Origin of the sequence: Streptomyces echinatus, from assembly GCF_014203595.1 — a bacterium.
Classification (GTDB): domain Bacteria; phylum Actinomycetota; class Actinomycetes; order Streptomycetales; family Streptomycetaceae; genus Streptomyces; species Streptomyces echinatus.
On the sequence record NZ_JACHJK010000003.1, the window covers coordinates 172,796 to 401,097 of the forward strand.

The following is a 228,302-nucleotide window of genomic DNA, read 5'->3' on the forward strand; positions in this document are numbered from 1 at the left end:
CTCGTGGGCGCCACGACCCTCCGTCTCGGCCCTGACCATCCCCACACCCTCGCCACCCGAAACAACCTCGCCCGGTGGCAGGGTGAGGCAGGAGATGCAGCCGGGGCCACCACCGCCTACGCCGACCTTCTAAGCGACCACATCCGGGTGCTGGGCACCGATCACCCTCACACTCACATCGTCCGGAACAACCTCGCCTACTGGCGGGGAGAGATGGGGGACGCGGCCGGAGCCGCCGCAGCGACCGCCGATCTCCAGCAGCACATGGTCCGCGTGCTGGGCACCAACCACCCCGACACCCTGAGCACTCGGAGCAATCTCGCCCGGTGGCAGGGTGAGATGGGGGACGCGGCCGGGGCCGCCGCTGCCTTCGCCGTCCTCCTGGACGACATGGTCCGAGTGCTGGGCACCGACCACCCACTGACACTCAACACCCGCAATCAACTTGCCTCGTGGCGAGGTGAAGCGGGGGATGCGGCCGGAGCCGCCGCCGCCTACGCCGACCTCCTGCAGGACCGACGGCGGGTGCTGGGCACCGAACACCCCGACACCCTCACCAACCGGAACAACCTCGCCCACTATCAGGGCGAGTCGGGGGATGCGGCCGGAGCTGCCGCCGCCTTCGCCGACCTCCTGCAGGACCGACGGCGAGTGCTGGGCACCGAACACCCCGACACCCTCACCACCCGGGGCAACCTCGCCTCGTGGCGGGGAGAAGCGGGGGATGCGGCCGGGGCCGCCGCTGCCTTCGCCGTCCTCCTGGACGACATGGTCCGAGTGCTGGGCACCGACCACCCCTACACCCTCACCGCGAAAAACAACCTCGCCGCGTGGCGGGGGGAGGCGGGGGATGCGGCCGGAGCTGCCGCCGCCTTCGCCGACCTCCTGCAGGACCGACGGCGAGTGCTGGGCCCTGACCACCCCCTGACCCTCACCACCCGGGGCAACCTCGCCTCGTGGCGGGGGGAGGCGGGTGATGCGGCCGGAGCTGCCGCCGCCTACGCCCACCTCCTGGACGACATGGTCCGAGTGCTGGGCACCGACCACCCCTACACCCTCACCGCCAAAAACAACCTCGCCCGATGGCGGGCAGCGGCTGAAGCAACAACCCCGGAGTGGTCGGACAAGGGCCGCCCTGGCCACGAACCCGACTGCGAAACAGGCGCAGGCAACACAACGCTGCTGTCCCGAAAACCAGAACGGGCCCGGGAGCGTACTTGAGAACGTTGGTGACCAGCTCGCTCACCACCAGCTGGGTCAGGTCCTCGACACGATCAGACACAGGCAGTGGGCGGTCAGGTCGTGCCTGGTCGAGGAACACGCGGGCGCGGCGGCGTGCCTCTCCGATGCTGGCGTTGTCCGTCGGCAGGGCGTAGCCGGCACGCATCAGGTGCTCGTCCGGGCCGGTACAGCCATCTCCATCCGTAGTGGTTCCACGTCTTGTCGCCCTCACTCCATTCCCGCGCGTCCGTAACCGCGATCACGCCATGCATGCAGGGCGGCAACGGTGCCGGTTGCGCACCACCGTCCCTCTGTCTTGCGCCGTGGCAGTCGGGCAGAATCGTCCGCACGTCCCTGACCGGGCCAGCCTAGGAACGCAGTCGAGGAGACGGTGAACAATCCCCACAGCAGTGACCGGCCCGATCGACTGATCATCGAACATCACATGAACGGCGGCGTTCGAGTCGTAGCCGTGCACGGCGAGATCGACCACGGCATCACAGACGTCCTCAGACAGGCCCCGCTGCCGGGCGACGATGCGCTGCCGCTGCGGGTCGTGGCAGACCTCAGCGGTGCGACCTTCATGGACTCCAGCGGTCTCAACGTTCTCATCGCCACCCATCGGCAGGTCAGCGACACACAAGGGTGGCTACGCATCGCCGGTGCCCAGGCATCCGTCCAGCGTCTGCTGGAACTGGTCGGCGTCGACGCCGTCATCCCCTGCCACCCCACCGTCGAAACAGGCCATAGCCGCCTGAACGGCGACAGCCCGGCGCCCGCCGCGCCGGCGTCGGCCCGCTGACCCAAGCCAGGCACATCTATGGCCGTACCGTGACTCGGGGCGGCGCCCACGGCCGTGATCGGAAGACCACCACCAGGCTATGAACGCCACAGGGCGCCCGCACCCGCGGGCGGCAGCCGTGTGCGACGAGCGCCGGGCGAGGCGGGGAGCCGACCGTTCGTCGGTGCTTTCCTCAGGGTGTGAGGACGACCTTCTCGCAGTGGTCCTTTTTGTTCTTGAACAGGTCGTAGCCGGTCGGTGCCTCGGTCAGTGGCAGTCGGTGGGTGATGATCCGGGTGGGGTCGATCTTGCCCTGCTCGATCATGCCGAGCAGCGGCTTCATGTACTTCTGCACGTGGCACTGCCCGGTGCGCAGGGTCAGGGACCTGTTCATCCAGGCACCCGCCGGGAACTTGTCGATCAGTCCGCCGTAGACGCCGATGACCGACACCACGCCGCCGCTGCGGCAGGACAGGATGGCCTGGCGCAGGGCGTGCGGCCGGTCGGTCTCGGAGCGGACCGCCTGCTTGGCGCGGTCGTAGAGGTGGACGTGGGAGGCGCCGTGTGTGGCCTCCATGCCGACCGCGTCGATGCACTTGTCGGGGCCCCGGCCGCCGGTGAGTTCGAGCAGTGCCGACCGTACGTCGGTGTCCTCGAAGTTGATGGTGGTGTAGCCCTGGGCGGCGGCCATGTCGAGCCGGTAGGTCTCCTTGTCGATCGCGATGACCTTTTCCGCGCCCAGGACCCGGGCGCTGTCCATGGCGAACTGCCCGACCGGACCGGCGCCCCAGACGGCGACGACGTCACCTTCCTGGATGTCGCACATGTCGGCGCCCATGTACCCGGTCGGCAGGATGTCGGACAGGAACAGCACCTGCTCGTCGCTGAGGTCCGACTCGATTTTGAGGGCGTTGGCGTCGGCGAGCACCACGCGGGCGTACTCGGCCTGGCCGCCGGCGAAGCCGCCGGTGAGGTGGGAGTAGCCGTAGATCCCGGCGGTGGGGTGACCGAAGAACTTCTCCGAGATGCCGGCGTTGGGGTTGGTGTTCTCGCAGCACGAGTACAGCTCCGCGCGACAGGACGCGCACGCGCCGCAGGCAATGGGGAAGGGCACGACGACCCGGTCGCCGACGCGCAGTTTGCCGTCGCTGATGCCGGAGCCGACCTCGACGACCTCTCCCATGAACTCGTGGCCCATGATGTCGCCCTTTTCCATGGTGGGGACGTAGCCGTCGAGCAGATGGAGGTCGGAGCCGCAGATCGCCGTGGAGGTGATCTTCACGATGGCGTCGCGGTTGTTGAGGATCGACGGGTCCGGTACCTCCTGCACCTCGACCGAGTTGCGTCCCGTCCAGCAGTTCGCCTTCATGCCAGGGCCTCCTTCAGTTCGTCCTCGGTCAGCGGTCGGGCCGGGTGCTGCGGGAACTCGCCGCGGGCCCGCTTGCCGCCGGGTGCGCCCTCCGAGCGGACGACCTCGCCGGTCTCCGCGATCTGCTTGAAGCGGCGCAGGTCGTCGTCCAGCTGCTGGTGCGGTTCCTCGCCGAAGTAGCGCGCCGCGGCCTTGCCCAGCGCTCCGCCGGGCAGGTTGTAGCGCAGGGTCACCCGGATCTCCGTGCCCCGGCCGCCAGGGGCGGGCACGAAGCGGACCTCGCCGGAGTTGTCGATGTCGGCACCGTCCACCGACCGCCAGGCGATCAGCTGGCCGGCAACCTCCTGCGTGGTTTCGGCGTCCCATTCGACCGCCTTGCCGAACGGCGCGCTGGCCCGCCAGTGACTGGTGCGCGGGCCGGTGACGCGCACCTCCTCCAGGTGCGCCATGAAGTGCGGCAGCCGCTCCAGGTCCCTCCAGAGGGCGTAGACCTCGTCCGGGGGGTTGGCAACGGTGGTGGTCGCGGTCAGATCCATGGGGGTGCTCCTACGGGTGCGGGTCACGGCCGCGTAGACGTCCGTGGCCGTGATGGCGGTGACCGCGGCGGTCGCGGCAATGGTGCGGCCGAGGCCACGACCGTTGTGGTTCTTCAGTGCCCGGGCCAGCATCGTCAGGTCCATGAGATCGCCGCCGACGCGGCCCCAGAGCCAGGCCGGATGCGGCCGTCCCAGCAACCCGGTCGCCGCCGCCAGCTCGCGCACACCGACGGCGGTCGTGGCCGAACGGTGCCGGAATTTGCCGTCCACGCCCAAGGCCCGGGCGAAGCCGGCCGGAGCGGCGACCTGGGGCACGCCCAGGAGCGCACTGGCCCAGCCCAGGCCACGCACGAGCGGATCGTGTCGTAGAGGGGAGGTGGAGTGGATGTCTGTCTTCATGAGTGCTCCCCACGTGCGGTGAGGTGAACGGAAGGCGGGCCACTTGAGTGAGAAGGTCAAACGCGCATTGCGGATAACACGGGAGTTTCCTCGTGACCCGCACCCAATCCTCAACTTCCGTCACGGGACGCGCGCAGCCGTCCGGTCGCGGCGCGGACGTGCGCCCTGGGCTTGACGAGCGCTTCCTGAAAGACGAAGGCGGTGTCATCGTCCGCTGCCGCGATGGCGACCACGACGAGTGCTGGCCTCTGCGACGTGTGGCCCTGATCGGCTTTACGTCCTGGGTGACGCCGGGGCATCGATGCGGTTCGCCGGCCCTGGGTCCTTCACCTGAAAGGGAGCGCTGGAGGGAGCGGGCAAGCAGTCCGAGTTCTTGACTCCGAGGTCAAGAATGGTGCTATTGTTCTGATCATGGGAAGGCCCAAGCAATTCGATCCGGATGCCGCCGTCGAGCAGGCAATGGAAGTGTTCTGGCGGAAGGGATATGCCGGAACCACACCGCAAGACCTCGTCGACGCGCTCGGCATCGGCAAGGGCAGCCTCTACAACACCTTCGGCAGCAAGCATGCCCTGTTCGAGCAAGCGCTCCGCCGCTATCGAGACAGTCAGGCCGTTGCTCTGATCGAGATGTTCGAGGGGCCCGGTACGGTCAAGGAGCGCCTGCGCAAAACGCTCGGGTTTCTCGCCGAGATGGACCTCGCGGACCCGGACCGTCGGGGCTGCATGGCCGTGAACGCCGCGGCGGAACTCGCCGGGACGGACAAGGCGGCAACCGAACTCGTCCAGCGCATGTTCGCACGGACCGAAGACGCCTTCCGGGCACTGGCCGAAGAAGGGCAGCGGTCGGGAGAGATCGCCCCGGAACGCGACCCCGCGGCCCTGGGCAGCCTGCTACTGAACACCGTCGTGGGCTTGCGGCTCTTGGCACGTGTTGCCGAGAATCCTGATCGCCTTCGTCGCGTCATCGACGCAACAGTCGACTCCCTCTGAACCGAACCGCAGCGCTCGCTCGGTCCGGAGCGAGCGCTACCCACATTCTGTACCTGAAGTTCAAGAACTGGAGGGTCATGGACCTCAACCTCACTGCCAAGACGGCCGTCGTCACCGGTGCCAGCCGGGGGATCGGGCTCGCCACGGTCCGGACGCTCACCGCCGAAGGCGTCAATGTCGTCGGTGCGGCCCGCACCATCACACCTGAGCTGAAGGAAACCGGCGCGCACACAATCGCAGCCGACCTGAGCACTGCCGAAGGCGTCACTACGCTCATGGACAGCGCCCTCATCGAACTGGGGGGGGCATCGACCTGCTGGTGAACAACGTCGGGGCCGGAGACGACGTGGAGCCTGTGGGCTTCCTCGACACCGACGACACGCGGTGGACCCGCGTCTTCGACCTCAATCTACTCAATGCCGTTCGCACCACCCGCGCAGCCGTGCCCAGCCTGATCGAACGCAGCGGATCAATCGTCAACGTCTCCTCCATCAACTCCCGGCTGCCCGCAGCCGGCCCGGTCGCCTACAGCGCGGCCAAGGCAGCACTCACTGCGCTGGGCAAGTCACTGGCCGAGGAGTTCGGGCCCCAGGGCGTGCGCGTGAACACCGTCTCCCCCGGAGTGGTCCGCACCTCCATCTGGGAGGATCCCGACGGCTTCGGCGGCAAGGTGGCGGCCGGAGCGGGGGCGGAGCACGCCGCGTTTCTTCAGCAGATCCCGGAAGCCTTCGCCATCACCACCGGCCGGATCACCGAACCCGAAGAGGTGGCGGCCTTGATCGTATTCCTTCTCTCTGACATCGCCGGCAACATCACCGGCACCGATCACGTCATCGACGGCGGCACGGTCAAGACACTTTGAACCAGAGAAAGCGCCGAGGCGGCGGGCTGATTTCCTATGATGGTGAGGACGAGGTCACCTCGCCCCCCACCGTCATAAGACATGACAAGACCGTGAGGCAGGCTCCTCCGGCCAAGCAGAGAGACAGCCACAGAATCAGCGGTCCGAGGCTGCTCATGCCATGGATCGCGAGATCCTGCACCCAGGCCATGAAAGCGACAGACCGTCCGCACGCGGGAGCGGCAGCCTGTGCCACTCGGGGCTGGCTGCCCGGCCGGGACGCGAGCGGACAGCCGGCCACCGGCTCGATCAATTCCAGGCGTTGTACGCCGTACCGGTCCAAGCACCCGTTCGGCTGCGTCTGCACCTTCAGAGTGCCGGGTGCAGGGGCTGGTGCCTTCTTGCTGGCTGCTGATTGACGACGGTCCCGCGGAGCCGGTCGACGGAAAGATTCGGGCGTTGGGGCACTTCGCCATTCCTCACCCGGTCAATGCGGTGCGGCTTCCGGGGAGGGGTAGCTGTGGAGGACTTGGTCGACGCCGGTCAGTTGCAGCATCTTCTGCACTGGCTGGCTGGGGGCGATCAGCGCGAGGCGGGCGCCGGTGCTGCGGGCGGTGCGGTATGCGGTGATCAAGCAGGTGAGCCCGGCGGAGTCGAGGAAGGTGACGCCGGACAGGTCCACCAGCACCGTGTGCGGGTCGCGGTCCAGCAGCGGTTGCAGTGCGTCAGCGAGATGGTGGGCGGTGTGCAGGTCCAGCTGCCCCGTGACGGTCACAAGACGGCGGTCGGGGGCGGCGGTATGCACCCGTACGTCCACAGGGGCAGCATGTCGCTTCTCAGGCGCGGGCGGGTCGGTGCTCACGTGATCCTCCTGCCTGGGCTGGTGTGACTCATGGGGTCAGCTCGTCCTGGTGGCCGCCGCGCCACTCGGCGAGCAGGACGGGCACCGGGATGTGAAGCCCCAGAACGTCATCCTGGCCCCTTCGGGCCCGATGGTGCTGGACTTCGGCATCGCTCATGCCTTGGACGGGACCTGCGTCACCCGCACTGGGGGTGATGACGGGCACGCCGGGCTGGATCAGCCCTGAGCATTACCGCACCGGCATGGTCGGCCCAGAGGGCGACGTGTTCGCCTGGGGTGCCCTGGTCGCCTACGCGGCAACAGGACGTCTTCCTTTCGGCAGCGGTGCTGCCGACGCCGTTGCCTTTCGTGTCCTGTCCGCCGAGCCCGACCTCGACGGCATGGGCGATGATCTGCGCCAGCTGGTGGGGAGAGCCCTGTCGAAGGAACCATCCGACCGACCGGCAGTCTCGGAACTTGCGCAACCATGCGGTGAGTTGCTTGCCAGCCAGACCACGGCCGTCACCGGGCCCGCCGATGCGCCTCAGCCGACGCTGATAGCCGACCTGGTCGGCCTCAACTGGGATCAGCCGTCCGACGAGCAGATCTGGCCTGCCTACTCGAAACACACCAGCCGCACCCGCCTATACCTGACGGTCATCGCCGCTGCTGTCCTCGTGGGCAGCCTCGGCGGCGCCCTGCTCGCCACGCAATCACCCACCGCCGCCCGGGGGCCAGTCTCCGCGCCCGGCGGTCAGAAAGCCTCAGCCGCCGGCCTCACACCTGCAGCTCAGCACTCCGCCAGCCCAGCAACCGGACCCGCGCTGACCGCCTCCGACGTACCGTCGCCCTCCTTGCCGAGTCCTCGTTCTACGGCTGCCCCCTCCCCCGTTTACACCCGCAGCGACAGCACGCAGCCCACCGTTGATGAGTGGGCCGCCGCCCGGGTGCCGGCCACACAGGCGGAGAAGGCCGCCGCACAGCGCCTGCACGATGGCGCGGCTCCCGTTCTGCAACGGCAGCAGTACCTGGACGACGAGGTGACCGTCACGTTCAACCCCTCGGCGCAAACGATGTTCGTCACCTTCGGTCCCGGCATCTACCCCGAAGGGCAGAGCTACCAGGACGATGCCGCCTGGACCGACATCGTCCGCGGTCTGATGTTCGGCAGCTGCGCAGAAGCCCAGCAGGACTTTCACGACGACATCACCTGGCCCTACGGTCGCGCCGCGGTCGTCTACCGCGAGTCGATGGCCAGCCCCCTCATCGCCGACTTCCGAGAAATCACCCACACCGACAGCTGCCGCGTATAGCCGCACGAGCCGAACAGCGCACGGGCAAGCGCCTAAGCGACGTGCGGCTGCTCCACTTCGGCCTGCAGCCCAGCGAGCCGGAGTTCAGCAGGCGGGCCTACCCCCACCTGTCGTTACCGGGTGATGGGGGCTCGGATGCAGGAGGTTGCGCCGGGTTATGACCGGCGGCTTCGACCGGTGCGCGCCAGGCCTGGATCAGTTGGCTTAGTCGGCGGGCCGGCGTCTCGCTTGGACTGAACAGGACGACTGCCACCAAGAGCAGGGCGCCGACCGCGAACGTTGCGGTCGTCCACTCCGACAGGCCTCCACTGATCATGGCGATCGTCCAGGCTGCCGCCGCGCTCAAGGCACTGCCGATGCGTGCCGCCGTGCTCATCACCATCGCTCCTGGCGAATCGGATGGCGCAGCGTCAGCGTCAGCCGGGGTGTGCTGAGGAGGATGCGTGCGGTGAAGCGGGTGCGGGCACGGCGGGTGGGGAGGGTAGCGAGTTCGGCGTGCCATTCCTCTTGCCAGCGTGCCCGCTGTGGGGCGGGCAGCAGCAGAGTGAGTACGGTCAGCAGGCGTGGCGTGACGGCCCATGCGGAGACCGTGGGCCGGAGAACAGCCGAGGAGATGTCGTGAAGTTCGCGCCCCACCTCGTCCAGGCCTGCCGCCTCGGCCAAGGGTGCGGCCAGTTCGAGCGTTTCACGGGCGACGCGGTGCTGTCTGGCCGGGGCTACGAAGGTGATGGTGCGCATGTTGTGCAGCCGGTCGGCGAGGCGGATGGCCAGCACGGCTTCCTCGCGTGTGGGCTGGAGCGGTCTTGGTCGTGCGTTGCCGAGGTTGAGAGCACTCGGCGGTATCTCGTTGAGACGGGTGGTGCGGACTGTTGAGATCAGATCGGCTGTCTCTTGTCCGAAACGCTCAGCCACGCGGCCTGGCGGGCAGCTAGTGTCTTCGATGTCGTGCAGAAGCGCCGCACAGACCACGGCGGGGGGCATGCCGAGGTCGGCGACGATGGCGGCGACGGCGACGCAGTGGGTGAGGAAGGGGTCTCCGTTACGGCGGGTCTGACCGGCATGCCATAGCGCGGCCTCATCATGGGCCTGTTCCAGGAGCGAGAGGTCGGAGTCCGGATGGTGTGTTCGGACTGTGGCCAGCAGGCTGCCTAGGGACGGGACGGCGCAGGGACGCGTCTTTACTCGCGGCGCTAAGCGTCGCCTGGCGCTCATGACGCTCCCCCATCGCTGACCGGGCGGGCGACCCAACCCGGCAGGGGCTGCTTGCGGGCCCGGTAGACGCGTGCCAGGGCATCGCGCGCCCCCTCGGCGCCATCCTTGGTGATCTGGTAGAAGCGGCGGCGCGGACGGCCGGCTTCCTTGTGCACGGCCGGGTCTTCCCAGGTGCTGTCCACCCAACCGACTTGTTCCAGACGGGCGAGGATCGGATAGATCGTGCCCGACGGCAACCCCGCCAGTTCGCACAGCTCGAGGCCGTAGCGCTGCTTGGCAGGGTCCTCCAGCAAAGCCCGCAGTACCAGTTGGGTCTGCAGGGTCATACGCGGACTACCCATACTCGTACTCTACATAGCCTATATACCAGACGTCTAGGGTTCGTGACAGGCAGCAACCCGCGACCGGGCGCTGGCACGGCACGGTCCGAAATGCTGTAGCGAGACCGACGGCAGCGGCGCGACGGCAGGCTAGCCTCGGCGCCCCAGACGACGGCGGCGTCCACACAGGCAGCAGGCGGCCAGTCATTGCACGCAGCCACCAGGCATCCCGCTCGCCTTCGGAGCAACAGCACATCAAACAGCTCGGCTCCCCCCCTCTGAGCACACCGACCCCCGGGGTGGGGCCATCACCCCCGATGCCCCCCAACAGCACATGCGGCGATACGTGTCATGCAGGCCTCGACGCCACTGGCGGACCGGGGCCTCTCGCATGTCGGGAGGGCTTCAGTGGAGGACGAACTCTGGCTCACGGCCCGCGAGGCCGGAGCTGACGGGCGTCAGCATCGTGACGGTCTACTCGTGGGTCCGCCGAGGCCGTCTGAGAGTCGAGGGCCTCGATCACCGAGGCCAGAGGCTCTTCCGCCATCTCGACGTCGCGAGGGCCGAGAAGGCCGCCCGGGCCAAGGCCAACGGCGTACTGACCCCTGCTGCCTAGCCCGTGAGCCGGCCTACTTCGGCATGACCATGCCCTGGTCCGTCACGGTGTAGCTGCCCATACAGGTCGGGAACGCCGAACTGTCTCCGGGCTCCCCGCGCATCTGAGACGAAGTGCAGTACTTGAAGAGGATCTGCTGCTTCTGCTGGTAGGACAGCCCGGCAGGCTGATTGTCCTGCGACTGGTCGTCCAACTGCCCCTGCACCCAGGGGTCCGGGGAAGATGCACCCGAGCCTCCATCGGAGCCGAGGACCGCACCGCCCAGGAAGAACGAACCCACAGCAACGGCGGCGACGCCGCCCCAGAGGGCGATCGGCCGCTTCCACCACGGCCTTTCCACTCTCGCCAGGATGCGCTGGTACTCCGGGTCGTTCTCGTGCTCGTCCCGCCAGCCGTCCGGCGAGTCCGCCGCGTTAGCCGTGGTGTGCGTCGTAGGAGGCTCGTTCGGGTGCGGAGGAACGTTCGGGGGAAGTGGCGACGGGTTATCCACGACAGCCTCCTTGGAGCCCTGACCGGCAGCTACGTCGTGCACGAGGAGTCGGGCGGCACAGAGTATGCATGAGGCATACACGAGATCTACACATAGGTCCGGGTCGTGATCTAGCTGTGAACTTGCACTCGCGGTGCTCGTAGGTGATCTGGTCGCCGAGGCGGGTGACGATGTCCATCCAGTTGCCGGTGGGGTTGTCTGCCCACTCGCCTCGGGGGAGCGCGCTGGTGCTGGACGGCTTCACGTGAGGAGGTTGGGAGGCATGAGTCGCCGAGAGTCATCGGCTGGAAGTGGCGGCCGCTATGGATGAAGAGGCGAAAGCATCTCTTCGCCCGACTGCACTGAAGTCGCCGTATCGATGGGCGAATCCGGCCGATGGCACGGACACTGGACTGGCCATGGAGGAGGTGTCCTTGACTCCTGATAACGCATCGGGAGCGGTCCTCGTAGATCAGACCATGATCGCCGATGCCGCCCGCCTGCTGCAGAACGTCCCGCGCGGTCAAGCCTTCGCGCGGAAAGCCGTCCGACAACATCACCCGGATCGCCGACTTCTCCGGCGCCTGCATCGACGCGGTGAGCGACGAGGGCAGCGGTGACCTCGAAAAGGCCCTGCGCAGCCACTACCTCACCACCGCCTTCCACAAGGAACTGAACGCCTGGGAGAAGAAGAACCACGCCAACAGCGTCCTGCGCGCCCAGAACGTGCCCCTCGCCTGGGAGGTCACCGACAACGGCACCGCCGACTACATCGAGGCCGTGATCACCCTCACCTGGAGCAAGTCCAGCACGACCAGCTGATCGTCGACATGACCCGTGGCAGCCACAAGATCTTCCACATCGGGGAGAAGGGCATCGACGGGAAGTGACAGCCAGGTAGATTCGCTTGTCCGGCCGGTCGTCGCAACGGCGTGGAACGGTGCTTCGACCGGCTGAGGCGATGGCGCGCCATCGCCACCTGCCGTGACAGGACGGCCGGGTCCTCCCCTGCCGGGGGACCGGCTGCCGGCGCCCGGATCGAACCTGCGAATGCGTCCCGAACAACGCTCCCACCGGGCCCCGGCGTTCGGTACCCGTTCGGAACGTGTCGGATCGCCGTCCCGGCGTTGAAGCCAGTGCTCACTCCTCCCCAGACTCGTCACCGTTCACCCCGCCCGTTCACCGGGTCGGGTCCGGACCCCCTCGACTCCCTGCCGGATGTCTCCCGCCGGGACACGAGGGGCTGTCGAAACGAGGAGTGATCATGCTCAACAGGCTCGGAAACCTCGGCACCTCCCTCCTGGAACGGTTCCTCCCTTCCGCCGACGCGGACGCGCAGAGGTGCATGGTGCGTTGCAACGCTGGGGGCTACTGGCAGGACTGGTGCTGCGACGACAGGGGCAGGAACTGCCACTGGGTCGGCGAGGAGTCGGTCAACCCCTGCTGACGGCGGGACACCGGTGACCGGGGAGGGCGTACCGCTCGGTGTGCCCTCCCTCCTGTGCGCGACGGGGCTCCGGTCGGCGGGTCCCGGGTCCTCTGAGAGGCGGCAATGAACTACTTCGCTTACGGCGTGCGCGGGCTGCTGACCGCCGTGTTCCTCATCGCCGTGGCCGGCAAGGTCGGCAGGGCCGGGGCGTTCTCCGCCTTCGCCGACTCGCTGCGGCCCCTCGCAGCGGTGTCCGGGTCGGTCGTGCGGGCTGCGGCCCTCGCGGTGGTCGCGGCAGAGTGCGCCGTCTGCCTCGCGCTGATCCTGCCGTTCGCCCCGGCGACACTGGCGGGTTTGCCGGCGGCCACCGGGCTGCTCACGGTGTTCACCGTGGGCATCGCCCGATCGGTGGGCAGGGGAACCACCGTGCGCTGCCGGTGCTTCGGCCGCTCGGCCGCACCGCTGGGCCGGGCTCATGTCGTACGGAACGGGCTGCTGGCTGCCGTCGCTGGGGCTGGCGTAGTGGCGACGGTGGTGAGCGGCCCGGCCGGTGGAACGGATCCCGGGATGGTCGCGGTGGCGTGGTGCGCGGGCGCGGTTGCCGGCGGCCTGATCACTGTGGCGGAGGACCTGGTGAGTCTGTTCCGGCCCGTCGCCCCTTCCGTGACCGAGTGACTGTGAGGTGCTGGATGGCTGCTCTGACCGCGGCAGTGGTACTCGTCGGCATCCTGTGCGTACTGGACCTGCTGCTCACCATCGGAGTGATCAAAAAGCTGCGGGAGTACGGCCCGGCCGGGCCCGCGACGGCACCGGGCGGGGGGATGACGCCGCTGCGCCCCGGAGAGGAACTGCCCGACTTCACCGCCGTGGCGGTGGACGGCGCACTGGTCGGCCGGTCCTCGCTGCCGGACGGGGCACTGATCGCCTTCCTCGCCCCGAACTGCGCGCCGTGCCGGGCGAAGCTGCCCGAACTCGTCGCGTACGCGGCCGCCGAGCCCGGCGGCCGGGACCGGATGCTCGCCGTCGTCGTCGGCGCACCGGAGGAGTGCGAGCGCTTCGTCAGGGAGCTGAGCCCGGTGGCCCGGGTCGTGGTGGAGCCGAGGGGTGGACCGGTGTGCGCGGCCCTGCGCGTGGACGCGTTCCCCGCGACACTGCGCGTTAGCTCGGACCGGGACCATACCGTCGTCTCCGGCCACGTGGTGGACCTGGCGCGGGAGGCGGCCCCGCGATGAATCCGTCCATCTCCGCGCGCCGGAACGGGCTGCTGCTGGCCGCCACCCTGGCGGCCGGGGCCGCTCCGGTCGCGTGCGTGCTGTACGGCGTGCTGAGTCTGGCCGCCGGTCTGCTGACGGTCGCCGCGGCCTGGCTGACCAAGTCGGTGCTGGACAACCTGGGGCCGGACGCGGGAATGGCCGCGCTGCTCGCCCCGGCGCTCGGCCTCACGGTCGTCGGTGCCGTCGCCGCCCTGCTGCCCCACATGTGCCGCTACCTGTCCGCGGAGGTGGACCGGCGTACCGCACTCCGCGCCGACGCCCGGCTCTTCACGAAGACGGCGGGCTTCCCCGGCCTGAGCCGCTTCGAGGACCCGGCCTTCCTGGACCGGCTGCAACTGGCCCGGCAGGGCGGCGGCCGCGTCCCCGCACAGGTGATGGACGCGGCACTCGGCGTGGCACGGTCCGCGATCACGGTCACCGGCTTCCTCGGTTCCCTGCTGGTGCTGAACCCGGTGCTGACGATCCTGGTGGCCGCCGCCGGGGTCCCGACGCTCTGTGCGGAGATCGCCCTCTCGCGTCGGCGGGCGGGCGTGGCCTGGCGGGTCGGGGCGACGGAGCGGCGGGAGTGGTTCTACGGCGGTCTCCTCGCGGACGCCGAGGCTGCGAAGGAGGTGCGCCTCTTCGCCATCGGCGGCTTCCTGCGGGACCGGATGCTCGCCGAGCGGCGGACGGCCAACGCGGCCCGCCGGGCCGTGGACCGGCGCGAGGTCGCTGTGCAGTCGGGCCTCGGGCTGCTCGCCTCGCTGATGACGGGCGGGAGTCTGCTGTGGGCGGTACGCGCGACGTACCGGGGCGAGTTGTCGGCCGGTGACGTCACGCTCCTCCTCGGCGCCATCGCCGGGACCCAGTCCGCGTTCGCCGCGCTGGCGCACGAGGCGGCCCGGGCCGGCGAGTCACTGCTGATCTTCAGCCACTACCGGTACGTGATCGAGGCCGCGCCGGACCTGGTGCTCGCGCCGGACCCCCGGCCGCTGCCCGCCCTGCGCCGGGGCATCGAGCTGCGCGACGTGTGGTTCCGGTACTCGGAGCGGCACCCGTGGGTCCTCAGGGGCGTCAACCTGACCATTCCCCACGGCGGTTCGCTGGCCCTGGTAGGACTCAACGGGTCAGGCAAGACGACGCTGGTGAAACTGCTGTGCCGCTTCTACGATCCGACCCGGGGCACCATCCTGTGGGACGGTGTCGACCTGCGCGAGGTCGATCCGGCGGAGTTGCGCGACCGGATCACCGCGGTGTTCCAGGACTTCGTGCAGTACGACCTGACTGCGGCCGAGAACATCGCGCTGGGCGACCTGGGCGCGATCGACGACGAGGAGCAGATCGTGTCGGCCGGGCGACGGGCCGGGGTGCACGAGACCCTCAAGGAACTGCCGAAGGGCTATCAGACACCGCTCACCAGGACGTTCTTCATGGAAGAGGACAAGGACGACCCCGAGTCGGGTGTGCTGCTGTCCGGCGGGCAGAGCCAGCGTCTGGCTCTGGCGCGGGCCTTCCTGAGGGGCACGCGGGACCTGATGATCCTCGACGAACCCTCGGCGCGACTGGACGCCGAGGCCGAGTACGAGATCCACGCCGCGATCGCGCGGCACCGCCGGAGCCGGACCAGCGTCCTGATCTCCCACCGGATGGGATCGCTCCGCAATGCCGACGTCATCGTCGTCCTCTCCGGTGGGCGCATCGTCGAGCGCGGCGACCACGCGCGGCTGCTGGCGGTCGGAGGCGAGTACGCGCGGCTCTTCGCCCTCCAGGCCACGGGCTACCTGCCCGACGCCGCCGGGCCGTCCGGGGAGGCAGCGCTGAGGGAGGTGTCACCGTGACCGGCGGGCGGGACGTCCGCCTGCCGGCTGTGACGCTGGCCGTCCTCGCGGCCTGCGGGGCTGCCGCCCGCCGTCTGCTCGTCGTCACCGTGCGGGGGACGAGCATGACCCCGACGCACCACGACGGGGACCGGCTGCTGGTACGCCGTACCCGTACGGTGCGCCGGGGACAGGTCGTGGTGGTGCTGCGGCCCCGGTCACCGGCGATCTGGCGGGAGGACCGGCACAGCCCGCTGATCGTGAAGAGGGTGGCGGCGGTGCCGGGGGAGCCGGTGCCGTCCGGGTCGGTCCCCCCGCTCGCGGAGGGCCACGGGGGGCGGGTGCCGTCGGGCCGCGTGGTGCTCCTCGGCGACAACACCGCAGCCAGCGTGGACTCACGCCAGCTGGGCTTCTTCCCGCTGGGCGACGTGCTCGGAGTGGTGACGCGCCCCCTGCCCCGGTCCGAGGACGCCCACCGGCGGTGAATCCCGCACGTCCGGTGCCTCCGTTCCGCGCCCGCGGTACAGGAGACCTCACGGCTACGCGGTGCCCGGACCGGCACGGATTGTCCGTGGTGAGCTTGGGCCCGGTCGACCGCCGGCCCATACCCGTCACAGCGATCGATGAACGGTTCGCGGTGGCCCGCTCAGTGCGTGCCCTGGCCGTGGCGTCGCCGTGCTGCCCTGCTGCCGAGCCGTTTGCCGCACCACCAGGAGGTCAGGCAACCGGCGGCGAACACCGCCGCGACGGCGGCGTCGGCCAGCTGGTGAGGCCCGTCGGTGCCCTCCCCGTCGTCGGGAGCCGGCCCGGGCACCCCACCAGGGCCGGGCACCCCACCCAGACCGGCGGGCGTCCACGCAGCCCGGGCGATCCCGCTCCGCGCCCGTAACCAGGCGTCCGCCTCGTCCTTGCCCCCACAGACCCGCACGAACGCACGGACCACGTCCTCCCGGGGCAAGGTGGCGCGGCCCAGCACCGTCGCGAGCGTGCTGGGCGGCAATGTGTCGCCGTTCTGGTGCGCGCGAGCCGCGATCTCCCGGTACGTCAGCCCGGACCACGCTTTGAGCGCACGCATGCGGTCCACGAACGACCGGGGGTCGGAAACGTCGTCGGGGCGGGGCGGACAGTGATACCTCATCGCGTGGTCTCCCTTGAGGATGCGGCGGGGATGTCGCTGCGGCGTTGCAGCCCGATGGTGACCACCAGCCGGTCGGTCGCAAGGCACCTACGGTTCCATGGGTGTCCCGGACCCCGGGCAACCCCTGCACCTGCGCCTTTCTGACTGTCCCGGACGGCCTGGGCGGCTGACCGGCTCGCTCGGTACGACCCTCGCCGGTGGTCGCGTGGCCGGGTGACGGCAGCCGTCGCACGGCGCGCGAGGACCGCGACCGCCTTCTGGCGGACCGCGGATGTCACAGTGCGCATGATGTCCTTTCATTAGAGGCTCTTTGTGTGGTTCTCCGTTGAGGTGGACAGTCCTTCGTCCGCCTTGCGGGGCAGCGCCGTATCCGAGGTGAACAACGACGATTCGCGACCGTCGCCCACCCCCGTCGTCGGGCGATCCCCTGGACAGGTCGAGTCCAGCGGCTGACGCATTGTTCGGCAGGGGTGTTCCGGCAGCCGAACAATGGCCGGACGCGATGTTCCGCGGGCACGGCTCGGGCGCGTAGGTTGGCCGCCGGCTTGCCGCGGAGGGCTACAGGGGGTGTGGGCGTGGCGGGACGCCGTGAGGCACCGGTGGACCCGGGGGCGGGCCCGGTGCAGCAGTTCGCGTTCGAGTTGCGCGAGCTGCGCACCGAGGCAGGCGGGATCACCTACCGAGTGCTGGCGGACCGAGCAGGGTACTCGGTCACCACGCTCTCGCAGGCGGCAGCGGGAGAGCAGTTACCGACCCTGCCGGTCGCCCTGGCGTATGTGCGGGCGTGCGGGGGCGACCCGGTGGAGTGGGAGGCACGGTGGAAGCACGCGGTCGAGGAGGCCTCCGCCGGTTCGCAGGACGCCGGAGCGGATGCCGACTCGCCGTACCGCGGCCTGGCCAGGTTCGAGACTTGCGACAGCGGCCGGTTCTTCGGTCGCGACAGGCTCACCGCCGACCTGCTGGAACTGGCACGCCGCCGACGGTTCGCCGCGGTGTTCGGCCCCTCGGGCAGCGGCAAGTCCTCCTTGCTGCGCGCCGGCCTGATTCCCGCTCTCCAGCACACCCGGGACGCGGGGATGCATCTGGCCACGATCCGCATCCTCACCCCCGGCGACCGCCCCGCCCGCACCCACTGCGGCCTCATGGCCCCCGGCACCGGCCCTGGAAATGACGGCGCGGACACGTTCGTGATCGTCGACCAGTTCGAGGAGATCTTCACCCTCTGCCAGGACCCCACCGAGCGCGCCCGCTTCCTCGACCTGTTGCTGAGCGCCCGCCGGCCCGAGAGCCGGTTACGGGTTCTCATCGCGGTACGTGCCGACTTCTACGGCCGCTGCGCCGAACACCCGGGCCTGGCCGAGGCCCTGCGCGACGCCAACCTGCTCGTCGGTCCGATGAGTCCGGCGGAGCTGCGAGCGGCCATAGTCAAACCGGCCGCAGCGCAGGGCCTGACCGTGGAGCGCGCTCTGACCTCTCACCTTGTCGAGGACGTCGCCGACGCCGCGGGTGGGCTGCCGCTGCTGTCCCACGTGCTGAGGGAGACCTGGCGCCGGCGCCGCGGCAAGACCATGACCCTGGCCGGCTACGAAGCTGCCGGAGGCCTGGAGGGCGCGGTCGCCAAGACCGCCGAGGCCGTCTATGGCCAGTTCACCGAAGCGCAGGCCGTCGCCGCCCGCCGCCTGCTGCTGCGCCTGGTCGCCCCCGGTGAGGGCACTCCCGACACCCGCCGACCCGCCGACCGGAAGGAGATCGAGGCCACCGGTCCTCAGGCAGCCGCAACCAGCCAGGCTCTGGAGGCCCTGGCCCGGGCGCGATTGCTCACCCTCGACGGCGACACCGTCGACCTGGCGCATGAGTCCGTCCTCACCGCCTGGCCCCGGCTGCACGGCTGGATCGAGGAGGACCGCGAACGCCTGCGCGCCCACCGCAAACTCACCGAAGCAGCCCGGTCCTGGGAGGAGTTGGACCGCGATCCCGGTGCCTTGTACCGGGGCAGCCGCCTGATCGCCGCCCGAGAACACTTCGGCAAGGGGGCTCCTGAGGACCTCACCTCGCTGGAACACGCCTTCCTGACCACCAGCCTGCAGGCCCGCGAGCAGGAAGCACGCGCCACCGCCCGCACCACCCGCCGACTGCACCTCCTGAGAGCAGGCCTGTCCGCGCTGGCGGTTCTCGCCCTCATCGCGGGGTTGGTCGCGTGGCAGGAGAGCCGGTTCGGCGATCAGCGGCTGGCCGACGCCACATCCCGTCGGGTTGCGGCGGCTGCGGAGGCCATGCGCTACGCGGACCCGTTGACCGCCATGCGGTTGAGCGTCGCGGCGTGGCGCATCAGCCCGACCTTGGAGGCCAAAGCCGCGCTCGTGGGCTCGATGACCCAACGCGAACAGGACGTGCTCAACGGGCCCGGCGTAGGGGTTGTCGGCAACAGATTCCTCAGCTCGGACGGCCGAACCCTCGTAGCGAGCGGCAACGACCAGGTGAGCATGTGGGACGTCGACAGCCGCAGACGCACCCACTCGCTCCGGACCCGGCCGAATACGTCGGCCTACGACCTTTCACCGGACGGCAGCCACCTCCTGATGGCCGTGGGTGACACGATGCGGCTGCAGGACATGACCTCTGGCCGAACAGCCAGTCTGCCTTTCAAGTTCGGCGACGCGTACGCGGTGTTCACTGCGAACGCAGAGAACCTGAAGGTCGTGACCGGGCATTCGGTCATCCTGTGGAACACACGACGACGCCACACGGTGTTCCAACGTGGAAGCCGCACCCCCGTGCGTTCGACCCTCGACGCCAGCGGCCGATTCATGGCGTTGTGCACGGCACCGACCGTCCTGGAGGTCTGGGACACCCAGGCGCCCGAGCGCGTACGGGTATGGCGCTCGGACACCGTCTCCGAAAAGGTGTGCCGGGGCGGGATCACATCCGTTGCCCTCGACCCGGGCCGCCGCATTCTGATGGTCGTCACCGATGTGGGGTTGCGGACCTGGAGCTGGGACTCGGGCAAGGAGCTGCCCTCCGCTCCCGAGGTCGGACCGAACCAGTTCCTGTGGGACTACGACGGACGGTTCCTCGTGACGGCGGACGACGACATGATGCGGGTGTGGAGGGTCGCAGACCTCAGCACACCGGTGTACCGGTATCCGCTGCACCGCCGTGGCGTCCGGGAAGTGAGCCTGGACACGGAATACAGGATGATCCGGTACCTCGAGGAACAACCGGCGTCGGCCGCCGTCGTCCGTACCCTCTATCTGGGCGACGCACTGTCTCGCGAGTGGCACGACGCACCAGCGGAAGCCGAGCCGTCCAGCTCCGGGCAGATCGGCGGACGCCTAACCACCGTCGCCCCCGGCCCACCGGGCAGCGACCGTGTGGCGACCGGTGACGAAGCCGGCTGGGTGACGATCTGGGACCAGGCCCAGAAAAGGCGGTTGAGCGTCTTCCTGGGGACCGCCGGCGCGACGGGAGGCGAAGAACCTGGGTCCGTGACCGCCCTGACATACTCCTCCGACGGCCAGTTCCTGGCCGTCGGAGGCAGCACCGGCACGGTGAGGCTGTGGGACGCCGGGACAAGCCGCCCCCTCGGATCCACCCTGCTCACGGCAGGAGACAGCGTGCGGTCCCTCACCTTCGCCCGCGACGGAACCACACTCACCGTCGACGGCGAGCACACCCCGCCCCACTCCTATGCCCTCACCCCCGAGTCCATCGTCAAGACCATCTGCCACCGGTCAAGAGGCGGCCTGCGCACAGCGGACTGGAAGTCGCTGATCCCCGAGGTGCCCTCCAGACCAACCTGTTGAAACCCAAGGGCTCGCTGCTCCGTCCGACGCGGATACGCCAGTGCGAGGGCCGTGCGCCCTGCGGGAGCTCGACGCCCTGCTCCGTACGTTCTCGACCGACGCGGTCTCGTACGGGCGGGGTCTGCAGCAGGGCGCGACACCCGCTCCTCGTTCCTGAACCGTTTTCAGCCGCGACCGGAGGTTGGACATACTGGCCCTCGGCTTGGATGGTATGCCTGTCGTTCCTCTGGGGTGAAGTCGCGTTTGACTGTGCGACAGATCTGCTGGATTGCCCCGGAGGGGGAGAGAACGACTACGCCCCACAGTTGAACAGTGCGATCGGCGCTGGCGGTGGCGAGGGTGCGTCCGTCGGGGCTGAACGCCACCGACCAGACTGTGGCTGTGTGCCCGACGAGGGTTGCGCGGGACATTCTGGTGGTCACGTCCCATAGCCGGGCAGTCTTGTCGGTGCTGGCGGTGGCGAGGGATTTTCCGTCAGGGCTGAACGCCACGGACTGGACTGCGTCCGTGTGTCCGGTCAGGGCGGAGCGGGTCCGGAGCCCCGTGGCGACGTCCCACAGTCGTACGGTGCGGTCAACGCTTCCGGTGGCGAGGGTGCGCCCGTCAGGGCTGAACGCCACGGACTGCACTGCGCCCGTATGCCCGACAAGAGTGGCGCGGATCTTGGCCGTTTCGCTGTCCCACAGTCGTACGGTGCGGTCAACGCTTCCGGTGGCGAGGGTGCGCCCGTCAGGGCTGAACGCCACGGACTGCACTGCGCCCGTATGCCCGACAAGAGTGGCGCGGATCTTGGCCGTTTCGCTGTCCCACAGTCGTACGGTGTGGTCAACGCTTCCGGTGGCGAGGGTGCGCCCGTCAGGGCTGAACGCCACGGACTGCACTGCGCCCGTACGCCCGACAAGAGTGGCGCGGATCTTGGCTGTGTCACTGTCCCACAGTTGTACCGTGCGGTCGCTGGCGGTGGCGAGGGTGCGTCCGTCAGGGCTGAACGCCACTGACAGCACCGCACCTGCTTGCTTGGGCAGGACAACGCGGGACTTGACTGGGTCCACGTTCCACAGTCGTACAGTGCGGTCGCTGCTGGCGGTGGCGAATGTCTGTCCATTGGGGCTGAACATCACCGAATTCACTGCGCCGGAGTGCCCGGTCAAAGGGCGGCGCCGTGAGGGACCTGCAGCGGTTTGCAGGCTTGCGAGGGACTCTGGAGTGCTGCTGGTTCGATAGGCCTCGATGGCCAGCAGCGAGGCGAGTTCAGGGTCAGCATCAATGAGCGTGTCAGACTGGATGGCAAATTGCCGGGACTGTGCTGCTTGGCGCTGGGCGGTCACCGTCCGCCACTGCCACACGGCGCCCCCTCCGGCGAGGAGTGCCAGGAGCATGATGACCACCAGCGTCGCAAGAGTTCTGTTGAGGCGCCTGGTGCGTCGGATAGCCGCCTGTTGTCGCTGCTTGCTGGCCATGATGAAGGCTGAGATTTCGCCCGGCAGTCGGCGTTGCCGCGCCCATTCCAGCCCTTCCGCGAGCGCTGTTCCCCCGAGCAGGTCTCCTGGATCTCCCTTCTCAGCGTAGCTGGCATGCCGTTCACGGGTGAGGTCGAGCCAGTCGTGGAAACGGTGATCCTGCCTGACCCAATCGTTCAATGTTCCCCAGTCACGGATGAGCGCATCATGGATCAGTTCGGCTACCGGCTCCCCAGGAGGCGCATCGGGGTATTGGGGGTCGCGCAGTGTCTGGGTGGTGATGATGCGATGACGGGCGAGGGCTGCCAGGACGGTGTCAACGTCGCCGTCGGGGGCACCGTCGGGGGCCGCCGCCAGCTCGCGTAGTTCGTCGAGGGGGACTTGGGCGCGGACGGCCGGTACACGGCGTCTGCGGTCGGCGGGTCTCACCAGTGAGGTCAGGATGCGTCGTGCGGTTAGCTGCTGATCGGGCGGTAGTTCGTTGAGGGCGCTGTCGCACCAAGTGGTCAGGCTCCCGCTGACGGCTCCGATGCGGCGGTAGGACTCATGGGTGAGGTGGCCGTTCTGGCGCCGGACCCACAGCTGGCTGAGTGTCAGCTCCAGCAGGGGGAGCACGGTCACGGGTGCCTGTTGGGTGGGCGCTTCCTCGGGATTGGTGGCCAGGACGTCGGAGACGATCCGCTCAGGCAGTCCTGGTTGGAAACGGAGACCCACGTCCCGGGCCGGAAGGGTGACGATGTCGTTCAGGTCCCGCTGGCTCAAGGTGCCCGGAACATTGAGGAGCCCCGAGGTCGCTGCTTTCAGCAGCCCTGGTGCCAGGGCTGCCAGCTGGGGATAGAAGTCGTCCCGCATGACCAGGATCACGCTGAGTGCTGCATGTGAGCCGACCGCTGCGGCGATCTGGTCCGCGACGGACTGCTGGTTCCGCCGGTGGCCGTCGGCCGTCTGGACGAAGAGCTCTTCGAACTGGTCGATGATCAGCAGGATGCGCTGATAGTCAGGGTCGGCTGCCAGCCGACGGGTGACGGCCCCGGCGATGCCCTCGGTGATGGCTCCCGGCAGCCCTGCACGTTCGATCTCTGCCGCCAGGTCCTGCCTCGGCCGTGCGATCAGCACCAGCCACCGATCACTCCCCGGCAGTTCCCCCTCCGTCAGCTCCCGCAGAACCCCTGCTTGGATCAGCGACGACTTGCCCGACCCCGATGGTCCCAGGAGCAGCGTCAGCCGCCGCTGCTGTGCCAGGTTCGTCACGACCTGCCGTACCGCCTCCTGCCGGCCCTGGAACCACCGGGCGTGCTCCGCGGTGAACGGCTCCAGTCCCCGGTACGGGCATACGTCCCGCTCCACCAGCTCGGGCAGGATCCCCCGCAATACCTGTGTCGGAGTGACATACGCGACGCCCTGCCCCTTTCCGAGCTCGTCGGGCGCGGCGATCTCCGTGAGGATGCCGATGACCAGGCCGGTCACTTCGTCGAGCACGGGCCCGCCGCTGAACCCGGTGGTGAGATCGTTGGCCGCGGTGAGCTGCAGGCGCGCACTCCGGCGGCCCGAGCCCGGCAGCAGATCGCCGGCCACGCCGAAGCCGAAGTGTCCTTCCGGCGGGGCCTGCGCGGGGAATCCGAACGAGCGCACCTGGTGACCCCGGCACCCCTCCGCGGAGCCCAACGGCAGCATCCGTGCCCCAGCTGGCATGCTCCTCAGACGGATGAAGGCCACGTCCTCGTCCTGGGTGGCTCGCCACAGCTCGCCCGGGGCCTGGCCCTCCACTTGACCCGCACCCCTCACATGGGGGAAGGTCACCTGCACCTCAGCCCCCGGCCGGCCTCCGGCCGCTTCGACGACGTGCGCGCAGGTGACCACGACCCTGTCGGACACCAGGAACCCTGCCCCGGCCACCGCTCCATCGGGCCGGAGCACCTGGACCATGGCGGCGAGCAGGTCTGATGCAGTGCCGGCAGCCGGTTCCTTCTCCGTGCCAGTCACCGGGAGCAGTCCGTACCTGTGCCTGCGCGAGGGTGACCGGAGCCGTCACCCTGCGAGGAAACGGTCACCTTCAGGTGGCAGCTAGCCTGGCTCTTGGTGATCACGGCCCCGGCCTCGAACGCCAGGTCGATGCCGCACTCCACAGTGATCTCGCCGGGGCGGCCCCTGCGTAGCTGGCCGAGGGTGGCATGGACAGCCTCCGTGGCCGGCTCCAGGGCCCCTTCCAGAGTCACCGGCAGCTCGCGTACGGCGTCACCAATACGGACAGCCTTCACAGGACCGTCCCACTCGACCTGCTGCTCGACCAGAACGCAAGCTCCGCCGTCCAACAGGATCCGGGTCAGAGCTGCCAACACGCCTCCGTCGTCGATCGTGGCCCCGCACCTGGGAGCTTGGCCAGCGTGCTCTGCATAGCCGCACGCTAGAGCGACGCCTACGCCGAAGGCTGTGCCTGCCCCGATCGAAGGCCCTGACATCACCCGGAAGGACGAGGCCCACCTTGGACTGACCGCTGTCAGCTGGCCCGAGTACCACGCCTGAGCCGTTCATGACATTCAGCGAGGATGTGGCGGTGGCTCTCAGGCGTATTCAGTCCTCCGCGCCGTCCTGGTCGTCATCGAGACCGGCCGCGCCTGGGTCACGTAACGGCCGCAGGCTGCCTTCGGCTGGGGCGGACGCGGTGAAGCTGTAGCGGCCCAGCACGTTGAGATTGCGGTGCTTCAGCAGGGAACAAGGGAACAGTCGTGCGATGTCCTCGTCGCGGATCTCGTGGCCTCGGCGCGTAGCTGGGCAACGGCGGCGTCGATGTACCAGGTCGTCCAGAGCACCATGGCGTTCAGGACCAGGCCGAGCACGCCGAGCTGGACTTCCGTCCCGTCCCGGTACGCCTGCTCTACCCGCTTGCGCGGCCAGTTCAGCGACTTCGGCTCACCGAGCGCGTGGAGCTTCTCCCCGTTCAGCTTTGCGCGCCCGTTGGGCTGTGCCTCCGGTGCGCCGTGCAGCACGGCGCACCGGCGAAAGCATGTCAGGTCAGAGCTCGTACGCATACAGCTGACTTGAGTCGGTGCCCGATACCAGCTCTCCGGCCTGACCTCCAGCCCGGTAACGTCCCAAGCCTGGCCCAGTCCCGAAGGAGAGATTGATCCATTGCCACCGAAGTCTGACTGTGAGCGAGGATGGATGAGCCGCCGTATCTCTCACGGTGCACTGGTCGTCGGCTCGATCGGCGTCTTGATGAACATCGTGGACGCGACCGGGACGGCGCGCTTGGAGCCGCACGCTGTCTTCCCCGCGGTAGTCGCGCTCGGCGTGGGTGGTGACCTGCTCAAAGAGCGGCGGCCCAGGGCTGCAAAGGCGTTGTATGCCGTGACGTCGGTGCTGCTGGTAGTTGCAGGATCCGTCGCAGGTGCACGGGCGTGGGCCTCGCTCTTCAGGGGCACGTCCTATGACTGGCTCGACCTCGCACTCGGGGTTCTGGTCGTGCTTTACGTTGCCGTCGGTGTGGGTCTGCTGCTCGCGCGCCTGTCCCGCAGAACATCGAGGTCTCGCATGAATGCCGGCATGCTCAGCGAGTAGCACCGGCATTGGTCGTTCGCGTGCAGTTGGAAGGCGAGTAGGGCGGTGACCACGGGCCGGGTCGGGGGAGGTGAGGGCCTCGCGGAACAGGGCGGCGTCGGCCGACAGAGGGGTGGTGGAACGGGAGTGCCGACGCGCAGTGCACGGGCGGATCGTGAGGGATTAGGCGATAAGCGTGCAAGACAGAGAAGACGGCGCGCAGGCCGGAGACGGTGTGGGTGTGGCTGGCCCGCTCAGGGCGGCCAGGTGTTCGCGGAGTGGGGCGGGGGGTGACGTCGGCGAGGTAGCGGGCGCCGGATGGCCGGAGTTCTCGGATCCGCTCAGAGATCGATCAGCTCCTGACGAGGCTCGTTCCGTGGCGGCCAGGCACCACGCCTGGCCGCCGCGCCGCGGACCAGCAGCATCCCGGCGACCCCGACGGCAAGCCCGTCGGCCGCCCACCACACCCCATCGACCGCACCGCCCTCACGCGCGGCGGCCGGCGCCCCGCCGAGCCCCGGGAAACCATCGCCCGCCAGCCGGTCGTACTCCCGGCGCGGGACGCGGTGCCAGCGGATGTCGTCGTCCGGCAGGTCCGGCGCCGGCTCGGTCCGCACCCACGGGGTGCCGTCCTCGGCGACGAACAACTGGTCCTGGCGCAGCATCGCCACGTCCCCGCCGGGCGCCCGCCGGGTCCGCGCCCAGCCCCCCACCCCGGTCAGGCCCCACGGCACCGTGAACCGCACCGGTCGATACCGGCCCTCGGCCCACTCACGAGGCACCCGCTCCGTATCGGTGTACGCCAGGTCGAGCAGACCGCGCAGCCGGTCGTAGGCGGCCTGCCCGGCATGCCACGCCTCGGTACGCCCGGCCCCGGCCGTCACGAGCACGGCGATGTCCGGCTCCTCAGGCAGCTTCGTAGTCCAACGTTGCGGCGGGAGCGGCGGGCCGCTCCCGCCGCAACGCAGCTCAGCCGATGATCCTGACGGTGAAGCCGTTGTCCAGGCCGCCGAGGATGCGGTTCTTGTTGTAGAAGCTCTTCAGGATCAACCTATCCCCCACCGGCGGACATCCCCTGCATGCCGCCGACACCCTCACTCCCCTGCTCGGACGCACCCGCGCCGCCGTCCTGGCCAGCCTGCGCCACCCCGCCACCACCACAGAAACAGCCGACCGCGTCGGCATCTCACTACCCTCCGCCAGCCAACACACCACCGTCCTGCGCAACGCCGGACTCATCACCACCACCCGCACCGGCACCGCCGTCCTCCATACCCTCACACCCCTCAGCACCGCCCTCCTCCGCAACGACTCCGCCACCAGATAGCGCTGGACGGATCACGGCTGCCGGAACGGTCAGGTGATCGTTAGGATGCGCGGGCGGGGTTGTGCCGGCCCGCCGCCGGTAGAGCCCCGCATCTCGTGTTCTCAGCGCGAGAGCGCCGGGTGGTTCACTGCTGCACGCCGTAGGAGACTTTGATTCCCGCCTGCAGCTGTTCGCGGACCTTGATCACCGAGTCCCTGTCGCCGATCTGCACGCGGTACTGCGTAGCTCCACCGGGGACACCGCCGACGGACAGAGGCCACGTGCAGCTGTCCCCGACGACTTCCCCCGCTATGCCATCGGCGAGCGTGCCCTGCGCCAGCTCGTGCCCGTCCAGGTCGGACACGGTCACGGCTGTTCCACCGCGCAGGTCGACGAGATCGTCTGTGCCGACGCATCCTTCACCGTCCTGGCCGTTCACCCAGGAACCGAACACCGTGACCTTGCCGATCGCCGTGAACGCAGGCCCGGAGGGAACGTCGGCATCACTGGCCGAGGTCGCCCACCACACCGTGCCGGTGATCGCCGCACCGGCGACGGCTCCGAGGACGGCGGCCAGCGCGGGACGGACACGGCGGGAGGCGGTGGCCTGTGCGTTCAACGGTCTCAAGAACTCCCGGTCCGTGGCCATCAGGTTCGACAGCGCGGCTACATCTTCTACGGCTGCCCCTCGCTTCTTCTCCGACTGCGGCTTCGGTCATGATCCGCCGGACCGCTCCGCGCGGAGCATGGAGAAGATCACTTGATCGTGCCACTGGCCGCCGCGCCACTGCGCGGAGCGCAGCACGCCCTCCCTGACGAAGCCCGCCTTCTCCAACGCACGCTGCTCGGCGAGGTTGGCGCAGTCCGTCCAGGCTTGAAGCCGTTCGGCCCTGGTGTGGTCAAAGAGGTACTCGGCCAGCAGTCGTTGGGCCTGGGTACCTATGCCGCGGCCGTGCGCGGCCGGTACCAGGCTAGGACGAGCCGGCGGCAACAAGCTCCGACTGGCCCTTGCCGTCAGCGCCGGCGGAGTTCCTCTGCCCAGTCCGGGGGTCGGTCCTCGAGGACCAGGTTGTCGCCGCGGGCCAGGGTCTGCAGCGGGCCCGGGGAGAGGTTCCGGGCCCGCTCTGCACACCGCACGTCTTCAGTGCGGGCCCTCGGACGGGACGGCGCGCGGAGGCGGTCGCCGCGCGCCGTACCGCCGCGGTGCTACCTGACGGCGGCCGGTAGGCCGTTTCGAAGGCCGCTGCCTGGACGGCACCACTCTGAAGCACGCGGTGCCGGGCGTGCCCGGCTTGGTCCCGCGGACAACGTGCGTTGCCTGGCTGGCCAGCCTCGGACTCGACTGGGCGGCCCAAGCCTGCGAGGCCGGGTAGCCGGGCGAAAGCCGCGGGACGGGCGGCCCAGCACCGGATTCAGCAGGCGCAGTCCCAGCGCAGCGACTTCCAGGTCTTGGGCCCGACGATGCCGTCGGGCGTCCTGTCGCCCATCCACCGCTTCTGGTACCACTTGACGGCCTTCAGGGTGTCGTTGCCGAAGACGCCGTCGATCGCGAGACGGCCCGAATAGTGCGACGCCTTGATGAGGGCCTGGATCTCCTTCACCTTGTTGCCCCGGTCGCCGAAGTCGGTGTAGGCGGTGCCCTTGTAGTAGCGGCAGTAGTAGCCGATTCCAGGGGTCATGAGGCAGCTCCGGGCGGCGCTGACGCCAGCTGCTGAGGCGGCTGGCGCCGTGGCCGGTGCGGCGTCAGCCGCCGGCGCGACAGCGACCAGGGTCCCGCCGAGGAACGCGGCGGAGACGAGCCCGGTGGTGATGCGCTGACGTATGGTCATCGTCGTCATGGACGCACGGTCCTTTCTCGAGGAGCGGGCCGGGTCCCCCGTTGGGTCCCCCGACGGCCCGCCGTGCGATGTGTACGTGCGGTTTAACGGTATGAACGGCCGACTTGGCCGGCGTCCCCTGCTGGTTTGACTCCAGGCGAAACCAGGGCGGTACGAGACGAGCCGCCTACAACTACTGCAGTAGAGGGTGGCTGTCATTCCACGTCTGACACCGAAGCGACCGTGCCCCTTGACCTTCGTGGATGAGGGCTTCAGACCCCGGGTCCGGGGCGTGGCGGCACCGCCGGCCGGGGTTTGATCACTGCCCGCCGGGAACCAGACCTGAAAACGGCGGCGCCGCGGCCGAAAGAAGGGCACTCAGCGACAACCAGCGCTGACAAAGCGGGACGGCTCCGCCGCTGGGGCGGTCCGGACAGCTGCTGAATGGCCGGCCCGACGTCCCCCGCCTGGCGTCGCCGCCGCGCTGACGGCGGCACGGACACGGCGGCGACGCCGACGCGTGCAACCGGCTGAGTGAGTGCACGGGGACCCAGGTCACCGCTGCGCTACTGGGGGCAGGTGGCGGAGATGAGGTAGTCGACGACGTCGGGGGTGCTGGAGCGTGGCCGGTAGGCGGCGCGCTGGCGGTCGGCGCCGGTTCCTTCGGTGCGCAGGCGCTGCCATTGCTCGCGTGTGTGGTCGAGGTCGTCGTGCCGGCGCAGTGCTGGGGCGATGGTGTGCAGCAGTTTTTCGACGAGCGTGGTCTGGGTGATGAGGTGGCCGGTGAGGGGGTCGATGCCGGTGCCGGCCAGTCCGTCGCGTGCCGCGCGCCAGCAGGCTGCGCGCAGGACTTCTGGTGCCGGGCGTGGGGCCGGTTCTCCGGCTCGGATGCACTGGAGGGCGGTGGCGGTCAGGGCGCGTACGACGGCGGCGAGCATGAGGGTGTCGTCGGGGGTGAGGGCTGCGTCGGCGACGCGGACTTCGATGGTGGGCAGGTGGTGGGAGGGGCGGATGTCCCAGTACAGGCCACCGCGGTCGATGAGTGCCTCCGCGTCGATGAGGGTGTCGACGAGGTCGTCGAAGTGGGCGGGTGATTCGAAGTACGGGGGCGGGCCGGCGACGGGCCAGCGTCCCCAGGTGGTGGTGCGCCAGCTCGCGTATCCGGTGTCCTGCCCTTCTCTGAACGGGGAGTTCGCGCTGAAGGCGATCAGGGTCGGCAGCCAGGGCCGCAGGTGGTTGCTGACGTGTACGGCGTCGCGGGGGTCGGGCAGGCCGACGTGGATGTGGCAGGCGCACGCGGTCTGCTCGTCGTCAAGAGCGCGGAAGTGCGCGGCACTGCGGGCATAGCGGGCACCGGGTGTGATCGGGACCGGGGACGTCTGGCCGAGCACCGGGGTACCGGTCGAGGCGAGGCGCACGCCGAGGCGGGCAGCGGCGCGCGCGGCCGCCACTCTTGTGGAACGGATCTGTTCGGCGGCTTCCTTCAGGCAGGTGTGCGGATCGGTGCGCACTTCGACCTGATAGCGGGTCAGCTCGGTGCCGACCCGGTCACCGAGTTCACCGGCCGCCTCGCTCACCACCTCCGGTCCGCGGGGGCTGAGCACGCGCGTGAGCGGATCGACCAGGAGGAGCTCCTCCTCGATGCCCACAGTGAGCGTGGCTGGAGCGCGGGTTGATCCGAAGGGGCGGGCGGGCGCGGGGGCGTCTGTCGGGCCGGCCCCACCGTGAGGTTCACTGCTCATAGTGATGGCACTGTCTCAGAAAGTGCTCGGCCGGTGGGTGGAATCGCTCGTTGCCGAAGGCTGAGGAGCACCGATGCGTGAAGAGACCGACGTCCTGGTGGTGGGAGGCGGCCCGGCGGGCGCAACCGCCGCGGCCCTCCTGGCCCGCCAGGGCCACCAAGTGCGAGTGCTGGAGCGGCAACGGTTCCCGCGCTACCACGTCGGCGAGTCACTCCTGCCCTCCCTGCTGCCCCTGCTGGACGTCCTGGGTGCGCGCGAGACGGTCGAGGCGCACGGGTTCGTCCGCAAGACGGGGGCCTTCTACGGCTGGGGCGGCCAGGAATGGTCACTGGGCTTCGACGAACCGGGCAGACCGGCGGCCTACAGCTTCCAGGTCATCCGCTCCCAGTTCGACCACCTGCTGCTGGAACACGCCCGCGCGCAGGGGGCCGACGTCAGGGAAGAGGCCCGCGCGCAACGGGTCGACTTCGAGGCTGTCGGCGAGAGCGGACCAACCGGCCGAGCGGTGGAAGCCACCTGGGCCAGCCGGGACGAGGGCGCGGGGCACATCCGCTTCCGGCACCTCATCGACGCCTCCGGCCGCGCAGGCCTCCTCGCCACCCGGCACCTGGGCTCAAGGCGCGTCCACGACGCCTTCCGCAACGTCGCCACCTGGAGCTACTGGCGCGGCGCCACACCCCTTGCCGCAGCCCCCAGCGGCGCGATCGGGGTGTTCTCCCTGCCCAACGACGGATGGCTGTGGGCCATCCCGCTGCACGACAGCACCCTCAGCGTCGGCCTGGTCACCGACAAACGCTCCTTCGCCCACGCCAGGCAGGCGGCAGGCGGCTCACTGCAGACCGTCTACGACGAAGCGATCGCCCGCTGCTCCCTGCTGGCCGGCCTGCTCACCAGCGCCCACCAGATAGCGCCGCTGAAGACGGAGAGCGACTACTCCTACGTCAGCGAGACCTTCAGCGGACCGGGCTGGTTCCTCGCCGGCGACGCCGCCTGCTTCCTCGACCCCCTGCTCTCCACCGGCGTGCACCTGGCCATGTACAGCGGCCTGCTCGCCGCCGCCTCCATCAACAGCATGCTGGTCGGCGACGTCGACGAGGAAGCCGCTCGCGCCTTCTACCAGCAGGCCTACCAGCACGCCTACGAACGGCTCCTCATCCTGGTCAGCGCGTTCTATCGCATCCACTCCGGCCGCGACAGTTACTTCCGCACCGCACAGCAGCTCAGCCACCGCGACCAAACCCCCTTACGCCTGCACGAAAGCTTCCTCAACATCATCACCGGCGCCGAAGACCTCCACGACAGCCAGGCCGACGACCCCGTCGACACCTTCCTGCGCACTGTGCGTCAGCCCGTCAACGGCCAGTGCCCGCAGGGACTCGCGGGCCACGGAACGAGCCACCTTCTCCCCCTGCCGACCACCCCCGCCCACGCCAGTGCCGGCCTCTACCTCAACCTGCAGCCACACCCTCACCTGCGCCCCACCGACCACACCTAATCAGGGGACTCAGGCCTCCCCCTTTCGCTGAACGCCCCGGCCCACGGGTCGGGGCGTCGCTGCAGACGGTCCGCCGTGCCCGGGGCAGGAGTTGAGCGTTCGGTCGATGTGGGGACGTCGCCGTGGATCGTGTCGGATGAGCTGTGGGATCGTCTCGAGCCGTTGCTGCCGCAGCGCGAGCGCCGCTTCCGCTACGTGTGGTCGACTTTTCCCATGTCAGGGCCTCAAAAGGGGGCAGCACACGGGCCCGTCGCCGGTCGACCGGGGCCGGGCCGGATCAAAGCACCACCTGATCACCGACGGCCACGGCACCCCGCTCGCCGTCCTACTGACCGGCGGCAACCGCAACGACGTCACCCAGTTGCTGCCCCTGCTCGACGCGATCCCACTGGTCCGCGGCCGCATCGGCCGTCCCCGCCGCAGACCCGACTCACTGTTCGCCGACCGCGGCTACGACATGACAGCTACCGCGACCAAGACCGCGCCCGAGGCATCGTCCCGGCGATCGCCCGCCGTGGGGCCCGGCACGGCACTGGCCTGGGCATCCACCGTTGGGTGGTCGAACGGACCTTAACCTGGCTCCACGGCTTCCGCCGCCTGCGCATCCGCTGGGAACGCAGGGCGACATGCACGAAGCGTTCCTGAAATTCGCCTGCTGCCTGATCACGCACCGACAACTCGCCTCATTGTGTGAGCCGTTGCAGGACTGATCTGCGTCCCACGGACACTCTCGGAGGCGCACCGATGTTCGATCAGGCTGGGATATACAGGAACTCGGGCCCGTACGTCTGCCCGCTCCCGTCCGGCAGCTCGTGCTGCATTAGTGCCCGCGCAGCCAACCCAAGCTTCCGCATCCTTCTTTCAGCCTGGTCGAGGGCGTCGTTCGCTGCCTGTTGATCGTCCGTCTGCCATGTCCTCTCCAGCCATCCCAGCAGTTCGCTGTAGAGCCGGTTGAATTTTGTAAGGTGGTCCTGCAACTCTGCGCTAGGGCGGTACGCTGGCTCCTGTGCCCAGCCACCCCTGGGTACGGTCCCCATCCGGAAGGCGTCAGGCATCACGATGGGGTCGCCCTCGTAGGCCCACCCCTCGGGAGCCGTCGGCACCTCCACCAGCTTCTTGCCCTGCAGAATCTGGCGGAACTCGTAGTAGTGGGCGAGCTCGCCCTCCCTGCCGAAGTAGCGGTTCCTCGGAGAGCTGTGGCTTCCCTCGCCCTGCTCCATGATGACCTGAATGGCATCGTCCACGGCTTTCGGTGTGGAGAGCCGGACGAGGCTGTTTCCCAGACCGTAATCCTCCTCCATGGCCTTCTCGACCTGGCGGTGGCCTTGGATCAGGTCGGCGTTCTGTTTGAACGCTTGCCGGATGGCGCTGTAGAAGGCCCCGATCGACTCGCCAGGCTCCTCGAATTCGGCGACGGGGTCCTCGGGCCGTTCGATCTGGCAGTACATGTCGAGGGAAGCGCGAGTCAGACCGCTGAGGGACACGCAGATCTGAGGTCGCACACCCCCGGGCAGGTGCCCCGGGTACTTGGGAACCAGGTCGGCGTGGTCGATGCGTGGGGATCCGCCAATGGTGGTGAGCATGTTGCATACGAGCCCCATGTGCGACATCTCGTCCATGACGATCGCCTTGATGGCGTCGTAGACGGCCTGGTCCCTCGCCGGTTCCTTGATCGACCACAGACCGCACAGATACGGAGGGAGGGTCGCGAGCTCCAGCATGATCGCCTGCTGCAAGGCATCCTGCAGCCACTTTCCGTTTCGCTGCGGCTCGGGTTGGCCCATCAAGGCGACGATCGCCTTGCTCTCGTAGGCAAGAGCTTGAGTCAAGGGACGTTCCTTCCCATCGCGGTCGCATCGCAGTGGATGGTTGCTTCAGTGCAGTTGCTGGACGCCCGTCGCGTCACGGACGAAGACAGAGCGGGTATCCGAGGCTTGGTAGCGCTCCTTGAGAGTGAACGCAGCCGGCGTACCGGCCACCGGGGCGTCCGGCTGTTCCACGTACAGGGCATAGGTCTTCGCCGTGTCCGTCTCGCTGTCGAGCTGCAGCCAGCCTCGGCAGCCCGCAGAAGGAAAGGTGCCGGTTGCTGTGATGGTCACTGCGCTGGCCGTCTGGTTGAACGTGTACGTCGCCGTGCCGAGTTCGAGCCGCTTGCGGGCACCGTCCTTCCAGCGTCTGAAGAGCTCGATCCATTCCTCTGGCCACGGTCCGCCGTGGGTGGCCGGTGGCATGACCGGTGGAATGCCGTTCTTCAGGCGGTCGAGGATGTCGTCGGCCTGGGCGACGACGGTCTCGTAGTCCCAGAGGTCGAGATCAGAAATCATGTGGGCGCGGTCGGTAGCGCGGAACATAGGCCGGATGTGTAGCTCGAAGACGGGTGTGCGCACGCTAGCCGTACCTCCATCAGGATGTCCTTCACCGCTTCCTCCGTTTCTCGGCCGAAGGTAGGAGAGTCGGGTGGCGTATGCGAGCCATCAGCCCGAACGTGGGCGCGCCGCCAGTCCGAGCAGGAAGGCGTTTCGGCCCCACCGCAACCTCAAGGCTTCTTGCACTCTCCTTCTCCGTGAGATGACAAGAATTGAAGGCCTGAAAGACTGTCGGCGTCGTAGTCCTGACCCTCGCGCAGGCGGCTGCCTACTTGCCACCCGCGAGCTGCTGCTCCAGCTTGCGGACCCGTTTCACCACGTCGGGCTTGACCCGGCGGCTCTCCAGGGTCCGCGCGAGACCGCTCACCAGCTCCGCGGCGGGCTGGCCCTTACCCTGTTGGTCGAGCGACTTTGCGATGTGCTCGACATTGCAGGTCAGACGGATGTGGCCGAACGTCTCGGCGGCGGCGTTCAAGTCTTGGTATGCCTGCTTGGTGCGCTGCCAACCCGATTCGGGGTCGGAGGTCGTGAGTTCCAGGCGCGGACCCGTATCGTCGCCACCGCCCTGCATGACCTTGCCCGGGACGGTCTCCGTGAGCGCCAGGCAAGCGGCAGCATGCTTGGCGACGGCCTCGTCGGGAATCCGGTCCACGACCTCGCGCAGCACGTCGTTGGCTCCGTGCAGCACCCGGCTTCCGCCCAGCGCCAGCACGCGTCCCACAGTGTCCGTGCAGACGTCGTCCGCCAGCCGCTCCTGCTCACGGCTGGCCGGGCGCTCCACCCGGAGCACAAGCGGCGCGGCCATGACCTGTCCGGCCGAGGCAGCGGCGACAGAGGCCGCTGCGCCGCCGACGGCGGTGCGGAGCGCTGCGTACACGCGGTACGTGCCGGGTTCGGCGATCTGCCAGCCGCCGAGTCCGGAGCTGAGCACGATCTGCCCGTAGAGTGCCTCGCCGGGCTGTAGCACGATGGGTTCCGGGCGCATGCAGTACTTCATGTACGGCCGGTGCAGCCGGGCCTCGGTCTTCCCCGCGCGCTGGATGACGATGCCGAGGTCGTCGCCCATCAGCTTGTTGCGGTCGACCATCAGCTGGTCGGTGGACGTGTTGGCGAGCTTCAGCTCCCCGATCACCGGTTCGAGCATGCCGTAGCGGTACGCACCCTCGTGGTCGAGGTTGCGGTGGACGCGGAGCGAGAGCGTCAGGGGGCTGGGGGCGGAGCACTGGCGGACCTGCTCGAAGGCGTGGTGGTCGAACCAGGGGATGTTGCCCATCTCCACGAACCGCTCGGGTGCGTGCCGCAGGAAGCGCAGCTCGCTCTCCGAGAAGAAGTACTGGAAGTCGCGGAAGAACGCCTGTTCCCCACCGTTGACCAGGAACGGGTAGTTCATGAAGCTCCGGGACTCGGGCTCGTCGACGAGCGGGACCCACGGAGTCTGCTGCGACTTGTCCCAGGCGTGTGCGAGGTTGAAGCAGTGCCCGATCTCGTGCACGGCCGTCCAGAAGCGCATCCGGCGGGCGAAAGCGTCCGGCGCGGGGTCGTTCGGCGGACGTCTGGAGATGAACGAGTCGGAGAAGATCGCGCAGCCCTGCCGCTGGGCGGTGCCGATGCTGTCGAACATGATGCCGCCGAGGCCGTCGGGCGAGAAATGTTCGCCGCCCTCGTGCAGGCCCGCGAACAGGGTCCACACCTGCCACTGGGCGACGCCCTGCCCACCAGGCCCCGGCTTCCACTCGGACCAGTACTGCTGCATCGCATCGTGCATCTCGATGTCGGACCACTTGTCGTCGACGGAGGCCGAGCGTGGGATCACGTTGCTGCCGCGGGTGCGGGTGACCTTGATCCCCTGGCGGGCGTAGGCGTCCTCCACCGTGAGAGTGATGTCGGGGAGGCCCGCGGGGCGTACCGGGTGGTCATGCAACGCGTACGCATCCGTCTGCTCAGCTCCCTCGACGCGGTCGAACTCGATCCCGACCTCGAGGAACGCCGACCGCGCGAAGGTGTAGCCGAGGACCAGGTCTGCCGCGCCAGGGCGGCTGAAGGTCACCCGCGCGGCGAGCGGCTGCAGCGGTGGGCGGCCCGTGAGCTGCACACGGATCGAGGTGGCGGGGCGCAGGGAGGCGTTGCCGTCGCGATAGCTGATCGGGCCGATGTACGAGTCGTCCGGCTGCTTGGTCACCTTGGCGACCCAGGTGAGACCGCCGGTGACGAGCTGCCAGATACGCCCCGAGACAGTCATCGTGGGGGCCGACCCGTCCACGTCCACGCGGAGTTCCTCGAACAGGCCGATGGCGGCGCCCGGCAGGATCGTCTCCGCCGGCGGCCGTACGGTCTGGGGCTGCTCGACCCCGATCGAGTTCCCTTCGGGAAGGGCCCCCGCCGGCATCGCCGAACCGGTCAGACCCACCTTCGTCGCGACCATGCCGGGCATCGTCAGTACGCTCTGCAGGACCTGCCCGCCGTTGTGGTCGGGGGTGGGGACGACGGGCAGGTCGGTGCGGACGTACACGCCGCTGCGCTGGGCCAGGAGGGCCGCGGCGGGCGCTGCTGGCTGAGCGCCGACCGCCGTGTCCCAGCCCCGGCGGTCCTGGACGCCCTCGGTGTGCGCGCCCGAGCTGTACCCGGCTCGTTCCCGGCCGTCACACGCACGGCGGGATATCTCCTCAACGACGGCGCGGACGAGCTCGTCGAGCCCACTCGGCGGGCGGTGCTTCTCTGTGGTCATGCTGGCCTCTCCTCAGCCCGGGTTCCGTGGCCCCGGCGTGGTGGTGCAGCGGAAGGGGTGGGTGTCTGGCCGGTTCGAAGCGCCTGGCGCGCGGCCTGCGGGCAGCTGGTCTGCCGACATGCCTGCCGCATCAGGACAGGGTGCTGTAACGGACGGGATGCCTGAGCGCGATGCGGACGGCTGCCGAACCGGCCCGGAGCCTGCACCCCGTCCGGTCTCGCCGCCGAGCGCACACACCCCTTTCGCCGGACCCTTCAAATGGAAATCCGACCACCCAGGGGGCGCAATTCGAACGCGTCCGATCGAGCCCGTCCGTGGAGCGCCTCGCCCAGCGGACGTGCCGGTCACACGTAGCCGGGGAGGTGTCCGTTCGCGCGGACGGTGAGTCCGTCGTCGGCATGGAGGTTGGTACTGCTTGTGGCGCATCACGAACGTGGCGATGCCGACCGTGTTCAAACACGGCTGGCCGGTATGGGGTCACAAGGAGTCAAGGAAGCTGCTGACCACAGCGGCGAAGCCGACCGGGTCCGTTTCGTGGACGGCGTGGCCGGTCGGCCGCTCGATGAGCTGTGTGTGGGGGCGTCGTGCCGCCATGGCTTTGGCGTGCGGGATGCTGAGAGCCGAGCTGCGGCTGCCGCGGACAAGCAGGGCAGGGCAATCGCTGGCGAGCCAGTCGGTCCAGTAGCTGCCGTTGAGCTGCTGCTGTGAGGTGATCATGTCCTGCGGACTGAAGGTCAGTCCCCACCCGTCGGGGTATTCGCAGATGGAGTCGGTGAGGTAGTTCGCTGACGCCCCGAGCCCCTCCAGAAGCCCGGCTCGTGCTCCAGCAGCCTGGCGTGCTTGGCCTTGAGCTGTTCGAGTTCGCTGAGGCGTTTGGCGAAGGCTCGCGGCGTGGCCGCCGCAGTCCTCACTCGTGCCTCGAAGAGATCTTTGAGGTCGAGGTGCTGGTGGGTGAGGTGCCAGCGTTTGACACCGGCCTCGACCGCCAGCTGGGAGACCCTGAGGCGCCCGCTGGACCGCAGGGGGCGCCGGCGAGAGGGCGATCCATCGCCGCGATGATCGCCTGGCGGATGGGGTCAACGGCGGCCGGGGTTGCTGTCACTGCTTCAGATCCTGTTCGTGCTAGCTGACGATGTGGTCCAGTCGTTGTAGTTCGTGCAGGTCGCGAGCATGACGAATGGGTGGTGCGAGCGGATCAGCGGTGATGTCGGCGAGTTCATCGCGGCGGGTCCGGATCCACTGAACGTCGCGATCGGTGCGGGCGAGTTGCGGCATCGCGGCCGGCAGTCGTTGATGTCCGGTGTCATGAGGGGGTCGTCGGTGGTTCCGCGGAGCTGGCATGCGGCCTGGGCGGGTCGAGGACGCAGGTCATGCTGTCGCCGTGGAAGATCTGCAGCAGGAGATTGCCGAGAAGATCGCGGGCCTGGTGTTCGCTGGTCAGGACGTGTCCGGCGAACTGGCGGCTGGCCGCGTTCACGCGCTGGCGGTAGGAGCCGGCGGCGGGGCCGCTGACGTGCTCGCCGTTGCGGAGGGCTTATTCGTCTGCGGCCAGGATCTCGACGCGATAGAGCCAGTCCTCGAAGGCGTATACGTCGGGGAAGCCGGATTCGTAGGTGCCTAATGGCGGAGTCGGGTATTGGAACTCGAACTCTCGGAATGCCTCTGCCTGAAAGGGGCGTAGGCCCCAGAAGAGGCAGGGACGGATCGGGCCTCACGGCCTACGATGCGGCCCATGACGATCGCGTATGAGTGGCGCCGTGACTTCGGCAGTGCCGCCGTCAACGCGCTCCACGCGGATGCGTTCGGTCACGTTCAGGGGAACACCGATTGGCGGACACGAGTGCACCGTCACAGCCTCGGCTAAGCCTGCGCTCGGAAAGACGACAGGCTCGTCGGGTTTGTCAACGTCGCCTGGGACGGTGGCGTCCATGCCTTCGTTCTCGACACGGTGGTCGCCGCCCAGGACATGCGCAAGACCGGTGTGGGGACCGAACTCGTGGCGACCGCGGCGCGAGGCGCCCGCGCCGCGAACTGCGAATGGCTCCATGTCGACTTTGAAGAGCATCTGCGTCCTTTCTACTTCGACGCGTGCGGCTTCAGGCCGACGGACGCGGGGCTCATCGCCCTGCGCTAGATCACGTTTGCTCCGCAGTCGTCCGGCGGCTGATCTCGGCCGCGTAGGCAGCCCGGTTACCGGCAGAGGCTCGCTGCCATTTGACGGCGACGGTGATGTCGATGCCGAGGTTGCGGGCGAGGACTGCGGCGGGCAGCTCGTTGGAGAGCTGGAACAGAGCGGTTGAGCGGGTCTGTGCGAGGCGGATGCCGAGTTTGCGGAGGCGTTCGCCCATGGCCCAGACGCTGATCGGGCGGCCGGGCTGGCCGCCAGGGAAGAGCCAGGGGGAGTCGGTTCGGGCGAGGACGGCATGGCTGCGGCGAACCGCGACCTGTTGAAGGGCCAGGTCAGCGACAGGCTCGGGCAGGTCGACCGGAACATCGCCGAGGTGGATGCGGACCGCTCCGCCTGTCTCCTCGATGTGGTCGACGGTCGGTCAGGAGATCGCCGCGGGCCACTGGGCGGGCGAGGGAAGGGGATGCGTAGGGAATCTTCCGCTAATTGGGGGTTGACTCATCGGCGAGCTGGTTGTTGCGGTCGATCTCCGGCATGTGCGTCTCGGCCCAGACCCGTAGGGCGGAGAGCGGTCCTTCGAGGGACAGGCCGAGCTCGGTGAGCCGGTAGTGGACGGCGGGCGGCACGGTGGGTTCCACGCGGCGCGCGACCAGACCATCGCGGACCAGGCTTTGCAGGGTGACGGACAGCATCTTCTGTGAGATGCCCGGGATACGGCGCCGCAGTTCCGCGAAACGGAGCTCACCCGGAGCCTCCTCGGCCAGCACCTTGACCGCCATCGCCGTCCACTTGGTGCCGATACGGTCGAGCAAGTGGCGGGTCGGGCAGCGCGGATCCAGCAGGTCCCCGCGCTCACCGGGTCGCTGGTCACGTTCGCCGGGCCTCGACGTGGTCACCTGGGGCTCACCACCTGAAGGGAAAGTGCCGTCTTGGGCAGACCAGGGTAGTTCCCTAGCGTGACCTAGTCACCATCGATTACCACACATCTGGAGCCTCTCCATGCCCGAGCTGCGACGCGTCCTCGCCAACGGTGTCGAACTGAACGTCGCCCTCTCCGGATCGGGCCCGGCTGTCCTGCTGCTGCACGGCTTCCCGCACACCTGGGAGCTGTGGACGGACGTCATGGCCGATCTGTCCGGCCGCTACCGCATCATCGCGCCGGACCTGCGCGGGTTCGGCGGGAGCAGCCGGGCCGCCTCCGGGTACGACGCGGGCACCCTGGCCGAGGACGCCGCGGCGCTTCTCACCACGCTCGGCGTGTCCTCGGCCGCGGTGGTGGGCATCGACGCGGGCACCGCGCCGGCCTTCCTCCTCGCCCTGCGCCGCCCTGGTCTCGTCCGGCGCCTGGTCGTCATGGAGTCCCTTCTGGGCAGGCTGCCTGGCGCCGAGGACTTCCTCGCCGACGGGCCGCCGTGGTGGTTCGGCTTCCACTCCGCCGCGCCCGGCCTTGCCGAGACCGTGTTGGAGGGCCACGAGGCCGCCTACATCGACTGGTTTTTGAGCGCCGGCACGCTCGGCGACGGTGTGCGCCCCGCCCTCCGGGACGCGTTCGTCCGCGCATACACCGGCCGCCAGGCGTTGAGCTGCGCTTTCTCGTACTACCGGGCCCTGCCCGAGAGCGCAGTACAGATCGAGCAGGCGGTCGCCACTGCCCGCCTGACGGTGCCAACGATGGCGCTGGGCGCCCGGCCCCTCGGCCCTGCGCTGGAACGCCAACTCCGCCCGGTCACCGACGATCTCACCGGACACGTCATCGAAGACTGCGGCCACATCATCCCGCTGCACCGGCCGCATGCCCTGCTCACGCTGCTGCATCCGTTCCTGGCCGGTGAGGACACGAAAGCAGCGTGGCCGGGACGGGGCTGACATGCCATAACTGCCTGTTCTCTATCCCCTCGCGGGTCGGCTGGGTTCGAACAGCGTCCTGGTTCAGGTGAGTCGGCCGGTGCGGGTACATGAAGGCAGGGCCTCGTGGCAGCTCGCGGATGTCGAGTCCAGCGAGAATCAAGAGGCCTCGTTGTCGAAGTGTCGCGTGGTCGTGGTCGCCGAGTCCAGTTCGTCCACTCATGGGTGTGACTGCCTCGCCCATAGGAAGCGCCGGCGGGCTCACCACGGCCGGCGCCGCACTCTACTCCCAACACCTCCGGCATCCCCGATCAACAACGGCAACGGCGCCATCTGGCAACTGCGGGGCAGCAGCAACGGCGTGAGCACCAGCAACGCAAGCCTCGTCGGGCCCGAGGAGTACGGTGTCTCCTCCGGCTCCGGCATCGGCATCGGCATCGGCATCGGCATCGGCATCGGCATCGGCATCGGCATCGGCGAAACCCTCCTCGGCTGAAGCCGCTCACAGCCGCCGCGCGGGCGGCAAATGGGTGGGCGTTCCCGGATCCGCTCAGAGATCGGTCAGCTCCTTAGGAGGCTCGTTCCGCGGCGGTTCGGCACCACGCCCGGCCTCTGCGGCGCACCAGCAGCGTCCCGGTGATCCCGACGGCAAGCCCGTCGGCCGCCCACCACACCCCCTCGACCGCACTGCCCTCACGCGCGGCGGGCGGCGCTCCGCCGAGTCCCAGGAAACCATCGCCCGCCAGTCGGTCGTACTCCCGGCGCGGGACGCGGTGCCAGCGGATGTCGTCGTCCGGCAGGTCCGGCGCAGGGTCGGTGCGCACCCACGGGGTGCCGTCCTCAGCAACGAACAGCTGGTCCTGGCGCAGCATCGACGTGTCCCCGCCGGGCGCCCGCCGGATCTGCGCCAGCCTCCGACTCCGGTCAGGCCCCCCAGCACCGTGAACCGCACCGGCGGATAGCGGCCCTCGGCCCACTTACGCGGCACCCGCTCCGTACCGGTGTACGCCGGGTCGAGCAGACCGCGCAGCTGCTGGTAGGCGGCCTGCCCGGCATGCCACGCCTCGGTACGCCCGGCCCCGGCCGTCACGACCACAGCGATGTCGGCCCCACCGGCCCGGAACCGACCCGTGTCCCCTCCCGCGCCTGCGAATGGTCCCCAGGTACCGCCAGTGCCGCAGGCGCTGTGCCGAGCAGGACCACGCACAGGCCTGTCGCCACCATCACTTGGCGATCCCCCGAACCGGCGCTTGCACTTACGGCCCGCCCCGGACCCCGCCCCCCGGTGATACACCACGAAGAACTAACCGGCCTCGCCGAAGACCTGGCTGGCACAGGCGGAGCAGAGGCACTGCGGTCCCAGGGGCCGTCCGGGCACAAGCGGACTTCCGGGAGACGCGTAATCGCCGCGCGACCCGCGGCGGTGCCGCCTCTCGAGCTTGTTGCTTCGCGATCAGACCGACCCCCTCGGAATACCGCATGACACCGGGATACACCCACCAACGAGATCACCGTGACCCTGATCCGAAAACCTCCGTAGCCGGCGGAACCGCATGTGGACGTCGTCCGGGCCGGCTGATCGAGTGGCGCGGCGGTGGGCCTGCCGTCTGTGCTACACGTCGTCGGCAGTCTCTCGGTAGATGCCCTCGTCACCCGCGTCGCGGGACCACTCGCGGAAATCCGTGTTGCCCAGATCCATGTTGACCACGAAGTCTTCCAGGTACTCCCGTGGGATCCGGAAGGACGGGGAAGGTTCACCGGGTGGGTTGTCCACCGCGAGCAGGGGCAGGTCGGGTGAGGCGAGGGCGCGGTGGTCGGCGACGAGAAGGACGCTGTGGTGTGGCCAGTCGTCCTCGTTACGGTCGACCAAGGTGCGTAGCTGGTCTTCGGTGAGGCCGTCGTAAGCGGAGTTGTCGATGGGTGTGACGTCGATGCAGCCGCCTTCCTCGAAACCGTTGTCGACGAAGTCCACGAGGTCGTTCCAGGCCTGAGGAGCGGTGAAGCAGGTGCGCACCAGGACGATCCCGCCGCCCTCGCAGTGGATCTTGGGAGCGTCGACAGCCGGCTGATAGGGCGAGGTGCTGGGGCCGGTGTAGTCGGCTGCAGGGAGGGCGGAGTGGCTGCTGCTCTTGTGGATCTGCTCGGCGGCCGCGGGAGCCTTCCAGACCTGGACCAGGTATGTCTCGTGCGGAGGGCTGGTCCGGGAGGGGCGGGGCCGGCGGGCGAGGCGGGCATTCTTGGTGCCGGCTCGGCCGCGGGCGTGGGCGCGGATCCGGTAGGTGCCGGGTCCGTCGAATGCGAGGTTGGTGGTGAAGGCTGTGTCGTAGCTGGCGACGAAGGACCGGCCGCGCTTGAGGTCGGCGGAGATGTCGAGGACGTCGTCCCAGTCGTCGGTGTTCAGCGGCGGCTGTTCGGTGTGGATTTCGACGGTGACGCGGGCGTAGCCGCGTTCGAACCCGGTCAGGATGGTGCCGAAGTCCTTGTGGAAGCCAATGAGACTGTTGGTGATGCTGGAGTGCTCGGGGAACTCCATGACGCCCTCGAGGATGGGATCGATGAGGAGGTCATGGTCTTCGATGAAGAGATCCTTGGTCTCGGTGGTCACGCCGTCTTCAACTCCTTCTCTGCTCGGCCCGGCGCGCTGGCTGCGAGCCGCACGAGTCCCTTCGCGAACGGCGCCCCGACGGCCGGGAGATGCAGCGACGGCAGTTCCTGCCCGACCAGCCCGAGCCCAGCCTCCACCGCCGCCGCCTCCCGCTCGACGCCCGCCGCCGGCTCCTGTCTCTCTGCCTCTTCCGACTCCCGCATGCCTGTTCCCCCTTGGGTGCGACCCCCGATTCTGAGTACTGAGAGTAACCGGCCTCCGGATGCCGACCATCTCCCCCCACCGCCGTCTCGCAGCGCGGAGGGCCTCGATCCGGCCGACGCACCGGGCCGGCGTGCGCCCGGCGGCGGGGCCCGTCGTCAGAGGTTCCGATCGTCTGGGTCCCAGTAGCCGTCGTGACGGACGCAGCCGCCGCCGGCGACGATCAGTCCCTCGCCGGTGCGTCGGCCGGGGCTCAGGGACAGCGTGACGCCGTGGTCGTCGGTGGTATGGATTACGTGCAGGCTGGTCGCTTCGCCAGTGACCGGGTCACGCTCCGGTTCCGTCGTCACCTTCCATCCCCGCGCGGACCACCGCCTGCGAAGTTCGGTCACCGCCGCACGATATACGGCGTCGCCATCCTTGAAATCCGGGGCCCAGGAGATGGACGGCTGGTCCCGGTTGACGTCATCGCCGTCCATACCGAGGCCGTCGACGCAGGACGCGCTGGAGCTGGACGTTTCCAGGATCACGGAGTCCGGGTCCGAGCTCAGGAAGCGAACGGTGTCCCGCCTGCGGTTCCTGTACGTGCTGGAGAAACTGCCCCAGGTAGACGGCTCCGTCGCCCTACTCAGATGCGTACTCAGAACTCAGAGAGTGGGCCGTAGGAACATCGGAGCCTCAACCGGCCTGTGCCCGCTCGCTGTCGCGGCGGGCGTTGTCCAGGACCTTCCGCCAGGAGGCGACTTTCGGGCTGCGGCGCAGCAGGGCTCGGCGTTCGGTGTCCCCTCCCCCGTCGCGACCGGCGACGGCATTCACCCTATTGCCCTGGTCAGGGCCGGTACAGACCCGCTCAGTGCCCGCCTCCACACCACTGTGGTTGCGAACGGCCGCCAAGGAGACGAGAACGGGACGTCGTTCGGCCAGGCGGGACACCGCGCCGAGCGGCAACGGCCGCTGTGCCACCGTGTGACACGTGGGGGGGGGACCAGCCGCAGTGCCAGCGGTCTGGGGTTACTGGATGCTGGACAGCGCCTCGCGGGCCGCGGCGGTGAACTTCTCCAGCCGACGGTGGAACTCGGCCTCCGCCACCTCGTACGCGGCCTGAGCGCCCTCGCCCGCTTGTTCCAGGGGGTGGAGCGCCCGGTTGGCGGTGATCACCGACTGGCTGAGCGCCTCGGCAGCCTCGGCCACACGCGCCGGTCCCTCGAGGACGACGAGGCGGATACATCGCATCAGCGGGTCGAAGGCCACCCGCAACTCACCCCGGAGCGCGGCGATGTGCCGCACCAGCTGCTCGTCGGACCTCGTCAGCGCACCCTTCACCTGGAAATAGAGTTCCGCTGTCTCATGTGCGCGCTCGATCACGTCGGCGTACGCCGCGCGGCGCGACTGCCGTATGTGGTCGCCTTGCTGGGCTCTGGAAGTGGCTTCGACCTGGATGCGGACAGCGCTCGCCGTGCCCCGGCTTGTCACCCAGCTCGCGAGAACCGCAGTGCCGCCGGTGAAGACGGCCACCCAGAGCGCAGAGTCCACCAGTGCAGTGTCGAGGCCGCGGCGGACCTGCTCCAGAGCGCAGACCAGCCATACGCACAGGCCCTCGGCCTGGTCCACGCACGGGTGGTGGTTGGCCCTCCCCATGTGTGCGGGAGAAGGGCATCCGCCGGGACGGACGCCCTCTCGAAGCCGCAGCTCGATCAACCCGGGCGAACCTGCAGTCAGGGCATCAGGTGGGCGCTGGAAGGCGTGCAGGGGCGGTGTTGCTCACCTGCTGAAAAATGACCGAGGTGCGGAAGCCGGTGATTTCACCGCGCTTGCTGAGACGGTCCGTGAGAAAGGCGTGCAGCTGGTCGAGATCCTGCACCGCGACGTGAAGGAGGAAGTCGTCGCCTCCGGAGAGCACGAACACGTGGAGGACTTCCGGCAGGCTGCTGGCGAAGCCCTTGAAGGCGTCGATGACAACGCGGCTGAGGGGACGTACCTGAACTGACACCAGTGCCTGCACGCTTCGGTTGAGGGCCCCAGGGTCGATGTCGGCGTGGTAGCCGCGGATGACGCCCCGGCGGTGGAGCGCCCGAACCCGCTCCAGGCAGGTAGAGGGGGCGATGCCGAGCTTCCGGGCGAGTTCGCGGTTGGACTGCCGTGCATCTGTCTGGAGAAGCCGGACAATCTCCGAATCAAGTTCGTCCATGACCGGCAACCGTATCCCATCTTCACTCAAACGTTCGGACGCGGCCCAGTTCGATGAACCAGACGTGCAGCATGGCGTCATCGAACCGAACAGATGAAGGGATGGCAGGCTCATGCTTGATCACGAGAAGGTCGCGATCCACACCGGTCGTCGCTCGCGGCTACCAGTGATCGTGGCTGTCCACTCCACGGCACTCGGTCCGGCAGCCGGCGGCCTCCGGCTCTGGCACTACCCCGACTGGCGGGACGGCCTCACCGATGCCCTTCGTCTGTCGGCCGCGATGACCTCGAAGTTCGCCGTGGCCGGGCTGCCCAGTGGTGGCGGGAAAGCCGTCGTGGCGCTGCCGGAGGGACTGGAGCTCGATGCCGAGCGGCGCCGCGACGTGCTGCATGACGTGGCAGACGCCATCGCCTCGTTCGGCGGGGCGTATGCCACCGGACCGGACGTCGGGACCGGCCCCGACGACATGGCGGTGATCGGGGAAATCACCTCGCATGTGTTCTGCCGGCCAGCGCATCTGGGCGGCAGCGGCGACTCGTCCCCGCACACCGCGCAGGGGACGCTCGCCGCACTCCGGGCGGTCAGCCGACGGCTGTACGGCACTGCGAGTCTGGCCGGCCGAAGTCTCGCCGTGGTCGGCCTGGGCCGCGTCGGCGCCGGCCTCGCCCGCCTCCTCGCCGCAGAGGGCGCCGCCCTGACGGTCACCGACGTCGACCCGGACAAGCGCAGCACCGCCGACGAGCTCGACGCTGTCTGGCGCTCGCCCGACGAGATCCTCGCCGCGAACGTGGACATCCTGGTCCCTGCGGCCCTCGGATCCGTCCTTACCAGGCAGATCGTGGCGGAGCTACGCTGCCGCGCCGTCGTTGGACCGGCGAACAACCAGCTCGCCACACTCGATGTCGCAGACCTGCTGCACCACCGCGACATCATCTGGGTGCCGGACCACGTCGCGAGCTCGGGAGGAGTCATCAACGCCATCAGCACTGAGCTCCACCACGTCAGTGCCGACGAGGCCCACGCACGCGTCCGCGCCATCGAGGACACCGTCGACGACCTGCTGGACACCGCGCAACGCTGCGGCCAGACCCCGGCGCAGGCGGCCAGCGAGTTGGCCATGCGCCGCCTGCGCGCCGTCTCGGCCCCGGTCGGCACACCAGCGCCGAGCTCGCGCTGACCGTGGTGACGACCTCGCGGAGGGCCGCAATCTTCGGCGGGGTGCCTTCTTGGCCGGCGAACAGCAGGTGCACGGCACCGACCAGACGCGATGGGAGACGGCTTCACGATGCGGTACGCGACCATGGCGGTCACGGCCGCGCACCAGCGCGAACTGAAGGGCGGACATGAGCGACCCCACCAGAAGAGGCGAACTGTTCGGCGGCGCCAACGGCGCCGGCCGGTTCACCGGCCCGACCACCGGCGACGAACGACGCATGCTCGTCGATGTTCTACACGCCCAGCGCGCCACACTGCAGCTGAAGTGCTCCGGCCTGGGCCCGGAGTTGTCCCTGCGGTCCGTGGAGCCGTCCACACTCTCGCTGCTCGGCCTGGTCCGACACCTCACCGATGTGGAACGCCGGTGGTTCCGGCAGGTCCTGGCCGGGCAGGACGCGCCAGCCCTCTTCTCCTCAACAGCCGAGCCCGACGGGGACTTCGACGGCGCCACGGACGACCACGGAGCCGTCGCAGCGGCGTGGGTGGCTTGGCGGACCGAGGTGGCCTTCGCCGAGCAGTTCGTCACCGAGGCACCCGACCTCGACATCAAGGGTGACGATTCCTGGCGCGGAACAGTGTCGCTGCGCTGGGTCGTCATCCACATGATCGAGGAATACGCCCGCCACAACGGCCACGCCGACCTGCTCCGCGAGCGCATCGACGGACCGATCGGCATGTGAAGCCGAGACAGCCTGGACGCTGACGCCGGGTGCCGTCGGCCGTGGCGCCCCGGCCGTCGGCGCAGATCTGCCGCCGGTCCTGCCGGAACCTGATCACCTGCCCCGAGACCCTCACACTCGCCGGGGCCCTTGACCGCCTGCCCCGCATCCCCTGACACGCGCGCAGCAGACCGCCTTCCTCCACCACCTGGCCGTCCGTCACCAGTTACCCCGCCTCACACCCGCCGACCACGCTCGTGGCCACCCGGCCCACCGTGACGGTGACCGTCGCCGCGGTCGTGGTCGTGACCGTCGCCGCGGTCGTGGTCGTGACCGTCGCCGCCGTCATGGTCGTGACCGTCGCCGCCGTCGTGGTCGTGGTCGCCGCCCGGGCCGCCCGGCCTCGGCGGGAGTTCGACGGTGTCGCAGTAGATCACCGGCCCCGGCGTCGTGAGCGACATGGGGACGTCGGGGCGGATGCCCTCGGTTTCGAGGACCAGCACCCGCAGCGGCCCATGCCGTCCGGGTGGTAGCGGGATCTGGCCCGTGTAGAAGGGCGTGTGGGAGGACTCCGCGTCCACCGAGGTGAGTTGGACGGTGGTGTCGTCGAGGGTCACCCAGCCAAGGTCGTCGTCGTCGACCAGACGGTTGCGGCGTTGCAGCGTGGCGGTGATGCGTGGCGGCAGGGAGCCGGTGGGGTCCCAGGAAGGCCCGCTGACGCTGACGGTCAACGGGTCGCCGAGCGTGACCCGCAACTCGCGGTCGGGCAGGGTGCGCACCAGGTCGGCGAGGACGGTCTTGGAGATCTCGGCGCCGGGAACTGATTCCGGCTGGTAGCGGACGAGGGCGAGCCGCACGAAGGGAAGACACGCGTCCCCGGTGTCCAGATCAAGGTCGCAGAACCAGCGGCCGGCCTTGTCCGGGTCATCGCCGGGCTTCGGAACGGCCTTCTCGAATTGTGGGGCGAAGCCGACGACCTGTACGGGGAGGTCGATCGAGGGGGGATCGAGAGGGAGCGGCTTCGGGGTCCGCTGCACCGCGTTGGTGAACATCTCAGGGGTCGGGGACACGACCGGTGCGGAACGGTGGATGGGGTCGCGACCCATCAGGGTGACCCAGGCATCCCGTACGGACGTGGGGTCGCCTCCCGGCGGTTCGCCGAGAACCACGCCGAGCAGTTCGCCGTCTCCGGAGGAGTACCAGGGGCGGTCCAGGTAGACCCGGATCCCGCGACCGTGCCGACGGTGGACGATGACGCCGGGCGGTCCTTGGACCTCCTCCAGGGTGAGGGTGGGCACGCAGTACTGCAGTCGCGGCGCCGTGGGGCGTGCACTGCTCGGTACGGAGTGTTCCTGCGGCCGCCCCGCCACCGTCAGCACGTTCTTGCCCGGCGCGGCGAACTCCGCCGGGAAGTAGTCGGCGAACTTGCTGCCGGCCACCGGGTGGTAGCGCACCGCCCGGTGTTTGGTGTCGCCGAACTCGTGCTTACCGGGGTTGGGCGGGCCGGGGTGCTTGGCCGGGTCCGCCACCGCATCCGCGGCATCAGCCTTCGCCTTCTTCTCCGCCGCCTCGGTATTGAAGGTCAGGACGCCGGCCCGGAGGAGGGCGGGTTCGGCGCCCGGGGCGCCCGTCTGGCTCGCCGCCCACGCCGTCAACAGGTCGAAGACCGGGGCGGTCATCTCGCGGGTGTCGCGGCCCTCGCGGCCGGCGTCCCGCACCTCGGTCCACTCGGCTATCAGGTCGACCCGGTCCGTACTGGCCTCGTCCAGTGCGATGGCCCCGGAGAGGTGTTCCGCGGTCGCTCCGAGGGGACGCAGGGTCGTCGGCGGCGCCGGCTGCACGAGGCTCAACACCGGTGTCCTGAAGGGCCGTTGGACCGCGTGGACCAGTGTCAGTTCCTGCCAGGGGGTGAACATCCAGTGCCGACTGGCGGCGGCCAGTGCCAGCACGTCGTCGGTGCGCCGCGCTGCCGCCGTCCTCCTCGCCGCACCTTCCCCCTCACCCTCCCTCGCGAGCCCCGGCGCCGATTCCTGCCGCTCCCGGCACCAGCCTGCCACGCCCATGATGTGCTCGTCGAAGTCGATCCTGGAACACACCCGGACGGTCGCCACGGCGCCCTTCGGCAGCGAGACGGTCAGCACCCGGGACGCCTCGTCGAAGCGCGGCGGCGCGGTGCCCTCGGCCAGTCGCAGCCGGAGGGAGCGCGGGCGGTGCCAGACGTCGCCGTCCCAGGGGACCGGGAAGGGCTTCCCCTCGGGCATGCCCGGCAGGTCCAGGAAGACGGCGCCCGTGGACAACGGATCGGGGAGGTAGGGGAGTTCGACCTGTTGGCCCGTGTGCAGCACGGTGTTCGCCGGATTCTCGGGGTCCGCCGCCGGCGACTTGATCGTCCTAACTTCGACGTCCGGCTGGGACGGGTCGCTCAGCGAGCCGCTCTCCCGAACGGCCAGGTCGTAGACCGCTTTCTGTACGTTCGCGTCCGTGGACCCGATGGCGTCGTCCAGCAGCCCGTGCCACTCGATGCAGCGCAGCGACGCCTTCGGTGCCACCACATGGCGTTCGTCGGTTCCCCGGTAGGGGTCGTGGGCCCCCGACGTGACCGGCAACGACCGGTTGAAGTCCGCGGCGTACTGCTCCGCCGTCATACCGGCTCCGGTGCCGGCCGTAGTACCGGTTCCCGTGCCGGTGCTGGTGCCGTCGCTGCCGCAGTCGACGACGACGAAGCCGCTCTTGCGGCCGAGTGCGATGAGAGTCGTACAGCCGGGTTTGCCGTCGGCGTCGCTGCCCCTGAAGCCCTGGGCGCGTTGCTCGGCGGCATAGGCGGCCCTGGTCTGGTCGCCGAAGAATCCGGTCGGGCCGACCGGGAGGGGATGTCCCTGGTCGATGAGGGCCTGCTGGACGATGCGTACCTCGTCATTGGTCATGCCGGGCTGGACATTGGCCCGGTGGACGGTGACCACCGGCGTCGTCCCCGAAGTGGCCGGCGGCGGGTCGGAACCCGGGCTGCTGCGGATTACCAGCCGGAAGTCCGAGGCGCCTTCCCCGAACCGGAACCTGGCCACCACGGTGGGCGCCAGAACGGGCTCGAACCTCTGGAAGGTCAGCAGCCCCGCGTCGTCGGGCAGCAGCAGGGCCTTCCGCTCCTCCAGCCTCTCGGCGGCCGCCCCGTCCCCGTCCGTACCGTTGTCTGCCAGGTCGACCAGAGCGTCGGCCTCGGACTTGTCGAGTCCGTTGCCCGCCAGGTCGACGGTGCGCATGCGTACCCGGTACTCGTTGCCGAACCGCAGCCTGGGCAGCGTGCCGGGTCGCACATTCGGCGTGATTTCCAACGGCAGTTTCGTCTGCGCCTCGTTGTCGAGTGGCACCGGCTCGTTGGGGTGGCGGTCCTCGTCGAGCGAGCCCGCATCGGTGTCCAGCACCAGGCCCGGCCGGGGCGCGGACAGTGACCAGCCGTCCCAGGTGACCAGTTGCTCGGGCACATAGAGGTGGTCGGGGTGCATCGCCTCAGGGGGTGGTCTTAGCAGGTGGGCCTGGAAGAAGCCCTCGTCGGAGGCCGTGAGCAGGAGCGGGCCGCCGCGCGGCTTCCGGTATTCCACCTCGCGCTCGTGCAGCGAGAACCACTGCCCCCGGGTCTTGTCCCAGATGTCCAGCCGGTGGCCGCGCACCAGGTTCTCGGCGAAGAGCTCGGGGGCGGGCACTTGGTCGGCCGAGGTGAGGGGGACAGCCCCCGGATTCTGCGGGTCGGGTGTCGCACCTTGCGCCTTCTGCTGCTCGACCGCCCGGGTGAACGCCGCGTCGTGCTCGGCTGCCCGGGCGAACTCCTGCCGGAGGCTTTCCATGCGCTCGTCCCTGACCAGCGCGATCCCATGGGTCCGCACCGTGGCGAGCCCGGTGGCGCCCTCGGCGGGCCCGATCATTTTGCCTGCGGCGGCGTCGATGTCGGCCGGTTCGAGAGTGAAGTTCCCCTTGAGTTCCACCAGGCCGCGGGCGGGGGCCGTCAGCGGGCCGTCGGTCGGTACCCCCGCCCGGGGGGCGAAGGCCCGGTGGTCCGGAAGGAAGACATATCGCGTGCGAGGCGACACGTCGTGCGACGCCTCCTCTCCCAGTTCCGACTTCCAGTGGGGGATGACCTTCAGGAACAACTGCCCTGACGAGACGGGGAGCAGGTCGGCCGGAAGGCGGAAGTCCAGAACGAGTCCGAGGTGCCGCAGCAGGGTGGGGTGATCGCCGAGCCAGGTGAGCATCTGGTGGAAGTCGGGGTCGTGCTTCGCGGGTCGCGGTGGCGGCGGCGGTTCTTCGCCGACGAGGTGGGGTGGCTGCGGCGGCATGGCGATCGTGTGGAAGCTGTGCAGCCGCTGGAGCTCCGAAGGCATCGGTGGATCCTCGTCCGCGGTGGTGTCGCCGACCGCCGTGGGCACGTCTCTGGGGCCAACGTCGCCGGGACCCGCGGCGCCCCCGGACCCGTCGCTCGGGGAACCGCCATCCGTTGAACCGCCGTCGGTGGAGCTGCCGTTGGTTGCCCCGCCGTCCGTAGGGCCGTCGCTCGGTGGCATCACCAGGTCTCTGGTGGGGGGTGGCGCCTCGGGCGAGGTCACGGCCGCTTCGGTGTATTTGTCCTTGGTGAAGGTGCTGACCTCCTTGGTGGAGTAGGTCTGGCAGATCTGGTCCGTATGCCTTTCGAAGGTGTAGGGATCGAGCGGCGTGCCGGCACCGAAGAGGGCCTGCCACAAGTGCACGTCGGGCAGCGGGCCCTGCGGCTTCAGCCCGGTGACGAAGGGCGTCGAGGGAGCGGGCGTGGTGTCGGGTTCCTCGTCCGCCTCGGTGGATGTGGAGGGCTCGACGGTGCCCTCGCCGGCGGCGAAATCAAAAGTGGCGAGTGCGATCTTTTCCGGCCAGCGGAGGAAATCGGGGTAGTGCGGGTCCAGCGTGAGGCGTTTCGTCGGGTCGGGCGGCTCGGGCGGGGCAGGCCCCAGGAGCCGCGGCGCGATGAACACCGACACCTTGACCTGCGTACCGTCGGCCGTCAGACCCGCGGGGAGAACGGTCCAGTTGATCTGCTGTTCGAAGTCCATGGTGGTCTCCACGCGGCTCGCTCACGCGGCGAACGCCGCGCAGTACTTCGGCCAGTCATGCCCCTTCGAGAAGCACTGCGCGAAGGTCGGGTCGACCGGCGCGCCGGCGAAGGTCCGCTCCAGTTCGAGCGAAACGGACTTGCTGAAGAAGGCGATCCGTACGCTGACCGTGAGGGTGCCCCTGCCACGGACCATCGACTGCTTGCCCCTCTTCTCGTACGTGAGCTCCAGATAGAATTCGACGGACACTGTGACGATGCCCAGCACCGTCAGGAAGCCGTTGCACCGCAGGTAGCCGGTCAGTTTGACGTCGTCCTTGCCGTCGACCTTGGCGAGCATGAAGCGGATGCCCGCCATGATGGAGACCCCACCGCTCGCGACCCCGAGGTCCAGCGCCGCGGCGCCGCCGAACTCGATGGCGCCCTCGACCTCTCGCACGCCACTGGCGTCGACCAGCAGGGAGAAGTAGCCGCCTCCGCCGAACAGGGAGACCGTGAGGTTGAAGGGATGCTTCTGCTCGCAGACCGCGAAGCGGAAAGAGACCGGCTTGCCGTCGAAGGGGATCGCCAGCTCGGCCGACAGGGAGAGATTGGCCAGGTTGAAGACCCCGAGGGCGAGGGTGGGAAGGGCGAGTGTGTATCCGGCACGAATGCCAGTGGTCTGGACGTCGATGAACGCGCCGGCGCCGAAGACATCAGCGGGCAGGGCGCTGCGGAGGGTGTTGACGAACTCCATGGCACCCCGGAATTTCAGCTCCACACCGGAGGCCGTCACGTCGGGCTTCTGACCCGGGCCGGTCTTGAACTTCAGCTCCTCGAACTCCACTCGGGCCATGCCCAGGAAGTCCAGCGCGAAGTGACTCAGGCTGCCTTGCACCGTTGACTTGTCGACGGCGTCCATCGAACGGACGGTCCGGGCGTCCAGGATCAGCGACGCCTTGGACACGTCGATCAGGGCGGCCGGGGGCGGGGCCAACGGCGGCTTCCACACGTACCGCAGTTCCTTGCCCTGTCCATCGGCCAGGTCGCGCATGCGGAGCACGGGCGCGGGCAGCAGACCGTTCGCGTCCGCGAGTATGTTCTCGATCTGCTTGTCGCTCAGCTGCCGCAGTGCGCCGAGTTGGTCCTTGACAAGGCCCTTCAGGTACTTGCTGAGGTCGATACCGAGCAGCTGTGCCCCGCCGAAAGCTTCCCTGATGGCCTGGATGTCGTTCGCATCAGCCACCGCTCCGGTGGTGGGGTCCGTCTTGAAGAGGTCGGGGATGATGCCCGCCTGGCTGGTGATCGTCTTCACCGCGGCATTGGGGCTGGAGAGTCCGCCCGCCTGCTCCGCACCGAAGACGAGCTTGAGCTGGTCCGTCAGATCCAGGTACGCCCCTGCCGGATGCCCGTCCATGGTCTGCCGCAGATACGTGTCGTTGAACTCGACCTTGAGGTTGCCGGCGCTCGGGGTGAACTGCTCCACGGCGGGGACGCGGACCTCAGCGGCCGCAACACAGGGTTGGCCCACTACCGGCGCGCCGTTCGGCCCGAGCCGGAAGGTCAGGGAGCCGACCGCGTGACTGGTGCTGCCGGGAGCGCCGGGCGGGGGCTGCGCCATCGCCATTACCTGGCCATGCAGCTCCCGCTTCTGGCGCTGCTCCATTTTGCCGGGCTCGGCCGGTGTGTTTTCCTTCTCCGGATCGTAGAGGTCCTTCAACTGCTGCTGTTCATTGGTCAGTCCGTCGGGAACGAACACCATCGGCATGGTGAAGCTCACCTTACGGGCCTCGGAATCCGTGCCGATCAGGGTGAACTCATGGTCCTTTCCGGATTCCTTGAGACGCACCCAGAAGGCCGCGAGGTCCGGCTCGTCTTGTTCGGGGGGCAGTGGGGGGTCATGAGGAGGCTTGGGCGGAATGATCAGCGGAGTGACGCGGTCGGTGATGCGCAGCACGTGGAACGGCATCTCGCGTCCCATGTGCTGGAAGCCGTCGGCTGCTCCATACGTCTTCTCCGGCTGCTTGACGATAATGCGGTCCTCCCGCTGTAGGTAGGCGACGATTCCGTCGTCCGGACGCGCGATGAAGAGTCGCTTGTACTCCTGCATGTGCAGGGCCTCATGGCCCGTGGACAAGCGGCCGTGGTGGACGATGCGGACGTACTGGTCACGCCCCAGCCCTGTGATGTGGTCGTAGGCCACCAGAGCCGGGGCACGCCGATCGACCTCCCTGTAGCGGGCGAGGGCAGGATCCGACAAAGGCTCCCAGGCACCGTGCAGATGGGCCGAGGTGCCCATGGGCGTGATGAGGAACTGCTCCGCGCTCAGGGGATCACTGTGGACTTCGAGCGGGCCACCTATTCCTGGCAACGGGATGCGACTGGTGAGGGTCACGAGGTCCTCAAGGACAGGCGCTATGTACGGAGCACCGGGTGGCAGCATCCCGCCGTTCGTGACCATCGCGAAGGCCCGCAACTTCACGCTGCCGTCGGATGCACCGAGCCCGGCGCCGTCCGGTGCGGGGTGCAGCCGGACATGCCACAACGCGGTGCGGCCGTCGGCTTGTTGGGGCTGTGGTCCACCCAACCAGTCCACGGGCTCGTCGTAGCTGATCAACAGCCGGGTGGGGAACTCGATGACGCTTCTGGGGACGCCCTGGAAGACCGTCGTCCCCGGCGTGTCCGGGATTTGTTGGCCATCGGGCACCCTGAGCGGCACCAGGCGCTCCCAGTCGAGCAACCCGTCCAGCGACAGCTCCAGCTCCTTGATGTCGGCCGGCACCGAGAAGGCCAGCCGGGTGGAGCCGGCGGTGACTGCCTGCATGGGAGCAGTGACCCTGCTCAGATCGTCGGGGACCTCTTCCACCACATGCTGCGGCGGCAGACCGACGAGGATGAAGGCGTTCAGTGCGTCGGGGGCTCGCACGAGACGGTGGCGGGCGCCGTCGAAGTGCAGGCCCATGAGTGCGATGTCGACGACAAGCATGTCCGCCGGCCGCACCACCCGGAACGGCCCCTCCGCGACGTCCCCCTCCTGCGGCGGCGGGGGTTCCGGGGGCCGACCCCCAGGGTGGGGGCCAGGACCTGGGCCGGGATGCGGACCGGGACCGTGCGGGGGGCCAGGGTGCGGACCGTGCGGGGGGCCACGGTGTGGGCCGTGCGGCGGACCGAAGCCGCCGCCTGAGCCGCCACCACCCCCACCGAACCCGCCGCCCCCGACGCCACCCCCGAACCCTCCGCCGCCTGCGCGGTCGCCGCGCTCGCCGCCGTGGTCGTCGTGCTGTTCTCTCCCCTCACCGGGATGGTTGCGCAGTTCCTCCCCGAGCCTGAGGGACACAGGACGGCGAGTACGGAATGACATGAGGAACGCCTCACCCGGGCTCATGTGAAGGGGAAGAAGAAGTCGTGCGTGCGGTGAGGCGCGACGAAGGCACCTTCACCTCTCTTCCATGCTCACTCCGGTGGCGGACGCCCGCCACTGGGGAGCGACAGCCGTCGCCGCATCGGCGAGGGCGGCCGGGTACGCGTCCCCGATCAGCGGCGAGGTCTCGCCCGGGACCACGTCGGCCGCCAGGATGGGGTGCGACAGGCGCCGTTGAGACCGTACGGCAGGTGCCAGCTTCCCGACGACCGTGAAGAGCCCGAAGAGATGCCCCGCGACCACGGTGGGACCTTTTCGCGAGGTGGCATCGGCTCCCTTGGCGCCCGTGGGTTCCCGATACCGGCGGACGCCCGACGGCGTCCGGGCCCGACTGCGGCCTCTCCAACCACGGTGACGCCCCTTGGAGTTGCCGACGAGCGCGGCCGGCGGCGATCGGGTGCGGGCCCGCACCCAGGGGTCTAGCGTGGAAAGGGAGCCGCCGTGCCGCCCCTGACCCGGACGACGTCCCGGCCCCCTCCTGCTCCTCTCCCCCAGGCGGATCGCCATGTCCTCCACCGCTCGCATCGCCGGCGCGCTGCCCACGCCAGACGCCGACCCGAGCCTGAGCGTCGTCTTCGCCGGCGGCTGGTCGGTGGGTTACGACTGGACGGCGGACCACGTGGTCACCGCGGGTGCGCCGACCCCTCCGCTCTTCCCAGCGCCGTTCGACCGTGATCTGGACGGCGCGCTGCTCGGCCAACAGGCTTTCACTGACTTCGAGTACGTCTTCCAGGGCGGCAACTACCAGCGGATCAAGCTGGTCGGGCTGCAGCCGGACGGCGACCCCGCCTCGACGGCGGACAACTGGTTCCTGCCGTCCGACTGGACCACACTCGACGCCGTCTTCCCCGGCGGTGGCGTGAAGAGCGGCTTCGCCTACTTCTTCCGCGGCCCGGACTACATGCGCTTCGACTGGCCGGCCAACGCCGCCTCGGTCGGCTACCCGAAGCCGATCGGCCCGAACTGGCACACCAGCGGCGACTTCACCCACGACCTGGACGGCGAGATCACCGGCCTGCGGGCCTTCGGCGCCAAGGCGTATCTGTTCCGGACCGTCACCACCATGGTGAACCGGGACGGCCGACGGACCTCGAGCGGTGGCTTCGTCGTGAATGCGCCGGTCTACTGCCGTTACGACTTCAACCGCGAGGTCGTCGACAACACCGTCACCGATTCCGGCCGACGTCGTCGGGCAGTGGAACGGTCTCTTTCCGCTGCTCGACGCCGGACCCGCCATCGAGCTCGCGCTGGACTGGATCGGCGGGGCCGAAACGGCGGCCGCCGCGACACCGCTCGATCCCGCCACCCTGACGGCGTTCGCGCATCACTTCATGACCCTGTCCCCGGACACGACCGTGGTCAACACGGTCCGCGATCGGCTCCGGCAATTCCGCGAACGGCTCACCGAACTTCCGGACCGGTTCCGATGGACGGCGGACCTGGGCTTCGCGGCAACGACCACGCCGGGCACACTGACGGAGATCGGGAATGAGTTCTCGGCACTCATAGGGCGTAGTGTCGCGGAGTTCATGCGTTTGCAGAACCTCATCAATACCGCTGACGACGCCTTCCGTAAGGCCGTGAAGGTTGACTGGCAGAGCGAGGCCCGCGACCTGTACGTCAAACGGCTGAAGGAGGCCAAGGAACTCACCGACGCCCTGTCGGAAGCTTTGCGCACGGTCAGCACGACACTCGCGACGTACTCGGAAGCAGTCACCACCGCCAAGAGCCATTACAAGAGCGGCAAGGTCACCGAGAAAAACTGTCCGAGGTGATGTCGCGCGAAGCCACCGCGATCACACCGACGGCGCGGCCTTCCGCTCCCTACCTGACTTCCAGAGTCCCATCAAGGACCCGGGGCAGTTCCTGAAGAGCCTGGGGCCGCTGCTCACCGAGGCGCACCAGGCAAGCGACAACCCCTACGCGCAACTGCCTGGCGCTGGACCGAAGGTGGACGTCATCCCCACCATGGGCGGCAACGTCGTGGCGAACGAGATCCTTTCGCGGATCGAGGCCCGCATCGACGGACTACCGAAGGCCCAGGGCAACAACTACTGGATGTGTCCAACGACGACGACAAGCGTCGTGAGTACATCTCCGCCAACAGTGACCTCATCAGGGCCGCCGCACACGATGCCGGCCTCCCGCCCGAGATGGTCGCCGGCATCGCCTGGCAGGAGGTCGAGGGTGACCCTGGCCGGATCGACGATGCTGCTTTCGAAGGTCGGAAGATCCTTCCCGGACAAGAGGACCCCGACGACACCTCGACGGGTCCACTGTCCATCCAGGTGCGCCGCGCCGCCGAGGTGCTCGGCTACGACCCGCACCACCTCACCGACATGCAGCGCGACGTCGTCGTGGGCGCCACCAAGGACCCGTCGAAGAACATCTTCATCGCCTCGGAGTACCTGGCCCGGCTGAAGGCGGAGAGCGGATTCGCCGACGTACCGCCAGAACAGATGACCCGAGCTCAAATGCAGGAACTGGCCGCCCGCTACAACGGCGGACCCTGCTACGAGGACCCGAACGCTCAGGGATACGGTCGGGGCTTCGACAGGAAATTGGACGACGCGAAAGAGGCGCTGCGGTGAGTTCAAGCGCAGGCTCGACGACCGAGGTACACGAAAGTCGACGGCCACGCGTCTCCAGCCGGATCGGCACCGGCGTGTGCGCGGTCGTCCTCGCCCTGACAGCCTCGGTCACCGGCTACGTCGTGCTCACGGCCTTCATGGTCGAGCCAGACGGCCCTTGGGACCGACAAGCCATTACCAACTCTCATGTCGCGGCCGTCGTCAGCTTGGCCTTCTGCTCTGTGATGGCCCTGTTGACGTGGGTTTTCGTCAGGGCCGAGTGGCTCGGCAGGTGGTGGTACACCGTCCCCGTGGTGCTGGCAATCGCGGCATTGCTGCGGCTCACGCTGTTGGCACCCAGTCGCTGATCACCCCCCTCGCCGCCCGTCGTCAGATGGTGAACAGCACGGTGTTGGTGAAGATCGGCACAAAATGCGCAAGGCGGGTCCGACAGTGGCCTCCCTGCTGGGCCCGCCACCGGGCAGCGTCGCCGAGGTGGTGCCCGATCTTCCCTGGCCGGCGCACTGCTCTGCAGGATCCCGCCGACACACGGCAGCACAGCGGCCTCGCTCGCCGCGCTCTGGGCCTGGTGCCGTGGGTGGAACGCCGGCCATCACCGTCTCCGCGCCCTGGCTGACCGCTGTTCCGGCACCGAATCCGCTCCTCCGACTCCCCCACCCCGCCGTCACTTCCCCGCCCCACGTTTTCACCGGTGCGCCGCCCGTCGCGTTCGTGTCCTCCTCGGCCTTGCTCGCAGCCGGCCTCGGCAGCAGGCGTCGCAACAACTCGGGTGCACTTTCCTGGGCGGGTAGGACGGCGGCGGCGTAGAGCAGGGTGCGGATGTCGTAGGTGGTGGCCGGCCGACCGCCGAGGAAGGCCCCGATGGGGGCGGCGCACACGGCCGGCATACGGGAGGTGGAGGCGACGCGGCCCATGAGGTGGGCCGGGACGATCGCCTGCCGGAGGGAAGAGGCGATGCCCGCACCGAGCAGACCGCCGGTGGCCTCCGCCGTGAGGAACAGGCCCAAGCCGTAGGTGTCGATGCCGAGGCGGTCGTGCGCGAAGAGGGCGAGGACGCTCTCCACGGCGAGGAAGGCGATGTTCCCGACCGCCGGGCGGAGCGCGAGCCCGAGCAGCACACGGTCCCGGAAGATGTACGAGGCCCCGGCCCGCACCTGCCGGAGCAGCGACTCGCGGATCTGCGGCACGGGCCGGGGCAGGGCGGGCCGCGACCGTACGAGCAGTGCGCAGAGCAGGAACGACACCGCGTCGGCGAGCAGCGGAACCGCGCGAGCGCGAACAGCCGGCACCGCTTGACGGCCGGCCGACAAGGCTTCCGTCGCGTGTTCCGGACGGATGGGCCGGTGTGGTGTCGTCCAACGACGTCCCGCTCTGACTGCACTGACGCACTGGAGAGGCTGCCACAGCGTCACCCGGTCCTGGCCCGCCACGAACGGCGCCCTCCGGGCGGGGGCGGCGTTCGTGACGGACCATGGTCAGGTCACCTCAGGTAACCGAGGATCGTCATCATGCCGCTTTCCGAGTGGTACTGGTTGTGGCAGTGAAGCATCCACAGGCCCGGGTTGTTCGCGTCGAAGTCCACGACCAGCTTGCGGTGGGGCAGGACCAGCGCGGTGTCCTTGCGCGTGCCGACACCGTCGATGCCGGTGAGCGCGAAGGTGTGGCCGTGCAGATGGAGCGGGTGCCACATGTCGGTGGCGTTGACGAGGGTGAGCCGTACCCGTTCGCCGGCGCGTACGGGGTGGCGCCTGCGTGGGTCGTAGGGCTGGTGGTCGAAGCCCCAGTCGTATTTCCGCATGCCACCGGTGAGGGTGAGGCGCATCTCGCGGTCCGGTTCGCGGTCGTCCAGTTCCACGGATTCATCCGGTGCGAGGCGACTTGCGGGGAGAACCCGTCGGTCCAGTTCGTCCGGGCGGACGCTTCGTCCGGGAAGACTTCTTCCTTTGTCGGTGCGCAGCACGGCGAGGGCTTGGCCCTTCTTGCCCTCGGCGAGTGCGACGAGGGGGAAGACGCCGTCCTTGACGGTGACCAGGACGTCGTATCGCTCGGCCATGCCGATGAGGAGAGCGTCGGTCTGCGTGTGCTCCACGGGATAGCCGTCGGTGTGCGTGACGGTCATGGTGTGACCGCCCAGTGCCACCCGGAAGGCGGTGTCGGAGCCGGCGTTGATGAAGCGCAGCCGGACGCGGTCGCCGGGGCGGCATCGGAGCGACTGGGGGTTGCTCGGCGGGCGGCCGTTGGCGAGGTAGTAGGGGTAGGCCACGTTGCCGCCCTCGCTGTTGAGCGCGCGGCTGTAGGAGTTGTGCAGCACCCGGGAGGGGCCGGCCGGGGACCGTCCCAGGTCCCTGGCCATGCCTCCGTGCATCATGGAGGTGCCTGTGCCGGGCTGGAGTTGGTCGAGAACCTGGTCGGGGGTGGAGCCGTTCACGCCGTCGAGCCAGTCGTCCAGGAGGATGACCCATTCCTTGTCGTAGGAGAGGGGTTCCTTGGGGTCCTCGACGATGAGCGGGGCGTACAGGGCGCGGTCGGGCTGGAGTCCGACGTGGGAGTGGAGGAGGTAGGTGCCGGGGTGGGAGACGGTGAAGCGGTACGTGAAGTCGGCGCCCGGGCGGATGGCTTTCTGTGTCACGTCGGGGACACCGTCCATGTCGCAGCGCAGCTGCACTCCGTGGGCGTGGAGCGTGGTGGTGACCGGCAGGTGGTTGGCGAGGGTGAGGTTCAGGACGTCACCCGCGGTGACGCGCACCACCGGACCGGGCAGCGTCTCGTTGTAGGCCCAGCTGCGGACGACTTGCCCGCCGAGATCCAGCCTGGTCTCGGCGGCGGTGAACCTGAACCTGCGCATCGGGCCGAGGCCGCGTCTCCGTTCGGCGGCGAGGACCTCCGGACCCGACGGGTCGACATATTGCCCGGCCGCTGGCGCGGCGAAGCCGGCCTCGCTGAGCCGGTTCTCCTCGGGACCTTGGTGTGGTCGAGGAGCGAAGTCGGGATGGACAGGCAGGAGTCCGACGCCCGCCGCGGCGAGCGGGGCACGGAGCAGGGTACGCCGCGAAGGAGTGTGCATGGCTGCAATAAGACATTGTTTGCAGGGTTTTCAGGGGAAATGTGGGGTTGTACGTCGGTGGTGTCGGCCTGCAATGCGCCAGTTGGGGGTGTCTCCGGCTGGCTGGCCTCAGGGTCCGTTGCCGCCCAAGCCGTGCGCTGCTGACCGCTCCCGGCCCACTGGCCTACGCCCTGCACCCCCGACTACGCGTCGGCCCCGCCACGGACAACGCGCTGCGCTCCGCGCCCATCCCCCCGGCGGAGAGGGTGAGATCCGCCGGATCGCGGCGTCCGGCGCACGCCTCGCCATCGCCACGAACCCGTTCACGCTCCCGAAGATCAAGCAGATCGTGCAGCGGCTCGGCGGGGTCGTCATCGAACGCATCTCACTGCCGGACACCTCGGTCCCCGACGGACTCGGCTACCAAGTCCTGGTCGTCGTAGTCCCGTCAAGTTCTGCCGCGGCTCCTCCAGGCGGGAACACGTGCCGGATCGGCGCCGTTGCGGTCGGCGGCCGGCTCTGTACCTGGAGCTCGAGAACGGCCCTCAGGAGCTCGCGCATATCAGCGGGAAGATCCGCTAGTACTACATCAAGATCATGCTGGAAGACCGGGTGCTGGTCGAGCTCCCGCCGTACGACCTGACGCGCGGCCGGATCGTCTTCCGGTACCGCAATTAGCGGAGGTCGGAACCTTCCGCGGTAGCTGATGCCGGGGGGCCGGTCACGGCGTTTTCCGTGGCCGGGCCGGTGAGGGCTCGTACGGCTGCGGCGGCCACCGCTCCAGCCGCCGCCGGCAGGTCCGGCCCGAGCCGAACCCAGGCTCCAGGGACAGCAGTTGCGAGGCGATGTCGTCGTGCAGCACGTACGGGATGGGCACAGCCGGTCCGGCACCGGCCGCGGGCCGGGAGCCTTCAGGGGCCGGGAGCCTTCAGGGGCCGGGGCGGCAGGAGCGGCGCGATGAGCGCCCCCAGGTCATCGTTCACCGTCCACGGCCGGCTCGGCCGGCAGTCGGTCATGAGTCGGCGTACTCAGGGGCAGCTGGGTGTCTGGTTGCGCTGGGTGAGACCGGGCAGCCACTGACCGCAACGACAGTCGTATACGCGGCGCCGTGGGCGGGGGCTTCGCTGCTTTCGGTGCAGCGCGCGCGTGGCACCCGGCGTACCACCGGCCGCGAGAGTGACCGGGGCGGCCCCATACGGGTGATGCGGGGCGTGTCGGTCTCGCGCGCGGGGACAGGTCCGTTAACGGGCGGCAGCAGTTGCCCCTGCTGAAGGGTGACGACGACTCGTGGGTTCCAAGAAGAGGGCGATGGCTGCGGGTGCGGCGGTTGTGGCGCTTGCCGGCACGGTGGGGGCGGGAGCCGGCACGAGCGCTGGTGCGGACGGGCCTCGCATGCGTGCCCCGATGCTGAGCATGGTCAGTCTCGGCGACTCGTACTCGGCGGGCTACACCCGCCTCGCCGGTGATCCGGCGGAGCCTGACGAGGCCGGGAAGTCGGGATGCGAGCAGACGCTGGGCTCCTACCCCTACGTGCTGAGGGACGAGCTGGCGGGCCGGCTGGGGCGCGTTGCGAATGTGACGTGCGGAGGAGCCAGGACCGACGACATCCTCGGCACGCCGCAGAAGCCGACCGGGCACGCATCGCTCGACAGGTTCGGCATACCCCAGCCTGATCCACTGACGCCGTTCCCGCTGCGCGCACCGCAGATCGATGCGGTGCGCCCCGACACGGACGTGGTCACCGTCGGCATCGGCGGCAACGACTACTTCAGCCTCCTGGCAACCTTGTGCTTGGAAGCCGACGCCGCCGACGACGATCCCGGCCGGTGCCAGGACAACCTCAAGGACGGGCAGTACGCGGGCCTTGGCCTGCCCGCTGACGACCCCGGCCTCGACGGGCCGAGACAGGCGCTGGCCGGCAGGTACCGGACACTGCTCGGCGAGCTGCACGCCAGGGCGCCGCACGCACGCATCTATGTGGTCGGCTACCCCACCGTGATTCCTCGGGACACCGGCACGTGCGCCCCCAACTCCCAGGAGCTGTTCACCCTCGACAGGGAAGACCTCGACTGGTTGCGCCAGATCCTCGACGGGGTCAATGCCGTCATGGCCTCCGCGACGGCAAGCGCGAACGAGCAGGGGGTGCCGGCACAGTTCGTCGACACGCACCACGCCACCGTCGGGAAAGACGCCTGTGCCCCGCGCGACACGAAATGGGTGGAAGGCTACAGCGAGAAGATCGGCGTGATCGGCGCAGGTGGATGGGGAGATCCCGCACTGATCCACCCCAACTACCTCTATCACCGGTACGTCGCACGACAGCTCGCCCAGCGCATCAGGCGTGACGTCGCCGCCCCGTCCGTCGGCGGGACGGACAAGAGCAGCCGGACGGCCGGACGTGAAGGTGAACGGCGTAAATCGAAGGTAGGAGCGGTAGCGGTGTCCTGACGCCCACGCCCTCCGATATGCATGCCGTGCACGGTGACGTCGGGCAGGACGAGGGTCTGGTGCTCGTCGTGTGGTGGGTGGCCGGGGCCGGGGCCCCGGACCGCAGTGAGGACAGGGGCGCTGTTTCAATCGGTCGACGATCGCCCAGTCCACCACGTGCGACAGCTGGATGTACGTCCTGTCGCCGGACGCCGAAGTCCGCCCGTCCGGTGCGGCCGGCAGAGTCCTTCACCCCCGGAATCGCTTTGACCCCGGCCACCAGGGCCAGCGCCTTGTACGCGGCGGGACGCAACCCCTGGGGCAGCACGGGCCACTTCAGGGGCTCACCGAGCATGAAGTAGGCGTCGTACCACTCCTGTGCGGTGAGGTCGCTGATCGGCTTGCTGGACGTTCCCACGCCGGTGATGGCCGGGATGAGCTTCTTCGGGTCGGTGGGCAGCTCCTCCAGCTTGCTCCACTCCCGAGGCGGCCACACGCCCTCGCCCTTCTTCAAGGTCAACGCCCGCCAGGGCCGGCGAACCGCGCGAGGTGGTCACCCTCTGGGCACAGACGCCGAGGGTGCGGGCCATACCGACCGGGTCCATCCCGGGGACGCCCGGCCAGGAGCGCTCGTCGAAGGCGTTCCACGGCAGGACTGCGACACGTACGCCCTGCCGTCCGCTTGCGGCCGCGCGGCAGACCTTCGTCTCCGGACCACTCGACGCGAACGTCCACACACCCAGGTGACGGTTGGTAAAGTCCATGACCGCCAGGTCGAATGTCGGGACTGTAAACTGGGTGTTCTGGGCTTCCTCCATCTTGTTCAGCGAGTCGTAGGTGCAGATCACCGTCAGCGCCGAGATGTGGTCTTCCCCCCTCCCCCACGACCGACATCAGACCGGCCAGCGCAGCGGGGTCGGCAGTCGACATGACCCGGGGCCGCCGCCAGGCCTGCACTTGCGCTCATGGTGCTGGCGGGGCGAGCTCGGGAACGGTCAGGCAGTGAGCAGGGAGTCGTCCTGCGGGCGGGCGCCGGGCAGCTGATGGCGGGCGGCGATGAGCGCGGCGTCGATGTCGCGGGTGCCGGTCGCCACGCACAGGGTGTAGGCGACGTCGTCCATGCGTCGGCGCACTGCAGAGCTGCCGTCTTCGGCCCGCAGGATCCGCAGGGTCTCGTACCGCTCGATCAGGTTCTTCAATACGGCGGGGTGTGCCATGAGCATCGAGAGCCTCCCTCATCCCACACATCACATGGTCTGGACACCGACCCGTGCCCCGGCTCCCGGCCGCCATGCCCACACATCCCGGGTAAGGCGGCCAGGGCCTGGGGGAACGCCCCGCTCAATTCGTGGACAGCGCCTGTAGCAGCTCAGCGACCTTGGGGTCGGGCAGGGAGCATGCGAGGTCGGCCTGGGACACCATGCCGACCAGATCGTGTCCGTCGATCACGGGCAGGCGGCGTATCCTGTGCTCGGTCATCGTGCGCAGAACCTCTTCCACATCGTCGTCGACGCCCATGGTGACCACCTCGCCCTGGGCGAGGTCACCGGCGGGACAGGTGGCAGGGTCCTTGCCCGCTCCGAGGACCTTCACCACGACGTCCCGGTCGGTCAGCATGCCGTGGAGCTTGTGGTCGCCACCGCAGATCGGCAGCGCCCCGACTCCGAGGTCTTTCATCTTGCGCGCGGCGTCCAGCACCGACTCCTGCGCGCCGACGCACTCGGCCCCGCCGTTCATGATGTCCCGCGCCTTCGTCATCGTGCTCCTTTCGTCGGCCGGCAACCCGGGCCCGGCCAGGGGTGCAGGCTGCGCGGTCCCGTCAGTGGTGTGGCGTGGGTGCCCAGTCGCCCGCAGCAGTAACGCCGGAGGCCGGAGCCGAGAGGCGAACCAAGGTTTCGAAGGGATCGGCGCCCTCGGCCGCCGGCCGCCCGACGTGCTCGCGTTCACTCCGCCGGCTCTGCATGAGGAAGAGGCGGTGCGGCCGGACAGGGCAGCCGAAAGGCGCGCTGCGGTGGAAGCCATCAACGTGGGCGGTCAGGGTAGGCGGTAGTGATCCCAGCCGTTCGAACGAAGGTGGTGCCCTGCCATGGCTGAAACCCAGGACGTCGTCGAACTCATCCTTCAGGACCACCGGCGCATGGAGGACCTGTTCCGTCTCATGCGCAGCGTCGAAGCCGACCGGGCCGCCGCACTCCAGGAGTTCGCGGACCTGCTGATCGCCCACGCGCTGGCCGAGGAGGCCAAGGTCTATCCCGCCCTGAAGAGGTACAAGAACATCGACGACGAAGAGGTCGAGCACGGCGAGCACGAGCACGACGAAGGCAACAGCGCCCTCCTGGACCTCCTGGAGGTCGAAGAGGTCGGCTCCGAGGAGTGGGACTCCAAGCTGGAGAAATTGGTGGAGGCCGTCACCCACCACGCCGACGAGGAGGAGCGCACCATCCTCAACGGCGCGCGTGAGAACGTGGCCATGGAGCGGCGCGAGGAACTGGGAGCAGCGTTCGTGAAGGAGCGCGAGCGTCAGCTGAAGGCCGGCTGCGGCTCGGCCGACAACGTGCGCCGCATCGTCAACTCCTGATCGCACCCCGGGCGCGGGGCGCCCCGCGCCCGGGGGCCTGGAGGCCGGGGGCCCGGGGCCCGGGCCCCGCTTCACGGACCGGTTGAGGCTGGCCCGCGCCGCCTCCAGCTGGGCGGGGACGCGACGCCCAGGAAGAGCCGTCCCGATTCAGGTGGCCCGACAACGGCAAGGCACGTGCTTGGTCACCGAGGCCCCTGGCTGCGGCAGCTCACCGGTAGCCCTTCGCACAGCAACGGGGCTCCTGGGCCGCGCCCGCAGTGCCGCTGCGCGCCGGCGACCGGATCCAGCCTGCTCCTGCACGCCCCCGGCGGTCTTGCCTTTCGCGCCGGCGACATCAGCACCCGTGTCCAGGTGGCGGTGGCCACCAAGGCGAGCGTGGACATCGCCACCGGCATCCTCGCCGAGCCCGGCGACCTCCCCCTCCTTCGCCACTTCGGGCGCGGAGCGGGTGCGAGGATCCGCAGGAAAGCGGCCCGCCGCGGCCGGCCGACTTGTTGCGGCCGCGATGACGCGGGCCTGCTCCAGGTCAGTGATCCTTCGACCCTGGTCGGTTCAGTGGGCGGCGCGGCGGACATCTCCTGATGCGGTTGATCCCTTCTGACCCAGAGGTGCCCCATGCGTGTACGTACCCTTCTCGCCGCCTTCTTCCTTGCCGCCACCGCGGCCCTCGGATGCGCGGCCGCCTCAGCAGCTCACGACGGCCCCGGCCCGGATGCGGTCAACGGCATTCCGGTCTCCCCCATCCTGGGCATCCCCGTGGGCCTCTACTGCCACACCAACACCGTGCTCGGCAACGCCCCGTCCTGCGAGGAGTAGCCCCGGACCCCGAGGTGCCCTTCCCGGCACCAGGGACAACTAGTCACGACCAGGCGAAGAGCTGGCCGGCGGTGGTAAGGCCGAGGAAGAACGCGAAGGCGATCCGGCGGGTCGGTGGGGCTCGCCTCGACCGCGTGGAAGTTCGCCGAGTTACACAGAGCCCGTCGCCGAAGCTGCGGGGTCAGACTCGCCCGCTGACAGTGCTCGACCGCCTCTACCCGAGCCAGCGATGACAGGCCGGGCCGAGAACACCAAGATCAATCTCAGCGCCGGCCGCTGTACCGATGGTCCCCGAGGCCGGAGAGGCTCGCAAGTTCGCGAAAACTGAAGGAACTTCGGCGGGAACTCACGGGTCTGTCGCCCTGATGTCAGGGGATGGACCCGTGGGTTCGCGGGGAAGTCGCGGGGCCGGGCTTGGTGAATGCTTGCCGGCTGTGCACGAGCAGCTCACGCATCCCTGGGCTGTGCGTGCTCTTCCAGATCAGGGCGAGCAATGCGGGTGTATCGACGTCAGCGATGGTGCGGGCGGTGAGCCGGTCGCTGTAGCGCCCAGCCATGGAGTCGCTGAGGATGGCGACGGCGAGCCCGCGGGCCGCGAGGTCGGCAATGGCGTCCGCGGCGCTGGCTTGCAGCGCGATCGCGGGTTGGAGATTCTGTGCGACGCAGGCCTGGTCGAATACCGTGCGCAGGCCGGTGCCGGGCGGCATGCACACGATCGGGTAGGCGACCAGGTCGCGCAGGGTGACCCGCCGCTGTTTCGCTAGGGGGTGCCCGGCCGGGACTGCCACGACGAGCCGCTCGCTGATGATGGTCAGCGCGTCCAGCCCCTCGGGGGTGGCGGCTGCGGCCCCGACGAGTGCCAGGTCGACTGCACCGGTGCGTACCCCCTCGACGAGCCGGTCCGAGCTGTCCTCCAGCAGCGAGATCTCCACACCGGGATGTGCCTGGTGGAACGCGGCGAGGGCGTCGAACAGCAGGGTGAGGGTGCAGCCGATGACCATCCCGACGGTGAGCCGACCCCGGATCAGGCCGGTCACCTCGCCCACCGCCTGGCCGACTGCTCCAGCAGCGGCGAGTGCGGCGCGGGCGTGTTCGAGTGCGGCCTTTCCCGCGACGGTGAGGGTGACGGTGCGGGCCGACCGGTCGAACAGCTCGGCGCCGAGTTCCCGTTCCAGTTGGCGGATCTGGGCGCTGACGCCGGACTGGCTGATGTGCACCCGGTCGGCTGCCCGGGTGAAGTTCTGCTCCTCGGCGACCGCGACGAAGTATTCCAGCTGCCTCAGCTCCATGCCTGCAGATTCTAGTTTTCAGAAGATTCATCTGTTGGACTTCTGATCAGTCGGCGGCCACGCTGGGAAGCATCGAAGCCCGACGTCAGGAGGAATTCATGCCGGAGTACGAGAAGGCCATGCGTCCTGAGGACATCACCCGCTTGTTCGTCGAACGATCCAACGCCGGTGACGCGGCCGGGGTCGCCGCACTTTACGAAGAGGGTGCGGTGATGGCCTACCCGCCCGGCGACCAGACGGTGGGCCGGAAGGCGATTCGCGCGCTGTGGGAGAAGGTGCTGGCCAACCGTCCCCGTTTCGAGCAGGAACAACCGCTGCCGACGCTGATCAGCGGTGACATAGCCCTCACCTCGACCCCGCCGAAGGACGGGGCCGGTGCCCGGGCGCAGGTTGTCCGGCGCCAGCCTGATGGAAGCTGGCTGCGCCTGCTCGACCAGCCCGAGTTCGTCCCACCCAGCCGCTGACCCCTCGCCTCCGTGAGTTCGCGGAACTGAAGGCTGTCGGGCGTGGCCCCGAAGGGTCGGTGCCGCGGTCTTCTCGTCGAGGCCGAAGACCTCTGCCAGATGGAGTGGGTCAGGGCCCTTGAACATGGCCTCTTCGAGTTGGCGGTCGACGCGGAGTTTCTCCAGGGTCGCGTCCTGGCCGCGCATCGCAGCGCTGATCCAGTGGTTGCCGGCGCGGCCGGTGGTGTTGGCGGTCTGGTTGTTGATCAGCAGGTGGAGGTTCGCGGTGTTCGGCCACCGGCTGCGCCGGTGCTCCAGCCAGTCCAGCAGCAGCTTCAGGGTGAGGTCGTCGAGCGGGCGGACGCGTCCGGCGATGGTCAGCCGACGGTTGCCGAGGTCGACGTCGTCGAGCATGAGGGTGGCGATCTGGGCGACCCGGGCGGCGTGGACCGCCGCGAGGGCGAGGATGAGCCGCGTCGCCGGGGTGGTGGCCGCCGCGACGGAGCGGTCGACCTTTTCGGGCACGAGTGGTTGCAGCACGGCGTACTCGTACTGCCCGACCTTGATCCGGCTGGTGGGGTTGCGGAAGATCAGTCCGTTCCGCTTGGCCCAGCCGAACAGCGGGCGCAGGGCGACGAGTTGGTCGTGTCGCTGGTGGCCGTGCAGTGTCTTGATGTAGGTGAGGACGTCGTCGCGGGTCACTTCCCGCAGATGGTCGTAGCTATTCGACCAGTCCAGCAGGGCCGGGCGGACTCGGTTGAGGTGGAGCCAGACCGTGCCCTGTCGTCGCGGGAGGCTGCGGGGGCCGCCGTCGCGCAGGATGCGGGTCCAGCGCTCGGCCTCCGAGCGGATGCCGGGTGCGAGGCCCTCCAGCCTCGCGGCGAGCCAGCGTTCGAAGGAGGGTTCGCTGTCGTCTTCGAAGATCCCCATCTCCTCCAGGACCGCGACGGTGTGGCCGACCGGCAAGTCCAGGGCCCGCAGCGGGGTGAAGATCTCCGTGTGCCGGATGACGTCGCCCTCGATGTAGCCGGTGAGGACGAGGGCCAGGCCGCAATTGACGGCGAAGCGGATGTTGCGCCCCCAGCCGCGGGCCTCGGCGAGCCGGTGGGCGAGGTACTTCGCCCAGGTCAGCCAGTGGCCGGCCAGGTCGGCGTCGGCCAGGGTGAGCCGACTGTAGTCACGGGGGATCTGCTCGAACAACGGAAACTGCCGCCAGCCGGGATCCGGGCGCCAGGCCGGTGCGGGCGGCGGCTTGCGCGGGGCTCCCCACCGTCCTCCGCGCCGCCGTGCCGAGGGCGTCGGGCTTCTGCGGTAGTGCATCCCGACGAAGAACAGCTGGTGGTGCCGGACGGCGGCGAGCCGATCCCGCACGTCCGTCTCGTCTGCCGACTGGCCGGCGACGGCCTTCGCGCTGAGGCGGGCCTGGCACCAGCACAAGCGGCAATAGTTCCACTTCAGTGGCTGGATTCGGCAGCAGCCGGCGCATGTGGCCGCATCGTGACTGCGACCGAACATGTAGCAGGTGGGCAGAGGCGGCCACTGAAGTTTCCCCAGGCCAGGCAGCTCTCACAGGAGTCGATGGGCTTGACGTGGCCCTTCGGGAACCGTGCCACCTACTCACTCCGGCGGCAGCGACCGGCCGCCACGGCGCTTGGGGACCACCGCTCGTGCGGCGGTCCCCGCACCAACCGCGGCTCGCTCCGTCCCCTCCGCCCGCCCCGGGCGGCGGACCTTCTCCGGCTCGGGGATCAACAGGTCACCGATCTCGCAGCCGAGGACGACGCAAATGACGTCCAAGTCCTTGAGCTTGAGCGAGACCGGCTGTCCGGACCACAGCCCGGACATCTTCCCCGCCGAGATCACCAACCCGTGCTCGGCCAGGCTTCGTTGGAGTTCGGACGCCTTCCAGATACCCTTGTTCGCGGCGGTCAGCCGCAGGTTCCACCTCATCGGATCAGCCCTTCCAGCCGCTTCGCGGCTCGCTCGGTCCCGGCGGCCCAGGCGTCCTCGACCCGGGTCTGCTGGACGTGGACGTACCGCATCGTCGTGGCGATCCAGGAATGCCCCAAGACCTCCTGAAATTGCGAGCAAATCCAGCCCGTTCGTTGCCGTCCACGGCGATGCCCCAGGGACGGTGCAGGCTGGCTGCGCGGATGGGCGAGTTGGGGCCGACGCTGCCGCTGCTGGAGATCTCGGTGATGCTGGGGGTGTCGGAGTCGGAGGTCCAGACGTTGCCGAGGGAGTCAATCGTGATCCCCTTGCCGCCGGCCATTCCGCCGCCCGTGATCGGGGAGTGCAGGGTGGGTTTCCCGTCCGGGGTCAGTACGGTCACGCCGCGGAGGTTGTTGATCCAGGCCCTTCCCTGCTGGTCGGTGGCGATGACGAAGGGATGGTCGATGCCCTCGGCGGTGATGCTCTTGGCGGCGGCCGGGTTGCCGGCCGGGTACGCGGTGATGCTGCGGGCCCGCCAGTTGGGGACCCAGATGTTTCCGTGCTTGTCGGCTGTCAGGCCCTGAGGTCCGTGCAGGTCCCCCTGGGTGAAGCCACTCGAAGGGGACAAAGGCTTTCCGGCGGAGGTGAACTGGGACAGGGATTTCCCGGTGTCCTTGTCGCCGAGGTTCGCGACCCAGATGCTCTTGTCGGGGGCGATGGCGATGCCGAATCCGGGCAGGTTGAGCCCCCCGCCCTCGAACGGACACCGACCTGCTGCGGAAGCTCATCTCCGACCACGGAAAGATCCGCAGCCGCCGGGTGACACACGTGACGCGTCAGCAACAGCGGCAGATAGCGCAAGCGGTCAAGAACGCACGCGAGATGGCTCTACTGCCCTACAGTTCCCGATAAGCGGCCCGCGTCAGCACCTATCGCGTCGTGCGGACCCGACGGCCCGGCAACCTGCCCGGCCATCGTGACACCCAGTACCGGCGGCCGGACTGCCGACGCACCCGGGCTGCCCCTGGTGTGCCAGGTAGGGCAGGAGCGCCCCGGTTGTCAGGCGCTGCCGAGCAGCTCGCCCCAGCGTCGACGTTGACCAGCCAACCGCCGATCCGGGGACCTCGCTGAAGATCGCCGCCGACCGCTCCTTTCGAGCGCCCCTATCGGTGTCAGGTGCTGGTGTCAGCGGGCTGGCCGCTCCTGCATGCATGCGAGTGAAAACTGTGCGCGCCGCGGCATGTGCGACGAGGCCCGGGCATACATTGGTGTGTTTTTCCAACAAACAGGCATAAGCCCGTTTTGGTGAAGAAGGGAGCATGTAAGGGTGAAAGAGAAGTGCAGGGTTGCCGCCTCACTGGCCGCCGCAGTCGTCATGACGTGTGCCGGAGTCGGAACAGCACACGCTGCGAAACAGCCCGCGGCAGCAAACGGCATGACCACCCGCGTAGGCATCGCATCCGTTGGCGGGTGCGAGAACGGCCACGACTGTCCGAAGCCCACTCCGGTGCCGACGGGATGCTTCGACATCGACTCGGCAGTCCAGGATCCGGACAAGTACCTCTCGGTGGTGTGCGACGGGCGGGTGTACGTCCTGACGGTCAGAGAGGCGCCGCCCTCGGCTCCTCAGCCTGTGGGCGACTGGCAGTTCGTGGGCGGCCCGACCAACGTTGTCGACGCCACACTGTCGACGCGCGCCAACGAGGTCTACGTCAGCGTGCTGACCGCGACCGGCACCGTGTTCCAGGGCGTGTGCACCGCGACCGAACCGCTCACGGTACCGTGCACCTTCACGCAGATGCCCACGCCTCCGTGACACCGTGTGACATACGAATCTGCTGCGGCGTCCTGAGAAGCTGAGCTGACAGCCAGTTTCACATAGCTGGCGCGACTGGGCGCGGTCAGGCGATCAAGGTCCTCACGGCCTGCCGGTCACAAAGTGTCAGAGCCCCGGCTGGTGATCACTAACCGGGGCTCCAAGCTGCATGGACCAGCCACCGCACCTGAACCTGGACGTCATCCCCGAGCCGACGGCGCGGTCGGCGACCTCAAGTTCGCTTCCCTTCCTCGAGACCGTCCGCCAGGTCGGCCAGGGCAACGTCTTGGTCGTGCACATCTCGCTGCTGCCGCACATCGGCCCCTCCGCAACTCACGATCGCCCCACGCGGTCGGGGTGGCGGCCGTGGCTGCACGAGGAAGGCACCAGGGCCGTGGACGCCGCCCTCTGCTGGCGGAGAGGGCCGTCCCCCACCCGGCGCGGCCCGGCTGGCCCGAGCACCTGCGTCTGGCCCACGCCGCCGTCCCCTACGACCGGCTGCTCGCCCTGGACGCGCGGCCGATGCTGGTGCTGGTGCTGGTGCTGGTGCTGGTGCCGGAGACGATCATCCTCGACCACAAGCCATCGTCGTCTCCACCTCATTCCTGGCCGCCTGCGAAACCTTCGGCGTCAGCGTGCGGCCCGCACCGCCGAGGTTTCCGGCCGCGAAGGGCGCGGTCGAGCGGACCTTCGGACGTATCAACACGCTGTTCGCGCAGCACGTCGCCGGCTACACCGGCCCTCATGTCCTGGCACGCGGCAAGGCCGTCGCACACGAAGCCCAGTTCACCGTGGTCCAGTTGCATGAACTGCTGCAAGAGTGGATCACCGCGTGCTGGCAGCAGTCTGGTACGTGTTGAAGGACGAGCTGGCGGGCCGGCTGGGGCGCGTTGCGAATGTGACGTGCGGAGGAGCCAGGACCGACGACATCCTCGGCACGCCGCAGAAGCCGACCGGGCACGCATCGCTCGACAGGTTCGGCATACCCCAGCCTGGTCCACTGACGCCGTTCCCGCTGCGCGCACCGCAGATCGATGCGGTGCGCCCCGACACGGACGTGGAGTTCGTCGACACGCATCACGCCACCGTCGGGAAAGACGCCTGCGCCCCGCCCCGCACGAAATGGGCGCAAGGCCACAGCGAGAAGATCGGCGTGATCGGCGCACGTGGATGGGGAGCTCCCGCACTGATCCACCCCGACTACCGCTACCACCGGTACGTCGCACGACAGCTCGCCCAGCGCATCAGGCGGGACGGCGCCGCCCCGGCCGCCGGCGAGACGGACAAGAGCAGCCGGACGGCCGGACGCGAAGGTGAACGGCATACCCAGAGGCAAGCAACGGTGTACTGACCCCGCCCACGACATCCGGCGAGCGTGCCGGGAATGGTGACGCCTGGCAGGACGAGGGTGGTGCGGTGCACCGTGAACAGGGAGCTGCACTGTCCGCCCGTCGGGCATCCGTGCCGAGGCCGTGCCGGGAGGTGCCCGGCATCCCCGTAGCCGGCAGGCCCGGGCACTGAGGTCTCAGGTGCTGAGCGGTATCAGGTGCTGAGCAGCCGGTTGAAGAAGGACCTATAGCGGCGCAGCGCCCCGCGCAGTTGCTCCGTGTCGACTTTTTCGCCCTCGCCCCATTGGCCCTCGAGGTCCTTCTTGTGCTGGGCGAAGGTGGTGGCCAGGGTCTGCATGACTTCCGCGACCAGGGTGTCGGCGTCGTGCACGGCCGCACGGGGGTCGTCCACGAACCGGTTCTGGATCGTTTGCCAGCGGTCGCGGAAGCCTCGCTCCTCGTCGTCCGTCAGCAGTTGCGGCAGCTCCTCGTCCTGTGACCTGTCGGGGGGCGCCGCTTCGGACGCGTCAGTGGTCGACTCGCTGCCGCGGCTCTCTGTTCCGGCCGCGGAGGTGTCCGTGGGGGTGGCTGTGGCCTCACCCGGATAGGTGGGCGCTTGTGCGGGCGCTCCTTCTGCGGCGTGGCCCGTTTCCCCGCCGGCCGGCTGTGCGAGATCGTCAGTGGACAGGCCGCCGCTGCGGCCCATGTCATCGTTTCGGTGCATGTTCGCCTCCATGCGGGATCATCGTCGGGTCAGGACCGGGCGGGCTGGGCCCGGCCGCCACCGTCGGCAAGCAACTCGTCGAACAGGGCGCGGTAGTGCACCATGGCGCCCCGCAGCTGCTCGGTCGTCGCCCGGCTCCGAGTGCTGACGGATTCCACCTCGTGAGCGGCGCGGTAGTGCTCCAGGGTGCGGCCGTGCTCCACCGACAGGTCCTTCATCTGCTGCTCGAACCCCTCGGTCGGGTAGCCGCGGTCGTGCATCAGGGAAGTCACGAGCCGGTCCGCGTCGTGGACCGCATCCTCCGGCTGGTCCACGAACTCCTGCTGGATGCTGGTCCACTCGCGCGTGTAGCGATCCCGCGAGGCGGACGGCAGCGGTTTGATCTCCAGCGAGTCGTGCCGCCGCTCGCGCTGCCTCAGCTCGCGCTCAGCAGCCATCCGGCTGTCCGCGCCTTGGACCGTCCGCTCATACTCCGGACCGAAACGCTCACGGAGATGGCGGCGTCGCGTCATCAGTGAGAGCGCTACAGCAGCCAGGGCGACCACCACCACGATCGGGATGATGATCGCCAGAAGCGTTCCCGTAGACATGACCACTCACTCCTCGGGAAGCAGTGATGTGCGCCCTACGAGTTCCCCCGTGCACGTACTTCACCCGCCGCATGCGGCGCTCATGCCCAAGCGGCACAGCACAGCATGGGGACCAGGCCGTGGTGGGTGGTGTGCGCCTTGTCGAGCGCTGCCGCCCGCGATTCCACCTGCAGCGACGGTCCTGTCACTGTGCCCCCGATGAAGATCCCGACTCAGCCGTGCCGTGAGTGATGGCCTTCTGTTCCGGGACGCCGCCTTCTGCGAGCGCGGCGAGGCAACGCGATCAGATCGCCGTCGTCATCCGCATGGGAGAAGAGCCGCTCCGGCTCGGGACGCGGGGGCACCTCGGTGAACGTGCGGGGGACGGCATGCCCGGTGTCGGCAGGGGCGGGGTGACGCGGCCAGAACGGTGGAAGAAGTCGGGCCGGAAGACAATCTTGTTCGATTACATGCCCTTCGGAGGCCCCCTCGGGGCCGAGGTCGGGGTCGAACTCATGGTGGGTCCGCCGGGGGGGGCGGCGGCGCGCAGGGCAAAGGGGCCCGTGTTCCGCACATCTGCGGCCGATGCGCCGCCACATGCACGCTTTCGGCCACGCTGGCTGGAATGCTGGAACAGGGCTGACCATAGAGGCAGAGGGGGTGAGGGCGTGGACGACGAGAGCATGCTGCAGGCCCTGACCGGGATGCTCGAGGAGGGCCACCTCGTCGGTTTCGATCAGCTGCCGGATCTCATCGCCCGGCATGCCGCCCGGGCGGGCCTGGCCGCCATCCGTCTTTACCTGGTCGACCTGCGCGAGCAGGTCCTGCGGGAAGTGACGGGGCGCGGTCTGGACGCCGCCCAGGGCGGGGAGGTGTTCCCGGTGGAGGGCACGCTGCCCGGCTGGGTGTTCGCCCATAGCCGCGCCCAGGCAGGGGGCGAGGGGGACGACCGCTGGTGGGTGCCGGTGCTGGACGGCACGGCGCGGCTGGGCGTGATGCGCGCGGATCTGGCCGGCGGTACGAGCCTGGAGCGGCTCCGGGTGGTGGCGTCCCTGGTGGGGCTGCTGATCGTCAGCAAGCGTCCCAGCAGTGACGCGGCCGCCCGGCTGTCGCGCGTTCAGGCCATGAATGTCGCCGCGGAGTTGGAGTGGAATCTGATGCCGCCACGCTCGTTCGCCAACCGTGACGTGGTGATCGCGGCCGCGATGGAACCGGCCTACGAGATCGGTGGGGACGCCTTCGACTACGCCGTCGCCGGCGACCAGGTGCACCTCGCCGTTTTCGACGCCATGGGACACGACAGCCGGGCTGGGCTGACCGCCAACCTGGCCGTGGCCGCCTGCCGCAATCACCGCCGTCAGGGAGATGATCTGGTCACCACCGGCGAGCGCGTGGAACAGGTGCTGCTGGAGCACTTCGGGCACCACACCTATGTCACCGCGATCCTGGCCGACCTCAACGCTCACACGGGGCTGCTGAGCTGGATCAGCCGCGGCCACCATCCTCCCGTCCTGATCCGCGCCGGACGCTGGACGACCTCCCTGGCCTGTCACCCCGCCCACCCGCTGGGAAGCGACCTCGGCATCGCCGCCGTGCTGTGCCGCGAGCAGCTGGAACCCGGCGACCGCATCCTGCTCCACACCGACGGCGTCATCGAAGCCCGCGACCCCTCCGGCCGCGAGTTCGGCCTGCAGAACTTCACCGACTTCATCATCCGCCACCACGCCGACGGCCTGCCCGTACCCGAAACCCTGCGCCGCCTCATGCGCGCCGTCCTGGACCACCACGGCGGCCAACTCCGCGACGACGCCACCGTCCTCTGCCTGGAATGGCACGGCCCCAGCCGCAACCTGCAACTCCACCCCCGCGGCAGCGGTACCCCAGTCGGCCAGGGCGAGTGCCAGTAGAGGGCAGCGGACAGCCCGGCGGCCACCTGGAGCTGGCGGCGGAGCACGAGACGGCGTGTGACGACGGCAAAATGCGTTTCCACGCCACCACCATCGCCCTGCCGGGGCCTGTCCTTGAGCCCAGGCAAGCTGAAGCAGCCGCGGGCTCAGGTTGGTCAACTGCGCCGGAGGATGAAGTAGAAGGCGCGGCCGTGGTCGGAGGGTTCGCCGCCGGTCATGATGCCCATGAGGGTGGCGGGGTCGGCTGCTTTGAAGTAGTCGATCACAGGTCTGCCGTGGTACAGCAGCGCGGTGGTGACGTAGTTGCGGAAGGGGAGCATCCGCAGTCGTCCCCCGCCTGGGGATGCTTCGGTGTCTGGGTAGAGGCGTCCCTGCTGGCTGCGGCAGATCAGTGGTTCGACGTCGTCGGGGGAGTTGAACCTTTTGCCGTACCAGAAGCGCATGCCCCGCAGCCGGCGTTGTGCGGAGTGGCCGGTGTCGAGCGGCGTGCCGCGCCAGGTTCCGAGGATCTCCCCGGGATGAACGCTGGCCAGGGCTTCCCACAGGGCGTCCAGTTCCGCGGCTCGGCGCGATCTGCCGGTCGGCGAGGTGGGGCACGAGGTGAGGGCGGCCTCCCCGGGAACGCCGGGCGGGCTGGTCGGCGATGTCGAGTGCGAGCCGTACGCCGGCCGTGGCGGTCGTCTTTTCTTCCCCGCCGTCGTCCTCGTCGAGCCCGGGAGCGATCGGGTCGCGCAGCGGGCGCACCCACACGTCGTGCCCAGCCGTGGGATGGGGTGGATGGTGAGGTGAATGCCGGGCAGGCGCACAGGATGACCGCGTCCCCTGCTCCTCGTGGATGAGTTCATGACCTCTTCAGCGCACGACGCCACACCCACCACGGCAGAAAGCCGTCTACGCGACGAGGTCGAGCGGCTGCGCACCGAGAACAGACAGCTCCACCGGGCCCTCGCCTCGCACGCCGTCGTCGACCAGGCCATCGGCGTCCTGACGGTCCTGGGCCAGATCACGCCTCAGGACGGCTTCACCGTGCTGCGCGAGGCCTCCCAGCACACCAACACCAGACTGTCCGCGGTCGCCGAGCAGGTCCTCAAGCACGCCCAGGGCGCGGCACTGCCCGAGGTGCTGCGAGCGGAACTGCGCGCGGCCCTGGCCCGCCACACCGGCCCGCGGTCAGACTCCTCACCCTGATCCGTGCGGCCGCTATGGCGTCTACTGCCAGGGGCGGGGGACGTCGGGAGGGTCGGCCAGGGCGATGCGGGCACGGACACGTTTGCCGCCCGGCTCACGATGTGCCTCGAAGCTCTGGGCGACGGCCATGACGATCTCCAGGCCGTGCTGGCCCACCCGGCCCCCATCGGCCGCCCGCGCCACCGGCAGCACCGGATCACTGTCCCGCACCACTATCTCCACCGCCCCGCCCGCAAGCGACAGGTCCACTGACACCGGGCCCGGAGCGTACTTGAGAGCGTTGGTGACCAGTTCGCTGACGACCAACTGGGTCAGGTCCAGGACACGCTGCGAGACGGGCAGGCCGTGCTCATCCCGCACTCCGGCCAGGAAGTCAGCGGCCAGGAGACGGGCCCGGGCGATACAGCCGCGGTCCCCCTCCAGGGCCACGACGATCCGTGGAAGGCGGCCTCTCGGTGCTGTGCCGTCTTCCCTCACCAGACCTGACCCCATCCGGCCGCCTTCTCCGTCCTAAACCCTGCTCGAATACCCACCGATCCCCCGGGGCACGCCTTTGATCTGCTGTTGGATCTTCCACACGCGGGCATCACCCGTTCCGGGTGCTGCGGCGGTTCAGACGCAGGGGCGCGTGTGCCAGTATCACCGGCATGGCTGAGGAAGAAATGGTGAATGCCGAACAAGCAGAGCAGCCAGGCGGGCTGTCGGTCGTCGTCACCACCCCCGATGACAGCATCCGCGTCGTCACCGCGGCCGGGAGATCGACCACCACACCGGTGACACACTCGGGCAGGCACTCGAGGTCTCCGACACTCTCAGCCCTCGGGTCGTGGTGGAACTGAGCCAGGTCACCTTCATGGACTCCAGCGGCATCAACGTTCTCCTCGCCGCCCGCCGCGCCCTCAGCGAGGCCGGCGGCTGGCTGCGCCTGGCCGCAGCAGCCGACTCGGTCCTGCGCACCCTGCAACTCGTCGGCCTCGACACCATCATCGACTGCCACGAAACCCTCCACCAGGCACTCAGCAACTGATAGGCCCCTCTACCGCGACCAGCCAGCGGCCGGGCGCCGCTCCCGGCTGCTAGAGGGAACCACCAGGTAGGAGTACTGATCCGCCACGTCGCTAAGGTTGACGCGCAGCAACTCCTCGCCTCGGGACCCCACGACGTGACCTGCTCGGTGGCCGGTCGTTGAGTACGGCATCGCGCCACGAGTCCTCCCCCTCGGGATGCGCGATTTCTCGTGAGCGCCCGGACTTCCATCGCCGGCCCCGGGCCCTCACGTCCGTCATTCTGTGGCCAGCACCTCGGCCGTCTCCTCATCGGTGAGGGTGACCCGGGCGCCGGGCATGCTGCCCCGTTTCCCGGTCCGCGCGATGAACTTCCCTCGGGCCACATCCTCGCGGAGCCGTGCATCATCGCCCGCCCGCCCGCGGCGAGTGTCAGGTGGAAGCGGCACGCGGCCACCATGCGGTCGTGGCACGAGCCGTGTCAGGGCGGGCCGAGGCCGGGCTCCCGGCGCCGGCAGGTGGCGACGGCCAGGGCGCCGCACGCCCAGCAGGGCCGCGGTGACGGCGGCGTGCTGCGCGCCGGGTAGCCGGAGCCCCGGGTAGAACCGCCGGGCGCCGGATCGAGAACGGCCGGATCGATGGCGAGCGCAGTGAGGATATGCAGGCCAACCCGCATGCTCGCCTCCCTGATGCTCGCCCCCTGTCCCGTGACAGCGAAGATGGATCCATTGCCACCGAAGTTTGACTGCAAGCGAGGATTGATGAGCCGCCGTATATCCCAAGGTGCACTGGTCGTCGGCTCGATCGGCGTCCTGATCAACACCGTGGACGCGATCAGGACCGGGCGCCTGGAGCCGCACGATGTCTTCCCCGCCCTGGTCGCGCTCGGTGCGGGTGGTGAACTGCTCAAAGAGCGGCGGCCCCGGGCTGCAAAGGCGTTGTACGCCGTGGCGTCGGTGCTGCTGGTAGTTGCGGGATCCGTCGCGGGTGCCCGGGCATGGGCCTCCCTCTTCAGGGGCACGGCCTATAACTGGCTCGACCTCGGACTCGGGGTTCTGGTCGTGCTCTACGTTGCCGTCGCTACGGGTCAGCTGCTCGCGCGCCCGTCCCGCAGAGCATCGAGGTCTCGCACGAATGCCGGCATGCTCAGCGAGTAGCACCGGCGCTGGTCGAACTTCGGTGGCAATGGATCAATCTTCGCTGTCACGGGACACCCCCGCCGTAATGCCGGGCTGGGAACGTGTGAACGACACATCCCGTCCCGTCTCGACATGCTCTGCTTCACCCGCCGCGTCATCGAGCAGCAGACCGCCCGCCCGGCACAAGACCGAGCAAGGCAGGATGAGGAACGACGGCCACCCGAACCGCAATGGCTGATCCAGTAACGCTGGCCAGGGACAACGTCGACATCCTTCTCACCGCCCACCACATCCTCAGCGAGGCCGGCGGCTGGCTGCGCCCGGACGGAACAGCCTCATGACGAGCGGGGAGCACCAGACGCTGATACGGAAGCCGCTGCTGCACAGGGCCCGCCGTGTTCGAAGACTCGACGCGAAGGTGGACCTGCCGCAGATGAGCAGCGACTCCATAACCCAGGCCTGCACCGCCCGCACGGCAGTTGAGGCAAACGCCGCAAGCCGCGGAACGCGTAAGCTCCATCGGTACATGAGCGACCTGTAGCTGGAGTATCAGTCCTCCACGTCGCCAAGGCTGACGCGCAGCACGTGCATGCCCATCACCAGGTTGGCCAGAGAACCCTCGCCCCGGTTCGACGAAAGCCGGGCTCTTTCACGGCTTCCATGATCGGCCGCGAGCTGTGTGGCGAGGAGATCCGCTCCCGCCATCGCGGCTGCCACGGACGCGGCCTGTCCCGGCCGCTCCTCCTCGTCCTCGGGCGGCATCATCTGCACAGCGGTCCGCTGCAACCGGTTGATGATCACCAAAGAGGGCAGCGTCGCGGCCGCCCCGACCGTCTCCGTCCAGCCACCGACCACCGCGGCGAAGCCCTGATAGAACTCATCATCGGTCCGGGTCGCTGCGGTGATCTCCAGCTCCACCGCCGCCAGCAAGGCACCCAGCAGCCGGAGCCGGTCATCAGGCCGCGGCCCATCAGGCCGGGACTCGGGATCCATCACCGGCGCGGCTCGCATCGCGACCAAAGCCGAGTAGACCTGATCCACACCCACCTGGTGTCCGCTGTCACTCACAACGACAGCTTCACCGTAACTCGCCGAACAGTCGACCAACCTCACGCGTGCCGTGCAGGTCCTCGTCGGCACGCGTCACCAAGCGACGCGTGGGCCTGAGCGGGTCAGTCGGTGCACGTGTCGAGCATGGACGACAGTGCCGTCTTCCCCGCGTCGGTGGTGGTCAGCTACCCAACGCACTTGACGGGCGTAGTCCTTGGCGCAGCTGCGTCGCCGGCCACGGACACCCGGGCGACCTCCGTCTGTACAACTGGGCCGCACCGATCTGACCACGGCCACCAGTCACCTGCCGCAGCACCGCTCGGTCCGCGTCCATCCTATCGATCTCTTCGGCTGGCCGAGCACGGTGGACAGCGCGCCACCTGGAAGCGTTTGCTGGACGCCAAAGGCGTGTCGGCCGCTCGAGAGGGCGCCGTGAACGAAGCGATCTGCGTCTCGGTAGAGCACCACGGACCCGAGCGCTGCGAGGTGACCGTGGCCGGGGAACTGGACGTCCTGACGGCCATGGAACTACGCCATGTCCTGCAAGAAGCGATCACCACGGCCCGGGTGACCGTGGTCGACCTCTCGCGTCTGCAGTTCTGTGACTGCACCGGCCTCAGTGCCCTCCTCGCCGCCCACCGTGTGGCAAAGGAGCGCGGCACCGCACTGCGCCTGCGCGCGGTGCCCTACCCACTCGCCCGCCTACTGCGGCTCACCCGTACCGGCAGCGTCTTCGCCATAGACGCAGCACCCGCACCCGCGGCACTGCACCGGACCGCATGATCAGCCCGCCTGCGAAGCGGCTGAGGGCCAGACGATCCCGCGGTCAGCCATCTCAATCGCCTATGTGGCCGGCAGGGCGATGTGGCGGCGCCCCTGAGTCAGCGGTGCCGCACCTCCGCCTCTGTGGGTCATGAGCGCAGGAAAGGAGCTGCGGCATGGCGTGTGAGCCAGGCGCTGGCAAGTCCGATGACGGCGCCCGCGGCGACATCGCTGGGGTAATGGGCGCCTGACTGCACCCGTTCGAGGGCCACCATGGCGGCCGGCACCGCGCACAGCGCGCCTGCGCCCGGCCAGGCAGGGGCGACGGCGGCGGTGAAAGCGAACGCGGCCGCGGTGTGCCCGGAGGGGAACGAGGACGAGTCGGGGCGGTCGGCGACCTCGTCGTGCGGGATCCACTCCACCGGTGGCCGGGGACGGTCAGCGAGCTGCTTGCACAAACCGTTCGCCGCCAGCTGCGCCGCTGCCAGCGCACCCAGCCCGGCGGCTGCGGTCCTACGGCCCGGCCGGCCGCCCAGCAAGGCCATGACAGCGGCAGCTGTACACCACAGCTTCGTGCTCTCCGCAAACTCCTCCACCGCCGACAGCACCTTGGCGGCCCCCCGCGGAATGCGGGAAGCCGCCCGCCGGGTCAGACTCCGGTCAGCTCTCTGCAGGCCCGCCAGCAACCTCATGCCACTGCGCATACCCCCCAAGCGGTGTGAGGTATGCAGCCGGGCAGCCGCGTTCAGCCCGTCATCCGCTGCACGGCCCAAGATCGTCGGCATCGGGCCGCCACCAACAACGCAGGCTTGCCCAGGGGCACCAGTCCGACCTGGTACGAGAGGCGTCATGGTCAGCATGTGCGGGACATCAGGCTGGACCTCTCCGTACACACCGGCGGCGGCGCCTACCACGGGCGTTCAAGCCCAAAAGTGCGCCAGCGCGGTCGTCAGATCGGGTGGATATCGAAGACCGCGGCGGTGCCGGTCACCCCCAAGCGCTGCCGAAACTGCCGGCTCAGCGGACCTACCAGCAGCAGGATGCCGGGCGGCCAGGAGGTGCCCGAGCAGGTGTTCATCGGCGGAGGCCAGAGCGGCCATGTCCACAATCAACGGGCACCCAGAAGCCGCCGCCTCACCCGAAGACCCTCTCCAACTGGTCCGCGCCGGCCCGATCGGCGCGCCCACGCAGAACCATCGCGAACGCCGCAGGCTCTCGTAGCGGGTGGTGATCACCACCAGGCCGTGAGACGCCGCGCGCGTAGGCTCCACCACCTCGGCATCCCACCGGCCGCACCGAACGATGCCCGGCGTGCAACCCACGATTGGGGGCCAAAAACGGCTCTCAGGCGGTGGGCGGGACACGGAGGGCGAGCAGGGCGGTGTCGTCACTGGCCCAGTCGCCGGTGTGCTCGGCCAGGATCTGGTCGAGGTGACGCACGGTCTCGGTGGCGTCGGCACCGTGCGTGGCCGCCAGGGCTGCGGCGAGGTCGTCCTCGTCGAAGATCGGGCGGGAGGCGCCGGGCCTGTGAGGACGGGGCCGGGCTTCGATGGCGCCGTCGGTGTACAGCAGCAGGTCGCCGGGGGCGAGACGGAAGCGGACGTCGTGCAGTTGCACCTCGGGAAACACCCCGAGGAGGGTGCCGGCCCGCCCGAGGGGCTGGACACGGCCGCCGGCGCGGCGGATGAGCGCCGGCGGATGCCCCGCGGTGCACAGCCGGCCCGCCACGCCCGCGGGTGTGAGGCGGAAGGTGGCGTACACGGCGGTGAGGAAACGGCCTGCACCCACCCGCTGGGCGAGGAGGGCCGAGTTCAACTGGGTGAGCACGGCGGCCGGGGACAGATGCTGGGTGGCCTCCGCGCGCAGGGTGTAGCGGGCCAGCGCGGTGGCCTTCGCCGCTTCGGTGCCCTTGCCGCACACGTCGCCCATCACGGTGCACCACCACGAACCCCTTGAGCGGAAGAGGTCGTAGAAGTCACCGACGACCTCCGTGCCACCGGCGGCGGGAAGGTAGGAGGCCGCGGTGTCCAGGCCGGGGACCGGCCGCAGGATGGGGGGTAGCAGACTGTCCTGCAGACTGCGGGCGAGCTCTGTGGACGCCGCCAGCGCCTCCTGCGAGGCCGTCAGCGAGGTACGTAGGTTGATCTCGTTGCCGGCCGAGCGGGCCATCGTCTCCAGCACGGCCAGCTCGTCCGGCTGCCAGGTGCGCGGGTTCTCGTCGATCACGCACATGCTGCCCAGCACCTCGCCGTCCGGGCCGAGGATCGGATAACCCGCCCACGCGCCGATCTTCATCGGGCCAACTGACGGGTGGTCCCGCGTGCGGGGATCGGCGGCAGCGTCCTCGACCGTGAACCGCTCACAGGCCAGGCCGACGAGGAAGTAGCAGAAGCTCTCCGAGACCGGGTTCTGCCGCACGCCGATACTCGCGGCGTCGACTTCGATGCAGGACTTCCAGAAGGAACGCTGCTCATCCACCAGCGTGATGAAGGCCCGGGCCCAGCCGGTCACGGTCGCCGCCACCTGGGCCAGGCTGTCGAATTCCGGCTCCGGCCCTGTATCGAGGAGTTTGGCTGCGGCCACCGCCGCCAGACGCACAGGATCCGACAGCGCCGCCGGCAGGCCGTCCTCGCGCACCCCACCCGGAAATCTCACCGGCATCCCTGCGCTCCTTCGCCACCTTGCACCCTCGCTGCAAAGGTAGCGGGCCTTCACCGGCAGGCTGCCGCGCGGAAGCAACTCCCATGAACGGGGGTCCCCTGCCTGCCACGTCTGCGCCGCCGTAGGTGCCCAGGCGCGTCCGCGGCGGCTCAGCCGGTGGTGAGCATCCCCTCGCGCAGGCGTGCCAGGCAGCGGGACAGGAGACGGGAGACGTGCATCTGGGAGACCCCGAGATGCTCCCCGATCTGGGCCTGGGTGAGCTCGTCGACGAACCGCATGTGGATGATCTTCCGATCGCGTTCGTCGAGCGCGGCGATCATCGGGGCCAGGGCATGGAAGTCCTCGACGAGTTCCAGGGCGTGGTCGTCGGTGCCGATGAAGTCCGCCAGCGCCGTCTCGCCGTCCTCGCTGGTACTCAAGGCGGCATCGAGGGAGGCGGAGTTGTAACCGTTCGAGGCGAGGCGTGCTTCACGCACCTCGTCCTCGGACAGGCTCATCAGCTCCGCCAGTTCCTTGTCCGTCGGCGTCCTGCCCAGCCGGCTGCGCAGTTCCTCACCGGCGCGGGCGAGCTGGACGCGGGCCTCCTGCAGCCGGCGCGGCACGTGCACGGCCCAGGTGGTGTCGCGGAAGAACCGCTTGATCTCACCCACGATGTAGGGGATGGCAAACGAGGTGAACTCCACTTCCCGTGCCAGCTCGAACCGGTCGATCGCCTTGATCAGACCGATCATGCCGACCTGAACGATGTCCTCCATCTGCTCCGCACCCCGGCTGCGGAACCGGCCCGCTGCGTAGCGGACCAGGGACATGTTCATCTCGATCAACGTGTTGCGGGTATCGCTGTACTCAGGCGTACCCTCCTCCAGCACCGCCAGCCGGGCGAAGAACAGCCCCGACAACCCACGAGCATCCTTCGGGGCCACCCGGGAAGGATCAGTGACCTCCGGCAGACTCCCCGTCCGTATGTCCGTACCGGCAGCAGTCACTGTCGTCATGAGCTTCCCTCCCCATCCATCCCCCGCACGTCGCCGACCCGCTACGGGCCGACGACAGGCCTGGTACCCCCGCAGCTTTGAGCCATGCCCGCAGCTCAGTGCCCCGGCCGCCGGAGCGACCGGGGCGCGGCGGCGCATGAACCCACGCTGCGCCCCCTGGAACTCGTCGGCGGTGACGTGGACGTCACCGGATTCGGGGCCCACTGCACCGAACGGCCGCCCTCGGGAGGATCAGGGTGGGCCATGCGCGTGCCACGGGCTCCACCGGATGCCGTGCAGCGGCGTCCCAGCGCGGGTTCGCACGAAAGCGTCGGCTGTTTCGTCTCCTCGCACTGGCGTTTCGCCCTCGACGGTGGGGGCTACTCGCACGCGGAAGCCCGGGCGAAGCAAGAGACCTATGAGAGCCGGTGTGATGCTCCGGCGGCCTGCGCCGATGGGATCGTGCAGAGACGGATGACAAGGGGTTGGTCGCGATGACCGTGGCCACACAGCAAGGCGGCGGGGGCGGCTCCAGCGGCCTGTATGACGTTTTGGAACTCGTTCTCGACCGCGGGCTGGTGATCGACGCGTTCGTGCGGGTCTCCCTGGTCGGTATCGAGATACTCAAGATCGACGTACGGGTCGTGGTCGCCAGCGTCGACACCTATCTCCGCTTCGCCGAGGCCTGCAACCGCCTCGACCTGGAAGCCGGACCCCGCAAGCCGGCCGGGCTGACGGAGCTCACCGGAAAGCTCTCCGAGTCCGGCGCCCAGGGCAAGACCAAGGGGGCGCTCTCCGGCGCCGCGGAGACCATCTCCGACGCCTTCAACCAGGCGCGCGAGGGGGGCCGGGAGCGTCAGGGCGAGCGGGCCGCGCGCAGGAGGGAGGACTGACGGATGGGTACCTACGTCTACGGGATCATTCGCGCCTCACATTCCCCGCTGCGCCAGGATCTGGAGGGCATCGGTGAGGCCCCGCGCCCGGTACGCGTCGTGGGCCGGGGTGAGGTGGCCGCGATCGTCAGCGATGCCCCCGAGGGGCTGCGGCCCAAGCGCCGTGATCTGCTGGCCCACCAGCGTGTGCTGGACGAAGCCGGAGCCGGTGGCGTGGTCCTGCCGATGCGGTTCGGCAGCACCGCGGCGGACGACGACACGGTGACCACGGTGCTCACCGAGCGTGCAGAACACTTCCTCGAGCGCCTGCAGGCACTGGACGGCACCGCGGAGTACAACATCAAGGCCAACCACGACGAGGAGGCCGTGCTCCGCCTGATCATGGCGGCCCACGACGACATCCGGTCCCTCGCGGACGCGAACCGGGAAGCCGGCGGCGGCACGCAGGAGCAGAAGATCCAGCTCGGAGAGATGATCACCGCCGCCGTCCAGGCGCGCGAGGCGACGGACGCGGAGCTGCTGCACCAGGCACTGGCGCCGATCGCCGAGGCAGTCAGCACCGGACCCCAGAGCACCGGCTGGCTCGCCAACCTCTCCTTCCTGGTGAACCACACTTCAGCGGAGCGGTTCCTGGCCGCAGTCGATGAATTCCGTACGGAGCACCGGCACCTCGAACTGCGCGTCAACGGCCCGCTGCCGCCCTACAGCTTCGTCGACACCACCTCCTCCGCGCAGGCCGAAGGTGGCACCGCGGAAGCCTTCGGAGCCGCAGCAGCACAGCCGAACAGCTGACGCCCTCCCAGCGGTGGCGGTGGCCGCAGAGTGCGGCAGGGCCGGCGCAGGTTCCGTCACCGCGGATGGGTACCCGGCGCTGGATAAATCCTCATTCCCATCGAGGTGAAGGCAATGACCACTTCACACGGGCCGTCCATGGAGACGCACCCTGACATCGTCGACATGCGCATGCGGCACGAGATGGCCGAACGGGCCACGAGCACCCCGCAGGGGCAGGCCACCGGAATGCTGGCATTCCTCACCGGCATCTACCTGGCGGCATCACCGTGGATCACCGGATTCAACGGCCTGCCCACACTCGCCGTCAACAACCTCCTGGTAGGACTCGCCTACGCCCTCCTGATGAGCGGCGGCTTCGGCCGCGCCTACGAACGCACCCACAGCATGGCCTGGGGAGCCTGCGCCCTGGGAGCCTGGACCATCATCGCGCCGTGGGTAGTTGCAGGCGACGTGAGCACCACCAAAACCATCCTCAACAACGTCATCACCGGCGCCCTCGCCCTCATCCTCGCCTTGGCCGCCAGCACAGCCGCCCGAGCAGCCGAATCCCCCACGACCCCACGGGGCATGACACCGCCCTACTCAACCGGACGCTGACTGCAGCAAGACGTCCTCCAACCCCCACGCGGCGGCAGGGCCAGGCGTCCGCGGTCGGCCCAAAGGCGCCTCTCGCCGGCGGCCGCCTCCAGCCAGCTGCCGCCGGCGGACCGGACCAGTGTCGGCGGGACATCAGGACATTGGCGGACAGCGGTTGAGGTCGTCCCGTTCGTCTCGGCGAGAATCTGGCCGCATCGGTCACCTCTGGGTCGCGAAGCCATGGGCTCGCATCCGGGCAGCCGCACCGCGTCACCTCAGATGAAAACGAAGAAGAGGATCAAGACGGGTCCTGAGAGTAGGAGTCGTCTCCGCCAGCCATGAGCGCATCCCCTCTGCCTGCCATCGGGTACCCCGTCGGCGGTCGCCTGGCGGGGGTGCCGTGTGCGGGGCGGCGTCGCCTCTCAGCCGACGGTAGGCCGGTCGCCGCCCGGGACCAGGCGTGCGTGTCGGCCCCGGGGGCAGGACAGCAGCCGCTCGTCGAGCCCCAGCCGCTGCGCCTGGGTCAGGAAGTCCTCGAGCGGTGAGCGGAAGACGGTGTAGTCCTCGTAGTGCACGGGCAGCACCCGGCGGGGGGCCAGGCGCCGGGCGAGTTCCGCTCCCTGCGCGCCGTCCATGGTCACCACGAAGCCGCCGGGCAGCTGCGTGCCGCCCAGGTGGAGGACGGCCAGGTCGGCGGCGGGGAAACGGCGGGCGATCTCCTCTAGGCCGTCGAACAGCAGGGTGTCGCCCGAGACGTACAGGCGCAGCCGCACCGGTCCGGCGGCCGGGCCGAATTCCAGCATGCTGCCCATGACGGGCGGCAGCAGGCGGCGCAGCACGGGGTGCAGGGCGTGCCGTCCGGGCAGCGAGGTCACGCGGACCTGCGCGGTGCCGCGCCGCAGCGTGCAGCTCTCCCAGGTGCGCAGGCCTCCTGCCCGGTGAAAACCCTGCAGGGTGCGCAGCCGGCGCGCGGCGTGCGGTGTCGTGATGATCGGGAGCGAGTGGTCCAGGTGGCTTCTGGCGCGGCGGTCCCAGTGGTCACCGTGCAGGTGCGAGAGGACGACGCCGTCCAGACGGGGCAGGTCCGCGGCGTCAAGGGCGGGTTCGGTGAGCCTGCGGCTGACCAGTCCGTATCCCAGGTGGGCGCGTTCGCCTCGGTGCAGGAGGTTGGGGTCCGTCAGCAGGGTCAGTCCGCCGAACCGCAGCAGGACCGTGGCGTTGCCGATGAAGTGGAGGTCGATGGCGTCGTCGAAGGAGGTCATACCGGTTCCTGCCCGGCGGGCGCGGCCCGTCTGTTCGGCACGGTCTGGTTGCCGGCCCCCGGGTTCCCCTCACGCCGGGGGTGCATACGCCGCGCCGTCCCTTGCGACAGGGGGCGGCCGATCACGCGGGTGGCGCCGTCACGTCTGTGCCGATCAGCGGCATTCCAGCCGCTGCGGCCGCTTCTCACCGTCTGCGGGCGAGGAGCGGGCCGGCGTACAGCTCAGGCTTGGCGGGCCGCGACGAAGCAGATCGCGGCTCGGACGGTGATGATCATGTCGGCTTCCTCTTCGGAGAAGGCCGTGGAGGTGACGAGGGCGGCCGGGAAGCCGCGCCGTGTGAACAAGCTGAGCTCGAGCAGGGTGCGGGCCGTTCGGCGCTGGTGCAGGGCGAACGCGGCGAGTACGAGCAGTCCGCCGGCCACCGACGTCCAGCCGCGCAGGGGAAGGTGTCCGAGGTCCACTCCGATCAGCGGGTACACGAGGAGCCCGGTGAGTGCGGCCAGGGCGGTCCCGGGCCAGTCCGGGGCGGGACGGTGCGGGGCGCGGTTTGCCGGGAGCAGCGGGGACAGGCCCAGCACCACTGCGGCTAGCGGAACGTTCACCAGGAACGCGGCCCGCCAGGACGAGCCGAACAGGTCGGCGTGGGTCAGTATGGGCCTCCTTTCGCGCTGTGGAACCGGGAACGGACCCGGTCACCGGGCCAGCGTGGGAGTGCGAGCGGGAGGGACTCCCTCGGGGCGGGACAGGCTGCAGATTCTGCCGTTTCCTGTGGTCGCTCATCGCGCCGTTGCTGCCCGTGCCGGGTCCGAAACTGGTGGAGGGCAGACCGCGGGTCTTCTTGCGAGGCCCCCCACGAACCTGGTGGGAGCGCCGTCGGGGGCCTGCCGCCGGTGAGCGTCGGCCGGGGCTCTGCGTGGCGGCGTCGTGTCACTCGGTTTTGGGGGTGCAGCGCATGCCGATGCAGACGCAGCCCGTGCCGTCCCTAAGGGTGGATAAGACCACGGGCATGTAGTCCTCGCTGAACGCCGCGCCAACTCCCGCGCCGGCGAAGACCCTGTCCGTCACGGGGACCAGGTCGATCTCCAGGGGTTCGGAGTAGTTGCCCCCCGGCCGGCAGGCGCGCCCAGGCCCACCGGGCCGCCGCGACACCCAGTGTGGACCTGGGCATGCCTGGTAGATCCCGCGCACGCCTTGGGGCAACCAGTCGGGTCAGGGGTGCATGAGCGTGTCGAGCTGTGCAGCGAGGTCGGGATGAGTGGTGGCCAGGTGGGGGCGGGTGGCGTGGAGGGGTTGGATGAGCTCGGCGGGGTCGTCGTGGGCAAGAGCCGCGTGGAGCTGGCTGACCGGGAGGCGGGCCGTGGTGGGCAGGTCACTGAGGGCGGTGATCTGGCCGGCGATGCGGCGCAGGTCGGCTGCGTTGCGGCGGGCCCAGGCGGCGGTGGTGCGTTCGGCGGCGCGGCGTTCGCGGGTGGCCTGGACGCGTTGCTCGCCGGTGGTTCCGGCGGGGCCGGGGCGGCCACGCAGGTAGCGTCGTTCGGCGGCCTGCCGGCTGGCGACACCGAGGGGGTGGGCCAGGTCGGCCCAGCTGGCTCCCGCGTCGCGGGCGGTTTCGATCAGGCCGGTCTCCCATCCGGCGAGCTGCTCGCGCACCTGCCGCAGCAGCATCAGCGAGGCCAGCGCCTGCTCCGGCCCGGGACCGGGCGCCTCCGGGGCGTCGGGGGTCTCCCGACGGGCGTCGCGCAGGGCGTCGTCTATGGCGTGCAGGGCCGCGGCGGCGGCGAGGAACGACGCCGGGCCATGGACGTTCGTACCGGGCGTGGACGGCCGGTCGGATGCGGTCACGGACACCTCCCTCTCATAGTCATCGCATAGATGACATCGCGTTTGTCATCCATTGGATGACATGCTACAACGGTGTCAGTGAGGCGCATTGGCAGCAACTGCCTGAACCTGCTGGAGGTGTTTTCACGATGTTGATGCGCACTGACCCCTTCCGTGAGCTGGACCGGCTGGCGCAGCAGCTGACGGGCCCGGGCACCTGGTCCCGCCCGTCGGTGATGCCGATGGACGCCTACCGCGAGGGCGACGAGTACGTGGTGGCCTTCGACCTTCCGGGCGTCCCCGCGGACGCGATCGACATCGACGTCGAGCGGAACATGCTCACCGTCAAGGCCGAGCGGCGGCCGGCGGCGAAGGCCGACGACGTGCAGATGGAGCTGTCCGAGCGGCCGCTGGGTGTCTTCTCCCGCCAGATCGTGCTCGCCGACACCCTCGACACCGAGCACATCCAGGCCGACTACGACGCCGGGGTGCTCACCCTGCGCATCCCGATCGCCGAGCGCGCCAAGCCCCGCAAGATCTCCGTCGGCGTCGGATCCGGCCGCAAGGAGATCTCCGGCTGACACCGGCCGGATGGGTGCGGAGAGCGGCACCTGATCTCCCCCTCATCGCGCTCTCCGCACCCCCAGGGGCAGTCCGAGGAAGGGTGGCGGCCGAGATGACACTGCGACGCGAAGCGTTCCTCGATCACGTGAAGGAACGCGGCGAGTATGGCACTGCGGAGGAAGCCGAGCGTGCGGCCCGTGTGGTCCTCGCCCTCCTCGGCGCACACCTGGTCGGCGACGTCCGCGCTCAGCTGGCGGCGCGCCTGCCCGAGACGTTCGCCTGGATCCTGCTCAACCCGCTGACCAGCGCCGAGCCGCTGCCCCCGGAGCGGTTCGTCCGCGCAACCGCCGCGTGGATCGAAGGCGCCACGGAGCAGACCGCGGCCTGGGACGTCAGCGCCGTGCTGTCCACCGTCGCCGACGCCGCCGGCGAAGACCTGCTGGGCCAGATCCTGCTCCAGCTCCCCGCCGGCTACGACCTGCTCTTCGGCCGCCCCCGACCCACCTGACCCTCCCGCACCCCGGATCCCGAACACCGGCCGCACAAGAAAGGCAACCACGCAGTGATCTCCGACCGGCACGCACCGTCCCGGCAGCCGTACGGGACGGCATACGAGCAGATGCTGGAAAAGGTCCGCTACGAGGGCGCCTACCCCACCCGCGAAAGAGCCGACGAAGCCGTCTGTCTGGTTCTTGCCGGACTGGGCCGCCAGCTGACCGGAGACGAACGCGTCGACCTGGCCCGCTGCCTGCCCCCGGAAGCCGCACGCGTGCTGACCGCGCAGATCCCCGACCCCCAGCCGCTGACCGGCTGGGCCTTCGTCAAGGACCTCGCCGCCCGCACCGGCGCCTCCCTGGCAACCACCCGCTGGGACACCGGCTCCGTCTTCTGCGCCGTTGCCGCCTACGCGGGCGCCGACCTGATCACCCGCATCCTGCACGAGCTCCCCACCGGCTACGGCCTGCTGTTCGGCCGCGCCGAACTCACCCAGGCCGCGTAGACGGCGAACGTGCGTAGGGCGGGCGCGACGACCGCTACGCCGCTGTCCACCCTGCGCCCCAGGGGCACGCTGGGACAAGGCCCTCGCCTTCCAGGCCGGGACCCCGGCCCAGGGGCTCTTTGATCCGTATCCGGGCCACACGCCCACCACGTCCGCCGTGGCGGGACACTCATTCCAGGTCCGGCCTTCGAGCAAGCGGCCGCCGGCCTTCGAGGTCAGCCCACCGACCTGCTTGAAGAACAAGGCCGACCGAAGATCGACACACCGGTCTCGAATATCGCGAACCCAGGCCAAGTCCGACGGGCTTCAGCGTGAGCAGTGCGCCGTCGACACCGGCCGAAGCCACCGGCAAGGCATACGAGACACGACCGACGAGATGCTCGAAACTGCCCAGGCAGCGGGCCGCTTTGCTCCCAACACCGCAGCCGAAAAGCCGTGGCGACGAAGCAGCGGGTCCGGCATCATCCCCGTGTGATTGTCATGCAACCCGTTCCGGAGGTCTCAGCCTCCGACGACTTCGAGCTCTGGCCCGTCGGCGAGCACGAGTCAAATGGCTGCCGCTCGATGCCCACGCAGCGGACGGCAGCCCGGTGATCGAGCTGCCGGTAGACCAGGTACGCAGGCTCGTCGCCGACGCTCGCCGGGATGCGCAGGACTTCCTCAGCCTTGCCGGAACCTGGACGGAACAACACATGCCAGCACATGCTGCTGCCGTCATCACCGTCCTGGCACGGGCACTGGACCTGGTACCCGCACCATGCCCAGCTTCCTGACCCACCGAGCGCGCGTGCACGACGCCGGGCTCCCCCTCCACCGGCGGCACAGCGCGCTGCGCACCTGCCTCACCGTTTTTGCTCCTTATGGTCTGCGGGCGACGTACCACCACCTCACGCTCAGCGCCGCGATCCCCCGTCGGCTGGAGGCGGACCCCGACGCGCTGGTGCGGGCGGCGGAGGAACTGCACGAGGCCCGGGAGCTGTGGCTCGTGCGGGCAGACCAGTACGCCGAGCAACGCCGGGCGGAGAAGCACGCTGGGCGGCGGGCCGTACCGAACCCTCGGCCGTGGTGGCTACGGAACTGGTGGGAAAGTCCCGACCGTGCCTGGTTCGAAGACCCGTCCCGTCACCCGTCGCTGTGCCTGTCCGAGTACGTACGGCGACAGAACGCGATCCTGGACGGTACCGAGCCGCCTGGCTGCCCGGCCTGTGGGGATGAGGGACCGCCAGTGCTGCGCTCGACCGGGCACGGTGGGGTCGAGCTTTGCCGAGGCTGCGCGTGGTTGCTGACGCCCTGTCCGTGCGGGCAACTGCACCGGTTCGTGCCGGAGACCCCGTTCAACTGGAACGAGATCTGGCAGCGGGCGCACATGAGCGATGACGGAAGGCCTAACTCACTTTGGCCTGCGCGCTAGGCCTTGTCCCGCAAACGATCTCTGAGCATGGCGTGGTGGACACCATCTCCTTTCAGGCGGCAGTCGCGAAGGAACTTCCAGCTCTCCATGCGGGCGAAGAACGTGCTCGACGCGGGCTCGGCCCTTGCGGTGGGAAGCATTGTGTTCCTCTTTCCAGGCTGGGAGTCCGGCCTGGCCTGGTTCGCGACGGTGCGGGACGACCAGGCCGGTGCCCCGGTAACCGCCGTCCGCGATCAGGGTGGTACTGCCCGACGGAGGCCCTCGCGAAGGACAGCTCCCATGCCTTGCAGTCGTTGCGGTCCGCAGGCACCGGCTGGCCGACCACAACGACCATCCGTGTCTCTGCGTCGATGACGACTTGGTGGATGGTGGAGTACCTGTAGGTCTCGGACTGCTCAGCGGCGCTGTGGTCGCGGGTGGGCACGAGCGTGCCGTCGACGATGAGCACGGTGCCGGCGCGGAAGCGTTGCCGCTGCTTGAGCGCAAGCAACGGACCAACGTGGTCGATGATGCGGTCGGCAGCTGACTCGGAGATGCCGAACAGCAGGGCAAGCTGGCGCAGTGTCAGGTTGGTTCGCCAGTACGCCGGTGACCACCAGCACCCGGTCTTCCAGCGGCAGCGACCAGGAGCGCCCCCGGCGAGCCAGCGCAGCACCTTCTCGGCGCAACGCAGCGACCCGCAAAGCCGTCACCCAGCCGCAACGGCATTCCCGTCGATCCACAGAACCCACCCGTTCCAAGCGCTGAATCTCGCACTCTGCCGCTCCCAGATACCCGAGGCCGAGGACCATCGCGGCACGCCCGGCGACGCAGAAGCAGCCCTGCCCGGTCCGGCAGCCCAACCCCGGTTCGCGGCACAAGGCCAAAAACCGTGGCCAGGGTGGTGCACAGGGCGTTGAAGTTGTCGCCGGGATGGGGAGGTCACGCCGTCGGATACCAAGAGCCAGCATCGGTCCGTGCCGCCTCAGTAAGTGAGGCCTGGCACCCTTCGGCCAGGACGTGCTTGCAGCCCTCAGGTCCAGAGATCCACTTGGTCGCGTATGGACCACATGAGATGACCAAGACCGATGAGGGAGTTCTTCTCCACGTTATCGAGGTCTGCTGAATCCCTCTTCCGCGTGTTCGTCAGTACGGCCAAGCAGTAGCCGTCGGCGGTGCGAGCCAGGTACGAATTGGTTCCCGCGAAATCCCCACCGTGATACATGGATCCATTGTAGTTGCGCCACCCCAGGGCGTATCCATCTGATCCCGACAGTCCCGAAGGCTTGGTCATGTAATCGAGCCAGCCGGAGTCGAGAAGGTCTGGCAGCTTGGACATGAATTTCACCAGGTCCGTGGCGGTACCCAGCCAACCTCCGTGGGAATCCATCCGGGTTACAGGTATGCCGTATGGATTGCCGCCCGCTTGGTCATAGTAGGTTACTTCCCCAGCACGACGCTCCGCCACCGTGTTGCCGGCGATATACATGTCCGTTATTCCACAGGGCCCCAAGATATTGTCTCGCACATAAGCTTCATAGGGCTTCCCACTCGCCCTTTCGATGATCCGACCGAGCAAACAATACCCGAAATTCGAGTAGGCGAATTTCAGACCTGGCGGATTTTGCAGCGGCCTGTGCGAGAGCACCCATGCGATCAACTGTTTGTGAGTGAAGGAAGGATTGACATATATCGGGTCGCTGCTGTCGTTCGCCCAGCCACCACAGGAGTGTTCCAGTAGATGCCGTACAGTGATTTCCTTGAACTTCGGGTCCAGTGACGCATCAAACCCATTCAGCCATCCCATACTCCCGAAGACCAGGTCAGCGGGAGCCAAGGAGCCTTCAGATGCCAGTTTCATCACAGCAGTCGCAGTTATTGGTTTGGAGGCGCTGGCGATTCGGAACAGGCTGGAATTTTTGACCCCTTCCAGGCTGGTCTTGTCGGCGTAGCCGAAACCTTGAGCGTAGACCAGTTGCCCACCCTTGGCGACGGCGACCGAGAGGCCCGGAACATTATATTTCACCAAAAATCTGCGCACCAGATTCGAAATGACCGGATTCATCTCACGCCTCTCCCAGATCGGGCAGAAGCGGGCCAGTATTTCTGGCTTGGCTGCCGCATTGAACCCGCCCAGGGCGACCATTCGATAGCCAGCCATCCGTTTTAGCGGTACTTCACTCGCTACCGTGAGGTCAGTGACACCATGCCGGGCATAGAGCGGAATCCACGAAGCACCATTCTCTCTCTCCCAAAGACTTATAAAGCGATGTGTGTCGGGCTGCCCCCCAGGATTGCTCCTTCTGTGACCGAAGACTCGGACCGGCCTGTAACCTTCCCCTATCAGGGACTCAAAATCGTGCTGGTAGGCAGTCGCAAGCGATTCCACCACCGCCCAGTCCCGACCATCAGAATTCTCCCAGATCAGGGCGCATTTCGTGTCGTTCGCGGGGCCAGGGTAGACGGTGACATCCACGACACGCTGGCCGTTTGATCTGATCTCATTGATCTTCGAATAGAGCTCACCGTACGGGATGCCCCACTGCTCTTCCCGATCAGTTCTCGTCGATTTCTCCCAGATGGAAGCGATGAACACATCATCAAGGACGGTGTGCCCGCTAATGCGCACAGGCCTGTACCCCTCGGCTGTGCGCTGGTTATGGATACCTTGATAGTCGGCCACTGGCGTATGGTGAGCACTCCAGTGGAAAGCTCCCTCAAGCCCGTCCCACTTTTCCCAGATCACACCAAACCGCACGTGGTCGATTGCTTGGGTCGAGCTGGAGGGAACTTCGTATCCGCAGAGATCCACAATTCGATATCCGCGAACCGTGACGTACAAATCGAAGTTCGACCTGTACTGCTTGTCAGTAAGGTTCCACTGAGGCTGCTGCAGGGCCATTTTTTCTCACACCCGTCGGGATCGACGTACCCCCACAGTTTCATGGCGTCACACTTGAAACATTAGTACTCATCTGCCGCACCCGCATCAGAGTTGGAGTATCGATAGCAGCTGACATCTCTCAAGCACCGAGCGCATACAGGATCTGGGGCGCGGTCCGGTCAGTGCCCCGGCGCTCCCCCGCCGTGCGGCGTCCGGTGCGCGTCGAACCGCCGAGTATCCGGTGTGCGCGTTCGCCCAGTGGCCTGCACGATCGCTACGTTGCCGCTCGTGCTCTCCCTCGTACCAGTCCGGAGCGTTTTTCTGGAACTTGCGGCGCGGTGTCATCGCTACGCACCCTCGGGTCTGGGCTTCCGGATCCTGGTAGCCGGCCAAGGAGCTCGGCTGCCGGTCCGCGGTTGATGCTGAAGCGATCGACGCCGAACCAGCACGCCGGCACATCGTGGGTGGTGGCATGGCGGAGATGCACGAGCGCCGCCGGGAGCCGGTTGACGAAGACCAGCCGGTGCTTCGCACTCGGGCCCCCAGTCCGCTCGCGAGGCCTGGCCACGAGCTTGGCCTGCTGTCGTTCGTGCCACAAGGGCCACCCCCGCAATGAGTCCGGCGAGCACCTCAGCCGACAAGCCTGTGATCGTCCGGTCGCTGGTGATCGCTGCACGAGACACGCTCCCCGCCTGTCGACCATGACCGACGAACGAGAGCTCGATGCTTCACCGCCTATCGGGCACGAACTCGATAGTCACCGCGCGTGGCGGAGGTCCGTGGGGCCGGAATGGAGTTACATGATGAGGCAACGTACGCGGTGCGAGGAGGAGTGCGGCTTGGGCAGGTCCGGCTCCGGCGGTGTGACGCGTGGCAAGTCCCGGTTCGACGACATCTACGTCCAGCCGGACCCTCGCGCTTACTTCACACGCCTAGCTCCACTGGACTATGAGATCCCGCATCACGCCCAGCCTGTGTTCCGGCAGGTGGCCGCGGAGCGGGCCGCGCACGGTGACAGCAGGACCGGCGGGCTGGTGGTGCTGGACCTGTGCTGTTCGTACGGCATCAACGCCGCCCTGCTCAATCACGAGGTGACGCTCGCGGAGCTGTACGAGCGGTACACGTCCGACACCGCTAGCCGCATGTCGCCGGAGGAACTGGCCGCGTGGGACCGGGACTTCTATGCCGAGCGACGGCGGCCGGACGCGCTGCGGGTGTACGGACTGGACATCGCCACCCCGGCGGTGCGCTATGCCCGGGATGCCGGTCTGCTGGAGGCCGGATTCACTGATGACCTGGAACGCGTCCCGCCCGGGCCGGAGCTGCGCCGCGCCCTGCCGGAGGTCGGGCTGATCACGCTGACGGGTGGCGGCAGCTACATCACCGAGCGGACGTTCACCGCGCTACTGGACGGTGTCCGGGGACACGTGTGGGTGAGCGCGTTCGTGCTGCGCACCGTGTCTTACGAGCCTGTCGTACGAAGGCTGGCCGCGTACGGGCTGCGCACCACGGTGGAAACGTCCCGTACCTACCCGCAGCGGCGGTTCACCGATGAGCGGGAGCAGCAGTACGCGATCCAGGCGGTACGGGCCCTTGGCGGTGACCCGTCGGGGCGGGAGGAAGCGGGCCGTTTCCACAGCGTGCTCTACGACTCCCGCCCCGGCGGGGCGGTCCACGCGCCCGTCACAGGAGGCCACCAGCCGGATCACCTGGCCGGGGCCGACGGCTCCACGTACAGAGACTGAAGCCCGCCGGAATGCTGGCCCCTGGCCGGCCACGCAGAGGCGCACGCCTCGGGCTGCGGCACTGCTGTTCGTCGCGGCGATGACGTTCAACGCGGCCGTCTCTGGAGGCTGCCGCCGCAAATTGACCGACACCAGGGCTTCTGCCACACCTTTCAGCCCGCCGGCGTCTCGGGCACCTCTGCCACGGCTGGCAGGCGCTCGCGCAGCCGCTCGCGGAGGCTGTCCAGCAGGGCCTTCGCCGCCGGGCTCGCGGGACCGGTGGAACGCCGGGCGAGGGCAATGCGGGCGCGGATGCCGGGGTCGACGATGGTCAGGGTTCGCAGGGTGGGTCCGCCCGAAGCAGAGCCGCCCTCGGCCTCCCGGTGCCCCTCCTCACCCTCCCCGCCCGGCAGCACCGCGACGCCCAGCCCCGGGCCGCCAGCTGCACCAACACATCTGGCGCCGCCGCCTCGAAGGCGATTCGAGGCGGAAATCCCGCCCGCTTGCAGGCCCGTTCGAGCGCCGCCCGCACTCCGGTACCGCGCGGCAGGCAGATCAGGGCCCGGTCGCGCAACTCGGCCAGGGACACGCTCGTGGCGTCGGCCCGTTCGAAGAGCGGGTCCCCGGCCGCCGCCAGGACCGCCAGCGGGACGTCGATCACCGTCTGGAAGGACAGCCCGGGCGGCGGCACCTCTTCGGTCGGCCCGAGGAGCGCTAGGTCGAGCTCGCCGGCCAGCAGCGCGGCCTGCATCCGCTCCGACGAATCCTCGGTGAGCGTGATCTCCAGCGCCGGGTGGACGCCGTGTAAGTCCGCCAGGAAGGAAGCGATGTCGAACGCATGCCCCGTGGCCCCGGAGACCCGCCCGCGCAGCAGCCCCGTTGTACGCGTCCTGATCACGACATCACTTCAGGATTTGCACAGAGCGCAGCCTGACCCTCGCCACCAGAACAGGCCGAGAACATCTCTACTTCGCACAAACAAGCCACTTCTGAGTGGGTGCGCTCCGCTCAACCGCCGGGGCACTGGCGGCCGCCAGGCTGAGGGCACACCCCGCGCGGGTAGCTGGGGAAAACGGGTGCGCTGCTCGACGGCGGGTAGGGGGACGTCTCAGGGTCTCGGCAATATGGCGTTACGGACCCTGGTTCGACCAACCACTCCCCCGCGCCTACGGCAAGGGCTCGACGAGACGCCGTACGCGCCGCTCACGATCACCTGCTCCCCGCACCCGCGGGCGTATGTGGGACTCTCCTGGGTACGCGGGTCCGGCGCCCGTCCGAAGTGCATCCGCACATACCCGTTGAAGCAGTAGGAGATGGCATGAGGCTCCGCCGGCCGACTTCGGAACTGTCCCGGAGTTCCTCGGAGGTGCTGGCCGGACGCTACCGCCTCGACACGGTCATCGGTTCAGGTGGCGCGGGCGATGTCCACCGCGGTTTCGACCTGCGCCTGAAACGACCGGTGGCGGTCAAGCTCTTCCGTGCCGGAGCCGAGATCGGTACGGAGAAAAGCTTCCACAACGAGGCGATGATCCTGGCCCGGTTGCAGCACCCTGGGCTGGTCACCGTCCACGACGCCGGACGCCACAATGGCCTCCCCTACTTGGTCATGGAGCTGATCGACGGCCCTACGCTGAAGAACCGCATCCACACGTGCCCCCTGTCCCCCGGCGATACCGCAGCCCTCGGTGCCGGCCTCGCCCAGGCGCTGGCCCACGCTCACGAGGCAGGGATCGTGCATCGGGACGTCAAGCCCTCGAACATCATCCTGGACATGTCCGGCCGCCCTCACCTGACCGATTTCGGGATATCCCGGCTGCTGGACGTCACCACCCTCACCGCTACTGGCACACTCGTCGGCACTGCCGCCTACCTGTCCCCCGAGCAGGTGCTCGGCCAGTCCGTCGGCCCTTCCGCCGACACGTACGCCCTCGGTCTGGTGCTCCTCGAGTGCATCACCGGCAGGCTCGAATACGACGGCGGTCCTTTGGAGGCCGCGATCGCGCGGCTCCACCGCCCGCCCGAACTGCCCAGCTCCCTGCCCCAGGGGATCGCGGCCCTGTTGCGGGAGATGACCGCCCTGGAGGCGTCGGCGCGGCCCTCAGCGGCGGACTGCGCCCGAACGCTGACCGCCCTCGCCGACCCGAGCGGCTCCCAAGCCGTCTCGTCCATGACCGGCGTCACGAACCCGATAGAGGTGGAGGAGCCGGGGCAGGCCGAACTCACGCATCCGCGGTCGTCGCGTACCGCGCGTGCAGCCCCGTCGAAGGCCGCAACCACCCCTGTACGACTCCTCGTCATCAGCGGGGCCGCCACACTGGCCGCGGCCATGGCCGGGGCTCTCGCCGTCTCCGACGGCTCCCCTCACCAAGGAGGCGGCCACAAGGCAACACGGGCCTTTGCGACCAGCCCCGCCCTGGAAGAGGACTCCCGAGGAACGCCCGCTGCCAGGAAGGCGGCCGCGACGTCCGCCACCCGCAATGCCTCCTCCGGACGGCTCGGGGACGCCTCACCCCGACAACGCTCCGGCGCTTCCTCCGACGCCCCGAGCCAAGAGTCAGCCGTCGGCACAACCGCCCGTGACGCCACTCCCCCACGGTCACGTTCTATCGCGGCACACACACCGCACGGCCGCATTGCGGGGAAGTCCGATCCACCCCGAAAGCCCCAGAAGAGGACACAGAAGAAGCACAAGGAACACCCTCGCTGAAACCTCGTACGCCGGCAATCAACTGAATCCTTCAGGCGGGCGCCCCAGCACTGCCCGCCGTCGCGGAAGAGGTTCTCCTAGGCGGTACCGCAACGGTGCTTGCACGGCCGCTGCCGAGAAGGTGGTAAGTCGTCGCGAGGGCGTATGCGGCCTGATAGGCGGCGAGCGTAGCCCGGCGCGTACCCGCCATGGATCGCTGTCACCGGGGCGTCGGGAAGCAAGCGCAGCGCCCTCTGCGTACGTTCAACTCCTGCCTCGAAGTCCGGCACGCAAGCAGCCGGGGCGGCATCGTGCCGGGCTGCGGACCGGGCGACCAGAGCGGCGAGCGCGTCGCGGAAGCAGTCGTGATCCCGCCACAAAGGAGGGTCGTCACCCCGAACAGTCGACCGACGCGTGGCGTCGGTGCCAGGTACGGAGGCCAGCCCCCGCAGAACAGCGAGTAGCGCGTCGCTGTGCTGGGTGGGCAGCTCGCGCTCCTAGGCCGCGTGGCCGAGCCGACCCGCCTCGGGGCTCCGGGCAGCTCGCGCTCGTACGTCACCAGGACACCCTCATGGTGCTCGACGTCGAGGATCTCCGGGATGGAGAGCGGCAGCGGATGCTACGCAATGTCCGCGTATACCTGGCGGGTGAGATCGAAGTCGGCTGGCGGCCGACCGCTCCGCACCTCGGCGGCCCGGCCCTCGCCCAGTCCGTGAACGACGCCCTCGACACCAGCGCCATTACGGCGTACACCCCCTGTGCCCGCGGTCGGCGAAGTACGCAAGCCACGGGTCGGAGAGTGCGGCTTCCGCGTTCGGAACGTTCTCCATCCGCGCATGAGACAGGAGCGGGCCAGTCCCGGCCGGCTGCCCTCGCGGGCTGGCGGCCAACGGGCGAATCACAGCCAGGCGGCGGCCGGGTCCCTACCTCAGTCACGGCTGAAGGCGTAGGCGCGCTCCACTCGCGCGACTTCCACGCTGTAGGAGGAGTACCAGGCGTTCACGTCCGAGCCGCTGTGCTTGCAGGTGTTCGGAGTTGGCCTTCCATGCCGCGATGGAGGCCTCGTCTGCGTAGTACGGCGGTTCAGGGCGGGCGAACGAGGTGGGCATCGAGAAGCCTTCGCCGGTAAGGACCATATGAGAGCTATGCTACTGACACGAGCGCTCGGTGGCCACCGCGTTGGCACCACAAGCGGCTGGCGGATACGACTTCCGGGGCAGGAGCGTCTCCCCTGCTCCGCAGGGGCCTCCGGAGGACGGGCAGGGCGGCGGCCAAGCCACTTGAGGTGGTGGCTCAAAGGACGGTTCCGCGACGCACGGATGATCCGTTGTGCGGGTCGTAGCTGTGCGCAAGAGGGACCCCTCCGCCGTCCTCAACCGCCTGCTGGGACTCCACATCAGCCGCCCCGATAAGTGCCGAGGAGCCCATTTCGACAAGACCGGTCGCCGAGGTGCCCAGGTGTTGATCCGGAGATTCCCCTCTACGAATCACCTTCCAAATTCAGCTCGGCAGTCCACGAGCCGCCAAACTTGTGTCCAGCTGAACCGACTCCCGTATACACCCCCTTCAGCTGCAGGTTGTCACCGGCCGAAGCAGGCTCAAGGACGTCGCACAACTCGGAGACCGAGGACACCTCAACCCCGTTGACTGCGGTGATCACAGCACCTTGATGAAGATTCGCACTGCTAGCCGGAGAGTTCTTACGAAAGTCCAAAAGGAACAGTCCGTCTACTCCCTGATCCTGAAGACGCTTCTGCGCGTTCTGCACCGAACCCTCCGGGATCCCGACCGCCGCCGCATTCTTCGGGAGAACCGGATCCGACACCGCACCGAGCCACCATCCAGGATCGTTCTTCATGTCACCCGCAACCAAGCCGGGAAGCTTGGATTTCGCGTGATTGCTGGCTATGGCCACAGAAGAGCTTCGGTGCTTTTCTCCTGTTCCGGCATCTTGCTCTATAAAAACACCCGTATTGACGCCGATCACTTCTCCGTCGCTATTGAGTACCGGTCCGCCTGTGGCTCCGTCCTTCACTTCCGCAGAATGGTAAATTACAGACGGATAGTCCGGAGATGACGGAGCGCCGTTTTCCACATCCGTCTCAGTTTTCGCTTCGCCAGCGGCGGCCACAACATCCGCTCCAGTGTCACTCCCTGCACTCGGGTAACCAAGAGAGGTGATGGGATCGCCGGCATCAACCTGGTCGCTGTCCCCCAGTCGCAGATCCTTCAATCCCTGTTGCGGAGAGATGAGCTCAAGCACGGCCAGATCCTGACAGAGATCACTACCTAGCAACTGGGCAGGCACCGACTGTCGCTTACCCGGTATGATCACATCTAGCCTGCTCTCTCCCGCAATAAGGGACGCGGTGGTGACAACTAGACCCCTGCTGGCGTCGTAAACAAAACCAGTACCTGATGCGGAGTCACTCAGCACTTGCACAACAGCATCCTTGGCCTGGTCAGGGTCCCCGGGAGAGGGTTCACCTGCTGCCGCAGCCGTAGACCCGCACGTCGCGATCAAAACTGCTGACACGGCAAGGAGATTGATCTTTGCGCTCACGGAGGTCACATCCCTCAGATGTGCGACGGTCACCCACACCCACCTACCGCCCCGCACAGAACGCGTCCAGCATATCTCTAACTCTCGGACCTGTCCCGTGAAAAAATTCGGGGCGGCTGTCAGTCAACCTTCAGACCACAATTGTTTTTGAAGCAACCAAGAAGGTTTGGCAATGGTCGAAGGAGGTAGACGGCGAATGGAGTGGGAGGTTTCCGGACCCGTTCCGCAACGGGGGCCGTGTTGCCCGCAGTTGAAGGGCTGCCCTCGTGCGTGCAAGAGCAAAGGCGCAGTTGCCTGCAGCCTGTTGCATGGCGACCGATTCGTTCCGGCCCCTCCGTCCGCGTCACCCAAGGCCACGACCTTCCTCATTCACGGGAGCCGCCGCAGTCATCCGATTGACCGACACTTGTCGAGATTGGAACGACAACGGACGTGTCGCTTTCTGGTGAGCCCGCTCCCGGAGGCAACTCCTTCACTGGCCGGGCCGAGAGCCGAACCGATCTGGCAGGAGACGTCGTCGTGTCCAACTGGAAGCGGACAGCACATGAGGGTGCGGGGCCGCCGGCGTGATGGTCTCGCTGTCGTCCGGAGGCCGACGGTGCTCGGCGTCGTTTGGATCATCCCGGCGACGCGGGTCGGGCAAGAAGGACCGCGCCCCTCAGCCGGACTGATCCGAACGGCGGCCCCAATGCCGCGCTGCGGAAGTTGCGCCGATGAGTTTCCGGCGGTGGTGCGGTCTACCCGTCGACGAAGGGAGCACACCATGCGCAAGATCATCGTTTGCACGTTCCTGACGCTGGACGGCGTCATGCAGGCCCCGGGCGGACCGGACGAGGACGCCGAGAGCGGCTTCACCCACGGCGGCTGGCAGAAACCGGTGGCCGACGACGAGGTCGGCACGGCCATCGCCGGTTGGTACGAGAACTCCGACGCGATGCTGCTGGGCCGCAAGACGTACGAGATCTTCGCGTCGTACTGGCCGAGCGCCGATCCCGACAACCCGTTCACCAATCGGATGAACAGCATGCACAAATACGTGGCGTCCCGGACCCTGACCTCCGTCGAGTGGCAGAATTCCACACTGCTGGAGGGCGACGTCGTCGATGCCGTACGCAAGCTGAAGGCGTCAGCCGGCGGCAACGTCAACGTCGTCGGCAGCGGCGACCTCGCCCAGACCCTCATGCGACACGGCCTCGTCGACGAGTACCGGCTGACCATCCATCCGGTGATCATCGGCACCGGCAAACGGCTGTTCGCCGACGGAGCGATCCCCACTGCGCTGGAGCCGGTCAGCGTCTCGACGACAAAGGGCGGCACCATCGTCGGCCTCTACCGGCCGAACGGTAAGCCCACCTACGACAGCTACTAGGGTCTGTTGCGAAAGTGGATCTTGTTCGTCGGTGATCACTCCTTGTGGGACGTGGGGATCTGACGAATGGCCAGTGGGCCCGGCTTGAGCCGTTTCTGCCGCAGGGCATCAAGCCGGGCCGGCCGCAGGTGTGGACGCGGCGGCAGCTGATAGACGGCATACGGTGGCGGACCCGGACCGGTGCTCCCTGGCGGGATGTGCTCGAGCGGTATGGGCCGTGGGACCGGGTCTATGACCTGTTCCGGCGCTGGCAGCGGGACGGAACCTGGGCCCGCATCCTGACCCAGCTCAGGCCGAGGCCGATGCGAAGGGCCTGATCACCTGGGACGTCAACGTCGACTCCACCGTCTGCCGGGCCCACCAGCGCGCCGCCGGGGCGGCGAAAAGGGGGATCTCCAGAAGGAGCCGCCCGGCGGGATCGTGGTCGAGCCTGCCGACCACGGCCTGGGACACTCCCGCGGCGGGCTGACCAGCAAAATCCACCTCGCGGTCGAGCAGGGGCAGAAGCCTTCGTCCGTGGTCACGGCCGGGCAGCGGGGCGATTCACCGCAGTTCGAGCCGGTTCTGGAAGCGATCCGGGTTCCCCGGCTCGGGCTTGGCAGGCCGCGTAAGCGTCCGGACCGGGTGCGGGCCGACAAGGCATACGACTCCCGCGACAACCGCTCCTACCTGCGCAGACGCGGAATCAAGGCCACCATCCCGGTGCCTGCAGACCGGGTCCGCAACCGGCAAAAGCGCGGCTCGCGTGGTGAGCGACCGCCGAAGTTCGACAAGGACGACTACAAGCAGCGGCACGCGGTCGAGTGCGGGATCAACCGGCTCAAGCGCCACCGGCCGTCGCCACCAGGTACGACAAACTCGCCGTCCGCTTACGAAGCGACAGTGCTGGTCGCAGCCATCAACGAATGGCTGTGACCAGCACTGTCGGACGACCCTAGTCGGCCTGTGGCCACTGCCAGCCGAGCTGGAAGAACAGGCCGAGGCGGTCGCTTACCGCCCGAATCTCGGTGATCTTCCCCGCAGCCACGGTGAAGATCCAGATGGCCTCATTCTCGAAGCTCCGGCCGGTCGGCTCAGGCATGCGTGGATGGGCACCACCGTGGACGCCGCGCTGGGTGACCCGCGCGACCACCCGGTCTCCCTCGCCAATCAGTTCATCCACCCGGATGGTAAGTGGGTCGAACGCGGCCAGTTGCTGACGCAGACCTTCGAATGCGGCTCCCGGCTCGTCGACCTCACCATGGATGATCTTGTTGTGGTCCACGACATCATGCGCCATGAACTGGGGCAGGTCTCCCAGCCGACGGTCACTCACCGCCTCGAAGAAGCCCACAATCACTCTCTTGCAGTCGTCCACCACGGTGGTCGCCCCCCTCTGATCGTTTGACGGTCAGAGCGAGACTACTCACATGCCGCAAGGCTCCGTTCCCACCCCGATCAAGCAGTTGTGACCAGCACTTTCGCAACAGGCCCTAAAGGGTGTTGCACAAGGCCGTGGTCAAGCAGCCGGAAGCGGGTGGCTGGGCTCGGTGGTCATGCGGCGAGGGCGAGGGTGTGCATGCGGGCTACGGCCTGGACGGCGTGGTGAAGGCCGTCGCCACGCTGCCGGCAGTCACGCAGGATCTTGTGGTTCTTCATCCGGGAGAAGACGTGCTCGACACGTGCGCGGACTTTGCGGTGGGCGGCGTTGTCCTCTTCCTCGCCCTTCAACAGCGCTCGGCCGGGCCGTTTGCGGTGCGGGACGACCAGACCGGTGTTGATATAGGCGCCGTCGCCGAGCACCGTCACACCGTGGCAGTGCTCGGCCAGACCGGAGTCCCGCCATGCCCTTGCATCCGCGGTGTTGCCGGGCACAGGCCGGGCCGCCGCCACCACGAGGCGGGTCTCCGCGTCCACGATGACCTGCACGTTTGCCGAGAACCGGTAATTACGGGACGAGGCACCCACGCCGCGGTCCCGGACCGGGACGAGGGTGCCGTCCACGATCCACAACCGGGTCGAGGCATCGGCCGATCGGGAGACCGGCTCGAGTGCGAGCAGCGGCCCCAGCCGCTGGATGACCCGGCACACCGTGGACGAGGAGACGCCGAACAGCGGGCCCAGCTGCCGCATGGTCAGGTTCGTGCGGTATTAGACCGCGACCATCAGGACCCGCTCGGCCAGCGGCAACGACCACGGCCGGCCACGCATGGTGCCGTCGCCGCCCCGCTCCCGCACCACCTTCAACAGACCCGAAAACTGCGTCATCCGCAGCCCCGTGAACGTCTCCACCCACACCCGCTCAGCACGTAACACCGCGGCCATACAAGGCAGATGCCCAGCTCACGGCCTTGTGCAACACCCTTTAAGCCGCGTGCCGACTTCGTACGGTGTCGGCCACGGACGCTGCGGTGCGGATGAGTGCCGCCGTGGCCGTCGAGCGGGACTGCTGCGGCCAGGCGATGGCCAGGACCGACGGCGGTGCGTCCGGGACCGGCCGGTAGACGACGCCCGGGCGCGGATAGCGGGCGGCCACGGAGGCAGGCAGCACGGGGGTGGGACCGCCCAGTGCGACGAGCGTGAGGAGTTGGGCGAGGTCGCGGCCCAGGCTGCGATTCTTCTCGACCGACCGGGTCATGTCATCGGGGCGCAGGCCGAGATCGGCGAGGGTCAGGCGGTCGCGGGCGGCGAGCGGGTGGTCGGCGGCGAGAGCCACGACGCGGGGTTCGCTGGTCAGGGTCTCGGAGTCGAGGCCGGTCCGGTCGAATGGCTCGTGGACCAGGGCCACGTCGGCTTCACCCTGGCGCAGCAGCCGCGGCTGTTCAAGCCAGCCGCACAGCCGGACGGCGACCGGTACCGCGCCCGGTTGCGATGCGAAACATGTCAGGACCGGCTCCAGCAGGCCCGCGTCGCCGTCCGCCTTGACGGCCAGGATCAGTTTCGGCTCGGGAGCCGCCGCGCGCTGGGCCCTTCGTTCGGCGGCCTGCAGGGCGTCCAGGGCGATCCTCGCCTCCGTGAGGAGTACCGCTCCGGCCGGCGTCAGCGCCACGTTGTGGGTGGTCCGCTCAAGGAGAGCGACGCCCATCTCCGCCTCCAGCTGGCGGATCGCGCGGGACAGGGGCGGCGGTGAGATACCCAGCCGCTCGGCTGCGCGGGTGAAGTTGAGCTCCTCGGCTACGGCGACGAAGTAACGCAGCGGGCGGGATTCCATGCTCTGCCCCTCTGGTCCAGCAGGACCCTCCGAGGTCGGTGTCGCTCGGTATTGCCTTGAGGGTAACAAGCACGAGCGAATCGGTCCTTCAGTTCGGGCACGGCAGGCAGCAGGCTCGACGACGTCCAACAAGCACCTCTCCTGGAGTAGTTGATGATCGTCGTCACCACCCCCACCGGCCAGATCGGCCGACAGGTACTCGACCAGCTCGTGGATGCCCCGGACAGTACGAAGGGCATCCGGGTCATCGCCCGTGACCCCGCTCGGCTCTCCGCGCGGGTGCGCGAGCGCGTCGAGGTCGTTCAGGGATCACACTCCGACGCCGCCGTCCTGAACGAGGCCTGTACGGGCGCCGACCGCCTGTTCTGGCTGGTGCCCCCGACACCCCAGGCCGACAGCGTCGAAGGCCACTTCCGCGACTTCACCGAACCGTTGTGCGAGGTGATCGGGCGTCAGGGCGTCGAGCGCGTCGTGAGCGTCTCCACCCTCGGACGCGGAGTGGCGAAGAACGCCGGTCAAATATCGGCTTCGCTCGCCATGGACGAGGCCATCATGGGCACTGGCGTGCACTACCGGGCGCTGTGCCCTCCGTTCCTGATGGAGAACCTGCTGGGCCAGGCCGCGTCGATCCGCGACGCGGGTGTGTTCTCCCTGACGGTGGAGGAGAACCGTGTCCTGCGCACCTGCGCCACCCGGGACATCGCCGCCACCGCGGCCCGGCTGCTGCTGGACAGCTCCTGGACCGGACAGCACGACGTTCCGCTCGTCGCGCCCGATGATCTCACCGCCGAGGCCATGGCGCAGGTCGTCTCCGAGGTCCTGGACCGTCCGGTGCACCTCCGACGGACCAGCAGCGCCGACTACAAGGCGACGGCGCTGCGCTTCGGCGCGAGCGACGCATGGGCACAGGGACTGGCCGACATGGCGGATGCCCTGATGGACCAGGGTTTCTACGGCGCCGCCCAGCCGAGCACCCCGGAGACCGCGCCCACCGGCTTCCGCACGTGGTGCGAGGAGGTGCTGAGGCCCGCCGTTCTGCGCTAGGTGTGCTGTCCCGGGATGTTGGTGACACACATGCTGGGTGCTTGAACAGGTGAGGGCCCCCCGGGTTCGGTGTGGACTGCGACATCTACGACCGACCGCAGGAGGCCCTCGTGTCCCACCGTCATGCCCCGCTGACGCCGACCGGCAGGCTGCGTCTGGCCCGGTGTGTCGTGGACGACGGTCGACCGTCGCGGCGGGCCGCAGAACGCTTACAGGTCAGCCACACCACCGCCGCACGCCGGGCCGGCCGCTACCGGCTGTCGGGCGCCGAAGGCATGCACGACCGTTCCAGCCGCCCGCACCACCAGCCACGCCGCACAGCGCCCGCGGTCGAGGCGAACGTGATCACTCCAGTCCAGATCGCCTACGCCATGACACTGCTCCGTCCCGCACACGCAGCCCGTCGGGTGTGCTGCCCCATACCTCCACGCTCGCACGGAGTCGGCGGCTTCTGCCGGCTGACCGCCCCTTCGGCACCCTAACGGCCACTTCCAGTTTGTGTTCAACCCAGACCCGGCCGCGACCGACCGCGCACGGGCGCTCCAGTGGGAGCGGCACGGGTGGGAGGCACACACGGGGTTCGCGGACGGCTCGGGGCAGGTCAGTGAGCTGTACGGCCCGGCCCGACACAGCTTGGGTGAGCGCGAGGCGGCCAAGGCGCGGGAGCTGACGGCGGGTGGCTCGCCGACGAGTTCATGACCCTGGTGAGTACGACATTGCGGATCAAGCGGGGGTGAACTTCCCGGCACAGCAGTTCCCCACAGTCGTCCCGGGGCCGGCCCGCTTCTCACCAGCAACCGTGGCCGCCGCCTTGATTGCCACACCACGCCCCACCACCCTCATGCATGCCGTCGCTGCCGCCCACCCGCTGTTCATCGACATGGCCCCCATCATCACCAGCGATGGCCCCGCCGCCACTTCCAGCCACCTTCACCGCTGAATGACTTGGCCCTGCTCACGGCTACCCATAAGTGCAGTGCCGCAGTAAATGCCCCCTGACGGACCCCACCCAGGCGGCGGTTCCGACGGATGGTGGGGTAAACCCCAAGGCGTTTCAGGTTGTTGCCCGGATGGGGCGGGCACCTGAGATCCGCGAGGCTCGTCGTATGACACAGCGCACGCGCACCATCCGCAACGTCGCCATCGTCGGCGTCTCCACTGCTCTTCTGGCCGTCACCGCGCCCCTGACCGCCTCCGTGGCCGCGAGCCCCTCCGAGGGCCTCGCCTGGACCGCCTGCCAGGGCTCCGGCATCAACCCCCGTCAGCAGTGTGCCACCCTCCGGGTCCCCATGGACTACGCCGACCCCGGCAGTCCCCGCATCGACATCGCCGTCTCGCGCATCCCCAGCGAGAATCCCGAGGCCCGGCGCGGCGCCCTGCTGCTGATCCCCGGCGGGCCGGGCGGCTCCAGCCTGAACGACCCCTCGGGGAAGGGGCAGAAGCTCCCCCAGGACGTGCTGGACGCCTACGACCTGGTCGGCTTCGCCCCTCGCGGGCTCGCCCCGTCCACGCCCGTCGACTGCGGGCTCGACCACGACGACCTCGCCACCTCCAAGCTCCGCCCCTGGCCCGCCGCCGACGGCTCGGTGGACGGGAACATGGCCACCGCCCGCCGCATGGCCGACGCCTGTGCCGCGAACGGCGGCGAACTGATCCGGCACCTCAGCACCGCCAACGAGGCCCGCGACATCGACCGCCTCCGCGCCGCGCTGGGCGAGCGCAAGCTCTCCGCGTGGGGCGTGTCGTACGGGACGTACGTCGGAGCCGTGTACGCGCAGCTATTCCCGCACCGCACCGACCGCATAGTGCTGGACAGCAACGACAACCCCGACCCCACCCGCGTCGCCCGCGCCTGGCTGGCCGGGCACGAGCAGGGCGTGGAGGACACCTTCCCCGACTTCGCCGCGTGGGCGTCGAAGCCGGACAACCCGGACCGCGTCGCGAGCAGGGCCGCCGACGTCCGGCCGCTGTTCCTGCGGCTGGCCGCCCGGCTCGACCGGGAACCCCTCCCCTGGCCCGGCGCCAACCCGGAGGAGCTGAACGGCAACGTCCTGCGCCAGACCATGCTGGACAGCCTCTACTCCCCCAGCCGCTATCCCACGCTCGCCAAGCTGATGCGGGCCGCACAGCAGGGCACCGTGCCGCCCGCGCCCGCGGCGCCGCCGGAGACCGTCCTGCAGAACGTCGCCGCCGTCGGCGCCGGCACGCTGTGCAACGACGTCGCGTGGCCCACATCCAAGGCCGTGTACGAGAAGGACGTCGCCGAAAGCCGCGCCAAGTACCCGCTCACCGCCGGCATGCCCCGCAACGCGATGCCGTGCGCCGCCTGGCCGTATCCGCCGCGTGAGGCACCGGTGCGGATCACCGGCCGGGGGCCGTCCAACGTCCTGCTCGTCCAGAACGAGCGGGACGTCGCGACCCCGCTCAGCGGCGCCCGAAAGCTCCGGGAGGCGTTCGGCCGGCGCGCGGTCATGGTGACGGTGAACTCCACCGGGCATGACGCCTACCTCGCCAACGGCAACGCCTGCGGCGACCGCACCGTCTCCCGCTTCCTGGCGACCGGGCAACGGCCGGGCGCGGACACGTACTGCGCCTGACGGTCGCCCGGCGTCACCGGCCCCGTAGGCCACGATGACCAGATGCGCCCGGTCCCGCGCGCCCAGCTTGCCCATGACGCGGCCCACACGGGTCTTCACGGTCAGCGGGCTCAGCCCGAGGGAGCCGGCGCTCTCCGTGTTGGTGAGGCCGCGGGTGACCGAGGCGAGGACCTGCCGCTCCCACTCGGACAGGCAGCCAGGACCGCCGCCGCCCACAGCCGGGAGCGCGGGGGTGCGCAGGAACCGCTCGATCAGGCGGGCCGTCGGGCCGGGCGAGAGCAGGGCCTCGCCGCCGTCACGGTACGGATCGCTCGAGCTCCTCAGCGGGCCGGGTGTCCTTCACCAGGAATCCGGAGGCGCCCGCGCGCAGGACCTCCACGATGTTCTCGCCTGTGTCGTACGCGGTGAGGACCAGCACCTTCACGCCAGGTCCTCCTCGGCGGCGATCAGCCGGGTTGCCTCGATGCCGTCCAGGTCGGGCCTGCCGACGTTCATGACGACGAGGTCCTTCTGGCGGGTGCGGACCAGTTCCACGTCATCGCGGCCCGTGCCAACCTCGCCGACGACCCTGTACGACACAGACCTCCACGGAGGATACGAGGGCTGGGGCTACGGGGGGTTGAGGCCTGAAGTCCCACAGCCCTGTCCACTGCGCGAGCGGACGCGTCGAACAGGACTGCATGCGAGTGCCCACCGGCCACCGGAGGGGAGCGGATCGCATAACCCTTGCCACCTTCCTCTACCGCATTCCCGGCTTCCGCGGTTGATCGTCTTGCGGGGGCGCCGTCATCCAGCGCCTGACCGAACCTCGCCGAGCCAGCGGTCGCAGTCCAACCCCTCTGTGCGACCAGCTCGGCGTCCTCGACATACTGTGCCCGCAACATCAACTTCCGTTCATGAGGTGCCCTTTGACTGGCAAAGAGCTGATCGAGAGCATTCGCGACCGACCGGGGGTTGCTCGACGGGTGGAGGGACTGGCTGCTCGCCCGCAAGGTGTGAGCCGAACAGCCGCATGTGGATCTGCCTGGTCCTGGAGGACGCCTTCCCCGGTGCCGGCATCTGGCACTGGTCGCACTTGACGCAGGAGCAGCAACAGCACGCGGTGGACCACCTCTTCACCCTGCTGATCGCGTTCCTGTCCGAACGGGATGCGGTGTAGCGCGCAGAGCGCCGCCCCTAACTTGATCTTTAACAGCTGACGTCGCATGGTGTCTCGAACTCGATCACTCGGTTCGGTAACCGCCGTACATTGGAGTGGCCTTCTCATGAACATGTGCTCCGACGTGCTCGCACTGACTGTCTGCGCGGTTCTGGCCGGAGCGACCTTTCAACCGGCGGTAGGTGAGTGGATCACCGACGCCCCGCCGTCCTGAAGCGCCTTGGCGTACGGCCCAACCCGCCGTCTCTGAAGCGGTGCCTGCCGGCGGAAGCGACGGTGCGGCGGCTGCTGGGCTGCATCGACGGCAACACGTTGGACCGAGCGGTGGGCCACTGGCCGGCCGATCGGCGCGCCGGGGCCGACCTCGACAGGGTCAGGCGACGGACGGGAGAAGAAATAGGACACGAAGGTCCCCCTTCAGGTGCGCACACCCCGGTCCAGGCGCACTGAAACATCCCCCGGCCCGTGCCTGGTGTTTTGTGCTGGTGTGCAGCCGGCCGGCCGCACACCCACACCCTGCGTCCCGCACCTTCATGTCTTCACGGCGTTCTGCTTGGTCTTGCCGGAGACGAATTCGTTCCGGTCCTCGCGACCTGCGGCCGGGCGTCGCACACGGGTCTCTGCGCCGTCGGTGATCCCAGTCCGACCGTCGACGCCCAGACAGTCGACGTCGGCGAGAGGCCGCCGTTCAGGTGCTTTCGCCGCACTCCTGCCGTGTCGCACCCGTCAGGGCCGCCGGCCCGCCCCTACGGTGCTCGGGCAGGCCGTGGAGAGGAGCAGCACATGCCCATCGCCCAGTCGGTCGGAGTCGGCGGCGCCAACCTGCGCAGCGAGGCCCAGTACGTGCAGGCGTTGCTGAATGTCTTCCGGGCGGACCAGGGGCTGAGCGCACTGGAGCTCGACGGGCGGGTCGGGCCCCTGACCGTAGCGGCCATCGAGAACTTCCAGAGCGCTGTCACCGGCGTCGTGGATGGCCGCGTCGATCCCGACGGGCCCGCCATCATCGCCTTGGAGGAGCAGATCGCCCCGGCGCTCGATGAAGTGCGGGCTGTCACCATCCTCTCGCTGCCTCTCTCATACCGGCCGGCCGAGGAGGAGCCGCCGGTCGAGGAGGAGCCGGTGCTGGACGACGGAGAGCTTCAGACCACTGTCGATCAGCTGATCAGCACATAGCGAACAGGAGCGGGTGCCGTGAACGTCAACGAGGAATTGCTCCTGGAGCTCGCGCAGTCGCTGCTGGAGGTCTTCCGGGTCTCGCGGGGGGCCCTGCACGGGGTCTTTCAAGGCTCGCACGAAGCGGCGTTGTTCGAGGCCCAGGGCGGCGTGATCGGTCCCGGCGGATTCAACCACCTCGGCAGCGTGCTGCAGACCGCCCAGGCCATCGAGACCCGCCGGGATGCCGCGATTCTCGCGCTGAACCGGATTCAGGGCATCGAGCCGGCCCTCGGCGTACGCGTTCGGGCGCTGGTCGAGCCGGTGCTGCGGCTGTCCGGAGACTACCTGCGGATCGCCCGCGAGACCGGCAACGCAGCGGACGTTCTGCGGCAGACCGATCCGACTCGGTTCCAGGGGGTGGTGCTCGGCCAGGGTGGGCTGGGACCGGAGATCGGTCGGACGCAGGCGGCACTGGTCACGAACCAGATCAACGCCATGTCGGCCCAGTTGACTGCCCGCGGGATCGAGCCGCGGCTGATCCCCTCCACCCAGCCCGCCCTCCAGTCCGTGATCACCTCGATCCGCCAGCTTCCGCTGGACGGCCGAGAAGCGGTGGCGAAGCTTGCGGGTGCCCTGTCGTCGATGCGGCTGCTGTTCTCCCAGAGCCTGGCTCGGGCTTCGCTGATCGGACGGGCGCGGCTCACGGCGGCGATCCTGAGCATCGAGGGGGCGCTGGTGGAGATCGGTTCCCGACTCACGACCCCGCTCATCCTCATCAACGGGAGCGAAATGCGGAGGCTCATGGGCATCCCCGACATCTCCTCCTGATGGGACCCGGTCTCCGCTGCGGCACCCTGGGGCCGATGACCGCGAGGCACGGGAGCCGGGCCGATTTCCATGATCACCTTGCACGGCTGCGCGAGGAAGCGCACCCGGCGCAACACGGAGTGGCCGACTGCTAGGGGGACGAGGGCAGGAGCAAGTCCTTGGGCCGGGTTGCCGATCCCAGCTCACCCGAGTGAGTGCCCCGGAGGAGCCCCCCTTGGGCAAGGCACCCGATGGGCGACTCTTCCCGAGCGGGATCTCCGAGGCCGTCGGGGAGGGCGGCGTGATCGTGCTCCCCGACGACGCGGACGCCTGGGTGCGGGAGATCGAGAGGGCCGACCGTCGCGGCCTCGGCGCGACGGCCCGGGATCGGGCGGTGCCCTGTTCCGCCCGTGCCTGCTCTAGTTGGCTGCCGCTGGGCTGGTCCCGGCGGCAGCGGACATCTAGTGGGCCGCGTAGGCCGCCTGAACCTCGTCGGCGTGGTCGGTCCACCAGTGCAACAGGGCCTCGTCCGTCCGAAACATCTCCGCGAAGGTGGGGTCGCGGCGGTCGAGGTAGAACTCCAGCTGCCAGAAATCGGTCATCCGCTTCCACCACAGCCGTGTGACGGCGTCGGCGAGGCAGGCCGCCGGCAGGTGGATCACAGCCCTGTAGCCGGCGCAGAAGGCGGCGAGGCGGTCTAGGTCGAAGACTCCGCCCACGCCGAACTGGACCTGCGCGGTCCGTGCGACCTCTTCCCCGTACGGGCGTACGCCAAGCCGGTCCCAGTCCAGGATCGCTACCAGCCGGCCGCTGTCGCGCAGGAGGTTGCGGTATTGCAGGTCGCCGTGCGTCCACCCGAATGGTCCGGCGGGGGACATCGGTCTCCTTGGCCGGCGCGGGCGTCGGCTGGACCCGATGGACGACGCCCGCCGACCCGGCTGGGCTGCTGAGGCGCCGCCAACCTCGACTGCATGAGCTGATCTCGCTGTGGCCGAATACACGATCAGCACCGCCAGCGGTGACGACTGACCTGCCGTTCCGCGCGATGCTTCCACGCCGTTCTTCAACCGCGCTCGATCGCGTGGGACGCGACCGAAGGTGACGGTGATCTGGCCTTCCGCCCAGGCAACACCACGAGCTTTCCGGCACCTGGTACGTGCATGTCGACGGCGCACCTCAAGGTCGGATGATCTTGCTGTGACTGGTGTGATCACGGAGCCGGAGCCATCCTGGATAGCTGCCCGTCACGGCCGCTTGGTTGATAATCTATGACGATGAACAAGGTGTTGGACGAGGGGCCGTTCTTTCACGGCACAAAGGCCGAGTTGCAGGTCGGAGATCACCTCACCGCCGGTTTCCGTTCCAACTACCGGCCCGAAATCGTGATGAACCACATCTACTTCACCGCGTTGCGTGACGGCGCGGGACTCGCCGCTGAACTCGCCGCCGGCGAGGGGACCCCGCGAGTCTATGTCGTCGAACCGACCGGGGAGTTCGAGAACGATCCCAACGTCACCGACAGGAAGTTCCCTGGCAATCCCACCCGCTCCTATCGCAGCAGGGAACCGCTCCGGATCGTTGGCGAGGTCACCGACTGGACGCGACAGACACCCGAAGCTCTCCAGATGTGGCGAGACAGGCTGGCCGCTATCCGTCTGGACGACCGCGCCGAAATCATCAACTAAAGGTTGCCCGGTAACCGCGGACTGCGGCGGGATGATCTTGGTGTGACTAGTGTGATCACGGCGTCGGAGCCCTCCCGGACAGCCCCGTTCACCAGGCTGAGCCCGCGCCCCTCCGGCAAGTTGATCAACGCACTGCGCGGCGGGGCGCCGCGAGGACGGCTTGGGGCTTGCCGCCGGAGGACCAGCTGCCGCTGATCGCGGCGTACTGGCGCGCCAAGTTGACGTTGCACCACCTGGCCCCGTTCCTAGGCAACGAGGGGTCGTGAGGCAAGTTGGGTAAGACTCAAAGAAACCAATAGAACCCTTTTACACCCTTCATCCATATTCTGCGTCAATGGCTATCGACTACGCGGCCGTCTTCCAAGCGCTGCCAGGCGCAGTTGCTCTGCTGACCCCCGATCTGGTTTTCGCCGACGCCAACGTCGCTTTTCTGCGGCAGGCCGGACGCAGCCGCGACCAGGTGGTGGGCCGCTACCTCTTCGACGCCTTCCCCGGCAACCCCGAGGACGTGACGGCTACCGGCGCCCGCAACCTGGAGGCATCCCTGCGCGCGGTCCTGGCGAATCGTGAGATCCACACCATGGAGTTGCAGCGCTACGACGTGGAGTCCGCTGAGCGCCCGGGCCAGTGGGAGGAGCGCTACTGGAGCCCTGTCAACGCGCCCGTCTTCGCGCCCGACGGCCACATCGCCCTGGTGATCCACCGCGTCGAGGAGGTCACCGAACTCCTGCGCGCCACCAGTCGACCGGGCGGCTCGCGCCAGCTCGAGGCCGAGCTCTTCAGCCGGATGAGGCAGCTGCACGAAGTCAATGAACGCCTGCGCCGCGCCCACGCCCGTGAGCGGGAGGTCGCCCTCGCGCTCCAGCGCGCCATGCTCCCCGTCCCGGCGCCCATCGGCCATCACCGGGTCGCCGTCCGCTACCGTCCCGCAGTCGGCTCCCTCAACGTCTGCGGCGACTGGTACGACCTCGTCCAACTTCACGACGGTGACAAGATCGCCGTAGCGGTCGGAGACGTCGTCGGCCACGGCCTGGAGGCCGCCGGCGTCATGGGCCAGCTCCGCAGTGCCCTGTCCGCCACCTCCCGGGTCGCCACCGGCCCGGCGCAGGCCCTCGAGGTCCTCGGCCGGTACGCACACTCGTTGACCGGCGCCGAGTCCACCACCGCGGTGACCGCCTTCATCGACTTCAGCCGCCACCTCATCACCTACTCCAGCGCCGGTCACCCTCCCCCGGTCCTGCTCCGCGGCGACGGCACCGTAGAGCTCCTGGACCAGGCGACCGACCCGCCGCTCGATGCCGCATTCGAACCAAGCCCCCGCCCGGAAGCGACCACCGCCTTCACCGACGGCGACACCCTCCTGCTCTACACCGACGGCCTCATCGAACGCCGGCACCAGGACATCGACATCGGACTGGGTCAACTCGCCCATGCTCTGGTCCGCCACAGGGAACTCACCGACCCCGAAGCACTGGCCGACGCCGTGATCAACGACATGATCCCCACCGAAGGCGTCACAGACGACACCGCCCTGGTCGTCGTCAGCCTGTGAATCCCTCCAGTGCTCGCAATGCCCCCCTCTGCTCATTTTCCCCCGGACAGCCAGTCCAACGGTCAGTAGGCCAGTGACACCGGTCAGTCCGAGTCCTCCCGCTCATGCGGGCCGGGAACGGGCACGCTTTTCTGGGATCAAGCGTGACATTCCAGGCGGTGCGGGTCTTTGCAGGCAGCCGTTCGGAGCGCGGTCACTCCAACGGCTATGCCGCCATCTCCCCCAGCGTCGCGCCCAAGCCCTGCGAGACCGCCTCCAACACCCGCACCGCCGCAGCCGGCGTGACGCCCCCGTACGCCTCCACGACGCCAGCCGCCTGCTCGCTCTCGGCGCGAGAAGTCAGGGCGTGCTTTCAGCCCCCCGATCTCCGCGCGGCGCGGCCATCTCAGCCTTGGGGTCGTTGTCCTCCGGCGTGTGATCGCTTTTCCAGGGCCCACCGGCGTCCAGGCTGTCGGACGCGCCACACCACCTACACTCCGTCCAAGCGGTCCTGGCGGGCCGCCTCCCCGGCGGCCGGGCATAAGGCGCGGCTGTGTGCTGCAGTCGGGTTTACTCCCGGTCCGGGCCGAACCCGACCCGTCCGCGGGAGCGTCGTGCCGTTCATGGCCGCAATTCACGAGGTCCACGTGTCGGAGCAGGGTCTGGTGGTCGTCGCCCCTCCGCCCGTCTCGGACACGACGGGACGGCTTGCCCCACCTCCCAGCCGTGCAGCCGGCCGAGGGCTGATCGCGTCGCCGATCGTTCGGGCTGCCACCGATGCAAGGGCGGGCGGTGCAGGGCGTACCTTCAGGCGGTCCACTTGCGGTCCGTGGCCTGGATCGGCAGTGGTCGGCGAAGGTGTTCGGTGCGGGCGGTCTGCAGCAGCAGGCGCCAGGAGGTGACCGTCGGGCGGCGCCGCAGTAGAGCGCGGCGGTCACGTTCGGTCATGCCTCCCCAGATGCCGTGCTCGATGCGATTGTCGAGAGCGTGGGCGAGACATTCAGTCTGGACCGGGCAGCCGTTGCACAGGGCTTTCGCCCGGTTCTGCGGCGCGCCCTCGACGAACAGTTCCTCAGGGTCCGCGGTGCGGCACTTCGCCCGTGTCTCCCACTCCCGATCGTCCGTTGCCATGGCCGGCCGCCCTCCCGTGCTTCTCCCCCGCCTGCGGGGGCTTTGGTGCAGACCGTATGCCCAGGACACGCGGGTGATGATCCTCTGCGCAGCTACAACCCTTACGAGCGACGTCACCATTGACAGCGACGGCTCTTTCGGTACCGGTGTCCTGCCGCCCTGACGGGGACACGACCCGCTTGGTCACCGCACAGGCGCCTGGTCGAGCGGCCGGGCAGTGAGAGAGTGGCCGCATGTGCGGTCGATACGTCTCCACTCGGCGCCCGCAGGACTTGGCGCAGCTGTTCCACGTCGCCCAGTGGCCCGCCACCGAGGCGCTCGCACACCCAGCGCGATGGCCTTTGTTCGCTCACGCTCGCGCGAGTGCATGTGCCGACCGTACCGACCGCTAGGGTGCGGCACCATGCACAAGCAGGAAGGACTACTGGTGGACGAGGGCCCGATCGACTTGATCCGCCTGGAGGGCGAGGGCAACAGCGTCATCCTCCGCCTCACGGGAAGGGAGCGTCCGGACGGCCAGTACGCCGGCGATGCGCTGACCGGAGAGTTTCTGGTCGACACGCCGTTCGTGCGCGGAAGCCTCAAGACCTGGGTGCTCCCGGACGACCTGCGCCACTGGCAGGAGGCCCTGGACGCGCTCGATGCCGGGCAGGGCATCGCGTGGCGCGAGGACACCCGCGGGCCTGAGGTATTCATCGAGCGTGACCTAGAAGGGGAACGGGCACATGTGACGATCAGGGACGCCTCATCGTCCTTGACGACGGTGACAGTGACCGTCCCGCTGGTCGATGCCTGGTTCGACGACGCATACAGCCGCTTGGACCTGGCCTGGAAGACCTGGCCCTTCACCAACGACTGACAGAGAACTCCACTCATTGTGTTAGCAGCTCTTGGAGCTCGTCCCACTTGGTGAGTCTGCGGTGGCAGGACGAGGGCGATGAAGGCCGGGAAGTGGTCGGCCTTGCGGTCGTAGCGGGGGTGCGAACGGCGGCGCCCGGCCAGCCAGGACATGTGTCGTAGTGTCCGTGGTCCGCGTCCGGGGCTTTCTTGCCGCCTCGTGGTGCGCGGGGGCCGTAGCCGGTCACGGCCCGCTTGACCGGCTACGGACTCGCTGTCGTGCCTCAGCGGAACGCGGCGAGGTGGCGGTCGAGCCAGTCCCCGAAGGAGCGCGGAGCGCGCCCCAGCACTCGTTCTACGTCCGCACTGATCCGTAGCTCGTCGGAGTTCGGGGCGGCGAGGATGTCCAGGGTGTCGTCGGCGAGTTGCGAGGGTACGAACTGGGCCATCCCGGCCTTGGCCTCGTCGCGGGTGAGTTCGTGAAACCCTACCGGCGAACCGAGCGCGGCTGCGATGGTCGCCACCTGCTGACGGGGTGTGATGACCTCCGGCCCCGACAGTTCGTACACTCCTCCACTGTGCTGGTCGTCCAACAGGCAGGCTGCTGCCACTTCGGCGATGTCGGCCGGGTCGACGACCGGTACCCCGATGTCGCCGAAGGGCGCAGCGGCCGTCCCTTGCGTGCGGATGCTGTCGGCCCAGGCCAGGGCGTTGGAGGCGAAGCCGCCCGGCCGCACGATGGCCCAGTCCATGCCGGATGACCGCAGGGCGTCCTCGACTACGCGCAGCGCGACCCGCGTCGGCCCGAGCGGCCTCGTCGACACGCCTTGCGACGACAGCAGAACGACGCGGCGGACGCCGTTGGCCGCCGCCAGGTCGATGATGTCGGTCGGCCTCGCTCCGGGGGCGTGAAGGTCACCGGAGAGCAGAAGGAACAGCGCCTTCGCCTGGTACAACGTCGCTGCGAGGCTCGCCGGTTCGGCCAGATCCGCCGTGACGTGCCGGACCCCGGACGGCACCTCCGCCGAGTGCCGCGAGACCGTCGTCACCTCCTCGTGCGCCTCAGTCAGGGCCTGCGTCAACGGTCGGCCCACGTTTCCGGTAGCCCCGGTCACCACGATCATGATCAGCTCCTCGTCTGTTGTGCACTGCATCGAGGACGCTAGGAGTCGTGCTTACTTTTCGTAAGACCATACCTTTTGGTAAGCTCCAGTCGTGACAGAAGGCCCGCAGCTCTTACAGCCCGAGTCAGGGAAGCGGTATGAGGTGTTTCACACCGACTGCCCTGCACGCGATGTACTCAGCCACGTCACCAGCAGGTGGGGCGTCTGGGTGTTGATCTCCCTGCGTGGCGGGGACCGCCGGTTCTACGAGCTACGCGAAAGCATCCAGGGCATCAGCGAGAAGATGCTGGCCCAGAGCCTGCGCGCGCTGGTGCAGGACGAACTGATCTGGCGGGAAGTCGAGTCGACGACGCCGCCGCAGGTGACCTACGGATTGACAGAGTTCGGCCGTGACATCGGTGAGTCCCTGGAGGAACTGTTCAACCGGCTCGACGAGCGGATCGTCAACCCTCGCTGACGGGGTGAAACACCGCCGTCCTGTGCTGCCGGCGCCGCCCAGTCCACCGAACCGGTCGCCCAGTCCTAACACTTCGTCAGCGACTATCGCTCAACCCCTCGGACTCCGCCCGCTGCCCGATAGCTGCAAGCCTGCGGCATCGACCCCGGACACATGTGCCGTACCGGCCCCCGTGACCGTCCGGTCCAAGCCAGCCTCCCCTACCGGGATCCGACCATTCGGCGTGCCAGTCTTGGCAAGGCCCCAGGACCGGGGCTCTCTCCGGCCGGAAGACAACCGTGGCATCCATCGCGGTTGCCCGGAACCCCGGCCCGATCGGGGAGGAAGCGGCACCTGCGGTGCCCCGACTCTTGCTGCTGCAGAAAGCCCGAGACGGCCCGCCCACCCCCGCCTCTCGGTCCACACCGGGAAGGCGACGAGACCTTGGCCCGGCGAGCGGTCGAACGCGCGCGCCCTCATCCGCGGAGGATTCAGAGGACACGAACAGAGACCGCGCTCGCGAAACAGGCGCACGTCAAGTAGCGAGGCGCCTGTGCGGTGCAGGTCCCAGGCCACGAAGCCGGCGGCCGCCCGCTTGGCATGACACCCGCGACGCCGGGGGTGCAGCGGGCGCCACCGTGCCAGCCACGTGAACCAGTCCTCGGCGGCGTAGGGCACGCACCATACGCCGCTCCCAGGAGTCGCTCCGCGAAGATCCCGGGAGGGCAAGGGGTCATCGGCTCGAACGGCGGCGGCCCGGCCTACATGTGAAGCTCCTCCCAGCCGACCTGGTCACCTTCTACGTCTGCACCGGCGACGTCATCTGGACGGACGTCGGCAACGGCTACTTCACATCACCGTGAGACCAGGCACGCAGCTGGATCCACCGTGACCGCACCACAGCTCGTCAGTGCCGGCAGGACGGCCGGACGCTGAGCAGCTCGGTCCGCAGCACGGGCGTGCCGTCGACAGGCGCCGGGTCCTGCGCAGTTGGCTCGATACCGCCAGCGGCGATCTTGTCGAGCGTCTTCAGGCCGGCGGCACCGACCGTGCCGAACACCGTGTAGTTCGGTCGCAGCGCGGAGTCGCCGTAGACGACGAAGAATTGCGAACCGTTCGTGTTCGGCCCGGCGTTGGCCATCGCCAGCAGGCCGCGCCCGTAAAGACGACGGACGCCGGTCGGATCGCTCGGTGCCGGCGGCAGGTCCACCGGCAGCTCGTCCTTGTACTTGTACCCCGGCCCGCCTTCGCCAGTGCTGGTCGGGTCGCCGCACTGCAGGACCTTCAGCGTCGGATACGCCGTCAGCCGATGGCACACCGTACGGTCGTAGAACCGGTGCTGCGCCAGGTGCACGAAGCTCTGGACCGTGCACGGCGCCTTCGCCCGGTCCAGACGCAGCGGGAGCGGGCCCTGACTGGTCGGGACAGCCATATCGAGCGCACCGTGACTGGGGGTGTGCCGCGGGTCGGGCGGCAGGGGAACCGGCCGCGCCGCGGGCTCGTCCGGGGTCTGGGTGTACTGGCAAGGACCGTGCGTGGTTCGCGGCGGGCCGTCGGAAGCGGAGGCGGTGGTGCCGCCCCCGGACACGACCAATGCCGCTGCCGCCAATGCGGTCATGAGAGCTCGGTTCACCCTGCACACCCTCCAAAAGATCGTCAGATTTCGGAGCGGTCGCAGTCTAAGGCGCGGCCCGGCCGGCGAGAACCCGCCCGCAAGCCACTTCCGCCTCCCAGCCTTCGGCCCGCGGCCGCAGGCCACTCAGGCGTCGTTTCCTTTGATGGGCCCGGCTGCAGGGCCTCAGCGGGGTGCAGTTGTACATCATCGCTGATCAACGTGCCGCGTGACGCGGTTCCGTGATGCCCTGGAGGGATACGCGCAGATGTGGTCCATCGCCGACAACGCGCATCGAGTGCAGTGGACCTTTGTGCCGTTCGAGACTGTCGGCCCGCTTCGGTTCGGCATGAGCATTGAGGAAGTGGCCACGACGATGGGTGCACAGGGCTTCACCAGCACTCATTCTTCGATGACCCGGCAGCACGGTGCTCTGGTGCAGCGGGCTGGCTTTCGCTCCAAGAAAACTCGGGCTGTTGGTGCGGGCTCAGCGAGCCGGTGACGTCCTCCTGTCAAGGATCTTCTTCGTCGGTAACTTCCAGGATTGGGCCTGCACGGTGCATGACTGCGTTCCGGTCGACGAGTGGGACATTCGTTGACGCCCAGCCAGTGGCATCGGCTGCAGCTACATCTGGCGAGCCTGCGATAGTTGATCAAGCTTGCGGCGACGCCGGCGAAGGCGAGGAAGTGTTCGGCCTTGCACTCGTAGCGGCGGTGGGGGCGGCGGCAACCGGCCAGCCAGGACAGCGTTCCCAACCAGCGGCTACGACATCTACATCACCGACTCCTACGCGTCCGGGGGGCCCGGAGATGGCGAAAGCCGCCCACCTGAATCCCCCGTGGCGGGCGACTCGTGCCATGGCGTGCAGAGATCGAGATCGGCGGCGGCAACATAAGCGTCCTAGGCCGCTGGACGACACCGGCATGACGCCGGCGGCGGGATTCGAACCCGCGTCACTCTCTTGACAGGAGAAGTAGCCGCTGCCTGCGCACCTGCACTGCCGAGACGGTAACGCGACCCCCTGTGCTCGCGCAGCCCAGTTTCCACCAGCCTGCCCGGCCGGAGGGTCTCGTCGGGACGGGCAAGGATGCCGTGGTGGCTGCCGCGCCGGAGGACCTGCGGGTCGTCCTGGCCCCAGTCGAACGCGAGGGCCACCTCTGACCCGCACGGTGGCGGGACCTCGCCCGGCTGGGACGAGATCAGGGCCGGTGACACATCACTCGATTCCGAGGGGTCCGATGCCCAGGTCCTCGCGCATGAGGCGACGCATCTGCGCCATAGCCTTGCGTCGCCGCTCAATCAGGGGCGCGTCGTCGGCAGAGCCGACGGCCACTCCACGGGCATAGGCGTCGCGAATCGCGCGCAGGCGGTGGAACGCCTCGTTCCCCGCCTCCACGACCTGCGGCGGGCCCACGAGCCAGAGCCGTTCGCTTGCCGTGTAGAGGCCGGTACCGCGTACGGCTTCCCGCACCGCCGCGTCGCGTGCCGACTCGGACATGTGGTCGCCCAGGGCGACGGCTCGTATCTCCTCACCCGCGGCTTTCAGGGCGGAAACGTACTCCGTGTAGACCTCGCGCCGTACTTCCAGAGCGTGCCTGGCTTCCTCCCGCCGCCACCGGCTGCGGTCAGCGATCAAAGTGGCTGCAATGCCGATGACGGCACCGGTCAGTGTAGAGAGCAGGGGCGTCCATTCCATGTGCCGCAGCTTGTCGAAACCGGCGTGCTGGCACCAGTGCTTCGTGCTGCCGGACACTGGCAGGCGTCAAGCGCGGCGTGGGTGGGGCCGGGCGCAGCGGACACAGGTGGTCGCCGCCGGACGGATCTCCAGGCGTTCGGGCGGAATCGTCCCGCCGCACCCTTCGCACTGCCCGTACTGTCCCTGTTCGAGGCGCTCCAGTGCCCGGTCCAGCTCTTTCAGGTGCTCGCGCGTCTGCGCCATCAGCGCGGCGACGTGGGCCCGCTCGAAGGCGGTGGTGCCCCCTTCGGGGTCGTGCTCGTCGTCCACCGCGACCAGGGCGTTCGCCGCGACGATCCCGTCGAAGTCGCGGCTCAGCGCGGCCGCCCGAGCGAGGGTGTCGGCGCGGTCGGCCGCGAGACGTGCCCGGACGGTCGAGAAGTCGGACGGGCCAGATTCGTCGTGGCCGTAGCGGGATGTATCGCCCATGCTGAGGCAACGCTGATGCACGGTTACCGATTCCCGGCCGCCACCCACCAGCGCCGGTCCCGGAACGCGTTGCGCCTCGTCCAGCTCCAGCAGGCGAGGCTGTCGTAGCCCGTTCACCAGCACCAGGTCGCCCTCCCCGCCCCGCGCGACAGGCGCCTGCCCAGCTCGCACCACCGCGGCGGGCCCCAGCGACGACCGCACGACAGGCATACGGACTGACCAGCCCCCAAACACCCCACCCCATGACGCCACCACCGACTCCCCTCACCACCGACACGAGCCGAGAGATCGCACATGAATGCGGGTCCTGAACGAGGCGCGCGCCCGAGCACACCGTCAGGGGCGGGCTTCGTGCGCCTGGAAGATGCGCCCCATTACGCTCTGCGCACGGATGCATTCACTCCGTAACTTATTGGGTGTCTTCCCCCGTACACCCGGAGGCTCAGTTGACACGCACCCGAGTTCTCATCCTGATCACCGTCGCCGTTCTCACGGGCGGCACCGCCACGGCCGGTGCCGCCGTCGTGGACGGCGGCACCAAGGAGGCTGCCAAGCCGAAGGCCACCCTTCGGGCCGCGCACGGCCAGTACGAGGGCGCCCCCTCCAACGTCCCCGCGGGCGGACAGAACAGCGCGGGGGTGAGCTGCCCGGCCGGCCAGGTGCCCACGGGAGGCGGCGCCCGGACCAGCGGCTACGACATCTACATCACCGACTCCTACGCGTCCGGCTCCGGTTGGACAGTCCTCGGCAAGAACATCGGCAGCACGCAGCAGTCACTGCGGGCCGTCGTCGTCTGCACCGTTCCCTGAGACCCGGCTCCTACGGCGCCGCCACGGTGGCGACGGCACTCACACCGCCGCCACCGTGGACAACCGGGCACCACGCCGAGGGCCGCCTCCAGCGGCGGGGCCCAGGTGACCTGGTGTCCGTACCAGGGCGGGCCCGGCTGGCGTTGCGAAGGCCCGCGCAACATCTACCGCACACTCAGCGCAACAGATCCGCCCCCCTTGGGGCCTCATCACGAGGAACGGGGCGGACGCATGACCACCCGGCAGGCCTGAACCGGGTCACGGATCGCCCTGCAGGGGCTCCGAGTCGGAGCCTGAGCCGGCCGGCGGCCGAAGGCCCAAGGCCGAGCCGAACGCGGACGGATCGGGCCGGAAGAGCCGCCATACGATCATTCCACTGTGGCTGGACCCTTCAGTCGGTGAGAAGCGACTCCGGACGCGAAGGCGAGGATGTGCGGGACCGCTTCGCGCAGACTCGCGAAGTGACGATGCACGCCATCGACTGCCGCAGGGGTGTTGACGCCCCATACCGTCATCCCGGCATTCAACCCGGACTGAATTCCGGAGGGGGCGTCCTCAATGACCAGGCAGTCCTCCGGCCTCGCACCCAGTTGCGCGGCTGCCTGCAGATACGGCACCGGCGACGGCTTGCCTTCCGCCACGGCGGCGGCGTCCACGACAACCCTCGGGACCGGCAGGCCCGTCCGTGCGAAACGTCCACGTACTCGGTGCTCATAGTTGGAGGTCACCAGTGCCCAGGCCCCGGGCTTCAGGGCATTCAGCAGTTCCGAGGCGCCACCGAAGGCCGTATATGAGCCGGATCGAACGTCCTCGTCCTCCAGCTCATGCAGTGCGGCCAGACACTCCCGGGGGTCCTGGCCCGGGGCAACCTGGGCGAACGTTTCCATCGGCCTCGTCCGCAGTGCCACTCGGTAGACCTCATCAGGGTCCAATCCGTAGCGCCCGGCCCAGGTGTGCCAGACCAGGCGCTGATTGTCCACGGCATCGATCAACGTGCCATCGACATCGAACAGGACATACATCGTCGCAGCAGGACGGCCAGGTTCACTGATCACGCCTCGATCATGTCATCAGGCCCTGAACAGGCACTTTGCGGGACGCGCCTTGGCCGAGATGCCCGTTCCGGTATTTCTTGCGCCGGCAGCAAGACTTCATGTGCGCCGCTGATCGCATCATCGACCAGACGGCTCCTCTGCCGGCCCTGCAGCAGCGCCACCTGGTCAGCGCCAGCCGTTCAGCTCCGCCACCGTGTTGACCGTCGACAGCACCTCGGTGCCCACCTGCGTTCACACCGTGGCCGGCGTGGTGATGCCGTTCGCAGGGAGCTGAGGGAGATCGCTCACGCCAGGGCGACTATGGACAACCGGCGGCTGCGAGGCCAGGGTTGGCAGGCCGGGGCGCGGTGGTCGGGCCGCTCCTGTCGGGATGGTGCGGTCAGGGCACGGCCGTGAGGGCGGGCACGAGGCCGAAAGCAGTCGAGACTGGGCGCGCCCACGCATCGAGTGCAGCACGAGTCCGCGCCGCGATCGCGGCGAGCAGATCCCCCGGGTCCTCGTCGACGGCGGTGGACAACACCAGGTCGTACCCGTCCACGGTGGGTTCCACGTACAGCGTCCGGCGGGACGGCGACACCTCCCGGCGCCATTGGCTCCGGAGAGTCCACGCGCCGGGTCCCGCCTGAGACGCCCACTCGTCGAACGGCAGGTACTCCTCCACGACGAGCAGATCGCGATAGAGGTCGGACTCCGGCGGGCAAGCCGCAGCCGATCTGATCCCGGCTTCGCCGAGGTGGGAGTGGCGGCGGGCGGCTTCGATCGACGCAGCGAGTCGTCGGGTCGCCTCGGGCCATCGCTGGGAAGGACCGGCGAAGCGGGGCATGGGCAGCTCGGCGGTGAACTGGCCGACCATGCGCATCGCGCCGGGGAGCTCCGGCGGGCGCGCCGAGACCCGCAGGCCCAGCGGTTCGTGCGGCGGCCGGGCGGTGGCCTCGGTGAAAGCGGTCGAGACGAGTGCCGCGGCGACCATGTTCGGTGTGGTGCCCGCCGCGGTGGATACAGCGGTGAGGTGGGACAGCACCTCGCGGCGCCGGGCGACGGCCCGCTCGCGCGACGGGCTTGGGCCGTCGTGTGGAGGGAACGCCGATCCGTCCAGCGCACGGGCCCAGAACTTCGCGTCGTCGCCGTCTCGTCGGCCGCCCAGCCACCGCCGGTACGTGCGACCGTCGTCGCCCAGCGGCGCGGGTGGTTCGTCCCCGGTCGCCAGTGCCGCGTAGGCCCGTTGCAGCTCCCGGATGAGGGTCGGGAACGACCAGCCGTCGATGAGGGCGTTGTGGAAGGCGAGGGCGAGGCTGCTGTCCCGTGCGCCGACGAACAGTGCTGCTCTCATGAGCGGCGCGTTGGGCCGGAAGGGGATACCGAGCTGTGCCGTGAGCCAGTCGCGGGCTGCCTGGTGGGTGTCCGTGTCGGAGCGGGTGGTCAGTTCCGGTGCGGACGGCGCGGCTGTCTGGCTCCAGTCGCGTCCGAGCGCCGGGTAGCGCTCGATGACCTTCTGCCAGGCCCGGCGAGCGACCGAGGGCGTCAGCACCTCCGCGAAGGTCAGAACCGACTGCTCATGCATCGGCTGTGTCCCCCAGTCCGTGCGGTCGGTCCGTGCCAGGAGGCTCTTTTCGAGGGGAGTGAAGGACGAAGGCGAGAGGAACGTGGTCGTCGTGCTCGTGTCGCCCGGCTGCCGTCGCTCGGCGTAGGCCGCCGCTCCTCGGGCTGTCGGCCGATCCAGCAGTGTGCCGACCGTGCAGGGGATGCCGTGCTCGGCGAGGTCGACGACGATCGACATGAGGGTGAGCGAGCTGTGACCGGCGCGGAGCAGGTCCTCGTCCGGCCCGACCGGTTCCCGGGTGACACGCCGAACGGCCGCCAGAACGCGGGCGAGCAGGTCAGCCGAGTCGGAGCTGTCGGCTTCGGGCCCGATGCCGGCCGCCCGCAGCCATCCGGGTTCTCCCAGCAGCTCCGCGACCGGCCGGGACGGTTCGGAGAGTACGGCCACCGTACGGTCCAAGAGTCCGGCGACATGGCCGGCGGGCACCCGGGCCAGGTCGAACTGCGCCCGGAGCATGACCTCGTCAGTCCACACCGCGTCGAGGTTCAGGGCGAACTCGGTGTGCTCCGTGGTCCAGGCACGGCACCACGACAACCCGGGCGGTGGGTCGGGCAGGGCCGTCGAACGCTGCACGGTCAGCAGTGTGTCCGGTACACCTTGACGGCCCGCCTCCGACGCTGCCATCAGGGTCTGTGGCAAGGAGACGCCGGGATGCAGACGTCGCGGGCCGGCTCGCCGCGCGAGCTGTGCGGCGAGGGTGAGGCCGGTGTCGGCGGGACCCACGCGGGCGGTGATCGGCAGGGTGGTCAGGAACAGCCCTCCGGTGTGCAACGCCCCGGGCACCAGTGCGCGCAGGTCGACTGCCAGGCTGAGACAGGCCGCCGGCTCCCCCCGGCCGTGCGCGAGGACGGCCAGCAGGGCAGCCTGTGTCACTGCCGCGGGCGTAGTGCCGTGGGTCGCGGCGTCCCGCCTGACCCGAGTGATGTCCGGCTTCACCCCGCGCTGCTCGGTGATGAGCTCGGACGGCCCGGTCGGTGGCGGCCAGGTCGGCAAGAGCATCGGCATGTCGGCGATGTCGGCGGCGAATTCCGTGAGCGGGTCATCGCCGGTGTCGGCCCACAGCCGCCGGGTGGCCGAGACCAGGTCGAGTCGCGGCACGTCGAGACGTCCCGCGTAGGCGTCGGCCAGGGACCGCAGCAGGAGCTCGACGGTGGTGCCGTCGGCCACGGCGTGGTGGTGACTCAGTACGAGCAGGGCGGCGGTGTCGCCTTCGATCAGCAGGTCCAGCCGCAGCAGCGGCCCGGCCCGCATGTCGAGCGTCTGACCCGCGCGGCGAACCAGTTCCCCGGCGATGAGTTCACGCTGGGCCGGCGGTGTGCCGCGAAGGTCGTGTACCGCCCAGGTCTCGGCGTGGGGCTCGGTGCGCAAGACCTGGATCCAGCGGTCCTCGTGCCGGTGCAGCGTCAGGCGCGTGACCTGGTGATGGTGTTGCGTCTGCTCCCAGGCTCGCCGCAGTCGGTCCGGCTTCAGTGATCCGCTGACGCGCAGGACGCTCTGTTGCAGGTACTGTCCGGAGCCCTGGCTCGCCTCGGCCATCGCAACCTGCGCCGCCGTGCAGGGCAGCAACGCCTCGATCCTGGTTTCGGCGGGCGATGTCACGGCGACGGCGCCTCCAGCTCGTTCAACAGGTCGTTCAATGACGTCGGGCTGAGGCCCAGCAGGTCGGCACCGGGCGGCGACGACGCCGTACCCGCTGACGCTGCCTGGGAGGCGGCGGCCGTCAGCACGGTGGGCACACCGTCGCGCAGTCCGGTGAGCCATCCGCGTCGGAACGGAGCGGACGTTGCGGGATGGAAGGTGACGGTGAGCGTGGCCGTTCCCGGTTCGGCGGGGTCGATGTGGGCGTCGATGTGCACCAGGTGCGGACTCGACCGCGCGTTGTGGCCGGTGACGGCCGGCACCAGACGCGCCGTCGGCAGCGAGGCCGCGCTGAACCGGACCGGCTGGTGGAGGATGTTGACGATGACGCCGACGCCTGGTGGGGCCGCCACGACACGAGCCAAACGGCCGCGGTCGACGGCGGTGACCCTGGCCCGGCGTACCAGAGGCAGGGCCTGGGAGGGTGGAAGCTCCCGGGCCCGGTGGACGAGGTCGTTCTCGGTCAGCGCCGGCGTCAGGAGCGTGTAGCAGCCCGCGTCGGTGAGAGCGGATCGGCCGGGGACGAGGGGCCGCCCGTCGAGTTCCCGCCAGACACCGGCGACTGCGGTGTCCCGCCGCCCGGACAGGAGGATCGCGGTGGTGAGCAGGGCGGCGTCGAGATCCTCCAGGCCTGCGGAGGCGGGCAGCTCGACCCGCACATGTGTGGGGGTCGGCTGGGTCAGCGACTGCGCCTCCGACACCGTGGCGTTGCCGTGGACGACTGGGCCCCGGTCCGCCGCAGGGGCGGTGACGGATCTCGTGACCTTGGCCGGCTCCAGCTCTTGGAGGGTGGCGAGCCAGCGCAGAAAATCGGAGTCCGCGTGGGGATCGGTCGCCGCTTCCTGCGGCGGGTCCTGACCCATGACCGCGGCCAACAGGTCCACCAGCCGCGACAGCGCCGCAACGTCGATCACTACGTGGGCGGCGGCGAGGAGGACGGTCAGTCGGCCGTCGGGATGCCGAAGGTAGGCCCCGACGAGGTTCACGCCGGCCTTCGAATCCAGGGCCCCCGCCGCCGCATCCAGCAGGCCGTCGTCGGCGGCCGCCTCGATGACGGGTACCCGAACGGCACCGTCCCGAAGTGCGTAGCGCCACTCACCGTCGTCATTCCGGTGGATCGCCAGCCGCAACGCGACGGTCCCGGCGACCACGCGGTCCAGCGCCACGGCCAGCGTGTCCACGTCGATCAGCCACGGATCGAAGCGGACGGCCACGACGGGCGGGCAGGCGGTCGCCGAGGCGACCGCCATCGGCAGTACCGCGGAGGGCAGAACGCCTTGGAGCGGGGCCGCTGCCGGGCATGCCGTGGTCGATGAGGCGACGGCCCGCACGAACGCGTCCAGGGACTGGTTGGCGTACAGGGTGCCGATGTCGGTGGTGACGCCGACGGCGTCGAGGCGGGCCACCAGCTCCAGAGCGGTGAAAGAGTCCCCGCCGAGGGCGAAGAAGCCGGCCCCGCGGTCCAGGTCCGCTCCGGCTCCGAGGACCGCTCGCCAGGCGTCGTCGATGGGCGAGCCGTCCGCGGACGCGGGAGGGAGCGGGAGCCCTGTGCCCCCCGCCGGGGCGGAGTCCGTGTTCACGAGGTCCGTGGCCTCCCGCTCCAGGGCCCGGCGGTCCGACTTGCCGTTGCCGGTGACCGGCAGTTCCGACCGGACGACGATCCGGGCGGGGACCATGTAGGACGGCAGCCTGGCGGCCAGGTCCGCCTTGAGGTCCGCCTCCGTAATCGGGCCGGTGCTCGTCACGAAGGCGACGAGGGTGGCGTGACCGCGGCGCCGCACGCACACCACCGCGGCCGCGTCGACATCGTCGACGGCGCGCAGGGCCGCCGCGACCTCGCCCGTCTCGATCCGTCGGCCGCCCACCTTCACCTGGTGATCCTGCCGGCCCAGGTAGTGCACCACGCCGCTGTCGTCAAGGTAGCCGATGTCCCCGGTGCGGTACATCAGGCCGGCACCGCAGGGATCGGGCCCGAAGGCGGGACGGACGTCGGGCCCGATGTAGCCATTGCCGACGCAGAGCCCGGCGACGGCGATCTCGCCCGCGTATCCGTGCGGCCGGTGCCGCTGCCACTGGTCGAGCACTGAGAGGCGCACGTTTCGAGCGGCGGGGCCCAATGGTGCCGTGTGGCCCGGTTCATCGCCGTGGACCTGGTGCAGAGTGATGTCGTCGGCGGCCTCGGCGGGACCGTAGGCATTGGTGATGCTGACGTCCGGGAGCAGTTCCAGCAGGCGGCGGCACAGCTCCATCGGCAGTGGTTCCCCGGTCGGCAGAAGGTGCCGCAGTGGACGGAGCATCGTCGTGTCCAGCGCACCGGCGGCCGCCAACGCGCCGAGGACGTCGAGCAGCGAAGGCACCGCCTCGAGGACCGTGACCTGATCGGCGGCCACCGCCTGTGCCAGCAGCAACGGGTCGCGTGCCTCACCGTCGTCGACGATGCGCACCGAGGCGCCGACGGTGAGCGCCGCCACGCACTGCCAGACGTGTACGTCGAACCCGAGGGGCGCGTTCTGGGCGATGCAGTCGTCGGCACCGATGCCGATGTCGAGCATCATCTCGAGGTGGTTGTTCATGGCCGTGAGCCCGATCTCGACTCCCTTGGGCGCACCGGTCGACCCGCTGGTGAACAGAACGTACGCGGGATGTCCCGCGGACGGCGCGGGGCGGGCCACGAGAGCGGAGGGCGGCTGGTGGGGCCGCAGAACCGCGATCGCGCTCGACCGCAGCCGTGATCGCAGGCCGGTGCTCAGGTCCTGGTCGGTCAACAGCGCGGCCGGGCCGGTCTGGTCGAGCATCTGGAGCATGCGGGGCTCCGGATTGGCGACGTCGACCGGCACGTACACGGCGCCCAGGCCCCAGATCGCCAACTGTGCGGCGATCAGGGCCGGTCCGCGGCGCAGATGGACGGCGACCCGGTCTCCCTCGGTGACTCCATGCTCGGTCAGGGCCACTTGCACACCGCCCGCCAGGCCGGCCAACGCTTCGTAGGTGAGGCTGTCCGAGCCGCGCCGCAGGGCGGTCAGTGCGGCAGGCTGGGCCATGAATCGCTCGGTCACCGTCTGGAGGGGGACGGTGGCTGCGGGGCCGGTTCCCAGCCGGTGCAGAGCGTCGTGCTCGGCCTGGCCCACCACGTGCAGGCCCGTCAGCGGGGCGGTGTCGACGTCGCCTCCGGTCACCGCCGTGAGGAGTCGCAGGAAGACGGCGGCGACCGTGTCGAGGTCTGTTTGGTCGAGCCGTCTTCCGTCGGCGTGCCAGCGCAGTGCCGTGTGGTCGCCGCCGTCCACCACGGACAGCGTGACGGCGTACTGGGTCGCGGGGTCGGGCACCGGCACCTCTGTGACCCGCCAGCCGGCTTGCTGGAGATCCGCCGGCGGACGCCAGGCCGGCATGTGGTTGAACTCGTAGTCGGCGAAGACGCTGGTTCCGTCGGGCCGGCGGGCCGGTCGCAGCAATCCGAGTACGTCGGCGAACGGCTCGTCCCTGTGCCGCAGGGCGGCCACGAAACGCTCACGGGTGCGCTGGGCGAAGCCTGGGGCATTCTCCTGGTCGCTCAGGCGGCTGTGTACGGGCACCGTGGTGGTCGCCATCGAGATGTCGGCGTCCCCGCGTCGGAGCAGGCTCACCTGGCTGGTGAGGACGACTTCGCCGGCGTCGCTCCAGCGGTGCAGTGTCGCCGCGAAGACCGTCAGCAGCACCGAGGCATGGCTGTGCCCGTGTCGCCGCGCCCACATCCGCAGCCGTGCGTCGAGATCCCGGCCGACCAGGTCGCGCCTGTGCAGCAGGCCCCCGGTGGGCGTGCGGCCTTCCCGTTCGGGCAGGCTCTGTACGAGGTCGTCACCGAACTCCGCCAGCCAGTAGGCCGCGTCCGCGCGGGGCGCGGTTTTGGTCCTGCGGATGGCCGGCGCCGGTGCGACCGCCACGGCGTCAGCGCCTCGCTCGCACCGCACCCATTCCTGTAGAAGGCGGGAGACCAGGCGGTTGAAGCCGATGCCGTCCACGACCAAGTGGTGGGCGACCACGACCAGCGTGAACCCGGAGCCGCTGCCGCGCCGGCTCTCCAGCAGGTGGGCCCGCAGCATCGGCGGGTCGTCGAGATCGAACGGCTCGGCCATCGCCTGGGCGATGGCAGCGTTCAGATCGGTGTCCGGGGGCAGCCGGCGCGCACGCACTCCGGTCGAGGCCTCTGACCTGAGGAACGGGCGGGGTCGGCCCGCGTCGTCCAGTACCCCCAGCCGCAGCGCGGGCCAGTCGGCGACGAGCCGGTCCAGGGCGCTCTGAAGCGCCGCCGGAGAGCCGGCACCAGTCAGGTCGAGCACCCGGCACAGGTGATGGGCGGGTTGTGCCGCCAGCCGTTGGGCAGCCCAGATGTCGCGCTGGGCCGGGGTGAGGTGCACGGTGTTCATGGCGTCTCCCTGCCGGCCGGACCCGGGGGCGTGCTGGACGGCTCCGTCGATCGCAGGAGGCCGGTGAGCTGACCCATGGTGGGCGCGTCGAGGAAATCGGCGAGGTCCACCCAGTGACCGGTCTCGGTCTCGATGTCGTCGAGGAGTTCCATCGCCCGTAGTGAGTCGCCGCCGACGGCGAAGAAGTCCTCGTCCGGTTCGCCGGTACCGGAGGTGTGCCGCCGCCAGAGTCGGCCGACGATCGTGTCGACTGCCCCGCCGCCGGCGTGCGGCACCGGCGGCGAAGTCCTGGTGGGAGCACCACCGCTGTCCATTCCCGTCTTGGCCGATGCGGTGACCTGGCGAAGGACGGCGGCTCGGTCGATTTTGTCGCTCGTGGTGATCGGCACGGCGGGAACCCGGTGCCAGACCGAGGGCGTCGGTGGCGGCAGGGCGTCCGCGCGGTCCGGCGCGTCGGCGGTCGAGTCGGCCGGGAGGGGGACCCACACGCAGTGCAGGCGGTCGTCGTGGACAGTGACGGCCGCGTCACGGACGTCGGGCAGAGTGCGCAGCGCTGCCTCGATCGCGGTCAGCCGGATCCTCCGGCCGTGCAGCTTGGTCTCATCGTCCTCGCGTCCCACCACCACCAGGTCGCCGCCGTCGGTCAGTGTCCCGATGTCGCCGGTGTGGAGCGTCTGCGGTGGGCACGGCCCGAAAGCCGGTCCCCGCGGTTGGAACCGCTCCCCCCGTGTCTGGCCGCCGACCGGGGCGAGGTAGCCGTGGGCGACGCCCGCGCCTCGCACGATGATCCTTCCGGTCGCTCCGGGTCCGACCCGGACGCCGGCCTCGTCGACCACTTCCACCATGATTCCGGGCAGGGGGCGGCCGACCGGGATCGGCACCGGATCGGCTGTCCGCGCCGCCCCGGCCGTGGTCTCGGGCCCCGCCTCGAAGGTGGTGACGCATACGGCGGCCTCGGACGGGCCGTAGGCGTTCACCACGGCCCTTGCCAGGCCGGCCAGTTCAGCGGCCAGTGCGGTGTCCAGGGGTTCACCGGCACTGACCAGGGTCTCCAGCCGGATCCCAGCGACTTTCCACACGGACAGCACGACGCGCCACACGCTCGGGGGCAGGACGGCGTGGGTCACGCCGGTGGACCGCATCCGGGCGGCGAGCGCGGACGCCCGTTGCCACGACCCGTCGTCGCAGCAGACCACGGCCCCTCCGGCCAGCAGCGCCGGCAGCAGATCGGCCAGGACGGCGTCGTAGCCGAACGGCGCGAACAGCAGGGCCCTGCTGTCGACGCTCAGCCGGTACCGCTCGACGAGCGCGGTCACGGTGTTGCGCAGTCCGTCGGCGTGGTTGAGGACCGGTGCCGGTGGCCCCGTACTGCCGCTGGTGGCGATGACGTACGCGGGACGGGCGCAGGGCAGCGGCGTCCCGGTCACCGTGCCGGTCAACGCCCAGGGCTGCCCGAGCACTTCCAGCCCGGTGTCGTTCCCGGCGACCGCCCGTGGGCCGAGGGCCGCGGAATCCGCCGGCCGTAGTACCGGCGGTTCGACGCGCGCGCCGTCCGGTGTCCGCGCGCCGTGCTCGTCGCCCAGCACCGGCACCAGACCCAGCCGCCAGATAGACAGCAGCGCCACGACGGCATCCGCGCGGCTGCGTGGGGAAGCGAGTGCGAGCGGCGCTCCGGGCCGGGTCACCGCGAGACAGCGGAACAGCTCTGCCGCGCACGTCTCCACGGCGGCGCGGAGCTCGCCGGCGCTCCACGCCCGGTTCACGCCGATCAGAGCCGTACGGGTTTCGTCCCGGGCGGCGAGCCGGTCGAAAAGCCACCGCATCCCGGGAAGCGGGTCCGGCAGGGGAACACGGGTCATCGTGGGCTGCTCCGCTCTGCCCCCTGGCACGGCGGGCCTTCCGGTTTGCCTTCGTGGCGTGGCGTGATGGTCGGGCCGCGGCCCGGCGGCAGGATCCTGACGCGCACGTCGCGGTCGCTTCCGGCCCGGGCCGGGCCGGAAGCGAGGACCCGGTAGACGTTGCCGGGCCCGAAGACGTCGGTTCGGCCGTCGGCGTTGACACGGATACCGGCGTGGGCGTCCAGCCCCCAGCCCTCCTCCACCAGGCCGGTGGCCACCGAGTGGATCAGCCGGGTGAGTGTCCCCCACTGGGTGGCGTGGATGTCCACGCCGAACGGCACCAGGCCCAGACCGGGAAGGACAGCGAGCACCGGCAGGCCCTCGTCCCGCTCGCTCGGCGCAACGGGCACCGTGCTGCCGTCCGGGCGGCCCCGCACGGCCCCGCCGATGACGGCGTCGGCGCCGGCCACCGCGGCACCCGCGGAGAATCCCGCGTAGGGGATGTCGTGCTCGGCGAGGTGCCTGCGCACCTCGTGGGCGTGTTCGGCCAGGGCGCCTTGGTAGAGCGGGTTGTCGCCGCCGCACACGAACATGCCGGCGGCGACCCCGATGTCCTCGGGCCGTACCGCCGTACCGGGGCCCACCGTCACCTGCCGGGCCGGGGGCAGGCCGAGGCGCAGGAAGTACCTGCGCCACCCTTTCGGGTTGACGCCCTTCTGCAGCAGATAGACGAGTTCTCCAGGACGGTCGGCCACCTCTGTGGCGAACGCGGCGTACAGGTGGTCGAGTGGGTCGGGTGGCCAGCCGCCGCCGATCAGGTACGTCGCTGCCATGGCCTTCATGCCTCCGTCCGGCTGCCGCGTGCTGGAGCGTTCGGTTCGGCCGTCGCCCGGCGCAGGGCATCCAGCACCCGGGAGCGCCAGGAGTCGGTTGCCAGGACGTGACCGTCGACGACCAGCACGTCCAGGGTTCCGGTGTCGTATGTGGCGAGAGCGTCCTCGGCGGTGCACGCCATGGGCCGGCCATTGACGTTGAGCGAGGTGTTGAGCAGGACGGGGACGCCGGTGAGCGCCTCGAACGCGTCCAGCAGCTGCCACAAGACCGGGTGTTCGGACCGGTGGACGACTTGGACTCGGGAGGTGTTGTCGGCGTGTACCACCGCGGGGACCTCCTGCACCGCGGCCGGCCTGGCGTGTGCCACGGCGGTCATGTGCCGTAGTTGCGCCGGGGGCAGGTCGAAGTACCGCCGCGCGGCGCCGGCCTTGACCGCGGGAGCGAGCGGGCGGAACGGCTCGCGTTGTTTGACCGCCCGGTTGACCCGTTCTCGGCTGGCGACGGTGCGGGGGTCTGCGAAGATCGAGCGGTTGCCAAGGGCCCGCGGACCGAACTCCATCGGACCGTGTGCCCAGCCGACCACGGCGCCCGCGGCCAGGACCTGGGCGACCATGCGCGATCGGATCCGCGGGTCGGTGACGCAAGCGAGGTGGTCGGGGCGCCGGGCCAGTAGGGAGGTGGCTGTCGGCGGCGGCCCGAGCAGGGGCAGCGCCGGCCAGGCGGTGCGGGCTCTGTCGAGGTCGAGCAGGGCGAGTGCGGCACCGATCGCGGTGCCGTCGTCGCCCGGTGCGGGGGGCACCAGCAGCGCATCGCAGGCATGACCGGCCAGCCGCCCGACGGCCAGGCAGTTGAGCGCCACTCCGCCGCCGAACGCGACGTGCCCGATTCCCGTCCTCGCCACCGCGGTGGTGATGACGTGCTGGAGGGCCTGCTCCAGGCGCTGCTGGGCCGCGGCCGCGAGATCGGCGTGGTGCTGCTCGACGGGGTCCTCGCGGGCACGCCGAGGGCCGAGGCGGGCGGTGAGCCATGCACCGGCCGGGCGATGCAGTTCGCGTTCGGCGGGCCGGCCGGGCAGGGAGAGGAAGGCGATGTCGACGCCGCCGTCGTCGCGCAGTACGACCGCCTCGTCGAAGACCTTCCGGTACCGGTCCGGATCACCGTAGGCGGCCAGACCCATCACTTTGTACTCGTCGCTGTTGGCCAGCCAGCCCAGGTGCTGGGTGACGAGGCTGTAGTAGAGCCCCAGCGAAGCACGCCATGGCCAGGAACGGATCCGGTCGAGCCGGCCGTCGCGGTAGGCGAAGACGCTGAGAGCGTCGGTCTCGCCCAGCCCGTCGGCCACCACGACGGTGAGTCGGTCCTCGCCCGCGGCGGCGACCGCGTAGCAGGCGTGGGCGAGGTGGTGGCGGACCGGGGTGAGGGGCGGGACATGGCCGAAGTGCTCGGCGAACCAGCATTGTTGCAGGCGCGGGTCGAGCACGCCGGCGTAGCGGTCGGCTGCCCGGGGGTTGCCGTCATGCATCCGGCGCAGTCCGGTGTGGTCGAAGTTGTGCGCCACCGCGTCCACGTCGGTGATCGACAGTCCGGCCAGGCGCAGGCACTGTCGCAGCGCGGTGTCGGGGAAGGCATGGTCGAACTTTCGTCCGGACCACCGCTCCTGCTGACCGGCTGCGACCAGGTGCCCGTCGACGAACACCGCGGCCGCCGCGTCGTAGCCCTGGTAGTGCCGTTGTTCGGCGTCGCTGGCGTCGGGAAACGCACGGATGTGGTGTTCGCCGCTGCCGTGCAGGCCGCTGTATCCGACGACGACGCCGGGGTTCGGCGAGCGGGCTCGGCCGGTCACCGGTCACCTGGCCGACGCGTGATCCGGCGGGGCGCATCGAGGGTGAGCACGGGCAGGTTCCGGGCGGCGGCGAGACGGCGCAGGCGGTCCATCTCGTGTTCTCCGGTGTCGCCCGGCTGCTCCTCCTCGGTCCGAGGCGCCGGCCGGCCGAACAGGTGGCCGGTTCCTGGGGGGCCGTCGCAGCCGTAGACGGCCAACCGCCGGGCGCCCACGGCGGCCGCCAGCCGGAGTACGGCGTCCGCGTCCGCTCCGTCGAGACGGCTCGGGGGGCTGCTGGGTGCGACGAGGGGACCGTAGAGCCACCGAGCCGGGGCGCCGCGGGGTTCCATGGCGGTCATCAGGAGGTCCACCGCTCCGAACTCGTCGCCGACACCGTCGAACGCTTCGGGTTCCCGGCAGGCGCAGTCCGCCGCGAGCATGAGGGCGGTGGAGGGAGTCCGCACGTGCCAGGTGGCCTTCCCGCCGATGTCGAGTCCGCCGTGTTCGCCCTGGAACGGCAGTGCCGTCACGACGGCCGACTTGACCGTCACCTGCTCGTAGGGCTGGAGTTCGACGACGTTGCGGATGCCCAGCCGCAGCAGGCAGTCACGCAGGCTCGGGTCGGCGAAGCTGTCCGAGCGCGTTGCGGGTACGAGGGCCAGGCCGATGCGGTCCCGCAGGGCGAGGAGTGCCTCGGCGACGAGGTGGTCCGGATGCCCGTGGGAGATCAGCACCGCGTCGAGCCGCGGCGGGAGCCCGACGGGATCCGCCGCCGGCGGTGTGATCGGGTCGGCCAGCAGTGCTGTCCGACCCTCGCGGATGAGCACGCTGCAGTGTCCGAGGAAGTCGACGCCCGTCCGGTCGGTCGACCGTTCCCGCGGGGCGGCCGGTTCGTCGATGGGCCGGAGCAGCGCGGCGAGGGAGGCGTGGTCATCGGTCCGGTCGAGCCCGAGCGTCTCCAGCGCCGCGTCCAGCGGGGCTGGGGTGTACCGCAGGCGCAGCACGGCGTCGAGGCGGTCGCTGCGCAGGGCGGCGCTGACCTGCAACAGGCGGTCGTCGTTGACCAGTCTGGGTGTGTTGAGGAAGTGCGGGCGCGTTCCCGCCGGCCAGACGGCCACGCTTTCCGTGCCCGGTTCGATGGAACGCCGCAGGACTGTGCGCAGAAGGCGTACCGAATGCCCGTTCCCGCCGCTTTGCGGTTGCGTCACCCGCTCGATCGCACCGCTCAGTACCGCGTTGACCGGCCGGTCCGGATGGTTCAGCAGGCCCAGCAGTGCCTCGCCGACGGCGAGCGTGCCCGCTTCGGCGTCTTCGACGTGGTCGAGCCAGCGCCGGACCGAATCCGTCTGTCCGATGCCGAGATGGGCGAACGGGCCGCTGGCTGTGCGCCGGTCTCGCGCGGCAGCCGCGTGCCGACCGGGGTGGCGTAAGAAGGATTCGAGGAGGGGACGCTGGTGGCCCGCGAGATGCAGGGCCGCGTTGACCGGGTCCAGCGTCATGAGCCACGCGGCCCACTGCCGGACCAGTGGCTCGATCCGCACCCCGGGTGCCAACACGACGTGCCGCCCGGTGCTGGTGACGCCGTCGAATGCGGGGGCGGGCGGATGGACCATGAGCTCACATCCTGTCAACGCTGGCCAAGAGGAAGGCGCTGACTCCCATCGCCGTCAGCTGCCGTCGGGACACCCCTGGGGCACTTGCTGATGTGACTTGCCGATGATTGTGCCGCGGGTCATCCGTAGTCAAGGGGTTGCTTTCCGTCACGACTGCGGATCGCCGCCGACAGACACTCGACAGCCGAGGGATTCAGCAGGTTGACGCGCACGAAGCCGGGGTGTCCGGAGCCGCCGAAGCACGCGATGTCCATTCCGGCGATCCGGTGGGCGGCCACTTCGGGCCTGCCGAACACGAAGTAGCCGCCGACGGGTTCGACCGCATCGGGCAAGGCGCCGCCCGCACGCAGTCGGCGGTACCGGGCCTCGGCGAACCGCATCAACGGCAACGCCCCGTCCCCGGCGCCCAGTACAGCGACCGCCCGATGGGCGAATCGCCGGTCGGCCAGCCCGGCCGCCCCGTGCAGTCTGCCGTGCAGTTCGGCGAACGCTGTGGCACACCGCTCGGGTACCAGGGCGTAGGCGAACCGGAATCCGTGCAGGGCCAGGGTCTTGGTCGGGCAGACGAGCCGGAACGTCAGATCGGGATCCAGCCACTCGGTCGCCTCCGGACCCGCGCCGTCCCATCCCATGTACTGGAACGTGCCGTCCACGATCACGGTCGAACCGGTCCGGCACTGCCAGTCCCTGATGGCGTCCAGCGTCGCGCGCCCGACGGGCACACCGGCGAACCAGACCGGGTCGGTCAGCCACAGCAGGCACCGCCCGGTCGGCAGTCGCAGGGGTACGTCCTCGACGAAATCGACGTCCGGGGCGACGCGGTGGACGGTGAAACCCAGCCTGCGGATCCACCAACCGGCGTTGTAGTAGACCGGCGGCAGGTAGGCCAACTCGCGGACGCCGTCCAGGAACTGGTACAGCAACAACGTGGTCAGGAAACTGGTGGCACCGGCTCCGGGCACGCACCGGCGGGCGGTGACCGAGGGTTCCCCGTAGCGCCGCACGTGCAGGTCGGCCACAGCCGCTGCAAGTTCGGTGTCTTCGTCCATGTGGCTGTACGTGCCGAGCGCACCGAGCGCACCGACCGGTACGTCAGCCAGCTCGCCCAGGAAGGAGCGCGCGAACGGGTGTTCGCCGTTCCAGTCCGAGACGAACGTCCGCTCCGGCTCCTTCTCCAGTACTTCGCCGAGGCGGTCGTGTGCCGCGAGCTCGGAGTAGAGCAGGTCGCGGTCGTCGGACGTGTGCGGACTTGATGACGGCAGCGACAACGGTCGGCCTCCGTTCGGCACGTGAACGTGGCAAGCCAAGTTAGAGACCGTTCAGGTAGGCGGCAAGAGGGTCTTTTCCCCATCCCGTTACCGCTTTCGAGGCTCCGCCACGGGCCCCCGGCCATGGGGCCCGGGACGACTTCCCCTCCGGTCGTTCATGATCCGGCGGTGGCGACGGTCGGCCACCACGCTGTCGCGCCGACGTCTCTCGTCCGCAGTGGAGGGGTGGGCGGGGTGGGCTGCGACACCCGGAGACGTCCGGATCGGCCGAGCCGAGAGCGAGGCGGAGAGCCTTGCGGGAGATCACCTCCCGTCCCCACCGTCAATCTCGTAGATCCGCCCTTGCAGCCGTTCACCGGCCCAGTCCAGCCCGACGTCGAGGTCGAACCAGTGCCGGTCCTTGCGGGCTTCGGGCGCCGAGAGGTTCACCGCTGCCCAGGAGAACACCCCCTGGAGGATGGAACGCCCGTGCAGCGTTGTGCGCACGGACAAAGCAAACGGTGCAGCGAGTGCCGCGCGGGTGACCAGCATGACCTGTTCGTCTTCGAGATGTCGACGTCCACCCGTGAGGAACCGGGGCGTTTCCAGGATCTTGACCCACTCGACCGCTGCGTCTGCCACCTGGGCGCGCAAGGACTCCTCGATGCCCTTCCGGACGGCGGTCGCGGGGTCATCACCGAGCCAGCCAAGCCAGTGATCAGGATCAGTGAGCTTGCTGAAGTCGTCCTGTGGCACCCCGTGACGGGGATTCTCCTGGTACTCACCTGTCAGTCTTCCGCTGCTGTCCACCAACCACGCGCCGCGGATCGCCTCGGGAGGTACGTAGCCGTTCGGATCGTCGACATACCTCGGATCGATCTCGGCGACGCCGCCACCGGGATTCTCAGCAGTCGCGGCCAGTAGCGCCGGCTCGTTCGGTATGGCCTTACGGCTTCGCGGCCAAAAACGCCCCACGTTCCCGCTCCCCCGTTGCCCGACCAGTCGTTCGCGATTGTGCCGCACGGGGCAGGACCGCATGAGGTGGGGATGGGCGGACCGCCTCCACGTTGTCCGGGGTGCGACTCACAGCGGTCCTGGGTGCTTCGTGTCACCACGCATGCCAGAGCTCACCGTGCCGGTGGCGGATCGGAGGGATATCCACGTCGTCAAGGGCGTGGCCGGCGCGGTGCAATCCGCGGGCCCGCTGGGCTTCGAGCCGGCCTCGGAGCCGAGCCCGACCTTCAGCCGTGGCGATCTCGGCGGAGAACGAGCCCTTTCTGCAGTGGAGCACCGTCGACTGCCAGGAAATGATCCGGCGCAGCGTCTTCGTTGGCACGGGGCGACGGCCTTCGCGGGCGGCCTGGGCCAATTCGGCGTGTGGGTAGCGCAGGTCGTACAGGGACATGGCATCCGATGCGCCGGCTCGGACGCGGAGTCGCCAGGGAGTCGTGCGAACGGTCCTGGACATCAACAACCTCCGTGGGTACCGCTGGGCTCTCCAGAGGTATCTACGGTGGATGCGAAGTGGTCAGCACGACTCAGCCCGTCGTCGGTGAACGATCTACCAGCAGCACAGTAGTCGCGCGGAGGAACGGGGCCGAGTTCTTTTGCTCGCTCGCCCCCGTTGTCAGGTCAGGCCGCCCCGAGGTCCGGGCCGGCGCGTCGAGGTGGACGCTGGTCTCCTCCAGCCGGGCGACGATGTCCTCGCCGGGCCCGTGTACGGATCAGATGCGCGAGTTGCGCACCGACTGCCACACAGCGCCGGCCAGCGCCCGCGTCGCCCGCGGGACCGACAGGTGCTCGTGCTCGCGGTACAGGGCCCAGTTGTACGGCACGAGCGAAAGCTTGTTGGAGGACAGCGATCCCGCCTGATGGGCCCTGTACACCGCGAGCGGCTCAGCCAGGCCCCGGGCGTCGGCGCCGTCCCGCATGATCGACAGCCAGAGGGCGTAGTCCTGGCGCTTGCGCATCTCAGGCATCAGCCTCGTGCCCAGGACCTTGCGGTCGTACATGGCGGTGAGAGCACCGATGTGGTCTTGGACCAGCATGGCGCGGTAGTCCACGTGCTCCCGCGCACGGACCACCCGACCGTTCGGGATCCAGTCGGTGCTTTCGCCGTCGTAGTCGGCGTCCATCTTGAAGTACGAGGTGAACGTCAAAGGCGCGGTGGACTCCGCGGCGAAGGCCAGCTGCTTCTCGGTCTTCCCCGGGAGCCACATGTCGTCGCTGTCGAGAAAGGCGATGTAGTCCCCGCGGGCCCGTTCGATCGCGAGGTTGCGGGCCCGTCCCGCACCACCCCGTTCGGGTGCCGACTCCGGCAGGACGCGCTCGTCCTGCTCGGCGAATTCGCGAAGCAGGTCCATGGAGTTGTCGGAGGACTGGTCGTCGGTGATCAGCAGCTCCAGGTCGGTGTGGGTCTGCGTGAGCACCGACCGGACGGCTGCGCCGAGGGTGGCTGCCGAGTTGTACACGGGCATCACGACAGACACCAGGGGCACAGCACTTCTCCTTGCCAGTTCAGGAACGATGGTCCATTCAAGCACCGCAGTCGAGCAGGAGCTGCCATGCGGACGGTTGTCTCTGGTCAGGGCGACGTGGAGGAGGTGGCCTTCCTCGCGGCTCCGCACGGGTATGACTCAGCCGCCCTGGGCGCATCGAGATCCCCGTCAGGCCACGAATGCCGGTGCGGCCCGTCGTCTTCTGAGGTCACCGTCTAGGCGACCTCGCCGATCCTTCGTGCCGAGACGTTCACGCCGTCGTGGTGGATCGGTGTGCGGGCTCCTCTCAGCGACACACCGGTGCCGCCGCGTCGCACGGCCACGATCTCCGCCGCGATCGACAGCGCCGTCTCCTCCGGTGTCCGCGCGCCCAGATCGAGTCCGATGGGCGACCGCAGGCGGGCCAGTTCCAGTTCGGTGACGCCGGCCTCCCGCAGCCGCTCGTTGCGTTCCGGGTGGGTGCGGCGCGAACCCATCGCGCCGATGTACGCCACGGGCAGCTGCAACGCCCTCTCCAGCAGGGGTACGTCGAACTTGGCGTCGTGCGTGAGGACGCAGAGCACCGCCCGCGAGTCGAGCGCCGTCGCCTCCAGGTAGCGGTGTGGCCAGTCGACGACGACCTCGTCCGCCTCGGGGAAGCGTTCCTTCGTCGCGAAGACGGAGCGGGCGGCGCACACTGTCACGTGGTGGCCGAGCAGTTTCCCGACTTTGACGAGGGCCGACGCGAAGTCGATCGCCCCGAAAACGATCATGCGGGGTGCGGGGACGCTGGACTCGACGAGGAGCGTCAGCGGCCGCCCGCAGCGCGAGCCGTCCTCGCCGAGGACGACGACACCGGTCTGACCTGCGTCCAACAGGGCGTGGGCCTCGCCGGCTGCCGTCCGTTCCAGGCCGAGGTGGCCGCCGAGCCCGCCTTCGTACCTGCCGTCCGGGTGCACCAGGAGGGCGCGCCCGAGCAGTTCGGACGGCCCTTCGGCGACGCGGACCAGTGCCGCCGCCGACCCTTGTGCGGCGGCGGCGCAGGCGGCGGCGAACACCGCGCGGGCGGGCGAGCCGGCCAGGACCGGCGTGACGAGAATGTCGATGACGCCGCCGCAGGTCAGACCGACGGCGAAGGCGTCGTCGTCGCTGTAGCCGAGGCTCTCCAGGGTGTTCTCGCCGTCGATCAGGGCCTGTCGGCACAGTTCCGTAGACCGCGCCCTCCACACCTCCCCCTGAGACCGACCCGATGGCCGTGCCGTCACTGTCGACGGCAAGGGCCGCACCGGGCTGCCGGGGCGAGCTTCCGTTCGTGGCCACGACCGTGGCGACGGCGAACTCACGTCCCTGCCGGGCCCACCGGTCGAGCTCTTCGGCGATGTCCAGCATGGCGGTCTCCTTCGATGGGGGTTCAGGGAATACGCCAGTCAGGCATGGACAGTCGGACGAACCCAATTCCCGCCGCTCATGACGGACCTGGGCCCACTTGAGAGGAACGTGATCGACTTGACGTCCCAGTCCGTGGAACAGACCACGCTGGAGGTCGCCGAGGGTCTGCGCACGGGCCGTTTCGGCTGAACATCCACCGGGCCGGGCCGTGTCCCGACGAACGCATCGACAGAACAGGGAAGTTGTCGGTAGGCGCGGTTCCTTTCCGGATCACGCCAAGGAGCCCGTTTCGCTCGGCCGATAGTTTCAGGCGTTACCGTATCGAATGAAGTAGTCTGGCCTCATGGCCGCTGACGCTCCTCACCGGACCCCCACCTCGCAGGCGACCGACCGGCCCGGGGACACATCGCCTTTCGCTCTCGGCCTGCTCCTGCGCCGGGCGCACTGGCACGCGGCCGCGGTGATGGGTGAGGCGCTTCGGCCGTTCGGCATCGAGTTGCGGCATTTCGCGGTACTGATCGAGCTGGTCAATCACGGGCCCACAGTGCAGCGGGATCTGGTGGCGGCGACGGGCTCGGACAAGGCCGGAATCATGCGCGTTGTGGATGACCTGGAGCGGAAGGGTCTAGCTGTACGTAAGGCCGTTCCGGGAGACCGTCGGGTGCGGGCAGTGGAGATCACCCCTCAGGGCCTGGAGCTGTTCGATGCGGTCCACGTCGCCGCGGAGCCTCTGGGTGAGCGTCTGGTGGCGGAATTGGGGCCCGGAGAGCCTGAGAAGCTGACGGATCTGCTGACCCGGCTTGCCCATCCGGCAGACGACGAGGCGTAACCGCGGGGCGCAACGATTGTCGGCCGCGCCGACACGCTTGATCCTTTGCGGCTTCCCTGGCGAAACCGACCTTGGAGGCCGCCGCCATCATCGGTGTGCGTCGGCCGGGCAACGGGCGGCCGTCCGGGACTGTCGCCGACATCGCAGAGTCGTCCGCACGGGTGCCGCGCCGCATACGGCGCGCTTTGCCGACGGGCCGAACATCGACCCTCCCTCGGCCCGAGCTGTTTCCTGCCCTCAGGCGTAGATCACCACGCCCTCCCGATGCTGCTCCTCCCAGGCCTGCGGCCGGGGCCTGCGGCCGGGGCCTGCGGGAGGCGGCTGTGACCGAGAACCAGGGCCAGAGGTGCGCCGCGAGATTGTTTCACTTGATACGGTTATGAGTGATACCACCTTGAATGTAGCGAAGATGGACCCGTTGAGCAGATGGAGGCGGGCGGTCATGGACGTCTACGAGGCGGTCACGAGCCGACGGGCGGTGCGCGCGTTCACCGACCGGCCGATACCGAGGGAAACTCTGGAGCGGGTGCTGTCCGCCGCAGCCTGGGCGCCGTCCGGATCGAACATCCAGCCGTGGTACACCTACGTGCTGACCGGGGCGCCGCTGGCCGAACTAAAGAAACGCGCCGGCGAGCGCCTGGCCTCGGGAGACCCCTGGGACGCGCCGGAGTACGAGATGTATCCGCCGGAACTGAAGTCTCCGTACCGCGAGCGTCGATTCGCCTTCGGCGAGCAGCGCTACGGTGCGCTCGGTATCGCGCGCGGGGACCTGGAGGCGCGCCAGCGGGCGGCTGCCGCGAACTGGGACTGCTTCGGCGCGCCCGCCGCCCTGTTCTGCTACATCGACAAGGACATGCGTCCACCCCAATGGGCTGATGTCGGCATGTATCTCCAGACCGTCATGCTGCTGCTCCGCGCTGAAGGGCTGCACAGCTGCCCGCAGATGTCCTGGGCGAAGTACCACAAGACCGTCGCGGAAGTTCTGTCACCCTCGGATGGACTCATCCTCTTCTGCGGCATGTCGATCGGTTTCGAAGACGTCACAGCAAGTGACGCCCGTACCGGCCGGGCGCCGCTCGAAGAGACGGTCACCTTTGTCGGCGGTCCCTGATTCCGTCGCTCATCGGTCGATCAACAAACCGTTTCGTACCACATCCACGTAGTGACGCATATGCCATATTGCGCACGTAATTCCCACGAAAGGCATGCCATGAAGATCGCAGTCATCGGCGGCACCGGACTGATCGGGTCGCAGGTCGTCAAGAAGCTGAGCGCCGCCGGACACGAGGCCGTACCGCACTCGAAGTCCACCGGAGTCGACGTCCTCAGCGGCCAGGGGCTGGACGAGGCGGTGGCCGGAGCCGACGTCGTCGTCAACCTGACGAACTCCCCCACCTTCGACGAGGCCTCCCCGGCCTTCTTCCAGACCTCGATGGACAACCTCCTGGCCGCGGCCCGCAAGGGCGGCGTCGGCCACTTCGTCATCCTGTCGATCGTCGGCGTGGACCAGGTGCCCGAGCTGGACTACTACCGCGCCAAGGTGCTCCAGGAGAAGATCCTCGCGGCCGGGCCGGTCCCCTACTCGATCGTGCGGGCCACGCAGTTCATGGACTTCATGGACGCGGTCATGTCCTGGACCGCCGACGCCGACACTGTCCGGCTGCCCGCCACGCCCATCCAGCCCATCGCCTCCGGGGACGTGGCCGACGCGGTGGCGGAGGTCGCCGCCGGCACCCCGCTGAACGGCATCCGCAACATCGCAGGCCCCGACGTCTTCACCCTGGACGAGCTGGGCCGGATCACCCTGTCCCACAAGGGCGACCACCGCACCGTCGTCCTGGACCCCACCGCCGGCATGTTCGCCGTCGTCAAGGGCGACGTCCTCACCGACAGGAACGCCCACCTCGCCCCCACCCGCTACACCGACTGGCTCTCCTGACCGCCCCGGCTCTCCGGGCGAGCCCGACCCGGCCCGGCAGTAGCCACAGGAACACCCCGCTGCGGTCCCCCGAACCCCGGTCAGCCGGAGGGCGGGGGACTCGCTCACATGGTGCGATGCGGTCTCGCTGCCGAGGGCTTCCGGATTGTGGCGGCCGCCGACGGGAGGCAGTGTGGTCTCGAGACCGTTTGGGCGAGGCGGAAGGCACACGGCCTCTCACAGGAGCGGGCTGTGGCTTGTGCTCATCGCGAAGCGAATTGCCTGAGCCGGGTCACCAGCGACCTTGGTCACCGCCGAACGAGTGGGTGGGCACACCGGTCCGGAACGTGTTGGCCGACGCGAGATCGTCCATTCCGGGGGGCTTACGGAGGTGTGGTGCATGTCGGAGAAGGACTCAGCGCACGGGACCGCCCACCAGGTCTCCTTGCCGCCCGAAGTCAAGTTGTTGCAGGAAGTCACTCCGCCCTTCTTTCCCGAGGGTGGTTCGGGTATGACCATCGTCGTCGACTGGCCTCCCGGTCACCCCGGGCTCCCTCCGCATCGCCACTCGGGCCCGTCGTTCGGCTACGTGATGGAAGGCGCGGTCCGGTTCGAGCTCGAGGGCGAGCCGGAGCGTGTGGTCGAGGCCGGTGGGACGTTCTGGGAGCCAGGCGGTGACGTGATCCACTACCAGGACGGCAACGCGCTGTCGGACGCTCCGACCAAGTTCGTGGTGACCATGGTGTGCGCGCCGGGTCAGCCGATGCTCAGGCTGGTCGACGAGGAGGAGCTGAAGGAACGGGCGCACCTGCGCGCCCCGCGCCCCTCCGAAGGCTGAGTCGCGAGATCGACAAGGGTGCCGAGCTGGACTGGGCGAATGGCCGACAGGGAGGCTAGGCGGGTGGAGACGCTTCCCCCGTGACTCCCCCGGGCTTCTCCGCGGTGTCCGGCGCGGCTCCTGGCCCACCTTCCGGCTGGCCCCTGCCGGCGCGGAAAGGGAGGTCAGCGGCCTCGCGTGGCCTGTTGATTCGATGCCGGCGAGCCGCTCGCCGGAAGGTGATCCTCTGCCCACAAGAACAGAACGGCCAGGGGGACGAGGAAGGCTTTGCCGTGCGGGGAGAGTGCGTAGTGGGTTCGCGACGACAGCCCGGGCCGGACGTCCTGTGCGATCAGGTCGATCGCGGTCAGCTCCTGGAGGCGCTGGGTGAGCATGCGGTCGCTGATACCTGGGACGCGCTCGCGTATCTGTGCGAAGTCGGCCGGGCCTTTGGCCAGAGCCATGAGGATCAAGCCGTTCCAGCGCCTGCTGAGCAGGGCGAAGGCCCGGGTGATGGCCGAAGTGCCCTCGGTCGACTGCGATGGTTCGAACCGGCGCACCGACTGAGGGTGTTGCGGAGTGGTCATGGTGTGTGTCCGTTTCGGCACGGCGCGAGGCATCGCGGTTTCAACCGGTTTCAACACCTCGCGCACTGCTTCCTGGTCGTGTTCGTGTCGGGAGTCGGCCCATGTGCCCGCCGGGCCGCGCCCCTGGGTGGCGGTGCGGCCCCATGGAGGGGGCACCCTTGGTGATGTCGGTGATGTCGGCCTTTGCGGACGGCCGTTCCCTCGGTGTGCTGATTGCGCGCGTTGACAGCCCGGACCGCGTTCCCCCTCCGGCCAGGACACATGACGTCCGAGGCAGCGAAGGCCAGGGGACAGCCGTGCGTCAGCGCCTCATGCGCCTGCGACGCCGGGCCGAAGTCCTCGGCGGCCAGGGCCTGATGGCGCGGATGAGGTGCTCGGCGTCAGCCGTCATCGTCATGGCGACGGGCGTGGGCGTGCGCGTGACGCCGGACCGGCAGAGCCCCGCCGGATCGCGGCAAAGCCGGGAGCAACTCCCCGGAAGTCGTCGCACTGGACTTCGCGCCGCGGGCCTCTCCGGTGACCCAGTGGCCGCACATGACTGCTGTGAGCCCGCAGACACTCCACAGAGCCAGGACGGCGAGATGGCCGGCACCGGAGTTGCCGTCGAAGTACGTGGTGTCGCGGAGCAGGCTGGCTCCGGCGCCGGGGGGCAGCCACTGGCCTATGTGGTCCACGCCCTTGGGGAGCATCTCCGGAGCAGAGGTGGCGCCCGAGAAGGCGTTCCCGACGAAGACCATGACCGCGGCGCTGAGCCCAAGGCCAGCGGGCCCGAGGAGTCGGATCACGCCGGCTGCGGTGGCGCTGACGGAGAGCAGGTCGAGCGACAGGATCGCCCACGTGGCCACGTGATTGCGGGGTAGCGCCCCGAGGAAACCCTGGGCCACGAGATAGACACCCAGGCCCGCGACGGCGCATGCGACGAGAAGTGTCAGCACGCGGTGACGCGGGCGTGCCAGGCCGCGAGCCATCGTGACGAACGCCCCGATCAGGATGCCGCAGACGGTGAGCGGGAAGACCACTGAGCTGAACACCGCACCCCGAGGGTCCTCTGTGGCGACGGGCACCACGTCGACCGCCTTCACCAGGATCTCCGCAGGGGAATCAGCACCGTCGGCTCCCTGCCGGGCGGCGGCCTTCTGCTGGGCAGCGCCCGGCGGGGCGGCCGCGTGCTTGCGGGGCTCCGCCGGGGAATGCGCACCGGCGGCCTTCTGCTGGGCGATCTGCTGGGTTGCCTTGTCGGCCAGCTGTTGTCCGACGTCGGTCAACAGCTGCGCCACGGAAGGGCTGGCGGCGGTGGCCTTCAGCACGGTGACGCCGTGGCCGGAGATGGCGAGGGCGCCGTAGACATCCCGGTTCTCTATCGCCGACCGCGCGGCCTGCCGGTCGGCATAGAGGTGGAAGTCGAACGCACCGGGCTTCGCACGGGTCAGTGCCGCCACCGCGTGCTGGCTGGCCGGTCCGGTACCCACGATCCCGACCGGGACGTCACGCGGCGAGATCCGCCCCGCCGGCCAGGCGAACGCCATCACCGCCAACGCGATCACTATGGGCAGTGCCACGGCGGCGATGGCCACTTCCCGCCATGCCGGGTGTCCTGACAAGGGGTTCCTCACAACCCGCCCTCTCATAAAAAAGAACGATCGTTTTCTTAGGAACCCCAGTGTGGCCCTCGGCGCCGACAGGCGTCAACACGAATGTTCGTTTTCTTTGTTAGCCTGGCCTCATGCCCAAGGTCACCCAGCAGCACATGGACGCTCGCCGTGAGCAGATCCTGGACGCGGCGCGCCGCTGTTTCCTCCGTGACGGTTTCCACTCCACGTCCATGCAGGACCTGTTCGCGGAGGCGGGGCTGTCGGCGGGTGCGGTATATCGGCACTTCACCAGCAAGGACGAGATGATCCTCGCGATCGTCGAGGAGAACATGCGCGATGTCCTCGACATCACGCTCGCCGTCGCCACGAAACGGCAGGGCCAATCCATGGGGGCGGTCATGGCGGAGCTGCTCGACGTGATCCGGGCCAAGTCCGCCGAGGAGGACGTGGCCGGGCTCGCGGTTCTGGTCTGGGGAGAGGCCATGCGCAACCGCTCGCTCGCGGGCAAGCTCGACCAACTCATGGGCCGCATACGCGCCAATCTGGTCACCGTGGCGCGTTGCCAACAGGAAAAGGGCGGTCTTCCCACGAACGTGACGGCCGAGGCGATTGCTTCGACGATGCTCTCCGTCCTCCCCGGCTACATCCTCCAAGTGGCTCTGCTCGACCCGGCTGTTGTGGCCGAGGTCCCTGACGCGGTGCGGGCGTTGTGGCCGGGGCCGGCCGGTGAGCGCTGAGCGGTCTCGCCGCGTGCAGGGCCGCACGCGCTGATCACACGTGGGACATCCGCGGGCCGAGGTGGGACCAGGTCATTCGGAAGGCGTCGAGCCAGTCGTTCAGCTCGCGTGCCGGACCGAGCATGGGAGCGGCGTCTGGGCGAGGCTTCGCCGCTCATGGGTGCGGGATGGGCAGTTCCGCCCAAATGATCTTGCCGTCCGGGGTGTAGCGGGTCCCCCAGCGCAGAGCGAACTGGGCCACAAGGAACAGTCCGCGGCCGCCTTCCTCGCCGGCCTTGGCCCGTCGCAGATGCGGGGCGGTACTGCTGTGGTCGGCCACCGCGCAGGCGAGTCGGTTCTCGGTCCGGATGAGGCGAAGCTCGACGGGGCCACGGGCGTGCCGGATGGCATTGGTGACCAGCTCGCTGACGATCAGTTCCGCCGAGAAGGCGAGTTCGTCCAGCTTCCACTGGTCAAGGCATTCCCCGGTCAACACGCGGGCCCTTCGCACGGACGTCGCATGGAAGGCCAGGTCCCACGCGGCGACACTCTCGGCGGGCAGCGGCCGGGGCCGGGCGACGAGGAAGGCGACGTCGTCACGGGGGCGATCGGGCAGCAGGGCACGCTCCACGGTGCCGCAGATGTCCTCCAGGGGGCGGTCGGGGTGAGCGAGGGCGAAGCTCAGCCGTTCCAACCCGGTGTCCGCGTCACCGTCCGAAGCCGTCAGCAGGCCATCGGTGTAGAGGGCCAGAACGGAGTCCTGCGGGATCTCCACCTCGGCCGACTCGAACGGCAGCCACCCCATACCCAACGGTGGTCCGGCCGGTATGCCGAGGAACTCCACCGGCTTGTCCAGATGGGCGAGGGCCGGTGGCGGGTGGCCCGCGCGGGCGAAGGTGGCGCGGCGTGTGACAGGGTCGTACACACCGTACAAGCAGGTGGCGCCGACCACGCCCTCGACTCCCGACGGGTTCGCTTGCTCTGCCTCTTCGGCCAGGCGATTGACCAGGTCGTCCAGGTGGTAGAGAAGTTCCTCGGGCGCCGGGTCCAGGTCGGCCAGGGTGTGCACCGCCGTCCGCAGGCGTCCCATGGTGGCTGCGGCGCGGATGCCGTGGCCGATGACATCGCCGACGACCAGTCCCACGCGGCCGCAGGCAAGGGGCAGCACATCGAACCAGTCGCCGCCCACACCCGCCTCGGTGTCCGCGGGCAGGTACCGGTAGGCGGCTTCCACGGCCGCCTGAGTGGGCAGCTTGGGGGGCAGCAGGCTTCGCTGCAGGGTGAGCGCCGAACTGTGCTCGCGATGGAACCGGCGCGCGTTGTCGATACAGACGGCGGCACGTGCGGCCAGCTCCTCCACCAGCAGCAGGTCTTCCCCCGCGAAGGCAAGGGGATCGCGCCAGCGCATGAGGGTGGCCACGCCCATGGTGACTCCGCGGGCCCGGAGCGGAACCACCATGTGGGAATGGATACTCAGCTTGTGCATGCGCGCACTCCGCGCGGGGGCGTCGAGCAGCCAGGGGCTGGCCGGGTCCAGGACGGCGTTCAGTACAGGCGCGCCGGTCGACAGGCACTGCCACTGCGGTGAACCTGGGGGGTAGTCGACCTCGTGCCCCGGCACGACGACGGCTTCGGGCACGTCCTCCCGGACCGAGCGGTGGACGACCCGGCGCAGGTCGCCGGGCCGGCCGGCATCCGTGACGTGGGGTTCCCGGCCGGCCAGTACATCGCCCATCAGGTCCACGGCGGTGAAGTCGGCGACCCCTGGCACCAGGACCTCGGCCAGTTCCCGCACGGTGAGTTCGAGGTCCAGCGTGCTGCCGATCACGGCACTGGCCTCGTTCAGCAGCACCAGCCGGCGCTGGGCTTGGTGCAGGTCGGTGACGTCCACCGATTCCTCGCAGACTCCCAGCGGCCGGCCCTCCTCGTCCTGCAGCCGGTAGTAGGAGAGCGACCAGACGTGTTCACGGCTGGGATCCGACGGGGGACAGCCTCGGTAATGCACATCCACGACGGTCCGCCCCGTGTCGAGCACCTCGCGCATGATCTGCGTGACCGAGGGCGGGTGCCGCGCGGAGAGCACCTGGCTTCCCGGGTACAGCTCGTCCTCGCTGCGCCCCAGATACTGCGCGAAGGGTCCGGGCAGCTCCAGCCGCGCCGCCTGGTTCGCCCATGCGACCCGCAGGTCGGTGCCGTAGATCGTCAGACCGACCGGAGACTGCGTTGCCACTCCATGCAGCAACGCCTGCTGCAGCTGCCACTCCGCGAGCAGCTCGGCGTCCGTCAGCAGCAGCAGAGTGGCGGGGCCGTCGACGGTGTCGGGGAGGCTGCGGCACTCGACCGCCACCCGCACGGCACGACCGGAGCGGTGACGCAAGGTGACCTCACGGACCCGGTGAGACGTACAGTCGGGGCTGTGCCACGCATCGCCCTCCCCCACCGGGGCCTGCGCCGACACCACACCGACCGGACGGCCGAGGATCTCTTGCGCCCGGTAGCCAAGCAGTCGATCGGCCTCCGGACTCCACCCGGTCACCACTCCGTTGTGATCCAGTACGACGGTGGCGGCCCGGGTGACCCACAACGGGTCGCCGCGGCCGGCAGCCACGGGCCCGTTTGATGGTGTCTTCATCTCACGTCCGTTCTCGCGAGCCCGTGTCGCCTGGCACATGGCCGCCCCCTACTCAAGGATCGACCCACAGCGGGTGCGGCACAAACGCCCGCACAGGGCGGTGGAGTCGCCGGCTGAACCGGCTGCGAGGCCCCATCCGCTCGCAAGACCCGGCTCGCGAGGCTCCTCTTCTTCATCTCGGCGCGTGTTCACCGAGCCGATCGCGCCCACCGGACCGACGCCCGCCACCGGCTCCGCCGCGCTGAGGCTCGTACTCTCCCGCTCGTGCCGCCCCGTCTCACGTGTGAGGGAGGACGGGATCAATGTGAGACTGGGCAGGAAGAGGTGATCCCCGTGTCGGACCCCCCACACGCGCCCGCCGATACCGCCCCCGCCGTCGACGAGAATCGGCTCGAACAACTGATCACCGAGGCGCAAACGGCCCTGCCGTTCGAACTACCCGCCCTTGCCGACCGATGCGCGTCGGCCCTCGGGCTGGGCTCCGCGCAGATCTACCTCGCCGACCTGCAACAACGGCTGCTCATTCCACTCGACGAAGCCTTGGAACCGCTGCCGACGGACCACTCCTCGGGCGGCTGGGCGTACCGGACGGTTTCCCCTCGGGTGGTGGATGCAGGTGACAGCTTGATCATCTGGATGCCTCTGATCGACGGTGCGGAACGTCTCGGCGTGCTGGCGGTGAACGCCGCCTCGCTCGACGGGCCGCTGATGCGCCGCAGCCGGATGCTGGCGAGTCTGTTCGCGATGCTGATCACCTCGAAGCGCGCCTACAGCGACTGGCTCGCCGCCCGTACCCGCACGGCGGCCATGGGATTGCCCGCCGAGATGCTGCGTGCCTTTCTGCCGCCGCGCACCATCGGCAGCAGAAGCTGCGTCTCGACGGCGGTCCTGGAACCGGCGTACGACGTCGCCGGCGACGCGTTCGACCACTCGGTGGTCAAGAACGTGCTGCACACCATGATCCTCGACGGCATGGGGCACGATCTGGTCGCCGGCCTGACCACGTCGGTCGCCATGGCCGCGGCGCGCAATGCCCGCCGCGGCGGTGGCGACCTGACCGACGTCGTCGGCTCCGTCGACCAGGCGCTCGCCCAGTGGCTGCCCGACCACTTCTGCACCGGTGTCCTGTGCCGGCTCGATGCGGAGACCGGGGTGCTGCACTGGGTCAACTGCGGTCACCCCCCACCGCTGCTGATCCGTGCGGAGCGGGTGCTCGCCGGGGCGCTGGACAGCCACCCGCAACCGCCGATCGGTCTGGCCGGCCAACTGGTCCCAGCCGCCCGGCAGGTTCACGAGACGAAACTGGAGCCGGGTGACTGCGTCCTGCTGTACACCGATGGGGTCGTGGAGGCTCGCGACGCGGACGGTGCGGAGTTCGGGCTCGACCGGTTCACCGACTTCATCATCCGCTCCAACGCCGCCGGCGAGCGCCCGGCCGAGGTACTCCGGCTGCTCAACCACGCCGTCCTGGACCACCAGCGCACACAGCTGCGGGACGACGCGACCATCCTGCTCTTCGAATGGCGCCCGCAGTATCAGTGACGCGGGACCGCGCTGAGCCCGCGATCATCGTCGGACGCAGCGCCTCTTGGCCGGCCCGCGCCTGCCACACGCCGAGCAGTTCGCCGTTCCCCTCCAGGGGCAGGTCAAGGTGCTCGGCCGTCCCGATGAACGCCGGCCGATCAACCGCTTCCTCGCCGTACCGGCAGGTCAAGCCCGGCGCCCTCCGCCCGTGATCTTCAGTGGTTCCCCCGACGTCTTGCAGCCGCACCCGTCCCCGCCGGCGGTCTTCGGCCCGCAGGAACAGTCGCGGCGCCGGCCGAGCCACCATGTCCCGGCGGCGAGCACGGCCAGGACGACGGCGAGGGCGGGCAGCCAGCCCACCACCGCCCCGGCGCCCGCACCGACGACCCCGGCTGTGACCAGGACCGGCAGAGCGCAACACGCCACGCAGGCCAGAGCGGCGAGGCCGCCCAGGGCTTTCGGTGCCCGGTGGGGGCGCGGGTCAGCAGCAGGGTCCGGCATGACGGTTCTCCTCGGCGAGGCCGGTGAAGGGGATGGGGCAGCAGGAACTTCCGGCACAGACGGTCAGGTCGTCGCACCCGGCTCCTACGGCAGCGGCCAGGGCGTTGCGGATGGTGGTGAGGTCGGCGATCTTCGCATCGACCTCGGCGAGTTTCGCCTGTGCCCGCTCCTGGAGCCCCCCGACGGGGCGGCCGTGTCGCTGACGGCCCGCCTCCAAGAGCTCGGCGACCTCCTCCAGCGTGAAGCCGAGCCGCTGCGCGGCCTTGATCACCCGTAGCGTGGTCACCGCCTCCTCGCCGTAGAGGCGGTGGCCGCCGTTGCTGCGTTCCGGCTCGGCCAGCAGACCGCGCCGCTCGTAGTAGCGCAGGGTCTGGAGGTTCACCCCGGCCGCCTCGGCGACCTGCCCGCTGCGCAGCCCGGCGCTCACCGCTGCCCTCCGGCGACGGTCCGCACGGCCAGAGCCTCCAGCACCGCGGCGTGCCGCTGGTCCACCGCGATGTCCAGGCCGATCAGGTCCTCGGCCGAGGTGACGGTGAAAGTGAAGAACGAGCAGCAGCAGCCCTCCCGCTCCGCCAGGTCCCGCACCCGTTCCTCGACGCCCGGTCCGCCGGCCAGGTCCAGGTGCAGCCGCAGCGGCTCAGGCCGCGACAGCGCGGTCAGCCGCTCCGTGAACAGCTCATCCCACTCCGCGACCCGCAGGGGCCGTTGCTCGGTGGGCAGCGTGCAGGACTGCGGTACCCACGCCAGATCACTACTCATCGTGCTCACTCCCGTCGTCATGTCCCCCGAGGGGGAACACCTCGGACGGTAAACCTGTACCCAGGTACCGGTTGCAAGCCCCGATCAGGGACTGGACCGACCATTCCTGGCGCCGCTCCCCCGGTTCGCATGCGCTGGAGGAACTGTTGACGGGCCGGCGGCGATCCGAGCTCCCACGGGGGCCAAGACCGAGTACCGGGAGATTCGTCAGGAAGGCATTCGATGCTTCCTCCGCTGGAGGGCGACTGGCACCGGCTGCAAGGCCAGCACCTCGAGGCTGGACGACGACGGTGCGTGGGCCGGCTGCGGCCTCGGACGGAAGGTCCGGCCGTCGCGATGCGTCATGACGGCGTATCACCCGGCCGTGCGCGCCGGTCGAGATCATTGGCCGAAGTCTCCAGGGTTCGTCGAGATGCCGTCAGGGTCTGATCGACCTGTGCTGCGCGCATGGGTACGGCCGCCCCGGTCCCTCATCCGGCATGCGGGATCAGAGCTGAGGGCTGAGGATGGAGGAGGAGAGAGTCCCCGCAGCAGTATGCAGGCTGCGGGCCATCGCGCACGGCTGACGGTCCCAGGGGCTTCGGGGGCCGGGCGCCGTCCCGTCTGCGCCACTCCACCTTCAGCGAAAGACGCCGACGAAGGACGCCGCCATGGCCGTGCTCTTCTTCGACATCGGAGCGACACTCGCGGATGTCAGCTTCGAAGCCGACGGTTCCCTCCGCTTCAGCCCCAGGCCCCGTGTACTGGACGTGCTGGATCACTTCGCGGACGTACGCAAGGGCATCATCTCCAACCCGGGCCCCGGCCAGGGTGCGGCCGAGCGCGCCGCGGCGGCCCTCGACGAGGCGTTCGCCGGGCAGTTCGCGGACGACCGCCTCATCCACTGGGGCCCGAAGACCAGCCGGGCCATATTCGACGAGGCCGTCACGAGCGCGGAAGGCACAGCCGACGGCTGCGTTTTCGTCGGAGAGGACCACGACGAGCGCGCGTTGGCCCGTACAGCGGGCATGCGGACCGCGGCCCACCCCGTGTTCGCCCAGGCCGCCGTCGACAACCGCCCCGTCCTCTGGACGAGGATCGGCCTGCCCCAGGGCCGTACCCTCGCCCAGCTGGAGGCGCTGGCGAACGGCACCGAGGTGGTTCCCGTGCACGTCGCCTCCGACCGGCTCGTGCTCGCCATGGCAACCACGCTCGGGGCCGAGGTGCTTCAACGAGGCGGCTTCATCACCGACTTGCGGGGCAGCGTGGAGGACACCGCCGCCTTCCTGGTCCGGGACGACCGGCCAGTCACGATGCCCGAAGGCTTCACGGACGCTTCCGACGAGTCCTCAGCGGACACCGAGACGGTCCTGCGTGCCGCGGCGGCGTACGGCTTCGTCTGCGCTGAGGTGGCGGGGAAGGCCCCGCCGGTCGGCTCGCTCGGGCCGGCCCCGGGCGGCGTCTATGTGGCCGCCCCCGCTGGTACGGCGATTGAGCACGTACACCCGCCCGGCGCGCGGCCGGGCCACACCGAACGCCTCCTTCCCGACCCGGCACTCCTGTCTCGTCCCGGCGAGGTGCAGACCGAGGAGTTCGCGGTCGAGGGGCTGGCCGAGGGCTCCGGGAACGGTGTCCCGTCCCCGGAGACCGTCGCCGCGGTGCGAGCGGCCGTGACGCCGGAGGCTCTGCGCGGCCATGTGGCGCGTCTCTCCGGCGTCGACCCGCTGGTCGCCGGGCAGCCGGGGAAAGTCCGTAGCCGTGACGCGTCGGCCGCGGACAACGCGCGCGTCGTGGATGCGCTGAGCCTCCGCTTCCAGGAGCTGGGGCTGACGGTGCGACGACATGCGTTCCGATGGCGGGGACACCGCCTGTTCAATCTGGAGGCGGAGCACCGGGTCGAGGGCGCGGACTCCGCCGTACTCGTCACGGCGCATCTCGATTCCACCGCGGCGAGCGGCCACTTCGTCGATGCGGACGGGCGGCCCCGCCCCTACGATCCGGCGGTCGACCCAGCGCCCGGCGCGGACGACGACGGCAGCGGTACCGCGGCGGTGCTGACCGCGGCCGAATGCCTTCGTGCACTCATCGCGGACGGCAGGCAACCGACCCGCACGGTGCGTTTCGTCCTCTTCAATGCCGAGGAACAGGGGCTGGTGGGCAGCAAGTTCTACGCACGCGCCGCCGCGGCGACGGGCGACCGTATCGTCGGTGTCCTCCAGATGGACATGATCGCCGGTCTGCAGAGCGGCAGCGCGCCGACGGTGGAGATCCATGCCGGCTCGTCCGTGCCGGGACCGGTCGTGGGCGCGTCCGACGCGCTAGGCGACCTGGTCGCACGAACCGTCCGGGAGATCGCCTCCGACGTGACGGTCCAGCAGCTCACGGGCGCCGACGACCCTGCCGTGGGGCGCAGCGACCACGCGAGCTTCCATGAGCGGGGATGGGCGGCCGTCGCCGTCTCCGAAGACCTCTTCTCGTCCCCGCAGGGCACACCGGGGACCGGCACCCGGCAGTACCACACGCCGGGCGACACCATCCTCGACGAGGACCACGACACGCAGTTCGCGGCCTCGATCGCCCGCTGCGTCACGACGACCGCCCTGACGCTCGCCGGGCTGTAGAACAGCCTTGCCCGCCCGGCGGGTCTGGGTGACTCCGGCTTCGCGCAGGATCTGCCAGTGGTTGGACAACGTCGATCTGGGCACGTCCACGCCGTCCCGGCTGCACGCGCTCTCACCGTCCTCGGGGCCAGTGGGGCACCCCGGCGATGCGGACGTGGACTTGGCGGCAGTGCTGCACGCCCTGGGCGATGGGAGGCGAGCGCACGATCAGCACGCGCCTGAATGGAACGTCGCGTACGTCGAACCCGTCTCACGAGGCGCATCAGGTAACTGTCGCGGTCACCCGCCCGCCGGAGACTCCTCCGGCCTCTGACCATGGGTGACCGCGCATGGGGGAAGGAAGAGAATAGATGAGGTCAACGGGCACCCGGCGACGCCTTGCCGGAACCGCGGCCGCGGCCCTGATCGCCGGTGCGGGTGTCCTCGCGGCAGCCCCCTCGGCGATGGCGAAAGCCAACGTACTGACCATCGAGAAGGTGTCGCTCCAGAAGCCGGACGTACAGGTGAAGGTCGCCTACTCCTGCGATCCCGGCCTGGATCACCAACTCGTGGCCAACGCGCAGACGCTGGGCACCCACGACGTGGCGACAGCCGCCGGCACCATCAAGCGGGACAAGCTCATCTGTGACAGCAACAGCCACCAGGCACAGGTGAACATGCGCCCGGCCACGGGTTCCCACTTCGTCAAGGGGAACAAGGTCAAGGTCACCGTCTTCTACTTCGACAGCGACGGCTTCAGCTACGCCCGCGAGGACGCGGCCGTCGTCCTGTAGAGGGCCTCGCACCCTGGCACGGCGTCTTCGGGCCCTGCCTGCAGAAGGTCCCCCGACGCTTCGCCCAGTGGAGCCGTGCCCTTGTCCGGGCACGGCTCCTCCGCGTACTCCCGGAGGAGCCCGGTAGCCGCGGAGAGCGGTCAGGCCCGCGCTCCCGAGGACGGAGTAGGCCGATCGAGTGACGACGGCACTGGCCGGCCGGATCAGGACCGCCGGGTCGGTCCGTTCAGACGGACGACGACGATGGCGATGTCGTCGTCGGCCCCGCTGGTGAGGTCGAGGCGGGCGAGGAGGGCGTCGGCGAGGTGTTCGGCGCCGAACTCGGTGCAGGCGGCGAGCGTCGAGGTCAGGCGGGTCAGACCGACGTCGATGTCCTCACCCCGGCGTTCGATCAGGCCGTCGGTGTACAGGACGAGGGTGTCGCCGGGGGTGAAGCTCACGTTGGCCTGGGGGCGGGGGACGTGCTCGGGGCGGGCGCCCAGCGGTGGGTCGGTGGCCTGGTCGAGCAGCTCGCAGGACCCGTCCGGGTGCAGCAGCACGGGCGGAGGGTGGCCGGCGCTGCTGTAGATGAGCAGTTGGCTGTGGCAGTCGATGAGGACCTGGACGGCCGTGGCGGCCAGTGCTCCCTCGACCGAGCGGGCGTAGAGCCCCAGGACCTCCAGTGCCTGGGCGGGACCGTGGACGGTGCGGGTGGCGGCGCTCAGCGCGCTGCGGAGCCTGCCCATGACGGTGGCGGCCATCAGCCCGTGGCCGACCACGTCGCCGACCGCGACGGTGAAGCGGTCCGCGGGCAGGTCGACGGCGTCGTACCAGTCGCCGCACACGTTCAGTGATCCGGTCGCGGGCAGATAGCGCACGGCGATGTCCGGGTGCCGGGCCAGGTCCGGGGAGTAGAGCATGGCCTCTTGGAGGGCGACGGCGATGCGCCGTTCACGGGCGTGGGCTTGCCGCAGTTCCTCGTTCAGCTGCTGCAGTTGCCGGGCCCGGGCGTACAGCTCGGCTTCCATGGCCGCCTCCCGGCCGGGGCTGATCGTCTGCGGGTGCCCCGTGCCTCGGGCGCGGACGACGTCGGTCATGTCCTCGGACCGGTGGATGATCCAGGCGACCTTTCCGTCCGGGTCGAGGACGGGCACATTGATCGCGGTCCACCACCGTTCCTTGAACACCTCGGGGTTGCCGGCGATCGGGATGTCGTACTTCTGCAACGCCATGTGATCCGTCTGGCGTGAGGACAGGACGCGGTGCAGTGAAGCCTTCAGCGTCGCCACTCCGTCGGCCTCCGCATCGGCGGGGTTGTCCGGGAAGACATCGAAGAGGTACTGCCCGAGCAGCTCGGCCTGGCTGCGTCCGGTCACCTCGCAGAAGGCCACATTGGCGTCGGCGATCACCAGGTCCGTGCTGAGCACCAGGCACGGGCTCGGAAGGGCTGCGAACACCCCTGCGTAGTCGGTCTTCGGTGTCACACGCTTTCCTGCCAGTCGCTCGCTCTTCAATCTACGAAAGGTGCAGCTCCCGCGCCTGCCGAAGCCCTTCGCGAGCCGCGGTGCAGCCGCGTACGCCCTGCGGGCGTGCGGATGCGCGTCGCGGTCGGGAACCGCCTGCTTCGAGCTGTTACTGGCTGGTAATCGGAGATCAGAGGCCGCTTCGAGGGGCCTTTGGGTTCAGGAAGGCGCGTCGGCCAGGACTTCGACCTTGCCGGTGTCGAGCGAGTAATAAGCGCCGACCACGGCCAGGGCACCCTTTCCGACGAGGGGGGCGAGGTCGTGGTTGGAGCGCAGTTTGGTGGCGGTCAGCTCGACCTGGGCACGTGCCATGGTCTCGACCGGGTCGGTGCCGCCTTTCCGGGCTGCCTGGTCGTACGCCGGCTGCAGAGCCTTGACGATCGCCTGCAGGTTGCCGGGCAGCGGTTCGCCGTCACGGATGGACTTGTACGCCGCCTTGACGGCGCCGCAGCGCTGATGCCCGAGGACCACGATGAGCAGGGTGCCACTGGTCATGGGCCCGTACTCGACCGAACCGGTGACCACCGGGCCGATGGTCTCCCCGCCCGTGCGCATCACGTAAAGATCGCCCAGTCCCGTGTCGAAGAGGAGTTCAGGCGGTACTCGGGAGTCGATGCACGAAAGGATCGCCCCGAAGGGCTGCTGCTCCTGGGCGACGAACTGACGCCGGTTCGGGTCGCGGTCGGGGTGCTGCAGGTCTCCGCTCACCCAGCGCTCGTTGCCTTTCATCAGTCTCGCCCATGCCGCGGAGGGTGTGGTCGGACGCGGGCTCGGCGAAGCGTCGGCCGCAACCGGGGAGGCTATGATCGACGAACACCCCGAGAGGGCGGCGGTGGCGCACGCGATTCCCCCGGTGAGCAGTGCTCTACGGTCCAGGCGTCCTGCTCTGTCCATCGGCCGTTCCCCTCGTTGCCGCTGTACCACGTCCCCGCGTCACCACCGGGGAAAGTGTTCAGCGTGGGGCGGATGGTATGGAGCAGGCACAAGCGGGCGGGCGTCACGTTGCCACGGACAGCCCACATCCGAGCCGGCCGCGATCGACCCTCTGCTGCCATGTGCCGTGGGTCAGCGCCGTGGAGTCCGGGGCCGCGCGTGTGCGCCCGGTCGGGGGCCCAGCGTGGCGCTCAACCATGATCGACGCACACGATTACCGCGCAGCGGGGCGGTCCGACGCCGAGCCGCCTGTTCTCCCTGCTCCGTCGAACCGGAGTTCGGCACACCGGGGCGTATCCCGGCGCACTTCGATGGCGTGAATTCCCTTGCAATTTAACACCGTTGACAATGGGTCCGGCAGACGGAGAACTTGGACGAGTCGACGAACTCCGGAGGTGGCTCATGACCCAGCTGCGTGTATCGTTCGAAAACCTTTATGTCTTCGAGGACGAGGAGGCCGGTGACACGCGAATCGGCCTGTACGGCACCGTCACCGGCACCGATGGCGTCGAACTGGGCTCGTTCCGCTGGAACCATCGCAACGGGCCGGTCGAAGACAATTTCGACTATCCCTTGGATGGGGATCCCGCCCTGCCGAGCGTACTGCAATTCGATTTGAACGGTACCGCACGCGTCTCCGTCAAGGCCTACACCGACAACGACGTGCAGTGGCCGGACGAGGGGCACCACGAGAATTTCCTGGGTGAGGCCGAGGTCCTCATCGACAACCGCGACCCGGCTACCCTGGGGCGTCTGCTGATCGGGCCGACCACCACCGACAACGGTCATCCGGGCATCGTCGTCACGGCGAACGCGCAGGCCGTCCCGCCGGCCCAGCGTTCCCATGTCCGGCTGGTCTGGAAAGACCTGGTGCTGATCAACGACGAGAACAGCGACTTCACGCACATGGCCCTCTACATCCGAGCCCAGGGCCACACCGATCCGACCGATCGGGAACTGCTCCGCTGGAACAACAACGGGGACCGGGTCTACGACGAAGCGCTCTTCCCACTCTCGTACGGCACCCCCACGACCGTCTTCGACCTGGTGATGGACGGACCCACGCGCTTCTTCATGGAGGCCTACAGCCACGACGACGACCTCTGGCCCAGTGCCGAGAGGTACGAGAACTTCCTCGGCCGGGCCATGTTCGTCATCGACCCGGCCGAACGGGCGACCCTGGGCAGTCTCCTTCTCGGCCCCACGCAGACCGACCAGACCCATCCCGGCTACCTCGTCACCCTCAGCGCCGAGGTGCTGCCTCCCGACGCCACGCCGGACCTGCAGATCACCGGCGTCGAGGTCACCCAGGCCGTCCAGGCCTTCCACTCGCCCGTGGCCCCCGACAACGCCGTCCCTCTCGTCGCGGGCCGCACCACCCTGGTCAGGGTCTACCTGGACTCCGGCGTCAGCCCGGAGGAGGGCGGGGGCCTGGTCACCGGAGTCACCGGCACCCTCGACCTGAACAACGGCGCCTACAAAGCGACTCCTCTCGCCCCGGTCACGGCCAGGCCGGCGGACGCCGTTCAGCGCACCGAACTGGGCCACACGCTCAACTTCCGGATCCCCGCCGACCGGCTCGTCCCGGGCAAGGCCCGCATCCTCGTGCAGGCCTCGGTGACCGGTTCCGTCAGCAACCCCGTGGAACTCCTCCTGGACGTCTTCGCCGCGCATACGCTGGACATCCTGATGGTCCGGGTCGAGACCGACACTGTGCCGGCGCCCGGCGACGCGGAGTACATCACCGCCGTGAACCGTCTGACGCAGGTGTATCCCATCGCCGAGGATCCCGCGAAGAGCATCCGGTACTGGCTCCTCCCGGGCAACGAAGTCATCCACACCTCCCGCGACTTGGGCACTCTGGCGGGGATGAAGCACTTCCTGAACGACCTGGAGGACGTGCAGGAGGAGTCGGCCGACTACAAGAAGCTGTACGCACTCGTGGACAGGCGTGCCCACATGGAGCGGGTCGGCGATTCCAGGAGGGAGGACAACGTTGCCTTCGGGTACTCCGATCTGACCAGTTCCGTGGCGCACGAACTGGGCCATGTCTACGGCCTGGATCACGCACCGTGCGGTCCGCAGAACGACAAGCCCGGGAACACCGACGCGAACTACCGGCCGCCGGACGGCTCGATCGGCGATGTGGGCGTGGATCCGGTCCGGCTCGACGTCTACCCGGCCACCGTGCCCGACCTGATGAGCTACTGCAGGGCCCCGGGTGCGACCACTCCCTACGACCAGTGGATCGGCGTGCACCACTGGAGCCGGCTGCGCCTCTTCCTCGCCGAGCATGCGGCGCAGCGCGCCGCACGGACCCCGCGTCCACCGCTCGAACTGGCCGCCACCACAGTCCCCACGAGCGTGCCGTTCCCAGGCCCCTTCGTCCGCGTCCGCGGGAGTCTGTCGGCCTCCGGCACCGTGAGCTGGAGTCCGGCGCTGCGCACCGCCACGGAGCCTGCCTCCGCTCGTGCCGCGTCCGCACAGGGCTACGAGGTGTCCTTCGAATCAGCCACCGGCGAGATCCTGGCCCGCGCCGCGACCGAGCCGCGGTTCCAGTCCGCCACCCAACCCGAGGCCACGTTCACCGCCCGGCTGCCCTATCACGAGCACACCCGCCGCATCGTCCTGAGACTGAACGGCACCGAGCTCGGCGCTCTCCGGGTGCCACCCGCGCCGCCACGGTTCGCCCTGCTCGCGCCGGCCGCTCATCCGCAGATCGACACCGAGGGGATCCTCCACCTGCGCTGGCAGCAGGTAGGCGGCGACACCGACACCGATCCGCCTGCCACGTTCTTCGTGCGGTTCTCCCATGCGGACGGCGGCATCGTCCTGCGGCCGGGCGTCGGCCTCACCGGCGATTCCTACGACCTGGACCTACGTGCCCTGCCCGGCCATCGCCGGTGCTTCGTCCAGGTCATCGCCACCAACGGCTACCACACCGCGTACGTTCAGACCCCGCCCTTCTCGCTGCCCCTGCGGCCTCCGAGGTTCCTGCCGGCGAACTCCGACGGCCCCCTGCTGCACGTCCAAGGCCACTCCCCACAGCACGGCCCGCTCACCGGCCCCGCCCTGACCTGGCAGGTCGACGGTTCACCGGCATCCGTCACGGGCGGCTCCCTCGAGGTGCGCTCCCTCGGTCCGGGCACCCACCGGCTGGAGGTGACCGCGACGGATCCGGACGGGCTGACGGTCACCCAGCAACTGGGGAGGTACGACGGTACGACAGGCCTGCGCGTCTCGCCCGGATCGGGTCTCTAGACCTGTCCGGGCCAGGCTTCGGCGGCCGGTGCGGGGCGAGGACCATCTGCCCACGCCGGCCGCGCCGGTGACTCCAGAAGCCGGTGACTCCAGAAGCCGGCGATCCGGAAGCCGGTGATCCGGATGACGGCGCATGAGGCACCGGTGAGAGGCCACGCGGCCCGCTATTCCCCCGCCCCTGACAGCGCCGCGGGGGCGGTGAACAGTGCTTGGACGGAGGCGCGGACCTGGTCGGCGACCACGTCGGGGCCAGAGGTGTCGAGCTTGCCATCGAGGTGCAGGAACGCCAGGCCGTGGACGAGGGCCCATACCGTGGTCGACAGCGCCTCCGCGTCGGCGCCTGGGAAGGCGCCGCGGACGATGCCGCGGAGGTATTCCGAGATCGCGGTGGTCGCGGCGACCCGTTCCTCGCTGTTCGGATCACAGGGCTCCGCGAACATCACCCGGAACAGCGCCGGGCGCTCCAGCGCGAAGCGGACGTAGGCGACGGCGACCGCCGCGAGCTCGTCGGGAGTCGTGGGTGCGGGATGCGCCGCGGCAAGGTGTTCGGCGAGTTCGCGGTAGCCCTGCGCGGCGACCGCGGAGACGAGCGCGTCACGGTCCGCGTAGTGGCGGTAGGGAGCCGTCGGTGACACGCCGGCCCGCCGGGCCACGGCCCGCAGGGACAGCCCGGCGCTGCCGTCCTCCTCGAGCAGTTCCCGCGCGGCGCGCAGACAGGCGGCGCGCAGATCGCCGTGGTGATAGGTGCCGCCCGCTTGCGACATACCTCACCCTCCCTCATGTTTACGTTGCTTACATCGCTGCTCTAATGTGAACGCCGCATACATGGTAAGCGACTGAAATGGAGTGGAGAACTCGGATGACCAGCGAGCTGTTCGCGCCCTTGTCCCTGCGCTCGGGGCACGTACTGAACAACCGGATCGCCAAGGCGGCCATGGAGGAGAACATGGCCGGCGTCGGCCAGCTCCCGGACAAGGAGCTGTTCGGTCTGTACCGGCGCTGGGCCGCCGGCGGCACCGGACTGCTGATCACGGGCAACGTCATGGTCCACGCCGAGGCACTGACCGGCCCCGGCGGCGTCGTGCTCGACGAGGCCGCGCCGCTGGAGCCCTTCGCCGAGTGGGCCAGAGCCGGCAAGTCCGGCGGCGGGGCGATCTGGATGCAGATCAACCACCCCGGCCGCCAGATCGGATCCGACATGCCCGGCGTCGTATGGGGCCCCTCCGCGGTCGCCGTCGACCTGGGCAAGCACAGCAGCCGCTTCGGCCGCCCCGTCGCCATGACCCCCGAGCAGATCCAGGCCACCGTGACCCGGTACGCCGTCACGGCCCGGCGGGCCGAACAGGCGGGCTTCGACGGCGTGGAGGTCCATGCCGCGCACGGCTACCTGCTGTCGCAGTTCCTGTCCCCCTTGGTCAACAAGCGCACCGACCGATGGGGCGGATCACTGGAGAACCGGGCCCGGATGCTGCTGGACGTCGTTCGCGCCGTACGCGCCGCCGTCTCCCCGTCCTTCGCGGTCGCGGTGAAGCTCAACTCCGCCGACTTCCAGCGCGGCGGCTTCGACGCCGACGACGCGCGCCAGGTCATCGCGATGCTCGCACCGCTCGGCGTCGACCTGGTCGAACTCTCCGGCGGCAGCTACGAGAGCCCGGCGATGTCGGGCCGCCCCGCCGACGAGCGTACCCAGGCCCGTGAGGCGTACTTCCTCGACCTGGCAAAGGACCTGGTCACGACCAGCCCGCTGCCGCTGATGCTCACCGGCGGCATCACCCGGCGCCACACCGCGGAACGAGTCCTCGACAGCGGCGTGGCGATCATCGGAATGGGCACCGCCCTCGCCGTCACCCCGGACCTGCCCGACCGCTGGCGCCAGGGCCGCGAGGCCGACGAGCGGCTGCGTCCGGTCACCTGGTCCGACAAGGCCCTCGCCTCGGCTGCCGGAATGGCCCAGGTCCGCCACCAGATGCGCCGCATCGCCCGCGGCAGCCGCCCCACGCCCGGCACCCACCCGGCGTTCGCCCTCATCTCCGAGCAGCGAAAGCAGCGACGGGCCCTGCGCCGCTACCGCGCCTGGCTGTCCGCGTCACAGGGCGCCGCGTAGGCGTGCCACCGGAAGGGCCCCAGGTGCTCATCGCTCACCGCGACCACCTGGGGCCCTTCCGGTCGATCGCCGTATTGCCCGTCGTGCCGACCGGCGGCATCACTCCCTCGTCATCGCCCGGACGTGCCGCTCCGGGAGTGCGCGTGACCGTCAGGGACGAGGCTCGGCGGGCATCCCCCACTGAGCGCGTGGCAGGCCGACGCCCGGACGGCCCTTCGCGGGCGGCGACGGCCCGGCCGCGAGCCCCGCCACCGGACCAGACGCCGGCATTGAGGCCGTACGGCGTGGCATCGGCCTGCGCGATCGCCTCGTCGACACTGCTGCTCATGGAGCGTCAGGTCGGGGGCGACATCGGCGAGGATCGTCGGCTCGTAGAACAGCGGCCCCAGGTCCGGCCGCGCCTTTCCGCCGACGAGGACGGTGGCGCCCTTGGTGACGGCGTCGTCGACGTGCGCGGTGACGGTATGACGAACGCGTCGACGAACCGGTTGCGGATCGCCCCGCGACCGACGACTCGAAAGTCATACGCACGTGGGGCGAGCAGACCCTATGATCACTCCGCCCCGGCGTCCGCTGCGGCCGCACACGCCTCCGAGACAGGCCGAAGACGATGACGAGCACCGCCCGCAAAGCTCCCTGGGTCCTTGCCCGCTGCGCGCAGGCGGCGATAGCGGCGGCCGCCGTGGCGGACGTGTTCCGCGCGGCGGCGGCCCGGGATCACCATCTGCGCCACACGGATGCGTCCCTGCACAAGTCGGGCTTCATCTTCATGATCTTCCTCTATCTGATGACTCTTGCGATCGTGCTGTTCCTCGCGTGGCTCGCCCGGTCCCGGCGCAACGCCCAGGAGTTGTCCCCCCGGGCTTCGGTCCCGAGTCGGGGCTGGACGATCGGCGCGTGGTTCATACCGGTGGTCAACTTCTTTGTCCCGCGCCAGTTCGTCCTCGACATCGGGAGTGCGAGCTCCGCGTCGTGGGAACAGAAGCGCGACACGACACTGGTGAACCTGTGGTGGGTCGCCTGGATCACGCACGCGGTGGTGCTCGTGGTGGGGGGCCGGGTGGCCCCGGAATCGATGGCCCTCCTCGTCGTGGCGGAGGCTCTCATGATCGCGGCGGCCGTGCTGCTGGGGCTCGTCATCGAGCGCATCACCGCGTTGCAGAGCGCCGCGCTCGACGCCACCGTTCCGGTCGCACCTCTCACCCAGGCGTGAGGCAGTTTCCCGACGCACTCCCCCACAGCGACGTGGCTTGCTGCGCGCGTGACCGGCAATTACCTGGCGAAGAAGACCTTCGGCCGTCATCCGCTCGCCGCGTTCGTCGACCCCGGCCCAGCCGGTTCCGGGGAACCGGTGGCCACGCGGTTGCGGCCCGGCGATGCGGGCTCCGACCCCGCGAGCGATCACATCACCACCACTCAGGTCAGGCATGTCGGTGATGGTCATTCCGATGGACCACGACAGCCACGGGGGCAGGCCTGGAGAGCCACTCAAGTGAGGCATGGGTGGCATGCGGCTGAACGTCCGCAAGGAACGCCCCGCCAAGGCCGCGTGTCGAAAGTGGATCTTGCGCATAGGGTGTCGGGATATCGCTGAGCCGCATAGCCCTCTCGTCCGGACGTTCGATCGAGCTCATCGAGCTGCGGATGTCTTCGGCCTATGGAGGAATGCTGGAGGGCTACCCGTGCAGGCCCGTCAACGACATGAAGGTCAGGAGCCTCCAGCGGCAGGCTGAACGTGCGTTTCCCGCCACGCCGGTCCATGTGGTTCCCCCCTCCCACGAGTATCCGGACCAGACTGCCGGCGCCTTCGGCCCCGTTGAGGTGCTGCCTTCCGTGGCCTGCATCGGCGCCTTCCGCTCGACAGCGGTCGCCTCTGCACTCGACCCGGTGCTGCACCGTTCCGCTCTCACCGTGATCTGGTTCCAGACCGGCTTGGACGTACCGTCGGGCAAAGGCGCCGACCTTGCGCTGCGCAGCATCCGCTGGGAGGAGCTGGCCCAGGACTACGAGCTCTAGCGACGGGTCCCGATACAGCCACTCGTCGATGGCAGCGATCAGGACGGTCGCCTCGTAGCGGACCGCCGAATTGTCGTACGGCGTGGCGATGGCACGAAGCGGCCCAGGCCGGGCTTCGGAAGAGGTGACGGGGTCGTGGTGCCCGGATTACCGATGAGGCCGTTGCCTTCGGCAGGATGGGTGTATGACCGAAATTCGCACGCCCCGCCTCCTCCTCCGTAACTGGCACGACGACGATCTCGCGCCGATGGCGGACATCAACGCCGACCCCCGAGTCATGCGCTGGATCGACGACGGCTCGGTGCGTGACCTGGACCAGACGGCCGAGGACATCGAGCGATGGGAGGAGGAGTGGGACGAGGAAGGTTTTGGACTCTTCGCCATCGAGCTGCTGGCGTCCGGCGAACTGATCGGCTTCACGGGACTGTCCGTGCCCGAGTTCCTGCCGGAGGTGATGCCCGCCGTGGCGATCAGCTGGCGGATCGGCTCACAGTTCTGGGGTCAGGGATACGCCTCCGAAGCCGCCCACGCCACACTGGAGTTCGCTCTCCAGGACCGCGGCCTGGACCGCGTCATCAGCATCAACCGGGTGGGTGACAACGCCTCCGAGAACGTCAGCCGCAAGCTCGGCATGGTGCCCGAGCGGGAGACGGCACACCCGGAGTACGGCTACCCGCTGTGCGTTCACGCCATCGACCTCACCGCGTACCAGGCCTGAACCGGCCAAGGCGTCGATCACCGCCAGACAGCCGTCCACCGTCCCATGTCCGCGGCGCGTAGTTGACATGCTCACCGCGTAGAAGCTGTTGATGGCCTAGGGCCCAGCGGGCAGGATGAGGGCCGACCGCGAGGCCGATACGCCGTGCCGCACGGACCAGGGGGAACTATGGGTATGGCACTGAGGCCGGACGACCTTCTGTCGGGCGAGGCCGTGCAGCTCACCAAGAAGGCGAATGCCGTCGTGAAGGTCGATGAGGCCGGGCTGACACGCTTCTCTCACGACGGCTTGATGTGGACGGTCCGCATGCAAGGATCGGAGGCGATCGGCGGACAGCTGCACGTGACGAACTACCGGCTGGTCCTCTGCTCGCACTTCGCCAATCGCGCCCGCGGCCAGTTCAGTACCTTCATGCCCGTGGTCTCGGGGCTGCGGGACACCTCCAGGGGGATCAAGAGGCAGATCGAGGTCTCGACGGGAACCCACCGGTTCACCTTCGTCGTGTGGGGAATTCCCGCGCTGATGCCTGCCTGCCCGTGACGCATCCGCTGGCCGGCTGCCGCTCCCTCACCCTGGCCGATCTCGACGGCGAACCGGTCCTCGACGGCCGGACTCGTCGGACGTCCTCGCTGGAGGAGAAGTTCGAACTCATCGCCTCCGGTCAGGGCATCGCACTCGTGCCCGTCAGCATCGCGGGCACGTACTCCCGCCCCGGCCTCGTCTACCGGGCGGTGACCGATGCCCCGCCCGTCGAGACGTGCCTGGCGGTACCGGAGGACGGCTGCACGGGCCCAGTACCGGACTTCCTGGACATCGCCACCGCGCTGCTGCGCCGGCTCTCCGGCGGTTCGGGGAAGGGGGAGGAAGCCGGGACCACGAGCCTGGCGGGCGCGCCGTCAACTGACTGACCGGGCCTCCGAGTCGGTGCGCCGCGAGCCGGGTGAGGCCAGATCCCGGACGCGGTGTCCGGTCGTCGTCGAGTGCCGCCAGGGGCGTGCCCGCGTGGTGCGCAAGCGGTCAGTTTTCGAGAAGCGCCGGCCGCCCCCTCACGCCTACCGTCGTAGGCATGAACCCCATCGACGCCGTCACCCTGGAAGTGGCCGACCTCGCGGCCGTCACCCGCTTCTACTCCACCGTCCTCGGACCCGACTCACCGCACCTGCGCCTGCGCGCGACCGAAGCGGCCACCACCGGCTTCCGCGGATTCACCCTGTCCCTGGTGGTCTCCCAGCCCGGCAACGCCGACGCCCTGATCAAGACCGCCCTCGACGCCGGCGCCACCCTCCTCAAGCCCGCCACCAAAACACTCTGGGGCTACGGCGGCGTCCTCCAGGCCCCCGACGGCACCATCATCAAGATCGCCACCTCGGCGAAGAAGAACACCACCCCCGTCACACCCGACTTCGACGAGTTCGTACTCCTGCTCGGCGTCCAGGACGTCAAAGCCACCAAGCAGTACTACACCGACCGCGGCCTGAACGTCGGCAGAAGCTTCGGCAGCAAGTACGTCGAGTTCACCAGCGACGCCGGACACATCAAGCTCGCCCTGTACAAGCGCCGCGCCCTCGCCAAGGACGCGGGGGTCCCCGACGAAGGCACCGGATCACACCGACTCGTTCTCTCCGGCACCGCCGGCCCCTGCAACGACCCGGACGACTTCATCTGGGAAGCCGGCACCAACTCCCCACTCACCGCCACCACCTGAACGAAGCCACCCCTCGCAGTCCACGGAGCAGCGCCGGCATCACCATCCCTACGTCCGACAGCCGACCGGCCCCGGGCCGACATCAGCTTGGACGCCGCGACGTGTCGCCGACCCCGGGCCGGCCTTCGTCGGAGGAATGGCTGTCATCACGGGGTCACAGCGTCGCGGTCGGCTGCTCTCCTGACGCGCTGCCCGCGAGCCACTGGTCCCAGCCCAGGTTGAAGGCGGCGTAGCCGTTGTCCGCCGGGGCCTTGGCGCGGGGCGAACCGGTGATGGTGACGGGGTCGCCCTGCTTGACCTGGTCGTAGAACCACTTGGCGTCCGACAGGGAGAGGTGGACGCAGCCGTGCGAGCCACGGGCGCTGCCGCTGCCCGGCGTGGGGTCGCCGGTGGAGTAGTGCACGTACGTGCCGGACTGGGTCAGATGGACGTCCCAGGGCAGTGTCAGGTCGTAGTAGTCGGAGCTGCCCTTGTCGCAGCTGATGCCAACGCTGCAGGAGGTCATGTGGACCTTCGCCTGCTTGTCGATGACGGCCATCGTGCCGTTCCACGTCGGATACTGGGCGCTGCCCGCATTGATCGACAGGGTGCGCACCGCCCTGCCGTTCCGGGTCACCTTCATGGTGTGGCCGGTCACCGAGACATTCGCGCGCACGTCGTCACCGACCTTGAAGGTGTGCGTGTAGCCGTGCACGCCGTAGCGTCCATTGCCATTGCTGACGCCCTTCACGTCGACGTCGATCTTCACCCTCGTGCCTGAGGGCCAGTACGTCTTCGGCCGCCAGTCGGCGCGCTTGTCGCCGAACCAGTGCCAGGCGCCGGCCACCGGCTGCGAGGCACTGACCTTCATGTGCTTCTCCACCGTGGCCCGGGCCTTCGTCGCCACCGGGTCCGTGAAGACCACCGATATCGGCATGGCCACGCCGACCGTGGTTCCCGTCCGTGGAGTGATCGTCTCCAGCAGCATCGGTGGGCCCGCGGGCTTCGTCGCCGACGGCGAGGCGCTCACACTCGGTTTGCCCGACGCCTTCGCGTCGTCCCCGCTCGCCTTGTCACCGCCGCCCCCGCCACAGGCACTCGCACCCAGCAGTAGCGCACCTGTGACCAGCGCGATCCCGACCGTGCCGCCCTTGTGCCGTCCCACGACTCGCTCCGCTCTCTCACTCTTCCGCCCTGTGAGGGCCGCTTCTTGTCAGACGGCGGGGGACAGGCCCCAGTTGCACGCAACGCGTAAAACCCGCCTCAAGTCTTGGTGCACAGCGGATCAAGGACGGGGCGCCCGCTCGCCGCGATCCGCCTCGGTACGGGCCGGCATCGCACCGCCACGCAGCTCCGACCGCGCCGGGGAACAGCGACCGGCCAACGCGGGCGAGATCACCCGCTGACCCGCGCACTGCTCCGCATCTCTTCTAGGGTCGTCCGTATGATCATCGACACAGGGCCCGCCGGTTTGCTCTTCGAGTCCCTCCGGGCGGACGCCCTCACCAGCCCGGACCAGCTGCGCGAGCTCTACCCGCAGCCGAACCCGAACGCGCTCCGCAAGGAGATCGACCACCTCACCGAGGAGACCCGGGCGCTGATCGGCTGTTCCTCACTGGTGTTCATCGGAAGTGCGGACACCGAGGGCCGGGCGGATGTGACGCCGCGGGGCGGCCCGGCCGGGTTCGTCTCGGTGCTGGACGAGCGGACCCTGGTGATCCCCGACGCCACCGGCAACAAGCGGCTCGACACCCTGCACAACGTGCTGCGGACCGGACGCCTCGGCCTGCTCTTCCTCATCCCCGGCCGCCCGACCACGCTGCGCGTCAATGGCCGCGCCTGCGTCTCGGCGCGCCCCGAACTGCTCTCCCAGCTCACCCCCGTCGGCAAACCACCGGTCACGGCGCTCGTGGTGCACGTCGAGCAGGTCTATCCGCACTGCCCGAAGTCGCTGATGCGCGCCAACGCCTGGCAACCGGAGCGGTGGGTGCCGGCTGACGCCCAGCCGACCAGCGCCCAGGTGACGCTGGCCCAGCTGAACCTGCCGGGCCTGACCGTCGACCAGATCGAGGAGGACGAACGGGAGTCGCTGCGCCTGCGTTACGAGTGACTTGGGGCTGGGTCCCTCCTCGACGACCAGGCTCTCGCAGGGGAACCCTGAGGCCGAGCGCCGAGCGCCGGTGCGTGGCGCTTGGCCAAGGCGTCTTCACGGCGTGGGTGGGGCCTGGAAGTCCGTCGGGCCGGCGCGAACCGAGATCATCCGCACCGGCCGCTCTCCGCTCGCCGTGCCGAGACCAGCGCCTAGGATTGTTCATGATCGTCTTCCGGGTCGTCGTGGTCGCGTCGGAGGGCACGACGAGTGGGAGGAGCGGGGTTGTCCAGCGATCAGGTGGTGTTCGGGGCGCTTCTGCGTCGTCTGCGGCTGTCGAAGTCGCTGACGCTCGAGTCCCTGGCCGAGGCCTCGGGCGTCAGTGTCCGGGGCATCGGTGACCTGGAGCGGGGACGTCGCTCGGCCCCGCAGCGGCGGACGGTGGCCGCTCTCGCGGGCGGTCTCGGACTGGACAGGGCTCAGCGGGAGGAGTTGCTGGCCGCCGCCCGGACCGGGCGCACCCCGGCCTACAGTCCGGTGGGCGTGCGGGTCCGCCCCAGCGGCATCGACGACTTCGTCGGTCGCGACCAGGAGCTGGCACGGCTGTCGGAGTTCGGCGCACACGCCGCCTCGCCGGGCGGGCCCGACGACACCGCCGGCCATCCTGTCGTCGTGGCCTTGTACGGTCCTCCCGGGACCGGCAAGACCACCCTTGCCCTGCACGCCGCGGAGCGGCTGGCCGAGCGGTTCCCGGGCGGACGGCTCGTCGTCGACCTGCGGGGCATGGACGAGGAACCGCCCACTTCGGAAGAGCTGATGCTGGGCCTGCTCAAGGCACTCGCCGTGCCCGACCGTGACCTGGCGAAGGCCGGCGCGCACGGCCGGGCCGAGCTGTACCGGCACGCGCTGGCCGGGAGGCGGTGCCTGCTGGTGCTGGACAACGCCCGCGACGAGGCCCAGGTACGGCCCCTGCTGCCGGGCACCGGCCCGGGCCTGGTGCTGATCACCAGTCGGCGCATGCTCACCGGCCTGGAGAACGTCCACCGGATGCCGCTCGCCCAGCTGACCGAGCAGGAGGCCACCGTCTTCCTGACGTCGTTGGTGGGGACCGAACGGGCCGCGGCCGATCCGAAGGCGCTCGCGGACGTCGTCCGGCGCTGCGGGCATCTTCCGCTGGCGCTGCGCGTGGCGGGCAACTGGCTGTCCACCCGCACCGGTTGGACCGTACGCCATCTGGCCGACCGGCTCGCGGAGGAGGAACGGCGTCTCGACGCGCTGGCCGCCGGCGACCTCACGGTCACGGCCGCGTTCGACCTGTCGTACCGCCAGCTCACCTCCGGCGCCGCCCGACTGTTCCGGCGTCTGGCACTGGTTCCGGGACCGGACGTCAGTGCGGCCTGCGCCGCGCAGTTGACCGGCCAGGACCTCTTCGACACCGAGGACACCTTGGAGGAGCTGGTCGAGGCCGGCCTGCTCGGCACCGACCGGACCCGCTACCGCCTGCACGACCTGTTGCGCCTGTACGCCCGCGCCCGCCTGAGCGCCGAGGAACCGGCAGCCGAGTCCGGCCGGGCCCGCCGGGCGATGTACGGCTGGCTGCTGGAGACCGCCGTCGTCGCCGGGCGCTGGTACGAGCCCGAGCACGGTGCCCCGCCGGCCGGCCGGCGGGGCATGGTCGACCTGTCCGACGCCGGGCTGGCACGTGCGTGGCTGCAGGCGGAGGGGACCCACTGGCTGGCGGCCCTGCGCGCCGCCGCGGCGGCGGGCGAGCACGCGACGGTGGTGGAGGTGGCGGAGTCGCTGCACTGGTTCTCCGACCAGTGGATCTTCTGGGGGCACTGGCCCGAGGTCTTCGCCACCGCCGTCCTGTCCGCCAGGGCTCTGAACGATCCCCTGGTCGAGGCGACGCAGCTCAACTACCACGCCTGGGCCCTGCTCATCTGCGAGGACCGGCCGCGCGACAGCCTCGACCGCTCGGCACGCGCGCTGGGGGCCGCCGAGCGTGCCGGTGACCCGGGCCAGCAGGCCTGGGCCCACAACTACGCTGCCTGGGCCCATCGCCTGCTCGACGAGCCCGCCGAGGCACTGGACCACAACGAACGGGCGGCCCGGCTGTTCGAGGCCGCCGGCGATCTGCACGGGTCGCTGCAGAGCATGCACTCCCGTGCCCTGATCCTGGAGACGCAGGGCCGCAGCGTGGCGGCCATCGCCGCCTACGAGGACGTACTGGCCTGGCTGGAGAAGGCCGGAGACCGCATCGAACCGCATGCCGCTGACATGACCCGGGTCGGGGTGCACGGGGGGCTCGGTCTGAACCATCGCCGCCTGGAGCGGTGGGACGAGGCCGTCGCCCACTGGCGGACCGCCGTCGGCATCTGCCGTGCCACGGGGAACACCGCCATGGAGAGCCGGCAGCTGACCGAGCTCAGCGAGGCGTTGCTGGGCGCGGGCCGCACGGCCGAGGCACGGGAGGCCCTGGAACGCTGTCTCACGCTCGGTCCGGACGCCGATCCGCGGCGCGTGGAGCACGCCCGGGACCGGCTCGCCCGCCTCGACGCGCAGTGAACGTGCCCCCGCTGCCGGCTTCGCGGGATCGTGCCCCCGATGCGGGCCGCACCCGTCAGTGGTCCCGCCCCTGCGGGAACCCTTCGCTGGTGAGGAAGTAGAAGACGGGGAGGACGACGAAGACGGCGATGGCCAGCAGCGGCGCGACGAGCACGCCGAGGAGCCCGGCGGTGCCGTAGGCGAGGGCTCCGGCCCAGGAGCGCAGCCGCCCGTGCCGTACGTAGGTGTCCTCGACGTCCGGTTCCAGCACCTCGGGCCTGCGGGCGAGCTGGTGGTAGAAGACCACCCAGCTCAGGCACATCGCGGCGGCCAGTCCGGCGTAGAGGGCGACGGCGACCCGCGCGTCGGTTCCTGAGGGTGCCTCCTGTATCGCGTCCGCGACCACCGCGGTGGGGAAGGACAGGGCCGTCGTCGTGAACAGCAGCAGCAGATTGGCAGCGTGCAGCCCGCGGTCCATGAGCCGGATCCGGACGAAGGCCTGGTGGTGGTTGAGCCAGATCACCGAGATGTATCCGAAGGAGGCGAGATACCCCAGGTAGGCGGGCCACTGGGCCAGCAGGGCATGGCCGAGGCCGCCCGGCCGGTGTGCCGGGTCGGACAGACCGAGGACCAGCAGGGTGACGGCGACGGCGAGCACACCGTCGCTGAAGGCCTCGGCGCGGCTGGTGTCGGAGCGGGAGAACCCGCGGAGCCGGGTGTGCGACACATTGCTTCCTGATGTGCGGGCGGACGGCGGTACGGACCGGTGGTGAGCCAAGGCGCCTACGATGCGTCCCTGGCCGGGCCCGCGTCCCGCCACTCGCTGGGCGAGCAGCCGTAGGCGGACTTGAAGACGCGGCTGAAGTGCGCCGCGTTCTGGAACCCCCAGCCGCGGGCCACCGCGGAAATGGTACGGCTCACCCGACCGCGGCGGAGCAGCTCACGGGCGCACTCCTCGAGCCGCCGCTGCTGGATGAGCCGGTGGACCGTGGTGTCCTCGCCCTCGAACAGCACGTGCAGGTAGCGCAGCGAGATGCCGTGGGCCTCGGCGACGCGGGCCGGGGAGAGCGCCGGGTCGCGCAGCCGGGCGTCGATGTGGGCGCGGACGCCGGCGATGAACCGGGCGCGTCCGGTGGCGGATTCGGTGCCGTCGTGCCGGCGGGACTGCTCGTCGACGAGCGTGGCCAGGAGGTCGGTGACGGTGCCCGCGAGACGGTTCCTGACGTGACCGGCGAGTCCGGTGGCGCCGGAGGCGATCGCGGTGGCCAGGGGGCGCAGCAGTGCCGCGACGCCGTCGGTCGTGGGGATGGCGCGGCCCGTGAGGTACCGGGCGCGTTCGGCGGAGGGTCCGAGGGCGCGTTCGGGCAGCCTGAGCCCGTACATGTGGAACGGCGTGTGCTGGTCCAGAAAGAAGGGCCGGCGCAGGTCCAGGAGCGCCAGCTGACCGCTGCCGACGGCTGCCTCACGGCCGTCCTGCCGGACGGCCGCGGTGCCTTGCTGCTGCAGCAGGAGGATGACGTGGTCGTCGCCGGCGGCCGGTCCGGGTCCGGGTGTGCGGCTCAGCCGCAGTGGGGCCGCGCGCATCGACAGCAGCCGCAGGCAGCCCTCGTCCCCGGTGACGAGGGTGCCCTCGAAGTCGGTGGTTCCCGGATGGGGGGTGACGTCGACGGGGGCCAGCCGGCGCCGGACCGCGCGCTCCCAGTGCCGTCCTCGCTCCGCCCGCGGCATCGCTGCTGTGCTGATCTCGTCCTGCACGGCGGCCCCCTCCTGTCGCTCCGGTCCCGGCGGGACGGATGCGTGCGCGCCTCCAGGCTGTTCGGGGCCCCGGTGGTGGGGGTAGGTCATGTGACCTGCGGGAGGCGGGGCGTTCGGCCTGTGCGCTCCGCATGTCGCGGTGCGCGGGGAGACATGGTCGACGGGGCGCGCGACGGCTAGGGTCGGCCGGAAATCCGTCGGGGCGCGCGCCAGGTTCACCGGTCCGCCGCATCGGCGTCCGAGAGGCCACGGCCGGTCAGGAGTGCGCGTGGGTGCCGATCAGCCGTGGGGCGCGTCTCCGGTCCTGGAGCGGGAGGCGCGGGAGTTCGTCCGTGTGCACCGCTGTCCGGCGGTGCTTCCGGGGGCCGATCCGGCACCGGCGCGCGCCGAGGTCGCTCCGTTGGTCGGTGGCGGCGGCCTGGCGGACGTGGACGAGGAGTGGCTGGCCCTTCCGGGCCGGCGCGGCGAACGGATCCGGGTCCGGGTGCTGCGGCCTGCGGGGGCCGTCGGCCCCCTGCCGGTCGTGCTGTTCCTGCACGGGCTGGGCTGGATGCTGACCGATGCGACGGCGCACGACGGCCTGGTCGCCGATCTGACGCTGGGCGCGGACGCGGCCGTGGTCGTACCGGAGTACGACCGGACGCCCGAGGTCCGCTACCCGGTGGCGCTTGAACAGGTGTACGCGGTGGCGCGCTGGGTCGGTGCGCACGGTGGGGCGTGCGGGCTGGACGGCGGGCGACTGGCGGTGGCCGGGGTGTCGGCGGGGGCGAACCTCGCGGCCGCGCTGGCGCTGCTGGCGAGCCGGCGCGGTGGGCCGCGGCTCGCTCACCAGGTGCTGGTCTGTCCGGTGACGGACGCGCGCATGGACACGGCGTCCTACCGGGAGTTCGGCGACGGCTACTTCCTCGGCCGGGAGGCCATGGGTCAGTTCTGGCGGCAGTACGTGCCGGATGCCACCGACCGGCTGGCGAGCACGGCCTGCCCCGCACGGGCGACGGACGAGGAACTCGCCGGTCTGCCGCCCGCGCTGGTCGTGACGGCGGAGGCGGACGTGCTGCGGGACGAGGGTGAGTCCTACGCGGCGCGGCTGCGCCGGGCGCGGGTGCCGGTGGTGTCGATGCGGTACCACGGCACGGTGCACGGGTTCGTGCTGTTCGACGAGCTGCGCGACAGCCCGGCGGGCCGGGCGGCTCGTACTCAGGTGCTGGACACCCTGCACACGGCCCTCCACGCCTGGCCCGTCTGAGGATGCCGGGTCGCTGGCGCCGAGAGCGGCCGCCGCTTTGTCACTCGCCGGGGCTCGGGCCGTCCAGTGCCCGTGCGACCGCGGCGCGGGAGGCGATGCCGAGCTTGGGGAAGGCCTTGGCCAGATGTCCGCCGACGGTACGCGGGGACAGGCTCAGCCGGGCGCCGATCTCCTTGTTCGTCAGCCCGTCCGCCGCGAGCCGGGCGATCCGCAGTTCCTGTGCCGTGAGGGAGGCGGGGCCGCCGGTCCGGGTGAGGGCGCGCAGTTCCCGTTCGGCGCGCTCGGCCCAGGGCCGGGCGCGCAGCGTGCGGAAGGTGCTCAGGGCCCGTTCCAGCGTCTCGCGTGCCTGTGCGCGCCGGCGGTCGCGCAGCCGGGCGCCGTGCGCCAGCCGCAGCCTGGCCAGTTCGAACGCCCACTGGTCGGCGCCGGGTACGGCGTAGGCCGCCGCGTACAGCGCGTCGGCGTCCTCGTCGGCGGCGGCGAGCGCCCGCGCGGCGGCCAGCAGGAAGGCGTGGTGCGGCGAGATGTCGCCCATCCGTGCCGCGTCGGCCGCCGCCACGTGCGCCCGCGCCTGCGCCGTCCGACCGGTGCGCAGGGCCGCGTCCACGAAGTCGAAGAAGGGCAGGTGGAACCGGGGCAGGTCGGCCGGCAGGGCTCCGGGCGGGGTCAGACCGGACAGGATGGCGTACGCCTCCTCGTCCCGGCCGTGTGCGAGGGCGGCGAGGGCGCGCAGGTGCGTGAGGTGGTCCACGACGAACTTCATGCGGGCGCGGGCGGCCAGGGGCCTGAGGGCGCGGTCGGCGGCGAGCAGGCCTTCCTCGTCACCGCGTCCGGCGAGGAAGTGGGCGTGGTGGTGGCGGAGGAGCAGGGCGTTGCAGTGGTACCCGAGGGCTTCGGCCGCCTCGGCCTCGCGCAGGCACGCCTCGGCCCGGTCCCAGTTGCCGTGCAGATAGTCCTGGTAGGCGCCGGCCTTGGCGATGCTGCCCTGGGTGGCGTAGGCGTGCTGGCCCAGGAAGCGGCGCCGCAGGGACGCGTCGGCCATGTCCAGCGCGGACGCGGTCCACAGCAGCAGCCAGGCGGCTCCGGCCTGCTGTTCCTGGCTCATGGTGGCGCCCATGGCACGCAGTTCGGCGCCTGTGCCGTGCGCGGTGCGGGCGGGGTCCGACCAGGCCCGGCGGCACAGGTCGGCGAGCGGGGAGACCTGGTCCCGGTGGGCCAGCAGGGCGGCCCGGCCGCGCGGGTCGGAGGTGTACACCGTCGCCAGCAGCAGCTTGAAGTACATCTGCTCGGCGAGATCGCCGAACGGTCCGGCGCAGGGTTCCGCCCGGGAGAGGGCTGCCAGGGCCTGCGGGAGCAGGCTGAACGACGACTCGAAGTCGACGTGGTGGCTCTGGTCGACGTAGACGACGGCGTAGGCGTACAGCGGTGCGCTGTCGTCGGGGACCGGTGTCCGGCGCAGTTCGTCGACCAGTTTCGCCGCGTACGGCAGTCGTCCGCCGCGTGCCGCCATGACCGCGGCCCAGATCAGGCGGCGGGTGCGGTCCTCGGCGCCGGTGCTCAGGGCGGCCGCGCGGTGCAGCAGCAGGGCCCCTTCGGCGTCGCCGCCGCGCAGTGCCAGGCGCCCCGCGGCCTCCTGGAGCCGTCGGGCCAGGTCGGCGTCGGGGAGGCGGGTCGCGTCCGCCTGGTGCCCGAGGGCCCGGGGGTCGTCGTAGGGGAGTGCGGCGGCGAGCCTGCGGTGGGCGGCCCGACGCTCGGGCCCGGAGGCACGGGCGACGACGGCGCCGCGCACCAGCGGGTGCCGGAAGGAGAGCCGGCCGTCCGGGTCCAGATGGGCGAGTCCACTGGTCTCGATCTCGTCGAGCACGTCGGCCGCGCTTCGCGGGACGAGGTCGTGGAGCCGGTCCGGCGTCACGGCCGTCGCCGCCGTGCCGCCCAGGGCGGCGTGCAGCAGCACTTGGGTGGCTGCCTCGGACAACTGGTCGAGGCGGGGTGCGAACAACCGCTCCAGGCGTCGGCCGAGCGGGAACCGCCCGGGCAGGGGCATGACGCCGCGTGCCTGGTCGGGATGGAGGTGCGCCGGCAGTTCGACCAGGGCCAGCGGGTTGCCGGAGGCCTCCTGGAGGATGCGGTCGGCCGTGGTGACGGCCAGCTGCGGGTGCCGGGTGCGCAGCAGCGTGCGGGCGTCCGGGCCGTCCAGGGCGGTCAGTTCGACGACGGTGCCGGGGCCTCCCTCCACCATGGGCCCTTCCGGGCGGGTCGCGCCGACGAAGGCCAGCGGCATCTCGCTGGTCCTGCGCTGGAGGAACGCGAACACCTCGGCGCTGGAGGGGTCGACCCACTGCAGGTCGTCCAGGAGGACCAGCACAGGGCGCATGCGTGCCTCCCCCGCGAGCAGGGCCAGTGCGGCGGCGCCCACCAGGAAGCCGACGCGTGCCGGTTCCGTGGCCTCGCCGAGGGCGAAGGCGAGGGCCCGGCGCTGTGGCTCCGGCAGGGCCCGCATACGATCCCTCAACGGCCACAGCACCTGATGCAGCGCGCCGAACGCCACCTCTGCCTCGGCCTCGGCGCCCACCGCGCGCAGCACGGTGAACCCCAGCGTTCGCGCCTCGCCGTCGGCCCAGTCCAGCAGTGCCGTCTTGCCGATTCCCGCGTCCCCTTGCAGGAGGGTTCCGGTTCCGCCGCGTCCCGCACGGGCCGCCTGCAATACGCGCCGCAGCAGGGCCTGCTCCGGGGCACGGCCGGTCAACGCGGTCCGGTCCGGGGCCGGTTGGCCGGGGGGCGCCTGGGCCGGGACAGCCGGAGCCGGGCCGTCGGGGGCCGTGTGGTCCGGGGTCGTAGGGGCCGCGGGCCGGTGGTCGTCGGACAGGGCCGCTCCGGCCCGGGCCACTCGCGGCGGCACGGCGTCGCACTCGACGCCGGGAGCCTCGGGCGACGGGACGCGCGCCGGAACCGTGTCGGGACACAACGGAGGGATGCCGGGTGCGGTGCGCGCCGCCGCGGGCGCCGGGGTGGCGACTTCCGTCGCCTGACGTGGTGCTGTGATGGCGTCAGGCCGCACGGGAGCAGTCCCCGCCTGTAGTGGGGGCAGTGACCCGGCGGTGGCCGGCGGGCCCCTCGGGTGAGGACGGCGTTCCGGCGGCGCTCGGTGCCGGGAGCCCTTCGCGCTGCGCGGCTGCCGCCCGACGGCGCCATTCGCGCGGGGAGTGGCCGTAGACGCCGCGGAACACCCGGCTGAAGTGGGCCGGATTGACGAAGCCCCAGCGGTTGGCGACCACGGCCACGGCGGGTGCGGCCCTGCCGCCGCGGGCCAGTTCCCGTGCGCACTCCTCCAGGCGACGACGCTGGATGAGACGGGCGACGGTGATGCCCTCGTCCTCGAAGATCCGGTGCAGGTAGCGCAGGGAGATGTGGTGGGCGGCGGCCACGGCCTCCGGCGCCAGTCCGGGATCCGCCAGATGACGATCGATGTGATCGCGGACGCGCAGCACCAGGTCCTCCCGCCCGGTGGCGATGCCCCGAAGCGGGTTGCGCTCGGCCACCAGCGTGCCGAAGAGATCCACGACACTGGCCGCGAGCCTCGCGCCGTCGACCGGGCCGTAGGCGTGGGCGGAGGCGAGCAGCGTGGCGAGGAAGGGGCCGAGGAGCGCGCCGAAGCCGTCGGTGCCGGCGACGGCGGTCGCCGTGACCGCCCGCAGTTCCTCGTCGGAGCAGTCCAGCCCGCGGCGAGGCAGGTGCACGAGGTGGCAGACGAACCGTTCCGGGAAGTCGAGGGTGTACGGCCGGGCCGTGTCGTAGACGAGGAGGTCGCCCGTGGCCGCGACGGCGTGCCGCCCGTCCTGGAGCAGCGTCGCCGTGCCCGTCGTCAGCACCAGGACGGCCACGCACGGCTCGTCCGCCGTCCCGTGGTGCGCCGGCCTCCCGCTGAGGCGTACGGCGTCGGCTTCCAGGGAGCAGGTCCGCAGGCTGCCGAGGCGGCCGCCGGTGATCCGGCCGGCGAGGGAACCGCTGCCCCGGGGCGTCACAGCCATCGGGGCGAGGGCCGTGGCGAGGACCGGCCGCCAGCGATCGAGCCCGTCCCCCGCAGGCATCGTGTCCGTCGACAGCACTTGTTCCACCTGGTTCTCCTCTCCGGTACGAGCAATCAACCAGCCCGCCGGGGCGTGTACCAGGCACTCTCCAGGCAGAAAGGGAAGCGACCCCGCGTTCGTGGCCGGCGCGGTGCGCGCAGGGAACAGCTCGGTGCACACACCGGCAGGCCAGGGCGTCCACGCGCGCGTATCGTGGCAGCGCCGCCCGGGGCAGGCGGTGGGTGTCAGTGCGCATCCAGGCGGGCGAGCCGGGAACGGGCCTCGGCGACCCGCTGGGGGTCCGCGCCGGGGCCGAGGGCGGCGCACCGTGTGAACACCTCGCGCGCCTCGGCGGAGCGGCCGGCCGCGAGGAGGACTTCACCGAGAGCGAGCAGGTAGCGGCTCTCCAGGGCGGTGTTGCCGTCGGAGCGGGTCAGCGCGACCGAGGTGCGCAGGTGCTCCACCGCCTCGTCCCAGCGTCCCAGACGGCTGTGGCTGAGCCCGATCCCCGCGAGTGCGCTGACTCGCGCGAAGGCGGCGATGTGCGGCTCGACGCGGTCACCGGCCCCGTCCAGTCGGGTCATGACCTCGCGGTAGGTCTCGATCGCCTCGTGGTCGAGCCCGGTGGCCCGCAGTTCCAGGGCGCGGCCGAGCAGGGCCTGCAGCATGCCGTGCAGGTCCCCTCCGGCGTCGAAGAGCGCGGCGGCCAGGGCGTTGTGTTCGGCGGTGGGCCCGTGCTCGCCCAGCAGCCGGTGGGCCCAGGCGGTGTACTGGTGTGCCCATGCCTGCTGCACGAGGTCACCGGCCCGCCGGGCCGCGGCGAGTGCGCGGGCGGAGTAGGTGAGGCTGTCGCGGGGCCTGCCCTCGCACAGCAGCACCGCCCAGGCGTAGTAGTTGAGTTGGGTGGCTTCGAGCAGCGGGTCGCCGAGCGCCTCGGCGGCGCGGACGGCGGCGCCGAAGACCTCGGGCCAGTGCCCCCAGAAGATCCACTGGTCGGAGAACCAGTGCAGGGACTCGGCCACCTCGACGACGCCGGCATGGTCGCCGTCCGCCGCGGCGGCGTGCAGGGCTGCCAGCCAGTTGGCGGCCTCGGTCTGGAGCCACTCGCGGGCCCTGTCGGCGCTGGAGAGGTCCACCGTGTCCTGCCAGGAGGCGGGTGGGGCGCCGTGGTCGGGTTCGTACCAGCGGCCGGCGACGACGGCGGTCTCCAGCAGCCAGCGGTACATCGCCCGGCGGGCCCGCTCGATGTCCGCCGCCGGCTCCTCGGCGGCGAGACGGTCACGGCCGTACAGGCACAGCAGGTCGTGCAGCCGGTACCGGTCCCCCATGGTGCCGAGCAGGCCCACCTCGACCAGCTCCTCCAGGGTGTCCTCGGTGTCGCGGAGGTCCTGGCCGGTGAGCCGGGCGGCGCAGGGCGCGCTGACGTCCGGTCCGGGTACCAGGGACAGGCGCCGGAACATGCGGGCCGCCGTGGGCGTGAGCTGCCGGTAGGACAGGTCGAAGGCGCCCGCCACCCGTAGGTCCCCGGCCGAGAGCGCCTCCAGGCGCCGTTCCTCGTGCGCCAGCCGGTCCGCCAGCCGGCGGACGCTCCAACCGGTGCGGGTCGTGAGCCAGTTGCCCGCCACCCTGAGCGCCAGCGGAAGGTGTTCGCAGAGCCGGGCGACCTCCTGGAGCGCCTCCGGCTCCGCCGTCGCGCGTTCCTCGCCGACGAGGGAGGTCAGGAAGGCCGCCGACTCGGCGGGTTCGAGCCGCCCGAGCGGCAGCCGGTGCACGTCGTCCAGCCCGGTGAGCATACGGCGGCTGGTCACCAGGACCAGCGTTCCGCCGGAGCCCGGAAGCAGCGGACGTACCTGTGTCTCGTCACGGGCGTCGTCCAGCACCAGCAGACAGCGCCGGTCGGCGAGGACCTGCCGGTAGACCGCGGGATGGGCCTGCGGTCCCGCCTTCGCCAGGTCGCGGTCGGGCACGCCGAGGGCCTTGAGCACGCGGACCATCAGCTCGGGCGGTTCGGGTGCACTGTCGTCGGTGCCGCGCAGGTCCAGCATGAGCTGTCCGTCCGGGAAGCGGTCGGCGAGCCGGCGCGCGGCGCGCAGTGCCAGGGTCGTCTTGCCCGTGCCGGGTGCTCCGTGCACGGCGAGGACGACGGGCTGGGCCGCGGCTCCGGCCGGGGTCCCGCGGTCGTCGGCGGCGCCCGCTCCCGGGCGTCCGGCGAGTGTCTCCAGCCACGCCAGTTCCTCCGCGCGGCCGACGAAGTCGTCGATGCCACGGGGGAAGGAACGTACGCCGACGGGGCTGTAACCGGGGGCGCGCCCGGCCCGGGCTGCCGCGAGCAGCCGCTCGCCCTCGGTGTCGTCGAGACCCAGTCCGTTCGCGAGGGCGGCCACCGTCCGGCGTTGCGGGGCGGCCCGGCGGCCGCGTTCCAGGTCGCCGATTCCGCGCACGCTGACGCCGGACGCCTCCGCAAGGGCTTCGATGGTCAGCGACTTCGCCAGCCGTATCTCCCGCAGCAGCGCCCCGAACGCGGCCCCTTGTGCGGACACGCCGCCCCCCTCACACCCCAAAGTTTGATCATTCTAGTAGCAGTGGGGTGTTATCGATCAAGAGAGGCCGACAGAGGGGCGAACCCGGCGCGAACGGCTCGTTCCCGCCGGGCGGACACGGGCCCGGGACGGACGGAGACCCGCCCGGGCGCCTCGTGGGCGGTCCGTGGCCGGGCCCGCCCGCGGAAGTGGTCACGCACGGACCAGCGGTGTGTCGACCAGGTGCTCGGCCAGGATCCAGGTCTGGAGTTCGCCGGTCCGGATCACCTGGGAGACGAGCACGTCGTTCGTGCCGTCGTCGCCCAGCTCCGCCACGCGGGCCGCCGCGTCGTGCGCGTCGGACAGGATCGTCTCGTGTGCCTCCAGCAGCCGGGACAGCATGGCGGGCACCTCCTCGACGCCGTCCGGCGGGCGCGGCACGGACGTGATCTCGGCGACGTGACGGGGGTCCCCCACGGCCACGCCGCCCAGCGTCTGCACGCGCTCGGCGAGCGTGTCGACGAGGGCCAGCTGCTGGGAGGCGTGCTGGTCCAGGACGAGGTGCAGCTGGTAGAAGGTCGCGCCCCGCACCAGCCAGTGGTGCTTCTTGTAGAGGCCGTAGAGGATCTGGGTGTCCGCCAGTACCTTGTTGAGGCGCTGGCAGGAGTACATGCGCGCCTCGAAGGACAGTGCCAGGGGGAACTGCTTGACGGTGCCGAACTCCTGGATGAGAGGGCCCTTCTGGTGCAGCCGGGGCTGGCTGCCGGTGTGCGACGTCTGGCTGGTCATGGTCCGCCTCCTGCGGTTCGTGCGAGGTGTGCACCAGTGACGCTAGGCGGCCGGACCGCGGTCGTTCTGTCCGAGAGCGCATGTCCGCATGCCCGACAGCGCATTGCCTGTACGTCCCCCGGAGCGGACGCGTACGTCGCGTGCGCACATGCCGAACGGCCGCGCGGACGAGGGAAGTCGTCCACGCGGCCGTTCCCGCCCGCGTTCCGGTCAGCTCGTCGCGCGGACCGCTTCACGGATCAGGTCGGCGACCTCCTCGGGCCGGGAGACGGCGACCGCGTGAGAGGCGCCCTCCAGCTCGACGATCGTCGCTCCGGCCCGCTTCGCGCCGTAGCGCTCGACCTCCGGGTTGATCGCCTGGTCGGCGGCGGCCACCAGTGCCCAGGACGGCTTGGTCCTCCACGCGGCGGCGGAGGCCTTCTCCTCGAACGCCGCGGCGGCGAGCGGGCGTTGCGCCGCGGCCAGGAGCTTGGTGGTTCCGGCGGGCACGTCGGCGGCGAAGACCGACGGGAAGGCGTCCTCGGCGATGGTCACCTCGACGGCCGGATCGGCGCCCGGCACCGGATAGGTCCACTGCTTGAGGTTGCTCACCAGCGGGGACGCCGGGAAGCGGCCCTGCAGCTCGCCGAGGCTCTCGCCCTCCTCCAGGACGTAGGCGGCGACGTACACCAGGCCGACGACGTTCTCGGTGGTGCCGGCGACGGTGATGAGCGCGCCGCCGTAGGAGTGGCCGACCAGCACGACGGGGCCGTCGACCTGGGCGGCGACCGAGGCCACGTACGCGGCGTCGGCCGCGAGTCCGCGCAGCGGGTTGGGCGGGGCGATCACCGGGACGCCGTGGCGCTGAAGGTGGTCGATGACGCCGGTCCAGCTGCCGGCGTCGGCGAAGGCTCCGTGGACGAGTACGGCCGTGGGAGTGGTCATGGCAGGGGATCCGTTCCGGTTCAGGCGGTGTGCAGGGCGGTGTGCAGGGTGCGCACGGCCATGGAGATGGCGGCCTCGGCGGCGTGCGTGCCGCGCAGCGCGTTGAGCATCACGAAGTCGTGGATGATGCCCTGGAAGCGCACCGCGGTGACGGGGACGCCGGCCGCGCGGAGCTTGTTGGCGTAAGCCTCGCCCTCGTCGCGCAGCACGTCGGCCTCGCCGGTGATGACCAGGGCCGGCGGCAGGCCCGCCAGCTGCTCGGTCGTGGCGCGCAGCGGGGAGGCGGTGACCTGGGCGCGCTCGGCCTCGTCGGTGGTGTACTGGTCCCAGAACCACCGCATGCCGTCGCGGCGCAGGAAGTACCCGGTGGCGAACTGGTGGTAGGACGGCGTGTCGAAGTTCGCGTCCGTCACCGGGTAGAAGAGTACCTGGTGCAGCAGGGGGAGTCCGCCGCGCTCCTTGGCCATCAGGGTGAGGGCGGCGGTCATGTTGCCGCCGACCGAGTCCCCGGCGACCGCCAGGCGCGAGCCGTCCAGACCCTTGGCCGCGCCCTCGTCGACGACCCACCGGGCCACGGTGAAGTTCTGCTCGATGGCGACCGGGTAGCGGACCTCCGGCGACAGGTCGTACTCGGGGAAGACCACCGCGGCCTCGGCGCCGACGGCGAGTTCACGCACGAGGCGGTCATGGGTGTGGGCGTTGCCGAACACCCAGCCCGCGCCATGGATGTAAAGGATCACCGGCAGGGTTCCGTCCGCGCCCGCGGGCCTGACGATCCGGGCGCGGACGCTGCCCGTCGGGCCGCCCTGGACGGTGACCCACTCCTCCTCGGTCTCCGGCTTGGCCACGTCGCCGGACTGCACCTCGTCGACCGCCTTGCGGCCCTCCGCCGGCTGCAGGTCGAACAGGTAAGGGGGGTTGGCGGTCGCCTCGGCGAACGCGGCGGCCTCGGGCTCGAGTACGGGCTGCGCGGGCTCTACGGCATCGGGCATGTGAGTTCTCCTGGCTGAATGTTTCCGTTACGCCGCGACCGACGCTAAGGCGGTGCGCGAAGCACCGGTTGCCCACGCGCGCACGGCCGCTTTCCCGACAGCGCACGCGCCGATTCCCACGGCACGGAAGGTGGTGTGCGGAGAGTGCGCCGGGCGGCAAACCGCAATGCGCTACGAGGACATTCGGTCCTTTCCGGCGTGCCTAGAGTGCGGTGTGTCCGACCACGAACGGACCTCGCCGACCCGGTCACCGTCGCTGTCACTGTCACCGAAGAAGCCGGCCCGTGCCGATGAAGAAGTCGGCCCGTGCGATCCGGCCGCGGCAAGCAGTACGTCTCCTTCTTCCCCAGGGGGTTCTCCACCGATGTCAACCATGCCGGTCGGCGGTCTGGTGCCGCGCGCCGTGGCGGATGCCGCGGACCTCGTCGTACGCAACGCGAAGATCCATACCGGGGATCCGGCACGGCCGAGTGCGGGAGCCATGGCGGTCCGGGACGGCGTCGTCACGGTGGTCGGCGACGACGGGGCCGTGGCGGCGCACATCGGCGCGGGCACCCGCGTGGTCGACGCACTCGGCCGCCGGGTCGTCCCCGGACTGAACGACTCCCATCTGCACGTGATCCGCGGGGGCCTGCACTACGTGCTGGAGCTGCGCTGGGACGGCGTGTCCAGCCTGCGCCAGGCGCTCGCGATGCTGCGCGAGCAGGCCGCCCGTACCCCGGCGGGGCAGTGGGTGCGCGTGGTGGGAGGCTGGTCCGCCGAGCAGTTCGCCGAACGCCGGCTGCCGACGGTCGCGGAACTGAACGCAGCCGCCCCGGACACCCCCGTGTTCGTGCTGAACCTGTACCAGTCGGCGGTGCTCAACCGGGCCGCGCTCAAGGCGGCCGGCTTCACGCGGGACACCCCCGACCCGCGGGGCGGGCAGATCGTGCGGGGCCGGAACGGGGAGCCGACGGGCATGCTGCTGGCCGCGCCCAGCGCCCTGGTCCTCTACTCGACCCTGGCCAAGGCGCCGGTGCTCGACGGCGAGGACAGGAAGGCCTCCACCCGCCATTTCCTGCGTGAGCTGAACCGGTTCGGTCTGACATCGGCGATCGACGCCGCCGGCGGATTCCAGAACTTCCCCGACAACTACGCGACCGTCGTCGAACTCGCTGAAGCCGGTCAGTTGTCCCTGCGCATCGCGTATCACCTCTTCCCGCAGACGGCGGGTCAGGAGATCGACGATCTCACCCGCTGGATCGGCATGGTCCGTCCCGAGGACGGCGACGCCTGGCTGCGGCTCAACGGCGCGGGCGAGAATCTCACCTGGGCGGCGGCGGATTTCGAGAATTTCAGCCAGCCGCGTCCGGAACTCGCGATCGCCTACGAGGGCGAGTTCGAAAAGGCGGTCCGGCTGCTCATGGAGCACGGCTGGGGATTCCGTCTGCACGCGACCTACGACGAAACCATACGACGCGATCTCGCGGTGTTCGAGAAACTCGCCGCCGAAGGACTCTTCCCGGCGGGCAACCGTTGGCTGTTCGACCACGCGGAGACCGCTTCCGCTGACAGCCTCGACCGGATCGCCGCCCTCGGCGGGGCGATGTCGGTGCAGAACCGGCTGTCCTTCCAGGGTGAGGCGTTCCTGCGCCGCTACGGCCCCGGAGCCGCCGCCGTGGCCCCGCCGATCCGGGCCATGCTGGACCGCGGGCTCACCGTCGCGGCCGGCACCGACGCCACCCGCGTCTCCACCTACAACCCCTGGGTGGCCCTGCACTGGCTGGTCAGCGGCCGGACCGTCGGCGGCCTGGCCCTGCGCCCGTCCGCCAACCGCGTCGACCGGGAGACCGCGCTGACGATGTTCACCCGCGCGGGCGCCCTGCTGACCGGCGAGCAGGACGTCAAGGGCGTGCTGCGGCCCGGCTGTTACGCCGACCTCGCGGTGCTGTCCGAGGACTACTTCTCCGTACCGGAGCCGGACATCGCCCGCATCGAGTCGCTGCTGACCGTCACCGGCGGCCGGATCGTCTACGCCGCCGCCGAGTACGAGGGCCTGGACGAGGAGTTGCCGCCCGTCAGCCCCGCCTGGAGCCCCGTCGCGCACTTCGGTGGCTACCAACGGCCCGGGTCCGGGGTCCGGCAGGCCGCGGCGGTCGGTGAGGCCGTCGAGGAGTCCGCCCAGCACCACGAGTGGCGCATCGCGCGGGGCCTGGTCCCGCCGACCGCGGCCACCCCGTTCGACCCCTGTTTCTCCCTCTGAGTCCCCCGAATTTCCCCCTTGCCGAAAGGAACCTGTCATGATCGACATCGCGGGTGTCACCCCCTCCCCCAGCCCCGATCTGCTCACGCCGGACAACTGCGCGGTGCTGTTCGTGGACCACCAGCCGCAGATGTTCTTCGGCGCGGGCAGCGGTGACCGTACCGCTGTCATCAACGCGACCGTGGGCCTGGCGAAGGCGGCGAAGGCCTTCGACGTGCCCGTCGTGCTCAGTACCGTCGCCGCCGAGTCCTTCTCCGGTCCGATCATGCCGCAGCTCGCGGACGTCTTCCCCGACCACGAGATCGTCGACCGCACCACGATGAACGCCTGGGAGGACTCCGCCTTCGTCGACGCGGTCAGGGCGACCGGGCGCCAAAAGCTCGTCATCGCCGGTCTGTGGACCGAGGTCTGCGTCGTGCTGCCCACGCTCTCCGCACTCGCCCAGGGCTACGAGGTCTACGTGGTCACGGACGCCTCCGCGGGCGTCACCCCTCAGGCCCACGAGCACGCCGTACAGCGCGTCGTCCAGGCCGGGGCGGTGCCGGTCACCTGGGTGCAGGTGCTGCTGGAACTCCAGCGCGACTGGGCCCGCACCGACACGTACGCCGCGACGACCGGTGTGGTGAAGGAACACGCCGGCGCCTACGGCCTCGGCATCGTCTACGCGCAGGCCGTCATCGGCGCCCACGCGGCCGGCTGACCCAGCCGTCCCAGGAAAACGAGGCGAGGAACGGACAGGAGAACGATGGACACGGGAGTACTGCTCCTGCGGCTGGCCGTGGGTCTGCTCATCGCCGGCCACGGAGTGCAGAAGGTGAGCTTCCGGCTCGGCGGCAACGGCCTGGCGGGCGGCACCGAGGAGTTCCGCCGCGACGGGTTCCGCGGCGGAACGCCGACCGCGCTCCTCGCCGGCGCCGCCCAGATCGGCTCCGGTCTGTTCCTGGCCGCGGGGCTGCTCACACCGCCGGCCGCGATGGCGGCCATGGGCGTGATGACGGTGGCGGGCACCGTGAAGCTCCCCAAGGGGCTGTGGGTGCAGAACGACGGTTACGAGTACCCGCTGGTCCTCGTCGTCGTCTGCGCCGCCCTCGCCCTGACCGGGCCGGGATGCTGGTCCATGGACCGGGCACTGGGGCTGGGCCACTGGCCGCTGTGGATCGTCGTCGGCGCGATCGTGGCCGGCCCGGTCAGCGGGCTGCTCACCCGCGCGGTACTGCACCGGCCGGCCGTGGCGGCGGGAGGCGAGCGGTATGCGCCGGCTGCTGACTGACGCCCTGCGCACCCTCGTTCCGTCAGGCGAGGAGCGGCACGGGCCACTGCCTCCGCTGATGCTCGCGCTGACCGTGGTGACCGGTCTCGTCGACGCGGTCAGCTACCTCGGTCTCGGGCATGTGTTCGTGGCCAACATGACGGGCAACGTGGTCTTCCTCGGCTTCGCGCTGGCCGGCAGCACCAGTCTGTCCGTGCTCGCATCGGTCGTCTCCCTGGGCGCGTTCCTCCTCGGAGCGCTCTCCGGGGGCCGGCTCGGCGGCCGGCACGCGGCGCACCGCGGGCACCTGCTGCGGACGGCCACGGCCCTGCAGACGGTTCTGGTCGCGGTGGCGACGCTGGTCGCCGGAGTCGCGGACGGACGGGTCACCACCGGATTCCAGTACACGCTGATCGTGCTCCTGGGACTCGCCATGGGCCTGCAGAACGCGGTGGCCCGGCGGCTCGGTGTCCCCGACCTGACCACCACGGTCCTGACCCTCACCCTCACCGGACTGGCCGCCGACTCCGTCCCGGCCGGCGGCGAGGGTCCACGGCCCGGCCGACGGCTCCTGTCGGTGCTGGCGATGTTCCTGGGCGCGCTCGTCGGCGCGGTCCTCATCCTGCACGGTCACCTGACCCTGACCCTGGCCCTGGCCCTGTCGCTGCTCGCGGCAACCTCGGCGACAGTCCACCGCCTCTCGGCCACGAACCCCGGATGGGTCCGCCCAGGCCCGAACTGACACCGCAGCCCCACACCACCGGTCGCGCCCCTGACCGACCGCTGAAGCCGTCGCCGCTGGGTTGAGCGCGGGGATACCGTGCCCACAGGCCGACGTGTCCCGTCCCGCCCGCTACCCGGCGACGACCCTGCCGCCTACGTCGCCGCCGGCCTGGCCACCGCCCCCACCCGCTACCGCGCCACCGCCCACCACACCCTCCGCGCCACCGCACGAGACGGTGACCACGCGGAAGGCGGGCGGGCACAGGAATGGGGCTGAGCATGGTGTTCGGGCGACCACTCGCACATCCGCAGCGCGCACAGTCCTGCCCGGACCACCGATCGCTGTGCCGTAGACGCGATTGTGTCGACGCTCAGCTGCCTGTGCAACCGCACGGCGAAGTACCGGCAACGGTCGTGGGGCTGCTCATGCGGCGCACAGCGGTCGGTCGTTCAACGGAGGTCATCGCAGTGCCGCCTCGCCCGTGCGGACGGCACGCAGGGCGCGCTCGACCGTGTCCTGGTTTTCGCCGATCGGAGCCACGTAGTCGAGGACGTCGCGGGCGGAGCCCTCGCCGAGAGTTCGGGTGATCACCCATGTGGCAAGGTACTGGGATGCCAGGCAGCCACCCGCGGTGGCGATGTTCCCCTCGGCGTGGAACGGCGCGTCCAGCACGGTGACGCCCGCGGCCTCGACGAAGGGCCGGGTCTTCATGTCCGTACAGGCCGGCATGTCACCCAGCAGCCCGAGGCGTGCCAGTACCAGCGCGCCGGAGCACTGGGAACCGATCAGCTGTCGCGACGGGTCGAGCCGCACCGTGGAGATCAGGCGGTCGTCGGCGACCACGTCACGGGTCTTCACTCCGCTGCCGATCAGCACGACGTCGGCCTCGGTCACGAACTCCATCGGGCGCTGCCCGGTCACCTCGACGCCGTTCATCGACGTCACCACCGGCGTAGGTGTCGTGATGAAGGCCTCGAGGCCCTCCTTGCGGCACCGGTTGATCAGTGCGGAAGCGATGAAGCTGTCGAGCTCGGCATGCCTGCCGCCGCTCGGCGCTGCGCACCGCCGCGGTCGACCACCACCGCCCCGAAGCAGCCGATTTCGCCTTCGCCGAAGACGACCTCCGCCGCCACCGGAGCTGGTGAGATGGGCGGGTATCCGAATGTCCGAATGGAGGGGGCGGCATGAACAGACAGGGCCGGGCCGATGCGGTGGACCAGGAGATGGCGGTGCGCCTGCTGCCCGAGGAGGCGCTGACGGCGCTGCGCTCCTGGTGGGTGAGGAACGAGCAGACGTACCCGGACGGGACGCCCGGCGCTCACGCGGTCGTATACGCGCCGGCGCGGTGGGCACCGATCACCCCGTGGCCCGCGGGCCTTGCACCCACATCCCACGCCGGTGATGCCCGGGTCAGCCGGGCGGAGGTGACCGGGATGGTCGCCGACGGGCTGCGGCGTGAGGCGTTCAGGGAGGCCCTGATCGCCACGTACGTGTGGGGCAAGGGCAAGAGCGGTACACCCGGCGGCAGCGGCCCCTCGACCTTGGGGAAGATACTGGCGGCCGCGAACCTGGACGCGGTCCTCGCCGCCTCGGTCACGGCCCTGTGCGAGCGGGGCGCGGTGGACGCCTACACGGTGCTCCACAAGGCGGTTCCCGGCTTCGGCCCGTCCTTCTTCACCAAGTTCCTGTACTTCGCCGGCCAGGCGCTGCCCACTGCGCCGGACCCGCGGCCGCTCATCCTCGACCGGGTGCTCTCCCTGCGTCTGCGCGCACTCGCGGCCGCGCTCGGCCGCGAGACCGGTGTCGATCCCGAGGGCACGGTGGCGGCCTGGGTCTGGGCCGAATGGGACTGGACGCCCCACCGGTACGACGTCTACCTCTCCTTCATGCACGCAGCCGCCCGGCAGATCGCCGGCACACAAGCATGGCCGTCCGGCGCGACTGTCGACTTGCTGGAGTGCGCGCTGTTCGGTGGTGCCTGGTGAGCGACCGGCTGAGGGCCCGCTCGGTGGCAAGCGCCGCCCGGCCTCGTTGAGCACGGCTCCCGCATCGGCTCGCACGGAGTTCCCTGCGCCCCAGAGGCCGGCCCCTGCGCTGAAGGTGTGCGGAGCAGGGATGCAGAGACCCCTGTGTGCTCCGGCACGGTCCGGGCGGGCCGAGCCCGTGGTGGGACGCGGCCATTAGGCTTGGGGTACCGGAGGGGAGGACGGCGCTCGTGCGGCCGCCCCGGACCACCACACCCAAGGACGGCAACCGAGTGTCTTTCTTCACCATCGGCCACCGCGGTGTCATGGCCGCCGAGCCGGAGAACACTCTGCGCTCCTTCGTGCGGGCTGAACGCGAGGGGCTGGACGGCATCGAGCTGGACCTGCACCTGAGCAAGGACGGCGAGCTGGTCGTCATGCACGACGAAACCCTGGACCGCACGACGGACGGCCGCGGTCCGATCGCCGGGCAGGAACTTCGGGAGCTGAAGAAGCTGGACGCCGGCCTCGGCGAGCGCATTCCCACGTTCGGTGAGGTGCTGGACGCCGTCGGGCCGACGCTGCCGATCCAGGCGGAGATCAAGGACGTGGCCGCCGCCCGGTCGTTGGCCAGGGTGCTCACCGAGCGAGACCTGCTGGACCGGGTCTCGGTGCTGTCGTTCCACGACGTGGCGCTGATCGAGATCCACAATCTGCTGCCGCAGGCCCGCACCGTGCTGGTGGCAGGCCCCAGCGCGCACCGCGACACCTTCGTCGGCCGCGCTCAGAAGGTCGGATCCACCTTGGTCAGCGTGGAGCTGCGCCAGCTGAACCGGGCCGTCGTCGACAAGTGCGGCGCCGCCGGCATCGACGTGATGGCCTGGACCGTCAACGACGAGCGCGACCTGACGCTGGCCCGGACGCTCGGCCTGGTGGGCTGCGTGACCGACCAGCCCGGCATGAAGCGGCTGGTCGAGGCCACGGCCTGACCCCTGGGGTGCAGGGCGGAACCGGGGGTCGCCCGCCCGGTCGGACGAGAGTCGGAACCCAGGAGAGCGGTCTGTGCTCGCCGGATGCCGGGGCTTGATCACCCGCATGGTGGTCCTGGCGCCGGAAATGCCGGGTTGCGCGCACCTGTGGGGTGAGGCTGTTCCCGATCGCACCGCGACCGCCGAAGGAGCAGACATGTCCCAAGTGCCCACGCACCTCCGCTACACCGAAGAACACGAATGGGTCGAGCCCGGGTCCGACGGCACCGTGACCGTCGGCATCACCGACTTCGCCCAGAAGAACCTCGGCGACATCGTCTTCTTCGAGCTGCCCGAGGTCGGCAGGAAGGTGGAGGTCGGGGACCCCGTCGGCACGGTGGAGTCGGTCAAGTCGGTGTCCGAGCTGTACAGCCCGCTCACCGGAGAGATCATCGAGATCAACCAGGACGTCTCCGACAACCCGGACGAGGTCAACTCCGACCCTTACGGGATGTGGCTCTTCAAGATCAAGAGCAAGGGCGCGGCGTCCTCCAACGGGCTGCTCGACGCCAAGGCGTACCAGAAGCTCATCAGCGAGAGCTGACCGCCGGCACGAGGGGCTCCCGGTGGATCACCGGGCGCCCCTCGGTGCCGTACAGGCCGAGGGGCAGCGTGGCCGGCGCCGGGGTGATGCACGTTCCTTGTCGGGCGGGGCACCCGCGAGCGCGTAGAACTCGTGCAGCGCGGTGAGCAGGGACCAGCCGAGCGCCGCCTTGGCCTGCGCCGCCGCTCGGCGGTGAACCACTCACCGGCCATCACCTGCGCTGTGTTCGCCGAGGGCACCAACCTGCCAGCCGCTGTGGCCCCGACGGCCGCTTTCCCTGTCCGACGGACGTCCCCACCCGGACCGGCAGGATACGCGTCCTGGCGTTTGACCTTGGTGAACGGGCCGGGACCTGCCAACGGAGTTCCTCAAGACGGTTGGGCGAAGAGGGCTACTTCTGCCGGTGGTTCTGCATGGTCCACCCCCACGTGCCCGTGATCCACTCTCCAGTGGCCGGGAGACGCCGGTTCCTCCCCTTCCCTTTGCAGACCCGGGCCACTCGGCAAAGGAGCATGCTCATGCGCGGATTCAAGAGTGCCCTGACCGCAGTCGGGGCCCCTTGGCAGCCTTCGCGGCGACGAGGGTCGCGGCTCTCGTGGACCGCCCGGCAGTTGAGCTGCGCCGTCCAGGACGGCCCCGGCTGCCCGTGACCGCCGTAGCCAAGGGACACCGGCCCGCCCCTGCTCGTACCGCTCCGCGGACGGGCGAGGGGCCCGGGCCGGGAGGCCGAGGCTCTACGCGAAGGCCGGACCGGGCGCGATCCAGGCCTTCTCCTACACCCCTTGATCAAAATGAAGGAACAGGAGTCCGACCCCATGACGTCCCATCGTCGCCCCAAGCAGCCGAGCCGCACGCGCGTGACCGTGCTGACCACGGCAGCCGCCGCTGCCGTCGCCCTGAGCGCGAACTCCGCCGATGCCACGCCCAGTCAGAGGCTCGGCAAGGACGAGGTCAAGGCGAAGGCCGACAAGCTCTACGAGCAGGCGGAGCAGGCCACGGAGAAGTACAACGCGGCCAACGAGAAGCAGCGGAAGCTGCAGAAGGACATCTCCGCCATCCAGGACAGCGTCGCCCGCGGCCAGCAGGAACTGAACGCGCTGCGCGAGGGGCTGGGTTCGCTGGCCACCGCCCAGTATCGCTCCGGAGGTATCGACCCCTCGGTGCAGCTCCTCCTCTCGTCGGACCCTGCCGACTTCCTCGCCAGGGCGTCCACGCTCGACCAGTTGAGCAGCCAGCAGGTCGACGCCCTGAAGAAGGTCCAGGACAAACAGCGGGAACTCGCCCAGCAGCGCGCCGAGGCCACGGAGAAGCTTGAGGACCTCACCACCTCCCGCACCGAACTGGGCAACAGGAAGAAGGAAATCCAGAACAGGCTCGCCGAGGCGCAGAAGCTGCTCAACACCTTGACCGCGAAGGAGAAGGCGGCCCTCGCCGCCGAGCAGCAGCGCGCCGGCCACGCCTCCGCCGAGCGGGTGAACCTCGGCCACGACACCCCCGCGTCCGGCCGGGCCGGCGCCGCGTTCTCCGCCGCCCAGAGCCAGCTCGGCAAGCCCTATGTCCGCGGCGGCACAGGTCCCTCCTCGTACGACTGCTCGGGCCTGACCTCCTGGGCCTACGCCCAGGCCGACGTCTCCATACCGCGCACCTCCGAGGCCCAGTCGGGCATCGGGACCCGCCTCACGCGGAGCCAGCTCCAGGTCGGCGACCTGGTCTTCTTCTTCAACGACCTGCACCACGTGGGCCTGTACGCGGGCAACGGCCAGATCCTGCACGCCCCTCGCTCGGGCACGGTCGTACGGTACGAGTCGATGGACACCATCGGCGGACCGTTCATGTTCGGTGTCCGCGTCTGAACTGACGGACGACCACCGGCATTCGGCCGCAGGGTGCAAGACCGCACGGCCGGAGCCGGTCAGCACCCACGAGGGCCGTGAGGGCGGCGCAGGGCGCTGTTCAGGCGGCGCGCTTGCGGTCCGTGGCCTGGACCGGGAGTGGCCGGTCCGGGCTGACGTGCTCGGTGCGGGCGATCTCCAGCAGCCGGCGCCAGGAGCTCACCGTCGAGCGGCGCCGTAGCAGGCTGCGGCGGTCACGCTCGGTCATGCCTCCCCAGATGCCGTGTTCGATGCGGTTGTCGAGAGCGTGGGCGAGGCATTCGGTCCGGACCGGGCAGCCGTTGCACAGGGCCTTCGCCCGGTTCTGGGCCGCGCCCTCGACGAACAGCTCCTCAGGGTCCATGGTGCGGCACTTCGCCCGTGTCTCCCACTCACGATCGCCCGTTGTCATCGCCGCCTGCCCTCCCGTTGCGTTGCCCCGCCTGCGGGGCTTGGTGCGGACCGTATGCCCAGGACACGGAGATGTTGATCCTCTGTGTCGGTGGACTGCGCCCACGGCCCTTCGACGTCAAGTACGGATGCTGCGGCCGTTCGAGCTCAACGCCACGTCCGGGGTGTTGGCACTCAACGCCCACACAGGCGCCCGCGCAGCACAGGTCGGCGAGATAGGGGCCTGCTCAGTCGGGCGGCGGGGCAGCCGTTGGGCGGCCACCCGGAGAAGTTCGCCGACGCCTCGTTCCTGTACTCGGCGTCGGCCACCGCCGGACGGGGCAGCAACGTCCAGTCCATGGACTGCGGCGACGACTACCAGTGCACCGCCGTCGCCGGATACGACAGCCCGACCGGCAACGGCTCACCGAACGGCCTGTCCGCCTCCGGCGGATGAATTGCCGTCGTACTGATCCGCCCGAACGATGATCAAGCAGCCGGGGCCAGGGCCTCCGGCAGACCTTCCTCGGCGAAGAACTGTCGGGAGCCCTCGGCCCGGCCTCGGTCAGCACGCCCGTGATGAGCACGATGACGCCCGCAACCAACAGAGCCGTACCAAGAAGCGGCGCCTCGTCGGCTGACCACGGGTAACACGCTTCGCACATCACTTGCGCCGCCTGCTCAGAGTGCTGACATGCCAGTTTCACCACACCTGCAAGACATCACCCCCGACAACTTCGAGACCGCGGTCAACCTGAGGGTTCGCCCCGACCAGGAACATCTGGTGGAACCCGTGGTGAAGTCACTCGCCGAGGCGTACGTCCACCCCGGCATCGCCTGGCCCCGGCTCATCTGCGATGACGACGAGGCCGTCGGGTTCCTCATTGCCTTCTTCCACATCGACTGGACCGGCAAAGGCACCGACTGTCGCTCCGGACTCTGGCGCCTCAACATCGCGGACGGAAAGCAGGGCCGGGGCTACGGGCGCTTCGCAGTGGAGTCCGTAGCCGCTGAAATCCGGCGCCGAGGTGGCACGCGCCTGACTACCACCTGGCATCCCGGACCGGATGGCCCCACAGGCTTCTACCTGGCGCTCGGCTTCCGACCAACCGGCGAGACCAGCGGCGGCCAGATGGTGGGCATGCTGGAGCTGGACTGAACCCGGCGGCAGGAGACCAAGCGGCGCCTCGGGATCGCTGTGGAACCTGTACGAGCTCACCGGGGCCGAGTTCGCACAAGCCTCCCATCGGCCGTCCAATGCGCGCGCTCGTGGAGAACGGTTGCATCCGTCCATGGCCGCGGTGTGCCAGCACCACCTCGGGTGGCACACCGGCATCACCCCGGTATGCCGGCCGCAACCGTTGAGGCACGGCCGAAGCGGCAGCGGCCGCCGCTCACGCCGGAGGACAATGCGAGCTGGAACCCCGAGCACCGGCCGGTAGGACCGGACAGGCCCCCTACAGGGGGCGGCTCATCGGCCTCGTCGCATTCGCCTTCAGCGCTGTTGGCCCGGTCGCCGGCGCCGCTGGGCAGGACGTCCGGACCGTCGTGCGGGCGCGGGCTGCCCCTCGGCGGGAGCAGCGCCGGGTGAGGAGAACCCGCCGGGGATACCTGGCGAGGCGGGCGCGGGGATCTGCGGTGCCGGCTGCTCGGCATTACGGCTCTGCCGCGCGGCGCGGGCGACGACGGTGGCGTTCGGGATCAGCGGTGCGCAGGCCGCGCAGACCTCTTCGACGCTCCAGACCTGGCCCACGGCCGGGTCGTGCCGCAGGATCAGCACCACCGCTCCGGCGCAGTGGACCGTGCCGGGGTGGGCGGAGCACTGCTGCGAACCGCAGTAGCAGAAGGCGTTGGGGCGGACGGTGGCCGCCTTGGCGTGAGCAGCGGCGTGCCGGGCCGCGAAGGCCCGCAGGGCCGCGAGGTCCTTGGAGCGGGCCGGCATCCGGCACCCCTCCCTGCTGCAGGAAAGGGTGGCGGAGTGGTCGCGGTGCCCGATGAGCCGGATCGTCCAGGCCCGGCCGGGCACTCGCTCGGTGGAGCTTTCGCTGTACGCGGTCGTCACAACAACGGCCGTCCTTCTGCTTGATCGATGGTGTCTCTCCACTATGAGCCACCCGCCGGGCGACCATGCACCGATTTTGGGCCCCTTGCGGCGCGTCCCCCACGAGCGGAGCCGGCCCCAACACGGGTGATCCCGCGTGGCAAGCGAACGGGACGCGGGATCGCGGATGACCGGGACCCTCAGCTCAAGGCGCTCCAGGATACTTTCCCAAGAATCGATCCCACCTTGCCTTCAGTCCGCATTTGTCACGAGACGCACAGCTGGCTAGGCACGTGTCGGCACGTCCCTCTTGCGGTCCGAGGCGAACCTGTGTGCGCCCGGGGCTTATAGTCTGCGGCGAGAACGCCGGAGCGAAAGATCGCCTCGGTGATGGAGGGGTCATGATCTTCGGCCATGGACGGGCCGCGGCCACAGCCGCACTGGCACTCGCAGCCTGTACGGGCCTCGTGGCCTGCGACGACGGCTCCGGCTCGGCAGCGAGTGCGAGCGCCGTGCCCACGGTTGCCCGGAGTGCGCCGACATCCGCCACGTCCTCGGCCTCGCCCACACCGACGGAGTCGCGGGCGGCGGTCACGGCATCCGTCAGCCCGAGCGCGGTGGCGAGCACGTCTTCGGCCCCCACCGCCGAGGCGGAGGCCGTTGTCTCTCGCACGGCGGCAGCGCCGAGTGCCGCTGCGTGCAGGAACCTGGCGGTCCCCGCCGACGTGAAGTCGGCAGTGACCCAAACGTGGGAGCACGCCAAGAGGGTCGGCCACATCCAGCCCAGGCCTGGCAACTTCTACTACGGCAGCTGCGGAACCACGCACTACGCAGCCGCCCGCTTCGAAGCTGGTGCCGGCGCGACGGGCGACGACCGGGTCCAACTCCAGGATGAGGGCTCGGGCCTGCAGTTCTTCCGCCTCTCCCCCGGCACCGCCTGGTGGTTCGTCGGCTCCGACACGTATCCGGCCACCGGGGACTGCTCGCGGTTCGCGCCCGCCGACCTCGCACGCCGGTGGAACTGCTCCTGACCACGACCGCTGCCGGCCGTTGCCTCACCAGCGTCTGACGACTCCGGACGAGCACCTGTCGGCAGCGGCCCAGCCGGGTCGTACTCCCCCACCACCGCGGGCCGCCGGATCGCACTGCGCGCTCTTCTGCGAGCAGATCTTCGGCCCGGACGGCCCGGACGACTGTGTCTGTGGCGAACGGCTCACCTTCTGGGACGTCGACGGGGCATGCGATGCGTGCGAACGTCCCCTGGCCATGCTCAGTTTTGGCAGATCGCCGACTGCGAGCTGGTCCTGGTCACCGACCCCGGCCCCACGGCACCGCGCACCGGTCAGCTCCTGAGCGTCGAGGACTGGATCTCCACCGTCGACGGCACCCGGCCCCGCTGGTCCAGCGGCAGGGTCGCGCTGGTGGGCGACGCCGCGTACGCACCGTCGTTCCTCACCGGACAGGGCTCCAGCCTCGCTCTCGTCGGCGCGTACATGCTCGCCGGATCCCTGGCCGACCGGGACCATGCCTCGGGCTTCGCCGCCTACGAACACGACACGCGGGGGTTTGTGACCATGAACCAGGAGCAGATCGGCGAGGGCGACGCCATGCTCTTCCCCACCACCGCTCGGGCCCTCGAACAGCGCAACGCGGTGCTGCGCGATCTCAGCGCCATGCCCTCCGCGGAGGAACACCGGCCCATTCGGCCCTCACACTGCCCGCATTCCCACCCACGACGTGAGCGCGGGCACGCACTGATGACGGGCGTCGCCGGCGGTCGGGGCCGACGGTCCGGACCCGGCGCCGGTGGCGTGGGTGCCTCGCATCCGCCCGGGGAGCTGCCCAGGCAGTCGGCAAGGCGCGGCCGGTCGACGGTCAGGACCAGCGCCTCGGGCACGAACACGGGCCCGCGAGCTCGCCGTACGGGACGGCGGATTCCTCGTCGCGGCTGTCAGGCGCTGCTCGTCACTGCGACCCCGCGGCCATCAGCGTCGCGGCGATGGGTTCGAGCTCGTCCACCAGCTCGTCGAGCTCGGCGGGAGACAGGGCGTCGTAGGGCGGGGCGGCGAGCTCGTCGGTAAGGGCTTCGACGCGCTGCTTGGTCTCGCGGCCCGCGTCGGTGAACCGGCCGTCGGTGTCGACGAGCCCGCGCTCGCGCAAGCCCTCCATGACCGCGGCCAACCGCTCCTTCGGCAGGTGGTGGAGGCGCCCGAACGACTCCGGCGGGTGGATGCCACGCTCCAGCGCGTCGAGCACGTGGGCCTCCGTGCCGCCGATGCGCGCGCCGACGAGGGCGGCGACGTGCCCGTCGGCGCGGTGCTCGCGCAGCATGGTCGCGGAATGCCACAGCCGGGCGACCGGGTCGCTCGGTACCGGAAGTGCGCGCATCCCGGCGTACATCACCCGGCCTTCCATGGGCGCGTTCATCGCCGCTTTGGTGGTCAGGTCGGCAGCCCGCACCAGGCCCGGGGAGTCGGCCAGTTCGTCGCCGAGGATCCGCCGTACGGAGGCCGCGCTGCCCCGCTCCCGCGCGGCGAGGGACGCCTCGGGCGGGATCGTCTCCCACGCGCTCGGAATGTGCCGCACGGCCTCCCCCTCGGCGAAGCTGTAGAAGGCCGCGTGCACGACCTCGGCCGGCACCCGCCCCAGCGGCGCGGCGCGGCTGGCGAAGTAGCCGTCCCAGTAGGTGCGGTGGCCGAGCGCGGCCAGTTCCTCGTTGCACTCGTCGGCGGAGTAGGTCACCAGACAGATCGGTTCCAGGAGCTCGAACATGCGACGGGCGGTGTGAGTCATGGCCTCCATCATGCCCGCGGTCACGCCCCGTGAAGTGGTAGGGCCGCTGGATCAACCTGTGGGTACGGCATACGACGGAGAAGCCGGCCAGCCGCAGGATTCCGCTCAATGCCGTCCGCATGAGCAGAACGACCCGGTGTTCCGGCCGTAGTTCGTGATCTCGCTGGTGGGGGGGGCGAGGAAGAGCCTCAACCAGAGGCGGCCGCTATTCCAGCCACGTCCCGTCGCGCATGATGACTCTGCCTCGCAGTTCCCGCTCGCCGCGCCATGCGCGCACGGTCTTCGGCACCACGCGTACGTACACGAAGGAACCCTCCTCCGCGCGCGGGTCCCACCCGAACTTGGCGGCGAACGCCTCCGCCGCGTCTCCGGGCACGTCCTGGTCGGGGAAGTACTCCGCCTCACCCTGGAGAAGCACCACATCGGAGGTGTCCGGCAACGCCAGGCGCACGCGCGGCTCCTCGCGGACGTTGCGCGCGGTCGCGGAGGTGGCACCGGTGCACATCCACACCGCCAGCCCGTCCCACGAAAACCACAGCGGCACCTGGTGCGGCCCGTGATCGGCATGTGCTGTCGACACCCACACATCCCGCTCGGAAACGAGCCGTTCCAGAGTGTCGCGCTTACGCTCCGCCGCCGGGCGGCGAACAATCCCCGTCTGCATGAGTGCCGACCTTAGTCAGCAGGCTCATCAGCGCGCATGAGGCGAGGGACCTACTCCCGGCGACCGATGCCCCCTCAGTCCTCGGCGCGGTGACAGCCGCCTGGCGTGACAGTTCGGCTCCGCTGGGAGGCCCCGACGGGGACCGACGTATCGTGTCCGTCCCAGTCATCGACACCTGGGGGGCGGTCCATGGCAACAGGCGGCCAAGAGGGCGAGCGGTGGGCTGCGGCCCAACCTGAAGCGGCGGCGTCTGAGGATCTGGTCCGGCGCATGGAGCTCATTGCACTGGCTCAAGGCGTCGACCTGGGCCAGCTGCGGCCTCTGACCGGTCAGGACGCCGGCGCTGAGATGGACACACACCGTGGCAAGGTGGTCGTGTCCCTGCGGGAGGAGGACATGTTCCGTGTACGGCTCTGTCTCCACCCTGCTTTCGCCTGGTCGGAGGGCTGGACGGACGATCTCGACGCGGCGGTGGGGGTGGCGGAACTGTGGTACCAGGGCGGCCGTCTGCGGGAGTTGCACGACCGCTTCCCGTTCATGAGCTGGGACGAACTGGCGCAAGGGTTCGAGGACGGTGACCCTGCTGCCGCGAAGTGGCGACAGCTCCTTTCCAGCGATTGGCATCTACGTGACCGCCCGCTTCTCGAGGCGGCCCATGCGCACCCTGACCTGCGGGTGTTCTATCCGTACATCAGCATGGGGAGCCTGATGCTGAGCCGGAAGCCGTTCGACTTGGAATCGGGCCTCGTGAAGATCATTCCGTTTTCCGAAGACCACTACCGAGTGACCATGTGGCCGGCCGCGTTCCGGCGTGACATGACTTCCTTGAACGAGGCGCTAGACGTCGCGGTGGCCTGCTTCCGGTCCCTGCCGGATGCGTGACGTCGCACCAGGCTGCGCCACGCGGTGGAGTGCGGGATCAGTCGGGCTCGACCGGTACTCGGAAGCGTTGGGCGACGACGAGAGTGGCATCGTCGATGACGGGAGTGCGCCCCAGGAACTCGCTCACACCATCGCTCCGGAAGAACTCTTCGTGAGCCGTCCGCCACTGTGCCACGTCGGCGTAGCCGCGCCCCTCGGCTCGTGCGAAGTCGTCGTCGATCTCCCGCATGGGAACCACCCGTACGTCGACGAGTTCGATCGTGACGGCCGGACGACCCTCGGAATCGAGCACCGAGAACCGCTGACCGGTCCGCGGCAGCTCCTCTCCGGCGTGCTCGTAGATCTCCAGGAGCCCCGTGAGCGCGGTCTTCCGACCGCTCAGGATCGCCACCACACCACGGTCGCGTTCAGGGCCAGGAAAGGCGAGTTCAAGAGCAGGAAGGTCCTCATGTCCCATCGGGAGATGGTACGAAGCCCGATCGCCTTGATCAACGGTCCTGGTGAGGCGGGCATCCGGTCCGGTTTGCGGGCCACGGGCCAGTCTTCCCCGACCCGTGGCCTCCGCCGGGCCGCCACCGCGCCGATCCCGTGTCACCGCGCGGGTGTGCCGCCAGCTGTCGTCAAGGAGTTCAGTCTGAGTGCGGACGACTGGCGCGGAACCATGTCACCACAACCAAGGCCGCGGTGACGTACATGACGACGCTGGCGCTGGCCACGGATTCGACGTACTGCTCGTAACCGTCTTCGCGAAGCTGAACCGTCAGGAATCCGAGCGCCGTTGCTAACGTCGCTATAGCGGCGGACAGGGAAGCGAACGGGATTTTCGTCATTGGTTTCTTCCACACTGCGAGACGACTGGTCACCGCCGAGTCTACGTACACACCGTCAACTGCCAAAGGCAGCCAGGCACTGCGCGCGGCGCACCCGCAGGCCAGTGCAGGCCGACACCCGTTGCTAGTTCACCGCCGACCAAGGCGCTGCCGAACTGCTCAAGGGGCGGTCGACCGTCGTCTTCTTCTGATCAGGAAGGCAGCGCCAAGCACGGCCAGGGCGCCGGCGAACGGGCCCCAGACCGCGAGTGAGAGGGGCGAGGCGGCCGCCGTACCCGCCGCGACGCAGGCAGCGGTGCCCGGTGCCGTACCCAGTGCCGTGGCCCAGGCGAAACCCGCGACGGGCAGGCGGTTGGAGCCTGCTGCCAGGCTCACGGCGGCGAACGGCATCCCAGGTGTGAGGCGCAGCCCGAGCATCGTGCTGAAGGGGCGGTGGACCAGGCGCGTGGTCAGTACCCTGACATGGCGGTTGCGGGCGCCGAGCAGGTCCAGGGCGTCGCTGCCCAGGAGGCGGCCGGCACCGTACCCGAGGAGGGCTCCGGTCGTGTTGCCGAGCAGCGCCACGAGCAGTCCGCAGCGGCAGCGGCTGGGGCTTCGGTGCCCAAGCGGCAGGCGTCATTGGGCACTTGCGGCGGGGCGGACGACGATTTCGTTGACGTCGACCTGCGCAGGCTGCGAAACGGCGTACGCGATGGCGTCCGCGATGGCGGAGGCGGGCAGCGCCACGGCGCGGTACGTCTGCATGGCCTCCCTGGCAGCGGGGTCGGAGATGCTGTCGGCGAGTTCGGACTCGGTGACGCCCGGAGAGACGAGGGTGACCCGGATGTTCCCGGTGGACTCCTGGCGCAGACCTTCGGAGATCGCGCGGACGGCGAACTTGGTGGCGCAGTAGACGGCGGCGGTGGGAGAGACCTCGTACGCCCCGACGGAGGCCAGGTTCACGAAGTGCCCGCCGCCCTGAGCACGCATGACGGGCAGGGCGGCGGCGATCCCGTTCAGGACTCCCCGCACGTTCACGTCGATCATGCGGTCCCACTCGTCGACCCTCAGAGCCTCCAGCGGCGAGAGCGGCATCACACCGGCGTTGTTGACCACCACGTCCAGCCGGCCGTAACGCTCGCGGGCGGCGGAGACGAAGGCCCGGACGTCGGCGGCGTCCGTGACGTCCAGCCGCTGGAACGCCGCGCTGCCGCCCGCGGCCGCGATCTCTTCGGTCAGCGCTTCGAGACGATCGGTGCGCCGCGCTCCGAGGAAGAGGCGGTGGCCGTCGGCGGCCAGCCGGCGCGCGGTCGCCGCTCCGATCCCGCTGCTCGCCCCCGTGATCGCCACGACCTTGACTGCCTGTGCCATGTTCCTTCTTCCTCTCGACAGAGCACGAGGTGCTCGTGGTGAAGCACGCCATCGCGCACGTCGCCCGTCGCCCGTCGCCCGTCGCCCGTCGCCCGTCGCCCGTCGCCCGTCGCGGTGAATCCGGTGTCGTCGACGTAGTCGATGTGGCTGCCGGTCACCGTGTCGCGGCCCGTGTGCGCGCGGCGCCGGTGGCCGCGGGCTTCCTCGTGACGGCCGTCCGCCCGCCCTCGTCCATGGGTGTGGATCTGTCCTGCCCGACCGAGTCTGGCCAGGGCGCGGACCACCGACCAGGACGTGTGCTGCCTGGGTGCGGTACACCCAGGCGGCGCACCGCCTCTGCGGCCTAGTCTGAGCGCATGACCGACAACCACCTGGGAGAGTTCCTGCGCGCACGCAGGGCGGGGCTGCGGCCCGAGGACGTCGGCGTGGCGAGCCACGGCGTGCGCAGGGTTCCGGGACTGCGCCGTGCGGAGATAGCCGTCCTGGCCGGGGTGAACGTGGACTACTACACCCGTCTGGAACAGGGGCGCGAACGCCACCCCTCACCCCAGCTACTTGACGCGCTCGGCCGCGCCCTGCGATTGGATCCCGACGCCCGCGCGCACCTGCACCAGTTGGCGGGGACAGTGCCGAGTGACCAGTTCACCGCCACCACGGACGGTGTCGGTCCCGCCCTTCGCCAGCTGATGGACGGCTTCCCCGGGGCCGCGGCCTTCGTCGTCAACCGGTCCCTGGACATCCTGGCGGGCAACGCCCTGGCCCAGGCCCTTCATTCGCCCTTCGAGCCGGCGGACAATCTGGCCCGCATGACCTTCCTCGACCCGGCGGGGCGACAGTTCTACACCCGATGGAGTCGCACGGCCCGGGCCACCGTGGGCCATCTGCGTCAGGCGGCCGGCCGCGACCCCGCCAACCCGCGGCTACGGGAACTCGTCCGCACCCTCACCGACCACAGCGCGGACTTCACCCGCCTCTGGAACGCCCACGCCGTACGTGGCAAGAGCCAGGACGCCAAGCACCTGCTCCACCCGGACGTCGGCCCCCTGACGCTCACCTATCAGGCGTTCGACGTACGCGACGCGCCGGGCCAGCAACTTGTCATCTATCAGGCCGAGTCCGGCAGCAGTAGCGCTCAGGCCCTCGACCTGCTCGGCTCCCTCCACGCCACTCCCGAGCGGGCGGCCCTGTAGCCGAAGGCGACCCGGCCGCGTCACCGCTCAGGCGCAGCCCCAGGCGGCCATGCCCTGGATGGCTGCCAGGCGCCTGGCCACGGCGATCTGCTCCCTGCGCTTGGCCAGGTCGGCCCGGCCCGCATACTTCAGACCGCCGGCCGCCACCCAACTGGACTGCTTGAACTGCAGACCGCCGAAGTATCCATTGCCGGTGTTCGCCTTCCAGTTGCCCCCGGACTCGCACGCGGCGATGGCGTCCCAGTCGACAGTGAGACGGCCGGTGGGCAGGGCGGTTGCCGTCGGCCCGGTGACGAGAGCCGCGACGGCAGACAGGGAGAGGAGCGCCGTGCGCAGGCCTCGCGGAGAGGTGCGACGCCCCGCAGTCACGTCGATCGAATGTGGGTGCAACATGTGCAGACTGTTACATCACATTTACTTCTAGTAGTGAAGGCGCGCCGCGAATGGTCGCCTGGTAGGCGTAACGGGGAGGAGACCGGGCGCCTTTCGAGGACCAGGAGGCCGTGGCCCGGCAGACCCCTCGGTCAGCCGTCCCACGTCCAGTCGGCCACCTCGGGCAGGTCGATGCCGTGTTCCCTGATCCAGACGTGGTGGCGCTGCCGGGCGTCCTCCATCTGCTGACGCACCGTCGCCGCGCGGACGGCGAGGCCGGGGACGCGGTCGATGACGTCCATGACCAGGCGGTAGCGGTCGAGGTCGTTGCTGATCACCATGTCGAACGGCGTGGTCGTGGTGCCGATCTCCTTGTAGCCGCGCACATGCAGGTTGGGGTGGCCGGTGCGGCGGTAGGCGAGGCGGTGGATGAGCCACGGGTAGCCGTGATAGGCGAACAGTACCGGCTTGTCCACGGTGAACAGTCCGTCGTACTCGAAGTCACTCATGCCGTGCGGATGAGCCTCACTCGGAAGCAGCCGGGCGATGTCCACGACGTTCACGACCCGCACCGCCAGCTCCGGCAGCTGCCGGCGGAGCAACTGGGCCGCGGCCAGAACCTCTTGGGTCGGGACGTCACCGGCACAGGCCAGCACCACATCCGGCTCGCGTGTGCCGTCCTCCGTGCCGGCCCACTCCCAGATACCGGCACCGCGGGCGCAGTGCACCTTCGCCTCCTCCATCGTCAGCCAGTCGAAGCAGGGCTGTTTGCCGGCTACGACGACGTTGACGTAGTCGCGGCTGCGCAGGACGTGATCGGCGACCGACAGCAGGGTGTTGGCGTCCGGCGGGAAGTACACGCGCACTGCTTCCGGGCTCTTGTTCAGCACATGATCGACGAAGCCTGGGTCCTGGTGGGAGAAACCGTTGTGGTCCTGGCGCCATACATGCGAGGTCAGCAGGTAGTTGAGGGAGGCGATGGGGGCGCGCCAGGGCAGTCGGCGGGTGGTGCGCAGCCACTTGATGTGCTGGTTCACCATCGAGTCGACGATGTGAACGAACGCCTCGTAGCAGGAGAACAGCCCGTGCCGGCCGGTGAGGAGGTAGCCCTCCAGCCAGCCCTGGCAGGTGTGTTCGGAGAGGATCTCCATCACCCGGCCATGCCGGTCGAGGTGCTCGTCGACCGGGAGGACGGCTGCCTGCCAGGCCTTCCCGCTTGCCGCGTAGACCGCCTGGAGCCGGTTGGAGGCGGTCTCGTCGGGCCCCACGAGCCGGAAGTCGCGCCGGTCGGCGGTGGCGGCCATGACGCCCTGGAGCATGTCGCCGAGCACGCGGGTCGGCTCGTGCAGGGTCGCGCCGGGCTTGTCGACCTCCACGGCGTAGCGTTCCAACGGCGGCAGCGGGAGCTCGCGCAGCAGGAGTCCGCCGTTGGCGTGCGGGGTGGCGCCGAGCCGACGCCTTCCTCGCGGGATGCACGCCAGCACGGTCGCGCGCGGGGCGCCGTTCTCGTCGAAGAGTTCCTCGGGCCGGTAGGAGCGCATCCACTCCTCCAGCCGGCGCAGATGCTCGGGATTGTCCCGGACGGCGGTCAACGGCACCTGGTGCGCCCGCCAGGTGCCCTCCACCGGCAGCCCGTCGACCTCGGCCGGGCCGGTCCAGCCCTTCGGAGTGCGCAGCACGATCACCGGCCAGCGGGGCCGGTCGGTGGACGACTCTTCGCGGGCGGCGCGCTGGAGGGCGGCGATGCGGTCGAGGGCGTTGTCCATCGCTTCGGCCATCCGGCGATGGACGGCGGCCGGGTCGTCGCCGGTGACATGGATCGGCTGGTGGCCGTACCCCCTCAGCAGGTCGTCCAGTTCGGTCTCGGGAAGGCGGGACAGCACCGTCGGATTGGCGATCTTGTAGCCGTTCAGGTGCAGGATCGGCAGCACGGCGCCGTCGCGGACCGGGTCGAGGAACTTGTTCGAGTGCCAGGAGGCGGCCAGCGGCCCGGTCTCCGCCTCCCCGTCGCCGATCACACAGGCGACCAACAGGTCCGGGTTGTCCAGTGCGGCGCCGTAGGCGTGGGACAGGGAGTAGCCCAGTTCGCCGCCCTCATGGATCGAGCCCGGCGTCTCGGGGGCGACGTGGCTGGGCACTCCGCCGGGGAAGGAGAACTGTTTGAAGAGCCGCGCCATGCCCGCCATGTCCCGGGTGACGTCCGGATACGTCTCGCTGTACGAGCCTTCCAGCCAGGAATTCGCCAGGACGGCCGGTCCGCCGTGGCCCGGTCCCCAGATGCAGAGGGCGTCCACGTCACGCGCCTTGACGACGCGGTTGAGGTGGGTGTGGACCAGGTTGAGGCCGGGAGAGGTACCCCAGTGACCGAGCAGGCGCGGCTTGACGTGCTCGGGCCGCAGCGGCTCGGTCAGCAGGGGGTTGGCCATGAGGTAGATCTGCCCCACGGAGAGGTAGTTCGCGGCGCGCCAGTGGGCGTCCAGGGTGGCGAGCTCCTCTTCCGTGAGCTCGGCGGACGCCTGGTGCGTGTCGAGGGACATCTGCGGTCCTTCCCGGTTCGGGCGGCGGGCGGGGCGGGACGCGTGCCGGGGCACAGCACCCCACCTTGCGGTGAGCCGACGGCTTCCGACAGGGCCCATTCGGCCCCATGGCGAGCCGAACCGTCCTCGGCCCGGCCGCGCTCACCGTGCGAGGGCCACCCCGTACAGCATCCGTCCTCCCACCGGCTCGGACGCGGCGACCAGGTCCGGATGGATGCGCACGAACACCCGGGCGGTGGGCCGGGTCGACCGCGCCGGCCGGACCACGACCGTCGGGTACCGGCCGGGCGATGCGGGGCGCGGTATGTACCGAAGGGCCCACGGCCCGGACCGAGCGGCCTGTGGCGAGGGCCGCCGTTGGCGCACACGCTGGGATCGACGGCCGCGGCTGCTTCCCGGCGTCGGACTCCCGCTCCTCTCGCACGAGGCGACCGAGCAGGGGATCCGCGCGGTGTTCCAGTGAGCCGGGTCCGGCCCGTCACAGGCGTCGGATCACTGCTGCCCGGGCCGCACAATCACGACCGGGCAGCTCGCGTGCTGAGACACGTGCTGGCTGACGGAGCCGAGCAGGGCACGCGCGAACCCGCCCCTGCCCCGGCTGCCGACGACCAGGACCTCCGCTCCTTCGGCCGCCCGCAGCAGGACATCGGCGGCGTTGCCGTGCACCACATGGGTCCGCACCGAACCCGCAGCGTCCGAACCGAGCACGTCGGTCAGCTCCTGGCTCACCTTCTGCCGGGTCTCGTCCTCGTCGACGTCCATGTCCACGGCGGGCCCCGACCAGCCGTACAGGCCCGGCAGCTCCCACACGGCGACCGCGTCCACGGTGCCGTTGACGAGGCCTGCGTACCGCACGGCCCAGCGCAACGCCTCCTTCGAGGAATGCGAGCCGTCGACACCGACCACCACCTTTGGCCGGGAGACATCGCTCTCCATGCGTCCCTCTCCTTCGACGTGCGCGGACCTGGTCGCCGGGCCCCCTCCGTTCTCTACGCTGAGGGACACATCGCCACACCGCCAGAGAAGGACCTCCGGGGGCGTGACGGACAATGCGGCCGGCAGCGGCCGTAGCGACACCGTCTCGCCTTCCAACCTTCCGCTCGCCGCCCCACCGGAGGGCGCCTGTGCCGGTACCGCGGGCGAACACCTCGTAGGCGTCCTCCATCCGGTCGAGGCCGAAGGTGTGGGTGACCAGAGGGGAGACGGGCAGATGGCCGCACCTCGGGAGCTCCAGCAGCCACGGTGTGGAGAGCGTGTCGACCTGGCCCGTGCTGATGGCACGCGTGCCGTTCGCTCGGGCGGGCACATCGCCAACATGGCACGCACCGGACACCGGTGTCGGAGTTCGGGGGGGCCGTCGGGTGGTGGAGTGATCGGCGACCGGCACGCGCACCAGTTCGGCCTGGGTTCCATTGATCAGACCGCCCAGGATCCATCCGCCTCCCCCACGGCACTGCCCGTACCTGCCGTCGCGGCACTCCTCGCAATCGCCGCAGGCCGAGACGGACGACACGATCACCTGGTCACCGGGGCGCAGGTGGTGGACCTGCTGACCGATGCCGACGACCTCGCCGACGGCCTCATGGCCCAGGACCGTCCCCGGCTTCACCTCGGGGAAGTCGCCCCGCCTGATGTGGAGATCAGTGCCGCAGACGGTGGTGGCGTCGATCTGTACGATCGCGTCGGTCGCCTCCTCGATCACCGGATCGGGGACGGTGTCCCAGGAGGTGTGTACCGGGCCGTGGTAGACGAGCGCTCGCACCGCATTCGCTCCCTGGCTCCCCCAGTTCCACGGTCGCCCCCGCACCGCACCCGGGCAACACGGCCACGCGCAACGCCTCGGTCCGGCTGCAGATGGCCGCGCGTGACGTTGGCTCCACTCATCAGACCCCCTTGGAATCGATCACTCCAGGGACGCGGGAGGCGCTCTACCGGCGGACCGCCGAGATGAGTCCGCCGGGCCCCTCCTCGCGCTGCGGCGGGGTGCTGATCGGGCGGCCGTAGGCGGCAGCGCGCTCGCGCAGGGTGTGGCTGTCGGCATCCCAGCCGTGCCCGGCCAGCCAGCCAACCGGGTCGTCGGGCATCTCCGAGACCCACATGGACGCCGCCGACCCGGGCACGGCGTCCGCGCCGAAACGCTCGATCACCCCGCGCGAGCCCAGCGTCAGCCCCATCCGACTGCCCGCCGCCGACAGCGTGCCGATCCGGGTCAGCAGTCGCTCCACCGCATCCTCGGGCAGGTAGATCAGCAGACCTTCGGCGATCCACGCGGTCGGCACGGCCGGGTCGTGCCCCGCGGCGGCCAGCGCGCTCGGCCAGTCCTCACGCAGGTCCACCGCGACGGTGATCCGCTCGCAGCGCGCGACGGCCCGCTCCTGGCGCAGCACCGAAGCCTTGAAATCCAGCGGCGCGGCGGTGTCGATCTCGAACAGCCGGGTGCCCTCGGGCCAGTCCATCCGGAAGGCCCGGCTGTCCATGCCCGCGCCGAGCAGCACGACCTGTCGGACCCCGGACGCGGAGGCTCCCCGCAGCAGGTCGTCGAGGAATTTCGTCCTGATGACGATGGAGAACGACACGGCCTGCCGGCGGCGTCGCGCGGCCTCGTCGTCGGGCAGCGGCGGCGAGGAGGGCCACAGGCCGCCGGCGGCGGCGAAGGCCTGCGCCAGTGGGTCGCGGAACAGCGCGTTCTCCCGCTCGGTCTCCAGCGCCCGCACCCGGGCCACCCCCACCGCCGTGGCCCACACTCCCGACGGCCGCACCCGCTCCCGCTCATCAGTCACCGTGCCAGCCTAGATGATCGGTTCCAGAGGGCCCGATGAATGGCGCCGACTCCAGGTGCGGCCGCAAGGCCGCCCGCCGGCGCCAGGCCGTGCACCCAACGCAGGGGCGTTGAGGGCGCGTTCACGCACACCCGCACGGGTGCCGCCGCCTGCGGATCCGCCGGCTGACCGCGACGACGCCAACGAAGCCTTCCTCGCCAGCGGGTGCGCGCTCATCCGCTGGAGACGTCTGAACTCATCTCGGGAGCGGTTCTTACTCCGTCACGATCGGGGGCAGCGGTTCGCAGGCCGCGTGCCAGGCGGGGGGAAGGGCAGCGACGCCCGTGCGGGCGGCGATCACCCCACCCGCGATAGCGCAGGTGGTGTCGATGTCGCCGCGCCCGGCGACCGTCAACCACAGCCCTTCGTGCAGGTCGTCGAGATGCCCCGCCGCGCACCACAGGGCGTACGGGACGGTGTCGGGCCCTGACATCCGGTAGCCGGAGCCCAGAACCTCCGCGGCATGCCGAACCGAGGTGTGCTCCGGCATCCGGGCCGCGACCCGCACTCCCGACCGGACGTCACTGTCGGGGAGTCGTTCGGCGACCGCCTGAAGGAAGTCCGGCCTCGCCGGGGCGTGCCCGCCCCGGCTGCGGGTCGCCAGCGCCGCGGCGAGCGCGACCGCCACCGCTCCAGTGACCGCCTCCGGGTGGTGGTGCGAGACCGCGCCCTGGCGGGCTGCCTGCTCGGCGACCGCATCGAGGTCGGCGGAGTGCCAGGCGCCGAGCGGGGCGGCGCGCATGGCCGCTCCGTTGCCCCAGGAGCCCTGGCCGCCGAACTGTCCGGCGACCACCTCCTGCCAGGGCTCGCCCGCGCCGATCCGGCGGAGCACATCATGCATCGAGGCTCCGTAGCCGCGGTGCGTGTCGTCGGCGTAGGCCGCCGCGAAGCGCTGGGCCAGGCGGTCCTGGTCGACGACGCCGCCGCCCTCGGCGAGTTCCCGGACGAGAACGAGCGCTTGAGCGGTGTCGTCACTCCACCGCCACAGGGGTTCCGGAGGCAGCGTCCGCGCCTCCAGGCCTGCCGGACCGTCCCGGCGCAGGATGCCGAACCAACGATCACCGAAGGCGTCGCCGAACGCGAGCCCGTACAACGAATCCAGCACAGCAGTAGGCACGTTGATCACCGGAGGCAGTATCGCAGCGCGACGGCGCTCCCGCACTCCGATATCGGTGTGGACAGGCTTCTGCTGGCCGAGGGTGCGCACCGGCTGAGCGCGCTGCTCCCCGCGACGCGACGCACCGTCGTGGAGACCGACTCCCGTCCCGGACAGCACCAGGACGGCGTACGCCACCTCGATGTGCTGATCCGCTCGCTGGATGCAACCAGGGCCGCGCTGGGCCGAAGCGACCACGACCCGCTGCTCGTTCTGGGTGGCGACTGCGGTGTCGAGCCGGCGCCGGTCGCTCGCGCCGTCGCTCGCCATGGCGACAGCCTGGCAGTCGTCTGGTTCGACGCGCACGCGGACCTCAACACCCCCGGGACATCTCCCTCCGGGGGCTTCCACGGCATGGTGCTACGCACCCTGCTCGGCCAGGGGCCGTCACAACTGTCGCCCCAGCCGGAGGAGCGTCTTTCCCCCGGCAGGTCGTCCTCGCGGGTGCTCGTGCCCTCGATCCCGCTGAACTGGCCTTCGTCGAGTCCGAAGGAATCCGAACCCTGTCCGTTCAGGCTCTTCGGGAACCGGACCGACTCATCTCTGCGGTGGCGGGTACCGGGGCCACGCACGTCTACATCCACTTGGATCTCGACGTGCTGGACCCCGAGCACTTCCCCAGCCTGTCCTGCCCGGAACCCGGGGGTCTGCATCCCGAGCAACTGCGCGCCGCCCTACGAGCGTTGGCGGAACGCTTCCACCTGGCCGGCTTGGGGGTCACCGAACATGCCCCGGCCGCCGACTCAGCCGGTAGTGACCAGGTCCTCCAAGGGATCCTCGACCGCTTGGCTATCCCGTAGCGACAGCCGGTGCCGGTTCCGTCACCGTCTTCCTTCCGCCGGCGATCCATTGTCAGTGGTGGACGGCAAGATGCAGGGCATGACGACTTCTGCAGCAGTGATCGACGATGCCGCCGCCTACACACAAGCGGTCGAGGACGCCGGGCGTGCGGCTGCCGCCTACTACGCGGGTGGTACGTCGCCTCTGGACGATGACGCCTACGACCGTCTGGTGCGCGGGATCGCCATGTGGGAGGCAGAGCACCCCGATCAAGTACTGCCCGACTCACCCACGGACAAGGTCGCCGGCGGCGCGGCCGAGGGCGATGTGCCGCACATAGTGCCGATGCTCAGCCTGGACAACGTGTTCTCCGCGGAGGAATTCACTGCCTGGACGGTCGCTCTGGGCAGGCGGATCGGCCGGGAGGTCACGCGGTTCCATGTGGGGCCGAAGCTGGACGGGCTGGCGGTCGCCGCCCGCTACAGCGGTGGCCGCCTCACCCGGCTGATCACTCGCGGGGACGGGACGGCCGGGGAGGACGTTTCGCACGCGATGGGCACCGTAGAGGGACTGCCCGCGACCCTGGCAGAGCCGGTCACCGTGGAGGTGCGCGGCGAAGTCCTCATGACCACTGCCCAGTTCGAGCACGCCAACGAGGTGCGCACGGCGCACGGCGGACAGCCGTTCGCCAATCCCCGCAACGCGGCCGCCGGCACCCTGCGGGCGAAGGAGCGCGCGTACACGGTCCCGATGACCTTCTTCGGCTACAGTCTGCTTCCCGCGCCCGACACCGACCCGGCCCTCACCGAACGGCTGAAGACATCCGCGCACAGCGACCTGATGAAGCTGGCCGCCGATCTCGGAGTACACACGAGCGCCGGGACCGCCGTCCCGGACACATGCGCCGAGGATGCCGAGCAGGTCCTGGCCCGGGTGAAGGAGATCGCCGCTGCGCGTGCGGACCTGCCCTTCGGCATCGACGGCATCGTCATCAAGGCCGATCTCGCCGCTGACCAGGAAGCGGCCGGTTCCGGCTCCCGCGCGCCCCGGTGGGCGATCGCCTACAAGCTGCCGGCCGTGGAGAAGATCACCCGGCTGCTGGAGGTGGAGTGGAACGTCGGCCGCACCGGGATCATCGCCCCGCGCGCCGTCCTCGAACCGGTCGTGATCGACGGCTCCACCATCACCTACGCGACCCTGCACAATCCGGCGGACATCACGCGTCGCGGTCTGCTCCTCGGCGACCACGTCATGGTCCTCCGCGCCGGCGATGTCATCCCCCGTATCGAGGCCCCGGTCGCTCACCTGCGCACGGGGGATGAACGGCCCATCGCGTTCCCCGAGCACTGCCCCCGCTGCGGGTCCGGAATCGACACGAGCGAGGAACGCTGGCGGTGCGCCCAGGGCCGCAACTGTCATCTGGTCGCGTCTCTCGCCTATGCCGCCGGCCGGGACCAGCTCGACATCGAGGGCCTGGGCCGGACCCGCATCGTCCAGCTCGTCGACGCGGGCCTGGTCACCGATCTCGCCGACCTGTTCACCCTGCGGCGGGAGCAGCTGCTCGGCCTGGACCGCATGGGTGAAACCAGCACCGACAACCTCCTCGCCGCGATCGACAAAGCCAGGAGACAGCCTCTGGCGCGCGTACTGTGTGCGCTCGGCATCCGGGGCACCGGCCGCTCCATGTCCCGGCGCATCGCTCGGCACTTCGCCACCATGGACCAGGTGCGCACCGCCGACGCCGAGGCGATGCAGCGGGTCGAGGGCATCGGGGCGGAGAAGGCCCCCTCGATCGTCGCGGAACTCGCGGAACTCGCCCCGCTCATCGACAAGCTCGCCACTGCCGGCATCAACATGACCGAGCCCGGCGCGACCCCGCCCTCACCCGCCGAGACGGACGCCGGCGCCGAAGGCGTGGCTGACGCGCAGACCGACGCCGGTCCCCTGGCCGGCATGACCGTGGTCGTCACCGGCGCCATGACAGGGAACCTGGAACGGCTCACCCGCAACGAGATGAACGAACTCATCGAACGGGCCGGGGGGCGCTCTTCCTCCAGCGTCTCCAAGAAGACCACCCTCGTCGTCGCCGGTGACGGCGCCGGGTCCAAGCGGGCCAAGGCGGAACAGCTCGGTGTCCGGCTCATCGGCCCGGACGAGTTCGCCACCCTCGTGGCCCACCTCCTCGACTGACTTGAACGCAACTCCAGGCGCCGATCCGCCTTTCCCAGCGGAGTGGGGGGAGCCCTGTCCGGGAGGCACCGCACGTCGTGCCGGGCGGGCCACAAGCCGTCGGGGGGAAGGCGTCGGCCTCTGCCGTGGGGGCGGCCTGACAGTTGGGCGCGACATCCCTTCAGGCTACGAGCAGGCGTTGGCCGAGATCTGCCGCGTCGAGGTGAACCAGGTCGCTGTTGCGCTCGGCCCACCGGCCGGAGTGGAGGTCGTCGCCGAGGCTTCGTACGGCCCGTTGCTCGGCCTCCGGCCCGACCCACGTCCACACCGACATCGCACGGCGCACGTGATCCTCCAGATACGCCCCCGGTCGACGCCAGTACGCCTCGAACAGGCCGTCGGCGCAGTCCCCCGGGATGGAAACCGGCTTCACGCGGACGCCGATCGCGTCGCCAATCCCCGCGAGCGAGGGGAACTCCGCGAGGAGGGCGGCGAACTCGGGCAGGTAGTCGCGGGTGAGCCAGAACCGGTCCTGCCATCCGGGCTCGTCGGTTTCGAACGTGAGCACCACCACGCGCCGGGCCACACGCCGCATCTCGCGCAGCCCCGCGATCGGGTCCTCCCAGTGGTGGACGGTGGAGACGGCCATCGCGACGTCGCCGGCCGCGGTCCGCGTCGACGGCCGAACGAGCCCGATCTCGTCATAGTGATGCAGCGTGCGGACGCTCACGCCTGCCCACGCGTCCCACGATCCAGTGATCTTCCACGGCACCGACTATGGAGCCTGACGTCACGTGAGGGTCAAGAGCCGCGCTCACTGCAGCAGGGCCGGAACGGAGGCCACCGGCCCACGGCCCTCCACTACGCCGACGGGCCGTCCGTCCGCACCCACGGATGAAGACCCGTCGGAACGTGGTCAGACAAAATAGTCCTCCACATCGGCGAGCGGATACCCTCGCGAATAGCTCATCAAGGCCGAGTACTTGTCATTGCCGAGGAAATAGCCGCCGGTGTGATGCAGATAGAAGCATCGCCCCACTTCATCGATGAGAATCGTCCCGCCGTCGTAGGTGTCATGCGCGACAGGGAAAACCTTCTTGCCCAGTCCGTCGGCGATGTCCTGAACATCTTCGGCCGCGCCCACGTACATGAGTCGCGGGTTGAACTCCACCCTGTCGTCGGTGGAGGCGTTCCTGGGCGCCACAAGACCTGCGTGCTCGCGCAGGAAGTCGAGAGCGGGCTCGATGGCATCCAGGCTGCCGCCGTCGTTGCGGAAAGATTCCAGGGCTATCTCCACTTCGGCAGCGGCGAGGTCGTCACACCGGCGCCCCGGGTGCCACCCAGCATCGGCCAGCCAGGCATCAACCGCCTCAGGCGACTTCAGTACGCGCACAGTTCTCATCCTCTTCCAAGTCGAACAGCCTCACCGCAGCCTCACGGCCTGTGGCAGTGGCGACGACGCCAAGGCCCAACAGGCAGTCTGCAAGGCCGGCATGAAGAAGGAGTTCAAGGATGCCTTGCGCCGCCGGCTCGACGACGCCACCCGGGTCGCCACGGAAGACGCCTGCAAGGGCATGGAGGATGAGACCCAGATGAAGCTCCGCGCCGATGTCGCGAAGGAGCAGTACGAGGAGGACAGTCGGCAGGGCCTGGTGGGCGCCCGGCCGTGACGTGACGGGGCGTCGCGGGGTGTGCTGCACGTCCCAGATGCCGTGTGACACACCCTGGCCGCCCGCTCCCACCGCGCCGCACGGGGAGCGGTCGGCCCTGGATCGGACGCGGTGCTGTCGCCACCGGACCCGTTGACGCATTGGTCCAGACCTTCTACGTTGTGAGCTCTCAGTCAGGCACCGCGCGCGCACGGTTCACCTCGCCCCTGTACCACCCCACGATGACAGGGAGAGCCATGTTCCACCGGCGCAGACCACCACTCACACCATCTCGGAGAAGCCTGCTCAGGGCCCTCGCCGGCAGCCCCGGCGCCGGCCCTGGTCCCCACGCCCGGCGTCGCGACGGCCGATTCCGGCGGCGGGTCGCCGCTCTGGGCACCGCGCTGCTCCTGCCGCTCGCCTTGCTCACCACGCTCGCCGCGCCCGCCCACGCGGCCGGGACGCTGACGGCGACGTTCACCACGCAGGACAACGGTTCATGGTGGAAGGGCACTTACGTGGTGCGCAACAGCGGCTCGGCCGCCGTCAGCGGCTGGAGCCTGGAGTTCAACCTGCCGGCCGGGGTCTCCGTGACCGGCCACTACAACGGTGACGCGACCGTCTCCGGGCGGCACGTGACCGTGAAGAACGCCTTCTACAACGCCGACGTCCCGGCCGGCGGCAGCACCGAGCCGTACAGCTACTGGTTCATCGCGAGCGGGCCGATCGGCACGCCGACGGGCTGCACCGTCAACGGCGACAAGTGCGACGGCACCCCCGACGTCCCGCCGACCGCGCCCGGCACCCCGAAGGCGACCGCGGTCACGGCGCACTCGGTCGCGATGAGCTGGGCCGCCGCGCAGGGCGGCGACCACACCGTGGCCTCCTACGAGGTGCTCAGCGGCTCGGGCACCGTGGCCACCGCGACGGGCACCTCCACCACCGTCACCGGCCTGACGCCGGCGACGAGTTACACGTTCACCGTGCGCGCCAAGGACACACGCGGAAACGTGGGACCGGCGAGCGTCCCGTTGACCGTCAAGACCGTCGATCCGGCGACCGACCCGACACCGCCGACGGCGCCCAGAAATCTGCGCACCACCGGCAAGACCTCCTCCAGCATCGGCCTGGCCTGGGAGAAGTCCACCGACAACGTGGGCATGGCCGCCTACGACGTCTACCGCGGCGGCACCCTGGCCAAGAGCGTCGGCGCGGACACCACGACGGCCACCGTCGACGGGCTCTCCCCCGCCACCGCCTACAGCTTCACCGTCAAGGCCCGTGACACCGCCGACAACTCCTCACCGGCGTCGAACACGGTCTCCGTCACCACCGACGACGTGGCCGGACAGGGCAAGCAGCTCAAGGTGGGCTACTTCGCGCAGTGGGGCATCTACGGCCGCCAGTACTTCGTGAAGAACCTGGACACCTCGGGCGCCGCCGCCAAGCTCGACGTGGTCAACTACGCCTTCGAGAACCTGGACCCGGCCAACCTCACCTGCCAGGCGGGGGTGACCAAGGGCGTCTCCGCCAACCCTCAGGACCCCGACGAGGGCACCGGTGCGGGCGACGCGGACGCCGACTACGCCCGTCCCATGTCGGCCGCACAGTCGGTGGACGGAGTCGCCGACGACGGCTGGGCCAAACTCCGGGGCAACCTCAACCAGTTGAAGAAGCTCAAGGCCAAGTACCCGAAGCTGAAGGTCGTGGTGTCCCTCGGTGGCTGGACGTACTCGAAGTTCTTCTCGGACGCCGCTGCCACTCAGGCCTCCCGGGAGAAGTTCGTCAAGTCCTGCGTGGACGTGTGGATCAAGGGTGATCTGCCCGTCTACAACGGCGCGGGCGGCCCGGGCACGGCCGCCGGAATCTTCGACGGCATCGACATCGACTGGGAGTGGCCCGGCTCGGAAGGACATCCGGGCAACCACTACGGCAGCCAGGACAAGGCCAACCTCACCGCGCTGCTCGCCGAGTTCCGCAAACAGCTCGACGCGCTCGGCGGTGAGCACCGGCTGCTGACCGCTTTCACCCCGGCCGACCCGGCGAAGATCTCCGCCGGCTGGGACCTGAACCGGATCTTCGATGCGCTCGACTACGCCAACGTACAGGGGTACGACTTCCACGGCGCGGGCAGCGACAACTCCTGGGAGCCGGGGCGCACCGGTCACGGTTCCAACCTGTACTCCGACACACAGGACCCTTACCCCTTCCACTTCAGCATCGAGGACGCGGTCAAGGTCTATCTCGACGCCGGGGTCAACCCCCGCAAGCTGACGGTGGGCTTCCCGTTCTACGGGCGCGGCTGGCAGGGCGTGACCGACGGCGGGGTCGCCGGTGAGTGGCAGGACGCGGGCGGGGCGGCGCCCGGTCAGTTCGACACCGAGGCCGGGGTGCGCGGCTACCACAACCTGATCACCAGCTTCCCGTCCATGACCGTCCGCCACGACGAGCAGTCCGTGTCGACGTACGGCTACACCGGTCCGGGCGGCCAGTGGTGGACGTTCGACGACGCCTGGTCGATCGGGAAGAAGACAGCCTGGATCAAGTCCAAGGGGCTGCTGGGCGGCTTCGTCTGGGAAATGTCCGGCGACACGCCCAACGGTCAGCTGATGACCGCGCTGAACGACGGGCTGAAGTAGCGGCACGCGGCATCCGGCGCCGCATGCGGCCGCCGGGCGGGCGGACCCCACACCGCCCGCCCGGGTCGCCCGTCCCCGCGGGTCTGCCCATGGTGCGCGGCGGGTCAGTCTTCGAAACGGATCCCGGGCACCGGTCGATCGCGACGTGCGTCCGAGTTGGCCGGCAGACCTGCCACCTCGTCGACCAGGGGCTGGACCCGGTAGGGGATGACCTCACTCAGCGCGATGACCGTCGTGCTGCGGCGGACGCCCGGCACCTCCAGGACGTGGTCGATCACCTGTTGCACGTGATGGTTGCTCGTGCCCGCTATGCGGCACCAGATGTCGCCGGGGCCCGTCACGATGCGGGCCTCAAGGATCTGCGGTACGGCCCGCAGACGCGCGGTGATGGCCTCGCGGGCCGACTGGTCGACCTCGAACGTGGTGAACGCCTCGACGACGTGGCCGAGAGCGGAGACGTCCACCTCCGGACCGTAGCCGGTCACCACGCCGGAGCCGGTCAGCCGGTCGAGTCGTGCCTGCAGTGTGCCGCGTGCGACGCCGAGTCGGCGGGCGATCTCCAGGAGGCCCTCACGCGGGCGCTCTCGGAGCAGGCGGAGCATCCGGCCGTCGAGCGCGTCGAGTCCCTGTCGTGCCACCGCACCTGCCGATCTGCTACCTCGTAGGCACCTCCATGCCTTGGCCGTTGTCAGATTAGCAATGGGATGGAGAGTCTGTTGCCCATTCGACTGCCGTCGGCCCACGCTGTGGGCTCCCGTCCACGAGGAGCAGGCATGAGGCAGCACACCCACCCGTTCGTCCCCTACCGGCCCGACCGATACGACGACGCCGAGATGGTCCGGCGGGGTAAGGACTTCGTGTCGTTCCTCGACCGCCGGCGCAGCGTGCGGTTCTTCAGTGCCGAGCCGGTCCCGCGCACCTGCATCGACCTTGCCATCGCCGCGGCCAACACCGCCCCCTCCGGAGCCCACTTCCAGCCGTGGAAGTTCGCCGTGATCGGCGACGCCGAGACCAAGCACCGCATCCGGGTCGCCGCCGAGCAGGAGGAACAGGTCAATTACGAGGGCGGGCGGATCCCGCCCGAGTGGCGCGCCGCGCTCGCACGCCTCGAAACGAGTTCGGACAAAAGCTTCCTCGACGTCGTGCCGTGGATCGTCGTCTGTTTCGCCGAGAAGAGCACCGCGATGCCGGACGGTTCGCTGCGCAAGAACTACTACGTCAACGAAAGTGTGGGGATCGCGTGCGGATTCTTCATCGCCGCCCTGCACGCGATGGGACTGAGCACCCTCACGCACACGCCCAACCCGATGGGCTTCCTCACCGCGATCTGCGAGCGGCCCGGCAACGAACGGCCCTACATCCTCTTCCCCGTCGGTCATGCCGCGGCCGACTGCGAGGTCCCGGACCTGGCACGCAAGTCGCTGGCGGAGGCGACCGCGGAGCGCCCGCGACGCCCCTGACCTCGGATGCGGTCCGGCACCGATCGGCGCACAGCGTGTCCGGTGTCGTTCGCCGGAGCCAGGGTGACCTTGCCCACCGGGTGCGACAACCGGAAACTTGCGATGGCACAGGCACTTCAGGAGGGGACAGTGATGCTGCCGGAGGCGATGACGACGTTGGCGGCCAGTGGTGCGGGGGCTCTGGTGGCGGCCATGGCCACCGATGTCTGGCAAGGGGCTCGTGGCGGCGCGGTGCGGCTGTACCGGCGCTGGAACGGTGACCGGAACGCCACCTTGGAAGCGCAGTTGGACCAGCACGCACTGCTGGTCCGACAGGCGGACGATCCCGACCGGGCCAGGCAGCTTCTGTCGGGACAGTGGCAGTTGCTCTTCGCCCAGTTGCTGAGCGAGCATCCCGACGCGGAGGCTGATCTGCGTGCCCTGGTCGAGACGATCCGGCGGGAGCTGCCCGAAAGCGGCAAGCAGTGGGTGCAGACCAATATCGCGCGTGATCAGGGGACGGTGTACGGGGTACAGGGCGGCAACGTCATCCACCATCACCAGGGGCTTCCGGCCGCGCCCGGTTCCGCCGGTGAGGACGGCCGCCAGCAGTGACGTCCCGGGCCGGTGGAGGGCAGATGCCGGAGCGGCTCCAGGAGGTACGGGCCGAGGCGGCCTGCGCGTACGGTGCGATAGGGGCCGACATCCATGTCTTCGGTGACGGCACCCCGGTGTATCTGCCGTTCGAACACCGGCGGGTCATGGATCTGGTTGACCCGTCAGGCGGTTGCGGCCGGGCACGAGACCGCGGCTACCTACGCCACCCGACCTGGCAGCGATACCGAAGTCGCCTGGCACGCGCTTGATTTGAGGGACACCGGCCGCGGGAACGCGGTCATGGCCGAAGGGCCCGTCCGGCTGGCGTTGGCGGCGGCGAACTACGGGAGCCGCCTGGTCCATGTGTCCAGCGACGCGGTCTTCTCCGGCGCCCGAACCCAGTACGACGAGACCTGCCTCCCTGACCCCCTCACACCGTACGGAGGTCGCAGATCGTCCCTCGGGGGCGCCGCTACTCCTCGCTCCACCTGAACGTGTCGATGCCGCGCGGGTGCCCGGCGTCGGCGTCGGTATCGTCGTCCTGGAGCCACCGGTGTCCGACGAGGCGTGTGCACAGGGTGAGGGCGCCCAGGCAGAGCCCGCACAGGCACACCACTGCGATCACGAGCACCATCAGGCCGACCAGGCCTTGGGCGGCAAAGCGCGCCACGATGTCAGTGAGGTTCATGCAACCGCATGCCGGCATGGGCCCCAGCGTGGCACGCGGTGCGTGGCGTGTCGTGTGTTCCGTCCGTATCACTGCCGCACGGTGATGGTTTCGTGACGATCAATGCCCGGCCGGCTGGAGGACCGCCTGGGCCGGTGACGGCCGGCCTGCTGCGGCCGCCGGCGGGGGACGGCGGCCGCACCGCTCGGATCCTGGCGGCGTCAGGCCTTCGGGGTGGGGCGCTTGATGAA

Annotated in this window: 206 protein-coding genes, 1 tRNA gene and 27 pseudogenes (2 of these 234 running past the window's edge); 107 read left to right on the top strand and 127 right to left on the bottom strand. The window is 69.7% G+C overall.

Annotation, left to right across the window (positions count from 1 at the left end):
• Positions 1–1,221 carry the final stretch of a tetratricopeptide repeat protein gene (locus FHS34_RS09330; protein ID WP_225817309.1) on the top strand. It extends 1,275 nt beyond the left edge of the window, so only the last 1,221 of its 2,496 coding nucleotides appear in the window; its start codon lies off the left edge, out of view; the stop codon is at positions 1,219–1,221.
• A 391-nt stretch (positions 1,222–1,612) separates the two neighbouring features.
• On the top strand, positions 1,613–2,023 hold the full coding sequence (locus FHS34_RS09335) for an STAS domain-containing protein (RefSeq protein ID WP_225817310.1): 411 nt from the start codon (positions 1,613–1,615) through the stop codon (positions 2,021–2,023).
• Between the two features lie 172 nt (positions 2,024–2,195).
• On the opposite strand, the gene FHS34_RS09340 is transcribed toward FHS34_RS09335, so the two are convergent.
• From FHS34_RS09340 to FHS34_RS43380, 3 genes are all read right to left on the bottom strand, one after another.
• The gene (locus FHS34_RS09340) at positions 2,196–3,371 is read right to left on the bottom strand and encodes a zinc-dependent alcohol dehydrogenase (RefSeq protein WP_184963182.1); all 1,176 of its coding nucleotides are present in this window, start codon (positions 3,369–3,371) and stop codon (positions 2,196–2,198) included.
• The gene (locus tag FHS34_RS09345) at positions 3,368–4,306 is read right to left on the bottom strand and encodes an SRPBCC family protein (RefSeq protein ID WP_184963184.1); all 939 of its coding nucleotides are present in this window, start codon (positions 4,304–4,306) and stop codon (positions 3,368–3,370) included. The genes FHS34_RS09340 and FHS34_RS09345 overlap by 4 nt, the downstream gene beginning before the upstream one ends.
• A 110-nt stretch (positions 4,307–4,416) precedes the next feature.
• A complete protein-coding gene (locus FHS34_RS43380) occupies positions 4,417–4,605 on the bottom strand; it encodes a DUF6207 family protein (protein WP_221508758.1) in 189 nt (62 codons plus the stop codon).
• Positions 4,606–4,717: 112 nt separating this feature from the next.
• Between FHS34_RS43380 and FHS34_RS09350 the strand changes: the two genes are divergently transcribed.
• Positions 4,718–5,296 (top strand): TetR/AcrR family transcriptional regulator, encoded by a 579-nt coding sequence (locus FHS34_RS09350; RefSeq protein WP_184963186.1) that lies wholly within the window; start codon positions 4,718–4,720, stop codon positions 5,294–5,296.
• Between the two features lie 77 nt (positions 5,297–5,373).
• Positions 5,374–6,158: pseudogene (locus tag FHS34_RS09355) on the top strand (oxidoreductase).
• Between the two features lie 466 nt (positions 6,159–6,624).
• Here FHS34_RS09355 and FHS34_RS09360 read toward each other — a convergent pair.
• Both FHS34_RS09360 and FHS34_RS43385 read right to left on the bottom strand, forming a co-directional pair.
• Complete coding sequence (locus FHS34_RS09360; protein ID WP_225817311.1) at positions 6,625–6,954, bottom strand: STAS domain-containing protein; 330 nt, start codon at positions 6,952–6,954, stop codon at positions 6,625–6,627.
• A gap of 73 nt (positions 6,955–7,027) precedes the next feature.
• Positions 7,028–7,156 carry a hypothetical protein gene (locus FHS34_RS43385; protein WP_263978348.1) on the bottom strand — a complete coding sequence of 43 codons (129 nt, stop codon included), beginning with the start codon at positions 7,154–7,156 and terminating at the stop codon, positions 7,028–7,030.
• Positions 7,157–7,193: 37 nt separating this feature from the next.
• Here FHS34_RS43385 and FHS34_RS09365 point away from each other — a divergent pair, with 37 nt between their 5' ends.
• Positions 7,194–8,291, top strand: a complete 1,098-nt coding sequence (locus FHS34_RS09365) for a serine/threonine-protein kinase (protein ID WP_184963190.1) — start codon at positions 7,194–7,196, stop codon at positions 8,289–8,291.
• Positions 8,292–8,666: 375 nt separating this feature from the next.
• Here FHS34_RS09365 and FHS34_RS09370 read toward each other — a convergent pair whose 3' ends face one another.
• The 3 genes from FHS34_RS09370 to FHS34_RS09380 all read right to left on the bottom strand — a co-directional run bounded on the left by FHS34_RS09370 (position 8,667) and on the right by FHS34_RS09380 (position 10,929).
• Positions 8,667–9,503, bottom strand: coding sequence for an HD domain-containing protein (locus FHS34_RS09370; RefSeq protein ID WP_184963192.1), 837 nt, complete (start codon positions 9,501–9,503; stop codon positions 8,667–8,669).
• Positions 9,500–9,829 carry a PadR family transcriptional regulator gene (locus tag FHS34_RS09375; RefSeq protein ID WP_184963194.1) on the bottom strand — a complete coding sequence of 110 codons (330 nt, stop codon included), beginning with the start codon at positions 9,827–9,829 and terminating at the stop codon, positions 9,500–9,502. Before FHS34_RS09375 ends, FHS34_RS09370 begins: the two co-directional genes overlap by 4 nt.
• A 623-nt stretch (positions 9,830–10,452) precedes the next feature.
• Positions 10,453–10,929, bottom strand: a complete 477-nt coding sequence (locus FHS34_RS09380) for a hypothetical protein (RefSeq protein WP_184963196.1) — start codon at positions 10,927–10,929, stop codon at positions 10,453–10,455.
• A gap of 516 nt (positions 10,930–11,445) precedes the next feature.
• Here FHS34_RS09380 and FHS34_RS09385 point away from each other — a divergent pair.
• From FHS34_RS09385 to FHS34_RS09410, 6 genes and pseudogenes are all read left to right on the top strand, one after another.
• Positions 11,446–11,798: pseudogene (locus FHS34_RS09385) on the top strand (hypothetical protein); the annotation flags it as partial.
• Between the two features lie 374 nt (positions 11,799–12,172).
• On the top strand, positions 12,173–12,355 hold the full coding sequence (locus FHS34_RS09390) for a hypothetical protein (RefSeq protein ID WP_184963198.1): 183 nt from the start codon (positions 12,173–12,175) through the stop codon (positions 12,353–12,355).
• Between the two features lie 105 nt (positions 12,356–12,460).
• On the top strand, positions 12,461–13,012 hold the full coding sequence (locus tag FHS34_RS09395; RefSeq protein WP_184963200.1) for a MauE/DoxX family redox-associated membrane protein: 552 nt from the start codon (positions 12,461–12,463) through the stop codon (positions 13,010–13,012).
• 14 nt (positions 13,013–13,026) lie between these two features.
• Positions 13,027–13,569 carry a TlpA family protein disulfide reductase gene (locus FHS34_RS09400; protein WP_184963202.1) on the top strand — a complete coding sequence of 181 codons (543 nt, stop codon included), beginning with the start codon at positions 13,027–13,029 and terminating at the stop codon, positions 13,567–13,569.
• Positions 13,566–15,428: an ABC transporter ATP-binding protein gene (locus FHS34_RS09405; RefSeq protein ID WP_225817312.1), complete on the top strand. Its 1,863-nt coding sequence runs from the start codon at positions 13,566–13,568 to the stop codon at positions 15,426–15,428. The genes FHS34_RS09400 and FHS34_RS09405 overlap by 4 nt, the downstream gene beginning before the upstream one ends.
• Positions 15,425–15,892 (top strand): S26 family signal peptidase, encoded by a 468-nt coding sequence (locus FHS34_RS09410; RefSeq protein WP_225817313.1) that lies wholly within the window; start codon positions 15,425–15,427, stop codon positions 15,890–15,892. The genes FHS34_RS09405 and FHS34_RS09410 overlap by 4 nt, the downstream gene beginning before the upstream one ends.
• Before the next feature lie 161 nt (positions 15,893–16,053).
• Here the strand turns inward: FHS34_RS09410 and FHS34_RS09415 are convergent, their stop codons facing one another.
• Entirely contained in the window at positions 16,054–16,482 is a 429-nt protein-coding gene (locus tag FHS34_RS09415) for a helix-turn-helix domain-containing protein (protein WP_184963204.1), read from the bottom strand.
• A gap of 638 nt (positions 16,483–17,120) precedes the next feature.
• Between FHS34_RS09415 and FHS34_RS09420 the strand changes: the two genes are divergently transcribed.
• Positions 17,121–20,348 (top strand): nSTAND1 domain-containing NTPase, encoded by a 3,228-nt coding sequence (locus FHS34_RS09420; protein ID WP_225817315.1) that lies wholly within the window; start codon positions 17,121–17,123, stop codon positions 20,346–20,348.
• Positions 20,349–20,512: 164 nt separating this feature from the next.
• On the opposite strand, the gene FHS34_RS09425 is transcribed toward FHS34_RS09420, so the two are convergent.
• The 3 genes and pseudogenes from FHS34_RS09425 to FHS34_RS44130 form a co-directional block, all read right to left on the bottom strand.
• A complete protein-coding gene (locus FHS34_RS09425; protein ID WP_184964225.1) occupies positions 20,513–23,734 on the bottom strand; it encodes an nSTAND1 domain-containing NTPase in 3,222 nt (1,073 codons plus the stop codon).
• Positions 23,735–23,787: 53 nt separating this feature from the next.
• Positions 23,788–24,144 carry a CU044_2847 family protein gene (locus tag FHS34_RS09430; RefSeq protein ID WP_184963206.1) on the bottom strand — a complete coding sequence of 119 codons (357 nt, stop codon included), beginning with the start codon at positions 24,142–24,144 and terminating at the stop codon, positions 23,788–23,790.
• 235 nt (positions 24,145–24,379) lie between these two features.
• Positions 24,380–24,696, bottom strand: a pseudogene (locus FHS34_RS44130) (Tn3 family transposase); the annotation flags it as partial.
• Positions 24,697–24,970: 274 nt separating this feature from the next.
• Between FHS34_RS44130 and FHS34_RS09440 the strand changes: the two are divergent.
• On the top strand, positions 24,971–25,366 hold the full coding sequence (locus FHS34_RS09440) for a hypothetical protein (protein ID WP_184963208.1): 396 nt from the start codon (positions 24,971–24,973) through the stop codon (positions 25,364–25,366).
• A gap of 320 nt (positions 25,367–25,686) precedes the next feature.
• Here FHS34_RS09440 and FHS34_RS09445 read toward each other — a convergent pair whose 3' ends face one another.
• The gene (locus FHS34_RS09445) at positions 25,687–26,235 is read right to left on the bottom strand and encodes a hypothetical protein (protein ID WP_308288273.1); all 549 of its coding nucleotides are present in this window, start codon (positions 26,233–26,235) and stop codon (positions 25,687–25,689) included.
• A 212-nt stretch (positions 26,236–26,447) separates the two neighbouring features.
• Here FHS34_RS09445 and FHS34_RS09450 point away from each other — a divergent pair, with 212 nt between their 5' ends.
• Positions 26,448–26,672 (top strand): ArsR/SmtB family transcription factor, encoded by a 225-nt coding sequence (locus tag FHS34_RS09450; RefSeq protein ID WP_225817399.1) that lies wholly within the window; start codon positions 26,448–26,450, stop codon positions 26,670–26,672.
• Between the two features lie 124 nt (positions 26,673–26,796).
• Here the strand turns inward: FHS34_RS09450 and FHS34_RS09455 are convergent, their stop codons facing one another.
• The 4 genes from FHS34_RS09455 to FHS34_RS09470 form a co-directional block, all read right to left on the bottom strand.
• Positions 26,797–27,270 (bottom strand): hypothetical protein, encoded by a 474-nt coding sequence (locus tag FHS34_RS09455; protein ID WP_221508760.1) that lies wholly within the window; start codon positions 27,268–27,270, stop codon positions 26,797–26,799.
• A gap of 96 nt (positions 27,271–27,366) precedes the next feature.
• Positions 27,367–27,645, bottom strand: coding sequence for a GNAT family N-acetyltransferase (locus tag FHS34_RS09460; RefSeq protein WP_225817319.1), 279 nt, complete (start codon positions 27,643–27,645; stop codon positions 27,367–27,369).
• Between the two features lie 418 nt (positions 27,646–28,063).
• On the bottom strand, positions 28,064–28,489 hold the full coding sequence (locus FHS34_RS09465; protein ID WP_184963212.1) for a peptidoglycan-binding domain-containing protein: 426 nt from the start codon (positions 28,487–28,489) through the stop codon (positions 28,064–28,066).
• 545 nt (positions 28,490–29,034) lie between these two features.
• Entirely contained in the window at positions 29,035–30,117 is a 1,083-nt protein-coding gene (locus FHS34_RS09470) for a carboxylate-amine ligase (RefSeq protein WP_308288274.1), read from the bottom strand.
• Between the two features lie 166 nt (positions 30,118–30,283).
• Between FHS34_RS09470 and FHS34_RS09475 the strand changes: the two genes are divergently transcribed.
• Both FHS34_RS09475 and FHS34_RS09480 read left to right on the top strand, forming a co-directional pair.
• Complete coding sequence (locus FHS34_RS09475) at positions 30,284–31,705, top strand: NAD(P)/FAD-dependent oxidoreductase (RefSeq protein ID WP_184963216.1); 1,422 nt, start codon at positions 30,284–30,286, stop codon at positions 31,703–31,705.
• Positions 31,706–31,872: 167 nt separating this feature from the next.
• Positions 31,873–32,415: pseudogene (locus tag FHS34_RS09480) on the top strand (IS5 family transposase); the annotation flags it as partial.
• A gap of 42 nt (positions 32,416–32,457) precedes the next feature.
• Here the strand turns inward: FHS34_RS09480 and FHS34_RS09485 are convergent.
• The 5 genes from FHS34_RS09485 to FHS34_RS41950 all read right to left on the bottom strand — a co-directional run bounded on the left by FHS34_RS09485 (position 32,458) and on the right by FHS34_RS41950 (position 38,071).
• Positions 32,458–33,534: a ferritin-like domain-containing protein gene (locus tag FHS34_RS09485; protein ID WP_225817320.1), complete on the bottom strand. Its 1,077-nt coding sequence runs from the start codon at positions 33,532–33,534 to the stop codon at positions 32,458–32,460.
• Positions 33,535–33,579: 45 nt separating this feature from the next.
• The gene (locus FHS34_RS09490; protein WP_184963218.1) at positions 33,580–34,092 is read right to left on the bottom strand and encodes an acylphosphatase; all 513 of its coding nucleotides are present in this window, start codon (positions 34,090–34,092) and stop codon (positions 33,580–33,582) included.
• A gap of 247 nt (positions 34,093–34,339) precedes the next feature.
• Positions 34,340–36,796: a zinc metalloprotease gene (locus FHS34_RS09495; RefSeq protein WP_184963220.1), complete on the bottom strand. Its 2,457-nt coding sequence runs from the start codon at positions 36,794–36,796 to the stop codon at positions 34,340–34,342.
• A 477-nt stretch (positions 36,797–37,273) separates the two neighbouring features.
• Positions 37,274–37,513: an alpha/beta fold hydrolase gene (locus FHS34_RS09500; RefSeq protein WP_184963222.1), complete on the bottom strand. Its 240-nt coding sequence runs from the start codon at positions 37,511–37,513 to the stop codon at positions 37,274–37,276.
• A 405-nt stretch (positions 37,514–37,918) separates the two neighbouring features.
• Complete coding sequence (locus tag FHS34_RS41950) at positions 37,919–38,071, bottom strand: hypothetical protein (protein ID WP_221508761.1); 153 nt, start codon at positions 38,069–38,071, stop codon at positions 37,919–37,921.
• 106 nt (positions 38,072–38,177) lie between these two features.
• On the opposite strand from FHS34_RS41950, the gene FHS34_RS09505 reads away from it, so the two are divergent.
• On the top strand, positions 38,178–38,417 hold the full coding sequence (locus FHS34_RS09505; protein WP_184963225.1) for a hypothetical protein: 240 nt from the start codon (positions 38,178–38,180) through the stop codon (positions 38,415–38,417).
• A gap of 111 nt (positions 38,418–38,528) precedes the next feature.
• Positions 38,529–38,930, top strand: a pseudogene (locus FHS34_RS09510) (GNAT family N-acetyltransferase).
• Between the two features lies 1 nt (position 38,931).
• Here FHS34_RS09510 and FHS34_RS09515 read toward each other — a convergent pair.
• Positions 38,932–39,144 carry a hypothetical protein gene (locus FHS34_RS09515; protein ID WP_184963227.1) on the bottom strand — a complete coding sequence of 71 codons (213 nt, stop codon included), beginning with the start codon at positions 39,142–39,144 and terminating at the stop codon, positions 38,932–38,934.
• Positions 39,145–39,406: 262 nt separating this feature from the next.
• A complete protein-coding gene (locus FHS34_RS09520; protein WP_184963229.1) occupies positions 39,407–39,820 on the bottom strand; it encodes a winged helix-turn-helix transcriptional regulator in 414 nt (137 codons plus the stop codon).
• 103 nt (positions 39,821–39,923) lie between these two features.
• Between FHS34_RS09520 and FHS34_RS09525 the strand changes: the two genes are divergently transcribed.
• Both FHS34_RS09525 and FHS34_RS43390 read left to right on the top strand, forming a co-directional pair.
• Positions 39,924–40,790: an alpha/beta fold hydrolase gene (locus tag FHS34_RS09525; RefSeq protein WP_184963232.1), complete on the top strand. Its 867-nt coding sequence runs from the start codon at positions 39,924–39,926 to the stop codon at positions 40,788–40,790.
• Positions 40,791–41,130: 340 nt separating this feature from the next.
• Positions 41,131–41,265, top strand: a complete 135-nt coding sequence (locus tag FHS34_RS43390; RefSeq protein ID WP_263978349.1) for a hypothetical protein — start codon at positions 41,131–41,133, stop codon at positions 41,263–41,265.
• Positions 41,266–41,338: 73 nt separating this feature from the next.
• Here FHS34_RS43390 and FHS34_RS43760 read toward each other — a convergent pair whose 3' ends face one another.
• The 6 genes from FHS34_RS43760 to FHS34_RS09555 form a co-directional block, all read right to left on the bottom strand.
• A complete protein-coding gene (locus tag FHS34_RS43760; protein WP_221508762.1) occupies positions 41,339–41,641 on the bottom strand; it encodes a hypothetical protein in 303 nt (100 codons plus the stop codon).
• A gap of 740 nt (positions 41,642–42,381) precedes the next feature.
• The gene (locus FHS34_RS09535) at positions 42,382–43,374 is read right to left on the bottom strand and encodes a DUF6924 domain-containing protein (RefSeq protein ID WP_184963234.1); all 993 of its coding nucleotides are present in this window, start codon (positions 43,372–43,374) and stop codon (positions 42,382–42,384) included.
• Positions 43,371–43,577, bottom strand: a complete 207-nt coding sequence (locus FHS34_RS09540; protein ID WP_184963236.1) for a hypothetical protein — start codon at positions 43,575–43,577, stop codon at positions 43,371–43,373. The genes FHS34_RS09535 and FHS34_RS09540 overlap by 4 nt, the downstream gene beginning before the upstream one ends.
• Positions 43,578–43,733: 156 nt before the next feature.
• The gene (locus FHS34_RS09545; RefSeq protein WP_184963238.1) at positions 43,734–44,105 is read right to left on the bottom strand and encodes a hypothetical protein; all 372 of its coding nucleotides are present in this window, start codon (positions 44,103–44,105) and stop codon (positions 43,734–43,736) included.
• Positions 44,106–44,586: 481 nt separating this feature from the next.
• A complete protein-coding gene (locus tag FHS34_RS09550) occupies positions 44,587–45,186 on the bottom strand; it encodes a hypothetical protein (RefSeq protein ID WP_184963240.1) in 600 nt (199 codons plus the stop codon).
• Positions 45,187–45,298: 112 nt separating this feature from the next.
• On the bottom strand, positions 45,299–45,763 hold the full coding sequence (locus FHS34_RS09555; RefSeq protein WP_184964233.1) for an Lrp/AsnC family transcriptional regulator: 465 nt from the start codon (positions 45,761–45,763) through the stop codon (positions 45,299–45,301).
• A gap of 112 nt (positions 45,764–45,875) precedes the next feature.
• On the opposite strand from FHS34_RS09555, the gene FHS34_RS09560 reads away from it, so the two are divergent.
• A complete protein-coding gene (locus FHS34_RS09560) occupies positions 45,876–46,940 on the top strand; it encodes a Glu/Leu/Phe/Val dehydrogenase dimerization domain-containing protein (protein WP_184963242.1) in 1,065 nt (354 codons plus the stop codon).
• A gap of 166 nt (positions 46,941–47,106) precedes the next feature.
• Positions 47,107–47,658, top strand: a complete 552-nt coding sequence (locus FHS34_RS09565; protein ID WP_184963244.1) for a DinB family protein — start codon at positions 47,107–47,109, stop codon at positions 47,656–47,658.
• A 215-nt stretch (positions 47,659–47,873) separates the two neighbouring features.
• Here FHS34_RS09565 and FHS34_RS09570 read toward each other — a convergent pair whose 3' ends face one another.
• From FHS34_RS09570 to FHS34_RS09580, 3 genes are all read right to left on the bottom strand, one after another.
• The gene (locus FHS34_RS09570) at positions 47,874–52,709 is read right to left on the bottom strand and encodes a peptidoglycan-binding protein (protein ID WP_184963246.1); all 4,836 of its coding nucleotides are present in this window, start codon (positions 52,707–52,709) and stop codon (positions 47,874–47,876) included.
• A 21-nt stretch (positions 52,710–52,730) separates the two neighbouring features.
• Positions 52,731–55,673 carry a hypothetical protein gene (locus FHS34_RS09575; protein WP_184963248.1) on the bottom strand — a complete coding sequence of 981 codons (2,943 nt, stop codon included), beginning with the start codon at positions 55,671–55,673 and terminating at the stop codon, positions 52,731–52,733.
• Positions 55,674–56,123: 450 nt separating this feature from the next.
• Positions 56,124–56,351, bottom strand: coding sequence for a hypothetical protein (locus FHS34_RS09580; RefSeq protein ID WP_184963250.1), 228 nt, complete (start codon positions 56,349–56,351; stop codon positions 56,124–56,126).
• 262 nt (positions 56,352–56,613) lie between these two features.
• On the opposite strand from FHS34_RS09580, the gene FHS34_RS09585 reads away from it, so the two are divergent.
• From FHS34_RS09585 to FHS34_RS09600, 4 genes are all read left to right on the top strand, one after another.
• Positions 56,614–57,600: a hemopexin repeat-containing protein gene (locus FHS34_RS09585; protein ID WP_184963252.1), complete on the top strand. Its 987-nt coding sequence runs from the start codon at positions 56,614–56,616 to the stop codon at positions 57,598–57,600.
• A gap of 37 nt (positions 57,601–57,637) precedes the next feature.
• Positions 57,638–57,883: a hypothetical protein gene (locus FHS34_RS09590; protein ID WP_184963254.1), complete on the top strand. Its 246-nt coding sequence runs from the start codon at positions 57,638–57,640 to the stop codon at positions 57,881–57,883.
• A gap of 285 nt (positions 57,884–58,168) precedes the next feature.
• Entirely contained in the window at positions 58,169–58,699 is a 531-nt protein-coding gene (locus FHS34_RS09595; RefSeq protein WP_184963256.1) for a hypothetical protein, read from the top strand.
• Positions 58,696–59,046: a hypothetical protein gene (locus FHS34_RS09600; RefSeq protein WP_184963258.1), complete on the top strand. Its 351-nt coding sequence runs from the start codon at positions 58,696–58,698 to the stop codon at positions 59,044–59,046. The genes FHS34_RS09595 and FHS34_RS09600 overlap by 4 nt, the downstream gene beginning before the upstream one ends.
• Before the next feature lie 441 nt (positions 59,047–59,487).
• Here the strand turns inward: FHS34_RS09600 and FHS34_RS09605 are convergent.
• Positions 59,488–60,003: pseudogene (locus tag FHS34_RS09605) on the bottom strand (MFS transporter); the annotation flags it as partial.
• Positions 60,004–60,179: 176 nt separating this feature from the next.
• Positions 60,180–61,763 carry a multicopper oxidase family protein gene (locus tag FHS34_RS09610; protein WP_184963260.1) on the bottom strand — a complete coding sequence of 528 codons (1,584 nt, stop codon included), beginning with the start codon at positions 61,761–61,763 and terminating at the stop codon, positions 60,180–60,182.
• Positions 61,764–62,267: 504 nt separating this feature from the next.
• Between FHS34_RS09610 and infA the strand changes: the two are divergent.
• Positions 62,268–62,420, top strand: a pseudogene (gene infA, locus FHS34_RS09615) (translation initiation factor IF-1); the annotation flags it as partial.
• 43 nt (positions 62,421–62,463) lie between these two features.
• Here the strand turns inward: infA and FHS34_RS09620 are convergent.
• Positions 62,464–62,619: a hypothetical protein gene (locus tag FHS34_RS09620; protein ID WP_184963262.1), complete on the bottom strand. Its 156-nt coding sequence runs from the start codon at positions 62,617–62,619 to the stop codon at positions 62,464–62,466.
• Positions 62,620–63,029: 410 nt separating this feature from the next.
• Here FHS34_RS09620 and FHS34_RS09625 point away from each other — a divergent pair, with 410 nt between their 5' ends.
• The gene (locus tag FHS34_RS09625) at positions 63,030–64,190 is read left to right on the top strand and encodes an SGNH/GDSL hydrolase family protein (protein WP_221508763.1); all 1,161 of its coding nucleotides are present in this window, start codon (positions 63,030–63,032) and stop codon (positions 64,188–64,190) included.
• A gap of 323 nt (positions 64,191–64,513) precedes the next feature.
• Here FHS34_RS09625 and FHS34_RS44410 read toward each other — a convergent pair whose 3' ends face one another.
• From FHS34_RS44410 to FHS34_RS09635, 3 genes are all read right to left on the bottom strand, one after another.
• On the bottom strand, positions 64,514–64,987 hold the full coding sequence (locus FHS34_RS44410; RefSeq protein WP_505383585.1) for a DUF8841 domain-containing protein: 474 nt from the start codon (positions 64,985–64,987) through the stop codon (positions 64,514–64,516).
• A 177-nt stretch (positions 64,988–65,164) separates the two neighbouring features.
• Positions 65,165–65,392, bottom strand: coding sequence for a DUF5133 domain-containing protein (locus FHS34_RS09630; RefSeq protein ID WP_184963265.1), 228 nt, complete (start codon positions 65,390–65,392; stop codon positions 65,165–65,167).
• Between the two features lie 118 nt (positions 65,393–65,510).
• Complete coding sequence (locus FHS34_RS09635; RefSeq protein WP_184963268.1) at positions 65,511–65,927, bottom strand: CBS domain-containing protein; 417 nt, start codon at positions 65,925–65,927, stop codon at positions 65,511–65,513.
• A gap of 328 nt (positions 65,928–66,255) precedes the next feature.
• Between FHS34_RS09635 and FHS34_RS09640 the strand changes: the two genes are divergently transcribed.
• The 3 genes from FHS34_RS09640 to FHS34_RS09650 all read left to right on the top strand — a co-directional run bounded on the left by FHS34_RS09640 (position 66,256) and on the right by FHS34_RS09650 (position 67,563).
• Positions 66,256–66,747: a hemerythrin domain-containing protein gene (locus tag FHS34_RS09640; protein ID WP_184963270.1), complete on the top strand. Its 492-nt coding sequence runs from the start codon at positions 66,256–66,258 to the stop codon at positions 66,745–66,747.
• A gap of 357 nt (positions 66,748–67,104) precedes the next feature.
• Positions 67,105–67,329, top strand: coding sequence for a hypothetical protein (locus FHS34_RS09645; protein WP_184963272.1), 225 nt, complete (start codon positions 67,105–67,107; stop codon positions 67,327–67,329).
• A 33-nt stretch (positions 67,330–67,362) separates the two neighbouring features.
• The gene (locus FHS34_RS09650) at positions 67,363–67,563 is read left to right on the top strand and encodes a hypothetical protein (RefSeq protein WP_184963275.1); all 201 of its coding nucleotides are present in this window, start codon (positions 67,363–67,365) and stop codon (positions 67,561–67,563) included.
• 368 nt (positions 67,564–67,931) lie between these two features.
• Here the strand turns inward: FHS34_RS09650 and FHS34_RS09655 are convergent, their stop codons facing one another.
• Entirely contained in the window at positions 67,932–68,852 is a 921-nt protein-coding gene (locus FHS34_RS09655) for a LysR family transcriptional regulator (protein WP_184963277.1), read from the bottom strand.
• Positions 68,853–68,950: 98 nt separating this feature from the next.
• Between FHS34_RS09655 and FHS34_RS09660 the strand changes: the two genes are divergently transcribed.
• Positions 68,951–69,316, top strand: coding sequence for a YybH family protein (locus FHS34_RS09660; protein ID WP_184964235.1), 366 nt, complete (start codon positions 68,951–68,953; stop codon positions 69,314–69,316).
• 1,596 nt (positions 69,317–70,912) lie between these two features.
• Here FHS34_RS09660 and FHS34_RS09670 read toward each other — a convergent pair.
• Positions 70,913–71,245, bottom strand: a complete 333-nt coding sequence (locus tag FHS34_RS09670; protein ID WP_184963279.1) for a helix-turn-helix domain-containing protein — start codon at positions 71,243–71,245, stop codon at positions 70,913–70,915.
• 4 nt (positions 71,246–71,249) lie between these two features.
• Positions 71,250–71,855, bottom strand: a complete 606-nt coding sequence (locus FHS34_RS09675) for an NHL repeat-containing protein (RefSeq protein WP_184963281.1) — start codon at positions 71,853–71,855, stop codon at positions 71,250–71,252.
• A gap of 134 nt (positions 71,856–71,989) precedes the next feature.
• Here FHS34_RS09675 and rpsR point away from each other — a divergent pair.
• The 4 genes and pseudogenes from rpsR to FHS34_RS09695 form a co-directional block, all read left to right on the top strand.
• Positions 71,990–72,139, top strand: a pseudogene (gene rpsR, locus FHS34_RS09680) (30S ribosomal protein S18); the annotation flags it as partial.
• A 415-nt stretch (positions 72,140–72,554) separates the two neighbouring features.
• Positions 72,555–73,043 (top strand): hypothetical protein, encoded by a 489-nt coding sequence (locus FHS34_RS09685; protein WP_184963283.1) that lies wholly within the window; start codon positions 72,555–72,557, stop codon positions 73,041–73,043.
• 635 nt (positions 73,044–73,678) lie between these two features.
• Positions 73,679–73,903 (top strand): hypothetical protein, encoded by a 225-nt coding sequence (locus FHS34_RS42415; RefSeq protein ID WP_225817409.1) that lies wholly within the window; start codon positions 73,679–73,681, stop codon positions 73,901–73,903.
• Positions 73,876–74,394: a hypothetical protein gene (locus tag FHS34_RS09695; RefSeq protein ID WP_184963285.1), complete on the top strand. Its 519-nt coding sequence runs from the start codon at positions 73,876–73,878 to the stop codon at positions 74,392–74,394. The genes FHS34_RS42415 and FHS34_RS09695 overlap by 28 nt, the downstream gene beginning before the upstream one ends.
• Before the next feature lie 191 nt (positions 74,395–74,585).
• On the opposite strand, the gene FHS34_RS09700 is transcribed toward FHS34_RS09695, so the two are convergent.
• The gene (locus FHS34_RS09700; protein WP_184963287.1) at positions 74,586–75,095 is read right to left on the bottom strand and encodes a hypothetical protein; all 510 of its coding nucleotides are present in this window, start codon (positions 75,093–75,095) and stop codon (positions 74,586–74,588) included.
• A gap of 29 nt (positions 75,096–75,124) precedes the next feature.
• On the bottom strand, positions 75,125–75,685 hold the full coding sequence (locus FHS34_RS09705; RefSeq protein WP_184963289.1) for a hypothetical protein: 561 nt from the start codon (positions 75,683–75,685) through the stop codon (positions 75,125–75,127).
• A 647-nt stretch (positions 75,686–76,332) separates the two neighbouring features.
• Between FHS34_RS09705 and FHS34_RS09710 the strand changes: the two genes are divergently transcribed.
• The gene (locus FHS34_RS09710) at positions 76,333–77,571 is read left to right on the top strand and encodes a PP2C family protein-serine/threonine phosphatase (RefSeq protein ID WP_308288275.1); all 1,239 of its coding nucleotides are present in this window, start codon (positions 76,333–76,335) and stop codon (positions 77,569–77,571) included.
• 155 nt (positions 77,572–77,726) lie between these two features.
• On the opposite strand, the gene FHS34_RS09715 is transcribed toward FHS34_RS09710, so the two are convergent.
• The gene (locus FHS34_RS09715) at positions 77,727–78,416 is read right to left on the bottom strand and encodes a GXWXG domain-containing protein (RefSeq protein WP_184963292.1); all 690 of its coding nucleotides are present in this window, start codon (positions 78,414–78,416) and stop codon (positions 77,727–77,729) included.
• On the opposite strand from FHS34_RS09715, the gene FHS34_RS09720 reads away from it, so the two are divergent.
• Positions 78,415–78,759, top strand: coding sequence for an ANTAR domain-containing protein (locus FHS34_RS09720; RefSeq protein WP_184963295.1), 345 nt, complete (start codon positions 78,415–78,417; stop codon positions 78,757–78,759). The genes FHS34_RS09715 and FHS34_RS09720 overlap by 2 nt on opposite strands.
• 21 nt (positions 78,760–78,780) lie before the next feature.
• On the opposite strand, the gene FHS34_RS09725 is transcribed toward FHS34_RS09720, so the two are convergent.
• On the bottom strand, positions 78,781–79,251 hold the full coding sequence (locus tag FHS34_RS09725) for an ATP-binding protein (protein ID WP_184963297.1): 471 nt from the start codon (positions 79,249–79,251) through the stop codon (positions 78,781–78,783).
• Between the two features lie 265 nt (positions 79,252–79,516).
• Between FHS34_RS09725 and FHS34_RS09730 the strand changes: the two genes are divergently transcribed.
• Together FHS34_RS09730 and FHS34_RS09735 are read left to right on the top strand one after the other, a co-directional pair.
• A complete protein-coding gene (locus tag FHS34_RS09730; RefSeq protein WP_308288281.1) occupies positions 79,517–79,786 on the top strand; it encodes an STAS domain-containing protein in 270 nt (89 codons plus the stop codon).
• 651 nt (positions 79,787–80,437) lie between these two features.
• Positions 80,438–80,920: a hypothetical protein gene (locus FHS34_RS09735; protein WP_184963299.1), complete on the top strand. Its 483-nt coding sequence runs from the start codon at positions 80,438–80,440 to the stop codon at positions 80,918–80,920.
• A gap of 531 nt (positions 80,921–81,451) precedes the next feature.
• On the opposite strand, the gene FHS34_RS09740 is transcribed toward FHS34_RS09735, so the two are convergent.
• Positions 81,452–81,943 (bottom strand): hypothetical protein, encoded by a 492-nt coding sequence (locus FHS34_RS09740; RefSeq protein ID WP_184963301.1) that lies wholly within the window; start codon positions 81,941–81,943, stop codon positions 81,452–81,454.
• A gap of 441 nt (positions 81,944–82,384) precedes the next feature.
• Between FHS34_RS09740 and FHS34_RS43765 the strand changes: the two genes are divergently transcribed.
• Positions 82,385–82,735 carry an STAS domain-containing protein gene (locus FHS34_RS43765; RefSeq protein WP_184963303.1) on the top strand — a complete coding sequence of 117 codons (351 nt, stop codon included), beginning with the start codon at positions 82,385–82,387 and terminating at the stop codon, positions 82,733–82,735.
• A gap of 128 nt (positions 82,736–82,863) precedes the next feature.
• Here FHS34_RS43765 and FHS34_RS09750 read toward each other — a convergent pair whose 3' ends face one another.
• The 4 genes from FHS34_RS09750 to FHS34_RS09760 form a co-directional block, all read right to left on the bottom strand.
• A complete protein-coding gene (locus tag FHS34_RS09750; protein WP_184963305.1) occupies positions 82,864–83,406 on the bottom strand; it encodes a phosphatase PAP2 family protein in 543 nt (180 codons plus the stop codon).
• 257 nt (positions 83,407–83,663) lie between these two features.
• Positions 83,664–83,792 (bottom strand): hypothetical protein, encoded by a 129-nt coding sequence (locus tag FHS34_RS43400; RefSeq protein ID WP_263978351.1) that lies wholly within the window; start codon positions 83,790–83,792, stop codon positions 83,664–83,666.
• A gap of 266 nt (positions 83,793–84,058) precedes the next feature.
• Positions 84,059–85,375: a SpoIIE family protein phosphatase gene (locus FHS34_RS09755; RefSeq protein ID WP_184963307.1), complete on the bottom strand. Its 1,317-nt coding sequence runs from the start codon at positions 85,373–85,375 to the stop codon at positions 84,059–84,061.
• Positions 85,376–85,524: 149 nt separating this feature from the next.
• Complete coding sequence (locus FHS34_RS09760) at positions 85,525–86,370, bottom strand: RNA polymerase sigma factor SigF (RefSeq protein ID WP_184963309.1); 846 nt, start codon at positions 86,368–86,370, stop codon at positions 85,525–85,527.
• A gap of 473 nt (positions 86,371–86,843) precedes the next feature.
• On the opposite strand from FHS34_RS09760, the gene FHS34_RS09765 reads away from it, so the two are divergent.
• From FHS34_RS09765 to FHS34_RS09775, 3 genes are all read left to right on the top strand, one after another.
• On the top strand, positions 86,844–87,242 hold the full coding sequence (locus FHS34_RS09765; protein ID WP_184963311.1) for a gas vesicle structural protein GvpA: 399 nt from the start codon (positions 86,844–86,846) through the stop codon (positions 87,240–87,242).
• 3 nt (positions 87,243–87,245) lie between these two features.
• Positions 87,246–88,034: a GvpL/GvpF family gas vesicle protein gene (locus FHS34_RS09770; protein ID WP_184963313.1), complete on the top strand. Its 789-nt coding sequence runs from the start codon at positions 87,246–87,248 to the stop codon at positions 88,032–88,034.
• A 138-nt stretch (positions 88,035–88,172) separates the two neighbouring features.
• Positions 88,173–88,634, top strand: coding sequence for an SPW repeat protein (locus tag FHS34_RS09775; RefSeq protein ID WP_184964242.1), 462 nt, complete (start codon positions 88,173–88,175; stop codon positions 88,632–88,634).
• Between the two features lie 401 nt (positions 88,635–89,035).
• On the opposite strand, the gene FHS34_RS09780 is transcribed toward FHS34_RS09775, so the two are convergent.
• The 3 genes from FHS34_RS09780 to FHS34_RS09790 all read right to left on the bottom strand — a co-directional run bounded on the left by FHS34_RS09780 (position 89,036) and on the right by FHS34_RS09790 (position 91,717).
• The gene (locus FHS34_RS09780; RefSeq protein WP_184963315.1) at positions 89,036–89,875 is read right to left on the bottom strand and encodes an MBL fold metallo-hydrolase; all 840 of its coding nucleotides are present in this window, start codon (positions 89,873–89,875) and stop codon (positions 89,036–89,038) included.
• A 221-nt stretch (positions 89,876–90,096) separates the two neighbouring features.
• Positions 90,097–90,456, bottom strand: coding sequence for a hypothetical protein (locus tag FHS34_RS09785; protein WP_184963317.1), 360 nt, complete (start codon positions 90,454–90,456; stop codon positions 90,097–90,099).
• Between the two features lie 628 nt (positions 90,457–91,084).
• Positions 91,085–91,717: a type III effector protein gene (locus tag FHS34_RS09790; protein ID WP_184963319.1), complete on the bottom strand. Its 633-nt coding sequence runs from the start codon at positions 91,715–91,717 to the stop codon at positions 91,085–91,087.
• Positions 91,718–91,845: 128 nt separating this feature from the next.
• Between FHS34_RS09790 and FHS34_RS09795 the strand changes: the two genes are divergently transcribed.
• From FHS34_RS09795 to FHS34_RS09805, 3 genes are all read left to right on the top strand, one after another.
• A complete protein-coding gene (locus tag FHS34_RS09795) occupies positions 91,846–92,277 on the top strand; it encodes an Hsp20/alpha crystallin family protein (protein ID WP_184963321.1) in 432 nt (143 codons plus the stop codon).
• A 95-nt stretch (positions 92,278–92,372) separates the two neighbouring features.
• The gene (locus tag FHS34_RS09800; RefSeq protein WP_184963323.1) at positions 92,373–92,768 is read left to right on the top strand and encodes a DUF2267 domain-containing protein; all 396 of its coding nucleotides are present in this window, start codon (positions 92,373–92,375) and stop codon (positions 92,766–92,768) included.
• A gap of 54 nt (positions 92,769–92,822) precedes the next feature.
• The gene (locus FHS34_RS09805; protein WP_184963325.1) at positions 92,823–93,260 is read left to right on the top strand and encodes a DUF2267 domain-containing protein; all 438 of its coding nucleotides are present in this window, start codon (positions 92,823–92,825) and stop codon (positions 93,258–93,260) included.
• 174 nt (positions 93,261–93,434) lie between these two features.
• On the opposite strand, the pseudogene FHS34_RS44415 reads toward FHS34_RS09805, so the two are convergent.
• A pseudogene (locus FHS34_RS44415) lies at positions 93,435–93,554 on the bottom strand (DUF5131 family protein); the annotation flags it as partial.
• Between the two features lie 463 nt (positions 93,555–94,017).
• Between FHS34_RS44415 and FHS34_RS09810 the strand changes: the two are divergent.
• Positions 94,018–94,671, top strand: a complete 654-nt coding sequence (locus FHS34_RS09810) for a hypothetical protein (protein WP_184963328.1) — start codon at positions 94,018–94,020, stop codon at positions 94,669–94,671.
• On the opposite strand, the pseudogene FHS34_RS09815 reads toward FHS34_RS09810, so the two are convergent.
• A pseudogene (locus FHS34_RS09815) lies at positions 94,668–95,348 on the bottom strand (transposase); the annotation flags it as partial. The gene FHS34_RS09810 and the pseudogene FHS34_RS09815 sit on opposite strands and share 4 nt — an antisense overlap.
• Positions 95,349–95,683: 335 nt before the next feature.
• Positions 95,684–97,552: a serine hydrolase gene (locus tag FHS34_RS09820; protein WP_184963330.1), complete on the bottom strand. Its 1,869-nt coding sequence runs from the start codon at positions 97,550–97,552 to the stop codon at positions 95,684–95,686.
• An 821-nt stretch (positions 97,553–98,373) separates the two neighbouring features.
• Between FHS34_RS09820 and FHS34_RS09825 the strand changes: the two genes are divergently transcribed.
• Entirely contained in the window at positions 98,374–99,279 is a 906-nt protein-coding gene (locus FHS34_RS09825; RefSeq protein ID WP_221508764.1) for a hypothetical protein, read from the top strand.
• Between the two features lie 310 nt (positions 99,280–99,589).
• On the opposite strand, the gene FHS34_RS09830 is transcribed toward FHS34_RS09825, so the two are convergent.
• The gene (locus tag FHS34_RS09830; protein WP_225817322.1) at positions 99,590–100,156 is read right to left on the bottom strand and encodes a LysR substrate-binding domain-containing protein; all 567 of its coding nucleotides are present in this window, start codon (positions 100,154–100,156) and stop codon (positions 99,590–99,592) included.
• A 420-nt stretch (positions 100,157–100,576) separates the two neighbouring features.
• Here FHS34_RS09830 and FHS34_RS09835 point away from each other — a divergent pair, with 420 nt between their 5' ends.
• Complete coding sequence (locus FHS34_RS09835; protein ID WP_184963332.1) at positions 100,577–101,965, top strand: serine/threonine-protein kinase; 1,389 nt, start codon at positions 100,577–100,579, stop codon at positions 101,963–101,965.
• A 1,459-nt stretch (positions 101,966–103,424) separates the two neighbouring features.
• Here FHS34_RS09835 and FHS34_RS09840 read toward each other — a convergent pair.
• On the bottom strand, positions 103,425–104,507 hold the full coding sequence (locus FHS34_RS09840) for a S1C family serine protease (protein ID WP_184963334.1): 1,083 nt from the start codon (positions 104,505–104,507) through the stop codon (positions 103,425–103,427).
• A 763-nt stretch (positions 104,508–105,270) separates the two neighbouring features.
• Here FHS34_RS09840 and FHS34_RS09845 point away from each other — a divergent pair.
• Together FHS34_RS09845 and FHS34_RS09850 are read left to right on the top strand one after the other, a co-directional pair.
• Complete coding sequence (locus FHS34_RS09845) at positions 105,271–105,876, top strand: dihydrofolate reductase family protein (protein ID WP_184963336.1); 606 nt, start codon at positions 105,271–105,273, stop codon at positions 105,874–105,876.
• 44 nt (positions 105,877–105,920) lie between these two features.
• Positions 105,921–106,791 (top strand): annotated as a pseudogene (locus FHS34_RS09850) (IS5 family transposase).
• A gap of 19 nt (positions 106,792–106,810) precedes the next feature.
• Here FHS34_RS09850 and FHS34_RS09855 read toward each other — a convergent pair.
• From FHS34_RS09855 to FHS34_RS09865, 3 genes and pseudogenes are all read right to left on the bottom strand, one after another.
• Complete coding sequence (locus tag FHS34_RS09855; RefSeq protein WP_184963338.1) at positions 106,811–107,236, bottom strand: ester cyclase; 426 nt, start codon at positions 107,234–107,236, stop codon at positions 106,811–106,813.
• A 173-nt stretch (positions 107,237–107,409) separates the two neighbouring features.
• Positions 107,410–108,180, bottom strand: a pseudogene (locus FHS34_RS09860) (transposase family protein).
• Positions 108,181–108,220: 40 nt separating this feature from the next.
• On the bottom strand, positions 108,221–109,066 hold the full coding sequence (locus tag FHS34_RS09865; RefSeq protein ID WP_184963341.1) for a LysR family transcriptional regulator: 846 nt from the start codon (positions 109,064–109,066) through the stop codon (positions 108,221–108,223).
• A gap of 153 nt (positions 109,067–109,219) precedes the next feature.
• On the opposite strand from FHS34_RS09865, the gene FHS34_RS09870 reads away from it, so the two are divergent.
• From FHS34_RS09870 to FHS34_RS42420, 3 genes and pseudogenes are all read left to right on the top strand, one after another.
• The gene (locus FHS34_RS09870) at positions 109,220–110,110 is read left to right on the top strand and encodes an NAD(P)H-binding protein (protein WP_184963343.1); all 891 of its coding nucleotides are present in this window, start codon (positions 109,220–109,222) and stop codon (positions 110,108–110,110) included.
• Between the two features lie 110 nt (positions 110,111–110,220).
• Positions 110,221–110,457, top strand: a pseudogene (locus FHS34_RS09875) (leucine zipper domain-containing protein); the annotation flags it as partial.
• Between the two features lie 759 nt (positions 110,458–111,216).
• Entirely contained in the window at positions 111,217–112,707 is a 1,491-nt protein-coding gene (locus tag FHS34_RS42420) for an alpha/beta hydrolase (protein WP_225817323.1), read from the top strand.
• Between the two features lie 15 nt (positions 112,708–112,722).
• On the opposite strand, the pseudogene FHS34_RS42425 reads toward FHS34_RS42420, so the two are convergent.
• Positions 112,723–113,274 (bottom strand): annotated as a pseudogene (locus FHS34_RS42425) (response regulator); the annotation flags it as partial.
• Positions 113,275–113,719: 445 nt separating this feature from the next.
• Between FHS34_RS42425 and FHS34_RS09885 the strand changes: the two are divergent.
• From FHS34_RS09885 to FHS34_RS09895, 3 genes are all read left to right on the top strand, one after another.
• Positions 113,720–113,866, top strand: a complete 147-nt coding sequence (locus FHS34_RS09885; protein ID WP_184963345.1) for a hypothetical protein — start codon at positions 113,720–113,722, stop codon at positions 113,864–113,866.
• 783 nt (positions 113,867–114,649) lie between these two features.
• Positions 114,650–115,039 (top strand): peptidoglycan-binding domain-containing protein, encoded by a 390-nt coding sequence (locus FHS34_RS09890; protein ID WP_184963347.1) that lies wholly within the window; start codon positions 114,650–114,652, stop codon positions 115,037–115,039.
• Between the two features lie 18 nt (positions 115,040–115,057).
• The gene (locus tag FHS34_RS09895; protein ID WP_184963349.1) at positions 115,058–115,849 is read left to right on the top strand and encodes a hypothetical protein; all 792 of its coding nucleotides are present in this window, start codon (positions 115,058–115,060) and stop codon (positions 115,847–115,849) included.
• Positions 115,850–116,289: 440 nt separating this feature from the next.
• Here FHS34_RS09895 and FHS34_RS09900 read toward each other — a convergent pair.
• Positions 116,290–116,700: pseudogene (locus FHS34_RS09900) on the bottom strand (phosphotransferase); the annotation flags it as partial.
• A 402-nt stretch (positions 116,701–117,102) separates the two neighbouring features.
• Between FHS34_RS09900 and arr the strand changes: the two are divergent.
• The 3 genes and pseudogenes from arr to FHS34_RS09910 all read left to right on the top strand — a co-directional run bounded on the left by arr (position 117,103) and on the right by FHS34_RS09910 (position 119,065).
• A complete protein-coding gene (gene arr / locus FHS34_RS09905) occupies positions 117,103–117,513 on the top strand; it encodes an NAD(+)--rifampin ADP-ribosyltransferase (protein WP_184963352.1) in 411 nt (136 codons plus the stop codon).
• A 42-nt stretch (positions 117,514–117,555) separates the two neighbouring features.
• A pseudogene (locus tag FHS34_RS44360) lies at positions 117,556–117,764 on the top strand (helix-turn-helix domain-containing protein); the annotation flags it as partial.
• Between the two features lie 83 nt (positions 117,765–117,847).
• The gene (locus tag FHS34_RS09910; RefSeq protein WP_184963354.1) at positions 117,848–119,065 is read left to right on the top strand and encodes a PP2C family protein-serine/threonine phosphatase; all 1,218 of its coding nucleotides are present in this window, start codon (positions 117,848–117,850) and stop codon (positions 119,063–119,065) included.
• A 205-nt stretch (positions 119,066–119,270) separates the two neighbouring features.
• Here the strand turns inward: FHS34_RS09910 and FHS34_RS44135 are convergent, their stop codons facing one another.
• Together FHS34_RS44135 and FHS34_RS09915 are read right to left on the bottom strand one after the other, a co-directional pair.
• Positions 119,271–119,408, bottom strand: coding sequence for a hypothetical protein (locus tag FHS34_RS44135; RefSeq protein ID WP_372478556.1), 138 nt, complete (start codon positions 119,406–119,408; stop codon positions 119,271–119,273).
• A gap of 443 nt (positions 119,409–119,851) precedes the next feature.
• Positions 119,852–120,175 (bottom strand): WhiB family transcriptional regulator, encoded by a 324-nt coding sequence (locus FHS34_RS09915; protein ID WP_184963357.1) that lies wholly within the window; start codon positions 120,173–120,175, stop codon positions 119,852–119,854.
• Positions 120,176–120,578: 403 nt separating this feature from the next.
• Here FHS34_RS09915 and FHS34_RS09920 point away from each other — a divergent pair, with 403 nt between their 5' ends.
• Positions 120,579–121,034 (top strand): DUF5959 family protein, encoded by a 456-nt coding sequence (locus FHS34_RS09920; protein WP_221508765.1) that lies wholly within the window; start codon positions 120,579–120,581, stop codon positions 121,032–121,034.
• A 262-nt stretch (positions 121,035–121,296) separates the two neighbouring features.
• On the opposite strand, the gene FHS34_RS09925 is transcribed toward FHS34_RS09920, so the two are convergent.
• Positions 121,297–122,136: an SDR family oxidoreductase gene (locus tag FHS34_RS09925; protein WP_184964247.1), complete on the bottom strand. Its 840-nt coding sequence runs from the start codon at positions 122,134–122,136 to the stop codon at positions 121,297–121,299.
• Positions 122,137–122,227: 91 nt separating this feature from the next.
• On the opposite strand from FHS34_RS09925, the gene FHS34_RS09930 reads away from it, so the two are divergent.
• A complete protein-coding gene (locus FHS34_RS09930; RefSeq protein ID WP_184963359.1) occupies positions 122,228–122,593 on the top strand; it encodes a winged helix-turn-helix transcriptional regulator in 366 nt (121 codons plus the stop codon).
• A gap of 886 nt (positions 122,594–123,479) precedes the next feature.
• Here FHS34_RS09930 and FHS34_RS09940 read toward each other — a convergent pair.
• The 5 genes and pseudogenes from FHS34_RS09940 to FHS34_RS09965 all read right to left on the bottom strand — a co-directional run bounded on the left by FHS34_RS09940 (position 123,480) and on the right by FHS34_RS09965 (position 126,349).
• On the bottom strand, positions 123,480–124,190 hold the full coding sequence (locus FHS34_RS09940; RefSeq protein ID WP_221508766.1) for a peptidylprolyl isomerase: 711 nt from the start codon (positions 124,188–124,190) through the stop codon (positions 123,480–123,482).
• A 630-nt stretch (positions 124,191–124,820) separates the two neighbouring features.
• Positions 124,821–124,934, bottom strand: a pseudogene (locus FHS34_RS42435) (IS5/IS1182 family transposase); the annotation flags it as partial.
• Positions 124,935–125,112: 178 nt separating this feature from the next.
• Positions 125,113–125,181, bottom strand: a tRNA-Ser gene (locus FHS34_RS09955).
• Between the two features lie 220 nt (positions 125,182–125,401).
• Positions 125,402–125,938 carry a hypothetical protein gene (locus FHS34_RS09960; RefSeq protein WP_225817325.1) on the bottom strand — a complete coding sequence of 179 codons (537 nt, stop codon included), beginning with the start codon at positions 125,936–125,938 and terminating at the stop codon, positions 125,402–125,404.
• A 9-nt stretch (positions 125,939–125,947) separates the two neighbouring features.
• The gene (locus tag FHS34_RS09965) at positions 125,948–126,349 is read right to left on the bottom strand and encodes a TraR/DksA family transcriptional regulator (protein ID WP_184964251.1); all 402 of its coding nucleotides are present in this window, start codon (positions 126,347–126,349) and stop codon (positions 125,948–125,950) included.
• A 446-nt stretch (positions 126,350–126,795) separates the two neighbouring features.
• Between FHS34_RS09965 and FHS34_RS09970 the strand changes: the two genes are divergently transcribed.
• On the top strand, positions 126,796–127,158 hold the full coding sequence (locus tag FHS34_RS09970) for a hypothetical protein (RefSeq protein WP_184963363.1): 363 nt from the start codon (positions 126,796–126,798) through the stop codon (positions 127,156–127,158).
• Between the two features lie 368 nt (positions 127,159–127,526).
• Here FHS34_RS09970 and FHS34_RS09975 read toward each other — a convergent pair whose 3' ends face one another.
• The 12 genes and pseudogenes from FHS34_RS09975 to FHS34_RS10030 all read right to left on the bottom strand — a co-directional run bounded on the left by FHS34_RS09975 (position 127,527) and on the right by FHS34_RS10030 (position 147,074).
• Positions 127,527–128,213 carry an HAD-IA family hydrolase gene (locus FHS34_RS09975; protein ID WP_184963365.1) on the bottom strand — a complete coding sequence of 229 codons (687 nt, stop codon included), beginning with the start codon at positions 128,211–128,213 and terminating at the stop codon, positions 127,527–127,529.
• A gap of 379 nt (positions 128,214–128,592) precedes the next feature.
• The gene (locus FHS34_RS09980) at positions 128,593–131,412 is read right to left on the bottom strand and encodes a condensation domain-containing protein (protein WP_184963367.1); all 2,820 of its coding nucleotides are present in this window, start codon (positions 131,410–131,412) and stop codon (positions 128,593–128,595) included.
• Positions 131,409–135,854, bottom strand: coding sequence for an AMP-binding protein (locus FHS34_RS09985; RefSeq protein ID WP_184963369.1), 4,446 nt, complete (start codon positions 135,852–135,854; stop codon positions 131,409–131,411). The genes FHS34_RS09980 and FHS34_RS09985 overlap by 4 nt, the downstream gene beginning before the upstream one ends.
• Complete coding sequence (locus tag FHS34_RS09990; protein WP_184963371.1) at positions 135,851–137,713, bottom strand: non-ribosomal peptide synthetase; 1,863 nt, start codon at positions 137,711–137,713, stop codon at positions 135,851–135,853. Before FHS34_RS09990 ends, FHS34_RS09985 begins: the two co-directional genes overlap by 4 nt.
• Positions 137,710–138,525 (bottom strand): type 1 glutamine amidotransferase family protein, encoded by an 816-nt coding sequence (locus tag FHS34_RS09995; protein WP_184963373.1) that lies wholly within the window; start codon positions 138,523–138,525, stop codon positions 137,710–137,712. The genes FHS34_RS09990 and FHS34_RS09995 overlap by 4 nt, the downstream gene beginning before the upstream one ends.
• 5 nt (positions 138,526–138,530) lie before the next feature.
• A complete protein-coding gene (locus FHS34_RS10000; protein ID WP_184963375.1) occupies positions 138,531–140,369 on the bottom strand; it encodes a carbamoyltransferase family protein in 1,839 nt (612 codons plus the stop codon).
• Positions 140,366–141,961 carry an MBL fold metallo-hydrolase gene (locus FHS34_RS10005; RefSeq protein WP_184963377.1) on the bottom strand — a complete coding sequence of 532 codons (1,596 nt, stop codon included), beginning with the start codon at positions 141,959–141,961 and terminating at the stop codon, positions 140,366–140,368. Before FHS34_RS10005 ends, FHS34_RS10000 begins: the two co-directional genes overlap by 4 nt.
• A gap of 119 nt (positions 141,962–142,080) precedes the next feature.
• Complete coding sequence (locus FHS34_RS10010) at positions 142,081–143,229, bottom strand: aminotransferase class I/II-fold pyridoxal phosphate-dependent enzyme (RefSeq protein ID WP_184963380.1); 1,149 nt, start codon at positions 143,227–143,229, stop codon at positions 142,081–142,083.
• Positions 143,230–143,532: 303 nt separating this feature from the next.
• Complete coding sequence (locus FHS34_RS10015; protein ID WP_184963383.1) at positions 143,533–144,183, bottom strand: hypothetical protein; 651 nt, start codon at positions 144,181–144,183, stop codon at positions 143,533–143,535.
• Between the two features lie 133 nt (positions 144,184–144,316).
• Complete coding sequence (locus FHS34_RS10020) at positions 144,317–144,613, bottom strand: hypothetical protein (RefSeq protein ID WP_184963385.1); 297 nt, start codon at positions 144,611–144,613, stop codon at positions 144,317–144,319.
• Positions 144,614–144,932: 319 nt separating this feature from the next.
• Positions 144,933–145,706 carry a glycosyltransferase family 2 protein gene (locus FHS34_RS10025; protein ID WP_184963388.1) on the bottom strand — a complete coding sequence of 258 codons (774 nt, stop codon included), beginning with the start codon at positions 145,704–145,706 and terminating at the stop codon, positions 144,933–144,935.
• 215 nt (positions 145,707–145,921) lie between these two features.
• A pseudogene (locus tag FHS34_RS10030) lies at positions 145,922–147,074 on the bottom strand (XdhC family protein).
• Between the two features lie 343 nt (positions 147,075–147,417).
• Here FHS34_RS10030 and FHS34_RS10035 point away from each other — a divergent pair.
• From FHS34_RS10035 to FHS34_RS10050, 4 genes are all read left to right on the top strand, one after another.
• On the top strand, positions 147,418–147,903 hold the full coding sequence (locus FHS34_RS10035; RefSeq protein ID WP_184963390.1) for a MarR family winged helix-turn-helix transcriptional regulator: 486 nt from the start codon (positions 147,418–147,420) through the stop codon (positions 147,901–147,903).
• A 442-nt stretch (positions 147,904–148,345) separates the two neighbouring features.
• Positions 148,346–149,014 (top strand): nitroreductase, encoded by a 669-nt coding sequence (locus FHS34_RS10040; RefSeq protein WP_184963392.1) that lies wholly within the window; start codon positions 148,346–148,348, stop codon positions 149,012–149,014.
• 99 nt (positions 149,015–149,113) lie between these two features.
• Positions 149,114–149,842 (top strand): SDR family oxidoreductase, encoded by a 729-nt coding sequence (locus FHS34_RS10045; protein ID WP_184963394.1) that lies wholly within the window; start codon positions 149,114–149,116, stop codon positions 149,840–149,842.
• A 379-nt stretch (positions 149,843–150,221) separates the two neighbouring features.
• Positions 150,222–150,659 carry a cupin domain-containing protein gene (locus tag FHS34_RS10050; RefSeq protein ID WP_184963398.1) on the top strand — a complete coding sequence of 146 codons (438 nt, stop codon included), beginning with the start codon at positions 150,222–150,224 and terminating at the stop codon, positions 150,657–150,659.
• 164 nt (positions 150,660–150,823) lie between these two features.
• On the opposite strand, the gene FHS34_RS42440 is transcribed toward FHS34_RS10050, so the two are convergent.
• Positions 150,824–151,291, bottom strand: a complete 468-nt coding sequence (locus FHS34_RS42440; protein WP_184963401.1) for a winged helix-turn-helix transcriptional regulator — start codon at positions 151,289–151,291, stop codon at positions 150,824–150,826.
• A 314-nt stretch (positions 151,292–151,605) separates the two neighbouring features.
• Complete coding sequence (locus FHS34_RS10060) at positions 151,606–152,799, bottom strand: ABC transporter permease (RefSeq protein WP_184963403.1); 1,194 nt, start codon at positions 152,797–152,799, stop codon at positions 151,606–151,608.
• 149 nt (positions 152,800–152,948) lie between these two features.
• Here FHS34_RS10060 and FHS34_RS10065 point away from each other — a divergent pair, with 149 nt between their 5' ends.
• Positions 152,949–153,554 carry a TetR/AcrR family transcriptional regulator gene (locus FHS34_RS10065; RefSeq protein ID WP_184963406.1) on the top strand — a complete coding sequence of 202 codons (606 nt, stop codon included), beginning with the start codon at positions 152,949–152,951 and terminating at the stop codon, positions 153,552–153,554.
• A gap of 154 nt (positions 153,555–153,708) precedes the next feature.
• Here the strand turns inward: FHS34_RS10065 and FHS34_RS10070 are convergent, their stop codons facing one another.
• Complete coding sequence (locus FHS34_RS10070; protein WP_372478546.1) at positions 153,709–156,204, bottom strand: SpoIIE family protein phosphatase; 2,496 nt, start codon at positions 156,202–156,204, stop codon at positions 153,709–153,711.
• Between the two features lie 294 nt (positions 156,205–156,498).
• On the opposite strand from FHS34_RS10070, the gene FHS34_RS10075 reads away from it, so the two are divergent.
• Positions 156,499–157,707: a PP2C family protein-serine/threonine phosphatase gene (locus FHS34_RS10075; RefSeq protein ID WP_225817400.1), complete on the top strand. Its 1,209-nt coding sequence runs from the start codon at positions 156,499–156,501 to the stop codon at positions 157,705–157,707.
• Between the two features lie 168 nt (positions 157,708–157,875).
• Here FHS34_RS10075 and merT read toward each other — a convergent pair whose 3' ends face one another.
• The 3 genes from merT to FHS34_RS10090 are packed head-to-tail and all read right to left on the bottom strand — an operon-like array spanning position 157,876 to position 158,949.
• Positions 157,876–158,190 carry a mercuric ion transporter MerT gene (gene merT, locus FHS34_RS10080; protein ID WP_184963410.1) on the bottom strand — a complete coding sequence of 105 codons (315 nt, stop codon included), beginning with the start codon at positions 158,188–158,190 and terminating at the stop codon, positions 157,876–157,878.
• Positions 158,171–158,617, bottom strand: a complete 447-nt coding sequence (locus FHS34_RS10085; RefSeq protein WP_184963412.1) for a MerR family transcriptional regulator — start codon at positions 158,615–158,617, stop codon at positions 158,171–158,173. Before FHS34_RS10085 ends, merT begins: the two co-directional genes overlap by 20 nt.
• Positions 158,614–158,949: a hypothetical protein gene (locus tag FHS34_RS10090; RefSeq protein WP_184963414.1), complete on the bottom strand. Its 336-nt coding sequence runs from the start codon at positions 158,947–158,949 to the stop codon at positions 158,614–158,616. The genes FHS34_RS10085 and FHS34_RS10090 overlap by 4 nt, the downstream gene beginning before the upstream one ends.
• Before the next feature lie 650 nt (positions 158,950–159,599).
• Here FHS34_RS10090 and FHS34_RS10095 point away from each other — a divergent pair.
• Positions 159,600–161,549, top strand: a complete 1,950-nt coding sequence (locus tag FHS34_RS10095) for a M28 family metallopeptidase (RefSeq protein ID WP_184963416.1) — start codon at positions 159,600–159,602, stop codon at positions 161,547–161,549.
• 350 nt (positions 161,550–161,899) lie between these two features.
• Entirely contained in the window at positions 161,900–162,322 is a 423-nt protein-coding gene (locus tag FHS34_RS10100) for a hypothetical protein (protein ID WP_184963418.1), read from the top strand.
• Positions 162,323–162,525: 203 nt separating this feature from the next.
• Here the strand turns inward: FHS34_RS10100 and FHS34_RS10105 are convergent, their stop codons facing one another.
• Both FHS34_RS10105 and FHS34_RS10110 read right to left on the bottom strand, forming a co-directional pair.
• Positions 162,526–163,785: a SpoIIE family protein phosphatase gene (locus FHS34_RS10105; RefSeq protein ID WP_184963420.1), complete on the bottom strand. Its 1,260-nt coding sequence runs from the start codon at positions 163,783–163,785 to the stop codon at positions 162,526–162,528.
• Between the two features lie 198 nt (positions 163,786–163,983).
• On the bottom strand, positions 163,984–164,532 hold the full coding sequence (locus FHS34_RS10110; RefSeq protein WP_313148995.1) for a carbonic anhydrase: 549 nt from the start codon (positions 164,530–164,532) through the stop codon (positions 163,984–163,986).
• A gap of 627 nt (positions 164,533–165,159) precedes the next feature.
• Here FHS34_RS10110 and FHS34_RS10115 point away from each other — a divergent pair.
• Positions 165,160–168,018 (top strand): hypothetical protein, encoded by a 2,859-nt coding sequence (locus FHS34_RS10115; RefSeq protein WP_184963424.1) that lies wholly within the window; start codon positions 165,160–165,162, stop codon positions 168,016–168,018.
• Between the two features lie 164 nt (positions 168,019–168,182).
• Here FHS34_RS10115 and FHS34_RS10120 read toward each other — a convergent pair whose 3' ends face one another.
• On the bottom strand, positions 168,183–168,782 hold the full coding sequence (locus FHS34_RS10120; protein ID WP_184963426.1) for a TetR/AcrR family transcriptional regulator: 600 nt from the start codon (positions 168,780–168,782) through the stop codon (positions 168,183–168,185).
• A 95-nt stretch (positions 168,783–168,877) separates the two neighbouring features.
• Between FHS34_RS10120 and FHS34_RS10125 the strand changes: the two genes are divergently transcribed.
• Positions 168,878–170,122, top strand: a complete 1,245-nt coding sequence (locus tag FHS34_RS10125; protein ID WP_184963428.1) for an NADH:flavin oxidoreductase/NADH oxidase family protein — start codon at positions 168,878–168,880, stop codon at positions 170,120–170,122.
• Between the two features lie 217 nt (positions 170,123–170,339).
• Here the strand turns inward: FHS34_RS10125 and FHS34_RS42445 are convergent.
• Positions 170,340–170,586: pseudogene (locus FHS34_RS42445) on the bottom strand (aldehyde dehydrogenase family protein); the annotation flags it as partial.
• 146 nt (positions 170,587–170,732) lie between these two features.
• Between FHS34_RS42445 and FHS34_RS10135 the strand changes: the two are divergent.
• The 7 genes and pseudogenes from FHS34_RS10135 to FHS34_RS10165 all read left to right on the top strand — a co-directional run bounded on the left by FHS34_RS10135 (position 170,733) and on the right by FHS34_RS10165 (position 174,561).
• Complete coding sequence (locus tag FHS34_RS10135) at positions 170,733–171,335, top strand: DUF4328 domain-containing protein (RefSeq protein ID WP_184963430.1); 603 nt, start codon at positions 170,733–170,735, stop codon at positions 171,333–171,335.
• A 69-nt stretch (positions 171,336–171,404) separates the two neighbouring features.
• Positions 171,405–171,545, top strand: a pseudogene (locus tag FHS34_RS44140) (IS1380 family transposase); the annotation flags it as partial.
• Positions 171,546–171,706: 161 nt separating this feature from the next.
• Positions 171,707–172,138: a hypothetical protein gene (locus FHS34_RS10145; protein WP_184964255.1), complete on the top strand. Its 432-nt coding sequence runs from the start codon at positions 171,707–171,709 to the stop codon at positions 172,136–172,138.
• Positions 172,139–172,322: 184 nt separating this feature from the next.
• Positions 172,323–172,856: a GNAT family N-acetyltransferase gene (locus FHS34_RS10150; RefSeq protein WP_184963432.1), complete on the top strand. Its 534-nt coding sequence runs from the start codon at positions 172,323–172,325 to the stop codon at positions 172,854–172,856.
• A gap of 174 nt (positions 172,857–173,030) precedes the next feature.
• On the top strand, positions 173,031–173,396 hold the full coding sequence (locus FHS34_RS10155) for a hypothetical protein (RefSeq protein WP_184963434.1): 366 nt from the start codon (positions 173,031–173,033) through the stop codon (positions 173,394–173,396).
• A complete protein-coding gene (locus FHS34_RS10160) occupies positions 173,393–173,764 on the top strand; it encodes a type 2 periplasmic-binding domain-containing protein (protein ID WP_225817327.1) in 372 nt (123 codons plus the stop codon). The genes FHS34_RS10155 and FHS34_RS10160 overlap by 4 nt, the downstream gene beginning before the upstream one ends.
• Before the next feature lie 158 nt (positions 173,765–173,922).
• Positions 173,923–174,561: a VOC family protein gene (locus FHS34_RS10165; RefSeq protein WP_184963436.1), complete on the top strand. Its 639-nt coding sequence runs from the start codon at positions 173,923–173,925 to the stop codon at positions 174,559–174,561.
• 154 nt (positions 174,562–174,715) lie between these two features.
• On the opposite strand, the gene FHS34_RS10170 is transcribed toward FHS34_RS10165, so the two are convergent.
• Positions 174,716–175,705 (bottom strand): L,D-transpeptidase, encoded by a 990-nt coding sequence (locus FHS34_RS10170; RefSeq protein ID WP_184963438.1) that lies wholly within the window; start codon positions 175,703–175,705, stop codon positions 174,716–174,718.
• A gap of 279 nt (positions 175,706–175,984) precedes the next feature.
• On the opposite strand from FHS34_RS10170, the gene FHS34_RS10175 reads away from it, so the two are divergent.
• Both FHS34_RS10175 and FHS34_RS10180 read left to right on the top strand, forming a co-directional pair.
• A complete protein-coding gene (locus FHS34_RS10175) occupies positions 175,985–176,650 on the top strand; it encodes a pyridoxamine 5'-phosphate oxidase family protein (RefSeq protein WP_184963440.1) in 666 nt (221 codons plus the stop codon).
• A gap of 264 nt (positions 176,651–176,914) precedes the next feature.
• Entirely contained in the window at positions 176,915–179,194 is a 2,280-nt protein-coding gene (locus tag FHS34_RS10180) for an ATP-binding protein (protein ID WP_184963442.1), read from the top strand.
• A 55-nt stretch (positions 179,195–179,249) separates the two neighbouring features.
• On the opposite strand, the gene FHS34_RS10185 is transcribed toward FHS34_RS10180, so the two are convergent.
• Both FHS34_RS10185 and FHS34_RS10190 read right to left on the bottom strand, forming a co-directional pair.
• Positions 179,250–179,900 carry a TMEM175 family protein gene (locus FHS34_RS10185; protein ID WP_184963444.1) on the bottom strand — a complete coding sequence of 217 codons (651 nt, stop codon included), beginning with the start codon at positions 179,898–179,900 and terminating at the stop codon, positions 179,250–179,252.
• Between the two features lie 56 nt (positions 179,901–179,956).
• Entirely contained in the window at positions 179,957–180,928 is a 972-nt protein-coding gene (locus tag FHS34_RS10190) for an AraC-like ligand-binding domain-containing protein (RefSeq protein WP_184963446.1), read from the bottom strand.
• 268 nt (positions 180,929–181,196) lie between these two features.
• On the opposite strand from FHS34_RS10190, the gene FHS34_RS10195 reads away from it, so the two are divergent.
• Complete coding sequence (locus FHS34_RS10195) at positions 181,197–182,174, top strand: alpha/beta hydrolase (protein ID WP_184963448.1); 978 nt, start codon at positions 181,197–181,199, stop codon at positions 182,172–182,174.
• A gap of 40 nt (positions 182,175–182,214) precedes the next feature.
• On the opposite strand, the gene FHS34_RS10200 is transcribed toward FHS34_RS10195, so the two are convergent.
• The 6 genes from FHS34_RS10200 to FHS34_RS10225 all read right to left on the bottom strand — a co-directional run bounded on the left by FHS34_RS10200 (position 182,215) and on the right by FHS34_RS10225 (position 191,465).
• A complete protein-coding gene (locus FHS34_RS10200; RefSeq protein WP_225817328.1) occupies positions 182,215–185,073 on the bottom strand; it encodes an AAA family ATPase in 2,859 nt (952 codons plus the stop codon).
• 148 nt (positions 185,074–185,221) lie between these two features.
• Positions 185,222–186,289: an AraC-like ligand-binding domain-containing protein gene (locus FHS34_RS10205; protein ID WP_184963450.1), complete on the bottom strand. Its 1,068-nt coding sequence runs from the start codon at positions 186,287–186,289 to the stop codon at positions 185,222–185,224.
• 197 nt (positions 186,290–186,486) lie between these two features.
• Complete coding sequence (locus FHS34_RS10210; protein ID WP_184963452.1) at positions 186,487–188,781, bottom strand: ATP-binding protein; 2,295 nt, start codon at positions 188,779–188,781, stop codon at positions 186,487–186,489.
• A gap of 192 nt (positions 188,782–188,973) precedes the next feature.
• Positions 188,974–189,549: a Dps family protein gene (locus tag FHS34_RS10215; protein WP_184963454.1), complete on the bottom strand. Its 576-nt coding sequence runs from the start codon at positions 189,547–189,549 to the stop codon at positions 188,974–188,976.
• 210 nt (positions 189,550–189,759) lie between these two features.
• Positions 189,760–190,473 carry an alpha/beta fold hydrolase gene (locus FHS34_RS10220; RefSeq protein WP_184963456.1) on the bottom strand — a complete coding sequence of 238 codons (714 nt, stop codon included), beginning with the start codon at positions 190,471–190,473 and terminating at the stop codon, positions 189,760–189,762.
• 20 nt (positions 190,474–190,493) lie between these two features.
• Positions 190,494–191,465, bottom strand: a complete 972-nt coding sequence (locus FHS34_RS10225) for an alpha/beta hydrolase (RefSeq protein WP_184963458.1) — start codon at positions 191,463–191,465, stop codon at positions 190,494–190,496.
• Positions 191,466–191,829: 364 nt separating this feature from the next.
• Between FHS34_RS10225 and FHS34_RS10230 the strand changes: the two genes are divergently transcribed.
• The 5 genes from FHS34_RS10230 to FHS34_RS10250 all read left to right on the top strand — a co-directional run bounded on the left by FHS34_RS10230 (position 191,830) and on the right by FHS34_RS10250 (position 195,956).
• Entirely contained in the window at positions 191,830–193,707 is a 1,878-nt protein-coding gene (locus FHS34_RS10230) for an amidohydrolase (protein ID WP_184963460.1), read from the top strand.
• Positions 193,708–193,744: 37 nt separating this feature from the next.
• A complete protein-coding gene (locus FHS34_RS10235) occupies positions 193,745–194,407 on the top strand; it encodes a hydrolase (protein WP_184963462.1) in 663 nt (220 codons plus the stop codon).
• A 45-nt stretch (positions 194,408–194,452) separates the two neighbouring features.
• A complete protein-coding gene (locus tag FHS34_RS10240; protein ID WP_184963464.1) occupies positions 194,453–194,977 on the top strand; it encodes a DoxX family protein in 525 nt (174 codons plus the stop codon).
• Positions 194,958–195,698, top strand: coding sequence for a YoaK family protein (locus FHS34_RS10245; RefSeq protein ID WP_184963466.1), 741 nt, complete (start codon positions 194,958–194,960; stop codon positions 195,696–195,698). The genes FHS34_RS10240 and FHS34_RS10245 overlap by 20 nt, the downstream gene beginning before the upstream one ends.
• A 78-nt stretch (positions 195,699–195,776) precedes the next feature.
• Positions 195,777–195,956 carry a hypothetical protein gene (locus FHS34_RS10250; RefSeq protein WP_225817329.1) on the top strand — a complete coding sequence of 60 codons (180 nt, stop codon included), beginning with the start codon at positions 195,777–195,779 and terminating at the stop codon, positions 195,954–195,956.
• Positions 195,957–196,139: 183 nt separating this feature from the next.
• Here the strand turns inward: FHS34_RS10250 and FHS34_RS10255 are convergent, their stop codons facing one another.
• The gene (locus FHS34_RS10255; protein ID WP_225817401.1) at positions 196,140–196,697 is read right to left on the bottom strand and encodes a DJ-1/PfpI family protein; all 558 of its coding nucleotides are present in this window, start codon (positions 196,695–196,697) and stop codon (positions 196,140–196,142) included.
• A gap of 167 nt (positions 196,698–196,864) precedes the next feature.
• Here FHS34_RS10255 and FHS34_RS10260 point away from each other — a divergent pair, with 167 nt between their 5' ends.
• The 3 genes from FHS34_RS10260 (at position 196,865) to gcvH (ending at position 199,216) form a co-directional block, all read left to right on the top strand.
• Entirely contained in the window at positions 196,865–197,665 is an 801-nt protein-coding gene (locus FHS34_RS10260) for an 8-oxoguanine DNA glycosylase OGG fold protein (protein ID WP_184964361.1), read from the top strand.
• Positions 197,666–197,937: 272 nt separating this feature from the next.
• Positions 197,938–198,633: a glycerophosphodiester phosphodiesterase gene (locus tag FHS34_RS10265; protein WP_184963468.1), complete on the top strand. Its 696-nt coding sequence runs from the start codon at positions 197,938–197,940 to the stop codon at positions 198,631–198,633.
• Positions 198,634–198,829: 196 nt separating this feature from the next.
• Positions 198,830–199,216 carry a glycine cleavage system protein GcvH gene (gcvH, locus tag FHS34_RS10270; protein ID WP_184963470.1) on the top strand — a complete coding sequence of 129 codons (387 nt, stop codon included), beginning with the start codon at positions 198,830–198,832 and terminating at the stop codon, positions 199,214–199,216.
• Between the two features lie 27 nt (positions 199,217–199,243).
• Here the strand turns inward: gcvH and FHS34_RS10275 are convergent, their stop codons facing one another.
• On the bottom strand, positions 199,244–199,417 hold the full coding sequence (locus tag FHS34_RS10275; protein WP_184963471.1) for a hypothetical protein: 174 nt from the start codon (positions 199,415–199,417) through the stop codon (positions 199,244–199,246).
• 614 nt (positions 199,418–200,031) lie between these two features.
• Between FHS34_RS10275 and FHS34_RS10280 the strand changes: the two genes are divergently transcribed.
• The gene (locus tag FHS34_RS10280; RefSeq protein WP_184963473.1) at positions 200,032–201,069 is read left to right on the top strand and encodes a C40 family peptidase; all 1,038 of its coding nucleotides are present in this window, start codon (positions 200,032–200,034) and stop codon (positions 201,067–201,069) included.
• A 100-nt stretch (positions 201,070–201,169) separates the two neighbouring features.
• Here FHS34_RS10280 and FHS34_RS10285 read toward each other — a convergent pair whose 3' ends face one another.
• Positions 201,170–201,499, bottom strand: coding sequence for a WhiB family transcriptional regulator (locus FHS34_RS10285; RefSeq protein WP_184963475.1), 330 nt, complete (start codon positions 201,497–201,499; stop codon positions 201,170–201,172).
• Positions 201,500–201,748: 249 nt separating this feature from the next.
• On the opposite strand from FHS34_RS10285, the gene FHS34_RS10290 reads away from it, so the two are divergent.
• Both FHS34_RS10290 and FHS34_RS10295 read left to right on the top strand, forming a co-directional pair.
• Positions 201,749–201,934: a hypothetical protein gene (locus FHS34_RS10290; protein WP_184963477.1), complete on the top strand. Its 186-nt coding sequence runs from the start codon at positions 201,749–201,751 to the stop codon at positions 201,932–201,934.
• Between the two features lie 237 nt (positions 201,935–202,171).
• Positions 202,172–202,636: a GNAT family N-acetyltransferase gene (locus FHS34_RS10295; protein WP_184963478.1), complete on the top strand. Its 465-nt coding sequence runs from the start codon at positions 202,172–202,174 to the stop codon at positions 202,634–202,636.
• A 336-nt stretch (positions 202,637–202,972) separates the two neighbouring features.
• On the opposite strand, the gene FHS34_RS10300 is transcribed toward FHS34_RS10295, so the two are convergent.
• Positions 202,973–203,539, bottom strand: coding sequence for a hypothetical protein (locus FHS34_RS10300; protein ID WP_184963479.1), 567 nt, complete (start codon positions 203,537–203,539; stop codon positions 202,973–202,975).
• Positions 203,540–204,255: 716 nt separating this feature from the next.
• On the opposite strand from FHS34_RS10300, the gene FHS34_RS10305 reads away from it, so the two are divergent.
• Both FHS34_RS10305 and FHS34_RS42450 read left to right on the top strand, forming a co-directional pair.
• On the top strand, positions 204,256–204,549 hold the full coding sequence (locus tag FHS34_RS10305) for a hypothetical protein (RefSeq protein WP_184963480.1): 294 nt from the start codon (positions 204,256–204,258) through the stop codon (positions 204,547–204,549).
• Between the two features lie 360 nt (positions 204,550–204,909).
• Positions 204,910–205,259, top strand: a pseudogene (locus tag FHS34_RS42450) (FAD-dependent oxidoreductase); the annotation flags it as partial.
• A 224-nt stretch (positions 205,260–205,483) separates the two neighbouring features.
• Here FHS34_RS42450 and FHS34_RS10310 read toward each other — a convergent pair.
• Both FHS34_RS10310 and FHS34_RS10315 read right to left on the bottom strand, forming a co-directional pair.
• Positions 205,484–206,311 carry an SCO6745 family protein gene (locus FHS34_RS10310; protein WP_184963481.1) on the bottom strand — a complete coding sequence of 276 codons (828 nt, stop codon included), beginning with the start codon at positions 206,309–206,311 and terminating at the stop codon, positions 205,484–205,486.
• A gap of 205 nt (positions 206,312–206,516) precedes the next feature.
• Complete coding sequence (locus tag FHS34_RS10315; protein ID WP_184963482.1) at positions 206,517–206,975, bottom strand: pyridoxamine 5'-phosphate oxidase family protein; 459 nt, start codon at positions 206,973–206,975, stop codon at positions 206,517–206,519.
• 270 nt (positions 206,976–207,245) lie between these two features.
• Here FHS34_RS10315 and FHS34_RS10320 point away from each other — a divergent pair, with 270 nt between their 5' ends.
• Positions 207,246–207,857 (top strand): DUF6193 family natural product biosynthesis protein, encoded by a 612-nt coding sequence (locus tag FHS34_RS10320; RefSeq protein WP_184963483.1) that lies wholly within the window; start codon positions 207,246–207,248, stop codon positions 207,855–207,857.
• 37 nt (positions 207,858–207,894) lie between these two features.
• On the opposite strand, the gene FHS34_RS10325 is transcribed toward FHS34_RS10320, so the two are convergent.
• The 5 genes and pseudogenes from FHS34_RS10325 to FHS34_RS10345 form a co-directional block, all read right to left on the bottom strand.
• Positions 207,895–208,314, bottom strand: a complete 420-nt coding sequence (locus FHS34_RS10325; RefSeq protein WP_184963484.1) for an ASCH domain-containing protein — start codon at positions 208,312–208,314, stop codon at positions 207,895–207,897.
• Between the two features lie 172 nt (positions 208,315–208,486).
• Positions 208,487–208,687, bottom strand: a complete 201-nt coding sequence (locus tag FHS34_RS10330) for an SCO3870 family protein (RefSeq protein WP_184963485.1) — start codon at positions 208,685–208,687, stop codon at positions 208,487–208,489.
• A 159-nt stretch (positions 208,688–208,846) separates the two neighbouring features.
• The gene (locus FHS34_RS10335) at positions 208,847–209,251 is read right to left on the bottom strand and encodes a VTT domain-containing protein (protein WP_184963487.1); all 405 of its coding nucleotides are present in this window, start codon (positions 209,249–209,251) and stop codon (positions 208,847–208,849) included.
• A 51-nt stretch (positions 209,252–209,302) separates the two neighbouring features.
• Complete coding sequence (locus FHS34_RS10340; RefSeq protein WP_184963489.1) at positions 209,303–210,037, bottom strand: SDR family oxidoreductase; 735 nt, start codon at positions 210,035–210,037, stop codon at positions 209,303–209,305.
• 8 nt (positions 210,038–210,045) lie between these two features.
• Positions 210,046–210,309 (bottom strand): annotated as a pseudogene (locus tag FHS34_RS10345) (Atu4866 domain-containing protein); the annotation flags it as partial.
• 84 nt (positions 210,310–210,393) lie between these two features.
• On the opposite strand from FHS34_RS10345, the gene FHS34_RS10350 reads away from it, so the two are divergent.
• Positions 210,394–211,227 (top strand): helix-turn-helix transcriptional regulator, encoded by an 834-nt coding sequence (locus FHS34_RS10350; protein ID WP_184963491.1) that lies wholly within the window; start codon positions 210,394–210,396, stop codon positions 211,225–211,227.
• A 27-nt stretch (positions 211,228–211,254) separates the two neighbouring features.
• Here FHS34_RS10350 and FHS34_RS10355 read toward each other — a convergent pair whose 3' ends face one another.
• From FHS34_RS10355 to FHS34_RS10380, 7 genes and pseudogenes are all read right to left on the bottom strand, one after another.
• Positions 211,255–211,620 carry a transglycosylase family protein gene (locus FHS34_RS10355; protein WP_184963493.1) on the bottom strand — a complete coding sequence of 122 codons (366 nt, stop codon included), beginning with the start codon at positions 211,618–211,620 and terminating at the stop codon, positions 211,255–211,257.
• A 131-nt stretch (positions 211,621–211,751) separates the two neighbouring features.
• Entirely contained in the window at positions 211,752–214,136 is a 2,385-nt protein-coding gene (locus tag FHS34_RS10360) for a phosphoketolase family protein (RefSeq protein WP_184963495.1), read from the bottom strand.
• 141 nt (positions 214,137–214,277) lie between these two features.
• Positions 214,278–214,403, bottom strand: coding sequence for a hypothetical protein (locus tag FHS34_RS43405; protein ID WP_263978352.1), 126 nt, complete (start codon positions 214,401–214,403; stop codon positions 214,278–214,280).
• A 225-nt stretch (positions 214,404–214,628) separates the two neighbouring features.
• Positions 214,629–215,072 carry a universal stress protein gene (locus FHS34_RS10365; RefSeq protein WP_184963497.1) on the bottom strand — a complete coding sequence of 148 codons (444 nt, stop codon included), beginning with the start codon at positions 215,070–215,072 and terminating at the stop codon, positions 214,629–214,631.
• A gap of 175 nt (positions 215,073–215,247) precedes the next feature.
• Positions 215,248–215,898, bottom strand: a pseudogene (locus FHS34_RS10370) (alcohol dehydrogenase catalytic domain-containing protein); the annotation flags it as partial.
• Between the two features lie 166 nt (positions 215,899–216,064).
• On the bottom strand, positions 216,065–216,880 hold the full coding sequence (locus tag FHS34_RS10375) for a class I SAM-dependent methyltransferase (RefSeq protein ID WP_184964260.1): 816 nt from the start codon (positions 216,878–216,880) through the stop codon (positions 216,065–216,067).
• A 289-nt stretch (positions 216,881–217,169) separates the two neighbouring features.
• The gene (locus FHS34_RS10380) at positions 217,170–218,081 is read right to left on the bottom strand and encodes an ADP-ribosylglycohydrolase family protein (RefSeq protein WP_184963499.1); all 912 of its coding nucleotides are present in this window, start codon (positions 218,079–218,081) and stop codon (positions 217,170–217,172) included.
• 174 nt (positions 218,082–218,255) lie between these two features.
• On the opposite strand from FHS34_RS10380, the pseudogene FHS34_RS43770 reads away from it, so the two are divergent.
• The 3 genes and pseudogenes from FHS34_RS43770 to ligA all read left to right on the top strand — a co-directional run.
• Positions 218,256–218,417, top strand: a pseudogene (locus FHS34_RS43770) (arginase family protein); the annotation flags it as partial.
• 23 nt (positions 218,418–218,440) lie between these two features.
• Positions 218,441–218,911 (top strand): arginase family protein, encoded by a 471-nt coding sequence (locus FHS34_RS43415; RefSeq protein WP_345523122.1) that lies wholly within the window; start codon positions 218,441–218,443, stop codon positions 218,909–218,911.
• A 79-nt stretch (positions 218,912–218,990) separates the two neighbouring features.
• Positions 218,991–221,081: an NAD-dependent DNA ligase LigA gene (gene ligA, locus FHS34_RS10390; RefSeq protein WP_184963501.1), complete on the top strand. Its 2,091-nt coding sequence runs from the start codon at positions 218,991–218,993 to the stop codon at positions 221,079–221,081.
• 160 nt (positions 221,082–221,241) lie between these two features.
• Here ligA and FHS34_RS42455 read toward each other — a convergent pair.
• The 3 genes and pseudogenes from FHS34_RS42455 to FHS34_RS10400 all read right to left on the bottom strand — a co-directional run.
• Positions 221,242–221,718 (bottom strand): annotated as a pseudogene (locus tag FHS34_RS42455) (MerR family transcriptional regulator); the annotation flags it as partial.
• 36 nt (positions 221,719–221,754) lie between these two features.
• A pseudogene (locus FHS34_RS43775) lies at positions 221,755–221,832 on the bottom strand (hypothetical protein); the annotation flags it as partial.
• A 144-nt stretch (positions 221,833–221,976) separates the two neighbouring features.
• The gene (locus FHS34_RS10400) at positions 221,977–222,453 is read right to left on the bottom strand and encodes an SUKH-3 domain-containing protein (protein WP_184963502.1); all 477 of its coding nucleotides are present in this window, start codon (positions 222,451–222,453) and stop codon (positions 221,977–221,979) included.
• Positions 222,454–222,553: 100 nt separating this feature from the next.
• On the opposite strand from FHS34_RS10400, the gene FHS34_RS10405 reads away from it, so the two are divergent.
• Positions 222,554–222,730 (top strand): hypothetical protein, encoded by a 177-nt coding sequence (locus tag FHS34_RS10405; RefSeq protein ID WP_184963504.1) that lies wholly within the window; start codon positions 222,554–222,556, stop codon positions 222,728–222,730.
• A 221-nt stretch (positions 222,731–222,951) separates the two neighbouring features.
• Positions 222,952–225,348 (top strand): glycosyl hydrolase family 18 protein, encoded by a 2,397-nt coding sequence (locus FHS34_RS10410; protein ID WP_225817330.1) that lies wholly within the window; start codon positions 222,952–222,954, stop codon positions 225,346–225,348.
• A 104-nt stretch (positions 225,349–225,452) separates the two neighbouring features.
• Here the strand turns inward: FHS34_RS10410 and FHS34_RS10415 are convergent, their stop codons facing one another.
• Positions 225,453–225,986 carry an Lrp/AsnC family transcriptional regulator gene (locus FHS34_RS10415; RefSeq protein ID WP_184963506.1) on the bottom strand — a complete coding sequence of 178 codons (534 nt, stop codon included), beginning with the start codon at positions 225,984–225,986 and terminating at the stop codon, positions 225,453–225,455.
• A gap of 135 nt (positions 225,987–226,121) precedes the next feature.
• Here FHS34_RS10415 and FHS34_RS10420 point away from each other — a divergent pair, with 135 nt between their 5' ends.
• The 3 genes and pseudogenes from FHS34_RS10420 to FHS34_RS10430 all read left to right on the top strand — a co-directional run.
• On the top strand, positions 226,122–226,808 hold the full coding sequence (locus FHS34_RS10420) for a nitroreductase family protein (RefSeq protein WP_184963508.1): 687 nt from the start codon (positions 226,122–226,124) through the stop codon (positions 226,806–226,808).
• A gap of 63 nt (positions 226,809–226,871) precedes the next feature.
• Positions 226,872–227,402 (top strand): hypothetical protein, encoded by a 531-nt coding sequence (locus tag FHS34_RS10425; protein ID WP_184963510.1) that lies wholly within the window; start codon positions 226,872–226,874, stop codon positions 227,400–227,402.
• 120 nt (positions 227,403–227,522) lie between these two features.
• Positions 227,523–227,843, top strand: a pseudogene (locus tag FHS34_RS10430) (sugar nucleotide-binding protein); the annotation flags it as partial.
• Positions 227,844–227,856: 13 nt separating this feature from the next.
• On the opposite strand, the gene FHS34_RS10435 reads toward FHS34_RS10430, so the two are convergent.
• Entirely contained in the window at positions 227,857–228,072 is a 216-nt protein-coding gene (locus FHS34_RS10435; RefSeq protein WP_184963514.1) for a hypothetical protein, read from the bottom strand.
• Positions 228,073–228,272: 200 nt separating this feature from the next.
• A protein-coding gene (locus FHS34_RS10440; RefSeq protein ID WP_372478548.1) for a VOC family protein crosses the window boundary here: on the bottom strand, positions 228,273–228,302 show its 3' end. The gene runs 366 nt beyond the window's last position; 30 of the gene's 396 nt are visible here — the last part of the coding sequence; the start codon falls outside the window, past its right edge; its stop codon occupies positions 228,273–228,275.

Coding starts and splice junctions, on each gene's coding strand:
- FHS34_RS09340 (WP_184963182.1), bottom strand. CDS start 3,371: ATGAAGGCGAACTGCTGGACGGGACGCAACTCGGTCGAGGTGCAGGAG.
- FHS34_RS09345 (WP_184963184.1), bottom strand. CDS start 4,306: ATGAAGACAGACATCCACTCCACCTCCCCTCTACGACACGATCCGCTC.
- FHS34_RS43380 (WP_221508758.1), bottom strand. CDS start 4,605: ATGCCCCGGCGTCACCCAGGACGTAAAGCCGATCAGGGCCACACGTCG.
- FHS34_RS09350 (WP_184963186.1), top strand. CDS start 4,718: ATGGGAAGGCCCAAGCAATTCGATCCGGATGCCGCCGTCGAGCAGGCA.
- FHS34_RS43385 (WP_263978348.1), bottom strand. CDS start 7,156: ATGAGCGATGCCGAAGTCCAGCACCATCGGGCCCGAAGGGGCCAGGAT.
- FHS34_RS09365 (WP_184963190.1), top strand. CDS start 7,194: ATGACGGGCACGCCGGGCTGGATCAGCCCTGAGCATTACCGCACCGGC.
- FHS34_RS09370 (WP_184963192.1), bottom strand. CDS start 9,503: ATGAGCGCCAGGCGACGCTTAGCGCCGCGAGTAAAGACGCGTCCCTGC.
- FHS34_RS09375 (WP_184963194.1), bottom strand. CDS start 9,829: ATGACCCTGCAGACCCAACTGGTACTGCGGGCTTTGCTGGAGGACCCT.
- FHS34_RS09390 (WP_184963198.1), top strand. CDS start 12,173: ATGCTCAACAGGCTCGGAAACCTCGGCACCTCCCTCCTGGAACGGTTC.
- FHS34_RS09395 (WP_184963200.1), top strand. CDS start 12,461: ATGAACTACTTCGCTTACGGCGTGCGCGGGCTGCTGACCGCCGTGTTC.
- FHS34_RS09400 (WP_184963202.1), top strand. CDS start 13,027: ATGGCTGCTCTGACCGCGGCAGTGGTACTCGTCGGCATCCTGTGCGTA.
- FHS34_RS09405 (WP_225817312.1), top strand. CDS start 13,566: ATGAATCCGTCCATCTCCGCGCGCCGGAACGGGCTGCTGCTGGCCGCC.
- FHS34_RS09415 (WP_184963204.1), bottom strand. CDS start 16,482: ATGCGTGCGCTCAAAGCGTGGTCCGGGCTGACGTACCGGGAGATCGCG.
- FHS34_RS09425 (WP_184964225.1), bottom strand. CDS start 23,734: ATGGTCCAGGTGCTCCGGCCCGATGGAGCGGTGGCCGGGGCAGGGTTC.
- FHS34_RS09440 (WP_184963208.1), top strand. CDS start 24,971: ATGAGCCGCCGTATCTCTCACGGTGCACTGGTCGTCGGCTCGATCGGC.
- FHS34_RS09465 (WP_184963212.1), bottom strand. CDS start 28,489: ATGACGACGATGACCATACGTCAGCGCATCACCACCGGGCTCGTCTCC.
- FHS34_RS09475 (WP_184963216.1), top strand. CDS start 30,284: ATGCGTGAAGAGACCGACGTCCTGGTGGTGGGAGGCGGCCCGGCGGGC.
- FHS34_RS09495 (WP_184963220.1), bottom strand. CDS start 36,796: ATGACCACAGAGAAGCACCGCCCGCCGAGTGGGCTCGACGAGCTCGTC.
- FHS34_RS09500 (WP_184963222.1), bottom strand. CDS start 37,513: ATGATCACCTCACAGCAGCAGCTCAACGGCAGCTACTGGACCGACTGG.
- FHS34_RS41950 (WP_221508761.1), bottom strand. CDS start 38,071: ATGCCGCAACTCGCCCGCACCGATCGCGACGTTCAGTGGATCCGGACC.
- FHS34_RS09515 (WP_184963227.1), bottom strand. CDS start 39,144: ATGGGCGAACGCCTCCGCAAACTCGGCATCCGCCTCGCACAGACCCGC.
- FHS34_RS09525 (WP_184963232.1), top strand. CDS start 39,924: ATGCCCGAGCTGCGACGCGTCCTCGCCAACGGTGTCGAACTGAACGTC.
- FHS34_RS43760 (WP_221508762.1), bottom strand. CDS start 41,641: ATGCTGCGCCAGGACCAGCTGTTCGTTGCTGAGGACGGCACCCCGTGG.
- FHS34_RS09540 (WP_184963236.1), bottom strand. CDS start 43,577: ATGCGGGAGTCGGAAGAGGCAGAGAGACAGGAGCCGGCGGCGGGCGTC.
- FHS34_RS09555 (WP_184964233.1), bottom strand. CDS start 45,763: ATGGACGAACTTGATTCGGAGATTGTCCGGCTTCTCCAGACAGATGCA.
- FHS34_RS09560 (WP_184963242.1), top strand. CDS start 45,876: ATGCTTGATCACGAGAAGGTCGCGATCCACACCGGTCGTCGCTCGCGG.
- FHS34_RS09565 (WP_184963244.1), top strand. CDS start 47,107: ATGAGCGACCCCACCAGAAGAGGCGAACTGTTCGGCGGCGCCAACGGC.
- FHS34_RS09570 (WP_184963246.1), bottom strand. CDS start 52,709: ATGGACTTCGAACAGCAGATCAACTGGACCGTTCTCCCCGCGGGTCTG.
- FHS34_RS09575 (WP_184963248.1), bottom strand. CDS start 55,673: ATGCTTGTCGTCGACATCGCACTCATGGGCCTGCACTTCGACGGCGCC.
- FHS34_RS09585 (WP_184963252.1), top strand. CDS start 56,614: ATGTCCTCCACCGCTCGCATCGCCGGCGCGCTGCCCACGCCAGACGCC.
- FHS34_RS09590 (WP_184963254.1), top strand. CDS start 57,638: ATGCGTTTGCAGAACCTCATCAATACCGCTGACGACGCCTTCCGTAAG.
- FHS34_RS09610 (WP_184963260.1), bottom strand. CDS start 61,763: ATGCACACTCCTTCGCGGCGTACCCTGCTCCGTGCCCCGCTCGCCGCG.
- FHS34_RS44410 (WP_505383585.1), bottom strand. CDS start 64,987: ATGGAGGAAGCCCAGAACACCCAGTTTACAGTCCCGACATTCGACCTG.
- FHS34_RS09630 (WP_184963265.1), bottom strand. CDS start 65,392: ATGCTCATGGCACACCCCGCCGTATTGAAGAACCTGATCGAGCGGTAC.
- FHS34_RS09635 (WP_184963268.1), bottom strand. CDS start 65,927: ATGACGAAGGCGCGGGACATCATGAACGGCGGGGCCGAGTGCGTCGGC.
- FHS34_RS09640 (WP_184963270.1), top strand. CDS start 66,256: ATGGCTGAAACCCAGGACGTCGTCGAACTCATCCTTCAGGACCACCGG.
- FHS34_RS09650 (WP_184963275.1), top strand. CDS start 67,363: ATGCGTGTACGTACCCTTCTCGCCGCCTTCTTCCTTGCCGCCACCGCG.
- FHS34_RS09655 (WP_184963277.1), bottom strand. CDS start 68,852: ATGGAGCTGAGGCAGCTGGAATACTTCGTCGCGGTCGCCGAGGAGCAG.
- FHS34_RS09660 (WP_184964235.1), top strand. CDS start 68,951: ATGCCGGAGTACGAGAAGGCCATGCGTCCTGAGGACATCACCCGCTTG.
- FHS34_RS09670 (WP_184963279.1), bottom strand. CDS start 71,245: ATGAGGTGGAACCTGCGGCTGACCGCCGCGAACAAGGGTATCTGGAAG.
- FHS34_RS09700 (WP_184963287.1), bottom strand. CDS start 75,095: ATGCACCGAAACGATGACATGGGCCGCAGCGGCGGCCTGTCCACTGAC.
- FHS34_RS09705 (WP_184963289.1), bottom strand. CDS start 75,685: ATGTCTACGGGAACGCTTCTGGCGATCATCATCCCGATCGTGGTGGTG.
- FHS34_RS09720 (WP_184963295.1), top strand. CDS start 78,415: ATGACCTCTTCAGCGCACGACGCCACACCCACCACGGCAGAAAGCCGT.
- FHS34_RS09715 (WP_184963292.1), bottom strand. CDS start 78,416: ATGAACTCATCCACGAGGAGCAGGGGACGCGGTCATCCTGTGCGCCTG.
- FHS34_RS09725 (WP_184963297.1), bottom strand. CDS start 79,251: ATGGGGTCAGGTCTGGTGAGGGAAGACGGCACAGCACCGAGAGGCCGC.
- FHS34_RS09735 (WP_184963299.1), top strand. CDS start 80,438: ATGCTCGCCTCCCTGATGCTCGCCCCCTGTCCCGTGACAGCGAAGATG.
- FHS34_RS09750 (WP_184963305.1), bottom strand. CDS start 83,406: ATGAGGTTGCTGGCGGGCCTGCAGAGAGCTGACCGGAGTCTGACCCGG.
- FHS34_RS43400 (WP_263978351.1), bottom strand. CDS start 83,792: ATGAACACCTGCTCGGGCACCTCCTGGCCGCCCGGCATCCTGCTGCTG.
- FHS34_RS09755 (WP_184963307.1), bottom strand. CDS start 85,375: ATGCCGGTGAGATTTCCGGGTGGGGTGCGCGAGGACGGCCTGCCGGCG.
- FHS34_RS09760 (WP_184963309.1), bottom strand. CDS start 86,370: ATGACGACAGTGACTGCTGCCGGTACGGACATACGGACGGGGAGTCTG.
- FHS34_RS09765 (WP_184963311.1), top strand. CDS start 86,844: ATGACCGTGGCCACACAGCAAGGCGGCGGGGGCGGCTCCAGCGGCCTG.
- FHS34_RS09770 (WP_184963313.1), top strand. CDS start 87,246: ATGGGTACCTACGTCTACGGGATCATTCGCGCCTCACATTCCCCGCTG.
- FHS34_RS09775 (WP_184964242.1), top strand. CDS start 88,173: ATGGAGACGCACCCTGACATCGTCGACATGCGCATGCGGCACGAGATG.
- FHS34_RS09780 (WP_184963315.1), bottom strand. CDS start 89,875: ATGACCTCCTTCGACGACGCCATCGACCTCCACTTCATCGGCAACGCC.
- FHS34_RS09795 (WP_184963321.1), top strand. CDS start 91,846: ATGTTGATGCGCACTGACCCCTTCCGTGAGCTGGACCGGCTGGCGCAG.
- FHS34_RS09800 (WP_184963323.1), top strand. CDS start 92,373: ATGACACTGCGACGCGAAGCGTTCCTCGATCACGTGAAGGAACGCGGC.
- FHS34_RS09810 (WP_184963328.1), top strand. CDS start 94,018: ATGCCCAGCTTCCTGACCCACCGAGCGCGCGTGCACGACGCCGGGCTC.
- FHS34_RS09820 (WP_184963330.1), bottom strand. CDS start 97,552: ATGGCCCTGCAGCAGCCTCAGTGGAACCTTACTGACAAGCAGTACAGG.
- FHS34_RS09835 (WP_184963332.1), top strand. CDS start 100,577: ATGAGGCTCCGCCGGCCGACTTCGGAACTGTCCCGGAGTTCCTCGGAG.
- FHS34_RS09845 (WP_184963336.1), top strand. CDS start 105,271: ATGCGCAAGATCATCGTTTGCACGTTCCTGACGCTGGACGGCGTCATG.
- FHS34_RS09865 (WP_184963341.1), bottom strand. CDS start 109,066: ATGGAATCCCGCCCGCTGCGTTACTTCGTCGCCGTAGCCGAGGAGCTC.
- FHS34_RS09870 (WP_184963343.1), top strand. CDS start 109,220: ATGATCGTCGTCACCACCCCCACCGGCCAGATCGGCCGACAGGTACTC.
- FHS34_RS42420 (WP_225817323.1), top strand. CDS start 111,217: ATGACACAGCGCACGCGCACCATCCGCAACGTCGCCATCGTCGGCGTC.
- FHS34_RS09885 (WP_184963345.1), top strand. CDS start 113,720: ATGTGGATCTGCCTGGTCCTGGAGGACGCCTTCCCCGGTGCCGGCATC.
- FHS34_RS09890 (WP_184963347.1), top strand. CDS start 114,650: ATGCCCATCGCCCAGTCGGTCGGAGTCGGCGGCGCCAACCTGCGCAGC.
- arr (WP_184963352.1), top strand. CDS start 117,103: ATGAACAAGGTGTTGGACGAGGGGCCGTTCTTTCACGGCACAAAGGCC.
- FHS34_RS09910 (WP_184963354.1), top strand. CDS start 117,848: ATGGCTATCGACTACGCGGCCGTCTTCCAAGCGCTGCCAGGCGCAGTT.
- FHS34_RS09915 (WP_184963357.1), bottom strand. CDS start 120,175: ATGGCAACGGACGATCGGGAGTGGGAGACACGGGCGAAGTGCCGCACC.
- FHS34_RS09920 (WP_221508765.1), top strand. CDS start 120,579: ATGCACAAGCAGGAAGGACTACTGGTGGACGAGGGCCCGATCGACTTG.
- FHS34_RS09925 (WP_184964247.1), bottom strand. CDS start 122,136: ATGATCGTGGTGACCGGGGCTACCGGAAACGTGGGCCGACCGTTGACG.
- FHS34_RS09940 (WP_221508766.1), bottom strand. CDS start 124,190: ATGACCGCATTGGCGGCAGCGGCATTGGTCGTGTCCGGGGGCGGCACC.
- FHS34_RS09965 (WP_184964251.1), bottom strand. CDS start 126,349: ATGGGCGATACATCCCGCTACGGCCACGACGAATCTGGCCCGTCCGAC.
- FHS34_RS09985 (WP_184963369.1), bottom strand. CDS start 135,854: ATGAACACCGTGCACCTCACCCCGGCCCAGCGCGACATCTGGGCTGCC.
- FHS34_RS09990 (WP_184963371.1), bottom strand. CDS start 137,713: ATGACCCGTGTTCCCCTGCCGGACCCGCTTCCCGGGATGCGGTGGCTT.
- FHS34_RS09995 (WP_184963373.1), bottom strand. CDS start 138,525: ATGGCAGCGACGTACCTGATCGGCGGCGGCTGGCCACCCGACCCACTC.
- FHS34_RS10005 (WP_184963377.1), bottom strand. CDS start 141,961: ATGGTCCATCCGCCCGCCCCCGCATTCGACGGCGTCACCAGCACCGGG.
- FHS34_RS10020 (WP_184963385.1), bottom strand. CDS start 144,613: ATGTCCCTGTACGACCTGCGCTACCCACACGCCGAATTGGCCCAGGCC.
- FHS34_RS10035 (WP_184963390.1), top strand. CDS start 147,418: ATGGCCGCTGACGCTCCTCACCGGACCCCCACCTCGCAGGCGACCGAC.
- FHS34_RS10040 (WP_184963392.1), top strand. CDS start 148,346: ATGGACGTCTACGAGGCGGTCACGAGCCGACGGGCGGTGCGCGCGTTC.
- FHS34_RS10045 (WP_184963394.1), top strand. CDS start 149,114: ATGAAGATCGCAGTCATCGGCGGCACCGGACTGATCGGGTCGCAGGTC.
- FHS34_RS10050 (WP_184963398.1), top strand. CDS start 150,222: ATGTCGGAGAAGGACTCAGCGCACGGGACCGCCCACCAGGTCTCCTTG.
- FHS34_RS10065 (WP_184963406.1), top strand. CDS start 152,949: ATGCCCAAGGTCACCCAGCAGCACATGGACGCTCGCCGTGAGCAGATC.
- FHS34_RS10070 (WP_372478546.1), bottom strand. CDS start 156,204: ATGTGCCAGGCGACACGGGCTCGCGAGAACGGACGTGAGATGAAGACA.
- merT (WP_184963410.1), bottom strand. CDS start 158,190: ATGCCGGACCCTGCTGCTGACCCGCGCCCCCACCGGGCACCGAAAGCC.
- FHS34_RS10090 (WP_184963414.1), bottom strand. CDS start 158,949: ATGAGTAGTGATCTGGCGTGGGTACCGCAGTCCTGCACGCTGCCCACC.
- FHS34_RS10095 (WP_184963416.1), top strand. CDS start 159,600: ATGGCCGTGCTCTTCTTCGACATCGGAGCGACACTCGCGGATGTCAGC.
- FHS34_RS10100 (WP_184963418.1), top strand. CDS start 161,900: ATGAGGTCAACGGGCACCCGGCGACGCCTTGCCGGAACCGCGGCCGCG.
- FHS34_RS10115 (WP_184963424.1), top strand. CDS start 165,160: ATGACCCAGCTGCGTGTATCGTTCGAAAACCTTTATGTCTTCGAGGAC.
- FHS34_RS10120 (WP_184963426.1), bottom strand. CDS start 168,782: ATGTCGCAAGCGGGCGGCACCTATCACCACGGCGATCTGCGCGCCGCC.
- FHS34_RS10125 (WP_184963428.1), top strand. CDS start 168,878: ATGACCAGCGAGCTGTTCGCGCCCTTGTCCCTGCGCTCGGGGCACGTA.
- FHS34_RS10135 (WP_184963430.1), top strand. CDS start 170,733: ATGACGAGCACCGCCCGCAAAGCTCCCTGGGTCCTTGCCCGCTGCGCG.
- FHS34_RS10150 (WP_184963432.1), top strand. CDS start 172,323: ATGACCGAAATTCGCACGCCCCGCCTCCTCCTCCGTAACTGGCACGAC.
- FHS34_RS10155 (WP_184963434.1), top strand. CDS start 173,031: ATGGCACTGAGGCCGGACGACCTTCTGTCGGGCGAGGCCGTGCAGCTC.
- FHS34_RS10165 (WP_184963436.1), top strand. CDS start 173,923: ATGAACCCCATCGACGCCGTCACCCTGGAAGTGGCCGACCTCGCGGCC.
- FHS34_RS10175 (WP_184963440.1), top strand. CDS start 175,985: ATGATCATCGACACAGGGCCCGCCGGTTTGCTCTTCGAGTCCCTCCGG.
- FHS34_RS10215 (WP_184963454.1), bottom strand. CDS start 189,549: ATGACCAGCCAGACGTCGCACACCGGCAGCCAGCCCCGGCTGCACCAG.
- FHS34_RS10220 (WP_184963456.1), bottom strand. CDS start 190,473: ATGACCACTCCCACGGCCGTACTCGTCCACGGAGCCTTCGCCGACGCC.
- FHS34_RS10225 (WP_184963458.1), bottom strand. CDS start 191,465: ATGCCCGATGCCGTAGAGCCCGCGCAGCCCGTACTCGAGCCCGAGGCC.
- FHS34_RS10230 (WP_184963460.1), top strand. CDS start 191,830: ATGTCAACCATGCCGGTCGGCGGTCTGGTGCCGCGCGCCGTGGCGGAT.
- FHS34_RS10235 (WP_184963462.1), top strand. CDS start 193,745: ATGATCGACATCGCGGGTGTCACCCCCTCCCCCAGCCCCGATCTGCTC.
- FHS34_RS10240 (WP_184963464.1), top strand. CDS start 194,453: ATGGACACGGGAGTACTGCTCCTGCGGCTGGCCGTGGGTCTGCTCATC.
- FHS34_RS10245 (WP_184963466.1), top strand. CDS start 194,958: ATGCGCCGGCTGCTGACTGACGCCCTGCGCACCCTCGTTCCGTCAGGC.
- FHS34_RS10260 (WP_184964361.1), top strand. CDS start 196,865: ATGAACAGACAGGGCCGGGCCGATGCGGTGGACCAGGAGATGGCGGTG.
- gcvH (WP_184963470.1), top strand. CDS start 198,830: ATGTCCCAAGTGCCCACGCACCTCCGCTACACCGAAGAACACGAATGG.
- FHS34_RS10280 (WP_184963473.1), top strand. CDS start 200,032: ATGACGTCCCATCGTCGCCCCAAGCAGCCGAGCCGCACGCGCGTGACC.
- FHS34_RS10285 (WP_184963475.1), bottom strand. CDS start 201,499: ATGACAACGGGCGATCGTGAGTGGGAGACACGGGCGAAGTGCCGCACC.
- FHS34_RS10295 (WP_184963478.1), top strand. CDS start 202,172: ATGCCAGTTTCACCACACCTGCAAGACATCACCCCCGACAACTTCGAG.
- FHS34_RS10310 (WP_184963481.1), bottom strand. CDS start 206,311: ATGACTCACACCGCCCGTCGCATGTTCGAGCTCCTGGAACCGATCTGT.
- FHS34_RS10315 (WP_184963482.1), bottom strand. CDS start 206,975: ATGCAGACGGGGATTGTTCGCCGCCCGGCGGCGGAGCGTAAGCGCGAC.
- FHS34_RS10320 (WP_184963483.1), top strand. CDS start 207,246: ATGGAGCTCATTGCACTGGCTCAAGGCGTCGACCTGGGCCAGCTGCGG.
- FHS34_RS10325 (WP_184963484.1), bottom strand. CDS start 208,314: ATGGGACATGAGGACCTTCCTGCTCTTGAACTCGCCTTTCCTGGCCCT.
- FHS34_RS10330 (WP_184963485.1), bottom strand. CDS start 208,687: ATGACGAAAATCCCGTTCGCTTCCCTGTCCGCCGCTATAGCGACGTTA.
- FHS34_RS10340 (WP_184963489.1), bottom strand. CDS start 210,037: ATGGCACAGGCAGTCAAGGTCGTGGCGATCACGGGGGCGAGCAGCGGG.
- FHS34_RS10350 (WP_184963491.1), top strand. CDS start 210,394: ATGACCGACAACCACCTGGGAGAGTTCCTGCGCGCACGCAGGGCGGGG.
- FHS34_RS10355 (WP_184963493.1), bottom strand. CDS start 211,620: ATGTTGCACCCACATTCGATCGACGTGACTGCGGGGCGTCGCACCTCT.
- FHS34_RS10360 (WP_184963495.1), bottom strand. CDS start 214,136: ATGTCCCTCGACACGCACCAGGCGTCCGCCGAGCTCACGGAAGAGGAG.
- FHS34_RS10365 (WP_184963497.1), bottom strand. CDS start 215,072: ATGGAGAGCGATGTCTCCCGGCCAAAGGTGGTGGTCGGTGTCGACGGC.
- ligA (WP_184963501.1), top strand. CDS start 218,991: ATGACGACTTCTGCAGCAGTGATCGACGATGCCGCCGCCTACACACAA.
- FHS34_RS10405 (WP_184963504.1), top strand. CDS start 222,554: ATGAAGAAGGAGTTCAAGGATGCCTTGCGCCGCCGGCTCGACGACGCC.
- FHS34_RS10410 (WP_225817330.1), top strand. CDS start 222,952: ATGACAGGGAGAGCCATGTTCCACCGGCGCAGACCACCACTCACACCA.
- FHS34_RS10420 (WP_184963508.1), top strand. CDS start 226,122: ATGAGGCAGCACACCCACCCGTTCGTCCCCTACCGGCCCGACCGATAC.
- FHS34_RS10435 (WP_184963514.1), bottom strand. CDS start 228,072: ATGAACCTCACTGACATCGTGGCGCGCTTTGCCGCCCAAGGCCTGGTC.